The organism is Pseudomonas sp. P8_241 (genome assembly GCF_034008315.1).
Lineage (GTDB): Bacteria > Pseudomonadota > Gammaproteobacteria > Pseudomonadales > Pseudomonadaceae > Aquipseudomonas.
Genome location: NZ_CP125377.1, coordinates 995,344 through 1,224,712, shown reverse-complemented (window position 1 = coordinate 1,224,712; position 229,369 = coordinate 995,344). Strand labels below are relative to the sequence as shown.

Genomic DNA, 229,369 nt, shown 5'->3' with positions numbered 1-229,369 from the left:
ATTCGTTCGGCTCTTCAGTCAGGTTCAGCCGCGCGCAATAACGGCAGCGTCAGCCTCGACCTTTTCGGCCGCTTTCTGGCGGATCAAGCGTTCAAGCTCATCCACCAGATTGTCATTCGTCAATTTCTGCGACGGCTTGCCGTCGATGTAAATCAGGTTCGGTGTGCCGCCGGTCAAGCCGATATGGGCTTCCTTGGCTTCACCCGGCCCGTTGACCACGCAACCGATGACCGCAACATCCAGCGGGACCAAAAGGTCTTCGAGGCGCCCTTCCAGCTCGTTCATGGTCTTGACCACATCGAAGTTCTGCCGCGAGCAACTCGGGCAGGCGATGAAGTTGATGCCACGGGAACGCAGGTGCAGGGACTTGAGAATGTCGTAGCCGACTTTCACTTCCTCGACCGGGTCGGCCGCCAACGAGATGCGGATAGTATCGCCAATCCCCTCGGCGAGCAGCATACCGAGGCCCACCGCAGATTTCACTGTACCTGAACGCAAACCACCGGCTTCGGTGATGCCAAGGTGCAGCGGCTGGACAATTTCTTTTGCCAGCAAGCGGTACGCTTCGACGGCCATGAACACGTCAGAGGCTTTAACGCTCACCTTGAAGTCCTGGAAGTTCAGGCGCTCCAGGTGTTCGACGTGACGCAGGGCCGATTCGACCAGTGCCGCCGGGGTCGGCTCGCCATATTTCTTTTGCAGGTCTTTTTCCAGGGAGCCGGCGTTAACGCCGATGCGGATAGGGATCCCGCGATCGCGGGCGGCATCGACCACCGCTCGCACACGGTCTTCGCGACCGATGTTGCCCGGGTTGATCCGCAGGCAGTCCACGCCCAGCTCGGCTACGCGCAAGGCGATGCGGTAGTCGAAGTGAATGTCGGCAACCAGCGGCACCTTGACCAGTTGCTTGATCTTGCCGAAGGCTTCAGCGGCGTCCATGTCCGGTACGGAAATCCGCACGATATCGACACCGGCCGCTTCCAGACGATTGATCTGGGCGACAGTGGCCGCGACATCGTTGGTGTCGCTGTTGGTCATGCTCTGCACAGCGATAGGCGCATCGCCGCCAACAGGCACGTTACCGACCCAGATCTTGCGCGATTCGCGACGTTTGATTGGAGATTCGCCGTGCATGACTTATTGACCCAACTTCAGGCGAGCAGTCTCGCCACTGGTGAACGGAGCAACATCAACCGCCTTGCCGTTGTAACTGACCTGTGCGCCACGGGCATAACCCAGACGCACAGCAAACGGCGGTTTGCCGCTGACGGAAACGTTTTCGCCTTTACGCTTGAGACCACTGAACAGCACTTTACCGCTGCCGTCGGCCACCTGCGTCCAGCAATCGGTGGTGTACTGAATTTGAACCTGACCCTGACCGGCAACCGGAGCAGTCGCAACAGGAGCGGGGGCGCTCGGCGCAACAGGAGCCGTCACAACAGGGGCCGGTACCGCAGGAACTGCCGGGGCTGGAGTTGCCGCAGCAACTGGTACTGGCGCAGTGCTATGCGCAGGTGCAACAGGTGCTGGAGCCGTAGGCGCAACGGGTGCGACTGCCGGGGTTTCAACCGGGGCTTCGTCCAAGGTCTCGGCCTGTGGCAGGGCCAGGGCTGTCTCGCCTTCCGCCTGACCTTGCGCGACAGCCTGGTCTTCCGGCTCGTCCAGCGGATGAATCTGTGTCGTACCGTCGGCACCTTCGACTTCAACGTGCTCGGGAGTCAGACCGATCAGGTCCTTGGTACGCATCGAGGTCTGATCCTGCCACCAGACGAAACCGCCACCGATGACCGCGACCAGCAACAGCAGGCTGACGATTCGCAAAATGGTGTGGGAAACCCGCACAGGCTCTTCAATACGACCCAGGCTGTGAACATTGCTGCCCTGGGAGTCGGTGCCGGTGGATTGATCGAATTGCTGGACCAGAACGGCCTGATCCATGCCGAGCAATTTGGCATAAGCGCGAATATAGCCACGCGCGAAGGTATGCCCAGGCAGCTTGTCGAAAGCGCCGGCTTCCAGATTGCTCAGGGAAGTAGTGGTGAGGTTGAGCTTGAGGGCCACTTCGGCCAGCGACCAGCCATTGCTCTCGCGGGCCTGGCGCAAAGTCTCACCGGGGTTTACGCGATTCGCTGCTACAACTTCGGGATGCGCCGCTTTCATCATTGCTCCGACAGGTATTGCTGATATTCCGGGGTACCGGGATAGAGTCTTTTTAGTTGCAGGCCTTGACTGGCGGCCTTGTCGCGATCTTCAAACACTTTTGCCAGCCGAATGCCGAGCAATAGACTACGTGCATTTTGCTCGGTGAGCTGGCTAAAACGGTCGTAATAATCACGCGCGGGCACATAATGCCTGTCTTCGTAAGACAACTCAGCCATTTCCAGCAATGCACGTGGTTGTTGCCGATTCAAACGCAGGGCTTTTTCCAGCTGTTGCTGGGCCAATTCACGCTGCCCCAGCATCGCCGCCGTCATGCCCAGATTCTCAAATACCCGCGAACGCTCAGGATACAGGGTATCGGCAGCGGCTTGTTCAAAGCGCTCGTAGGCTTCCTTGTAACGCTTTTGCTCGTACAGAAAACTGCCGTAGTTGTTGAGGATTCGCGCATCGGAGGGACGGGAAGACAGCGCCTTGCGAAAATGCTGGTCGGCAAGTGCAGATTCCATCTCGGCCTGAAACACCAGCCCCAGCGCCGCGTTGGCGTCCGGGTCTGCATCGTCCAGATCCAGCGCCTTCTTCAAGGGTACTTTTGCACGCTCGGTCATGCCCTGTTGCAAGTAACCGATGCCCAACTGCACATAGGCCTCACGCGCTTCATCACGGCCCTTGCTGGTCTTCATCGGGTTGTAATCGCCCGAAAGCACGCAGCCAGCACACAGGCTGGCCAACAGCAAAAGCAGCGCAAAGCGCAGGGACATAGAGATCCTCTCTTGATTACTTGTTCGCGGCGTCTTGGGCCATATCGTTTTCGGCGTTCAATTCACGCACGGCGATATAACGTTCGCTGCGACGGGTGCGATCCAGCACCTGCCCTACCAGTTGACCACATGCCGCGTCGATGTCTTCACCACGGGTGGTGCGGACAGTGACGTTGAAACCTGCATGGTGTAGCTGATCCTGAAAACGACGAATCGCATTATTGCTCGGACGCTCGTAACCGGAATGCGGGAACGGGTTGAACGGGATCAGGTTGATCTTGCACGGGATGTTCTTGAGCAGCTCGATCATTTCCACCGCGTGCTCGACCTTGTCGTTCACGTCTTTAAGCAAGGTGTACTCGATGGTCAGCACGCGCTTCTCGCCCAGGGACGACATGTAGCGCTGGCACGACTCGAGCAGCATCTTAAGCGGATACTTCTTGTTGATCGGCACCAATTGGTTACGCAATGCGTCATTCGGTGCGTGCAGGGACAACGCCAGGGAGACGTCGATGTGCTTGGAGAGCTCATCGATCATCGGCACCACGCCGGAAGTCGACAGGGTCACACGGCGCTTGGAAATGCCGTAGCCCAGGTCGTCCATCATCAAATGCATGGCCGCGACGACGTTGTCGAAGTTCAGCAGCGGCTCACCCATGCCCATCATCACCACATTGGTGATGGCACGGTCGACGGTTGCCGGGACGCTGCCAAAGGATTTGTTGGCAATCCACACCTGGCCGATGACTTCGGCGGCGGTGAGGTTGCTGTTGAAGCCTTGCTTGCCGGTGGAGCAGAAACTGCAATCCAGGGCACAGCCTGCCTGGGACGAAACGCACAAGGTGCCGCGCTTGCCCTGGGGAATGTACACGGTCTCGACGCAGCTGCCGGACGCCACGCGCACCACCCATTTGCGGGTGCCGTCGCTGGAGATGTCCTCGCTGACCACTTCCGGACCACGGACCTCAGCAACAGCCTTGAGCTTTTCGCGCAAGACCTTGCTGACGTTCGTCATGGCGTCGAAATCATCGACACCAAAGTGGTGAATCCATTTCATTACCTGACCGGCACGGAAACGCTTCTCCCCGATTGAGTCGAAGAATTTTTCCATTTCCAGCTGAGTCAGACCCAGCAGGTTAGTTTTTACAGTCGATGTAGTCATGGATTCACCTTCACTCTTAAGCCAATGCTTAGCGAGTGGTTACTTCAGTAGCTGCGAAGAAGTACGAGATTTCGCGAGCGGCAGCGGCTTCGGAGTCCGAACCGTGTACAGCGTTGGCGTCGATGGAGTCAGCGAAGTCAGCACGGATGGTGCCGGCAGCAGCTTCTTTAGGGTTGGTAGCGCCCATCAGCTCACGGTTCAGAGCGATAGCGTTTTCGCCTTCCAGAACCTGAACGACAACCGGACCGGAGATCATGAAAGCAACCAGGTCGCCGAAGAAACCACGAGCGCTGTGCTCAGCGTAGAAGCCTTCAGCTTCAGCTTTGGACAGTTGCTTCAGCTTCGAAGCTACAACGCGCAGGCCAGCTTTTTCGAAACGAGTGGTGATCTCGCCGATAACGTTTTTTGCAACAGCGTCAGGCTTGATGATGGAGAAAGTACGTTGAACAGCCATGGTGTAACTCCAGAAACGGTAATTTACGAAAAATTAAACCCGCGAATTATACGCGGGTTCTCGGGTATTGCCTAACTGAGTGACGGGCGCGACGTCTGTAGGAGCTGCCGGAGGCTGCGATCCTTTGATCCCGATCCTGCGCTTGAAATTCAAGTGGATGGAAAAGATCGCAGCCTCGCTTCGCGAGTCAGCTCCTACTCGCGTTCTTCGATCCAGTGGGCCTGAATGGCCTCCAGGATCTTTTCGCCACAATGCTCAGGCAAGTCGTCGAACTCGGGCAGTTCCATCACCCATTTGCGCAGATCGACGAAGTTGACCGACATAGGGTCCACGTCGGGCTTGCTATCAGCCAGCTGGATCGCGATTTCCAGCACATCAGTCCACTTGAGTTTCATGACAATTCCTTGAATCAGTGCGGTGCTTCGGCTGCGTGGTTGAGCGAGTACTTTGGAATCTCGACGGTCAGGTCTTCGGTACCGACCTTGGCCTGGCAGCCCAGACGGGACTCACGCTCAAGACCCCAAGCCTTATCAAGGTAGTCCTCTTCCAGCTCGTCAGCCTCTTCCAGCGAGTCGAAACCCTCGCGAATGATGCAGTGGCAAGTGGTGCAGGCACAGACGCCGCCACAGGCACTTTCCATCTCGATGTGGTGCTCGTGGGCCAGCTCGAGGATGGAAATACCCGTCTCAGCCTCCACGACCATGCCCTCAGGGCAAAATTTTTCGTGTGGCAGAAAAATGACCTGCGGCATCAGATATCCTCGATTTCATTCAGGTTGCGCCCCGACAGAGCGGCTTTCACCGTCAAATCCATACGGCGGGCAGCAAAAGCATCGGTCACTTGCGACAGACGCTTGGTCTGCTGCTCGATGGCGTAACCATCGGTACCTTTCATCAGTTCGGTCAGTTCCTGCACCTGCATGTCGATGACCAGTCGCTCTTCGGCGTCGAGCAAGCGCTCGCCGTCGACCTCCAGAGCCGCCTGCACCGCTTCGATCAAGCGCTGGGCGTCGACCTGCTGCTCACGCAATACACGAGCAACCTTGTCGTCATTGGCGTGCTGGAACGAATCCTTGAGCATTTTGGCGATTTCGCCGTCGGTCAGACCATAGGACGGTTTGACTTGAATGCTTGCCTCAACGCCCGAACCGAGTTCGCGGGCGGAAACACTGAGCAGACCATCGGCATCGACCTGGAACGTCACGCGAATCTTCGCCGCGCCCGCCACCATCGCCGGAATGCCGCGCAGCTCGAAGCGCGCCAGCGAGCGGCAGTCGCTGATCAGCTCGCGCTCGCCCTGCAACACATGGATCGCCATGGCCGACTGGCCGTCTTTATAAGTAGTGAAGTCCTGGGCGCGGGCGACGGGGATGGTGGTGTTGCGCGGAATCACCTTCTCCATCAGGCCGCCCATGGTTTCCAGGCCCAGGGACAACGGAATCACGTCCAGCAGCAGCAGTTCATCGCCGTCGCGCTTGTTGCCGGCCAGGGTATCGGCCTGGATCGCGGCACCGATGGCCACTACTTGATCCGGGTCGATTTCAGTCAGCGGCTGACGACCGAAGGCTTCTGCCACGGCTTCGCGAACACGCGGCACGCGGGTCGAACCGCCCACCATGACGACCGCATGCACGTCTTCCAGCTCGACGCCGGAATCGCGAACAGCGCGACGGCAGGCTTTCAGGCTGCGCGCGACCATCGGCTCGATCAACGCACCGAAGGCTTCGCGGGTCAGCTCGGCTTTCCAGTCGCCGTGGGCCACTTCGACCGACGGGGCATTGGTCAGCGCTTCCTTGGCCGCACAGGCGGTTTGCAGCAGTTGACGCTGCGCACCCGGATCGAGATCGGCGGACAGACCCGCGCTCTCGATGATCCAGCCAGCAATGGCGTGGTCGAAGTCATCGCCGCCCAGGGCACTGTCGCCGCCGGTAGCCAAAACCTCGAAGACACCGCCGGTCAGGCGCAGAATCGAAATATCGAAAGTACCGCCACCCAGGTCGTAAATCGCGACCAGGCCTTCCGCGTGTTGATCCAGACCATAAGCCACAGCGGCTGCGGTCGGCTCATTGAGCAAACGCAGCACGTTCAGACCGGCCAGCTTGGCCGCATCCTTGGTGGCTTGACGCTGAGCGTCGTCGAAATAGGCCGGAACCGTGATCACTGCGCCGACCAATTCGCCACCCAAGGTTGCTTCAGCGCGCTGGCGCAGGACCTTGAGGATATCGGCGGAGACTTCGACCGGGCTTTTCGGGCCCTGGATCGTCTCGATGAACGGCATGTGCGACTCGCCACCGACAAAGCGGTACGGCAACTGATCACCCAGCTGCTTGACGTCGGACAGACCACGACCCATCAAGCGCTTGACCGACAGCACGGTGTTCAAGGGATCGGTAGCGGCTGCCAGTTTGGCGGATTCGCCAACTTCGACGCGATCAGCGTGATAGCGCACGGCAGACGGCAGGATGACCCGCCCTTCTGCGTCGGCAAGCGGCTCGGAAAGACCACTGCGCAATGCAGCGACCAGCGAATTGGTAGTGCCCAAGTCGATCCCCACAGCCAGGCGACGCTGGTGCGGTTGAGGACTTTGGCCGGGTTCGGCGATCTGCAGTAGGGCCATCGTTATCAGGACTTATCTGTATATCAGGCGTGCGACCGGAGCGGCACTGGGTTAATCGTCGAGGCGCTCTTCTAACTGGCGCACTTCGTAGGTGAGCTTGTCGAGGAACTGCATGCGTCGCATCAGGCGTTCGGCCTTTTCGCGTTGCACGGCATCGTTCCAGCAAGCTGCGAAGCTTTGGTTCAGTTCATCCTGGGCAGCCTTCAGGCGACGCTTGAAGACAGCAACGCCCTTGAGGTCGGCGCTGTCCTGCAGGTCTTCGAGCTCTTCACGCAACTCCATCTGTTGCAGAAGAAACTCCGGATCATGCACCGTGACCTCCAGCGGCAGCTCGCCACCATTCAAGGCGAGCAGGTAACGCGCACGCTTGGGTGGGTTCTTGAGCGTCTGGTAGGCCTCGTTGAGGCTCGCGGATTGCTCTAGCGCCAGCCGCTGCTCACGCTCGGAAGCGTCGGCAAAGCGGTCCGGATGAACACTGCGCGCCAACTCACGGTAGCGCGTAGCCAGCTGGTCGAGGTCCAGATCGAAACTCGGTTGCAGCTCAAATAAAGCGAAATGACAAGGAGTACCCACGACAAGCCTCAGATGTTGAAGCTTTCGCCGCAGCCACATTCACCGCGTACGTTGGGGTTGTTGAACTTGAAGCCTTCGTTCAACCCTTCCTTGACGAAATCGAGCTCGGTGCCGTCCAGGTAGGCCAGGCTCTTCGGGTCGATGATCACTTTTTCGCCGTGACTCTCGAACACCTGGTCCTCTGCAACCACCTCGTCGACAAACTCCAGCACGTAGGCAAGGCCGGAACAGCCTGTGGTGCGAACACCCAGACGAATCCCTTCACCTTTGCCGCGCCCGTCGAGGGAGCGCCGCACGTGTCGAGCAGCCGCTTCTGTCATGCTGATAGCCATCGGTGACTCCTTACTCGTCGCCAAAACTCGAAAATCAGATCAAGCCTTTCTTCTGCTTGTAATCGCGAACAGCCGCCTTGATGGCGTCTTCAGCGAGTACCGAGCAGTGAATTTTCACTGGCGGCAAGGCCAGTTCTTCAGCCAGCTGAGTGTTCTTGATGGTTTCAGCTTCGTCCAGGGTCTTGCCCTTCATCCACTCGGTGGCGAGGGAGCTGGAAGCGATAGCCGAACCGCAGCCGTAGGTCTTGAACTTGGCATCTTCGATGATGCCGGCGTCGTTGACCTTGATCTGCAGGCGCATCACGTCGCCGCACGCCGGAGCGCCGACCATGCCGGTGCCGACATCAGGATCTTCCGCGTCCATCTTGCCGACGTTACGCGGGTTTTCGTAGTGGTCGATGACCTTTTCGCTGTAAGCCATGATTCTCAATCCTCACTCATCAGGGCCGCTCTTGAGACCCTGTAGTTGCGCTGCGTGTATCGCCGCGCTGCTACAGGACCTGTATCCGGCGGCTTCTATTATTTAGTGTGCCGCCCACTCGATCTTCGAGATATCGACGCCGTCTTTGTACATGTCCCACAGCGGCGACAGAGCGCGCAGCTTGGTAACGGCCTCGCAGACTTTCTGCGCGGCGTAATCGATTTCTTCTTCGGTGGTGAAACGACCAAAGGTGAAGCGGATCGAGCTGTGTGCCAGTTCGTCGTTGCGGCCCAGGGCGCGCAGTACGTACGAAGGCTCCAGGGACGCCGAGGTGCAGGCCGAACCGGACGAAACCGCCAGATCCTTGAGCGCCATGATCAGCGACTCGCCTTCAACGTAGTTGAAGCTCAGGTTCAGGTTGTGCGGAACGCGGGCGGTCAGGCTGCCGTTGACGTACAGCTCTTCCAGGTGCTCGACCTGCTTGTAGAAACGGTCGCTCAACGCCTTGATGCGTACGTTCTCGGCAGCCATGTCTTCCTTGGCGACACGGAACGCTTCGCCCATGCCGACGATCTGGTGAGTAGCCAGAGTGCCGGAACGCATGCCGCGCTCGTGACCGCCGCCGTGCATGGTCGCTTCGATACGTACGCGCGGCTTGCGGCTGACGTACAGGGCGCCGATGCCTTTAGGACCGTAGGTCTTGTGGGCAGAGAAGGACATCATGTCGACTTTCAACTTCGAAAGGTCGATCTCGACCTTGCCGGTGGACTGAGCGGCGTCGACGTGGAACAGGATGCCCTTGGAACGCAGCAGCTCGCCGATCGCAGCGATGTCGTTGACGGTGCCGATTTCGTTGTTCACGTGCATGACCGAAACCAGGATGGTGTCGTCGCGCAGTTCGGCTTCGATCATCTCCGGGGTCACCAGGCCATCGGTACGCGGCTCGATGTAGGTCACTTCGAAGCCTTCACGTTCCAGCTGGCGCATGGTGTCGAGGACAGCCTTGTGCTCAATCTTGGTGGTGATCAGGTGCTTGCCTTTGGTGGCATAGAAATGTGCCGCACCCTTGATTGCCAGGTTGTCGGATTCGGTGGCACCGGAGGTCCAGACGATTTCACGCGGGTCGGCGTTGACCAGGTCAGCGACCTGACGACGGGCGTTTTCAACGGACTCTTCAGCTTTCCAGCCGAACACGTGGGAACGGGACGCCGGGTTACCGAAGTTTCCGTCGACCAGCAGGCATTCACTCATCTTTTGCGCGACACGCGGATCAACCGGGGTAGTCGCAGAGTAATCAAGGTAAATCGGCAATTTCATGGACTATCTCCTAAATCAGGCTGGCTGGCGTGCCGCTAGCTCTCTGGCTGTCATTCGACGGCGGACGCTTCAATCTTGTCCAGGCGTGGCGCCTTGCTGTTGCAACGGCGTTGGTCCTGACGCTGGGCTACTTCTTGCACCTCACGGCGAGTCACAAGGTCAGCCAAGCTGATACCGCTCAGAAATTCGTGGATCTGCAGGCTCAGGTCGCACCACAAGTGGTGAGTCAGGCAAGTGTCACCGGAGTGGCAATCGCCCTGCCCCTGGCATTTGGTTGCATCGACCGATTCGTTCACTGCATCGATCACCTGGGCGACCTGGATACCTTGCATGTCGCGTGACAGCTGGTAGCCGCCGCCTGGACCACGGACGCTGGACACCAGATTGCTGCGGCGCAATTTGGCGAAAAGCTGCTCGAGGTAGGACAGGGAAATGCCTTGGCGCTCGGAGATATCGGCCAGGGACACGGGCCCGTGCTGCGCGTGCAACGCCAGGTCGAGCATGGCGGTCACGGCGTATCGGCCTTTTGTAGTCAGTCGCATGGACAATTACCACGGAGTTCGGAATGGGGCGAGTATGCAATTCCCGAGTATTTAAGTCAACTATAAGACCTAGTACTTTAGTCAGGATTACCCGCAAAAGAGCGGGCGCATCATAGCAAAGGCCGACTATGGACGGCCAGCAATTCCCTGTAGGAGCGAGCATGCTCGCGATGGTCATCAACGATAACGCTGGGCGCCTGACACCCCGCAGTGCTCTCAGGTCCATCGCGAGCATGCTTGCTCCTACAGTGAGGGGCACGCTCGCAAAACGTCAGCTGGCCTGACTCTGATCCTTGTCCTTCACACAGGCGAAGTCTTCTTCGCGCAGCTCAGGCAGATCTTTCGCACAATAACTGCTACCCAGATCCTTCAACGCCCCACACATCCCCTCCAGACGACCATCGACCGCCTGCAAGTGATCGAGCAATTGATTGATGGCGCGAGCCACCGGATCAGGCATGTCCTCAGTCACGCCGTAGGCATCGAAGCCGATCTTCTCAGCCATGGCCTTGCGCTTGGCGTCCTGCTCTTCGTCGGGCTTGACGATGATCCGGCCCGGAATCCCCACCACCGTGGCACCCGGCGGCACCTCCTTGGTCACGACAGCATTGGAACCGACCTTGGCCCCGGCACCGACGGTGAATGGACCGAGCACCTTCGCGCCCGCCCCGACCACGACGCCATCACCCAGGGTCGGGTGACGCTTGCCTTTGTTCCAGCTGGTGCCGCCCAGGGTCACGCCCTGATAAATAGTGACGTCATCGCCAATCTCGGCGGTTTCACCGATAACGATACCCATACCATGGTCAATGAAGAAACGACGACCGACCTTGGCCCCCGGATGGATCTCGATCCCGGTCAACCAGCGACCGAAGTTCGACACCAGCCGCGCCAGCCATTTCAGGTCGGCGCGCCACAGCATTGCCGACAAACGGTGAATCCAGATGGCGTGCATGCCGGGGTAGCAGGTCAGTACTTCAAAAGCGTTACGCGCCGCCGGGTCTCGGTGGAATACGCTCTGGATATCTTCACGCAAACGCTCGAACATCATTAATCCTTCCGCTTAAGAAGCTCACCACGGGCCGCTTTTTGGGTTTCCGTGAGGATGCCACGCAATATATTCATTTCCGCCCGGCTGACCGAGCTGCGTCCGTACAACCGGCGCAGGCGCGCCATCAAGTGCCGCGGCTTTTCCGGATCGAGGAATTCGATGGCCACCAGGGTCTGCTCCAGGTGCTCATAGAATCGTTCCAGCTCGTCCATGGTCGCCAGCTCAGCGCTTTTGACCGAGGCCACTTCTTCCTTCTCGACCTTGCTCGGCTGGCCTTGGGCCGCGAGCCAGGACATGCGCACTTCATAACTCAACACCTGCACCGCCGCCCCAAGGTTCAGCGAGCTGAACTCAGGGTCTGATGGGATGTGCACGTGATAATGACATCGCTGCAGCTCTTCGTTGGTCAGGCCGGAGTCTTCGCGACCGAACACCAGAGCGATTTCCGCGCCCTGCCCGGCTTCCTCGACCACTTTCGTGCCGCATTCGCGGGGATCGAGCAACGGCCAGGGAATGCGGCGGTCGCGGGCACTGGTGCCGAGCACCAGATTGCAGCCGACCAAGGCATCTTCCAAAGTGGCGACGACTTGCGCGTTTTCAAGGATGTCACCGGCACCGGAGGCACGGGCATCAGCCTCGTGATGCGGGAACAGACGAGGCTCGACCAGCACCAGCCGCGACAGGCCCATGTTCTTCATGGCACGCGCAGCCCCGCCGATATTGCCCGGATGGCTGGTATTGACCAGGACGACACGAATGTTTTGCAGCAAGGGAGGCGCTCTCGAACACAATAATCGGGAGCAGAATCTTACAGCGCTCGCTACCGTTAAGCCATGAAAGCGAACGTCGTCCTTCTCCTGTAGAAACTTTCTGATAGAATGCTCGGCTTTCTTTAACAACCTTAGGTGACACATCCATGCAGCCCATGCTGAATATCGCGCTGCGCGCCGCCCGCAGCGCCAGTGAATTGATCTTCCGCTCCATCGAGCGCCTGGATACCATCAAGGTCGACGAAAAAGACGCCAAGGATTACGTATCCGAGGTGGATCGCGCCGCCGAACAGAAAATCATCGACGCCCTGCGCAAGGCTTACCCGAATCACTCGATCCGTGGTGAAGAGACCGGCCTGCACGCCGGCACCGGCATCGAAGGCGAAGAGTACCTGTGGATCATCGACCCGCTGGACGGCACCACCAACTTCCTGCGCGGCATCCCTCACTTCGCTGTCAGCATCGCCTGCAAATACCGCGGTCGTCTTGAGCACGCCGTTGTTCTGGACCCGGTTCGCCAGGAAGAATTCACCGCCAGCCGTGGTCGCGGCGCTCAACTGAACGGTCGTCGCCTGCGCGTCAGCGGTCGCACCAGCCTCGACGGCGCTCTGCTGGGTACAGGCTTCCCGTTCCGTGACGACCAGATGGACAACCTCGACAACTACCTGGGCATGTTCCGCGCCCTGGTTGGCCAGACCGCCGGCATCCGCCGCGCAGGTTCGGCGAGCCTGGACCTGGCCTACGTGGCTGCCGGCCGTTTCGACGCCTTCTGGGAGTCAGGCCTGTCCGAGTGGGACATGGCAGCAGGCGCCCTGCTGATTCAAGAAGCCGGCGGCCTGGTGAGCGACTTCACCGGTGGTCACGATTTCCTTGAAAAAGGCCACATCGTTGCCGGTAACACCAAGTGCTTCAAGGCAGTATTGACGGCCATCCAGCCGCACCTGCCGGCCTCGCTGAAGCGCTAAGCTTCGCGACAGAATAAAGCACCCTTCGGGGTGCTTTTTTATGCCTGGAATTTATTGACTGTTACTACGCTATCGCCAGCAAGCCGGCTCCTACGGAGATGGGTGTTGTTGCATAAATAGCGGGCACAAAAAATTACCCTTGTAGGAGCCGGCTTGCTGGCGATAGCGATCTGAGATTCAGCATTTATCTCGACTGTTACACCGCCATCGCCGGCAAGCCGGCTCCTACAGGGATTGGTGGTAAGCCATAAATTTTGGGCACAAAAAAGCACCCCGCAGGGTGCTTCTTTTTACGCTGAGCTACTTACTGAACCGGCTCGTTCTGAGACAGGATCAACTTGCCTTCCTTGTCCACAGGAATCTGGTTCCCCGGATCACGATCCATCCGCACCTTGCCTTCCTTGCCATCCAGCGAATACCGCACGTCGTAACCCACTACCTTGTCACTGATGTCATTCACCGTATTACAACGGGTCTGAGTCGTGGTGTAGGTGTCACGCTCTTGCATGCCTTCCTGAACCTTGTTGCCGGCGTAACCACCACCGACCGCGCCCGCAACCGTGGCGATTTTCTTGCCGTTGCCGCCGCCAATCTGATTACCCAGCAGACCACCTGCCAGCGCACCGACCACCGTACCGGCGATCTGATGTTGATCTTTCACCGGCGCTTGCCGGGTGACAGTTACATCCTTGCACACTTCACGTGGAGTCTTGATTTGTGTCTTGACCGGCTCAACGGCGAGTACTTGTGCGTACTCCGGGCCGCTTTTAACCAGGCTGTAGGTGGCCACAGCACCCCCGGCAGTTACACCGACAGCACCCAGTACCGCACCAACCAGCATCGACTTGTTCACATGAACCTCCTGACCATCACATGCGGAACGTGTCCGCGCTTCTCCCAGCCTTGGAGCACAAAAAAAGGCGCGAGTTCAACTCGCGCCTTTTTGGATGACACCGCTTCAGGAAAAATCCTTCAAGGACGGTCGTCAACTTCCTTCTCGGTATTGGCCGGAGGAATCAGGTCTTCCGTGCTCAGATTCAGCCAGATCAGCACCACGTTCGCGATATAGATCGACGAGTAAGTACCCGCCAGAACACCGATGAACAGGGCAATGGAGAAACCGAACAGGTTGTCACCACCGAAGAACAGCAGAGCGGCAATCGCCAGCAAGGTGGAGATCGACGTCGCCATGGTCCGCAGCAGGGTTTGCGTGGTCGAGATGTTGATGTTCTCGATCAGGTTGGCCTTGCGCAGCACCCGGAAGTTCTCACGAACCCGGTCGAATACCACAATGGTGTCGTTGAGCGAGTAACCGATGATCGCCAGTACCGCCGCCAGCACCGTCAGATCGAAGGTGATCTGGAAGAACGACAGGATACCGATGGTCACGATCACATCGTGGATCAGGGACACGATCGCACCGACCGCAAACTTCCACTGAAAGCGGAACGCCAGGTAGATCAGGATGCCGCCCAGCGCCATCAGCATGCCGAGGCCGCCCTGGTCGCGCAGCTCTTCACCCACCTGCGGGCCGACGAACTCGACACGCTTGACCGTTGCAGGGTTCTCGCCGCCGACCTTCTGCAAGGCCTCGGCCACCTGGTGACCCAGTTGCGGGTCTTCACCTGGCATACGCACCAGCAGGTCAGTGGTTGCACCGAAGTTCTGCACGATGGCTTCGTGATAACCCGATTTCACCAGCTGCTCACGCACCTGGGTGACGTCGGCCGGACGCTCGTAGGTCAGCTCGATGAGCGTACCGCCGGTGAAGTCCAGGCCCCAGTTCATGCCCTTGGTGAAGACGCTGAACAAGGCCAGCACCGTAAGGAACAATGTGACGCCGAACGCAAAGTTGCGAACGCCCATGAAGTTGATTGTACGTAACATGGCAGCCCCTTAAATCCACAACTTCTTGAAGTCACGACCGCCGAAGATCAGGTTGACCATCGCGCGGGTCACCATGATGGCCGTGAACATCGAGGTAAAGATCCCGAGGGACATGGTCACTGCGAAGCCTTTGACGGGGCCGGTGCCCATGGCAAAGAGAATCCCGCCGACCAACAGCGTGGTCAGGTTGGCGTCGAGAATCGCGGTGAATGCCCGGCCGAAGCCTTCGTTGATTGCACGCTGCACGGTCATGCCGGCGGCGATCTCTTCACGGATCCGCGAGAAGATCAGCACGTTGGCGTCGACCGCCATACCCATGGTCAATACGATACCGGCGATACCCGGCAAGGTCAGCGTTGCACCCAGCAGCGACATCAGGGCCAGCAGCAGCACCATGTTCACCGCCAGAGCGACGGTGGCGATGATGCCGAAGAAGCGGTAGATGGCGATGATGAAGAGCGAGACAAACAGCATGCCCCAAAGCGAAGCATCGATACCCTTGGTGATGTTGTCGGCACCCAGGCTTGGACCAATGGTGCGCTCTTCAGCGAAGTACATCGGTGCGGCCAGACCACCGGCACGCAGCAGCAGCGCCAGTTCGGACGATTCGCCCTGGCCGTTCAGGCCGGTGATGCGGAACTGAGCACCCAGCGGCGACTGAATGGTCGCCAGGCTGATGATCTTCTTCTCTTCCTTGAAGGTCTGCACCGCCACGTCTTTCTCGACGCCGTTGACCACTTGCTTGGTGTAAGTGGTGACCGGACGCTGCTCGATGAAGATCACCGCCATGCTGCGACCGACGTTGGAACGGGTCGCACGGTTCATCAGCTCGCCGCCGTGACCATCCAGACGGATGTTCACTTCCGGCGTGCCGTGCTCGCCGAAGCCAGCCTTGGCGTCAGTCACCTGGTCACCGGTGATGATCAGGCCGCGCTCGATCAATGCAGGAGGACGCTTGCCCTCACGGAACTCGAAGGATTCGGAAGTGGCCTTGGAAGCACCCGGCTCAGCAGCCAGACGGAACTCCAGGTTGGCCGTCTTGCCGAGGATACGCTTGGCTTCTGCGGTGTCCTGCACACCCGGCAGCTCAACCACGATGCGGTTGGCGCCCTGACGCTGAACGATCGGCTCGGCAACACCCAGCTCGTTGACGCGGTTACGTACCGTGGTCAAGTTCTGCTTGATTGAATATTCGCGGATTTCCGCCAGCTTGGCCGGGGTCATCGCCAGACGCAGCACCGGTTGGCCATTGAGGTCAGCCGGAACAATGTCGAAATCGTTGAAGCTCTTGCGGATCAGGGTACGGGCCTGTTCGCGGGCTGCTTCATCAGTGAAGCCCAGCTGAATGGCACCATCGAGTTGCGGCAGGCTGCGATAACGCAGTTTTTCTTTGCGCAACAGGCTCTTGACGTCGCCTTCGTAGACTTTCAGGCGGGCGTCGAGGGCTTTGTCCATGTCCACTTCCAGCAGGAAGTGCACACCACCGGACAAGTCCAGGCCCAGCTTCATCGGGTGCGCGCCAAGGCTGCGCAGCCACTGCGGGGTGGTTTGTGCCAGGTTCAGCGCGACGACGTAGTCATCACCCAATGCCTTGCGCACGACGTCTTTGGCCGGCAGCTGGTCTTCAGCCTTGGTCAGGCGAATCAGCCCGCCCTTGCCGCCCGCAGCCAGCGTGGCCGCCTTGACGTTGATCCCGGATTCCTTGAGCGCAGCGCTCACGCGATCCAGATCAGCCTGATTGACTTGCAGCGCAGTGCTTGCACCGCTGACCTGAATGGCCGGGTCATCAGGGTAAAGATTGGGAGCGGAATAAATCAGACCGACCGCCAGCACCGCCAGGATCAGAATGTATTTCCACAGAGGATATTTGTTCAGCATCACGCCGCCCGTTTATGACGCGGGGCGCCTTGCGCGCCCCGTCGATTGAATATGAAGTTGAAACTTAGATCGCTTTGAGCGTGCCTTTTGGCAGCGTGGCAGCGATGGCGCCTTTCTGGAATTTCATTTCGACGGTGTCGGAAACTTCCAGAACAACGAAATCGTCTGCAACTTTAGTGATCTTGCCAGCGATGCCGCCGGTGGTCACAACTTCGTCGCCTTTTTGCAGGCTGCTCAGCAGGTTCTTCTGCTCTTTGGCGCGCTTGGCCTGTGGACGCCAGATCATCAGGTAGAAGATGACCAGGAAGCCGACCAGGAAAATCCACTCGAAACCGCCGCCCATTGGGCCGGCAGCAGCAGGTGCAGCGGCGTCAGCCATGGCGTTAGAGATAAAAAAGCTCATTTAGCACTCCAGTTGCAAATGTTGAATCTTGGGGTCAGAAAACTCAGTCCAAAGGCGGAACAGGTAACCCGCGTTTGGCGTAGAAGGCATCGACAAAGGCGGCCAATGTACCCTGTTGAATAGCCTCGCGCAAACCAGCCATAAGCACTTGATAATGACGCAAGTTATGGATGGTATTGAGCATGCTCCCCAGCATTTCGCCGCACTTGTCCAGGTGATGCAGATAAGCGCGGGAGAAGTTCTGGCAGGTATAGCAATCGCAGGTCGGATCGAGCGGCGAATCATCATGGCGATGGAACGCGTTTCGGATCTTCAGCACGCCGGTATCGATGAACAGATGCCCATTGCGGGCATTACGGGTTGGCATCACGCAATCGAACATGTCCACACCGCGGCGCACACCCTCAACCAAGTCTTCCGGTTTGCCAACGCCCATAAGGTAACGAGGTTTGTCAGCCGGCATCATGCCCGGCAGATAATCCAGCACCTTGATCATCTCGTGCTTGGGCTCGCCTACCGACAGACCACCGATGGCCAGGCCGTCGAAGCCGATCTTGTCGAGACCTTCCAGGGAGCGCATGCGCAGGTCCTGGTGCATGCCGCCCTGCACGATGCCGAACAGCGCCGCCGTGTTCTCGCCATGGGCTTCTTTCGAACGCTTGGCCCAACGCAGGGACAATTCCATGGAAATACGGGCGACGTCTTCGTCAGCCGGGTACGGCGTGCATTCGTCGAAAATCATCACGATGTCGGAGCCCAGGTCACGCTGGACCTGCATCGACTCTTCCGGCCCCATGAACACCTTGGCACCGTCGACGGGGGAAGCGAAGGTCACGCCCTCCTCCTTGATCTTGCGCATGGCGCCCAGGCTGAACACCTGAAAACCGCCGGAGTCGGTCAGGATCGGGCCTTTCCACTGCATGAAATCGTGCAGGTCGCCGTGCTTCTTGATCACTTCCGTGCCCGGGCGAAGCCACAGGTGGAAGGTGTTGCCCAGAATGATTTCAGCGCCAGTCGCCTCGATATCCCGTGGCAGCATGCCCTTGACCGTGCCGTAGGTGCCCACCGGCATGAAAGCCGGGGTCTCGACGGTACCGCGCGGGAAGGTCAAACGACCGCGACGAGCCTTGCCATCAGTGGCCAGCAGCTCGAAAGACATACGACAGGTGCGACTCATACTGTTTCCTCTGGGCCCGATTCTTTAGGGGCAGTCGGCGCAGGATTACGTGTGATGAACATCGCATCACCGTAGCTGAAAAAGCGGTAACCGTTGTCCACGGCAGCCTTGTAGGCGGCCATGGTTTCGGGATAACCGGCGAACGCCGAAACCAGCATCAACAGCGTGGATTCGGGCAAATGGAAGTTGGTGACCAGGGCATCGACCACATGAAACGGCCGGCCCGGGAAAATGAAAATGTCGGTGTCGCCACTGAACGGCTTGAGCACGCCATCGCGGGCGGCGCTTTCCAGGGAACGCACGCTGGTGGTTCCCACAGCCACCACACGACCACCGCGAGCGCGGCAGGCAGCCACGGCGTCGACCACGTCCTGGCCGACTTCCAGCCATTCGCTGTGCATGTGGTGGTCTTCGAGCTTCTCCACGCGCACCGGCTGGAACGTGCCAGCGCCGACGTGCAAGGTCACGAACGCAGTCTCGACGCCCTTGGCGGCAATCGCCTCCATCAGCACCTGATCGAAATGCAGCCCCGCCGTCGGCGCCGCCACCGCGCCCAAACGCTGGGCGTAGACGGTCTGGTAACGCTCGCGGTCGGCGCCTTCATCCGGGCGGTCTATATAAGGAGGCAGCGGCATGTGCCCGACGCGGTCGAGCAGCGGCAACACCTCTTCAGCAAACCCCAGCTCGAACAACGCATCGTGCCGCGCCAGCATCTCGGCCTCGCCACCGCCGTCGATGAGGATCTTCGACCCCGGCTTGGGCGACTTGCTGGACCGCACATGGGCCAGCACGCGATGACTGTCGAGCACCCGCTCCACCAGGATTTCCAGCTTGCCGCCGGAAGCCTTCTGGCCAAACAGCCGCGCCGGAATCACCCGGGTATTGTTGAACACCATCAAATCGCCAGGGCGCAAATGCTCCAGCAAATCAGTGAATTGACGGTGTGCCAGGGCGCCGCTGACCCCATCAAGGGTCAACAGGCGACTATTGCGACGCTCAGCCAAAGGGTGGCGAGCGATCAGCGAATCAGGGAGCTCGAAAGTAAAGTCAGCAACGCGCATGATGGGGTTCGTCTAGCAGGGCCGGGAAGTCTAGCGGAAATATCAAAAATTCTCCATGTACCTGATTGACCGACGGTTATCTCATCTCTATACTCCGCGGCCATTGCCCTGATGGCGGAATTGGTAGACGCGGCGGATTCAAAATCCGTTTTCGAAAGGAGTGGGAGTTCGAGTCTCCCTCGGGGCACCAAAATTAAGAAAGGTCTTGCTTAGCAAGGCCTTTTTTTTCGCCTGCGATAAAGCCCCTGACACCCCACACACCCTGTGGGAGCCAGCCTGCTGGCGATGCTTTTGCCCTTGTCCTTAAACACCACCCGCACCGCCGGAACATTTCACAAGGATTCCCCCCATGGAATTGCACCTGGAAACCGTCGCCCTCTTCTCCCTCAAACTGGCTTATGAGTCGGAAGGTTCAAGCCCGATTTTGCGGGATGATCTGATCATGAGTGATTACCAGCGGGATGTGTTTGAGTTGCTGGTGCGGCGGGGGGATGTAGAGGGGATTCAGGTGAAGGTGGATGAGTGTGTGGGGTTGGCGTTGGAGGCTGTTGGGGGTGTGGATAAGCCGTTGGGGCGGGAGTTGGGGAGGTTGGCGGGGGAATTTGCTGGGACTCGGGCGATGGAGGAGCTTGATGCGCCGCTCGTTGCGCTTAAGGACTATCTGAAAGACATTCAATGAATGAAGCTAGATGGCCTAATAAAGCGGGAACGTCCGATAGCGGACTGACACTGGCCCTCACGCCTTTTCCAATAATTAATCTTTTCCCACCACCCCTTTTCCCACGACAGCTATCGGCCAGAACCAGACATTCGTCGAATGACCGCTCTCAACCTAATGCGTATTGCGAAAATCACCGCGAAAGTCATTGGGCGAGCTCTGAAAATCAGCAAGTTTCGCTTGGGGAAATTCGAGGCTCCTGACAACTCAAATCGCCAATAACCAATAACCAATAACCAATAACCAATAACCAACGTCATGCCACTTGCCGAGCTTGTAGCCAACCTCGGGGAATGTGCCAATCTGATTGAAGCCTAGACATTGATGCCGTTGCTCAGCGCTTTCCTTGCGTTTGGAATAGCAATCCACAAGAAACTCCTGCCGATCGCGCAGCAACACGGTGAACTGGGTTAGTTTACGGTCAGCGGCAACAGGGTAAATACCTCGACGGCATTCCTGCCGCCCTTCTTGGCGCGGTACATGGCTTCGTCGCCAAAGCGCAGCAAATCGCGCACATTGTCCGCCTGGTCGGGGTACATCACCACGCCAATACTTGATGAAATGGAGAGTGTTACACCGTTATCCATGACAAAAGGTTGTTCAAGTACCAAGCGAATTTTCTCCGCGACCACAACGGCATCTTCTGCATTCCGGGCATCCGGCAGGAGGATGACGAATTCATCACCGCCTATTCGCGAGGCGGTATCAGACTCGCGCAGTACAGACCCCATACGGGATGCGACCTGGGCCAATAACCAATCTCCGGCCTCATGCCCGTGTTGGTCATTGACCGCCTTGAACTTGTCCAGGTCAATAAACAGTAATGCCAGCTTACGTTCTTCCCGTTTGCCGAGGGCGATCAGTTGTCCCAGCCGATCTTCCATCATTCGGCGGTTTGGCAAACCGGTCATTCGGTCGTAGAAAGCCAGTTTGCGGATGACTTCCTCTGCCGCCTTACGCACCGTGATATCCATGGCGATGCCAATCAGTGCGGGTTGCCCGTTAAGAGACATCCCCGATCCGTACACCGCCAGATCGAACAGCGATCCATCTTTCCTGCGGGCTTGGTATTCGCTGGCCAGGCCCTCGATCCTGCCATCTGGGTGCAATCGTTTTTGCACATTGGCATCGAGCAGATCGTGATCACCTTCCGCCACCAGGTCGAACACGCTCAGCGATTCAAGGAGCGTATGTTGCTCAACGCCGAACATCTCTGCGATTCGCGTATTCGCAAACACTAATTTTTGATCCTGGATTATGTAGATGCCGACTGCTGAAGTTTCCGCCACGCCGCGAAACATCGACTCCGCACGCATCAGGTTCAGGTGTTCCTGCTCGAGGTTGCCAACCAAGGTACCTATCCGCTGTGCGGAGTCATTAAACGCATCCGCCAACTGCCCAACCTCATCATTGGGCCAGTGCTCGATATGGACTTGAAAGTTGCCGTTTGCCAGTTCGCGACTGCCCTGCGCGAGCCTCAGCACCGGACGAACGAAGCCTCGCCGAACAATCAACCACGTCCCGCACAGGAACAGTATGTCTACCACCAACAACAGATAAGCGGTAGTTAGCTCGCTTTCCTGTTCGCGGTGCATCTCCTTTATCAGTGAGACCATCAACTGCTCGACATCGTCGAGCAAACTTTGTGAACTCTCGGCAAGAGCGCCTATCTGCCTTGCATCCGGACGGAATGTACCGTCGCGCAGCAGCGCCGACTCGATATCTTCGCGGTAGCGCTGCCAGGCGATTCTGATCTTTTCTAATTTGAGCTGCTGTGGCGGTGTCATTTGCCGTATCTGATCGCTATTTGTGTTTCCTCGGTGCATCAGCGTACTGACCGCATCCTCATAGCTCTTGATGTCTGACATCGCAGCCTCCTTGCCGGGAGACCATCCGTTCAAAAAGCTGCTGGTGTTGAGCGCCATCCGGTGACCGAGGTAACGCATTTTGCCCGCAACCCGCATCGTTTCGTCAAAACCGGTGAATTCCGCGAACATGGCGCGCACGACCAAGATATTGCCAAGCCCGAGCAGCAGCAGTGCCAGGAACACAATCCCGATCTTCTTGCTGAGTCCAAAACGGGGCACGGCGCATCGGCTAGAACGAGATGGCGGACTTGGCATAAGTTCTTCTGTCATGTTTTTTGACTCGGTTCGTCATGCGCTGATGGGCAATGGAGCAAGGTCTCACTCAGCTAGCAGGTCGGCCAAGGCGGCCGGAGTCCGTAATAACGGTGTAAGAACCTGTTTCTCTGACCTGCGGATCTCTACGGGAAGTGCTACTTCGTCCCCGACAACACGGTTGGCCAAGATCTGTGGTCGCTATCAGCCCCATTGCGGCCGCTCGAAGGAATGGTCAAGTAGCTGTTGCGATTGGCCATTTCTCGCCAAGCTTGGAGTCACCATAGGTTTTGATGACCTCCGAGATGATGACTTGATAACCGGCCAGCCAATTTTCCTGAGCAGCCTTTGCCTCAAGGTGACGGGGATGCTCAACCAATATCTGAAGTGCTTCGAGAGAGCTCCAGTAGTAAACATTGGAGAAGAGACCAGTCTGTGGATTCTCCCAAACCTCTTCGCCAAGGTAACCAGGGATCGATTTTGCGATTGCAGCGATTTCCTGATCGAGTCGGTGGAAGGCTTCATCAAACTGCTTTTTGGCAAAGATGAACGTTGAAGAGTACATAGGCTTTGCTCCTTTCGCGGCGTTTGGTTGCCGATGACTGCACTGACCGGACTTGGGTATGCCTCAAACCTATGCTAGCTGGTTGGCTTCCCAACTATGGTGTCAACGTCGACTTCATACAGAACACTGGCTGTGGTGAGACACATGCGGGTGGTGGCGGAGGTTGAGGGGTAGTGGCTTGCTTCAGCATTGATGTTGGCTGGGCGGGGGCTATCGCCAGCAGGCTGGCTCCCACAGTTTTTTTGTGGGGTGGCTGAGATTTGGGATTGGCCTCTAGGTTTTGGGGCTCCCACAAGCCCTTCAGAAAACAGCGACGGAAATTGTGACAGGGTAAAACCGGGGCACCACGCGCCCCGGTCAAACGCCCTACCCGCCACGCTTTCCCGTCAGAAATGCACTTTCAGCAAGAGACTCAGCGCGTTCTGGTCTGTTTCAAATCCTGAAGTGTCTTCAATCCCGTATTTATTCGACCAATAATCCCACTCGATCCCCGCATAAAACTGCTTCTGCCGTTGCCCCAGCGCCTTGCCCACGTCGTATTTGATCTGCGGGTTGAAGTGCAAGCTCTTGGCTACGTAGTCGGAGGTGCCTTTGGTGCCGACGTCGTTGACGTACCACTCCAGGTAGCCGTCGAAGAGGATGTCGGAGCGACCCAGTGGGAGGGTCATGGACCAGGTGGGGTTGATCTGCCATTGGCCGGAGGCTTTGCCGGTGACGCCGTCGGGTTTGCGGTAGTAGGTGTTCAGGGAGAAGCGATCGAAGCCTGGCAGGGTAAGGTCGACAGCGGGGCCGAGCAGATATTTGCGGTTGCGGTCTTTGCCGCGTTCGTAGGTGGCGGCGATGAGCACGTCCTTGACGATGCCGTAGCTCAGGGAGCGGTCGCTGATTTTGCCCAGGGACAGGCGCGGGGAGAATTCGCCGTAGTAGGAATGGCCGTCGTTACCCGAGAGGCCGTTGGACCATTTGTTGTCGACGAACATGAAGACGTCGCCCCAGGTCCAGCCACTGGCGTGTTCGAAGGTCACTGTTTGCTGAGTGTCGTCGCCGGTGCCGTCGACTTTGAAGTGCTGGCCGTAGAGGTAGCTCAGGCTGTTGTCGTTCCACAACAGCGGGCCGGCTTCGACGCTGGCGCTGGCCAGGGCGAACAGCGGCAGCAGGCTGCGGCGCAAAAGAGAAGCTGCACGTAATGGAGATGTTTTCATGGACTGCCCTTGTCAGGTGATTGGCGTATATCACCGGCAAGGCATGCCCGAGCTGCGGGTTAGCCACTGTTCTGGCCCTCAACGTGTGAGGGGCGCCCCTTGCCGGGTACGCGGCGTAATGCCGCCAGAGCAATGCCCTGCACCCTGGGTCCTGTTGGAGCCGCTCAGTGCTGACCGCTTCTACTCGAACCGGAACTTAGCACGGGTTGTGCCAACTGATCGAATACAATCCAAAGACCCTATTCAGCACAATCCACACCTGAAACTGAACACCCGATCCGCGACTGCGATGCGCACCAACTTGAGGCCCGCCCCCAAAAATTCGCACCGTCACGCATCGTCCTCCCCCACCGCTACCCCTGCGCCTGACACGCTGAATCCCCTGACTACGCGACAGCAACGACTTGGCACACTTCTGGCTATGACTCCTCCCGAGTAGAAGCGGTCAGTGCCAGCCATGGCACCGGGCATTGCTCTTGCGCCCTTCCCTATGGGCGTACGTCCGATTGGATGCTTGAACGCGGCGCCAACGCCCCGGGCAAGAGAGAAGTGTTAGCCGCGTGTCTACTCCTTGGCGCCCCCTCTCCTCCCACGTTCTCTCCAATCGGTCCCTCGCTGGCGTGCCGATTGGCGCGCGGCGGTTTTCGAATCGTTGTGGAGAACACATCATGAAAATTCGCTTTGCCTTGGGTCAACCGCTTCGCTCGTTGCTGGCCATGGCCCTCGTGCCCGCTGCCCTGACAACGTCTCCGCTGGCCCTGGCCAATGACAAGGTGGTGCTACTCACCTCCTGGTATGCCCAGGCCGAACAGGGTGGTTTCTACCAGGCCCTGGCCGATGGTTTGTACGAGAAAGAAGGCCTGGACGTGACCATTCGCATGGGTGGGCCGCAGGTCAATGGCATGCAGTTGCTAGTCAACAGGCAGGTCGACTTCATCGTCAACTACGACTTGCAGATCCTCAAGAGCGTGGAGCAAGGCCTGCCGGTGGTGGCCGTGGCCGCGCCGTTTCAGGGCGACCCACAAGGCTTGCTGACCCATGCGGACGTCAGCGGCCTGGACGCCTTGCAGAACAAGCAAGTGCTTGTGTCGACCTCCGGCCAGCAAACCTGGTGGCCGTGGCTCAAGGGCAAGTACCAACTCAAGGACAGCCAGGCCCGGCCTTACACCTTCAACCTGCAACCCTTCCTCGCGGACGCCAACACCACGCAGCAGGCCTATGCCAGTTCCGAGTTGTTCCAGGCGATGAAGACCGGGGAGAAAGCCAACTTTTTCCTGTTCGCCGACGCCGGCTACCCGCCCTACGGCTCGACCCTGGCCACCCGCCAGGACGTGATCGATCAGCACCCTGACCGGGTCCAGCGTTTTGTCCGCGCCTCGATGGAGGGCTGGAAGCGCTACCTGGACAACCCGAGCGCCAACCACCTGATCAAGGCCGACAACCCGAACATGAGCGATGAACTGCTCGCCTGGGGCTTGTCGACCCTCAAGCAATACCGCCTGGTCACCGGCGGCGATGCCGCCACCCAGGGCATCGGCGTGATGAGCGATGCGCGCTGGCAGGCCACCCGCAATTTCATGGTCGAGGCCGGCCTGCTCGGTGCCGATGCGCCCTGGCAGAAGGCCTATACCACGCGCTTCGTCCAGGACCTGAAGGTGCTGCCGACCTTTGATCAGGCCGCCAGCCGCTAAGCCGATTGCCCCAACGCAGAACCCAAAGCCCGGGCCCAAGAGCCGGCTGAACGAACACCGTGAGGACACTTGTTATGTTGGTTACCAAACAACCTGTATTGCGCCGCTTCTGGTACGCCCTGCTGCCCATGACCGCGCTGGATGCCGGCCCGCAACCCTTCACGCTGCTGGGTGAAGCCCTGGTGCTGTGGAAGCGCCCCGACGGCACCCCGGTGGCCATGCGCGACCGTTGCTGCCACCGCACCGCCAAGCTTTCGAAAGGCTTCGTCAGCGAGGACGGCAACATCGCCTGCGGCTATCACGGCTGGGAATACGACTGCACCGGCACCTGCGTGAAGATTCCGCAAAACCCTGCAGGAATGATCCCGCCGGGCGCCTCGGTCCAGGCCTTTCACTGCCAGGAAAAATACGGTTACGCCTGGGTCGCCCTCGACGATCCGCTGCAGCCTATCCCTGAGTTTCCCGAAGACGGCGCACCGGGCTACCGGCGCATCTTCCAGTTTTATGAAGAGTGGAAAACCAGCCCGCTGCGGGTCATGGAAAACTCCTTCGACAACTCGCACTTTTCCTTCGTCCACAAAGCCAACTTCGGCCTGTTCGACCAGCCGGCGCCGGCCGGCTACGAGTTCCGCGAAACCGACTACGGCTTCGAGGCCGAAACCCGGGTGCCGATCCGCAACCCCGAGGAAAGCTTTCGCATCACCGGCACCCGCGAGCCGATCACCCAGCGCCACCTGATCAACCGTTATTACCTGCCCTTTTCCCGGCGCTTTGGCTGCATGTACCCGGACAGCGGCATCCACCACATCATCTACAACTGCGCCACGCCCATGGAAGACGGGCGCCTGATGCTGGTCCAGTGGCTGTACCGCAACGACAGCGAGGAACAATGCTCGACCCAGGAACTGATCGATTGGGACGCGGCGATCACCGCCGAAGACCGCGACATCCTCGAAGCCACCGATTACGACGCCTGTGTCGACACCCGGCGCAGGGTGGAGCTGCACATGCCGTCGGACAAGCCCGGCCTGGTGATTCGTCGGCAACTGCTGGGCCTGCTCGAAGCCCACGGCGAAAGCGAAGTGTTCCTCAGCCACTGAGTTCAGCGCCCCGGTGCGCCGGGGCTTATCCGGTCGCTCATGACCCCAGGGGAGAGCGCTATGTTGATGCAAACCATAACTCCAGCCGACGCCCGGCCACAGGCGTTGCCCGGCACCGACAGCGTCGGTGTGCAAACGCCGCTGTTCGCCAACCAGGTGGAAAAAACCTACAGCAATGGCACCCAGGCTTTGAGCCGGGTGAAGCTGGCGATTCAACGCGGCGAGTTCGTGTCGTTGCTCGGTCCTTCGGGCTGCGGCAAGAGCACCTTGCTGAAGATGTTCGCCGGCCTCGAACAACCCTCCGCCGGCCATGTGCGCTGGTGGGGCAAGGACAGCCCGGCCAGCCCGACCCAAGGGCAAAGCCTGGCCATGGTGTTCCAGGAGGCGACCCTGATGCCCTGGGCCCGGGTCAGCGATAACGTGCGCCTGCCCCTGGACCTGGCCGGTGTGCCCAAGGCCCAGAGCCAACCCAAGGTCGACGCGGCCCTGGCCCTGGTCGGCCTGGACCGCTTCAGCCAGGTGTACCCGCGGGAGCTGTCCGGCGGCATGCAAATGCGCGCGTCCATCGCCCGGGCCCTGGCCACCGAGCCCAATCTGCTGCTGATGGATGAACCCTTCGGCGCCCTCGACGAGTTCACCCGCAACAAGCTCGACAGTGACCTGCGCCAGCTGTGGGCCAGCCGCGACCTGACCGTGGTGTTCGTCACCCACAGCATCTTCGAGGCGGTGTACCTGTCGTCGCGGGTGGTGGTGATGGGCGCACGCCCGGGCCGGGTGATCGCCGACATCGAGATCGACGGCCCCCTGGAGCGGGACGAGGCCTACCGCACCTCCCCGGCCTTTATCGAGCAGTGCGCACGCCTGTCCCGACTGCTGGCCCAGGCCAATGGCGACCCTTGCTGATTTCACTTTGAGAGCCCGATCATGAGCCCATCCTTTACTCCCTGGTTGCGTCACCCCACGGTGTTGCGCATCGTCTCGCCGCTGCTGCTCGGCGCCGTGTTGCTGAGCCTGTGGCAACTGGCCTGCGTGGCCTGGAAAGTGCCGGTGTACCTGGTGCCCTCCCCGGCCGACATCGGCCGCACCCTGGTCAGCGATGGCCCGATGCTGCTCGGTGCGTTGTGGATGACCTTGAAGATCACCTTCTTCTCGTTCGCCCTGGCGGTACTGATCGGCACTTTGGCGGCCTTTGTCTTCGTGCAGAGCCGGGTGCTGGAAGCCAGCCTGTTTCCCTACGCCATCCTGTTGCAGGTCACGCCGGTAGTGGCCGTGGCGCCGCTGATCATCATCTGGTGCAGCAACACCACGCTGGCGTTGGTGATTTGCGCGACCCTGGTGGCGATTTTCCCGATCATCGCCAACACCGTACTCGGCCTGCGCAGCGTCAACCCCGGCCTGCTCAATCTGTTCCGCCTGAACCGCGCCAGCCGCTGGCAGGTACTGCTGCGCCTGCGCATTCCCAGCGCCCTGCCGTGTTTTTTTGCCGGGCTGCGCATTGCCAGCGGGCTGGCCTTGATCGGCGCGGTGGTGGCGGAGTTCGTCGCGGGCACCGGGGGCACTGGCGCCGGGCTGGCGTACCAGATTCTCCAAGCCGGTTTCCAACTGAATATTCCAAGGCTTTTCGCCGCCCTGCTGCTGATCGCCCTGACCGGTGTCGCACTGTTCAGCCTGATGGCCCTGCTGGCCCGGTTGAGCCTGCGCAACTGGCACGAAAGCGAACTCGGCTAACCCTTTGAGTCCGCCGCAAGCGCGGCGTATGGAGCCTCACATGACGTTTGAAAACAGCTGGCTGGTGCGCAATGCCAGCGCCATTCTCACCGGTTTGTCCGGCGCGGCGGCACGCCATGCCGGGCCTGATATTCGCATCGTCGACGGGAGCATCGCCGCCATCGGCGCCCTGCAAGCCCTGCCCGGGGAGCGCGTGCTGGATGCCACCGATTGCGTGGTGTACCCGGCGTGGGTCAATACCCACCATCACCTGTTCCAGTCGCTGCTCAAGGGCATTCCCGCAGGTATCGACCAGAGCCTGGGGGCCTGGCTGGGCGCTGTGCCCTATCGCTATCGGGGCCTGTTTGACGAGCAGAGCTTTCGCCTGGCCGCGCGCATAGGCCTGGTTGAATTGGCGCGCTCCGGCTGCGCCACCGTCGCCGACCACCATTACCTGTATTTGCCGGGCATGGCCTTTGACAGTGCCCAGGTACTGTTCGAGGAAGCCGAACGCCTGGGGCTGCGTTTTGTCCTGTGCCGGGGCGGCGCCACACAAGCACGACAAGCCGAAGGCAAGGCGGTGGCCGGACCGGAAACACTGGAGCAGTACCTGAACGACGTTGAGCGCTTGGTGCGGCGTTACCACGACCCGGCCGCCGATGCCTGGCGACGGGTGGTGATGGCGCCCACCAGCCCGCCCTACTCCATGCCGGCGGAGCACCTGCGGGAAACCGCACGGGTTGCCCGGCGGCTGGGCATTCGCCTGCACAGCCACCTGAGCGAAACCGTCGAATACCAGAACGAGGTGCAGCAACGCCATGGCATGTCGCCGGTGGCGTTCTGTGCCGAGCAGGAGTGGCTGGGGCCGGACCTGTGGTTCGCCCATCTGGTGAAACTCGACGCCGAGGAAATCCAGATGCTCGGGGCCAGCGGCACGGGCATCGCCCATTGCCCGCAAAGCAATGGCCGCCTGGGCAGCGGTATCGCCGATGTGGTGGCCATGGAAGCCGCCGGGATGCAGGTGTCGATCGGCGTGGACGGCGCCGCCTCCAACGAGGCCTGCGACATGATCAGCGAAACCCACGCCGCCTGGCTGATGCAGCGGGCCAAGGCCGGCGAACGCACCCGCCCGCGCCATGCCGGCGGCGACGAGGAAGGCGGTGCCCACGCGGCAACGGTAGAAGATGTGGTGCGCTGGGGTACCGCTGGCGGCGCCAAGGTGTTGGGCCTGGACGCCGTCGGCAGCCTGCAAGTAGGCATGGCCGCCGACCTGGCCATCTACCGTCTCGACCAGCCTCGCTACTTCGGCCTGCACGACCCGGCAATCGGCCCGGTGGTGGGAGGTGGGCGCCCGACCTTGCGCGCCATGCTGGTGGGCGGGCGGTTGACCGTCGACAACGACCAACTGCCCGACCTCGACCTGGCGGAACTCGGCGCCCAAGCCCGGGACGCCGTGCGTCGCTTGCAACAGGCCGCAGGAGTCCGCGCATGAGCTGGTCTGCCCTGCACGTGCGCAGCCTGCGCCTGGAAGCCGACGATGTGTTGGGTATTGAACTGGCCCCCGTCGACGCCGCGCCCCTGCCCTTTAGCTGGGCCGCCGGCGCCCATGTCGACCTGCGCCTGGGCAACGGTGCGGTGCGCCAGTACTCGGTGCTGAGCCTGCCCGAAGATGGTCACCTGTACCTGGGGATCAAGCGCGAACCCACCTCCCGGGGTGGCTCGCGCTGGCTGCACGAGCAACTGCGCCTGGGCGCGCAGATCGAAGTCAGTACGCCACGCAATCTGTTCGCCCTGCAACCGGGCAGCGGGCCGGTGACGCTGGTGGCGGCGGGCATCGGTATTACGCCGTTGCTGCCGATGTATCGCCAATGCCTGGCCGAAGGCCGTCCCGTGCGCTTGCTCTATTTCACCCGAGAGGCACGCCATGCGCCTTTCATCCAGCGCCTGGGCGCCGACGTCCAGTGGTACGGCGGCTTGCGCGCCGGGCAGATCGCCGAGCTGCTGACCAGTCAATTTCCCGCCTGGCAAAGCGCAGCCGGTCTGTACTGCTGCGGCCCGACCGGCTTCATGGACACCGTCGAACAGGCGGCGCTCAAGGCGAACTGGCCGGCCACAGCCCTGTATCGCGAGCATTTCCAGCCCCGGCAGCCCGCGAACCTTGACGCGCAGAGCTTTTCACTGGAGCTGCGACGCAGTGGTTGTGAGGTCCAGGTGCAAACCGGGGAAAGCCTGATCCAGGCAGCTTCGCGGGCCGGGGTCAATCTGGAGTTCTCCTGTGGCATGGGCATGTGCGGCGCTTGTGTGTGCCGGGTCCTTGAAGGCGAACCGGAGCACCGCGACGACTGCCTGAATGACGCCCAGCGCCAAAGCGGTGAATGGATCGCGCCCTGCGTTTCCGGTAGTCGCGGCACCCGCCTGGTGCTGGATGCCTGAGCGGTGAGGCATGAGGCCCGTTACAGCGGGCCTGATTGGGCCGTCCATAAATGCCCAACCCCACATTTGTGCCGCACTCTTCTAGACTTAATAGGTGGTCGCAGACAGAACCAAGCACGTCGCTTTGGTACAGCTGAATCAACGCCCCCGTGGCAATCTGGGTTTTATGCCCTTTCAGATGTGCGGCGAAGACCGCGCCGGGCACAACAAGATGCCCGCTCAGGGTGCCCTGGCCACCGGCCTGAAATCCACGATACCGTGACGTGGTGTAAATGCCGCAGCCGACACTTTCGGACAACCGACGACCTTCTGGTTTGTCCGTGACCGTGAGGATTGCTGAATGCCTGATGAGTTGTTGCACCTGCCTGTGGTCAACAGTCTGCTGGAGCGCCACAAGGGTACTCCGGGGGCGCTGTTGCCTATTCTTCATGATATTCAGGAGCGCATCGGTTACGTCCCCGATGTCGCCGTCCCCGAGATTGCCCATGCCCTGAACCTGAGCCAGGCCGAGGTGCGTGGGGTGATCAGTTTTTACCATGACTTCCGTACCGCACCGCCCGCGCGGCATATCTTGCGGCTGTGCCGGGCCGAGTCGTGCCAGAGCCGTGGTGCCGAGCAGTTGGCCGCGCAGTTGCGCGAGCGTCTGCAACTGGATGATCACGGTAGCAGTGCCGATGGCAGTATCAGTTTGCGTCCTGTTTATTGCCTTGGCGCTTGTGCCTGCTCGCCAGCGTTGGAGCTGGATGGGCGGGTGCATGCGCGGCTCAGTGCCGAGCGGCTGGATGCGTTGCTCGATGCTTGCCGGGAGGACGCGTGATGCCGACTCTTTATTTGCCTTGTGATTCGCTGGCTCGTGCCGTGGGGGGCGATGAAGTGGCGGTGGCGCTGATCACGCAGGCTCAGGAACGTAATTTGCCGCTGGAGTTGCAGCGCAGCAGTTCCCGTGGCCTGTATTGGCTGGAACCGCTGCTGGAAGTGGACAGCCCGCAAGGTCGTATCGGTTTTGGTCCTCTGACGGCGGCCGATGTGCCGTCGGTGCTCGATGCGCTGCAAGGCGAGCCGTCCGCTCATCCGCTGGCCTTGGGTCTGGTGGAAGAATTGCCTTATCTCAAGTCTCAACAACGCCTGCTGTTCGCCCGTGCCGGCATTACCCGGCCGCTGTCGCTGGACGATTACCGAGCCCATGGCGGTTTCGAAGGTTTAACAAGGGCCGTCAGCATTGGCGGCGAGCAGACCGCGACAGCAGTGTTCGATTCTGGCCTGCGTGGTCGTGGCGGCGCGGCCTTCCCCGCCGGGATCAAATGGCGCACGGTGCGCGCGACCGAAGCTGCGCAGAAGTACATCGTGTGCAACGCCGACGAAGGCGACTCCGGCACCTTTGCCGACCGCATGTTGATGGAAGGCGACCCTTTCCTGCTGATCGAAGGCATGGCCATTGCTGGCATTACCGTCGGCGCCACCTTCGGCTACATCTATGTTCGCTCGGAGTATCCAGATGCTGTGGCGACATTACGCGCAGCGCTGAACATCGCTCGAACTGCCGGTTACCTTGGCGCCAATGTAGGCGGCAGCGGCTTGGCCTTCGATATGCAAGTGCGCGTCGGTGCCGGTGCTTATATCTGCGGTGAAGAAACCGCGTTGCTGGACTCTCTGGAAGGCAAACGCGGGATCGTCCGCGCCAAGCCGCCGATCCCCGCGTTGCAGGGTTTGTTCGGCCTGCCGACGCTGGTGCACAACGTGCTGACGTTGGCCTCGGTGCCGCTGATTCTGGCCAAGGGCGCGCAGTTCTATCGTGATTACGGCATGGGCCGTTCCCTGGGCACCATGCCCTTCCAGTTGGCGGGCAATATCCGTCGCGGCGGCCTGGTGGAACGAGCCTTTGGCCTGACCTTGCGGGAGCTGGTGGAAGACTACGGCGGCGGGACCGCCAGTGGCCGGCCGCTGAAGGCTGCGCAGGTGGGCGGCCCCCTTGGCGCCTGGGTGCCACCTTCGCAATTCGACACGCCGCTGGATTACGAGGCCTTCACCGCCATCGGCGCGATGCTCGGTCACGGGGGTGTGGTGGTGGCTGACGACACCCTCGACATGGCCCATATGGCGCGTTTCGCCATGCAGTTCTGCGCCGAGGAATCCTGTGGCAAATGCACGCCGTGCCGCATCGGCTCGACCCGTGGCGTCGAGGTGATCGACCGCCTGCTGGCCGCGCCTGACCAGAACAGTCGCGATGCGCAGGTGATCATCCTCAAGGACCTGTGCGACACCCTGCAATACGGTTCGCTGTGCGCGTTGGGCGGCATGGTCTCGTTTCCGGTCGCCAGCGCCCTCCAGCACTTCCCCGCTGACTTCGGTCTGCACGCCTCGGAGGCCGAACAATGATCACTCTCTTCGACCCGAATACAGACATTGACCTTGGTACTCCGGCCCGCGACAGCCAGGTGCAAGTCACCCTGAACATCGATGGCCGCAGCATCAGCGTGCCCGAAGGCACCTCGGTGATGCGTGCCGCCGCGCTGCTGGGCACCACCATTCCCAAACTCTGTGCCACCGACAGCCTGGAAGCCTTCGGCTCCTGCCGCATGTGCCTGGTGGAGATCGATGGCATGCGCGGTTATCCCGCGTCCTGCACCACGCCGGTCAGCGAGGACATGAGCGTGCACACCCAGACGCCAAAGCTCGCGACGCTGCGGCGCAATGTCATGGAGTTGTACATTTCCGATCACCCGCTGGACTGCCTGACCTGCTCGGCCAATGGCAACTGCGAGCTGCAAACCGTGGCCGGTCAGGTCGGTTTGCGGGAGGTGCGCTACGGTTATGAAGGCGACAACCATCTGGCCGACGTGAAGGACACGTCCAACCCCTACTTCGATTACGACCCGAGCAAGTGCATCGTCTGCAACCGCTGCGTGCGCGCCTGCGAAGAAACCCAGGGCACCTTTGCCCTGACCATTACCGGGCGCGGCTTTGAATCCCGTGTTTCTGCTGCTGGTGGGGATAACTTCCTAGACTCGGAATGCGTGTCCTGCGGCGCCTGTGTGCAGGCCTGCCCGACTGCGACCCTGATGGAAAAAAGCGTGGTTGAACTGGGTCAGCCCGAACGCAGCGTGATCACCACTTGTGCCTATTGCGGCGTGGGTTGCTCGTTCCGTGCCGAGATGAAGGGCGACAAACTGGTACGCATGGTTCCGGACAAGAATGGCCAAGCCAACCACGGCCACTCCTGCGTCAAAGGGCGCTTTGCCTGGGGCTATGCGACCCACCCGGATCGCATCACCAAGCCGATGATCCGCAAACACATCAGCGACCCCTGGCAGGAAGTCAGCTGGGATGAAGCGGTGACCTACGCCGCCAGTGAATTTCGTCGTTTGCAGCAAACCTACGGCCGCGATTCCATTGGTGGCATCACTTCCAGTCGCTGCACCAACGAAGAAACCTATCTGGTGCAAAAACTGGTGCGCGCCGCGTTCGGTAACAACAACGTCGACACCTGCGCACGGGTCTGCCATTCGCCCACCGGTTATGGGCTGAAGCAAACGCTGGGCGAGTCTGCCGGCACTCAGAGTTTTGATTCGGTGATGCAGGCCGACGTGATTTTGGTGATGGGCGCCAACCCTAGCGATGCGCACCCGGTGTTCGCCTCGCAGCTCAAACGCCGCTTGCGTGAAGGTGCGCGGCTGATCGTCATCGACCCGCGTCGCATCGATCTGGTGGATACGGTGCATGCCCGCGCCGAATTCCATCTGGCTCTGCGGCCCGGCACCAACGTCGCCATGCTCAATGCGTTGGCCCATGTGATCGTGAATGAAGGTTTGCTCAATCAGGACTTTATCGACGCTCGTTGTGAGGGCAGCGACTTCGCGATCTGGAGTGAATTTGTCAGCCGTGCGGAGAACTCGCCGCAAGTGCTGGGCCCGATCTGCGGTGTGCCCGCTGCCGACATCCGTGCCGCTGCGCGCCTGTATGCCACCGGTGGCAATGCGGCGATCTACTACGGTTTGGGCGTCACCGAACACAGTCAGGGCAGTACTTCGGTGATGGGCATCGCCAACCTCGCCATGGCCACCGGCAACATCGGCCGTGAAGGCGTGGGCGTGAACCCGTTGCGGGGGCAGAACAACGTTCAGGGTTCCTGCGACATGGGCTCCTTCCCCCACGAGTTGCCCGGTTACCGGCACATCTCCAACGAGGTGGTACGGGCGCAGTTTGAACAGGCGTGGAACGTCACCCTGCAACCCGACCCGGGCCTGCGCATCCCCAATATGTTCGAGTCGGCCCTGGCCGGTAGCTTCAAGGGTTTGTATTGCCAGGGCGAAGACATCGCCCAGAGCGACCCTAATACCCAGCACGTCACCGCGGCCCTGTCGGCTATGGAATGCATCGTGGTGCAGGATATTTTCCTCAACGAAACCGCCAAGTTCGCCCATGTGTTCCTGCCGGGCTGCTCGTTCCTGGAAAAAGACGGCACCTTCACCAACGCTGAGCGACGCATCTCCCGGGTGCGCAAGGTCATGGACCCACTGGGTGGCAAGGCCGACTGGGAAGGCACGGTAGCTCTGGCCTATGCCCTCGGTTACCCGATGAACTACAAGCATCCATCGCAAATCATGGATGAAATCGCCAGCCTGACGCCCACCTTCACCAACGTCAGCTACGCCGAACTGGATCGTCACGGCAGCCTGCAATGGCCGTGCAACGCCGCGGCACCGGACGGCACGCCGACCATGCACATCGAAGAGTTTGTGCGCGGCAAGGGGCGTTTCATGCTCACCGGCTACGTGCCGACCGAGGAGAAGGTCAACGCTCGCTATCCGTTGCTGCTGACCACCGGGCGCATCCTCAGCCAGTACAACGTCGGCGCCCAGACCCGGCGCACCGACAATGTCGCCTGGCATGACGAAGATCGCCTGGAAATCCACCCGAGCGACGCCGAGAGCCGTGGCATCAACGAAGGTGATTGGGTCGGCATCGGCAGCCGTGCCGGGCAGACGGTGCTGCGGGCGCGGATCACCGAACGGGTCGCGCCGGGCGTGGTGTACACCACCTTCCACTTCCCGGAATCGGGGGCCAACGTCATCACCACCGACAACTCCGACTGGGCCACCAACTGCCCGGAATACAAGGTCACCGCCGTGGAAGTCAGCCGCGTGTATCACCCTTCGCAGTGGCAGAAACGCTTCCAGGAATTCAGCGATGAGCAGCATCGTCTGCTGAAGGAACGTCGGCACCCCGAGAAAGCCGAGGTGCGCAAATGAGCACGGACAACCTGATCAAGATGGCCAACCAGATCGCCCAGTACTTTGCGACGCAGCCGGACCAGGAGCAGGCGGTGCTCAGCGTGCGCAATCATTTGCAGATGTATTGGGCACCGAGCATGCGCAAGGAGTTGCTGGCGTGGCAAACGGAGCATCAGGGGGCGAATTTGCATCCGTTGGTGCTGGCGGCGGTGAGTGGCGCGGGATGGGAGGCTTAGCCTGCCGGCCAAAAAACTGTAGGAGCGAGCCTGCTCGCGATGGACTCAAAGGCGCCGCGTTTAGCCTGTAACCGCGCGTTATCGTTGACGACCATCGCGAGCAGGCTCGCTCCTACAGGGGATTCTGGTCGGGATTTCTCTCATCACCCTTCCTCGACGCCGTCACCGTCACTTCAATCGCCCGGACGGCGATCGCCGCGAAGGTCGCGGTCATCAGTACGCCGTTGAAACCCAGAAAAATCGCCAGCACGCGCGAGACACCCAGTTTGGGTACGAACTCTCCGTAGCCGATGGTCAGGCCCGTCACAAAGGCGAAGTAGACACCTTCACCAGCGCTCCAGCCTTCCAGATGGGCGATGATCAGTCCGCACGCGATGATCACCAGTAGCAGGATCGAGAAGATCGGCCACACCACTTTGAAGTAGAACCAGACGGCTTTGTAGAACTCTTGGCGAACGTTTGATGCACTGCTCAGGCTCATGACGTGGGCTTCCTGGGGGGTTGACTGACCGGCAGTTGCATGCGCGGCGGTTCAATACCCCGTTCAGCTTGGCACAAACGTTGAAAACTGCGACTTACGGGGCGAAGAACTATGACAAAGTTGACGCCCTGCACACTATCCAGAAACCGCCTGACAGCGGTGAACTCCTGTAGGAGCGAGCGCGCTCGCGATGGTCGTTAACGAAAACGCGTGTTTTCTGGCTAAACGCGGCGCTCCTGTCCACGGAACGCCGCCCGGAGCGTGCTCGCTCCTGCAACAGCAGTGCCAGGTTTATCCCTCAGTTCGCTTCACTTTCCCGAATCAGCTTCTTGTTGATCTTGCCGACGCTGGTCTTGGGGATTTCGTTCACGAACTTGAACTGCTTGGGGATCGCCCATTTGTTGATGCGCCCGCCGTCGACGAAGGCTTGCAGATGAACCTCCAGGATCTTGCGGTCGAGGAATTGCCCCGGTTCGCAGACGACCATGGCCATCGGGCGTTCGCCCCACTGTTCATCGACGATGCCCACCACCGCGACCGACATGACCGCCGGGTGTTCGCTGATCAGGCTTTCCAGTTCCAGGGAGCTGATCCATTCGCCGCCGGTCTTGATCACGTCCTTGATGCGGTCCTTGATTTCCACGCCGCCCAGCTTGTCGATCGAGGCCATGTCACCGGTGTGCAGCCAGCCGTTGAGCCAGAGCTCGGCGCCTTTTTCAGGCTCTTTCAAATAGCCTTGGGTCAGCCACGGTGCACGAACGACGATTTCGCCGAGGGACTCACCGTCGTGGGCGACATCGTCACCATTGGCGTCGATGATTTTCAGATCGACCATCGGCACCGGCGTACCGGTCTTGATGCGCACCGGCAGTTGTGCCTCGGTGGACTGTTGGCGATCTTCGTCACGCAGGTACGTCAGGCACAGCAACGGGCAGGTTTCCGACATGCCGTAACCGGCGTGCACGACCATGCCTTTGGCACTGGCTTCGCTGGCGATGCCCAGGGTCAGCGCGCTGCCGCCCAAGAGCATTTTCCAGCCCTCGAAACGGGTTGCCTTGCCTTCTTCGCAGTTGAGGATCATCTGCAAAATGGTCGGTACGCAGTGGGAGAAGGTGACCTTCTCTTCGCGGTACAACTTGACCAGGCTGTTGGGTTCGTACTTGCCGGGATAGACCTGTTTGATGCCCATCAGGGTCGCGACATACGGCACGCCCCACGCATGCACGTGGAACATCGGCGTAATCGGCATGTACACGTCGTCGGAGCGCAACAGCGGCGTACCTTGGTAGACGCCCAGGGTGCCGACGGCATTGAGGGTGTGCAGGACCAGTTGACGATGGGTGAAGTACACGCCTTTCGGGTCGCCGGTGGTGCCGGTGGTGTAGAACAGTGTCGCCACCGAGTTCTCGTCGAAATCAGGGAAGTCGTACTGTTCCGAAGCCAGGGACAACAGGTGCTCGTATTCCCCCAGCACCGGCAGCGAGGTCTTGGTCGCCTCGTCATCGGTGAGTTGCAGGTAGCCTTTTACGGTTTCCAGCCGACCATGGATCTGTTCGACCAGGGGCAGGAAATCATCATGCACCAGCACCAGGTCATCCTCGGCGTGGTTCATGGTGAACAGCACCTGCTCGGGCGACAGGCGAATGTTCACCGTGTGCAGCACCGCGCCGATCATCGGCACGGCGAAAAAGCATTCCAGGTAACGGTTGCTGTCCCAGTCGAGCAAAGCCACGGTGTCGCCTGCCTTGACCCCGGCAGCGGTCAGCGCATTGGCCAGGCGGCGAATGCGCTTGTTGAGGGTCTCGTAGCTGTAGCGCAGCTTGTCGGCGTAGACGATTTCCCGGCCCGGCTCGTAGCGCACACCGGACAGCAGCAATTGCTTGATCAGCAACGGATAGGCATAAGCGCCGTCGGCGGGTGGAATTATTTTTGTCGCCATCATGAATAAGGTTCCTTGTTCTTTAGATCAGAACTGATCGGCTTGCAGCTCGAAGAGACAGTCACTGCCGGCCTTGGCCGATGCGCTCAACGAGTGGATACGTGGCAGCAAGCGGGCGAAGTAGAAACGCGCGGTAGCCAGTTTGCTGGTGTAAAAATCGTCCTCGGCATCGCCACTCATGACGGCCTTGGCCATGCGCGCCCACATGTAGGCATACGCGGTGTAGCCGAACACGTGCAGGTACTCGACCGAGGCCGCGCCGATTTCGTTCGGGTTGTTTTGTGCCCGGTCCAGCAGCCACGCGGTCAGGTCGTCGAGGGTGTCCACGGCAGCATTCAACGGCTGGGTGAACTCGCCAAGATCAGCGCTGGCATTGGCGGTGAAGTCGCGGATTTCCGAGGCGAACAGACGGTAGAGCGAACCGCCGTTGCCGACGATCTTGCGACCGGCCAGGTCCAGGGACTGGATGCCGTTGGTGCCTTCGTAGATCTGGGTGATGCGCACGTCGCGCACCAGTTGTTCCTGGCCCCACTCGCGGATGTAGCCATGGCCGCCAAAAACCATCTGACCATGCAGGGTGGTTTCCAGGCCCATGTCGGTGAGGAACGCCTTGGCGACAGGCGTCAGCAGCGACACAAGGTCCTGCGCACGGGTGCGGGCAACCGGGTCATCGCTGTACTTGGCGATGTCCAGTTGCAGCGCCACGTAGCTGGAGAACGCACGACCGCCTTCATTCAAGGCTTTCATGGTCAGCAGCATGCGGCGCACGTCCGGGTGGACGATGATCGGGTCGGCGGCTTTTTCCTTTTGCTGCGCGCCGGTCGGTGCACGGCTTTGCAGACGGTCACGGGCGTAGGCGACGGCGTTCTGATAGGAGCGCTCGCCCTGGGCCAGGCCCTGGATGCCGACGCCCAGACGCTCGTAGTTCATCATGGTGAACATCGCCGCCAGACCTTTGTTCGGTGCGTCGACGATCCAGCCGGTGGCGCCATCGAAGTTCATCACGCACGTGGCCGATGCCTTGATGCCCATCTTGTGTTCGATGGAGCCGCAGGACAGCGAGTTGCGTTCGCCCAGCGAACCGTCGGCATTGACCAGCACTTTGGGCACCAGGAACAGCGAAATGCCTTTCGGTCCGGCCGGTGCATCGGGCAGGCGCGCCAGTACCAGATGGATGATGTTTTCGGTGAGATCGTGCTCGCCGCCGGTGATGAAAATCTTGCTGCCGCTGATCGCGTAGCTGCCGTCAGCCTGAGGTTCGGCCTTGGTGCGGATCATGCCCAGATCGGTGCCCGCATGGGCTTCGGTCAGGCACATCGAACCGGTCCAGGTGCCGGCGTACATGTTCGGCAAGTAAGCGGCTTTGAGTTCTTCGCTGGCGTGGGCCTTGATCGACAGACAGGCGCCGGCGGTCAGCATCGGGTACAGGCCGAACGACAGGCTGGCCGAGTTGACCATCTCTTCGACCTGGGCCGAAATCGCCTTGGGCATGCCCATGCCGCCGTACTGCGGATCACCACCGACACCCACCCAGCCGCCTTCTGCGAAGGCTTGATACGCCTGGGCAAAACCGTCTGCGGCAGTGACCGCGCCATTGTTCCAGGTGCAGCCCTGTTCGTCGCTGGCGCGGTTCAGGGGCGCAATCACTTCACCGCTGATCTTGCCGGCTTCTTCGAGGATGGCGGCGGCGGTCTCTTCATCGATCACGTCGGCCAGGCCGGGCAATTGTGCCCACAGCCGGGACACCTGGAAAACCTCGTTGAGGACGAAGCGCATATCGCGCAAAGGAGCTTTGTAATCAGACATCTTGGCTTACTCGGAAATAGTCAGGGCATTGGGCATGCCGGGACGTTGAGTGGTATCGGTGTTGTCGGTTGGCGCATCGTCGGCGTCGGTAGCGTCATTGCGCTCCAGCACCGGGGTGCGCAACAGGAAGTACGAAAGCGCAGGAATCAGAATCAGCGCACCAAGCATGTTCCACAGGAACATGAAGGTCAGCAGGATGCCCATGTCGGCCTGGAACTTGATCGGCGACCAGACCCAGCACACCACGCCAGCAGCGAGGGTGATGCCCACCAGCCCGACCACCCGGCCGGTGAACGACACGGCATTGCGGTAGGCCTCGGACAACGGCAGGCCTTGGCGCTGGAAGTGCAACTGCACACTGAGCAGGTACAAGGCGTAGTCCACGCCAATCCCCACCCCGAGGGCGATCACCGGCAGGGTCGCGACTTTCACGCCGATGCCCATGGCCACCATCAAGGCTTCGCAGAGGATCGAGGTCAGCACCAGCGGCAACAGGGCCACCAGCGTGGCGCGCCAGCTGCGGAAGGTGATCAGGCAGAACAAGGTCACCGCTGCATACACGTACAACAGCATGGTGTGGTTGGCTTCGCGCACCACGATGTTGGTCGCCGCTTCGATCCCGGCGCTGCCGGCCGCGAGCAGGAACTGGCGGTCTTCGGTGCTGTTTTCCTTGGCGAACTTGTCGGCAATCGCCACCACGGCGTCCAGGGTTTCAGCCTTGTGATCCTTGAGGAAGGCGATCACCGGCATCAGCGAACAGTCGGTGTTGAACAGCTCCGGGGAGTTGACCGAGGCTTGCTGCGCGGCGTAGTTGAGCACGTCCTGGTTGCGCTGGATGCTGTTGAGCTTGGGGTTGCCTTCATAAGTACCGGCGGTGATCTGGCGTACCGCGTTGACCAACGACGAGGTCGCCTGCACGCCCGGATACTGTTGCAGCTCCCAGGCCAGACGATCGGCCAGCACCAGGGTCTTGTAGTTCAGACAGCCTTCCGGTGCGGTCTTGATCATCACCGCGAACAGGTCGCTGGACAGCGCGTAATGCTGGGTGATGTAGGCGTTGTCGCGGTTGTAGCGCGAGTCGGCGCGCAGCTCCGGCGCCCCGCTTTCCAGATCGCCGATCTTCAGGTCAAGGCTGACCACGAAACCGCCGATGCCCATCAACACCGCGACCAGCACGGCGCCGGTGGCCCACTTGGCCGTGGTGAAGCGATCGAGCGCGTCCCACAGTTTGCCGAAGCCTTTGTGCTTCTCGGCGCGGTTGTCGATTTTCAGCGCACGCTCGGCGGCTTTCGCGCCGACACCGACGTAAGACAATGCCACTGGCATCAGCAACAGCGAGGTGAAGATCAGCACCGCGACACCGATGCTGGCGGTGATCGCCAGGTCCTGGATGACCGGGATGTCGATCAGCATCAGCACCGCGAAGCCCACGGCGTCGGCCAGCAGCGCGGTGACCCCGGCGATGAACAGACGGCGGAAGGTGTAGCGCGCGGCGATCAGTTTATGGGTGCCACGGGCGATGTCCTGCATGATGCCGTTCATCTTCTGCGCGGCGTGGGACACGCCGATGGCGAAGATCAGGAACGGCACCAGCACCGAGTACGGATCGATGGCGTAACCGAGCCAGGCGACGATGCCCAGTTGCCAGACCACCGCAACCAGCGAGCAGCCGACCACCAGCAGGGTGCTGCGCACGCAACGGGTGTAGGCATAGATGATGATCAGCGAGGTGACCACGGCCAGGCCGAAGAACATCATCACCTGGATCAGGCCGTCGATCAGGTCGCCCATCAGTTTGGCGAAGCCGATCACCCGGACTTTGTAATGGCCGCTGCCTTCGACCCCGGATTTACGCGCCGCGCTGTCGCCGGCGTATTCGATCTTGTCGCGCAACTGCTCTTCGAGCATCTGCGAGAAGGCGTGGTAGTTGATGCGTTGGCCGCCGGCGGCGGCCTTGTCCATCAGCGGCACGATCAGCATGGTCGACTTGAAATCGCTGGCCACCAGGCTGCCGACGATACCGGCACGGGAGATGTTCTGGCGCAGCTGTTCAATGTCCGAAGGCGAGCCCTGATAACTGTCGGGCATCACCGGGCCACCCTGGAAACCGTCCTCGGTGACTTCGGTCCAGCGCACGGCCGGGCTCCACAGCGACTTCATCCACGCACGGTCGACGCCTTCGGTGAGGAACAGCTGGTCGTTGACCTGCTTGAGCACATCGAGGTAAGCGGGGTCGAAAATATCGCCCTGGGTGTTCTCGACCACCACCCGCACCGAGTTGCCCAGGCCGCGCAGTGAAGCGCGGTTTTCCAGGAAGTTCTGGATGTAGGGCTGGCTCTGCGGAATCATTTTTTCGAAGCTTGGCCGCAACTCCAGGCGCGTCACGGCCATGAAACCCAGGACCACGGTGGCCAGCGCCATCAGCAGCATGAACAGCGGGCGGTAGTTGAACACCAGCCGTTCGAGGAGGTTGCCGGAGCGTTGGTCGAAATCGCGCAGTTCGCGAATCACCGGCATGGCGTCTTGTTTGATATTGCCCATGTCTGGGTTCTCGCTCTTAGGGTTCGAGGGCTGGATCGACGGTCAGCGTCTGGGCGCCGCGGCTGCCCGCGACCACCAGTGCACCATCGGCGGACTGGGTGGCGCCGGCAACCGGTGCGCGCGCCGGTTGCTGCGTCAGACGCATTTGCGCGCCAGTCCCTTGGCTGACCAGCATCTGCCCGCCCTGGGTGAACAGGCGGTAATGGCCACGGGCATCGATCAGGCCGGCGGTGATGCTGACGTGCAGGCCGCTGTCCAGCGCGGTCCAGTTCTGGCCGCCGTCGGTGCTGCGCAACACGTTGCCGCGCAAGCCATACACCAGCACTTCGCCGGGCTGGCCGACGACACCGAAGAAGCTGCCTTGATACGGCGTTGGCACGGCGGCGAAACGCTGGGCGCTGTCATCCCATTTGAGCAACAGGCCTTGCTCGCCAGCGATGTACACACTGTCGCCGGTGGAGGCGATGGCGTTGAGGTGGAAACCCTGGGGGTTCTCGGTGCGGTCCTGATACGGCGTCCATGTCTGGCCACCGTCGTCGGTGCGCAGGATCAGGTTGAACACGCCGACCACGTAGCCGGTTTTTTCGTTGGCGAACCAGACGCCGAGCAGCGGTTTGTCCGCGCCCTGATCGGCTAGTCGTTGGCCTTCCATAGCCAACTGGGGCCATTGCTCGTTGCTCGGCTCGGCACTCGCCAAAGCCGTGTAATGCTTGACCAGCAAGGCGCCGATCTGACGACCGTCGAGTTGCTTTTGCCAGGTCGCGCCGGCGTCGCTGCTGTGCAGCACCACGCCGTCGTTACCCACCGCCCAGCCTTGGGTGGCTGTCGGAAAATTCACCGCAGTGAGGTCGGCACTGGCCGGCACGGCGGCCTGTTGCCAGTGCTTTGCAGAATCATCGGAAAACAGAATATGGCCACGCTGGCCGACGGCAATCACGCGCTCACCGGCGCGGGTCATGCCCGACAGCGGGCTGTTGATGGCCAAGGCACTGACCCTGGCAGGCAGGTCCAGCACGTCGACATATTCGGCCGCCTGGGTGACGCCCTGCGACAGGCAGAGCACAACGCCAAGGGCCAGTAGCAATCTATTATTTTTATATGAACACATACTGCGTCCTCTTCGGAAAACCGCGCCGGGGCACACAAAGGTGTGCCTGACGTTAAAACCTGGCGTTCGTAGCGATCGGCGCGAACCGACCGCCGACGGTCTCACCGCCTTGTGGGCAGTGGACCGAACGGGCGCATTTTTTTGCAGTTGGCTTAGCGAATGCCGGCGCCGGCCAGGGATTCCGAAGACCACTGGGCCTTGGAGAGCGGCTCGATGTACTTGATGCCGCCGTAAGGGCCGACTACACCGTTGATGTTGTAGGAGCCGCCCACCAGGTCATAGATCATGAACGGGGTGGAGTCTGGAACCTGCTTGTCATAGCTCTGGCTGAGGAAGGCGAAGGAACCGCGATAGAGCTGACCACGGGCGTCATATTGATCCGAGGCCAAAGCGGTCCAGCTGTCTTCGTCGAGGTAGAAGCGGCGCTTCTGGTAGATGTGGCGAGCACCGGCCTTGAGGTTGCCTTCCACGACCCACACGCGGTGTTTTTCCCAGCGTACGAAGTCAGGTGCCAGGTGATTGGCGGTGGTCAGCGACTTCGGATCCTGCACGTAGGTCAGCTTGTAGGTGTTGTAAGGCACGATCATTTCTTGCTTGCCGACCAGCTTCCAGTCGTAGCGATCCAGCGCACCGTTGAACACGAACACGTCATCGTAGGTGCCCGCACCGGCGGTACCCGGGTTTGGCGTGTCGTAAGCCAGGCTCGGCGCCAGTTTCACGCGACGCTGCCCTGGCAAGTACTGCCAGGCGCGACGGGGTTGCTGCAACGGGTTGGCGGCATCCTTGAGCATGATCGCCTCACCGGCGCGGCGCGCAGGACCGGTGTACGCCAGCTTCATCTGGTAGTACACGTCGGAGCTGCTGATCGGCTGCGAGAGGTTTTCATAGATCGGGTAGGAGATGTTCGCCTGCCCGGTGGTCGCCAGGCTCGCCACACCGGCCGAGTCAACGTTCCAGGAGTCGTACTTGGAGCTGATGCTGACGCCCTGGTAGCGCAGCAGGAAGTTCCACATCGCTTCGTTGCCCGACTGCGGAATCGGGAACGGAATGCCCGGCAGGACGTTGTCGATGGCCAGGCCACCTTCCAGGGACTTGGCGCCGACGGCGTTTTTCACGCCGTTGTCCAGAATCGCTTGAGGCAGCGATACGGTGCGGTGCGTCGGGAACACGTCGACACGGAACGTCGGGAAACGCTTGGCCAGCTCTACCGTAGTCGCGGTGAGCATGCCCTTGTACTGATCGACGTTTTTGCCGTCGATCACCAGCACAGGTTTTTCACTGGCAAACGGATCCGGACGCATGCTGTCACCGGCTTTGAAGCTGGCTGGAGCAGTGGTCAAGCCGCCGTTGTAGGCAGGAATGGAACCATCAGCGTTCCCGGCTTTTTCAGCCCCTACCTGGGTCAGGTTAGCGCCAAGCTTGGCAGCTTCCTGAGTTGAAACAGCGGCCTGTGCCTGAGCGGCGAAGACCATGGCCAGCGAAGCGGCCAACACGGTTTTTACAAATTTCATGTTGTTATTCTCCTGCTTGCGTTAAGCAAATCAGTGGTGAATCAGAATGTAGTTTTCATCGTCAGGTACACCGCGCCACGGTCCTCAGTCGTAGCACCACCACCGGAGAAGGCTGAGTAGCCACCGGCGTAGCAGGCGTAGTTTTCGTTGCCGCTAAAGGCGTTCGGGGTGGAGCCATCACCACCGGTCGGGCCGGTGCTCACACCACTGTTTTTGCACTTGTCGGTTTCGCCGAAAGAGTCCACGTACTTCAGGTCGACAAAGTATTTGTTGTACACAACGGCACCGATGCCAACGGCATAGTTGCCGGTGTCTTTGGCACCGCCACCGGTGACCGGGGACACGCCATCGAGACCGACGTTGACGGACATCGGCGCGTTGAAGTCGACACCCGGGAATACCTGGTACCAGGTCGGTGTGAAGTTGATGGCCAGACCCCAGTTGTCGCGGGTCGACGCGTCGATACCGCGATAGGTGCTCTTGCCTTTGTAGAGCGCCTCGTTCTTGCTATCGAGTTCGAGCAGGTTGCTGTAGTACAACTCGGCCAGCACAGTCGCCTGGTCGAACACTGGGGTTTTAGGCAGGGTCATCAGACCGTTGAGCGTCCAGTGCAAGGTGTCACCGGTGGCGCTCATGCTGTCGCCGCGGCTCGGGGTGTCATAGACCACACCGGTGGCGTCTGTACGGGCAGGCAACAGGCCAAGCCCTTGACCCAGGCCCAGCGGGCTACGGGTACTGACGATCGCCGGGATACTGGCCAGCGGCATGTTGTGACGAACGTTCAGGTCCGAACCCACGCTCACCCCGCCTACGTCCTTGGACAGGCTCAGGCCGGCGATCTTGATGTTGTCGGCATAAGCCAGTTGATAGGTGGCGGTATCCAGCGAGTTCAGGGTGTTGACCACCGCAGGCACTTGCCCGGCCGGACGGGTACCGTTCGGGTTGGCCGAGGTAATGCCCCTGGCGTCCAGATAGGCTTGCGGCAGGATTTCCGAGGTCTCGCGGTAGTAAACGCCGAGGGTGCCGTCCAGCCAGGCTGGCGACCACTTGGCCATGATGCCCCAGTCGCCGCTGTCATGCGGGGTCAGGTCCTTGCCACGACGCACATTGGTCAAGCCGTTGCACGGTGCCAGGCCACAACCCAGCGGGCTGCCCGGTACCACGGCGTTGGTGTTACCCAACAGGAACGATTGCGCACCGAAACCGACCAGATCGGAACCACCGTAATAGGTGCCCGCTTCCGGCAGACGTGCTTCGTTCCAATCCAGGAAGTACTGGGCGCCCAGGGTCAATTCAGGATTGACGGTGAACGACATCGACAGCTGGTTACGCGGGACAAACAGTTCCTTGGCTTCGGTACCCGGCGACGCGGCCAGTTTGGCCAGGTCGAGGCCGGACTGGCCGTAGCTCATCGAATGCACCGGGTTGAGAATGGTCTCGCCCCAGAACACGTTGTGCTGGCCGGCCTTGGCGCTGAACATCGACTCCTCACCCACTTCGGTGCTGTAGAACACGAAGGCGTCGAGGATTTCACCAGACGGACCGGTGTAATAACGCGAGGCGTAGTTGCTCAGGTGCGGGCTGCCAAAACCGACGTTGTCATTGACGACCGGGGCCAGGCGAGGATCGTTGGCGACCAGGCCAGAACGCGCGTCGTTACCGTTGACGAACGGGTTGGAGTTGGAACCGACGTTCTCATAGGCCTTGTCGTACCAGCTGGCGGCGCTGACGCGAAAACCCATGGCGTTCTTGAAGACCACATCCATCTCGGTCAACAAGTCGATACGGTTGGTGATGTTGGTCCCGGCCTTGCGGAAGTTGTAGTCGCCGTCGTTGTTGTTCGGCGTTGCCAACATGCGTTTGTCAGCACTTTCAGTGCGCACACCGTAGTTGTACTTGATGGTGTTATCCACCCGTACGTTCCAGTCCGGATTCCCCGTCTCGATCTCGACCGCATGGGCCATCGGAACGGTTGCCGCAAGAATGGCCGATGCCAGCAAGGTGTAGCGTTGGGTGGTGAAGCCGTGACTCTTATTGTTGTGCATTGCGTTGTCTCCGCCTTTTTGTCTTTGTTTTAAGCGCAGCCGCCCTCGCGCATTCCTCTTCGGGTCTGCGTTTTCAGGAGTGAGGGCAAATGCCGGTTGACGTAATGTCAGACCGGTTCCTGTTCGCTGTCCAGCTGCAGGATGAGTGCCTCGGCTTGCTGCCAATGGCCAAATCCTGCGGCCGGATTGAGGTGCCCGACATCGCCCAGATTGAGCAATTCGGAGCCCCAGCCTTCTGCCATTCGAGTAACGGCAGAAAGACTGGCAAGGTGATCATTGGTACTGCCGGCCACGATGCTCGGGAACGGCAACGGACCTTCGGGAAGAGGATTCCAGCCCTGACTGCGCAGGGTCTCGGAGGAAGGATAATTAGCCGGCCAGACCGCATCGAGATCCGGTGGCGCGGCCAGCAAGGCGCCCTTGATCGGACGGCTGTAATGCTTGGCCCAGTGCGCGACCATCAGTACGCCAGCGCTGTGGGCAACAAGAATCACCGGACCGTCGATCTGTTCCAGCTCGTGCTGGATCGCCCGAACGCGGGCCATGCAATCGAGTTTGTCGGTTTCCAGTGGCGGAACACTGCGCACTTTGCACAGCCTGGCTTCAAGCAATGTCTGCCAATGTTCGGCAACGTGATCACGCAGACCCGGGACGATCAGAATGGTAGCGCCAGTTTGCAGTTTGTCCACGTCAACACCTTCGTTTTCTCGGTGACTCGACTGGCTGTTTTCGCCAGAGTCTTTTTGTTGTGTCGACATTAAAGTTCACCCGCCCACTACGCTTTACATTGGACGTCATGCACTTTTCTTTTGATGACAAATTGTCAGACATTGGGACAAGATAACCGCTGGTCGAAAATCATCGCAGATTGGCCCAAGGTCACTGTAATCAACGAATGAGTGCGATAGCCCTCCAAAGCGTAGATGATTCGGGACCTGGCAGCAGGGTAAACCAACAATTACAAGACAACTGTTCAACGGCCGATGCGCTGGATATAGTCGCCACGCTTTCGCCACTCGCCATCGGCCCAGGGAAGACTCTCAGCATGTCCAAGCTTGTTCGCGCCGCCGTCCTGACCAACTACCTTGAGGTCACCCAGTACCTGGGATTCAACCCGCGCGACGTGCTGGCGGGGGTGGGCCTGAGCAAGGCACATTTGCTGGCCCCCGAACACCGTATCCACATCGATGCCGCCGTGCGCCTGCTGGAAGATTCGGCCACCGCCAGCGGTTGCCAGACGTTCGGCCTGAGCATGGCCGAATCGCGCCAGCTCTCGGATTTTGGTGTCGTCAGCCTGTTGCTCAGCCACCAGCGCACCCTGCGCGATGCCTTGCAGGTGGTGAAGCAATACCGGCATTTGATGAACGACTCGCTGGCCATTTTCATTGAAGAAGCCGGCAAGATGGTGATCATTCGCGAAGAGGTGGTCACCGATTCGCCGATGCCCAGCCGCCAGGCCACAGAGCTGGCCATCGGCGTGTTGTTCCGCCTGTGCTCGGCCCTGCTCGGCTCGCACTGGCACCCCTACAGCGTCAACTTCATGCACCAGCCCCCCGACAACCTGCAGCTGCATCGGCGTCTGTTCGGCTGCAGCCTGGAGTTCGGCAGCGAGTTCAACGGCATCGTCTGTTCCGACGCCAGCCTCGACGTGACCAACCCCAACGCCGATCCGACGATGGCTCGCTACGCCCAGAGCTACCTCGACACACTGCAAGGCAACGAAAAGGCCTCGATGCTGTTCGAAGTGCGCAAGGCCATCTACCTGCTGCTGCCCATGGGGCGCGCCACCATCGAGCAGGTCGCGCAAAGCCAGGGCATGAACGTACGCACCCTGCAACGGCGTCTCAAGGACGACGGCTGCGCCTTCAACGACGTGATCAACGATGTGCGTCGCGACCTGGTGCTGCGCTACCTGGACAACCCGGCCTACTCGCTCAGTCGTATTGCCGACATGCTGGGCTATTCCATGGCGAGTTCGTTTACGCGGTGGTTCATCAGCCAGTTCGGCATGCCGCCGGCGGCGTGGCGCAGTTCGCAAAAGCTGGCTGGCACAAAGCCGCCGAGCGATCCGAATGACACCTGATCACCCGGCAAAAAAAACGGCGACTGCTGGTACAGTCGCCGCGAAAGACCGGTGCTTGTAACACCGGCCTGGAGCCCCACAGCATGAGGAGTCAACGCTGTGTGACCCTGCCATAACACATTTGCCAAGCCTGCTCAGGCACCCCAGTGCAGCAACAGCAGCACCAGCACGACCAGGAACACCGTCTCTCCCACCATCAGCAGGATCGGCTTGATGCCAACCGCTGCGAGCTCTTTGAGCCGGGTCTTCATGCCCAGGGCACTGATGGAAATCACCAGGCACCAGCGCGACAGTTCGTTGACCGATCCCTGCACCACCGGAGCGATCCAGCCGGTGCTGTTGATGCACGCCAGAATCAAAAAGCCGACGGCGAACCACGGCAGCAACGGCGGACGTTTACCGGTCGGGTCGGCGCCTTGCATGCGGGTGATCATGGCGGCGGTGACGATCACCGGCAGCAGCATGGCAACGCGCATCAGCTTGACCACTGTCGCCGTGTCGCCGGTCTCGGTGGACATGCCGTAACCGGCGCCGACCACCTGGGCCACGTCGTGGATCGTGGCGCCGAGGAACACGCCCGCCACCTGCGGCGACAAATGCAGCCAGTTGGCGATCATCGGATAGACGATCATCGCCAGGGTCGACAGCGCCGAGACGCCGATCACCGTGAACAGCGTGGCGCGTTCTTTCTGCGGATGGTTGGGCAGTGCCGCTGCCAGCGCCAATGCCGCCGAGGCACCACAGATTGCCGTCGCGCCACCGGTGAGCATGCCGAACAGACGCGAGAAACCCAGAAACTTCGCGGCGATCACCGAGATAGAGATAGTCACCACCACCAGAATCACGACCAGCGCAATCGGCTTCCAGCCCAGTGCCGCCATCTGCTCAAGGGTAATGCGCATGCCCAGCAGCGCCACGCCGATGCGCAGCACCGTGCGGGCAGTGAACTCGACACCGGCCTTGCACGGGCCGTCATCGGCGAGAAAATTCAGAGCCATGCCCAGCAGCAAGGCAAACAGCATGACCGGTGCACCGTAGTGCTCGGACAGGAACGACGCGGCGGCCGCGACAATCAGACTGACGATAAATCCCGGGGCCAATTCGCGCGTGCGGCTTTGGATGCGGGAGAGAGCTAAAGCGCTCATGGCGCGGACTCCTCGGTAGCGATGACGATAAACGCCTGGCCGTCGATGATCTCGACCGGGTAGTTGTTGATTTTGACCTGCTTGGAATTGAGCAGGTAACCGCTGTGCAAATCGAAGCGCAAACCATGGGCCAGGCATTGGATCACCCGGCCCTCAAGTCGCCCGCCGCACAGCGAAGAGCCCTGATGCGGACAGCTGTCGTCGATGGCATACAACTGCCCGTCGATATTGAACAGCGCCAGGCTCTTGTCTTCGAACTCGAACAGCGCCCGACCGCCGGCCTGCGGGTACTTGCCGGCAGGTACGGGAATGCGCCGGGTCATGCCGGCTGCCGCTCGCGATCACTTTCCTTGAGCGCTTCTTTCATTGCTGCGAGCAATGACTCGGCAGGTTGCGCGCCCACCACCGTCATCCGGCGGTCGAACTGGAAGCTCGGCACGCCGCTGCTCGCGCCAGGCGATCCTGGAAATGGCGTGGCGTCGCCCAGCAAGGCGTCGGCCACGGCGTTTTCGTCAATGCCGCAGTCGCGGGCAATGGCGAGCAAGGTCTCACGGCAGCCCAGGTCTTCGCCTTTCTTGAAATACGCGGCGAACAAACGTTCGAGCAACATCTCACGCTGGGCAGCGTTGCCTACCGTGCCGGCTCGCTCGAACAGACGATGGGCGTCTGCGGTGTTGGGCATCGTCGCGATGCGGCTCAGATCGATGGCCAGCCCAACCGAGGCAGCCGCCTGTTGTACCTGGGCCTGGCGCATCGCTACAGCGTCGGCATTGCCCAGACGATTGCGGTAGAAATCGGCGAACGGCTCACCTTGTGCCGGCAACTGCGGCAGCAACTGCACGCCGTGCCACACCGTGGTGATCTGCACATCCGGATAGCGACTGCGAAACTGCACTTGTGCATGTTCCAGTTGGCGCTTGCCGATCAGGCACCAGGGGCAGATGAAATCGAAAAACACATCAATACGTAAACGACGACTCACAACTTCACCTCTAATCCGGCTTCATTGACGGGGCCAGACACGCTCTGACCCTGAAGACGGGCAATATCTTTGTGGTAGTGACACTTGGCGTAAAAGAACACCGCTGCTGCCGCGAGGCTGACCAGTGGCACCAGTTGGAACGCGGCATGCAAACCGATGAGGTCCGATACCTTGCCGGTGATGAACGGCCCCGGCGCCAGCCCCAACATGTTGTTGGCCAACGTCAGCGTGGCGAACGCCGTGCCGTGGACCGAGTAATGCGTCAGGTTGGCGACCATCGCGCCACTTGGGCCGGTGGTGCCAGTGGCAATCAGCATACCCAGGCAGATCAGCACCAGTTGTAAAGGCCCGGCCGGTAGCGCGAACGCCGCCGATAGCAGCAGACAGCTGCCCAGGCAGAAAAAGATGGCCAGGCTGACCTTGCGATCAGGCGAGTTGCGGCACAGACGATCACTGAGCATGCCGCACAGGATCATCCCCGCACCGCTGCACAGCACGATGATTGCCGCCATGCCGCCGGCCTTGTCGGTAGGCATGTCGTAGTAGCGATTCATGTAGCTGGGAATCCACACCATCACGGTGCCGCCCACGAACAACTGCAAGCCACTGGCGACGTAGGTCGACACCACCGAACGGCTGGACCACAGCGTGCGCAGCGGACGCTTGACCGCCGCCGCGGTTTTGTTTGCAACCTGAGCGGCACGTTGCGGCGCAATGCGCGCTTCCTTGACGATGAGCGGGTACAGAATCGCCAGGCACAGGCCGAACAACGACATCCCGGCGAACGACCAGCGCCAGCCCAGCTTGGCGGCAATCGCACCGCCCAACGCCATGCCCAGCACCGAACCGAACATCCCGCCCGCCATGAAGGCGCTGGCCAGGGTTGCCCGCATCTCTTTAGGGAACACCGAGATCACCACCGCGATGCCCACGCTGCCGTAGGCGGCTTCGCCGACGCCGACCATGAAACGCGCGATGAACATCTGTTGGTAATCTTGCGCCAACGCGCAACCCAAGGTGGCCACGCTCCACAGGAAAGCCATCAGCGCCAGGCTTTTGACCCGACCGAAACGGTCCGCCATCAACGACAGGGGAAATGTCAGCAGGCCGACCATCAGGGCAACGATACCGCTGAGCAAGCCGAGCTGGCCGTCGCTCAATGCCCACTCAGTCTTGAGCAGGGGGAATACCGCGTTCAGCACCTGACGCGACATGTAATCGGAAATCAACAGGCCGAACGTCAATGCAAAGACGATCCAGGCATATTGGCGCGCAACGCCGACTCCGCTGGAGTCGTCATCGTCAGCGGCTATTGGGTGAAAGGCCATGCAGCCTCCTCAAGAGCTTTGTTTTATTTTTGTTATTCAAGCGTGTAACGGTCAGGAGGACGAGAGGTCACGGCCTCTCGTCCCGACCTTCGGTTAACCGCGTTGCGGTACACCTTTCTGCCCAGCCTTGCGGTTGGGGGCCATGCCGTTGGCCAACAGGGTTTCTTCGATGGTTTCGTACTGCACGCCAATGCGGTAGATCTCGCGGGCTTCTTTGCCGGTGGCGATTTCACGACCCAGTTCATGGGCAATGCGCACGGTTTGCTTGATCTGGTCAACGGAGCCGAAACGGTCGCCCTTGTGATCAATGATAGTGTCTTCGTTGCCCACACGCGGGTGCATGCCCATGGCCATCGACATGGTGTTGAACGGCATGACGTTCTTGAGCAGCGATTCGGAGGTCAGGGTGCAACCGTCCGGCGCGCGGTGAATGAAGTTGAAGAAGTTGAACGGGTTCGGGCCGTCGAAGCCACCGCCGATGCCGATCCAGGTCAGGTTCAGCGGGCCTTTGTAAACGCCACGACGCACCAGGCGCTCGAGGGTTTCCAGGGCGTGCATGCCGGTCAGCTGGAAGTGCGGCTGGATGCCGTTGTCCATCAGGCGCTTGAGGTGCTCTGCAACCCAGGCCGGGCCTGCCGGTACGGTCATTTCGCTGTAGGCGGCGTGGGTCATCGGGTTGTCCAGGGAAGTACCTTTGAGGTACTCCGGGTACAACAGCTCCATGATGTTCATTTGCGTGGTGTTGATTGCCACGGTGACCTGATCCGGTTTCGGGGTCAGTTCGGCCAGCATGTGGCGGGTGTCGTCGGACAGCCACTTGGCCGCTTCGCCATCGCTTTCAGGGGCGAAGGAAATCGAACCGCCGACCTGGATGATCATGTCCGGCACAGCTTCACGCACACCGGCGATCAGTTCGTTGAATTTCGACAGACGCTTGGAGCCCTTGCCGTCCAGTTCACGCACGTGCAAGTGCAGAACCGTGGCGCCGGCCTCATAGCATTCAACTGCTTTTTGAACCTGCTCATCCATGGTCAGCGGGATGTCTTCCGGGAAGTCTTCCGGCATCCACTCCGGGCCGTACGGGGCCACGGTAATGACTACCTTATCCATGTTTTCCGGGTGCAGGGAATCGTCGAAGAATTGCATGAGTTACTCCAGTTCTTATGATTGTCCCGCCCACCCGGGGTCGAGCCGGGCGGACGTGTTCACGAGTGCGAATGCGATAGGGTGGATCAGTAGGTCTTTTCGCCGATGATGCCGGCGCGCTCCATCTTGCGATGGCACGGTGGGTAATCCATCACCGCGTAATGCTGGGTACTGCGGTTGTCCCAGATGGCGATGCTGTTCGGCTTCCAGCGCCAGCGCACTTGATACTCAGGGATGTACGCCTGGCTGATCAGGTAGCGCAGCAATTCGCCGGCGCCAGGGTTGGCGTCCTGACCGAAGCGCACCCGCTCCGGGGTGTGGTAGTTGCTGAAGTGGGTGGTGAAGGCGTTGACGAACAACACCTTCTCGCCGGTTTCCGGGTGGATGCGCACCACCGGGTGTTCCGCATCCGGGTACATTGCTTTGAGGCCCAGGCGCTTCTCGATCGGCATGGCCGCACCGAAGCTCGCTTCAATGCTGTGGCGGGCACGCAGGTCGGCGATCTTGACCTTTATGTCTTCCGGCAGGTTCGCGTAAGCCGCGACCATGTTGGTCCACATGGTGTCGCCGCCCACGGGCGGGCACTCCACGCAGCGCAGCACGCAACCCATCGGCGGGGCATCGCGCCAGGTGGCGTCGGTGTGCCAGGCGTTTTCGTAGCGGTCCATCGGCTGATCCGGGTTCTTGTAGATCCGCACCAGCCCAGGGTGATCCGGATCGCTGCCGGCCACCGGGTGATCTTCCAGCTCGCCGAAGCGACGGGCGAAGGCCACGTGCTCGGCGCGGGTGATGTCCTGATCGCGCAGGAACACCACACGGTGCTTGAGCAACTGGGCACGAATCTCGGCAAACAGACCGTCGTCATGCACCGCATCGGCCAGGTTGACGCCGGTCAGTTCGGCGCCAATGCTGTAGGTCAATTGTTCGACTTTCATGGCTGGTAGCTCCTTAAACGACGAAAATCGACGAGCCGGTAGTTTTGCGCGATTCCAGATCGCGGTGCGCCTGCACAGCGTCCTGCAGGGCGTAGTGCTGGTTGATCTCGATCTTGATCCGGCCGCTGCCGACGTGGTCGAACAACTCGCCCGCCAGGGCGGCTTTTTCGGCCGGGTCGCTGATGTAGTTGGCCAGGGCTGGACGGGTCAGGTACAGCGAGCCTTTCATCGCCAGCATCACCGGGTCGAACGCCGGGATCGGGCCGGACGCGGTACCCACGCAGACCATCAGGCCACGGGGCTTCAACGAGTCCAGGGAGCCCATGAAGGTGTTTTTGCCAACGCTGTCGAACACCACGTTGACGCCCACACCGTCGGTCAATTCGCGAACGCGAGCGGCGACATCTTCATGGCTGTAATTGATCGTGTGGTCGCAACCGTGAGCACGGGCGATTTCAGCCTTTTGCTCGGTCGACACCGTGCCGATCACGTTCAGGCCCAGCAGTTTGGCCCATTGCGAAACGATCAGGCCTACACCACCGGCAGCGGCGTGCAACAGGATGCTGTCGCCCGGCTTGAAGTCGTAGATGCGGCGCATCAGGTACGAAGACGTCAGGCCACGCATCGTCATCGCGGCGGCGGTTTCGAAGCTGATGGTTTCCGGCAGCTTGATCAGCGGCGCGGCAGCGATCAGGCGCTCGGTGCTGTAAGCACCCAGGGTATTGAGAAAACCGGTGTAAGTGACGCGGTCCCCCACCTGGACGTTGGTCACGCCTTCGCCGATGGCCTGGACCACGCCGGAGGCTTCAACCCCCATGCCGTTCGGCATCGGGATTGGGTAAGTACCATTGCGGAAGTAGGTGTCGGCGTAGTTCAAACCAACAGCTACGTGTCGAAGACGAACCTGGCCCGGACCGGGATCGCCGACTTCGACGTCCTCGTAACGTAGGACTTCAGGACCACCGGTTTCGTAAAAGCGTACGGCTTTGGCCATTTTTCTTATTCTCCAATCAGCAAGTTGGCGTAGCATCGAATTGCATTGATTGGACTGTAGGACGAGGCCTGTCGGGATGCTTCTCATCAGACGACAATGGCTTTTCATTTCGTGACAGGTGGCTTTGCTCCTTCTTTTCCGTTGGTCGACTTGTCTTGGGGTTTTTCGCCTGTGACCGGGGTTTCAGGATTGCTGAACCCGGCCTTGGCGTTTTCAGCCTTGGTCTTGTGGATATCACAGCCCTGCAGCTCACTCATCTGGGTGCAACCGGACGCTTCGAGTTGCTTGCGATACTTGTCGTTGATGGCATAGGCCGGGGACTGCGCCACCAGCAAAATGGCCAGTGCCGGCAGGATAATTCGGTGCATGACGCCCTCTCTTCGATTCGATGGATGCTCAAACGCCAACACATGGCGTGACATGCTCACATTAGCCTGTCACGTCTTGACGTGCGCTATCATCGCCCGCTTCTGTGCCCCCAAGAGTCTTGAATCCGGATGTCCGCGACGCTGCCACTGCCTGACGATTGCACTTCCCTGCCGCCGGTCCTGGCCGGCCCGCTGTTGCGACGCCTGGAGCCCTCGCGCCTGGTGATGTGGCTGGTCGGGTCGCGGGCGCTGACGCTGACGCTGCGTGTGCAAGGTGTTGGCGACATTCGTCTCGGTACGCAGCAGTGCACCGTGGTGTCGGTGGGTGTTCATGCCTTCGTCCATTTGATCGACGTCTCGCTGGAGAACGCCCTGCCCTGTGACGAGCGGATCGAATACGACCTGCTGATCGATGGCGTTGAGGGCATCGCTACATGGGCACCGCATCTGCTGTACGGCGATGCCTCGCATCCCGACTTCGTGCTGCGCTCACGGGTCGATCAATTGCTCCACGGTTCCTGCCGCAAGCCGCATCACCCGGCGACCGACGGCTTGCTGTGCGTCGATGAGCTGCTCGCGCAGCAACATGAAGCGCTGGATCGCCCCGCCCTGTTGATCATGACCGGCGATCAGATCTACGCCGACGATGTCGCGGGGCCGATGTTGCGGGCGATCCATGCCTTGATCGAACGCTTGGGGTTGTTCGAAGAACACCTCGAAGGCGCCGTGGTCAGCGACAGCGCCAAACTCTACGAGCATCCCGCCAGTTACTACCACCGCGCGGATTTGCTACCGGCGCTGCAGAGCAACGAAACCCTGCGCGACCGTTTTTTCGGCGGTGCGCGCAAACCGATTTTCACCAGCAGCAATGCCGACAACCATCTGGTGACATTTGCTGAAGTCATGGCCATGTACCTGCTGGTCTGGTCGCCAACGCCCTGGACCCTGATCGCCCCGCAACCTCCGGCACTGACAGCGAAAAGGCGTGAGCGCTACACACTCGAGCAAACGTACATTGACGGCTTCAAGGCCGGGCTGGGCAACGTCGCCCGGGCATTGGCGCACATTCCGACGCTGATGATTTTCGACGACCACGACATTACCGATGACTGGAATCTTTCCGCGCAATGGGAGGAAACGGCCTATGGCCATCCGTTCTCCAAACGCATCATCGGCAATGCGCTGATTGCCTACATGCTGTGCCAGGGCTGGGGCAACAATCCGGACGCCTTCAGCGAAGTCCTGAAAAAAACCGACGCGTTCAGCGCCACCGGGCATGACCGCTACCTCGACAGTCCGGTTCAGGACGACTTGATCGACGATCTGCTGAAGTTTCAGAACTGGCATTTTGTCCTTCCAACCACCCCGGCCATCGTCGTGATCGACACCCGTACCCGACGCTGGCGCAGCGAGATGAACCTCAAGCAACCCTCCGGCCTGCTGGACTGGGAAGCCCTCAGCGAACTGCAACAGGAACTGCTGGACCATCCGAGCGCAATCATCGTTTCGCCGGCGCCGATCTTCGGCGTCAAATTGATCGAGACCGTGCAGCGGATCTTCAGCTGGTGCGGCTTCCCCCTGTTGGTGGACGCGGAAAACTGGATGGCCCATCGCGGTGCCGCGCAGGTGATCCTGAATATTTTCCGTCACTCACGCACACCGGGTAACTACGTGGTGCTGTCCGGCGATGTGCATTACTCCTTCGTCTACGAAGTGCTGATCCGGCATCGCAAGGCCGGGCCGAAAATCTGGCAGATCACCAGCAGCGGCATCAAGAACGAGTTTCCTGCGACACTGCTGGAATGGTTCGACCGGCTCAATCGCTGGCTGTACTCGCCGCGCTCGCCACTGAACTGGCTAACCAAACGTCGGCGCATGCGCATCGTGCCGCATGTCCCGGAGCATGCTGAAGCTGGCGAACGATTGTGGAATTCGGCGGGCATTGGCCAGGTGTTTTTCAATGACAGCGGCCAACCGCAGGACATCTATCAGCACAACTCGAACGGCTCACCGAAAACCCGGATGGTTGCGCCGCAACACCACGACTAATCCTGCTTGCGATAACACGCCAGGCCATTGCCCAGGTCCACTGCCAGGCAATCGCCTTTGACGTCCAGCGCCAGGGTTTTGAAGATGCCGGACAAGTCGCGCATCTGCGCGGCGTTGACCCGCTCATCCCACATCAGGTCGAGCGCACGGCTGTCAGGCTCGACCTCGAACCATTGCGTGTCGGCTTGAGCATCACTCATCCGCAAACCGAGCCTTTGCAGGGTCTTGCCCTCCTCGACCGGCATTTTCAATTGAGATTGTCGTGAGTCGGTCCAGCGCAGAATCTTCTGCGAACCATCGTCGTAGGACCATTCGATAACCACAGGCTTGATCGCCGGCGGCTGCGCCGGCACACCGTAATTCATCCTCAGGACATAATTTCGCTCGATCAGCGCCCGTTCCCTGGGGGCGTTGCGCAGAAACTGCTGCGACTGCACGAGGGTCAGCTCTTCAGGTTTTTCATAGCTCATCTGACCCGTCGCGCGATCGACTTTCCAGTTCAGCGACAAGGTGCGAGTCACGGGATCAATCGCAAACCATTGCACAGCCTGATCGGCAGCGCTTTGAAAGCCGATCCGCGTCAGGTTTCGCTGCTGCGAATACGGCAAATACAGCTGCCGGCCCTGGGCGTTATCCCATATCAACCGGGTTTCTGGCCCCTCATCGAACTCGAACAACACCGTCACCGGCGCGATGCTCGGCACGGGGCTGGAGCGTGCGAAACGCAGGTTCAGGACGTAGTGGTTTTTCGCCTGTTTGAACGCGTCACCGCCGTCGGGCAAATGCGCATCCTTGAGTTCTGCCAGACTGTGGGTACGGCTCAGGTTGAACAGCAGTTTTTCGGCCGGCGGTTCAACGGCGTCGCTGGTCAACAGCAAGGTGTCACCGGCACGCTTCCAGTGTCCTTTGGCGGCGCCTTGGGCACCGGCATACACGATCATGGCATCAAAGGTGCTATCGGGTTGCAGCACCAGTTGCGAGCCGATTTCCCTGGCCTGCAGGGTGTAATGTCCAGCAATGCCCTCGTCCTGGTTTGCAGCATGGGTGACGCCTGAGGCGGTGCACAGCAACGAGAGAAACAGCAATCGAACCGACACGTGATGGAACTCCTTTCCCTGAACCAGAGGCGATTCTGCGGATTCTGCCGGCGGTGTCCAGTGAATGAAAATGAACAGGCGAATTTCGCACAATCCGCAACTCATCCGAACCCTGATCATCGGCAACTCCGGCTCGGGTAAAAGCTGGCTGGCGCAGCGACTGTCCGGACAACTGCAAGTGCCCTGGGTCGACCTCGATTCGATGCACTGGCTGTGCGACGAACACAGCATCGCCCGCCCCCGCGCCGAATCCCTGGGTATGGCGCGGATCGCCGCCGATGAAGAACGCTTGATCAAGTCAATCGGCAACCTGCGGGCCGGAAAAAACCAAATTCAGGCAACTCATCGAAGAATGAAAATCGAGGTTACTCCTGAAGGCTGGGACGACTACCTTTGGTTCCAGCAGAACGACAAGGCGGGGCTCAAAAGAATTAACTTGTTGATCAAGTCAATTCAGCGCGAACCGTTCGATGGCCCGGGAAAACCAGAGCCGCTCAAACACAATCTGAGTGGCTTCTGGTCACGACGGATTACTACTGAGCATCGCTTGGTCTACACCATCGAGGACGGAGATTTGCGCATCGTAATGTGCAGATACCATTACTGAGTTAAACCTCACGCCGCTTTCACAACTCGACTCACCCCTCTGACAATCATCTCCACCTCCCGCTCATCAATGGTCAACGGCGGCAACAACCGAATGATTTGCCCCCGGGTCACGTTGATCAGCAACGCATGATCGCGCGCAGCGATCAGGCTCAGGTCGCGGATCGGTTGCTTGAGTTCGATACCGATCATCAGGCCCTGTCCACGGATCGCCGAGACGTTGGGGTTATCCGCCAACTCCATGCGCAATCTGCGCAGCAAGTGTTCGCCCTGACACCGGGCGTTCTCCAGCAGGCCTTGTTCCTCGATGATCTCCAGCACGGTGCATCCCACCCGGCATGCCAGCGGGTTGCCCCCGAAGGTGCTGCCGTGGCTGCCGGGCGTGAACAGGTCGGCGGCTTTGCCACGGGCCAGGCAGGCGCCAATCGGCACGCCGTTGCCCAGGCCTTTGGCCAACGTCATGACGTCCGGGACGATGCCTTCGTGCTGGAACGCAAACCACTGGCCGGTGCGGCCGATGCCGGTCTGGATTTCGTCGAGCATCAGTAGCCATGAGCGCCGGTTGCACAGTTCGCGTAAGGCTTTCAGGTAACCGGGCGGTGCCAGTTGCACGCCGCTCTCGCCCTGAATCGGTTCCATCAGGATCGCCACGATGCGCGGGCCATGTGTCTGCTGCACCTGGTCCAACGCCTTCAGGTCGCCGAAAGGCACCTTGATGAAATCCCCCGGCAACCTGTTGAAGCCCAGGCGCACGGCCGGGCCGTCACTGGCCGACAAGGTGCCGAGGGTGCGGCCGTGAAAGGCGTTTTCCATGACCACCACCAGCGGTTGCTCGATGCCTTTGTGCCAGCCATGCAGGCGCGCAATCTTCAGCGCAGTCTCGTTCGCTTCTGCACCTGAGTTGTTGAAGAACGCCCGGTCCATGCCCGACAACCGCGTCAATTTCTGCGCCAGCCGTAGTTGCCAGTCGATGCTGTAGAGGTTGGACGTGTGCAGCAGCAACCCGGCCTGCTCGGTGATGGCGGCGACGATTTTCGGATGGGAGTGGCCGACGTTAGTCACCGCCACACCGGCCACCGCGTCCAGGTATTCGCGTCCGGCCTGATCCCACAGGCGCGTGCCCAGGCCCTTGTTGAAGCTCAAGGTCAAGGGTTGGTAAGTGCTCATCAGGCAGGCGGCGGTCATGACATCAAGCTCCAGCAAGGGTCGTTGTTTTTGCAGTATGGTTAGCCACCTGAGCTGGATAAACTTGGTAAAACTTCAATCATCTTAAACCCAGGCTTGATAATGGACCTGTTCCAGGCAATGACCGTTTACGTAAAAGTGGTGGAATCCGGCAGCATGACGGCCGCTGCCTTGCAGTGCGAAATGTCCACGACCATGGTCGGCAACCACCTTAAGGCGCTGGAACAACGCCTTGGCGTACGCCTGCTCAACCGGACGACGCGGCGCCAGCGGCTCACCGAGTTCGGCGCGGCGTACTACCAGCGCTGCCTTGAAGTACTGGGGTTGGTGGCCGATTCGGAACGGTTGGCCGAGCAGGCCATCGACGAGCCGAGCGGTACGCTGCGCATTACAGCGCCGCTGACCTTCGGCACTGAACGCCTGGCGCCGGCCTTGAGTGAGTTCAGCCTGCACAACCCGCGGGTGAAACTGGACGTCATGCTGACCAATCGACGCCCGGACTTACTCGAAAACGGTCTGGACGTGGCCTTCCGGCTCGGCGAGCTCGAAGCGTCCAATCTGATCGCTCGCCCGCTGATCGACTACACCCTGACAATGTGCGCATCACCCGCCTACCTGGCTCGCCGAGGCACCCCGCAAAAGCCGCAAGACCTGCAACATCACGATTGCCTGTCCTTCGCCTATCCGGCCGGTGATGACTGGCATTCGGTAGAAAAGGAATGGCGCCTGGCCGGTCCCGACGGCGATGTTCTGGTGGCGGTCAGCGGCCCGATGCTGATCAACAGTTCAGCCGGTCTGCATCAGGCTGCGCGCACCGGCATGGGTATCGTGATGATGCCCGACGCCTTGGTCGAGCAAGACCTCAAGGACGGCAAGCTGCTGGCCTTGATGCCCGATTACCGACCACCGAGTCGCCCGATGAATTTGATGTACGCCCAAGACCGCTACCGCCTGCCAAAACTGCGGCGCTTCGTCGACTTCGCCCTGCAGATGTGGGGCAAACACTAGCCGACCGAATACTCATGCACTAATCTGCGGCCTGTAGGGTTAGCCGGACATCAGGACGCCAGGGAGAGCGAGATGGGTGAGGCATCGAGTATCGAGCCGTTGAAATTCAATTTGTCGGACATGAACGACCACATGTTGCACACCATCCTGGAGCTGGTCAGCGACGGGATCTGGGACTGGAACGCCAACACCGGCTTCGTCTACCGCACGGCGCGGTGGTACGAAATGCTCGGCTATACGCCTCACTCTCTGGACAACAACGTCTTGACCTGGGAGAACGTCATCCACCCCGAGGATTACCCGCGGGTCATGGCGGTGTTCGATGACTACCTGAACGAGCGCGCCCCCGGTTATCAGGCCGAATACCGCTGCCGCATGCAGGATGGCAGTTACCTCTGGATCGAAGACCGCGGCCACATCCTGGCGCGCAACGCCGACGGCTCGGTGGCGCGGATGATCGGCGCGCACCGCAGCATCGAAGACAAGCGCCGCCTGTTCGAAGAGCTCGAACGGCGCAATCACTCCCTCGAAGCACTGATCGAAGAACGCACCCGCGAACTGTCACGGGTCAATCAGCAGCTACAGCAGCAACTCGAAGAAAACCGCAAGCTGGCACAAACCGACACCCTGACGTCCATCGCCAATCGCTATCGCCTGGAACAAGTGCTGCCCCAGGCGTGCGAGCGCGCTCAACGCTTTCGCGAACCGCTGTCGCTGATTGCCATGGACATCGATGACTTCAAGACCATCAACGATCACTACGGCCATGCACTGGGCGACGCAGCCCTGGTGCATGTGGTCGAAAACGTGAAGCGCTTCGTGCGCGAAGGCGACTTGCTGGCCCGTTGGGGCGGTGACGAATTCATGGTGACGTTACCCAATACTTCGCTGGCCGAAGCCAGAACCCTTGCCGAGACCATCCGCCACGGTCTTGCGGATTTGCTGCCCGTGGGCGATTTCAAAGTGACCATGAGTTTCGGCGTGGTCCAGCGCTTTGACGAAGAACAGCAGACCGGCCTGATGGCCCGCGCCGATCAGGCGTTGTATCGGTCGAAAATCGCCGGCAAGAATGTGATTTCCGGGTGATGATTACATCCCTGCTTTCACCAGCACCGGTTGGTCCTGATAGCGCTCCGGGTACAGCTGTTTGAGCTGCGCCACCTTCGGCAGATCGTTGATCACGATGTACGGATAGGTCGGGTGCTCGGTCAGAAAGTCCTGATGCTCCTCCTCCGCCGGGTAGAAACCGTTGAAGGTTTCCAGCTTGGTCACAATCGGTTTACTGAACAACTTGGCTGCGTCGAGTTGGGCAATGTAGGCCTGCGCGACTTTTTGCTGCTCGGCGTTCCTGGTGAAGATGGCCGAACGGTACTGGGTGCCGGTGTCCGGTCCCTGGCGGTTGAGTTCGGTCGGGTTGTGGGCCACCGAGAAGTAGATTTGCAGCAGGGCGCCGTAGCTGACCAGGGTCGGATCGAACGTCACCTCGACCGATTCCGCATGCCCGGTATTGCCATCACTGACGCGTTCGTATTGAGCGGTATTGGCCGCGCCACCGGCATAACCGGAGACTGCGTTTTTCACGCCTTTGACATGCTGGAACACCCCTTGGACGCCCCAGAAGCAACCACCGGCGAAGACAGCAGTTTCACTGCGCGCCTGAGTGGACTCATCGAGCGTCGGGGGTGGCAGCAGGACGGCCTCTTCTGCACCGAAGGAAAAAGCCGAGCAGTGCCCGATGACGCCGGCGGCGGCCATTGCCAACAGTGTGCGGCGCCACGTGAACTGGGTTTTCATGAAACGGACTCCTGACTAATGGGAGGGGCGATCATCCGGCTATCCCGGGTTCGAACTTCAGCGACAGACCATTCATGCAGTAGCGCAGTCCGGTCGGTTTCGGCCCGTCATCGAAGACATGCCCCAGATGCCCGCCGCAACGACGGCAATGAACCTCTTCACGCAGCACGCCAAACGAGCGGTCCTGACGAGTCGCCACGGCCTTGTCCAGCGGCGCCCAGAAACTCGGCCAGCCGGTGCGGCTGTCGAACTTGGTTGCCGAAGAAAACAACGGCAGGTCGCAACCGGCACAGGCGAACGTGCCGTCACGATGCTCGTTGTTCAGCGCACTGCTGTAGGCGCGTTCGGTACCCTCTTCACGAAGAATTTCGTACTGCTCGTCACTCAGGATCGCGTGCCATTCGCTGTCGCTGTGGGTCACTTCGAATACCTCCTCTGCACTGGCTTCACTGATCAGCGCAGCGCCTGTGGATAACTTCGGCAACAGGCCGATCGCCAGGGCAGCCACCCCCAGCCCACTGCTTGCCGCCAAAAATTGCCGTCGTGAAAACATTGCCGCCTCCAAACATTCCAGGGGGTCTTTCATGGAACACAGCCTAGGCTTTGGGGGATCGCCAAATCCTCACGGGAAGTTAAACAATTCGTGATAACTCGGCCCCCGAAAAACCCGCACAATGCGTGATGCAATTTTGAACCTTGCGATTGCTGTCCTTGTAGGAGCCGGCTTGCCGGCGAAGGCGATGTATCAGTCACATCAACTGTGGGCGTGCCGCCGTCTTCGCTGGCAAGCCAGCTCCTACAAGGTTTTCGTTAGCGGCATTACGCACACACCGCGCCGAAGGATGAGCTGGATGGAACAGACCAAACGCGTCCTCGTGGTCGAGGATGACCTGCATATCGCCGACCTGATCTGCCTGCATCTGCGTGATGAGCAGTTCGAGGTGGTGCACAGCGCCGACGGCACCGAAGGCATGCGCCTGTTGCAGCAAGGCAACTGGGATGCCTTGATCCTCGACCTGATGCTCCCCGGTGTCGATGGCCTGGAAATCTGCCGCCGTGCCAGGGCCATGGCGCGCTACACGCCGATCATCATCACCAGCGCGCGTTCCAGCGAAGTGCACCGCATTCTCGGGCTGGAACTGGGTGCCGACGACTACCTGGCCAAACCGTTTTCCATGCTCGAACTGGTGGCGCGGGTCAAAGCGCTGTTGCGCCGGGTCGAGGCCATGGCGCGCAATCTGAAGATGGATGCCGGCAGTCTGCTGGTCGATGGCCTGGCCATCGATCCGATCACCCGCGAAGTGTCCCTCGACGGCCGTCGCCTGGACCTCACGCCCCGGGAGTTCGACTTGCTGTACTTCTTTGCGCGCCAGCCCGGCAAGGTGTTTTCGCGCATGGACCTGCTCAACGCCGTGTGGGGCTACAGCCACGAAGGTTACGAGCACACCGTCAACACGCACATCAATCGCTTGCGCGCCAAGATCGAGACCGATCCGGCGCAACCGGTACGCATCCTCACGGTGTGGGGCCGCGGCTACAAGTTCGCCACCGGGGAGGAGCCAAGGCCATGAGGCTGACCCTGACACAACGCCTGTCCCTGGTATTCGCCGTGCTGTTGCTGGTGTGCTGCGGCACGTCGGCGTGGTTGCAGGTGCGCTCCAACCAGATGCATGAGCAGGAGGTGGTGCAAGGGTTGTCCCGGGACCTGGCCCAGCACATCGCCAGCGATACCGTGCTGATGGACACCAAAGGCCTGATGCCCGACGCTGTGCGTGATCTGTTCAGCAAACTGATGCAGGTCAACCCGAGTGTCGAGGTGTACCTGCTCGACACCGAGGGCAAGATCGTCGGCAGCGCCGCCCCCGAGGGCCGGGTCCGCCGGGAGCGGCTCGACCTCGCGCCGATCCAGCGTCTGCTGCGTGGCGATGCCTTGCCGATCCTCGGCGACGACCCGCGCAGCGTCGATGCGCGCAAGGTGTTCAGCGCCGCGCCGTTGACGGTCGACGGCAAACCGGCCGGTTATCTCTACGTGGTGCTGCTCGGCGAAGACCACGATCGTCTGGCCGCCCGTGGCGCGACCAGCGCGGCGCTCAATACCGCCCTGCTGTCCATCGGTCTGGTCGCGTTGCTGTGCCTGATTGCCGGTCTCACGGCATTCAGGCTGATCACCCGGCCATTGCGCCGTTTGACCGAGACCGTCAGCCAATTCGACATCGATGGCGTGCCGGTCACCCCAGCCTTGCCAATCACTGTGGATAAAACCGCCAGCCACGACGAAATAGCCATACTCGACGCCACGTTCCGCCAGATGCAGTCACGCCTGGGCGAGCAATGGCGCTCGTTGACCCGCCAGGATCAGGAGCGCCGCGAACTGGTGGCGAACATCTCCCACGACCTGCGCACGCCACTGGCTTCACTGCATGGCTACCTGGAAACACTGTCGCTCAAGGACGCCACGCTGTCCCCCGCCGACCGCCGTCGCTACCTGGGCATCGCGCTGGATCAAAGCCGCAAGGTTGGCGGGTTGGCACAATCACTGCTGGAGCTCGTGCGGTTGGAGCACGGGTTCGTGCAACCGGTGCTGGAGCGCTTTTCCCTGACCGATCTGGCCCAGGATATTTTCCAGAAATTCGAACTGACCGCCGAGGCGCGCCAGGTTGAGTTGAAGGCCACGTTCGCCCCCAGGGTTTCAGCGGCCTGTGCCGACCTTGGGTTGATCGAGCGAGTGTTGACCAATCTGTTCGACAACGCGCTGCGCCATACGCCGCCAGGGGGCGAAATCGAACTGGGCTTGCGTGTGCAAGGGGCGTTCATCGAAGTGACGGTCAGCGATACCGGACCGGGGATTGCTGCGGAACTGCGTGAAGGATTGTTCCTGCGGCCGTTCAACATTGGCGGCGCCCGTCGCGATGGCGGGTTGGGATTGCGGATCGTGCATCGCATCCTGCAATTGCATGGGTGTGAGATTCAGTTGATCGACGTGCCGGGGCGCGGGGCGACCTTTCGATTTTCGTTGCCGATCGATGAGGAAACGGCAAGCGCGTTGGCGGTGCGATCGATGAACCTGAATACAACGCGCCAGGCCTGACACACCGTGGCGCGGCCATCGCGAGCAGGGACTCATTTGCGACCAATCAGCTCCCTCCTTGCTCGCGATGGTCGCAAAGGCACCGCGTTCATCCAGAATGAGCGCGTTATCGTTGACGTCCATCGCGAGCAGGCTCGCTCCTACAGGGTTTCGCGTTCATCCAGAATGAGCGCGTTATCGTTAGCGTCCATCGCTAGCAAGCTCCCACAGGAACGGCAAATAGATGACCAGCCGCCTGTTGATCCGTGACAACGCTGCCCCGGTCCAATAGATTAGGCGACCTGAAAAGGCCCCCGGGCTTTTTCGCCCCTATTCAAGTTATAGAAGTAGTGAAATTTCAATGTCCGATTCCAACACCGCTGAAACCGTAGTCACCTTGTCGTCCAAAGCGGAATACGAAAACTCCATCAATCTTTCACAACACGTGCCTCAGGCCAAGACCATCAGCGAGATGGTACTGGACGCTTTCCAGTCGTCCCGCGAAAGCGACCAGATCCGCGAACTGCGCGCCGCGATTCGCCAGGCCCACGACAGCTTCGACGACGATAAAGCCTACGAACTGATGGGCGAACTCAAGCAACTCAAGGACGCCGAGGCCGCCGACATTGCCGCCCTTGAAGACCTGAGCAGCAAATTCCCGATCAGCCGTATCCTGTCCAGCTTCAAGGACGATCCGGCGTTCCAGGAAATCGTCTACGGCCTGGCCCTGAAAGTGCTGAACCAGACCCACCAGGCCATCAGCAACCCGAGCAGCGGCAAGAGCAAAGCCGCCAAGGCCAAGAAAGAAGCCGAAGTGTTCACCATCAGCAAGGACGGCGTGAGCGTGACCTTGCCACTGCGAACGCCACGTTCGCGTTTGAGCGTTGACCGTGAAGCGCTGGAATTCCTCGGGTTCACCTTCGTGGGTGAAGGCGACGAAGCGGAGCTGGAAAGCGAGACCTTCCTGGACAACAGTGGCGCCGAGCAAGCGGTCAACCGCAAGAACATCATCACCGCCCTGCAACAGCAGACCGCGTTCGACGGCTATAGCATCGCCGTGCAGTAAAAAGACAACTGTAGGAGCGAGCTTGCTCGCGATGGCCTCAAGGGCAACGCGTTCATCCAGAATGAACGCGTTATCGTTAACGACCATCGCGAGCAAGCTCGCTCCTACAAAGAATCACGTCGCTTGAACTGAGCAGCATCGCGCCATTCGACTGGCGCTTTTTATTGCCCGGGTTTCGGGCAAAACCGCGATTAGTCTTCCAGTATCCACAGCAGGACAACACTTCCCTTCACCCCCCTGCACCACGGGTCCGCCTGCGGGAGCGTCAACTCACTTTCCAGCCCCAGACCTCAGTGGTGCGACTGCTGAGGTCATCATGAACACGACGCCCTTGTATCGTCAGCTGGCCAACCATTATCTGGACGCCATCCGCAGCGGCACCCTGAAAACCGGCGAACGCTTTCCTTCGATCCGCCTGATGATGGAAAAACATGCAGTCAGTCTGTCAACCGCCGTTCAGGTGTGCCGGGAGCTTGAGGATTGCGGCGTGCTCGAAGCGCGGCCCCGCTCAGGCAACTACATTCGCCAACCCGATGCCTTGTCCAAACCCACCCCGATTGCCCTCCCGCCCTTGTTGGACACGGGGAGTTACACCGGCATTCATGAACAGGTGTCCTCGGTGCTCAAGGCCAGTCAGCGGGCGACGATCAAGGTCAACTTCGCCAGTGCCTACTGTGCCCCGGAGCTCTATCCGCTGAAAACCCTGCAAGACAACATGATCAAGTCGCTGCGCTACGACTCGCATTTACTCGGTGCGGCTGGCTCGACGTGCGGCAATAGCGCGTTGCGCCAGGTCCTGGCACGGCGGGCCTTGTCCACCAGGACCCACCTGGTCGCCGAGCGAATCGTGATCACCAACGGCGCGACGGAAGCAATCAACCTGGCCTTGCGTGCCGTCACGCACCCCGGCGATACGGTCGCCGTGGAGTCGCCGACCTTCCATGGCCTGCTGCAAATCCTCGAAAGCCTGAACCTGCGGGTGCTGGAAGTCCCGGCCTCGGCGCACACGGGAATCAATCTGACGGCCCTGCAAAGCCTGCTGCAGGGTCCAGAGCCAATCAAGGCGTTGATCGTCATTCCAAATCTGCAAAATCCGTTGGGCAGCATCATGCCCGACGCCAACAAGGCACGGCTGGTGAAACTGTGCGCCGAACAGAGCACGGTACTGATCGAGGACGACTCCTACGGCGATCTGGTGGACACCGAGCAACCGCTGTCCACGCTCAAGCACTGGGACCTGACCGACAACGTGATCTATTGCGCCTCGCTGAACAAAACCCTGGCCCCGGGCATGCGTCTGGGATGGATCAGCGCCGGGAGATGGCATGAACGCGTGGAAATGCTCAAACACACCCAGACCCGGGGGTGCGAAGCCTTGTCACAACTGGCGGTCAGCGCCTTCATGAAAACGCCGTCCTACGAACGTTATCTGCGACGCTTGCGCAAAACCCTCACACTGCAACGTCAACAGATGAGCGAGGCGATTATTCGATATTTCCCGCTGGGCACCCGCTTAACCAACCCGCAGGGTGGCACGTTGCTGTGGGTGGAACTGCCTCGCCGGCATTCATCCATGGCGTTTTTTCAGGACGCGTTGAAAGTCGGCATCCAGATTTCACCTGGGGATATCTATTCCAACTCCCGGCACTTTGATCACTTCGTGCGGATGGGTTGTGGGGCGCCTTACTCGGCGCGGATCGATGAGGCGCTGGAGACGTTGGGCAAAATCCTGAAAGCCCAGGGCTAACCACACATCCTGTAGGAGCTGCCGCAGGCTGCGATCTTTTGATCTTGAAAATCAACGTCAAAAGATCGCAGCCTGCGGCAGCTCCTACGCGGGCAGGTGCAGGCAGATAATATGCGGGTCATCATTCCAATGCGGAAAACGCTCGGCGATCAGCGGATCATGACCGGGAATCACATGGTCATCGCCATCGGCCAGACGGTCGATTTCGCTGAACGCTTCAAGGGTTTGCGCCAGATCATCGAGGATCGGAAACGGGCTGCGCTCACGAATGTTGAGCCACAAATGCGCAGCGTCCGACGCCAGCACAATCCAGCCACGCGCTGTATTGACCCGCACCACCTGACTGCCGGGCGTATGCCCGCCCACCGGGTGTAACGTCACGCCGGGCAGCACTTCAACCGTGCCGTTGTGCAAGCGCATCCGCCCTTCGAACAGGGGTGGCAGCGCCGACATCACATCCTCGACCTCGTAGGTTTTGTTCACCGTGTGATGGGCCATTTTCGGACCGGTGCAGAAGCGCAGTTCCGCTTCCTGCAAATGCACCGTGGCCTTGGGAAACAACCCGAGATTGCCGGCATGATCCCAATGCAAATGAGTGAGAACCAGATGCTCGACCTGCGCCGGATCGATACCCAATTGCCCCAAGGACTCTTCCGGCAGGCGGTACATCTGACGATTGCGCCGGTCCGCCGTAGCCGGTTGGAAACAGGTGTCGACCACGATCACCTGCTGGTCATTGCGAATGACCCAGAAGTAATAATCCAGCGGCATCGGCGCATTCGGATCGCCACAGCATGCATCGTAAAGAAAGTTTTCCCTGGCAGTACGCTGGGCGTTGGCGCCTACGCGAATAGCGAACACTTCATACTCGGGAGCGGACATGAGCACCTCCGGGGATCAGGCCGCAGCCGTGGCTTTGAGGGTCGGACGGAAATCGAAGTCGATCTGCTCGCTGATGCCCAGGTCCTGCGCCAATTTATGCAGGCCACTGTAGTCGCGCATGATCGTCGCGTTCTTGTTGCTCTCGCGGGTGTCGGCAATGATCAGCGCCGCGTCCTCGACCCCGAGCTGCGTCAGAATCGCCTCCCACATCGAATAGTCCTGGGCGATAAAAGCACTCAGCGCCACCGACAGGTTGCGTGCGAAAAATTCCCGCTGTACCGGCTGCATATTCGCATACATGACCTTGGCCACTTCGGCGAGCACCTTGCTGTGGGCGTATTCGTCGCGGTTGTGCAGTTCGGCGACGCGGCGGTTTTGCGGCTGAATGGTCTGGTCATCCGCCAGCAGATCCAGGTAGGCGTTGACGCTGATCTCGGCCACCACCGCGAAGGTGATCGCCGCCAGATCGCGCTGCCATTGCTCGGGCAGTGCTTCGCGCTGGGCCTTCAGCCGCAGGTAAGTGACCGAGGGCGGCAGGTCCAGATCCTGATCGAGCGCCCGGTCCCGTTTGGTCCGCTCGATGGCGCGCAAATGCATGAGCGTGTGGTAATGCTCGTCGATCAAGGTCTGCTGCATGGCCTCGCGAAAATGCCAGTCGTCCTGGCCCAGGTATTGATTGGCAATGACACTCAACGCCGGGTTCACCACCAGTTCTTCGGCGGTGACGGTGCGCAGGTTGTAGCCGATCCAGCCCCAGGTCACCACGCGGCTCTTGAGCGCGTCGTCCAGGACCTGGAACTTGGGGTGGTGGAAAAAAGGCACCATGCACTCCGGATAATCCGGACGCGCCGGGTCGAACACTTCGTCGACCTGGCCCCTGTCCGGCGAACACACCGTGGCGCGCTTGGTCCAGGCCTGATTGAGCCGCACGATCAGTTGATGATCGACCTGGGCGATCTCGATTGCTGTCTGCATGACGCGATACCTGTAGGACGCGTACCCGCCAAGGGGTACGCCAAAAGAATGAAGGGCGACAGAAAATTCAGGCCAGCCAATAGCGGGTCAGGTGGCGCGCCGGGTCAGTGTAACGACTGCGGGCGTGAATCATTCGCCAGTTGTCCCAAATCAGCAGGCAACCGTCGGGAATCAGCACCGGAACGTTGTGCTCGACGAAGTACGTTTCGCCGAGCAGGGCAAATCTGGCCAGTGGAGAAAGGTTGTTGGCGAGCTGCGATTGTTGCAACGCCTCTTTCGACGGATTCACATCGCCGTAGTGAAACTGGTTGTAGCTGAAGCGAAAGATGTCCCCTTCCTCGGTGGGCGTCAGGATGTATTCCTTGACCCGGATTTGCGCCGGTTCGCCCGGTTTGGCGGTGGCGACGAATTCCACGGGTGTGTCTTCGAGCCATTCGCGCAGTTCCGGTTCGGCGTGCTCAAGCGACTTCAGGAACGCATAACCATCGACCAACCCCGTATGCCCGCCCCCGCACGTCGCCTGCTGATGGCAATGCAGGGCCAGATAACGCGGCGGCGGCCCATACACCGGCGCCTCGGTATGCGGGCCGATGCCGTTCATGCTCTGCGAATACGGCAAATCTTCGTAGCCCGGTTTGCGGGTGATGGCGAACGCCATCTGCCCGTTGAACTGCGCAATGATCGGACCGAATTCGTGCAAGGTTGCTACGACATCGTCGACAAACTCGTCCGGGCTCAGCACCGTCCAGCCTTGGGTCGATAATTCTTCATGACGATGACCGAGTGAAACGTAAGGTTGAGACGCAACAATCCCTTGATCTGACATGGTGAGGTTCCTGACAGGTTATTCGGCGTTGACGATTGAGGTGTAAGCGGCAATGAAGTCGCGGCAGGCGTTGCCCGGTCGATAGTGCTGTTGGTCGATGCTCTGCACCGGGGTGATTTCGGCGGCGGTGCCGGTGAGAAAACACTCGTCGAAGTCGCCCATTTCCGTAGGCAGAATCGTGCGCTGGATAACCTGGTAATCCAGCGCTCTGGCCAGTTCGATGACGGTCTGCCGGGTGATGCCGTTGAGGAAACAATCCGGCACCGGCGTGTGCAGCGTCCGGTCTTTGACGAAGAACACATTGGCGCTGGTGGCTTCGGCGACATGACCGCGCCAGTCGAGCATCAGGGCATCGTGGTAGCCGTTGTTCTCGGCATCGTGTTTGCTCAGCGTCGCAATCTGATAATGCCCGGACGCCTTGGCTTCGAAGGGGCTGCTGTTCGGTGGCGGACGACGCCAGGACGCGATTTTCAAGCGAACGCCGGCCATGCGTGCCGCCGGATCGAAATAGCTCGGCCACTGCCAGCAGGCGATCGCCACATGCACACGGTTGAAGCGCGCCGAGGTTGAAATCATCTCGCTGCCGCGCCAGGCCACCGGCCGCAAGTAACCGTCGATGACCTGGTTGCGTTGCAGCAGTTGGTGACTGGCCGCTTCGAGCTCGGCGGGTTCGAACGGGATCGCAAAATCCATCAGTTGCGCGGAGCGATATAGCCGTCCGGTGTGCTCGCGCAACTTGAAAATCCTGCCGTTGTACACGCGCTCGCCTTCGTACACCGTGCTCGCGTAATGCAGGCCATGGGTCAGCACATGCAACTGCGCCCGTGACCACTCGACGAACTCGCCGTCGAGCCAGATCACGCCTTCGCGCTGATCAAACGGAATTGCGCTCATATCCTTAATCCTCTGAATCGTCCTACGCCGTTTGCAGCAGGACCGGTATTAATTCGGGCGTCGTTTCGAACTCGTTCTGAAAGAAAAACGAGCGTTCGCCAAACGCCGGTCGCATGTCATCGAACCAGGTGATGTGCGGATCGAATCGCGCATAGAACGTGCGCAACACCCAGTGCGGATTGCGTGCCTGAAGGAACTGCAGCACGAAGACCTTTTCCCCGGCGACAATCTCGATACCGTTGATCAGCACCTTGCCGTAAAAGGTGCTCATGGACGGCCCGCGCACCGTGCGTGCCAGCCCGGACACCGTGCGATAGGCCGCCTGAAAGATCTCGAACGCTCGGGCCAATGGCATCGCGAAGTAGTGACTGGGGCCGGTGTCCCGTTCGACGAACATGTAATAAGGCACTGCACCGAGTCGCACACCTTCGGTCCACAGCGCCGCCCAGTCGGCCGGGTTTTCGTTGATGTGGCGGATCACCGGCGCCTGCATGCGTACGGTCGCCCCCGTGGAGCGAATGCATTCGATGGCCTGACGGGCGATGTCCTGGCGGATCTCCACCGGGTGGTTGTAGTGCCCCATGATCGAGAGGTTTTTCCCTGCCGCGACGATCCGCCGGAACAGCTCCAGCAACTCGGGTGCGTCCTTGTCGCTGACAAACCGCTGCGGCCAGTACGCCACGGATTTGGTGCCGATACGAATGCTCTTGAGGTGCGGCAGTGCCAGCAACGGCTCGATGTACCCAGCCAGCGAGCGGGTGTTCATGATCATGGGATCGCCGCCGGTGATCAGCACATCGGTGACCTCGGTATGCACTCGCAGGTAGCTCACCAGTTCCTGGGATTCACGGGCGTTGAACTTCAGTTCTTCTTCGCCAATGAACTGCGCCCAGCGGAAGCAGAAGGTGCAGTACGCGTGACAGGTCTGGCCGGCGCCAGGGAAAAACAGCACGGTCTCGCGGTACTTGTGCTGGATGCCTTGCAGGACTTTTCCGTCGTGGGTGGCGTTGTTGTGCGTCAACTGCCCCGCCGGATGCGGGTTCATGCGCAGCCAGATCGCCTCGATCCGGCGTTTGATCGCCGCCGTGTCGTCCAGCTCGATCAGGTGCTTGAGCGATGCGTATTCATCCGGCAGCAACATGTCCTTGTGGGGAAAGGTCATGCGGAAAATCGGGTCGTCCGGGATGTTGTTCCAGTCGATCAACGTGCTCAGCACATACTCGTTGGTGCGAAACGGCATGACGCGGGCCACGACGGTCATGGCCTCCTGCAAGGCCGGCGCCAGTTGGTGCCAGTAAGGTGTGTCACGAATGGTGCGTGCGTTGTAGGGCTTATAGCGATCGTGCTCCGACAGTCCCTGCATGGCCGTGCTCCTGAGGGTCGTTTTACGCAATGGCCGGCGCTTTGCGCTCGATGTCCATCCATGCCCGAACGCTGTCGCGGTCCCACTGCCGTTGGACATACGCCGCAAGTTTCGGCGGGACTTGATCACCATTGGCGACCAGTCGGTTGAGCATGATTGCCAGGTCGGTGTCGGTGATGCTCCAGTCACCGAACAAGTGCTCGGCGCCCTTTTCCAGCAAGCGGTCGGCCACGAAGAACAAGCGATCAGCAGCGGCCTGGGCGTCGTCGGACAACGGAAAGTCCTTTTTGCCGAAGTACACCAGGTCAAACGGGCGCTCTTTGCGTACTACCAGCAAATCACTGCGTAGCCAGGCCTGAAGCTGACGGGCGCGAGCGCGCTGCCTGATGTCCTGCGGGTAGAGTCTTTTACCTCCAGGAAAGCGCTCGTCGAGGTACTCGGCAATGGCCGAAGATTCCGACAGCGCAAACTCCTCATGAACTAACGCCGGAATTTTGCAGGTCAATGAAAGATCGCGGTAATCCCCTTGATAATTCTCGCGTGCTTTCAAGTTCAGCGTCACAAGATCAAACGAAAGTTGCTTTTCCTTAAGCGCCACAAATGCAGACATCGCAAAAGCACTGACATAATCCGCACCGAGATACAGTTTAAATTTTGCACTATCCATTCAAAGCTCTCTTGCACTAACTACATTAATCCATTGCTTGTGAAGCGATCGTAGTAAGTTGGTCAGGTGCTGAACAGATACAGAATATGTCTGTTTCTATCGATACAGACAGTCGAACACGCCCAGTGCCCGGAAGGTTTTTTGTGGGGCGACAGAAACGAAAAAAGGGAGCCGGCAAACGCGGACTCCCTGAGTGCAACAGAAGGGGGAACTACAGTTGACGGGGGATCAGACCCACACTGTCGGCATGATTGGAAAGCAACGCCATCTGCGGCATGTTGCTGAGGTTAAGCATCGCCAGGTGCTCGGTATCGCTGGTGTTGACGAAGCCGTGCCGGGTCCAGGCCGGCACCAGCAACACGTCGCCAGGGTTGACGTTCACTGCATCGGCGTCGCCCAGGGTCAATGTTCCGCTGCCACACTGAATGATGAACAGGTGCCACCAGGCATGTGCATGTGCATCGAGTGTTGAACCCGGTATCAGCCATTGCATGGACACCGCCATGCCGGGGGTCAACTGGCAACCTTCGGCGTTTTTCTCGTGGGCCAAGGCGACAATATCAACATCGCTGCCTGCGAGCGTTGCGCGCATATCGGCAAGTTCGGCCCCCGTCCACACGCAGGGTTTGATTGGCTGCTGCTCTAAACTTTCACGAAAATCCCTATATGAAAAAAACGCACCCTTAACGGTATTCATTTTTTATTTCCAATGCAGTTCGCCAACTTGGTCTCTCGACCTTAGGCGAACCTTTTGGCACTGTAAAGCGAATATCAGCTGCTTATAACGGCGATGGCCGTACCGCCACGATCATATCAACTTCTATCGCCGCATTTTTTGGCAACTGATAAACACCCACCGTAGTGCGTGTATGTTTCCCTGCGTCGCCCAACACGTGACTGAAAACATCCGACGCACCATTGGCGACTTCGCTGAGGTCGACAAAGTCCTCCGTGGACCTCACGTACACCGCTACTCGAATCAGCGACTTGATCTTGTCCAGCGATCCAATGGCATCAACAATCAGCGCCAACCCGCGCATCGCACAGATGCTGGCGGCCGCTTGCGCATCCGCCATGGTGAGGTCTTGCCCCACCCGTCCCGGAAAGTGAATTTTACCGTTCATGCGCGGCACCAGACCGCTGATATACAGTTCATCATGGTGGCGAATCAGCGGTGCGTAGTGCCCGCCAACGGTGTTCTCGCCATAAATGTCGTAACCGAACTCCTGTGCCAGCGCGATGAAGCGTTCATCACAGGTCATGTGCTCAATCATTTACCCAACCCTCTTGATCAATACCGCAAAAAAAACATCGACCCCAACGACTCAGCTCCAAACCCTGGCCGGCGAAGCCAGGCTGGTGATACCGACCCTGGATTCGATAGCCTCGGCCAGACGCAACAGATCATTGCCGAGCTGTTGGTAATCTTCGTTGAACAACACGATGTGGCCGATAAACGAAAAATTGTCTTTCACCAGTGCAGTGACCGAATCACCTATGCGTTTGGTCAGCACCGCCTCCTCCAGATCGATGTCCATCGACCGGGCCAGCGCCTGGATATCCGGGACATCGCGCAAGAGGCCGACAGCCGTCGCCCGAAGCAGACGTATGCCGCAGTAGCCACGAGGCACCGGGTCATAACTGTCGATCTGACCTTCCACTGCCCAGCGAATCCAGCGTTCCCATGGGTCGAAATCGACGAATGCACGCTTGGCCAGGTCCCAGATGTGCATACCACCGGGGCGCATGTTGGTTTCCACCGCCGAGGTGCGATGATTGGCTCTGTAGAACACTTCGTTGTGCCAGGCGCCGTTGTCCTGGGAAACCAACCCCGCCATGTGGCGGCCGGCGGCCATCAGCCGAATCTGCGCGTCGGGCGTCAACGGTGCGGGCACCACTTGCTGGATCTCGGCGCGGTAAGCCCCGTCGGTGGTGGTTTTTTCGGTGATCCAGGTGCTTCCCGCAACAAAATCCCAGCTGAATTCCCGGGCATTCTGGATCAGCTCTTCAAGTACGATGCCGCCCTCGAGATAGGGCTTGAGCGCTTGCCATGCCTCGTCGCATTCGGACGGGTGACGGATGACCCGACAACCGCGGCTCGCGCCTTCGCAGGCTGGCTTGATGAATGCTTTACCGCCCAGCTCGATGACCCGTTGACGCAGTTCTGCAAGGCTTTCGACCCGAATGGACGCCACCGGACGGTAGTCCTCCGGCGCGGTGGTGGCCGAGGCTTCGAGCTTGCGCAAAACCTGTTTGTCCAACCCCGCCCGCGCCTGAGCCTGGGTAATACCGGGCAGGCCGAAATGACTGGCCAAGGCCGCACCGAGCACCACGCCGCGATCTGAAAAAGGCAACACGCCGATCAGTTTCCAGCGATCCGCCTTCAGACAACCCACGACCAGCTCCAGGGACGCCGCCACATCGTTCTCCGCCAGCGATGTGCTGCAGACATGGTCGGCTACTTGATCATCATGGGGTTGAATGTGCTCGACCAGCAGGACCAGCCTGGCGTCGTACATCGACTTGCACAGGTCGCGCAGCTTCTGGATATCGTGAACCCGGCTGCCGTTGTACCCCACCACCACTACGCATGAAGTCATATTCATGATGCCCCCGACGTACAAACTGAAAACCGAAGCGGCGATGACTCAGTCATGCAGCGACGCAATGGACTCACGGTTGAGCCAGTACCAGACCAGGATCCCGCCAGCGCCAATGGCGGCCAGCACCAGAGCGTTACAGGGGGCAGGCATGACCCGCATGATCAGCACGGTCAGCCCGGCCCCGACGCCCAGGGACACCTCTTTGACGAACATGTTGTTCTGCTTGACCGAGAAGTAGTCGAGGTGGCTGAACGCGCATTCAGCGATGGACAGCAGTGCGACCCAGATCAACGCGCCGGTCAGGGTTTCGACGTGGAATGCAGCGGGCGAAGACAGCACGGCAAAACCGCCGACGATGATCCCGATCACCGTCAAGACCTTGAAGCGCCCGGTGCGCTCGATCAGCTTCATGACCGGCACTTGCGCAAAGACCACCACGGCACTGTTGAGGATCAGCATCAGGCCGTACCAGGCCGGCAATTCACCGGTCTCAAGCAGGATCGCCTGCGGCAGGATCGAGAACACACCGAACAGCTTGATGCCCATGATGACGCCGGCAATGATCCACGGCAGTTTGTTGCGCCAGCCGCTGCCCTCCTGACTGGCCGGACGGGCCATTGCGGCTTCAGTGGTGAAGCTCGCCCCCATCGCGATGGGCAGGCACAGCAGGACGAAAGCGGCGGCGCCGAGGAAAAACACCGTGGGGGTCAGCAGCGGCGACAGCAGGATCAACCCCGCCAACAGGCTGCCCATGTTCATGGCGACGCGGTTGTAGGCGGCGCCCTCTTTGGTTTGCGCCGCTTCGCTCTTGATCAGGTAACCGGCAATCGCAATGCCGTAGGCAAACAACGCGGCAGCAAACATGATGATGCCCTGGTGGCGGGTGACCGCCAGCAGCACCAGACCGAGAACGGCGCACAGCAGCGTGACGCTCAAGGAGCGGCGGCCGAGGACCAGCAACGTCAAGGGCAACAGCAGCAACAAGGCCCGATAACCGAGGGCCAATATGCTGTTGGTGGCGGTCTCGAGCCAGACGTTGGCCTTGCCCAGCACCGCGAACAGCGCCACGGCCGTGATGATCCGAATGGTGAACAACCGCAGGTTGATCACCGGTTTCGTCACGACGGCAGCTGTTTCTACACTCATCCAACACCTCATGAATCGGCGGGCTGTCGAACGGGCACTGCTCGACAATCCTGAAACTTTCCAGAGCGATAGTAGAAAGAGATGCTTGTCTTGGTCAGAGCAAGTTCGTATAGAATCCAACGAACTTTACTGCCGGAGAGACCAGTAAAATGCAGGTTCAGCGCGCAGTGATCGCCGCCATCGAGTTCCAGCCGGGAGTCCCGCTGGTGCAGCAGATCGTCGATCAATTGACCGTGGCGATCAGTCAGGGCGGCTTGCCACACGGTTCCAGACTGCCGCCGATTCGCGAACTTTCCGACTTGATGAGCGTGGGCAAATCCACCGTGGTCGATGCCCTGGATCGCTTGCGGGCCAAGGGTCTGGTGGTGTCGCGCCAGGGCTCGGGGCACTACGTGCATCGTTCCATCACCACCCTCGAGACCGATGCCGGCCCGGACCTGCTGCCGCAAGACACCCTCAGCGTGGTCCGCCGCGCAGTCCTGCAGGACAATGGCGCGCTGCGTCCGGGCGCCGGTTTCCTGCCCACCTCGTGGCTGCCTGCCGAAGAACTGCTCAAAGCCGTGCGCGGAACGCTTCGCGCCACGACCCTGCGCATGGGCGAATACGGAAACGCCAGCGGTTATCTGCCACTGCGCCAGGCCTTGCGGGTCAAGATGTCGACCCTGGGCATCGAAGTGCCGGTGGACCAGATCATCACCACCGCCAACACCGTGCAAGCCATCGACATGCTGATGCGTCTGCTGGTCAAACCCGGCGATACGGTGCTGCTCGATGACCCGTGCTATTTCACGATGCACACCAATCTGGCGTGGCACGGCGTCAAGGTCATCACCATCCGCCGCGAGTGCGACGGCATGGACCTGGAGGCATTCGAGCAACTGTTGATCGCCCACCGCCCCGTGCTCTACCTGACCAACAATGCCCTGCACAACCCGACCGGTCACTCGTTCACTTCAGCGCAGGTGTATCGCTTGCTGGAGTTGAGCCATCGCTACAACTTCCACATCCTCGAAGACGATCTGTACTGCGACATGCAGCAGCGCAGGACACCGCGCCTGGCGGCGAGCGGGCTGGACAATGTTTCTTACGTCTCCGGGTTCTCCAAGACCTTGACCGCCAACAGCCGCGTCAGCTTCGCGGTGCTGTCGCCGGCACTGGCGGCGCGGATGGTGACGCTGAAAATGGCCTGCGGCGGCATGACCTCGGAAATGGCCGAGCAGATCATCTGCACCATGCTCAGCGACGGCAGCTATGCCAAACACATGCGGCGCACGGTGGATCGGCTCTACGAGTCGAACAGCCGCGTGGCGACGTGGCTGGGCGAAGCCGGGTGTTCGGCGTCGTCGCTGCCCGGCGAAGGTTTGTATATCTGGACGCGATTGCCGGAGGGATTCAAAGCCGAATGCCTGGCCAGAAAGGGTCTGGAAATAGATCTGGTACTGGCGCCGGGCACCATGCTCAGCAAGGCGGCGGATGCCAATCAGTTTCTGCGGTTCAACGTGGCGCACAGTGACCATGTGCAGGTGCGGGAACGGTTTTTCCGGTTGCTGGATAAGCCCCAAAAATAACCGACCACCGCCTATCCCCTGTAGGAGCGAGCCTGCTCGCGATAGGGCCGTCACATCCCGCATCAATATCGCCTGACACACCGCCATCGCGAGCAGGCTCGCTCCTACAGGGGGTTGCGGTGTCCCTCAAGACCTCAAAACCATCGGCCTTACCCCTTTCTCCTACCACGCCCACGAACCACTGTTCCGCATCAACGCCGGTGTCCCGGTGATCGAAGCCCTTTCCCACGCCTCCGAACTGCTCCACCTCGCCAAACTGCTCGCCTTCGACACCGCCATGGTCCGCGACTCCGACCGACACGCCTGGGCCTCGCATTTTTTGCAGGACATGAGCAAGGCAATCATCGACGACGTGGTGAAGGTGCTCGATGCACCGTGTAACAACCGCGCCTAAATGAAAAAGCCCCGCGCTTCTCTCGAAGGCGGGGCTTTTCATTACAGCATCCGACGCTTAAGGCGCGTACGTCAGCAGCAACTCGGTCGGCACTTTGAAGTCCAGGGACATCATCACGCTCAACGCGGTAATGGTGAAGATCGAGAACACGAACAGCTTGCGTGCCCAGACCGTGTCATCCACTGCCTTGTAGCCGGTCCAGGCCATGTACAGCCAGTACATGCCCATGGCCGCGGCGACGGCGAGGTAGCTCATGCCGGCGTAGCCGCTGAAGGTCAGCATCAAGGTTGCCACGAGGAAGGCCAGGATGTAGAGCAGGATGTGCTTCTTGGCCACCTGGATGCCGCGCTTCACTGGCAGCACCGGAATCGATGCGGCCAGGTAATCGTTGAAGCGGAAGATCGCGATGGCGTAGGAATGCGGCATCTGCCACAGGCTGAACATCACCAGCAGGGTCAGCGCGGCCATGTCGAAGGTGTTGCTCACCGCGACGTAGCCGATCACCGGCGGCATGGCGCCCGACAGACTGCCCACCAGCGTGCCGTGAACCGACTTGCGCTTGAGGTACAGGCTGTAGAAGCCGACGTAGATCACGAAGCCAATGACTGCGAACAACGCGGCCAACGGGTTGGCCACCTTGTACAACAACGCAACGCCGGCAACACCCAGGACGGTCGCATAGATCAGGGCCAGTTTCAGGGAGATCAGGCCCTGGACCAGCACGCGGTTCTTGGTGCGTTCCATCTTCAGGTCGATGTCGCGGTCGATGCAGTTGTTGAACACGCAACCGGAGGCAACCACCAGGGACGTGCCGATCATGGCGGCCAGGAAGATGGCCAGATCGACATGCCCTTTGGAGGCCAGGAAAAATCCGCCTGCCACAGAAAGCACGTTACCGAAAATGATCCCCGGTTTGGTGATTTGGATAAAGTGCTTAAGGGACATGCGGATCTACCTCACTTCGCCATCATGAACGTGTGGATGCTGAACATGATCCACAGCGACAAGCCAACCAGCAGGACAATCACGATCGCGGCGAAGACAAACGCAATCACGTTGTTACGCTGCGCGGCCGAACGGTCCAGGTGCAGGAAGTACACCAGGTGCACCAGCACCTGGACGATTGCGAACGCGAGGACGATCAACAGAGTGATCGACTTCGGCAGCGTCGGGTACATCACCAGACCGAATGGAATGACGGTCAGGATCACCGACAGGATGAAACCGATGGCGTACGACTTGTAGCTGCCGTGGCCGGCGTCATCGTGGCCGTGGTGGGAATGAGCTGGGTTAGCCATTTACATAGTCCCCATCAGGTAAACAACGGTGAATACGCAGATCCAGACAACGTCCAGGAAGTGCCAGAACAGGCTCAGGCAGCTCAGACGGGTCTTGTTGGTCGCCGTCAGGCCGTTTTTCTGCACCTGGTACATCATGATGCCCATCCAGATCAGACCGGCGGTCACGTGCAGACCGTGGGTACCGACCAGGGTGAAGAACGCGGACAGGAAGCCTGAGCGGCTAGGGCCGTAGCCTTCGGAGATCAAAACGTGGAACTCGTTGATCTCCATGCCGATAAAGCCTGCACCCAACAGGAAGGTCATGCCCAGCCAGCCCAGCACTGCCTTCTTGTTGCCCTTGTACAACGCCAGCATGGCGAAGCCGTAGGTGATCGAACTGAACAGCAGCAGAGCGGTTTCGCCCAGTACGTATGGCAGTTCGAAGATGTCGTGGCCCGACGGGCCACCCGCTACGTTGTTAACCAGAACCGCGTACACGGCGAAGATCGACGCAAACAGAATGCAGTCGGTCATCAGGTAGAGCCAGAAACCGAATACGGTCATCTCGCCCGAGTCGTGGTGATGGTCATCATGCCCATGTCCATCGACATGGGTGTGTCCAGCATTGGTCACTAAGTTCGACATGGTTTAAGCCTGTTCCAACGAGGTTTCAACACGGGTGGCGGTGGCCGGGATTTTCCCGGCCGCTACCAGACGCTTGTGCTGCTCGGCTTCGATGCGCTCGATCGTTTCAACCGGAACCATATAGCCCTGGTCGTCACGTGCAGCGTGGATCACGAAGTAGACGACAGTGCCTACCAGGCTCGCGATTGCCAGCCACCAGATGTGCCAGATCATCGCGAAACCGAAGACGGTCAACAGCGCGCCCATCACTACGCCAGTGGCGGTGTTGTTCGGCATGTGGATCGGCTCGTACCTGGCCGGAGCCTTGTACGCGGTGCCGTTTTCCTTGGCTTCGGTGAACGGGTCGATGCAGTCGGCTTTCGGCAACACAGCGAAGTTGTAGAACGGTGGTGGCGACGAAGTCGACCATTCCAGGGTATGGGCATTCCACGGGTCGCCGTGTTCGCACATGTTTTCTGGCTTGTTGCGGTCACGCACACTGACGTACAGCTGGATCAGTTGGCAGGCGATACCCACAGCGATCATCACCGCGCCGAACATCGCCACGTACAGGTACGGCACCCACTCAGGGTTGGTGGTGGCGTTCAGACGACGGGTCATACCCATGAAGCCCAGTGCATAGAGCGGCATGAACGCGACGAAGAAGCCGGAGATCCAGAACCAGAACGCTGCCTTGCCCCAACCTTCGTGCAGCTTGAAGCCGAACGCTTTAGGGAAGTAGAAGGCGAAACCTGCGATGTAACCGAATACCGCACCGCCGATGATCACGTTATGGAAGTGCGCGATCACGAACAGGCTGTTGTGCAGTACGAAGTCAGCACCCGGGATGGCCAGCAGTACGCCGGTCATGCCGCCGATGGCGAAGGTCACCATGAAGCCCAGGGTCCACAGCACCTGGCTGGTGAAACGCAGTCGGCCCTGGTAGATGGTGAACAGCCAGTTAAACAGTTTCACACCCGTCGGGATGGAAATCAGCATCGTCGCCAGACCGAAGAAGGCGTTGACGCTGGCACCCGACCCCATGGTGAAGAAGTGGTGCAGCCAAACCATGAAGCCCAGGATCGAGATCGCGCCCGAAGCGTAGATCATCGAGTGGTGGCCAAACAGTTTCTTGCCGGTGAAGGCCGAGATAACTTCCGAGAAAATGCCGAATGCCGGCAGGATCAGGATGTACACCTCAGGGTGACCCCACGCCCAGAACAGGTTGACGTACATCATCGGATTGCCACCAAGTTCATTGGTGAAAATGTGGAAATCCATGTAACGGTCAAGCGTCAGCAGTGCCAGGGTAGCGGTCAGGATCGGGAACGAAGCCACGATCAGGACGTTGGCCCAGGTGCAGGTCCAGGTGAAGATCGGCATGTCCATCAGCTTCATGCCAGGGGTACGCATTTTCAGCACGGTGGCCAGGAAGTTGACCCCCGTCAGTGTCGTCCCCAGACCGGATAGCTGTAGCGCCCAGATGTAGTAATCCATCCCCACGCCAGGGCTGTATTGCAGGCCCGACAGCGGTGGATAGGCAACCCAGCCGGTCTTGGCGAATTCGCCGACGCCCAGGGACAGGTTGATCAGCACTACGCCGGAAACCAGCAGCCAGAAGCTCAGGGAGTTCAGGAACGGGTAGGCAACGTCACGCGCGCCGATCTGCAGCGGCACTGCAAGGTTCATCAGGCCGGTGAAGAATGGCATCGCCATGAAGATGATCATGATCACACCGTGAGCGGTGAAGATCTGGTCATAGTGTTCAGGTGGCAGGTAGCCAGGCGAACCCTCGGTGGCCATGGCCAGCTGGGTACGCATCATGATGGCGTCGGCAAAACCGCGCAGCAGCATGACCATGGCGACGATGATGTACATCACGCCGATTTTCTTGTGGTCGACCGACGTCAGCCACTCGGTCCACAGGTAGGTCCACTTCTTGAAGTAGGTGATTGCAGCGAACAGCGCCACACCACCGAGCGCGATCATGGCGATGGTTATCATCACGATCGGTTCGTGGAACGGGACCGCTTCCCAACTTAATTTACCAAACATCGTTTACTCCTCTGCCCCGGCAGCTGAATGCGCGTTCATGTCCATTCCTTGCGTAGCGGCCACTTCTTTCTCTTTCTTCTCGTGCTTCACTTTCGGACCCGGTTTCATGCCTTCGTACTTGTCGACGATGGTCTGGAACAGGTTCGGCGTCACCGAGGAGTAGAGCTCGACTGGGTTGTTCTGGCTCTGCTTGGCAAGGGCTGCGTATTCAGCTTGTTCAAGCTGTTTAGGTGCCTTTTTGACTTCACTTACCCAGGCGTCGAATTCTTCCTGGGAAGTGGCGATCGCCTTGAATTTCATACCGGTGAAACCTGCGCCGCTGTAGTTGGCGGAAATACCGTCCATCTCAGCGTTTTCGTTGGCGATCAGGTGCAGCCTGGTCTGCATGCCCGCCATCGCGTAGATCTGGCCGCCCAGCGCAGGGATGAAGAACGAGTTCATCACGGCGTCGGAAGTGATCTTGAAGTTGATCGGGGTGTGTGCCGGGAACACGATCTTGTTGACCGTGGCGATGCCTTGTTCCGGGTAGATGAACAGCCACTTCCAGTCCAGCGCGACCACTTCGATGGTCACCGGTTTCACGTCGGATTCCAGCGGCTTGTACGGGTCAAGCGCGTGGGTCGACTTGTAGGTGACGTAACCCAGGGCAATGATGATCAGCACCGGAACAGCCCACACCGCGATCTCGATCTTGGTGGAGTGGTTCCATTTCGGGGTGTAGGTAGCGTTGGTGTTGGACGCGCGGTATTTCCAGGCGAACAGGAACGTCATGACGATGACCGGAACCACGACCAACAGCATCAGCAGCGTTGCGGTGATGATCAGGTTTCGCTCGTCCAGACCGACCTGGCCCTTGGGATTGAGCAAGGTCATGTTGCAGCCTGACAGCAACAACGTGCCGATCAGCGGCAATAAGCCTAGTAGTCTGGGGTACCTGTTTTTACTCATCTCACGACCTCTAAAGCAGCTTGCGCAATGCAGTTGGGTTTTGATCGCCAACACTTCACCCTGCCAAGGGTTGGCATTTTTCTTGGATTGAATAAGGGCCTGCCCGTCGTGCGTCAGACGCGTCTCGACAAATCCTGGACTGGCGGTGAGTTCTTATTCGAATTCGTGGTCAAAGGCCTTGTTACAGACCAATTCCATTTGGTGCGGGTAGTTTTGGAGGCACCGACACCTGGGCGTCGCATGAAGCCACCGGAGTCTCGTTAACCTCTCCTGCTCAACATCTGGTTAAGGATTGAGCAGGGCCGGGAATTCAGTGCGGGCGATTGTAGTTATGTAGCGTTTTATAAACCATGTCTCATCCCGAAATAATTTTTATCCGAACCGGCAACAATCATTCACCATTTTCGTAAAAGTCGCGCATCTTATCGAAATACATTCTCAACAAAAACACCAAAAATAGTAGGTCTACCATCCGCAGTTCAGACAGGTTCGATAGCATCCACGGCGTCTACGACCCTGCCAGAGCCCCTATGTGACAAGGGCTTTGGCAATTCGCCAGCCACTGTTAAAACGGCCAGTTTCAGAACAACATGACCAAATCGTGAAAAGCCCACAGGCGGACAATTTCGTTGCGCAACGGGGTGCCAATCCAGTCCTCTGAAATGCCCTGCGACATACGCGCTGTGACAACATGTCGCACACTTGTCGCACCCATGGCTGACACCTGTCACAGTCTTTTCACCCGCCCCCTGAATTGCGCTCGCCCATACGAAAAAGCCCCGGTCCACTCATCGAGGGCCGGGGCTTTTTTTGTCCGACAATAATTCGGACAGTGATCGTCTTTACCGCAGTGCTTTGCGGTTGCGCATGGTCAGAAAAGGCACCAGCACTACGATCAGCACAAAGGCGACCAGCGCCCACTGCGCCAGCGACAGACCGAGAATGGGCGGGTACGGGGTGGAGCAAAAACCGTCGACCTGAAAGCCCAGAGGGAAGATCTTCGCCAGCGGCAGATCATCGACAATCGGTTGCAGCACATCGATGCCGCAGCTGACTGCCGGATAGAACTGGGTATACACGTGATGACCGGCAACGCCGACGCCCGCCAGCGCGCAGATCACCACCAGGGTTTCAAACACCGTGATGCTGCGTCGCGAACGCATGGCCGCACCGATGAAGGCAAAGATCGCGATCAGCAGCAACGCATACCGCTGCAGGATGCACAGTGGGCAAGGCGCCTCACCCAGGACAATTTGCATGTACAACGCACCGCCGATCAGCGCCAGGCAAATGATGCCCAGCAACACCAGATAGCGCCGCTCACGGCCCAACCGCATGGTTTCCTCGCTCATCGCGTTTCCCTTCAAGATTCGATTGCCCGCCAGTCTACACGCTGATCCGGACCTTTGAGAGTCTGGAGCATGTCAGGGGGATTCGGGGGGAATAGACAATAAGGCAGTTAAGAAGGGATTAACTTTCCAACTTTTTTCCGTTCAGGAACCGAAGTAAAGCAATCGCCGGCAAGCCAGCTCCCACAGGGATTTGTGTCGGTCCAGATTGATGGGAACGGCACAAAACCTGTAGGAACGTGGCTTGCCCGCGATGAAGCCGACGCGGTTAGACTGGCCCACCGCGCCAAACCCTTACTCCAGCGCAGCAGCCGGCCCGAAGAACTCGTAACGGCTCTGCTTCTCCGGCACACCCAGCGCCTTGAGGTGGCGCTTGATGGCCGCCATGAAGCCTTTTGGCCCGAGGAAATAGGCATCCAGGTCGCGTTCTTGCGGCAGCCACTCGTGCAACTGCTGCTGACTCAACAGCCCGACCTTGTGCGCCGCCGGGCTCACCCCATCATCCTCGGAGTAGCAATAGAAGCGCTTGAGTTGTGGATGACGCTCGGCCAGTCCGTCGATCCAGTCACGGAAGGCATGCACACTGCCGTTGCGCGCGCAGTGGATGAAATGAATCGGTCGCTGGGTTTGCAGCGCCGCTTCGAGCATCGCAATGGTCGGGGTGATGCCGACGCCGCCACTGATCAGCACCAGCGGTTTGTCGCTGGCACTCAGGGTGAAATCGCCCGCTGGCGGAAACAGTTGAATGCTCGCGCCCACAGGCAACTGATCATGCAGGTAATTGGACGCACGACCGCCGTCTTCACGCTTGACGCTGATGCGGTACTGGCCCTTGTTCGCCAAGGCCGACAACGAGTAATTGCGACGAATTTCTTCCCCATCGAGGGTCAGTTTCATGCCGATGTACTGACCGGGCTCTGCCACCAGAATCGGGCCTTTGTCCGCCGGCTCGAAGTAGAAGGAGGTGATTTGCGCGCTCTCTTCAACCTTTGCCGCGACGATGAACTCCCGCGCACCGCGCCAGCCGCCCGGTGCTTGCGCCTTCTGGTCGTAGATACTGGCTTCAGCACCGATCAGGATATCCGCCAGTTGACCATAAGCCGCGCCCCACGCGGCAATGACTTCGGGTGTGGCGATCTCTTCGCCCAGCACTTCGGCTATGGCCCGCAGCAGGCAGCTGCCGACAATCGGGTAGTGTTCCGGCAGAATCTGCAGGGCCACGTGCTTGTTGATGATCTTGGCCACCAGATCGCCCAACTGGTCGAGCTGGTCGATGTGGCGCGCATACATCAATACGCCGTTGGCCAGCGCCCGTGGCTGGTCACCGCTGGCCTGGTGGGCCTGGTTGAACAACGGGCGGACTTGCGGGTATTCGGAGAGCATCATGCGGTAGAAGTGCGTAATCAGCGCTTCACCCCCGCTTTCGAGCAGCGGCACGGTGGATTTGACGATGGCACGGTCTTGAGCGCTCAGCATAAGGTAACTCCAGGACGACTGACTGTTGCGTTATACCCATCAGGTTTCATGCCAACTATTAAATTGTTATAAATCAATAACTTGAAAACATTATAGTCATTTAGACACAAGCTGATTATAGTCATACCGACTACACGGAGTCATTATGACTGCAAAATCCCTGCTCACCGCACTCTTGCCACTGGTCTCCGACCTGTCCCGCGAACTCCCCGAAGGCGAGCGCTATCGGCGCCTGCTCGAGGCCATGCGCGCCCTTCTCCCCTGCGACGCGGCCGCGCTGCTGCGCCTCGATGGCGAATGGCTGGTGCCGCTGGCCGTTGACGGCTTGAGCACCGACACCCTGGGCCGGCGCTTCAAGGTCAGCGAGCACCCGCGTTTCGAAGCGTTACTCGCCGGCCCGGGCCCGACCCGTTTCGCTGCTGACAGCGACTTGCCCGACCCCTATGACGGCTTGGTTGATGGCCTGGATGATCATCTGGAAGTCCACGACTGCATGGGTTGCCCGCTGTTTATCGACGAGCGTCCGTGGGGTTTGCTGACGCTAGACGCCCTCGATCCCGAGCGTTTTGAACCGATTGAACTGGACGCCCTGCAAGCCTTCGCCAGCCTCGCCGCCGCGACCGTCAACGCGGCCGAACGCATTGAGCGATTGAACAATAGGGTGGAAGACGAGCACCAGCGCGCCGAAGTCTATCGCCAGGCCAGCGGTCAGCAGAACCGCGAGATGATCGGTCAGAGCAAGGCGCACAAGCGACTGGTGGAAGAAATCAATCTGGTCGGCGGCAGCGATCTCACCGTGTTGATTACTGGCGAAACGGGAGTCGGCAAGGAGTTGGTAGCCCAGGCCATTCACGCCGCCTCGCCCCGTGCCGACAAGCCGATCATCAGCCTCAACTGCGCTGCGCTGCCCGATACCCTGGTGGAAAGCGAGCTGTTCGGCCATGTCCGGGGCGCCTTCACCGGGGCGATGAATGACCGTCGCGGCAAGTTCGAACTGGCCAATGGCGGCACGCTGTTTCTTGATGAAGTCGGCGAGTTGTCGCTGACGGTCCAGGCCAAACTGCTGCGGGTGCTGCAAAGCGGTCAATTGCAGCGATTGGGCTCGGACAAGGAACATCAGGTCGATGTGCGCCTGATCGCGGCGACCAATCGCGACCTGGCCGAAGAAGTGCGCAGCGGCCGTTACCGCGCCGACTTCTATCATCGCCTCAGTGTTTATCCATTGTTGGTCCCCGCCCTGCGTGATCGCGGGCGTGATGTGCTGTTACTCAGCGGCTACTTCCTGGAGCAGAACCGCTCGCGCATGGGTCTTAATAGCCTGCGCCTGAACAGCGACGCCCAGGCAGCATTGCTGGCCTACGACTGGCCCGGCAACGTGCGCGAGCTTGAACACCTGATCGGCCGCAGCGCCTTGAAAGCACTGGGCAACTGCAAGGAACGGCCAAAGATTCTCAGTTTGAGCGCCGCCGACCTGGACTTGCCCAATGCCGGCGTTGATGCCGTGGCCGAGCCACCCGTCACGAGCGTCACGCAAGCGGTGACCGGCGACTTGCGCGAGGCCACGGAGAATTATCAACGCCAACTGATCAGTGCCTGTCTGGAGCGGCACAACCACAACTGGGCGAGCGCGGCCCGTGAGCTAGGCTTGGATCGGGCGAACCTGGGGCGGATGGCCAAAAGGTTGGGGATGAAGTAAGCAAAGATCGCAGCCTGCGGCAGCTCCTACGGAAAAACGTGGTCCATGTAGGAGCTGCCACAGGCTGCGATCTTTTGATCTACCCCTGCTCATTAAGCTAAAGCCAGCCCCAAAAAAGTCGATAACCCTGCATCGATAGCCGTCGGCGATCCTGCGACAGCCCATCACCTTTTTCCAGAGAAGGTTCTTATGTCCTCCACCAAAGCCCGCGCAGACTCACTTTCGCTTCTGCTGTTTACTTTGCGCAGCGGCAAGCTGATGGCGATCAACCTGCTCAAAGTCAGCGAAATCATTCCCTGCCCAGCGTTGACCAAGCTGCCGGAGTCCCATCCCCACGTCAAAGGCATTGCCACGTTGCGCGGTGCGTCGCTGTCGGTGATCGACCTCAGCCGTGCCATTGGCGAGCGACCTCTGGAAGACCCGAACGGCGGCTGCCTGATCGTCACCGACGTCAGTCGCTCCAAGCAGGGCCTGCATGTTCAGGCCGTAAGCAAGATCGTCCATTGCCTGACCACCGATATCCGCCCGCCACCCTTTGGTTCCGGTGGCGGACGTGCGTACATAACCGGCGTCACTTCGGTCGATGGCACGCTGGTGCAAGTGCTGGACATCGAAAAAGTCATCCACGGCATTGCCCCGGTGGCGATCGACATGGCCCCGACCGAACTGAGCATGGAAGACGCCGAAACGCTGGGTAGCGCACGGATTCTGGTGGTCGATGACAGCCAGGTCGCGCTGCAACAATCGGTGCATACCCTGCGCAACCTCGGCCTGCAATGCCACACCGCCCGCAGCGCCAAGGAAGCCATCGACTGCTTGCTGGACCTGCAAGGCACCAACCAGCAGATCAACTTGATTGTTTCGGATATCGAAATGTCGGAAATGGACGGCTACGCGTTCACCCGCACCCTGCGCGAAACCCCGGATTTCGCGCACCTCTATGTGCTGCTGCACACGTCTCTGGACAGTGCGATGAATGCCGAGAAGGCACGACTGGCCGGAGCGAATGCAGTGCTGACCAAGTTTTCATCGCCGGAATTGACCCAATGCCTGATCACCGCGGCCAAAGCTGTCGCCGAGCAAGGTTACTGACTCTTGGCTGAAGATTTTTGCTGGCTGATGCGGCGCGATCTCACTGAAGACGTGCCACCCGCTGATTGGCCTGCGGGCCTGCAATTGTGCGCATACCGCCCCGAACTCGCAGAAGCCGTGCACCGGTTGATGGAGCTCGGTTATCTCGACGGCGGCGGTCGCGTGGCCACGCTGGACATGTGGCAACGGCAGTTCGAAACCGACCCGGAATATGATCCAGTGCTGTGTTTCATCGCCCTGGACAGCGAAGGCGTCGTGGGAGTGTGTCACTGCTGGACCAGTGCCTACATCAAGAACCTGGTGGTGCATCCCCGATTCCAGGGCCGGGGGCTGGGGCGTGCGTTGTTGTTGCAGGCCTTCAAGGTGTTCCAGCAACGGCGGGAAGGCTTCGTGGACCTGAAAGTGCGGGAAGACAATCTTCAAGCGCGGCGGTTGTATGAAAGCATCGGCATGCGTGCGATCCGCCGGGAACCGGTTCCGCTCTGATACCGACATCGCGAGCAGGTTCGTGCCTGCAGCGAGACCACCAAGTTCGGTGCACGAAACATAACCTGTAGGAGCTGGCTTGCCAGCGAAGGCGGTATGCCTGACACACCGCATCGCCCAATCGCCAGCTCCGGCCCCTACGGATCATGGTGTAGCACTATTTTCTGTAGGAGCTGGCTTGCCAGCGAAGAGGTCGGCAAATCTGCGCAAACCCTTCAGGCATACTCACCCTTCGGCCACTGCCCCAAGGATGCCTGCCCGTGAAATCTGCAACACTGACTTTTTTCTGCCTCACCACCCTTGCCATTCAGGCCCATGCCTCCAGCCCAGACGCCTGGGCCGCCTACGACAAGACCGTACTCGCCAGTTGCGTCAAAGCCAGCGGCCTGAAGGACAGCAAACCGGTCGGTAACGCTGCGCAGTTCGACGATCGTGTCGGTTATACCGCGCTTCTGCTCCAGGGCCAGTACCCGCAAAAACACATGAAAGGCGCCCAAGGCACCGAGCTGTGCCTTTACAACAAGAAGAACAAAACGGCGTACGTCACCGAATGGGATTCCATCCGCTGCGCCAAAGCAAAGTGAGTGGCGCATAATTTGCTTCGACAAACGCATCTGCGGCGGCATTCTGTCGCCGCCTCATGACTCCGGATGCGACTGACCGCTCAATGAACACGACGTTTTCCTGCGTAGGCTGCGGCAAATGCTGTAAAGACCACCATGTCCCCCTGACCTTGAGCGAAGCCCGGATGCTGGCGGCGGATGGCGGTCAGGTGATCGTTCTGGTGGAGGCGTTCCTGGGTAATGGGCTGGGCCTGCCCGAGCACCAACGTGAGCACGCCGAGCGCCGTTCTGCACCTGTGTGCAGTGGCGAATCCGCGGCCCATGTCGCCATCACGTTTGCCGCGTACAACGTTGGTCCCTGTCGCAATCTTGACGAAGACAACCTGTGCCGCATCTATGAGCGCCGCCCATTGGTGTGCCGTATCTATCCGATGGAAATCAATCCGCACATTCCTCTGAACATAGCCGTGAAGGAATGTCCGCCAGAATCGTGGGAAACAGGGCCAGAGCTGATCGTGGGCGGCAGTCTGGTCGATCAGGCACTGGTAGACCTGATACAGCGCTCCCGCCAGGCGGATCGCGACGAAATCCCGGTCAAGGATGCGATTTGCGCGCTGCTGGGCATTCGCACGACCGCGCTTAAAGGCGACGGCTTTACCGCTTACCTGCCGGACATGGCCGAGTTTGTCGGGATCGTCGACGACCTGGCTGGGCAAACATTGCCAGAGTGGAGCAGCGAATGGGCGTTCCATGTGTCAGGCGATGACATCGCCGGGCAACTGCATGCGGCAGGCGCGCAAGTGACGACAGATACACCGGCGAACTATGCGTTTATTTCGTTGCGGGCGGCTTGATCCAAAAAACCTGGCGTCTTTGACGACGCCATCGCGAGCAGGCTCGCTCCTACAGAGCGATTGCATTCCAAATGCGGGAGCCAGCCTGCTCACGATGGCGGCGGATCGACCACCGCACGGCCCGAAACCCTAGCGCTTACCCATCGACCGACGAGTCCCCGGCGGCGCCATGCCCGGGGTTTTGGTGTGGCCATTCTTGGCGCCATTCTTGTACCACGGCTGGTTGGAGCCCTTGGCGGACGCCAGTTCACCTGGTTTGAACGGGAACTTGAAGGCCGGGATCGCAGCTTGGGATTCGCTGTCGGCGCTGGAGTCGACGCTGTCTGGCAGCTCTGCCTGTTCGTCGCTCAACGTGTCGGCGACCGGCGGTTGTTTCGGGGAAGTCATGAAAGCTCCGGGTGATGCATGAAATGTCGGGCCCGGTGAGCGAGCCGCGAAAGGCGCCAGTATAAACGGAACGGCAGTTACAAGCTGCTAGCGGCAAGCTTCAAGTTAAAAGCCGAGCGAACGGCTTTTTGACTTGCAGCCTGCCGCTGGAAACTTGTAGCTTGCTAAGCATTCTTCACCGCCCGACGAGCCGCTTCCCATGAAAAAGACTGTCCTCGCGTTCAGCCGCGTCACCCCTGCAATGGTTGAACGCCTGCAACAAGACTTCGACGTCATCGTGCCGAATCCGAAACACGGCGACATCAATGCCCAATTCAACGAAGCCCTGCCCCACGCCCATGGCTTGATCGGTGTGGGTCGCAAACTGGGCCGCGCGCAACTGGAAAACGCCGCCAGGCTGGAAGTTGTCTCCAGCGTATCGGTCGGCTACGACAACTATGACCTGGCGTATTTCAACGAACGCGGGATCATGCTGACCAACACGCCGGATGTGCTCACCGAAAGCACCGCCGATCTGGCATTTGCCCTGTTGATGAGCAGCGCCCGCCGCGTCGCCGAACTCGACGCCTGGACCAAGGCCGGGCAATGGCAGGCCACCGTCGGTGCCCCACTGTTCGGTTGCGATGTGCATGGCAAGACACTGGGCATTATTGGCATGGGCAACATCGGCGCAGCCATCGCCCGACGCGGTCGCCTGGGGTTCAACATGCCAGTCATCTACAGCGGTAATAGCCGCAAGACCGAACTGGAACAGGAGCTCGGCGCGCAATTTCGTAGCCTCGATCAATTGCTGGCCGAGGCTGATTTCGTCTGCCTGGTCGTACCGCTCAGCGAGAAAACCAAACACCTGATCAGCCATCGCGAACTGGCGTTGATGAAGCCGAGTGCCATTCTGGTGAACATCGCCCGCGGCCCGGTGGTCGATGAGCCGGCGCTGATCGAAGCCCTGCAAAACAACCGGATTCGCGGCGCCGGGCTGGACGTCTACGAAAAAGAACCCTTGTCCGAGTCGCCGCTGTTCCAGCTGAAAAACGCCGTAACCTTGCCACACATCGGTTCGGCCACCCACGAAACCCGCGAAGCGATGGCTAACCGCGCGCTGCACAACTTGCGCAGCGCCTTGCTGGGTGGCCGCCCGCAGGATCTGGTCAATCCGCAAGTCTGGAAAGGCTGAAACAAACGGGCAGGCTGAAAAACGCCTGCCCGTCAACTCAAGCCAACTGACCCTTACCCTGTACAACCGGTGGTTTGGGTTTTCGAAACACCAGCACGTTACCCGCCATCACCAACACAAGCCCCACCAATGCGGGCGCAGTCCACTGATAACCCTCGGCGAACGCCGATACGTTGAGCGCCACCACCGGGAACAGCACGGTGCAGTACGCAGCACGTTCCGGCCCCATGCGCCCGACCAGCGTCAGGTACGCGGTGAAACCGATCACCGACCCCGGTATCACCAGATACAGCAACGAGCCGATGTAGCGGGCATTCCATTCCATGTCGAACGGTATGCCTTTGACCAGGCACCACACCGAAAGCATTGCCGCGCCATAAGCCATGCCCCAGGCGTTGGTGGTCAGCGGTTTGAGGCCGGCCTTCTGTTGCAGGCTCGACAGCATGTTGCCCGCCGAGAAACACAAGGTTCCGCACAGTGCCAGGCCCAGACCGAGCAAGGTTTGCGGGCTGGCCGTATGCCCGACCAATTCAGGCCAGAACAGTAAACCAAGTCCGAACAGGCCCAATGCACCGCCCATCAACACATTGCGGGCAATGTTCTGGCCGAAAAACACCCGTGCATTCAGGGCGTTCCACAAGGTGGCGGTGGAAAACACCACAGCGACCAGACCGCTGGGGATCCACTGGCTGGCGGTGAGAAAGCACATGAAGTTGATGCAGAACAGGCACAGTCCCTGCGCCAGGCAAATCAGATGCCCGCGTCGGTTCATCACTTGCAGGCGTCGGCTCAACAGCAGGATCACGAACAACACCAGCGCAGCGAGACCGAAGCGGTAGACGATCGACGCGGGAATCGCCACCACGCCCAGTTGCCATTTCAGGGCAATCCAGGTGGTGCCCCAGATCAGCACGGTCAACAAATACAAAGACAGGTTCATGACAAAGGCTCCTCGATAGGCGCCCAGTGTCCTGCGCCTCGCCTTCATGCACTTGCATAAACTTGCGCTTTTGTCCGGCGTCGGGCTGGCAGGCGAACGGCTACGGAGTAGGATGCAAGGCGTTGGATGCAGGTGTTAGAGAGCAACGATCATGGCTGCACTGGATACCCTACAAGTTTTTCAAGCCCTCAACCGCTCGCCCAATGCTCGCCTGGAGCACAGCGCCGAGCTCGGTGATGGCTTGTCCGCAGCCTTGTGGAGCAACCACCACGACGCACAGGATTACGAAGCGCCGAGCCACCACACGTTGTCCTGCTACCTCGCCGGTGGCACCGGGACCTTTCGCCGCGACCAGCCCGGCAACATGGGCGGCCCGGACAAGCTGTGCATCCTGCCGGCCGATCACCAGTCGGGATGGGTGATCAACGGCGATATTCGATTGGCGCACCTGTATTTCAGCCCCGAACAATTCGCCCTGGATTGCGTCACCCTGCTCGATCGCGAGCCCCGGGAATTGCAGCTGCGCGAGCAGACTTTTCTAGAAGATCCACAGCAGGCGCGGCGTTTTCGACAGTTGATTACCCTGAACTGGGAGGAGCCGGGCGAGCGCTTGCTCACCAGCAGCCTGGCTCACGAAATGCTCAGCCATGCGCTACTCAGCCAGGTCGATGTACGCCAGGGTTTACGCCTCAAGGGCGGGCTTGCCGCGCATCAGCGGCGGCACCTGGTGGAATTTATCGACAGTCACCTGGCCGACGCCATCAGCCTGGGGCAATTGGCGGCGCTGTGTGCATTGTCGGAGTACCACTTTGCGCGGATGTTCCGCGAGAGCTTCGGCCTACCGCCCCATCAGTATGTACTGGCGCGGCGCCTCGACCGGGCGCGGGAGCTGTTGCGTTCGACTTCGCAGCCGCTGGGTGAAATTGCCCTGGCCTGTGGATTCTCCAGTGCCAGTCATTTCACCAACCGATTCCGCCAGGCGCTGGGTGGAACGCCCGGTGAGTATCGGCAGGCGTTCCTGCGCTAGAGCTCAATGTCGGCGTCGCTCGCGACTCTGGAGCGCGTTTTTTTTCGATGACCGGATCGATATCGGCAAATGGACCATCACGCCGGGCGTTCGTTACGAGATCATCGACTCGCAGCAAACCAACACGCTGACGAACCAGAAGTACCAAGGCGACTCGGTTGTGCAGACGTCGGTGGTGCTTTGATCGCAATCAATAATCGCTGAAAACAAAACGGGCCTGCAATGCAGGCCCGTTGTCGTTGGGAAGATAAATGTGAATCAGGTGTCAGCCGTTAAGTGCTGCCTGTTCGTTCTCAAGAAATTCTTCTTCCAGCAGCCCATCCGCGTGGCGTTCGAACGGTACTACGGTGGCGCGTGGCTTGCCGCGCAATTTGCCGAACAGGTGTTCCAACGCATGCTCCAGTTTCTCGGCAGCCCCGTCTATCGCCAGTTCCAGATTGTCGGCTTTATGGGTGACGGAAATCGGTTGATGGCCTTTTGGCCGCGCCTCCAGTTGGCAGCGTATATCGTGGGGACCGGGCTTCTCGCCGTTCTCGTCTCGCAGGTGGACCTCGACGCGTGTCAGGTCCTCTTCGTAGCGTTCGAGCGTGCTCTCAATGGTAGTACGTACCCACTCCTCCAGTCGTTTACTGCCTTGAATATGGTTATCACTATTGACTTGGATTTGCATAGTTCATCCCTTATTTCAGCTAGCTCGCGAGAGGCCGGTCAGCTAAGCCCTTGGGCGTCATCACCGTGACCTCTTACTTACACAATCGGTCTGTACGCTGAACAATTCAACCCCTGAAAAAAGATAAATATCTATTCGCAAAAAAAGCCGGACAATCGGCAAAAGCGCTGTTAAGGTCGGGAGTTGGGTCGCCCTGCTCTTACGTAATAATTGCTCACATTTGCCGCTCCCCCAGTGGGTGCAGGCTTCGGAAAATCCCCGCCTCTTCCACCAGCCAGTCATGCACTGCACGCACGCCTGGATGGCTCAGCGCACCCGGCGCATACAGCAGCATGTAGCGCTTGTGATTGGGCACCGCGAGGCCGAACGGCACGATCAACGCCCCGCGTTCCAGCTCGTCGTTAAGCAGGGTTCGGCGAGCAATCGCCACTCCCATCCCGGCAATCGCCGCTTCGATCGTCAGGTGATTGCGATTGAAGGTATGGCCACGGCGCACATCGGCTCCTTCGAACCCGATGGCATTGAGATAGAACTCCCATTCCGCATATTCGTAGCTGCCACGCCAGGCGGTGATGTCGTGCAACAACGGGAAATGAATCAGGTCCGCCGGCCCATGTAAGGGTGGACGCCCGCGCAGCAGGCTCGGCGCACAAACCGGAAAAATCTGCTCATCGAGCAAGGCTGTGGATAACAGCCCGGGGTAACTGCCGTCGTTGAGGTCGATGGCCAGATCGAAGTCCCCTTCATGCAGCGGCACGCTGCTGTCCTCGGCCACCAGGCGCAATTGAATATCCGGGAACTGCTGCTGCAGACGCGGCAGACGCGGTGTCAGCCATTTGCTCAGAAAGGACGGGATCGAACGCACCCGCAGAATTCCGCTGATCATGCCCGCGTCCAGTCGCCGTAACTCGGCGTCGATGCTGCCGTAAGCCTCGTTGACCGTAATGGCCAGTCGCTGGCCTTCAGCACTCAACTCCACACCCCGGGCGCGTCGGTGAAACAGACGGAACCCCAGACGCTCTTCAAGTTGGCGAATCTGCTGGCTGACCGCCCCCGGTGTGATGTGCAGTTCTTCGGCGCAGCGGGTGAACGACAAGTGCCGCGCGGCACAGGCAAACACGTTCAGCCAGACATAGGTCTGGGCGTGTAACTGACGACTCATCGTTTAGTCCTGCTAAAGGATGTCTTAGGAGTTTTCGTTGGTCACGTAGGACCGCGACAGGCAGTATCGCCTACATTGCGCTTGTCCTACAAAAATGGCAGCGATTTTCCCTCCATTGCTTTGTATAGGCTTTAGCATGGCTATCAGTGTTTTCGATCTCTTCAAAGTCGGCATCGGCCCCTCCAGTTCGCATACCGTCGGTCCGATGCGTGCGGCTGCAACCTTCGCGCAAGCTTTAGTCGATCAGGGTTTTGTAGCCGAAGTGCGCCGAGTGGAAATCCGATTGTACGGCTCTTTATCGGCAACCGGCGTCGGCCATGCCACCGACCGCGCTTGCGTCATGGGCCTGATGGGCGAATGGCCGGACAGCATTGACCCCGCCACCATTGATCCACGTATTCACATCCTGCGCGAAACCGGCGAACTGCTTCTGGCCGGCAAAGCCATCGTTGCCTTTAACTGGCAACGCGATCTGCTGCTGCTCGACGAGAGCCTGCCCTACCACCCCAACGCGATGTCCCTGACAGCCTTCGGCGAAACCGGCGAGCTGTTCGAGCAAACGTATTACTCGGTAGGTGGTGGATTCATTATCGAAGCCGCAGAAGCCCAATCCGGTATCGCACCGTCGAGTGACGTGGTGCTGCCTTACGATTTCTCCAGTGCCGCCGAATTGCTCAAACTCTGCAATCAGCACGGACTGCGAGTGGGCGAATTGATGATGGCCAACGAACGGGCATGGCGCAGTGATGCAGAAATCCGCAAGGGGCTGCTGCACATCTGGTCGGTGATGCGCGAGTGCGTCGAGCAAGGGTTGCGTCATGAGGGCATCCTGCCTGGCGGTCTGAATGTCCCCCGTCGAGCAGCGAAATTGCACCGTAGCCTGTTGGAAATCGGCAAGCCGAATGTCATCACCTCCACCCTGTCAGCGATGGAATGGGTCAACCTGTTCGCCCTTGCCGTGAACGAAGAAAACGCCGCTGGTGGTCGCATGGTCACGGCACCGACCAACGGTGCGGCGGGGATCATTCCCGCGGTGCTGCACTACTACATGAAGTTCAATCCAGATGCCTCGGACGATGACGTCGTTGCCTTCTTTTTAGGTGCGGCAGCCGTCGGCATTCTCTGCAAGAAAAATGCGTCAATCTCCGGTGCCGAAGTCGGCTGCCAAGGCGAAGTCGGTTCTGCTTGCGCCATGGCTGCCGCCGGTCTCGCGGAGGTGCTCGGCGCTACGCCGGAGCAACTTGAAAATGCCGCCGAAATTGGACTGGAACACAATCTCGGCCTGACCTGCGATCCGGTTGGCGGACTCGTTCAGGTGCCGTGCATCGAGCGCAATGCGATAGCTGCGGTCAAAGCGATCAACGCCACGCAAATGGCCCTGCGCGGCGACGGCAAACACTTCATTTCCCTGGACCGGGTCATCCGCACCATGCGCGACACCGGCGCCGACATGCACGACAAGTACAAGGAAACTTCGCGAGGCGGGCTGGCGGTGAATTGGGTGGAATGCTGACCGATTTGGTTGCACACCCGCGTTTATTGCCCTGAAACGGGCAGGCCGGAGACGACCTGTAGGAGCGAGCTTGCTCGCGATGAACCAGAGGTCGCGGCGCAGTGCCTGGCTGACAGCGTTATCGTTGACGACCATCGCGAGCAAGCTCGCTTCTAAAGGGGTGCCCCCTGCCTTGGGCATGTCTCTTGCTACAGCCCTGTTGGAACAATGATGGCGATATGGCCGGTGGTCTGGCGTTGCGAACCAACTGGATCACGGCCGGTCAACAACTGCACGTTCAATCAGGCGGTGACGCATCATGGACAACCCTTTTCAGCTCATTACCGATGCCTTTGCACCGGATTACCAGATCAACCTGAGCATTCAGGGTCTGGACGGCAGCATCATGCTGACCCTTTCCAACAGCGGTCGCATAGTAGCCAAACGGCTGATCAGCGCCGAACAACGCAATGACCCTCAACGTCTCAAACGCCTGGTGCAAAGCATTCAGTTCGGAATCGCCATTGAACAGGGCCACAGCGCCATGAGCATTCTTGATGCCATGACCGGCGGCGACACTCGCACCTTGCCGCCGCATCAGGTCAAAGACCGGCCTCGCCCGACCCTTAATCTTTAAAGCTCGCCTTTTTCCACTTCGGGATGCTCACTGGAACCCGCGCCAATCTTGCGGTGCGGGTTTTCAATTTTCACCGACGGAAATTGCGACGACGCGTAACGCACCACCAGTATCGAAAACGCCAGGAGCAAAATCCCGCCGCACAGGTAGATGATGCCAACGTCCGGTGGGTTGTGATGCGAGACATTGGAAATCAGCAATCGCGTCAGCGCGGTGATCGCCACGTAGATCAGGAAGCGCACGGGCATGTGGTTGGTCTTGAAGTAAATCCCGACCATCGCCCCCAGTTCCAGATAGATGAACAGCAGCAAGATGTCATCGATCTTGATGTGCCCCTGCTCCAGCATCCCGAGGAACTCCATCACCGCCGCCCATGCGGTGACTGCTCCAATAGCGAACAACGCCAGGTAGTGAAAGGTTTCGACGAACAGGTTGCCCAGGGACTCGGCCAGTTCATGCACGTTCTGGCGCAGCCTTTCGGCCCAGTTGATTTTCACGATGATGCTTCCTTAGGTCGGCTCGACCGGATGATGCGGGGGTGACGGTTTTTCTGTATGCAGAAAAAAGGCCAGTCCATGATGGCTAGCCGCTCGCAAATGCGCGCCGTGGCGTTTGGTCGCACCTGATCTGAGCAACAGCTGGCCCAACTGACAAATTCTGAATCCGAACTACATTAAAAAGCCACTACCCAAAGCGCAGTGTTTAGCTTATCCTTTAGCTGTATATAAATACAGTAGTCGAATCAGACAAACAACGTGAAGGCATGTGAGGTGGTAAATGGCCGTCGAAGTGGTATACCGCAGCAGCCGAGATCTGGAGCGCTTGTTCATGGATAAAGCCGAAGCTGACCGTCATGACAAAATGCTCGAACTGGCTGAATTGCTGGCTGAAGTGTTGCACAAAGCCGTTCCGTCCCTGACCGAGCAGCAGGTGGAAGAAGCCGGGATCTACATGGCGAAGAACCGCGATATATTCGCCAAGGCGTTCAAGAGCCAACCGGACGCGTTGTCCGAATTGCTGACGGCACCGGTTGAAGTTGCCCCAGTGGTTGAGTCTGTTGAATCGGCCGAAGCCGAAGCCCCAGCGGCCAAACCCGCCAAGGCGCCGAAAGCCGCGAAGTAACATCCGAATTGAATAGGCCCTGAGTTGTATGGCTCAGGGCCTTTTTCATTTTCGCAATCAACATATCGCAGCCTTCAGCAGGAACCCCCGAAGGTGCGATCCGTTGATCACCCTATCGATACAACACCTTCTCCGCCAACTCATCCGCCACTCTGGCTGGTGATCGTTTTTCCGCCTGGGCATGGGCGAACACTTCGGTCAGACGTGAGCTGATTTTCGACAGATGTGCCGTAATGGTCGGCAATTCTTCGCCACGATGTTTGAGTGACACATAGATCAATCCGCCGGAATTGATCACATAGTCCGGTGCATACAGGATGCCGCGTCGCTCCAGTTGGTCGGCGACTTCCAGATGGGTCAGTTGATTGTTCGCCGAACCCGCCACCGCCGAGCAGCGCAATTGCGACACGCTGTTGCTGTTGAGCACCCCGCCCAGGCCGCACGGCGCGAGGATGTCGCAGGGCGTGCTGAGCAACGCGTCGTTGGCAATCGGGTGCGCGCCGAGCTGTTCCATGGCCAATTGAACCTTGCCATGATCGATGTCACTGACCAGCAGTTCGGCACCGGCGGCATGCAGCTGTTCGGCGAGTGCGTAACCGACATTGCCCAATCCCTGAATCGCCACGCGCAGACCTTCCAGATTGTCGCTACCCAATCGAGCCATCGCCGTGCTGCGAATACCGGCAAAGACCCCCATTGCCGCGTGAGGCGCTGGGTCTCCCGCCGAGGTGGTACTGGTGACGTGCCGGGTCTGTTGGGCGATGCAATCCATGTCCGCAACCGACGTGCCACTGTCGATGGCAGTGATGTAGCGACCGTCGAGTTGATTGATACAACGCCCGAATGCTTCAAATAGCGCGGCACGACTTTCCACATGGACTGGACGTATGATCACGGCGACGCCGCCGCCTTGGGCCAGACCCGCCAACGCAGCTTTGTAACTCATACCCTGCGCCAGCCGCACGGCGTCTTCGACCGCAGACTCGTCGCTGGGATAGGCAAGGTAACGACAGCCACCCAGGGCAGGCCCGAGTCGGCTGTTATGAATGGCAATGACCGCCTTCAACCCGGTCACCGGATCGACGCTCAGGTGCAGCGATTCAAGGCGAGTGCTTTGCATGAGAGCGAACATCGTAAGGCTCCCGAATCACATCTTGTAGTCGCCAGTATAGGCTTGCGCTCAAAATTTGCAGAAGCGCACCGGAATAAGCGTTACGGCAAAACGGGCATTCGGAAATAACCCGAATCTACCCTTCACAGCACTGGACGAATGCCGCAGACGAGGCTAAAACGAGGCATTGCCCGGAGATTTTGATGACCCCGCGCCAATCGTTTTTTGCCTGTTTGCAACGCTCACCGCCCGCGCTGTTCGAGGCCGCCCTGTGGATTGCGGCCGAGCATGACAGCGAGGTGAAACCTGCATCCATTTTGACGGACTTCAAGCAATTGCTACAGCGCGTCAGCGGCGGCTTGCCGATGTTGCCGGTGAGTGAACTGGCGCAGCCGCTATTGCGTCGCTTGAATGACCTGGGTTTCGCCCAGGACGATTCCACACCCTTGCGCCCGCAAGTTGCACTGCTCGACAAAGTACTGGAACGTCGACGTGGACAACCGCTGGCCCTGAGCCTGATTGCACTGGAGCTGGCCAGAGGCCTGGAGATTCCCATGGTCGGGGTCAACTTCCCCGGGCACTTTCTGTTGCGTGTACCGGGTGCCGATCATTTGCTCGACCCTTGCGGTGGCCGGCGCCTCTATCCAAACGATTGCCGGGAGTTGCTATACCGCCAGTACGGTCCGAACATGAAACTCAGTGCCGAACACCTGGCCACTGCCGAGCCTGTGCAAATGCTGCAACGACTGTCTCGCAACCTGCGTCAGTTGCACCTTTCTCATGACGATTTCATCGGTGCCTTGATTGACGCCGAGCGTGTACTCGAACTGGGTAACGCCAACGCATCGGATTACCTGGCCCGCGCCAGTCTGTACCAACGTCTGGATTGCCCGAACGCCGAACGTTTCGACCTGGAGCACGCATTGCTGCTCAGCGACGACCCGATCCAGCGAATTCGCCTGACGGAACGGCTGGAGCATCTGCCGCCCAATGCCATCGTCCACTAAAAGCATAAGATCGCAGCCTGCGGCAGCTCCTACGAGAATGGTTGTAGGAGCTGCCGCAGGCTGCGATCTTTTGATCCAGGATCAAGGGCTATCTGGCTGATTCGCAGGATGCGCCTTGATAAACGCCGGGTGCGTGACCGCCAATGCTGCTACTCGCCGGATTCGCGGATAAGCCTCAAGGGAAACGTTGAACCGCTCGGCCGCGTACAACTGCGGAATCAGGTAGACATCCGCCAGACCCGGCTCAGCGCCGAAGCAATAACCTTCATCAGCAATCAACTTTTCCACTGTCGCCAACCCCTGGCTGATCCAGTGCCCGATCCACTCGACTACCTGCGGTTCTTCTTGCCCCAACTGCCGCAGCTGATTGAGCACGCTGACGTTGTGCAGTGGATGCACATCGCAACCGATCACCGCCGCCACACCACGCTCATGGGCGCGAGTGGCGAGGTCTTTGGCCAGCAACGGCGCCTGTGGATAACGTTCCTCAAGGTACTCGATAATCGCCGGTGACTGAATCAGCAATTGGCCTTCGTCGGTGCGCAAGGCCGGTACACGACCTTGCGGATTGACGTCCAGATACGGCCGTTGCCGATGCTCGCCACCTTGCGGTGCGATCAGATTGATGGCCAGCGCCCGGTAATCCAACCCCTTGAGAGCCAACACAATGCGCACCCGGTAGGACGAAGTCGAACGGTAATAGGTATAGAGTTCCATGCCCGCGCCTCTTAGCGTGCCGGCAGCACTTTGCCACGGCACTCGCCGAAACCGATCGAGACAAAACCCTCGCGACGGCAGCGGCCGCGCAGGATGATTTCGTCGCCGTCCTCAAGAAATTTACGTACTTCACCGGAGGCCAGTTCGATCGGCTTTTTACCGCCTTCGGTGATTTCCAGCAGGCTGCCGAACTGACCGTTTTCCGGCCCCGACAAGGTGCCCGAACCGAACAGGTCACCGGCCTGCAACTGGCAACCGTTGACACTGTGGTGCGCGACCATTTGTGCCACGGTCCAGTACATGTGCAGGGTGTTGCTCAACGTCAGGCGATGGGCCGGCAGATTTTGCTCACGCATGGTTTCGGTGAGCAGTAGCACTTCCAGTTCGATGTCGAAGGCGCCCGCCGCTTGATCGTGCTTGTCGGTCAAATATGGAAGCGGCTGCGGGTCACCTTCCGGGCGTGCCGGCTGGGCACGACGGAACGGTTCCAGCGCTTCGGCCGTCACCACCCACGGCGAGATGCTGGTGATGAAACTCTTCGACAGGAATGGGCCCAGCGGTTGGTATTCCCAAGCCTGGATATCCCGCGCGGACCAGTCGTTGAGCAGGCAGAATCCGGCAATGTGATCGGCAGCGTCACCGATGGCGATGGAGTCCCCCATTTCGTTGCCCTGACCGATCCAGATGCCCAGTTCCAGTTCGTAATCAAGGCGCGCACACGGGCCAAAGGCCGGTTCGGTCTGGCCGGCTGGCAAGGTCTGGCCTTTCGGGCGGCGCACGTCGGTACCGGACGGGCGAATGGTCGAGGCGCGGCCGTGATAACCGATCGGCACGTACTTGTAGTTCGGCAGCAACGGATTGTCCGGGCGGAACAACTTGCCGACGTTTTGCGCATGCTCGATACCGACGTAAAAGTCGGTGTAGTCGTTGATTTTTGCTGGCAGATGCATCTCGCAATCCGCCGCCAGGGGCAACAGTTTTGCACCCTGGGCTTCGATCTTGCCGTGTAGGGTGCTGCCCTCGGCGAACAATTCCAGCAGGCGTTCACGCAGGGCAACACGCGCCTCACGACCCAGTTCAAAGAAAGCGTTCAACTGACCGCCACGGGTGGCTTCGACCGCTACTTTGGCGGCGCCGTCGAACAATCCGGCGTCCAGCGCCGCTTGCAGATCAAAGATATGCTCGCCAATGGCCACACCGCTGCGCGGTGCCGAACCGTGAATGCTGAACACGCCCAGTGGCAGGTTCTGCAGCGGGAAATCAGCATGGTCGTTAGCGCAAGCAACCCAGCTGCGTGTGATGGAAGTCTGCGTCATGGGTTATCTCCGGGTCGGGTCGAAAGTGGCGGGCAATGTGGCCCAGCAGGCGTCGTAAGAAGTTTGCAATTGCGGGCAATCCAGGGCGAAACGACTAGGACGCAGCACCTGGCTGGTCTCGAACATGAAGGCCATGGTGTTGTCGATTTTCGCCGGTTTGAGATCAGCGTTGATCGCTTTGGTGCAGGTTTCGCCATCCGGGCCGTGGGCGCTCATGCAGCTGTGCAACGACGCGCCACCAGGCACGAAGCCTTCAGCCTTGGCGTCGTATTCGCCCTTGATCAGGCCCATGAATTCGTTCATCAGGTTGCGGTGGAACCAAGGTGGACGGAAGGTTTTCTCGGCGACCATCCAGCGTGGCGGGAAGATCACGAAGTCGAGATTGGCCAGGCCATGGACACTGGTCGGCGACGTCAATACGGTGAAAATGGAAGGATCCGGGTGATCGAAGCTGACGGTGCCAATCGTGTTGAAGCGGCGCAGGTCATATTTGTACGGCACGTTATTGCCGTGCCAGGCCACCACATTCAGCGGCGAGTGATTGAGCTCGCAACCCCACAACTGTCCGAGGAACTTCTGCACCAGTGTCGTGGGTTGTTGCAGGTTCTCATAAGCCGCCACCGGGGTCAGAAAATCCCGCGGATTGGCCAGGCCGTTACTGCCGATCGGCCCCAGATCCGGCAGGCGCAGGGGCGCGCCATGGTTCTCGGCAACGTAGCCTCGGGCTTGCGGCTCGAGCAATTCGATGCGGAACTTCAACCCCCGCGGCAGGACGGCGATTTCCAGCGGCTCCAGGTCCAGCACGCCGAGCTCAGTGGCAATACGCAGGCGTCCCAGTTCCGGCACCAGCAATAATTCACCGTCGGCATTGAAGAACACACGCTCCATAGAGCGGTTGGCGCGATAGTTGTAAATGCTGATTCCGGACGGCTTATCCGCGCCCGAGTTCGCCGCCATGCTCACCAGGCCGTCGATGAAATCGGTCGGTTCGTCAGGAATGTCCAGCGGGTTCCAGCGCAGGCGATTGGGTGTCACTTCACCCAACGCGCCTCCGGCCAGCTGCCGGTCAAGCTTGACGAATGCCGGATGATTGGCGGATGGCTGGATGCGGTACATCCACGTCCGTCGCGCTTCGCTGCGCGCCATGGTGAATGCGGTACCGGAAAACAGTTCAGTAAAGAGGCCGTACGGGGCTTTTTGCGGAGAGTTCTGGCCGACGGGCAGTGCGCCGGGCAATGCTTCGCTGCTGAATTCGTTGCCGAAGCCTGATTGATAGGCCAGGGTTGAATCGGAGTTCATGGAGCCTCCTGAACAGGGAGTCGGCAATGGCCCATCACTCTGTATGAGAGGTTGTGGCACGCCGGGGTTATTTTTATCGTAATTGAATTACGCTTAACGTAATTTGATTGGAATTGACCGTCAAGCTATAAAGACGCCCATTCGTCCCGAGATCCCGGCACCACCATGGAAAAGACCAGCGACAGCAACGGCAAACAGAAAGTCCGCTCGGCCGAAGTCGGCACCGACATCCTCAAGGCGCTCGCCGAGTTGTCGCCCTCCACCTCGCTGTCACGCCTGGCCGAACACGTACAGATGCCGGCAAGCAAGGTTCATCGGTATTTGCAGGCATTGATTGCCAGCGGTTTTGCCGAACAGAACGCCGCCACCAACCATTACGGTCTGGGCCGTGAAGCCTTGCGTGTCGGACTCGCGGCCCTCAACAGTATGGACGTGCTGAAAGTCGCCGCCCTGCCATTGGCTGAGTTGCGCGATGAATTGAACGAAACATGTTTTGTGGCAGTGTGGGGCAACCAGGGCGCAACCGTTGTGCATATCGAACCGGCAGTGCGTGCGGTGACGGTAGTGACGCAATTGGGGTCGGTGCTGCCATTGCTCAGTTCCTCCACGGGGTTGGTCTTCGGCGCTTATCTGCCTGCGCTTGAAACCGTGGACCTTCGCGATCAGGAATTGCGCAACAGCACCCTGCACGCGCTGGCGGACGATCAGGCGTATACGGCAATGTGCGAGCAGATCCGTCAACGAGGTCTGCATCACGTGCATGGATTATTGATGCCTGGCGTGGATGCCCTGTCGGCACCGGTGTTCAACGCAATGGGCAAGATCGCGGCCGTGCTGACCGTGGTAGGACCGACCTCGCTGTTTCATGCCGATGAGAACGGACCGGCGGCGCAGCGTTTGTTATCCGCCACCCGCGCGGTGAGCTGGCGCATGGGATTTGAACCCGCAACACATACAGCCTAAACGGAGAGACAGTGCCTACTGACGAGTGAGCACTGTCGTTTTCATCAGGCTACGGATTCGCCGAGAAACACTCGGGCAATGCTTGAGGCCAATCCATTGACTTCGTCGAAGTCCAATCCTTTGAAGCGATACTTCGAATCAAATGTGTAGCCCTCGGAAAAAATCCCAAGGTGTTCGCCTTCGAAATAAGGGACTTCACCCTCCTGTAACTTTAAATATAGCGCCGACACCAGTGTTTCAGAATATGAAACCAACATATCATCCAAAGAGAGGACGCCATTGATATAAACTTTATCGACATCAATTCCGCGCCCGCCAATCCTTGCATGCAACATGGCACGCACTCGTTCTATGCTCAGATCTTCCATGATTCAACAACTCCAGATTAATTAATAGCGACCTGTCACAGAGCATGTTATTTGCCTGTTTATCAGCGCCACCGGCATAATAACTTAAAAAATTTTTTCACTGCACCCGACAAAATATTTTAATTCATTACCGCCTCTTGAACAGCTGTTACTTACCCACTCAACCTTGTAGTACCAAGCCTAGTTTTTTGGCCATCGCAACAGCTTGTGTCCGACGCTCAACCCCCAACTTGCTGTGGATTCTCCGGGCGTGAGTTTTAACCGTATGCAATGAGATGAACAAGTGCTCGGCAATTTGCTGATTGGAGTTACCCTGAGCAATCAAGCCCAGCACCTCCAGTTCCCGCCCGCTCAGCAGGTTGGCATCCACTGCCATCGCACTCACCGACTCTTCCCCTCGCAAACGACAGAGCAGGTTCGGCTGCCGCAAATTCAAGTCGCGTAATGCCTGTTGTCCATGACAACGCTCGACCAGGGTCAGACCGGTTTCCAGCGCGGAACTGGCCACGGTCGGTTCGCCCGTCAGGTCCGCCACCTCGCAAATGGCCAGTTGCAGCTCGGTTTCCAGCGCCAGCATGGCGTGTTGCTGCGCATGCTCACGTAAAGCCTTGAGCCGATCCAAGGAACTTTGCGTCACTTGCAGGTGAGTTTCGGCCAATATCAACTGGTATTCGATTCGGGGAATCAACTGCAGCGTTGCCGGAGGCGCCTGGCGCGCGTGAGGGCCGCGGTAATGACGCAAAACACGGGTCAGCGCCTCACGTGCCAGCTCCGGTCGCCCCTGCTGCAGCCAGAAATGACTGCTGATTTGCAGCAGTACACCGCGATAGACCGTATCGGGAATCTGCCGTTGCTGCATCAACCGCTCGGCTTCGCGCAAACGATCGAAGGCATGGGCGTAATCGCCCCGGTTGGCCGCCAACTGCGACTGCCCGAGAAATCCGTACAATACGTGCTTGTCCTGACTTTGCAGGCAATCTTCGAGGCCGGCCTGAAAAAAACCAGCGGCCCGTTCGTCGAGCCCCTGACACAGGGCCAAACGCCCTCGCCGTAGGGCGATTCGCCCCAGCAAGGGTGTCGGTCGATCCGCCTGACGCCTCAGCATCGAATCGATATCTGCCAACAAATCTTCGGCTCGACGCGGTGCTCCGCGCTGTTCCAGCAATTGCGCGTGATCGAGTTGCAGCAGACCTTCAAACAGTAATGAACCTTGCGCTCGAGCCAGGCACAACGCGTCACGATTGAAAATCTGTGCGGCGTCGAGGTCGGCAATGAGCAACGCTTGCTGAGTCAGCCCCGACAGGCATAACAAACGCGCTGGCCAGGCATCGGCAGCCAGTGCGTCCAAGGCTTCAATAAAGTGCGTTCGCGCGGCTGGCATGCGCCCCTGCAAATGCAACAACCAACCTTGCTGAGCCTGCCAGCGCGCCAATAATTGCCGTTGCAAGGACGCGGTCGGTTGCGGGGTGAAACGTGACAGTTGTGCAATGCACGCAGCCGCCTGCTCAAAACGCCCGGCAAACAGCAACGCTGCCGTGATCAATCCCACCCGTTGCGGTGTACCCAGAGTCAATTGTTCACCGAGGTACTCGTGCAGTTTGAGTAACAAGCCGACGTTCTGACGCTTGAACAAATGCTCAAAGCTGAAGTGTTGCAAAAGACTGACCGCAACCTCGTGCTCCTGTGCCAGCAATGCCTGTTCGAACGCCCCCTGCCAATCCTCATTGGCGCAGAACCATTGGCAAGCGCGGCGATGCCAGGATCGCCCGGCCGACGCCGGCTCTTCACGTATCGTTCGGGCCAGTGGCTCGAAGACTCGCAACCATTCGACAGAGTCTTCCCAAGGTTCGATGAAGCACCCCATTTCCTGCAACGCTTGCAACCACTGAGCCCCCTCGCCCGCTCCGAACAGATGCTCGCACAAGCTGGCATTGAACCGTGGCAGATGAACCAACACTTGCCAGACCTCAACCAATTCCGACGGCAAGGTGTTGAACAACTCGTGTTGCAGATAATCGAGCAGTGTCGCCGAGCGGCTCTGCTCACCCGACCAGGGACAACCCTCAAGCAATGCGATCCGCACGCCAGCGCACCAGCCACCACTGCGCTCAACAACCCTTCTGGCGGTTTGTGCTGCCAGGGTCGACTCGACATGACCCAGCAACTGCACGACCTCAACCTCGGTGAAAGCCAGCGTCCGGCCTTCGCACTCGTACAACTCATCATCCAGCAGCAGTCGCGGCCAGTTGCAGGGAGGTCGTCGACGAGATCCCAGCCACCAGGTCAGCGCAGGGTTGCCAAGGGACAACAGGCGATCGAGCATTCGATCGAGTTCCGGGTTGGCCGTGCGGCAGTAATCATCGAGGAAAAGCCAGGTCGGCGCCTGCAATCGCGTCAGATGCGCGAGCATTCCCGACTCATTGACGCAATCCAGACCCAGCGCTTGCGACAGGCGCAATAGAAAATCGCTCGCGCTTAGCGACTCCCCCGCCAACGACAGCCAACTGACTCGACAGGACTGCGGTGCCCGCAACAGACATTCGGTCAGCAGCGCGCTCTTGCCACTACCGGCCGGCGCGCACAGCAGCTTCACCCGCGCCGTCGAGGCCAAAAGTGGCTCGACCAGACGCTCGCGAGACAGGTGATGCGACGACAATCGGGGCAGTATTCCAGGACGGTCCAGACAGTACGTCATGGCAGTCATTGTGATGCGCCTTTTTTATAATTCTGGCGCCACCCTAGACCTCTCCCGAGCGCTTGTTGAAGAAGTATTCAACACACTGATCAGCCCCTATAAAAAAGGTGACCGAAAAGTCACCTTCTTGTGTAAGAGCCTGTAGGACGACTACCGCACCCCCGTACTCCGCAGGGCCGCAGGCGTGTAGTCCCCCGCCTTTGCAGCGATGTTGAATTCGAAGCTGCGCTTCTCCTCGTTCTTCATCCCCAGGGCAATGTATCGACCGGCAATCAGGTCGTAGAGCGCCTCGACGGTGTAGGCCGGCACTTGATGATCGTAATAGAACTGGGCATGCCCTTCGGCAACACGCCAGAGCTGGCCACGACCATCGTAATGATCAGCCAGCGCCACCTGCCAACTGTCTTCGTCGATGTACATATGGCGCTTGGCATAGACGTGCCGCTCGTTCGGCTTGACCGTGGCGACGACTTCCCAGACCCGGTGCAATTCGTAGCGAGTGAGGTCCTGATTGATGTGCCCGGCCTTGATCACATCGGTGTACTTGAGGTTCGGCGAATCGAGTTTGTAGCTGTTGTAGGGGATGTACATTTCCTTCTTGCCGATCAGCTTCCAGTCGTAGCGATCCGGCGCGCCGGAGAACATGTCGAAGTTATCGGTGGTACGCAGGCCATCGGACGAGGTGCCGACGCCGTCATAGGCCACCTGCGGTGCACGTCGCACCCGACGCTGTCCGGCGTTGTAGATCCAGGCTTTGCGCGGCTCCTGGACCTGATCGAGGGTCTCGTGAACCAGCAACACGTTGCCCGCCAGACGCGCAGGCGCGGTGACTTCCTGCTTGAAATAATTGAGGACGTTGTCGTCGCTGCCGGGCTTCAAATCGCCGAGTAGCGAAGGCACGGCAACTTCATCCTTGAAGCGGATCACGGTGAAATCACCATTGGACTGCGGCGTTGCCTGGGTGATGGTGCGGCGCAGATTGCCACCGTGATATCGGGTAACGTGGTTCCAGATCACCTCCACGCCGTTCTTCGGAATCGGGAAGGCGTAGTAGCGATTGCCGGTGAAGTTGGCCAGGCCGTTACCGTCGTTGATCGGTGTTACGTTCAGCGCACTGCGCTTGGCAGACTCATAAATTTCGCTTGGCAGGGCCACCGTCCGATGGCTCGGATAGACCGGAATCCTGTAGGTCTCGGGATAGCGTTTGAACATCGCTATCTGGCCGTCAGAGAGTTTGTCCTTGTACTTGTCGACCGTGGCCGCGGTGATGGTAAACAACGGTTTCTCGTTGGCGAACGGGTCGGCCAGAAAACCTTTGCTGTCTACCGCGCCAGCGTTTTTCGGGATACCACCGGTCCAGGCCGGAATCGAGCCATCGGCATTACCGGCTTTCTCGGCACCCAAGGGGGTGAGGCTGGTGCCAAGCTTGTTGGCTTCTTGCGCCGAGACAGCGGCCATCACGTTTGCGGCGAGCAGGCTCAGGGTCAGAACGGTGCCCAATTGCAGAATCATCTTGCGCATTGAAATCATCCTTTTCAGCCAGATCAGAAGTTCACGCCAAAGCTCAGCGCCACGAAGTCGCGATCTTCGAGGACGTTGTAATCGCCACCAAAAAAGTCGGTGTAACTGAGGCTCGCGGTGTAGGTGTTGCGGTAATCCGCATCGACGCCGAGGCTGACGGCCTTGGCACCCTCGTTGAAAAGTCCGTTGGGACCGTAGCCGTTGACGTCATGGGACCACGACAGGTTGGGGCGCATGTTGATCCCGGCGATCAGGTTGTTGTAGTCAAGGATGGCCCGGGCGCGATAACCCCACGACGTCGAAGTCACGAAACCGTCGGTGTCCCCGCCGAATCCATACTGTCCGTACACCGAGTCGCGGCCATAGCGCAGCTTGCTGCGCGACTCCAGGCCACCGACCCGCACCACCCCTGCCTCGCCTACCAGTGTCAGGCGATCCGCGCCGGCGATTTGATCGATGAAGTGCGTCAGGGTGCTCTGGATCTGCGTCACTTCCTTGCGGCGGTAACCTTTGTTGTCGGCGCCTGGCGAAGTTGCAATGGGTGATGCCGCGCCGCCCGCGATCGGATTGAGCATGGCCAGCGTCAGGTCGTTGGTGTTGACCTGAACGGGTGCGTTGGGGCGATAGCTGATTTCGCCGGTCCATGCGGTGCCGGTGGGCAGGGTCGTGGAGAAACTCGCGCCATAGAGACGAATATCCTCCGGGTATTCGAGGTAGTACTGACCGCGACCGAGCATCACACTTTGGGCCAGACCCGAACCGCTGCCGGGGGCGATACGGTTGGCGGTGGCAACAATCCCCGGAATGCTCGCCAGCGTGCCGAGGCCGGCCGTCGTCGTCCCGACGTTGGGCGTGCGGCTGTGGTAGTTCATGAAGTACAGGCCGTACTCTGTGTCGTCTCCCAGCCAACGCAACGCCGTGCCCCATTGCCCGGAATCCCGCGCATCCCGGTCACTGCCACGTGGCACGACTACGCCTTCGCGGGTAACTTCAAAACCCTGACCAAACGCCGCGGCAATCGGCTGCAAGGGTGCAATGGCCGGACTGGCGACTGTGTAGCCCTTGGTGCAGCCATCGGCCACCACATCGACACCGAAGAAGGTGCCGCAGTTATCGACAACGGTCTGGTCCCACTCCAGTTGATAGAAGCCTTCTACGGTCAACTTGTCTGTCAGGCCCTGGGAGGCGAACAGCATGTTCACCGGAATCAGGCCCTCCTTGATCTCGGCGCCGGGACGACGAAAAGCGGACACGTCGACCGGGTTGATGCTGTTGATCGAGTTGCCGATGAAGGTACTTTCGCCCCAACTGACCACTTGCTTGCCGACACGCGCAGTGCCCGGCAGATCGGCGATGGAGTAGTTGTGGTAGACGAAGGCGTCGAGGATCTGCCCGCCGGAGGATTTGGCACCCTCCTTGCGCCCGTGATCGCTGATGGGTTTGAACTCGCGGTCTTCGTCCTTCAGCTCGAAGTCGTACCAGTACTTGCCACGCACGAACATACCGGTGTCGCCGTACTTCAGTTCAAGGTCGTGAATCCCCTTGAAGATCTTCGAGAAGGTTTCGCCTTTCTTGAAGTTGAGTCGCCCGTCGTCACCGGTCGACGCCTGGCCGGAACCACCATTGACCGTGCCCACCAGGGCATCATCGGCATCGCGCATTCCCCAACTCGCGCCGACCGCCAGCGAAGAGTCGAACGTGCCTTCGATTTCCCCGATGTTGAACGAAACAGCCTGTGCCTGAGCACAGCAACCCAAGGCCACCGCTGCGGCCAGCGCTTGCGGCGTGAAGATGGCGCGCATTGTTGTTTTTGTCATGCGTCTTCCCCGGTGAGTGACAGAAGACCTCACCCTACTGCCGGGCAACGGGGTCGATAAGCGCACCAAGGAGGTATTCGCGGTGTAGCTCTAAAGGATGACTGGCACAGCGGCATCACCCAGGCGTTAGACACAGAAACCCTGACTATTGCCGGGGCTGCAACAGTGCATGTCCGGAATCAGTATTTTTCCTTCGTGACCAAGGGCTTATTCTTGTCGGGCTTTCACGGAATATCGCTGAAAGCCCGGCAACGGCATCTGCCATCGCTGAAAGACTTCAGATGAGCTGAAAGTTTCGGTTCATCACCCTGGGTACACTGACGTTGATTTGTAGCTCCTGGATCAAACGTCTTATTGGCCGCTGCGTTTGCAGCGGCCTTTTTTATGGTAACCATTTTAATAACTTCGCTGCCTGACAACTAACAACTGCAAAACATCCTCATTCACACACCTACATAATCATCAGAAAAACCCTACATACATATGTAATCACCCAAGGTACTCAAGCAATTAAGGTGAATAGCAAGCCAGTCATTTTTATCTTCGACTGGCGACTCAACTATTTACGACGAGTAACTTTTATGAAACCCATCAATTACAACCAACATCGTTCAAACCGAAGCTTTAACAGCCGCGTACGCTTTTTGATACTTCATTACACAGCTGGTAACTTTTCCAGTTCCATCAATGCCCTGACCGGTCCCAATGTCAGCGCGCACTATCTTGTTCCGGACATCACTGATCCCAGCTATTTGAAAGCCGGTTATACCGAGCAGGAAGTGTTCAACCTTGTGGATGAAACCCAGCGGGCCTGGCACGCGGGTGTCAGTCAGTGGGGTAATCGCAGCAATCTGAACGACACGTCCATCGGCATTGAAGTAGTCAACCTGGCGTCGTTCAGCGAAGGGGCTTTTACGTTCCCGCCGTATCACTGCGAGCAAATTGCTGCGATCGAACAACTGGCGTTGAATATCCTCAAGCGATACCCGGATATCACCCCGACACAGGTGCTGGGCCATTCCGATATCGCGGTCGGTCGTAAAAGCGATCCGGGGCCGATGCTTCCTTGGCACGCGCTTTATTTGAAAGGCGTCGGTGCCTGGTTTGATGAGGCGACCCGGGATGACTTCCTCCAACGATTCGATTCCTGCGGCCTTCCGGCCCGGAGTGAATTGCTGCGACAGTTCAAAGCCTACGGTTACGATGTGGCGCAGGCGTCGAGCGAAACTGGCTTCCAGCAATTGGTCCGGGCATTTCAGCTGCACTTTCGCCCGGAAAATTACGATGGCGTGATGGATACGCAAACAGCAGCCAATCTGGCGGCATTGGTGTCCAAATACTTTCCTGGATGAACAATGCCGATAAACCTTATTGATTGACGTACAGCAGCGGCAAGGTCATTCAGCGCGACCTTGCCCACGGCGTCAGAGCGAATACTTCTGCAAGTTCGCCATCATTTCCTTCAACGCTTCAATGTTGTCTTTCGGATGCGCTGCGCCTTCAAAATCGCAAATCTGCTGCCAGTTCGCCGCCACGTCTTCCGGAGAAAATCCGGCCCGTGGATCGAATCCAACGCCGAGGCTTCGCTCCCAGCGTACCTTGCCCATCCAGCCGCCGCCGATTTCGAAGAGGCCGGAGGTTTCCTGGCAGTTTTCGCTGGCGAGGTACACCACCAGTGGGCTGACCAGTTCCGGTTTGAGTTGCTCGAAAACTTGTGGCGGGATCAGGCCTTCGGTCATCCGCGTACCGCCAGTAGGAGCGATGGCGTTGACCAGGATGTTGTTCTTGCGGCCCTCGATGGCCAGCGTGCGGGTCAGGCCGTAGAGGCCGAGCTTCGCCATGCCGTAGTTGGACTGGCCGAAATTGCCGTAGATGCCAGAGGTGGACGCGGTGAAGATCACACGGCCGTAGTTTCGCTCGCGCATGTGCGGCCAGGCGGCGCGGGTAACTTTGTAGGCGCCTTCGACGTGGACGCGGTAAACCAGGTCCCAGTCGGCATCATCCATTTTGTGGAAGGTCTTGTCCCGCAGGATCCCGGCGTTATTGACCACGACATCGACACGGCCGAAAACGTCGAGGGCATTCTGGACCAGTTTGTCGCCGTCGGTGACCGAGTCGTGGTTGGCTTCGGCAATGCCACCGGCCTCGCGGATTTCCGCCACCACGCGATCAGCGGCCGAAGCGTTGGCGCCTTCACCCTGAGCCGAACCGCCAAGATCGTTGACCAGCACTTTGGCACCCTGCCTGGCGAACAGCAGCGCATGGGCCCGTCCCAGGCCACCACCGGCACCGGTGATGATCACGACCTTATCTTCGAAACGCACAGACTCATTCATGGGAGGGACTCCAGCAGGCCAAGGGACATTGGGGCCGAGTGTCAGGCACTGCGCAGCGAGTCACAATGAACACAGGGGAGGCTGAATGGTGCGCGATAAGGCTGGGGGATGATGCGTGAGGGTTTTCAAAGATCGCAGCCTTCGGCAGCTCCTACAGGGTGCTTGCCTATCTGCGTAGGAGCTGCCGAAGGCTGCGATCTTTTCAGGAACACGCCACCTTGCGTTCCGCCGAAAGTAATTGATCTCGAAATGCCAGGTAATGCTTGAGCACCATGCTCGGCGCCTCAATCTGTGGGTAGTGACCAATCCCGGGCAACAGGACCGTGTCTGCGTCCGCAATCAACTCCCGATAACGCTCGACCATGTGCGCGCCGGAAACCGGATCGACTTCGCCATCGATCAACCGCATTGGCACCTCACCCCGTTGCATCGCGCTCACCCAACGGTCGCGCCATACACGGCGCTCGGGGATGTAACCAATCAGCTTGTGCATGATCCGTGGCCCGCGATGACACTCGACCAGGCTCCAGAAATCATCCATCTCACTTTCGCTGGGGCGGGTCTGCGGTCCGAAAATCTGCTGAAAACTTTTCACCAGCCCGTCTCGACTGAACGCGCGGCCGATCATCCAGCCCAGCGGACTGAGCAGGAGTTTTTGCATCAGCACCGGTCGATGGGTTTCAGGAAACAGGCCACCGTTGAGAAACACGCAACTGGCCAGTTGCCTGCACGACTCGTAATGCCGCGCCAAAAGCTCCTGGGCCACGCTGTCGCCGTAGTCGTGAGCCAACAGGTGCACCGGTTGTTCGACATTCAAGTGAGCGAGCAATGCCTGTTGCAGATCTGCTTGCTCCAGCAGGCTGTACTCGTGATTCGCCGGTTTGGCCGAATCGCCGAAGCCGAGCATGTCGCAGGCGATCACGCGATAACGCTGGGTCAGCGGCTGCCAAAGGTAATGCCAGTCCCAACTGGCGGTGGGAAATCCGTGTATGAGCAACAACGGCTCACCTTGCCCTGCCGTCCAGTAATGGACGGTATAACCACGGAAGACGAACGTCTGGCTGCGTTTGCGCCAGACACACAGGGGAATCTCGGCGAGTGCCATTAGTGTTTATAACCCGGGTCCAGTTTATCGAGTTTGCGCAGCAGCGCCGGCCAGGCAAGCGCTCCGCCCATTCCTTGAGCACTTTTGGCAACATCCGCAAGAAACGACAGCCCGAACGGATTGATCAGGAAATCTTCAGTGCAAGGTACTTTGGCCAAGATGTGGGTGAAGATCAGATCGTCCCAGCCATGTTGCGCAACCAGTCGGCAGCAGGCAGCGAGATCGACGCAGGCTTGCCATTCGGCGGCATTGACCCGGTCTTTGAGACTGTGTGGCGATTGGGCGAGGGCTACGTTCACGGCGAGGAACCCCGGTCTTTTTATTATGGAGTGTTTGCAATAGATACCGAGTCTAGTCACCCCACCGGGTTCGTGTACTTGCATTGGCAGCCAGCTTGATGGCCTGGCGAGTCAGTACGCCGAGGACGCTGGAGCCGTGTCAGAGTACCGACGTCTGAGATGGCCAGACGCGCCGTTTGCAGCGCACTGTCAGAACCCTGACCGGCTTTGCCGTCGGGACACTGTCAGGTGCGCAATGCGTTGATCAGCTCCGCCAGCCAAGGCTCGGCGTCGGTTTCAGGGGTCACGCTTTCACTGGCGTCCAGACGCAGCATTGGCAGGACTTCACGCACGCCCAGCTCACCAAATAATTCACGCATCTGCTCGCCGCCACCGCAAAAGGTGTCGCCGTAACTGGCATCACCCAAGCCGATCACCGCACCCGGCAAACCACGCCAGGCCGCTGGCAACTGGTCACGAATCGTCGAATACAACGGTTGCAGGTTGTCCGGCAACTCGCCCATGCCGGTGGTCGACGTCACAGCCAAAAAAGCTTCGGGAGCAAAAGCCTGAACATCGGCAAGGGTCCCACGCGGGTTGTGCCAGGTATCGAACCCGGCATCCTTCAAAATTTTGGCCGCGTGCCGGGCGACTTCTTCAGCCGTGCCGTACACCGAGCCGGAAATGATGGCGACTTTCATCAATCTGATCCTGAATCCGAGTGAAAGACCGGGATATTAACAGCACGTCCGAGATTGTTCTCTTAGAATGCAATCGACAATCAATCAGCAAAGGACGCCTCGATGATTAACGCACAACTGCTGCAAATGGTGATTAACGCTTCCAACGACGGCATCGTGATCGCCGAGAAGGAAGGCGAGCAGGACAAGATTCTGATCTACGTCAATCCAGCGTTCGAACGGCTGACGGGCTATACCAGCGAAGAGATCCTTTACCAGGATTGCCGCTTTCTTCAATCCGGCGACCGTGATCAGGAGGCCTTGCCACTGATTCGCACCGCATTGGACAGTGAAGGTTCGTGCCGGGAAATCCTGCGAAACTATCGCAAGGATGGCACTCCCTTCTGGAATGAGCTGTCCCTTTCGACGGTAAAGAATCCAAGCGATAACCAGGTTTATTTCGTTGGTGTGCAAAAGGACGTCACGGTCCAGGTCAAGGCACAGCAGCGAGTTGAGCAACTCGAAGCACAGTTGGCCGAAGTACAAGCCGAACTGGCTGCATTGAAAGCGACGAACGGCCAAAACAAATCAGCGAATTAATTGTCATTAACTACAATCACCAATGCCTTTGTAACTATATCTTTCGAGTTGGCCATGCATCGCGACGCACTCCTGACCCAGGATGAGCTGGATTTCATCCAGACCATGCAGCACAACCCGCAGCTGAATGCGCGGGATGCAACGTCGAGCCTGCTCGTTAATGGTGGATCGCAGATCCGCGACTTGCTCACGCGCCTGGCCGCGCATGAGCAAGTCACTATCCATGCCAATTTCGAAAATCAGCAAATGACCTTCCCCCTGCATTTGGTGGAAGACGAGTTTCACGCAATGCACTTGCGTCTCGGTGTTCCCAGCATTTATGAAGACGGACCGATGGTCCGGCCATGGCGCCTTGTGCTCGATGAGCCTGTCGCTCTGGAAAATGCCAAGGGCCAACCCGGCGCGATGTGGGTGCACGAGGTGTCATGCAAAGGGGTCTTGCTGGAGATGCGCAACAAGACCAAGCCACCGAAACACTTCGCTTTGTGGTTCAGTCCGTCAGGCTATGAACGGATTGCGTTGCGCGGTGCTTTGGAGAAAGAAACCGATCAGGGTTACTTCGCCTACGAACTTAACCAAAGCGACACCGACGAAACCGAGCGGCTGCGCCAGTACATCCTGCAACAGCATCGCCTGACTCATCCCTCGCTGCATCTTTAAGCGTCACGTATCGAGCTTGCCTGCCAGGAACTGCTTCAGACGCTGGCGCATGATACTGCCCTCACTTCCCAGACAGCCAATGGACGACCCGGCAAGGCTGTCCTGCGCCAGATCGGCTGCATCGCCGGCCAACAGCACCTGACATTCAAGGCTCATCGCCAGGCGATTCAAGCGCCTTGGCAGTTCCGATGTTGGCGCTTGATTGGATAACAGCACCAGCGTGTGCGGTTTGACCCGCTCGCAAATCAAGGGCAACTCCTCGAATGGCTGGCCGATCGCCAAAAGCTGAATAGCAGAATCGACACTGCTCAAAAACAATGCTGTCATCAGTAATTCAAGCTCACGACACTGGTCGAACAGCGCGCAGACAATCACGCGCCGAGGCTGCAGCCCCCGGACCAGCAACAGGCGTTGCAACACGCGAGAACGAAGAAAACCATCAAAAAATAGCCATTCACTGGTATTGCCGAACGCGTCCTGGTGCAACAACATCTGCTTCCAAAGGGGGATCAGGATGTCCTGGAACACGATCGTAACGGGATAACTGGAAAAAATCTGACCGTAGATCTGCTCCAGTTGAGCTTCGTCAAAAGCACTCACCGCCGCTTGGACCTGTTGCTGCCATTGCGCATAATCGGCCTGGACCAGGTCGCTTGGAATGATATGCGACAGCGCCTTGAGAGGCGTTGTCTTGGCGAGGATCTTACCGATTTTGCTCACGGCAACACCGCGCTCAATCCAATCCAGAATGCTGCGGATGCGCTCGATATCGGTCATCGAATACAACCGGTGCCCGCTTTCGGTGCGGATAGGTACGATCAGCGCATAGCGGCGCTCCCACGCCCTAAGCGTCACGGGGTTCACTCCGGTCAGTCGTGAAACCTCGCGAATCGGAAACAACTCTTCATTTTCAAGAGATGAGGCCTGCGGTACACCTGAAATTACGTCAGTCAGTCCGGGCATCTTTTTAAACGTCCATGTATCGTCCAATTCTTATTCTAACGCCCGAGTCCGTAAAAATTCCGTAAAATCTCAATGCCGTGAACGAGCACAAACGTCACAGACGTTGCAGGCAAAATCAGGAATAATCCTTGCTTGTTCCGAGACGCAACCCATCACCCCGGCGTTGCGCCTGGCGAAACTCTTATCCGGAGTCTCGCAACTGTCATACGGAGATACAAAATGTCTACCTCACCGGTCACACTGATGGTTGCGCGTCGCGTCGCCGATGGACGTTATCAGGACCTGATCGCCTGGTTGCGCGAAGGCGAACAATTGGCCACCGACTTCCCCGGTTATCTGGGCTCTGGCGTGCTCGCTCCGCCACCTGACGATAACGAATTCCAGATTATCTTCCGCTTCGCCGACGAACCGACCCTGCACGCCTGGGAGCATTCCGCCTCACGTACCGCCTGGCTCGCTCGCGGCAGCGACCTGTTTGCTCACCCAACGGAACATCGGGTCAGCGGCATCGAAGGCTGGTTCGGCGCGACAGGTCAACGCCCGTCCCGCTGGAAGCAAGCCGTGGCGATCTGGCTGGCGTTTTTTCCGGTATCACTGCTGTTCAACTTTGTGCTCGGGCCGTTGTTAAGTGACATGAGCCTGTTGCCGCGAGTATTCATCAGTACCCTGTGCCTGACGCCGTTGATGGTTTATTTCTTTATTCCCCTGTCAACTCGCTTGCTGGCCGGCTGGTTGAACAGCCCACCGACACGCGCCATGCCCTCTACCTCGGTACCGCATAACCGCTAAAAAGATCGCAGGCTTCGCCAGCTCCTACAGATGGACAGATCGCAATCTCCGCTGCAGCGGCCCAAGACTGCGATCTTTTCTCAGACAACTCATGACGCCTCGCTGGTATAGTTTTGCTCTTACCGCGACGCGAGCCGTTCATGACTTCTCTTGCTGCTCCCATTCTCATCACTGGTGCCGGCCAGCGGGTCGGCCTGCACTGCGCCCAACGACTGCTGGAAGACGGCCATCGCGTCATCTTCAGCTACCGCAGCGAACGCGCCGGGGTGCAAGCCCTACGTGACAAGGGCGCAATTGCGGTGTTCGCAGACTTTTCCACCGAGGCCGGTATTTTCGCTTTCATCAGTGAACTGCAAACCCATACCGACAGCCTGCGCGCCATTGTCCACAACGCTTCCGAATGGCTGGCCGAAACCCCGGACACCGATGCAGCAGCGTTCACCCGCATGTTCAGCGTGCACATGCTGGCGCCCTACCTGATCAACCTGCATTGCGGCGACCTGCTGCAACGCTCCAGCCCAGCCGACATCGTACACATCAGCGATGACGTAACCCGCAAGGGCAGCAGCAAGCACATTGGCTATTGCGCCAGCAAAGCCGGGCTCGATAACCTGACCCTGTCTTTCGCTGCCAAGTACGCGCCGACCATCAAGGTCAACGGGATCGCCCCCGCGCTGCTACTGTTCAACCCTGAAGACGATAAAGCCTACCGCGCCAAGGCACTGGCCAAGTCCGCGCTGGGCATCGAGCCCGGCAGCGAGGTGATTTATCAGAGCCTGCGCTATTTGCTCGACAACCCTTATGTCACCGGCACGACCCTGACCGTTAACGGCGGAAGGCACATCAAATAAGTGTCCCGCGAGGATCTTCCATGACGTTATTCCTGCATCAGAACGCCTTGTCTCAAAACTACCGCGAGATCCTCATCGGCCTCGGTGAAAATCCGGACCGCGAAGGCTTGCGCGACACCCCGAAGCGGGCGGCCAAAGCCATGCAGTACCTCTGTCATGGTTATGATCAAAGTGTCGAAGAAATCGTCAACGGCGCCCTGTTTGCGTCCGATAACGATGAAATGGTGATCGTCGACAACATCGAACTGTATTCGCTCTGTGAACATCACCTCTTGCCCTTCATCGGCAAGGCGCATGTCGCTTATATTCCAACGGGCAAGGTGTTGGGCCTGTCGAAGATCGCGCGGTTGGTGGACATGTTCGCCCGCCGCCTGCAGATCCAGGAGAACCTCACCCGGCAAATCGCCGACGCGGTGCAGCAGGTGACCGGTGCGGCCGGCGTTGCCGTCGTCATTGAGGCACAGCATATGTGCATGATGATGCGCGGCGTCGAGAAACAGAATTCGACCATGAACACCTCGGTAATGCTCGGCGCGTTTCGCGAGTCGAGCAACACACGTCAGGAGTTCCTGCAATTGATTGGACGGAGCAAGTCGTAATGCCACAACTTCAACCAGGTATGGCACGTATCCGGGTCAAGGACCTGTGCCTGCGCACCTACATCGGTATCAACGAGGATGAAATCCTCAACAAGCAGGATGTGTTGATCAACCTGACCATTCTCTACGCAGCCCAGGAAGCCGTGCGCGACAACGACATCGACCATGCGCTGAACTACCGGACCATCACCAAGGCGATCATTGCGCACGTCGAGGGCAATCGCTTTGCCCTGCTCGAACGCCTGACCCAGGAAATCCTCGACCTGGTGATGACCAATGAATCGGTGTTGTATGCCGAGGTCGAGGTCGACAAGCCTCACGCCCTGCGATTTGCCGAGTCGGTGTCGATTACGCTTGCAGCGAGCCGCTAGCTTCAAGCCACAAGCGCCAGGCTGTAAACTTGCAGCCACCGCCATCCAACTTGCAGCTTCAAGCGCGCCGTTTGAAGCTGTCTCGCAGAGACCGCCATGACCGATCAACAACGCCTGGAACTCGAAGCCGCCGCCTTTCGCCGGCTGGTGGCCCATCTGGACAGCCGCAAGGATGTGCAGAACATCGACCTGATGAACCTCTCGGGTTTCTGCCGCAACTGCCTGTCGAAGTGGTACAAGGCAGCCGCCGACGAGCGCCAGATCGAGGTCAGCCTCGATGACGCCCGCGAAGTGGTTTACGGCATGCCGTACGCCGACTGGAAAGCCCAATTTCAGCAAGAAGCCAGCGCCGAACAACAGGCGGCGTTTGCCAAAGGAAAACCCAATGAGTGATTTGAACACCCTGCGCGCCAGCCTCAAGAGCGGCGAACATGCTTTCGCCGATACCCTGGCGTTCATTGCCGCCGGTTACGATTACCAACCTCAGGCTTTCAACAACGGCGGCGTGGAAAACGCGGCCGGGCAGAACGAAGGTTCGTGCAAGACCCTGGGTCTGGCACTGCTGGAAGGTCTGAGCGATGAAGAAGCGCTGCTGGCCTTTGGTGAGCACTACCGTTCCGTGGTGGCAACACCAGAAGGCAGCGATCACGCCAACATCCGCGCATTGATTGCCCACGGCCTGGCCGGTGTAAAGTTCACCCAACAGCCGCTGACACGCCGCTGATTCAAATTGCAGGAGCGAGCCTGCTCGCGATGAACCTGAGAATGCTGCGGGGTATCAGGCTCCCAGCGTTATCGTTCACGACCATCGCGAGCAGGCTCGCTCCTACAGATGATCGACAGTACAACCCGACTTTTAAGATTGACTCGGCAACTTTATTTCGTTTGCCCCGCCCCCCCGCTCACGGCTTAGATAAAAAGAAGTCCTTCATCTTCCGAGCCGGCCCTTCATGCGCAGCGAAACCATCAGCCAGTCGATCAACATCGTTCACCCTGTCACGCTCAGCCACGGCAAGAACGCCGAGGTCTGGGATACCGATGGCAAACGCTACATCGACTTTGTCGGCGGCATCGGCGTGCTGAACCTCGGCCATTGCCATCCGCGCATCGTCGAGGCCATTCGTGAACAGGCCACCCGGCTGACCCACTACGCGTTTAACGCTGCACCCCATGTGCCTTACATCGAACTGATGGATCGCCTGAGCGCGTTCATCCCGGTGGATTACCCGGTCAGCGGGATGCTCACCAACAGCGGTGCGGAAGCGGCGGAAAATGCCCTGAAGATCGTCCGTGGCGCCACCGGCCGCAGCGCGGTGATCGCCTTCGACGGCGCCTTCCACGGGCGCACGCTGGCCACGCTCAATCTCAACGGCAAGGTCGCACCCTACAAACAGAAAGTCGGTGTGCTGCCCGGACCGGTGTATCACCTGCCGTTTCCCAGCCAGGACAACGACGTGACCTGCGCCGATGCCCTCAAAGCCATGGAGCGTCTGTTCAGTGTTGAAATCGATGTCGATGACGTCGCCTGTTTCATCGTCGAACCGGTGCAGGGCGAAGCGGGATTCCTCACCATGGACGTGGAATTCGCCAGGACGCTGCGCAAGTTTTGTGACGACAAAGGGATAGTGTTGATCGCCGATGAAATTCAGTCCGGCTTCGGCCGTACTGGCCAGCGTTTTGCGTTCTCACGACTGGGCATCGAGCCGGACTTGATCCTGCTGGGCAAAAGCATCGCCGGTGGCGTACCGCTGGGTGCGGTGGTCGGGCGCAAGTTGCTGCTGGACAACCTGCCCAAGGGTGGACTCGGTGGTACTTACTCCGGCAACCCCATCGCCTGCGCAGCGGCGCTGGCAACCCTGAACGAAATGACCGATGCCAACCTGCATGCCTGGGGCACTCAACAGGAAGAAGCGATTGTCGGCCGTCATGCAACCTGGCGTGCGAACAACCTGACGCCGTACCTGGGACGCCTGACCGGCGTCGGCGCCATGCGAGGCATCGAGTTGAACAATACCGATGGCTCGCCCGCCCCGGCACAATTGACCCAACTGCTGGCCCTCGCGCGGGATGCGGGCCTGCTGCTGATGCCCAGCGGCAAATCACGCCACATTATTCGCCTGCTGGCGCCGTTGACTATCGAAGCGACAGTGCTGGAGGAAGGCCTGGACATTCTCGAGGAGTGCCTCGCCAAACTGACCTGATACCCGATCCCGTAGGAGCCGGCTTGCTGGCGATAGCGGTGTGTCAGGCACCGTCGATGTTGACAGATGTGCCGCCATCGCCAGCAAGCCGGCTCCTACAGGTTTGTCCTGTGTTGCTCATGAAAAAACCGGCCGAGGCCGGTTTTTTCATTTCAACGAAGGCAGAATCAAGCGTTCTGCAGGTCGTCGAGGTAACGCTCGGCGTCCAGTGCCGCCATGCAGCCAGCGCCGGCCGAGGTGATCGCCTGACGGTACACATGGTCAGCCACGTCACCGGCGGCGAAGATGCCTTCCAGGTTGGTCGCAGTGGCGTTGCCTTCACGACCGCCCTGCACCACCAGGTAACCGTCTTTCAAGGTCAACTGGCCTTCGAACAACGAGGTGTTCGGGGTGTGGCCGATGGCGATGAACACACCGTCGACTGTCACTTCGTCGAAGCTGCCGTCGTTGTTCTTCAGGCGGGCACCGGTCACGCCCATGTTGTCGCCCAGCACTTCGTCCAGGGTCGCGTTCAGCTTCAGCTCGATCTTGCCTTCGGCAACGCGGGCGTTCAGCTTGTCGATCAGGATCTTCTCGGCACGGAAGGTTTCGCGACGGTGGATCAGGGTTACCTTGCTGGCGATGTTGGCCAGGTACAGGGCTTCTTCAACCGCGGTGTTGCCGCCGCCAACCACTGCCACAGGCTTGTTGCGGTAGAAGAACCCGTCGCAGGTCGCGCAGGCCGAAACGCCTTTGCCCATGAACGCTTCTTCGGATGGCAGGCCCAGATAACGGGCGCTGGCGCCGGTAGCGATGATCAGGGCATCACAGGTGTAGGTCGCGCTGTCGCCGGTCAGGGTGTACGGCTTGGCGGCGAAGTCGACTGCATTGATGTGATCAAACACGATCTCGGTTTCAAAGCGTTCGGCGTGCTCTTTCATGCGTTCCATCAGCGCCGGGCCGGTCAGGCCGTGGACGTCGCCCGGCCAGTTGTCGACTTCGGTGGTGGTGGTCAGTTGACCGCCGGCCTGCATGCCGGTGATCAGCAGTGGCTTGAGGTTGGCACGGGCGGCATACACCGCGGCGCTGTAACCGGCGGGGCCGGAACCGAGAATAATCACTCGCGAATGACGGACTTCAGACATGACCTGCTCCTGTTGACCGGCCCGGAACACCTGGCGCGGAACGCCGGATTGCCGGCGGGAATAAAAAAGAACGGTTGAAGCACTTGTGCAAGGCTTGAACACGACCGTCCTGTAAAAAGATTGGGTGCAGCGTATCGAGGGGGCGAAGATTAAGGAAATACGGTTTAACAATCCAGCTCATAGGTGGTCTCTATCCCATTCCGGTGACTATATAGACGTCTTTGTTACAGTGAATGTCGATACTGCTGCCGCGCTTTCACCCACAAGGCAAAGCCGGTAAGGTCGGCGCGTTTTCCCTTTGCTCGGAGCACGTTATGCCCGCCCCTGTCCTGTCAGGCCCGCAATACCTGCGTGAAGGCCTCAAGCTGGTGTTGAGCCCCAGTCTGCGTTTGTTCGTACTGCTGCCGCTGGCGATCAATCTGGTGCTGTTCGTCGGATTGATCTATCTGGCCGGCCACCAATTCAGTCTGTGGGTCGATACGCTGATGCCATCGCTGCCCGACTGGCTGAGCTTTCTCAGTTACATCTTGTGGCCGATTTTCGTGGTGCTGGTGCTGTTGATGGTGTTCTTCACCTTCACCATGCTCGCCAACATCATTGCCGCGCCGTTCAACGGCTTTCTCGCGGAGAAAGTCGAAGTGGTGGTGCGTGGCACCGATGACTTCCCGGCCTTCAGCTGGGGCGAACTGATTGCGATGATCCCGCGCACGCTGGCCCGGGAAATGCGCAAGCTCGGCTACTTTCTGCCGCGGGCCATCGGGCTGTTCATTCTGTCCTTCATCCCGGTGGTGAACATCATTGCAGCCCCCCTGTGGCTGCTGTTCGGCGTGTGGATGATGGCGATCCAGTACATCGACTACCCGGCGGACAACCACAAACTGGGCTGGAACGAAATGCTCGCCTGGCTGCGCGAGAAACGCTGGCAGAGCATGAGTTTCGGCGGCAGTGTTTATCTGGTGCTGCTGATTCCGGTGGTGAACATCCTGATGATGCCGGCCGCCGTGGCCGGGGCGACGTTGTTCTGGGTACGTGAGCGCGGCGCCGAGAATCTGGTAACCCAACGCTGAAGCATTCATAAATCCATCATCCCACCGTCACAACGACGACATGGCCCCAATCGACACTGGGGCCATGACAACAGCTCTGCATATCACCCTGATCACCGAAACCTTCCCCCCGGAAATCAACGGCGTGGCCAATACCCTGGGTCGCTTGTGCGACGGTTTGCGCGCGCGCGGGCATCAGGTCGAATTGGTGCGACCGCGTCAAGGTTGCGACCAGCAACTGAGCAGCGACGATGAGTTGTTGCTGTGCCGAGGCTGGCCACTACCGGGCTATCCCGGTTTGCAATGGGGTCAGTCGTCGATGCACAAGCTGTTGCGACGCTGGAAGCGCCATCGCCCCGACGTGTTGTACATCGCCACCGAAGGACCGCTGGGTCTGTCGGCATTGCGTGCCGCACGGCGCCTGGGGATTTCGGTGGTCAGCGGGTTTCACACCAATTTCCAGCAGTATTCCCATCAGTACGGCTTCGGCTTGCTGACGCGCCTGCTGACTCACTATCTGCGCTGGTTTCACAACCGCTCGACCATGACCCTGGTGCCCAGCGTCAGCCAGCGCATGGAGCTGGAGCGGCGGCATTTCGAGCGTCTGGCGTTATTGTCTCGCGGGGTCGACAGCCAATTGTTTCACCCGGCCAAACGCTTGAACGCGCTGCGTGAACAATGGGGACTGGCCGAGGATGACATCGCGATCATCCACGTCGGGCGCCTGGCCCCGGAAAAGAACCTGGGCCTGCTCAAACGTGCCTTCGATAAGCTCAAGTCGAGTTATCCACAGCGCAATCTGAAATTGATCGTAGTGGGTGACGGTCCGCAGCGTCAGACCCTGGAAAGGGAGATGCCCGAGGCAATTTTCTGTGGCGCACAACGGGGTGAAGCGCTGGCCTGCCACTATGCATGCGGGGATGTGTTTCTGTTTCCCAGCCTGACCGAAACCTTCGGCAATGTTGTGCTTGAGGCACTTGCTTCGGGGCTTGGCGTGGTCGCTTACGATCAGGCAGCGGCGGCCCAGCACATTCGTCATGGCTACAACGGTGTATTGGCGATGCCCGGGGATGAAGAGGCGTTTTGCGATGCTGCCGTGTGGCTATTGGAAGGAAGGGAAACCTTGCGTTGCATACGCTTGAATGCGCGCCAGCATGCCAGCCGCCAGGGGTGGGCGACGATTATCGAGCAGTTCGAAGGGCAGTTGCGCGGGGCTTGTGCCGGGGAGATGGTGGTGCTGAATGCACCGACTGTACCTTGAATTTTTTGTGATTTTTGAGATCGCCATCGCCAGCAAGCCGGCTCCTACAGGTTCTGAGAAATCACGAACATTGGTAGGAGCCGGCTTGCTGGCGATGGCGTCAAAGCAGACGCCGCTTAAACCAGCGTCATCAACGCCTCACGGCTGAACGGCAGGATGTCTTCCTCACGTCCATCGCGCACTTTCTGTGCCCAGTCCGGATCCACCAGCAACGCACGGCCGACCGCTACCAGATCGAACTCCTCGTTGTTCAAGCGCTCCAGCAGTTTTTCCAGGCTGGCCGGTTGCGCGACCTTGTCGGTGTTGACCATGAATTGCAGGAACTCGCCATCCAGGCCGACGCTGCCCACGGTGATGGTCGGTTTGCCGGTGAGTTGGCGCGTCCAGCCCGCCAGGTTCAGCTCGGAACCGTCGAACTCCGGCTCCCAGAAACGGCGAGTCGAGCAGTGGAAAATATCCACGCCGGCATCCGATAGAGGCTTGAGGAAATCACCCAAGGCTTGCGGCGTTTGTACCAGGCGCGCGGTGTAATCCTGCTGCTTCCACTGGGAGAAACGGAAGATGATCGGGAAGCCTTCGCCGACTGCTGCCCGCACAGCCTGAATCAATTCGATGGCGAAGCGCGAACGATTAGCCAGGCTGCCGCCGTACTCGTCAGTGCGCTGGTTGCTGCCTTCCCAGAAGAACTGATCGACCAGATAGCCGTGGGCGCCGTGGATTTCCACGCCGTCCATGCCGATGCTCTGGGCATCCTTGGCCGCTTGAGCGAACGCGGCAATCACGTCCTGAATATCCTGCTTGGTCATGCCGTGAACCACAACCTGACCGTCCTTCACTTTTTCCGACGGCCCGTAACCCGGCACGCTGGCATCCGGCTCGGTGCCGATACGGCGCACGCTGCCCACGTGCCACAGTTGCGGAACAATCTTGCCGCCTTCGGCGTGAACCGCGTCGACCACTTTCTTCCAGCCCGCCAGCGCGGCTTCACCGTAGAAATGCGGAACGTTCGGATAGCCATTGGACGCCTGGTGACCGACGGTTGTGCCTTCGGTGATGATCAGGCCTACACCGGCCGCGGCGCGACGACGGTAGTACTCGATCACTTTTGAATTTGGTACACCGCCCGGGGAGAAGGAACGGGTCATTGGCGCCATGACGACGCGAGTCGGCAGTTCAAGGGTGCCGAGGTGGAACGGTTTGAACAGGGCTTGTACGGGCATGGGACGCTCCACGGAAGAATGACTTTATGACGACTATAATATGGAGAGTCCGTCGCATTGAACAGCACTATTGATTGCAGTGATTTAGCACTAAAAGATAGTCAATAACGTAGGAGCCGGCTTGCTGGCGAATCAGACGACGCGGTGTGTCAGGGACACCGCATTCACTGGCAAGCCAGCTCCTACAGGGGGGAGATATCAGCTCAGGGCTTTTTCTATTGCGTGAACGATGGTTGGATCATCCGGCGCCGTACGTGGCGAGAACCGCGCCAACACACGACCGTCCTTGCCCAGCAGGAATTTTTCAAAATTCCAGGTGATGTCACCCGGGAATTCCGCGCCCTCGCCAGCCAGCAGGCGATAGAGCTGATGACGCTCATGCCCGTTGACTTCCAGCTTGCTGGACAGTGGAAACGTCACGCCATAATTGAGGCTGCAGAAATCCTTGATCTCTTGTTCGCTGCCCGGTTCCTGCCCGGCAAACTGGTTGCACGGCAAGCCCAAGACGCTGAAGCCCTTTGCCTTGAATTGCTGGTAGAGGTTTTCCAGCGCTGCGTACTGCGGAGTCAAGCCACATTTGGATGCGACGTTGACTACCAGCACGACTTGCCCTTTGAAGGGTGCCAGCGGTAGCTCCTGTCCATCCAGGGCTGTCAGTTTAAGGTCGTGAAAAGCACTCATGGCGTACTCCAGATTCCCGTGTTCTTCTCGAAACAGCCACTTGGCGGTGTCGGCCGCAGACTAAAAAGGCGCCCTCGGGGCGCCTCTCCAGTTATCTGAGCTTAGCGCAGAAATCAGTGATGATGGCCACCTTCGCCATGGACGTGACCATGAGCGATTTCTTCCTGGCTGGCATCACGGATGTCGATGATCTTGACCTGGAAATTCAGGCGCTGACCGGCCAACGGGTGGTTGCCGTCAACGGTGACATCGTCGCCGTCCAGATCGCGGATGGTCACGATCTGCATCTGGCCGTCCGGAGCGGATGCGTGGAACTGCATGCCCACTTCCAGCTCATCCACGCCTTCGAACATGCTGCGGCTCAGGGTGCTGACCAGTTCTGCAGCGTATTCGCCGTAAGCGTCTTCAGGTTCAACGGCTACAGTCAGTTCGTCGCCGACAGCCTTGCCTTCCAGGGCTTTTTCCAGGCCCGGGATGATGTTGCCTGCGCCTTGCAGGTAGACCAGCGGCGCGCCGCCGGCGGAGCTGTCGATGACCTCACCAGCGTCGTTGGTCAGGGTATAGTCGATGGAGACAGCCTTATTGGCGGCGATCAGCATGGGGCGAGACCTTTTGCATAAGAATATTGAAAGACCAAGTTTAGCGAAGCAATCGTCCGAAAGCGAACACAACCCGGACAGACGGGATTCGACGATCACCGGCTTCCATCAGGACGAAGACGGCCACTGGGTCGCCGAGCTTTCCTGCGGACATACCCAACACCTGCGACATCAGCCGCCCTGGCAATCCCGGGCCTGGGTCATGGACCCGGCGCAACGGCTTGAAAAAATAGGCCAGCGCTTTGACTGCGGTTGGTGCGCACAAGGCTCGGTTAGCGATAACCTTGGCGACTGAATTTCGGTAGTCGACCAGATATAGGCCGGCACCATTGCCATGCACCTCCAGAGAATCCGCATGCAAACTTTTTTTATCGCACCCACCGATTTTGGTGTGGGTCTGACCTCCATCAGCCTCGGGCTGGTGCGCACCCTTGAGCGGGCCGGGCTCAAGGTCGGTTTTTTCAAGCCCATCGCCCAGCCGCACCCGGGTGACACGGGGCCGGAACGATCCACTGAACTGGTTGCCCGCACTCACGGTTTGAAACCGCCTCAACCCTTGGGCCTGGCCCATGTCGAGCGCATGCTTGGCGACGGTCAGCTGGATGAGTTGCTCGAAGAAATCATCACCCTTTATCAGCAAGCCGCCATCGGCAAGGACGTGCTGATCGTCGAAGGCATGGTCCCGACCCGCAGCGCCAGTTACGCCGCACGGGTGAACTTGCACTTGGCCAAAAGCCTGGACGCCGAGGTGATCCTGGTCTCGGCACCGGAAAACGAAGTGCTGACCGAGCTGTCTGGTCGCGTTGAGTTGCAGGCACAATTGTTCGGTGGACCGAAGGACCCGAAGGTGCTCGGCGTGATCCTCAACAAGGTCAAGACCGACGAAAGCATGGAGGCCTTTGCCTCACGCCTCAAAGAGCATTCGCCGTTGCTGCGTAGCGGGGATTTCCGTCTGCTGGGCTGCATCCCGTTCCAACCGGAGCTGAACGCCCCGCGTACCCGCGACGTGGCCGACCTGATGGGGGCCCAGGTGCTCAACGCCGGCGACTATGAAACCCGGCGCATGACCAAGATCATCATCTGCGCCCGCACCATGCGCAACACTGTGGAGCTGCTCAAGCCCGGTGTGCTGGTAGTGACCCCCGGCGATCGCGACGACATCATCCTCGCCGTCAGTCTCGCGGCCATGAATGGCGTGCCCCTGGCTGGCCTGTTGCTGACCAGCGACACCCTGCCCGACCCGCGCATCATGGACCTGTGCCGTGGCGCTCTGCAGGCCGGTCTGCCGGTATTGTCTGTGAGCACCGGCTCCTACGACACCGCCAACCAGTTGAACGGCCTGAACAAGGAAATCCCGATCGACGACCGCGAGCGTGCGGAAATCATCACCGATTTTGTCGCGAGCCATCTGGACGCCAACTGGCTGCACCAGCGATGCGGCACCCCAAGGGAGATGCGACTGTCACCCGCGGTGTTCCGCTATCAACTGATCCAGCGTGCTCAGGCCGCCAACAAGCGCATTGTATTGCCCGAAGGCAGCGAGCCACTCACCGTACAAGCCGCGGCAATCTGTCAGGCCCGCGGCATCGCACGCTGCGTGTTGCTGGCCAAACCCGAGGACGTGCAAGCCGTCGCCCGCGCCCAGGGAATCGAGCTGCCGCCAGGATTGGAAATACTTGACCCGGACTTGATCCGCGAACGCTACGTCGAGCCGATGGTGTCCTTGCGCAAGAGCAAAAGCCTCAACGCCCCGATGGCAGAACAGCAACTCGAAGACACTGTGGTGATCGGCACCATGATGCTGGCGCTGGATGAAGTCGATGGCCTGGTGTCAGGCGTCATTCACTCCACCGCCAACACCATCCGCCCTGCTCTTCAACTGATTAAAACGGCGCCGGGCTGCACCTTGGTGTCTTCGGTGTTCTTCATGCTGTTTCCCGAAGAAGTGCTGGTCTACGGTGACTGCGTCATGAACCCGCACCCGAGTGCCAGCGAACTGGCCGAGATTGCCCTGCAAAGCGCGGATTCGGCAGCGGCCTTCGGCATCACGCCACGGGTCGCGATGATCAGTTACTCCAGCGGAGAATCGGCCAGTGGTGAAGAAGTCGAAAAGGTCCGCGAAGCGACCCTCCTTGCCCATGAGCAGCAAAACTCGCTGCTGATCGACGGCCCATTGCAGTACGACGCCGCCGCCAACGAAACCGTCGCCCGGCAACTGGCGCCAAACAGTCAGGTGGCGGGTCGCGCCACGGTGTTTGTGTTCCCCGACCTCAACACCGGCAACACCACCCACAAAGCCGTGCAGCGCAGCGCCGATTGCGTCAGCCTCGGTCCGATGCTGCAAGGCCTGCGCAAACCGGTGAACGATTTACCGCGCGGCGCGCAGGTCGACGATATCGTCTACACCATCGCGTTGACCGCGATTCAAGCCGCCAACCGACCTATGGATGTTTAAATGCTGGATTTTCTACCTGCACCGTTGCGCGGCGTGATCGCTGCGTTGTTGTTGGCCCTGAATACGATTTTGCTTTGCTCGTTTCTGTTCTGTGTAGCGCTCGTCAAGGTGCTGCCGTTCGCCCTCACCCAGCGGCTCGCGGGCTGGTTGATGAACCACACCCACGAAGCCTGGATCAGCCTCAACAAGGGCTGGATGAATCTGGTGCGGCGTACACGCTGGCACGTCAGCGGCCTGCAAGGCCTGGACTATCAGCACTCGTACCTGATCACCAGCAACCATCAGAGCTGGGTCGATATCCTGGTGCTGCAGTACGTGCTCAATCGGCACATTCAGCCGCTGAAGTTTTTTCTGAAACAGGAGCTGATCTGGGTACCGGTGATTGGTCTGGCGTGGTGGGCGCTTGGCTTTCCGTTCATGAAGCGCTACTCCAAGACCTATCTGGAGAAGCACCCGGAGAAGAAAGGCAAGGACCTGGAAACCACCCGCAAGACCTGTGCGAAGTTTCGCAACAACCCGGTGGGCATCTTCAATTTCGTCGAAGGCACGCGCTTCACCGAGGGCAAGCACAAGCAACAGCAATCACCGTTCAAGTATCTGCTCAAGGCCAAGGCCGGCGGCATTGCCTTTGTCCTGGATGCCATGGGTGAGCAGCTTGAATCGCTGGTCAACGTGACCATCCACTACCCTGCCGGGCGTCCCGGCTTCTGGGACTTGTTGTGCGGGAACGTTGCGGACGTGGTGGTGCACTTTGAAAAGTTGAAGATTCCGCCGCAGTTCATCGGTAAGAACTACGATCAGGACGGTGAATACCGACTTCAATTCCAGGGTTGGATCAATCAGCTGTGGCAGGACAAGGACGCGTTGCTGGAACAGATGCATCGGGAGTATCCGAAGATTTAAGATCAAAAGATCGCAGCCTTCGGCAGCTCCTACATTGGTTCGGCGTACATCCTGTAGGAGCTGCCGAAGGCTGCGATCTTTTGTCGATCTGAAAGACACAAAAAACCCGCTGATGATCACTCATCGGCGGGTTTTTCATTGACGGCTAAGGCTTAGATCGCACCACGCTCACGCAGCAGATCCAGCACTTGCTTGACGCTTTCTTCCAGCGACACGGACTGGGTGTCGATCACCAGATCGGCATCCAGCGGCACGTCGTACGGGAAGGATTCGCCCGGGATGTTATCCCCGGCTGCCGCGTACAGACCTTGTGGATCACGCTCGGCGCAAACGGTTGGCGAGGCCTGGACGTAGACCGTCAGCAGACGCTCCTTGCCGATCAGTTCCCTCGCCTGTTCACGACCTTCGGCACTCGGCGCAACGAACGCTGCCAGGGTCAGCAAACCAGCTTCGTTGAACTGACGCGCAACATGCGCGGCACGACGCCAGTTCTCGGTACGCCCGGCGCGATCCTGTGGCAGACCTTTGTTCAGGTCGTGACGCAGGTTCTGGCCATCGAGCACGAACACCGCACGACCCAGGTCGAACAGCTTGCGTTCAACCGCATACGCCAGGGTGCTTTTACCCGCGCCCGACAAGCCGCTGAACAACACGGTGGCCGGTTGCTGACCGAAGCGCTGTGCGCGTTCTTCGGTGGCGACGTGAGCCAGTTTGCCATGGTGCGTGCTGGTGCCATGGGCCAAAGGCTGGGCGACGATCATGCCCGCGCCAACGGTGCCGTTGGTCAAGCGGTCGATGATGATGAACGCGCCGGTGGTGCGGTTGCTGTCGTAACCGTCGAGGGCAATCGGCGCATCGAGCGCGATCTTGACCTTGCCGATTTCGTTGAGCTGCAACGCGCTGGCCGGGCCTTCTTCGAGCGTGTTGACGTCGACCTTGTTGACGATGCTGGCGATGGAGCCCGGCACGTAACTGGTGGCGCGTTTGATGTCGTATTTCTTGCCCGGCAGCATTGGCTCTTCAGCCATCCACACCAGCATCGCTTCGAAGCTGTCGGTCACCGGCGGCACGTTGTCGGCATGCACCAACAGGTCGCCACGGGAGATATCGATTTCGTCTTCCATGGTCAGCGTGACTGCCTGACCAGGACCTGCGTGCTCCAGCTCACCTTCGAAGGTGACGATGGATTTCACGCGGCTGCTCTTGCCCGACGGCAGCACAACCACTTCGTCGCCTTTCTTGACGATGCCGCTGGCGAGGGTGCCGGCGAAACCGCGGAAATTCAGGTTCGGACGGTTGACGTACTGCACCGGGAAACGCAGGTCGGTGAAGTTGCGATCGCCCGCCACTTCCACGGTCTCGAGAATTTCCATCAGCGACTGGCCGGTGTACCACGGCGAACGCTCGGACTTGTTCACCACGTTGTCGCCCTTCAAGGCCGACATCGGCACGAAGTGCATCGTGGTGGGCTTCATCTTCAAGCCTTCGGCAAACTGCAGGTAATCGGCCTTGATCGACTCGAACACGCCCTGGTCGAAGTCCTTGAGGTCCATCTTGTTGATGGCCACGACGATGTGCTTGATGCCCAGCAGCGAGGCGATGAAGCTGTGGCGACGTGTCTGGGTCTGCACGCCGTAACGGGCGTCAACCAGGATGATCGCCAGGTCACAGGTGGACGCACCGGTGGCCATGTTGCGGGTGTACTGCTCATGGCCGGGGGTGTCGGCGATGATGAATTTGCGCTTGGCGGTGGAGAAATAGCGGTACGCGACATCGATGGTGATGCCTTGCTCACGCTCGGCCTGCAGGCCGTCGACCAGCAAGGCCAAGTCGATGTCTTCGCCGGTGGTGCCGACTTTTTTCGAGTCGCGGGTGATCGCTTCCAGGTGATCTTCGTAGATCATCTTGGAGTCGTGCAGCAAGCGCCCGATCAGGGTGCTCTTGCCGTCGTCGACGTTACCGCAGGTCAGAAAGCGCAGCAGCTCTTTACGTTCGTGCTGGCCCAGGTAGGCGAGGATGTCCTCGCTGATCAAATCAGATACGTGCGACATGACAACCCCTTAGAAATAACCCTGACGTTTTTTGTCTTCCATGGAGCCGGCGCCATCGTGGTCGATGACACGGCCCTGGCGCTCGGAAGTTCGCGTCAGGAGCATTTCCTGAATGATGTCCGTGAGGCTTTCGGCCTCAGACTCCACCGCGCCCGTCAACGGGTAGCAACCAAGGGTACGGAAACGCACTTTCTTTTTGACGATGCGGGCTTTGTCTTCATCGCTCAGGTGTTCGAGGATGCGCTCGTCGTCGATCATGATCAGCGTGCCGTTCTTCTCGATGACTTCACGCTCAGCGGCGAAGTACAGCGGGACGATCGGGATGCCTTCCAGATAGATGTACTGCCAGATGTCCAGCTCGGTCCAGTTCGACAACGGGAACACACGAATGGATTCGCCCTTGTTGACCTTTCCGTTGTAGACGTTCCACAACTCGGGCCGCTGATTTTTCGGGTCCCAGCGGTGCTTGCTGTCGCGGAACGAGTACACGCGCTCTTTGGCACGGGATTTCTCTTCATCGCGACGGGCACCGCCGAATGCTGCGTCGAAACCATATTTGTCGAGAGCCTGTTTCAGGCCTTCGGTCTTCATGATGTCGGTGTGTTTGGCGCTGCCGTGGGTGAACGGGTTGATGCCCTGCGCAACGCCTTCCGGGTTAACGTGGGTGATCAGGTCCAGGCCCAGCTCGGCGACCATCTTGTCGCGGAAGCTGTACATCTCCTGGAATTTCCACTGGGTGTCGACGTGCATTACCGGAAACGGCAGCTTGCCTGGGAAAAATGCCTTGCGTGCCAGGTGCAGCATCACGGCGGAGTCTTTACCGATCGAGTACAGCATCACCGGGTTGTCGAACTCGGCGGCCACCTCGCGGATGATGTGGATGCTTTCCGCCTCCAGCTGTTTCAGATGCGTCAGTTTGTCGACCATGGCTACTCACGAAATCTTTCTTATGAACGGCCAGCGGGCCGTGTTCGAGCGGGGAATCCTAGCACAGCGACCTCTTCTAATCAGGACGCCAACTAGATCGAAAGAGCATATGAATATGCCCGCTCGTTTGGGCGGTACGGAGCTTCTGTAGGAGCGAGCAGGCTCGCGATGGTCGTCAACGATAACGCTGCAAACCTGACCCCCAGTGTTGTTCTCAGGTTCATCGCGAGCATGCTCGCTCCTACAGTGTCGCGTTCACCGTCAGATCGGATTCGGGCAATCGATGAAGATGTGCTCAAGGGCGAAGCGCCGCGCCAGGTAATCGCCCAGCGCCTGAATGCCATAGCGTTCGGTGGCATGGTGACCGGCAGCGATGAAGCTGATGTCGTTTTCCCGGGCGCTGTGAAAGGTTTGCTCCGACGCCTCGCCGCTGAGGTACAGGTCGACGCCTGCCAACACCGCTTGATCGATATAGCCCTGCCCACCGCCGGTGCACCAGCCGACCCGACGGATCATGTTGCTGCCTTCAATCAACAGTGGCTCACGTCCCATGACTTCCTGCACACGGCGGGCGAAATCGCGAGGGGTCATCGGTTCGTTCAGCGAGCCGACCAGGCCAACAATTTTCAGGTTGTCGGGGTCCAGTGGGCCTTCGACAGTTATGTCCAGTTGACGTGCCAACTGCACGTTATTGCCAACATCCGGGTGCAGATCCAGCGGCAAGTGATAGGACAGCAGGCTGATGTCATGCTTGAGCAAGGTCTTCAAGCGACGCTGTTTCATGCCGGTGATGCACGGGTTTTCGCCCTTCCAGAAGTAACCGTGGTGGACCAGTACCAGATCGGCATTGGCCTCGACGGCGGCATCGAGCAAGGCCTGACTGGCCGTGACGCCACTGACGATGCGCATCACCTGCGGCCGCCCTTCGACCTGCAGGCCGTTGGGGCAGTAATCGGCAATTTTCGAACTGCCGAGGTAACGGTCGGCTTCTTCGACCAGGGTGCTCAGGGCGACGGCCATAAAAGACTCCTAAATATCCCGTTCAGAGGCACGCGTGGCCTCGTATAATGCGCGTCATTATGAGCGGTCTCATACCGCCTGCAACTCTCTCAGGACGTGCTTAATGCTCAAGGCGCTGCGTTTTTCCGGCTGGCCGCTGTTGGCCGGCGTGCTTGTCGCTCTGTTAATCATCCAGCGTTACCCGCAGTGGGTCGGGCTTCCCAGCCTCGACGTGAACCTGCAACAGGCCCCGCAGACCACCAGCATGCAGCAGGGCCCGGTGTCTTATGCGGAGGCGGTGACCATCGCCGCGCCGTCCGTGGTGAACCTGTACACCACCAAAGTCATCAACAAACCCAACCATCCGCTGTTCGAGGACCCACAGTTCCGGCGCTTCTTCGGCGACAACTCGCCCAAGCAGAAGCGCATGGAATCGAGCCTCGGCTCCGGCGTGATCATGAGCCCGGAAGGCTACATCCTGACCAACAACCACGTGACCAGCGGCGCCGACCAGATCGTGGTGGCCCTCAAGGATGGGCGTGAAACCCTGGCCCGAGTGATCGGCAGCGACCCGGAAACCGATCTCGCGGTACTGAAAATCGACCTCAAGACCCTGCCTTCGATCACCGTCGGACGCTCCGACAACATCCGCATCGGCGACGTCGCGCTGGCCATCGGCAACCCGTTCGGCGTAGGCCAGACCGTGACCATGGGCATCATCAGCGCCACCGGCCGCAATCAGTTGGGCCTGAACAATTACGAAGACTTCATCCAGACGGACGCCGCCATCAACCCCGGCAACTCCGGCGGTGCATTGGTCGACGCCAACGGCAACCTGACCGGTATCAACACGGCGATTTTCTCCAAGTCCGGTGGCTCCCAGGGCATCGGCTTTGCCATCCCGGTCAAACTGGCCATGGAAGTGATGAAGTCGATCATCGAGCACGGTCAGGTGATTCGTGGCTGGCTGGGTATTGAAGTGCAGCCACTGAGCCAGGAACTGGCGGAATCCTTTGGTCTCTCGGGGCGTCCGGGCATTGTGGTCGCCGGGATCTTCCGCGACGGTCCGGCGCAAAAAGCCGGCCTGCAACTGGGCGACGTGATTCTCGCCATCGACGGCGAACCGGCTGGTGACGGACGTCGCTCGATGAACCAGGTGGCACGGATCAAACCGACCGACAAAGTCACGATCCAGGTAATGCGCAACGGCAAGGAATTGAAGCTCACCGCGGAAATAGGCTTGCGTCCGCCGCCGGCTCCGGTCAAGGAAAAGGAAAAGGAAGAAAACTAAGCAAACCGCACGAGCCCTTGCAGGAGCGAGCTTGCTCGCGAAGGTGTATCAGTCGACATCACTGTGTCTGAGAAACCATCGCGAACAAGCTCGCTCCTACAGAGGGCAGCGGTGTTTTAGAGATCGCCTAAACCATCGATCAACGCCTGATTCTGCTCTGGCGTGCCAATGGATATCCGCAAGAACTGGGCGATCCGTTCCTGTTTGAAGTGCCGAACGATTACACCTTGCTCACGCAACTTCGCCGCCAGGCCTGCCGCATCGTGCTGCGGGTGACGGGCAAAAATGAAGTTCGCCGCCGACGGCAGGACTTCAAAACCCTTCGCCTGCAACTGCCCAATAACCTTCTCGCGACTGTCGATGACCAACTGGCAGGTCTTGTCGAAATACTCGCGATCCTCGAACGCCGCAGCCGCTCCGACAATCGCCAGACGATCCAGCGGATAGGAGTTGAAGCTGTTCTTGATGCGTTCCAGCGCTTCGATCAAGTCCGGATGCCCGACCGCCAGGCCAACCCGCAGGCCAGCCAGGGAGCGGGACTTGGACAACGTCTGGGTCACCAGCAGATTCGGATAACGGTCTACCAGGGTGATTGCCGTTTCACCGCCGAAATCGATGTAAGCCTCGTCCACCACAACCACGGAATCCGGGCTGGCCTTGAGGATCTGCTCCACCGCTTCCAGCGCCAACAGGCAACCGGTCGGTGCGTTCGGGTTGGGGAAAATGATCCCGCCGTTCGGCTTGGCATAGTCCGCCGGGTTGATCTGGAACCGCTCGTCCAGCGGCACCGCGTCGAACTTGATGCCGTACAACCCGCAGTAGACCGGATAGAAGCTGTAGCTGATGTCCGGGAACAGCAGCGGCTGATCGTGTTGCAGCAGACCATGGAAAATGTGCGCCAGGACTTCGTCGGAACCATTACCGAGGAACACCTGATTACCTTGCACGCCGTAATACCTGGCAACGGCTTGCTTAAGCACATCGCTGTTCGGGTCCGGGTACAGACGCAGGTTGTCGTTGAGTTCGGCTTGCATCGCGACCAAGGCTTTGGGCGATGGGCCGTACGGGTTTTCGTTGGTATTGAGCTTTACCAGTTTGGTCAGCTTCGGCTGCTCGCCCGGTACGTAAGGCACCAGATCCTTGACGAACGGACTCCAGAATTTACTCATGTTCAGTTTCCCTTTTGTTCGTCAGCGATGCGGTATTCGGCGCTGCGGGCGTGAGCGGTCAGCGACTCGCCACGGGCCAGTACGGACGCGGTCTTGCCCAGAACGGAGGCGCCCTGCTCGGAGCAGAAGATGATCGACGAGCGCTTCTGGAAGTCGTACACACCCAAGGGTGAAGAGAACCGCGCGGTCCCGGAAGTCGGCAGCACGTGGTTGGGACCGGCGCAGTAATCGCCCAGCGCCTCAGAGGTGTGGCGGCCCATGAAGATGGCGCCGGCGTGGCGGATCTGCGGCAGCCAGGCTTGTGGATCGGCGACAGACAATTCGAGGTGCTCCGGCGCGATGCGGTTGGCGACTTCGATGGCTTGCTCCATGTCGCGCACCTTGATCAGCGCCCCACGCCCATTGATCGAGGTCTCGATGATAGCGGCGCGCTCCATGGTCGGCATCAGCTTGGTGATGCTCGCAGCGACCTTGTCGAGGAACTCGGCGTCGGGGCTGACCAGGATTGCCTGGGCGTCTTCGTCGTGCTCGGCCTGGGAGAACAGGTCCATGGCGATCCAGTCCGGATCAGTCTGGCCGTCGCACACCACGAGGATTTCGGACGGGCCGGCAATCATGTCGATACCGACCTGGCCAAACACGTGGCGCTTGGCGGTGGCGACATAAATGTTGCCCGGGCCGACCACTTTATCGACCTTCGGCACGCTTTCGGTGCCGTAAGCCAATGCAGCAACGGCTTGAGCGCCACCGATGGTGAACACGCGGTCAACGCCGGCGATGCAGGCCGCGGCCAGCACCAGTTCGTTGATTTCACCGCGCGGGGTTGGCACTACCATGACCACTTCGGTAACGCCGGCGACTTTGGCCGGAATCGCGTTCATCAACACCGACGACGGGTACGATGCCTTGCCACCTGGTACGTACAGGCCGGCGCGGTCCAGCGGCGTGACTTTCTGGCCCAGCACCGTGCCGTCGGCCTCGGTGTAGCTCCAGGAGTCCTGCTTCTGTTTTTCGTGGTAGCTGCGTACACGAGCCGCGGCGACTTCCAGAGCTTCACGCTGAGCTACGGAGATGCGGGTAAGCGCCAGTTCCAGACGCTCACGCGGCAGGATCAGGTCGGCCATGGATTTCACGTCCAGCCCGTCGAACTGCCGGGTGAAGTCCACCAGTGCCGCGTCGCCACGCTCACGCACGGCCTTGATGATGTCCAGCACTCGCTGATTGACCGAGTCGTCAGACACACTTTCCCAGCTCAGCAGATGATCCAGATGATGCGCGAAATCCGGGTCAGCAGCGTTGAGTCGGCGAATTGCAGTCGGTGCGGTCATAGCGAGAGCCTCATAGGAATGGCAAAAACTCAGGCGCCCTAACTTAGCAGTCGTTTCCGCTTGGGCACCTGAGATTCTGGCTATGAGGCGGATAGACGGGCGCGACTCAAGGTCGCGCAGGTGAATCAGCCGCGGTGTCGAGACTCCACTGCCTTGCGCAGGGTGTCGATCAACGCCTGGATACGGGCGTGCTGCATCTTCATCGAAGCTTTGTTGACGATCAGCCGGGAGCTGATAGCGGCAATGAAATCCTGTGGCTCCAGGCCGTTGGCCCGCAGCGTGTTGCCGGTGTCGACCACGTCGATGATCTTGTCGGCCAGACCGATCAGCGGTGCCAGTTCCATCGAGCCATACAGCTTGATGATATCGACCTGACGACCTTGCTCGGCGTAGTAGCGCTTGGCAACGTTGACGAACTTGGTGGCGATGCGCAGACGACCCTTGGGCTCGACGGCGCCGACTTTACCGGCGGTCATCAGCTTGCACTGGGCAATCTGCAGGTCCAGCGGCTCGTACAGGCCCTGGCCGCCGTATTCCATCAGCACATCCTTACCCGCGACGCCAAGGTCGGCGGCACCGTGCTCGACGTAGGTCGGCACATCGGTAGCACGCACGATCAGCAGACGGACGTCGTCCTGGGTCGTGGGGATGATCAGCTTGCGGCTCTTGTCCGGATTCTCGGTCGGCACAATGCCCGCTTCAGCCAGAAGCGGCAATGTGTCGTCAAGGATGCGGCCCTTGGACAGTGCGATAGTCAGCATGGGAAACGTCAGCCCTTAATCAGGAATCTTATGCCCGGTCGCAAACGGCGCCGGACACGCGTCGAGCCGGAAACCGGCTCGACCTTCAACAAATCCATTGGGCACGTCCTTGTGCCCGCGCAGCAAAAACTAGCCCGGAACGCGGCGGATCTTGGCGCCCAGCATCTGCAGTTTCTCTTCGATGCACTCGTAGCCACGGTCTATGTGGTAGATGCGATCGATCAGGGTGTCGCCTTCGGCGATCAGTGCCGAAATCACCAGACTGGCCGAAGCACGCAGGTCGGTGGCCATGACTGGCGCGCCCTTGAGTTTTTCGATACCGGTGACAATGGCGGTGTTGCCTTCGACCTGGATGTGAGCACCCATGCGATGCAGTTCGTAAACGTGCATGAAGCGGTTTTCGAAGATCGTCTCGATCACAGCGCCCGTACCTTCGGCAATGGCGTTGAGGGAGATGAACTGCGCCTGCATGTCAGTCGGGAATGCCGGGTATGGAGCGGTCCGCACGTTGACGGCTTTTGGCCGCTTGCCGTGCATGTTCAGCTCGATCCAGTCTTCGCCACAGGTAATTTCGGCACCGGCTTCGCGGAGTTTTTCCAGCACGGCTTCGAGAATCGTCGGATCAGTGTCCTTGACCTTCACTCGGCCGCCGGTCACGGCAGCGGCCACCAGGTAGGTACCGGTTTCGATACGGTCTGGCATCACTTTGTAAGTGGTGGTGTGCAAACGCTCGACGCCATCGATGGTGATGGTATCGGTGCCGGCGCCGGAAACCTTGGCGCCCATGGCGTTCAGGAAGTTTGCCAGATCGACAACTTCCGGCTCGCGCGCAGCGTTGGCCAGGACGCTACGGCCCTTGGCCAAGGCAGCGGCCATCATGATGTTTTCGGTACCGGTCACACTGACGGTATCGAAGAAGAAGTGTGCACCGCGCAGGCCGCCTTCAGGCGCCTTGGCCTTGATGTAGCCGCCTTCGACATCGATGACCGCACCCATGGCTTCCAGGCCTCGGATGTGCAGGTCAACCGGACGCGAACCGATGGCGCAACCGCCAGGCAGCGCGACTTCGGCTTCGCCAAAACGGGCGACCATCGGACCCAGTACCAGAATCGACGCACGCATGGTTTTAACCAGTTCGTACGGAGCGATCAGGGTCTTGATGGTGCGCGGGTCGATTTCGACGGACAGCTTCTCGTCGATCACCGGCTCGATCCCCATGCGACCGAACAACTCGATCATGGTGGTGATGTCGTGCAGGTGCGGCAGGTTGGCAACAGTCACGGGACCGTCGCACAGCAGCGTGGCCGCCAGGATCGGCAGGGCAGAGTTCTTTGCCCCGGAGATGCGGATTTCGCCGTCAAGACGAGCACCGCCAGTAATAATCAATTTATCCATAAGAATCTCGACGCCCTTGGGCTCAGGTGCGCTCGGCCCAGGCCGCGCTGCTGAAAAATTTCATAGTAACCGCATGGATGCTGCCATCGGTGATCCACGGGTTCAAATGGGCATAGATCTGCTGCTGACGCTTCACCGGGCTCAACGCCGCCAGTTCATCGCTAATCACGTTCAGCTGGAAATTGCAGCCTTCGCCCTCGACTTCTACTATCGTTCCGGGCAGCTTTCCTTCAAGGAAGCTCTTCACTTCTACGGCCTGCATGCTCAACCTCAATCGGCGCCCTGTGCGCACGGGTCGGACATCATACAAAAAAGCCCCGCGCCTGCGAACCCCGCGGAGCAGGACTCTGACGGGGGGCTTTTTTGTCGATGCGGGTTAGGGATGCGTCAACAGCTCGGTCAGCTCACTGACCTGGGCGATTTCACGCATGTCTTCTGGCATCCCGCGGATGCTCAGGGCCTTGCCGGCCGCCTGGGCATCGCGCATGAAACACAGCAACAATGACAGACCGACGCTGCTGGATTTGGTCACCGCCGAACAGTCAACCACCACCGCTGCTGCATTGCTGGCCTTGATCAGCGCCTGACCCTGCTCGCGCAAACCCGGGCCGCTGCGGTAATCCAGCACGCCACTGAGCCGCAGCTCGCCGGCGTCGTCCATCAAGACGGCCGACTCACTCATTGGGTTTGCTTCTCGGTGGATTCCTTGGCCTTGGCGACTTCACCGGCCCAACCATTGATGGTCTTGTCCAGGTCGTTGCCATTGCGCTGCATTGCGTCGGCGAATTGATCGCGAAACAGCTTGCCAATGTTGATGCCATTGATAATGACGTTACGCAGTTTCCACTCGCCATTGATCTTTTCCAGCGTGTAGGAAACCGGGTAGATTGCGCCGTTACTGCCCTTGACGGTCATGCCGACACTGGTGCGGTCGCCCGACTCGTCCTTGGCAGGATCAACGACGATGCCCTGGTTGTTGTACTCCAGCAAGGCATTGCCATAGAACTGGAACAGACCCTTTTTGAAGTTTTCTTCAAAGGTCTTCATTTGCGCAGGTGTGGCTTTGCGCGAGTATTTGACCGTCATGATGCTCTTGGAAATACCTTCGGCATCCACGACAGGCCCGACAATGCTGTCCAGTGCAGCATAGAAATCCTGCGGATCCTGCTTGTACTTCTCTTTATTGGCCGCCAGATCGGCGAGCAAACGGTTGGTAGTGTCCTGTACCAGTTCATGCGCTGAAGGCGCCGCCACGGCATTGGCCACCAACGGCAGCGCCGCCAGTAAAACCATCAGGCCACGTCGCAAGGTAGAGATCATTTAACAGTTCCTCATTTGGCGTCTTTGCTAACGGTATTGAGCAGGAATTTACCAATCAGGTCTTCGAGCACCAGCGACGACTGGGTGTCGTGGATGGTTCCACCGTCCTTGAGCAGGGCGTCTTCGCCGCCCACGCTGATACCGATGTATTTCTCGCCCAACAGACCAGCGGTCAGGATAGAGGCAGTGGAATCAGCAGGCAGGTTATCGACGCGCTTTTCCAGCTCCAGGGTCACCCGACCGGTAAAACTGTCGCGATCCAGATCGATCGCGGTAACTTTGCCGATGGTTACACCGGCCATGGTCACTTTGGCTCTGACCGTCAAACCGGCGATATTGTCAAAGTACGCGTAAAGTTTATAGGTATCGGTGCTCGGGCTCGGGGACAGTCCACTGACCCGCAACGCCAACAGCAGCAACGCCAGGATGCCAGCCAGCAAGAAAAGGCCGACACCGATTTCCAGGGTGCGGTTTTGCATCAGAAATCTCCAAACATCAAGGCAGTCAGAATAAAGTCCAGGCCGAGCACTGCCAAAGAGGCATATACAACGGTCTTGGTGGTGGCACGGCTGATCCCCTCGGAAGTGGGGTCACAGTCATACCCTTGGAATACGGCAATCCAGGTCACGACAAAGGCAAAGACAATGCTTTTGATGATCCCGTTAAGCACATCGTCAGCGAAGGTCACGCTGTTCTGCATGTTCGACCAGTAGGAACCTTCGTAGACACCCAGCCAATCGACAGCCACCCATGAACCACCCCAGATACCCACCACGCTGAAAATCATGGCCAGCACCGGCAGGGAAATGAAGCCGGCCCACAGGCGCGGGGCGATGATGTACTTGAGCGGGTCGACCCCGATCATTTCCAGGCTGGACAACTGTTCGGTGGACTTCATGTTGCCGATTTCGGCCGTCAGCGCCGAGCCGGCACGCCCGGCGAACAGCAAGGCGGTCACTACAGGTCCCAGCTCTCGCAGCAGCGTCAGTGCGACCATTTGCCCGACGGCCTGCTCGGATCCGTAGCTCGACAGGATGTTGAACCCTTGCAGCGCCAACACCATGCCGATGAAAACGCCGGAGACCACGATGATCACCAGGGACATCACGCCCACCGAATGCAGTTGTTTGACCAGCAACCCGAAACCGCCACCGATACCGCCACGACCCAACAGGGCATGGAACAGGAACAGTGCCGAGCGCCCAAATACCGCCAGCACGTCGATACCGGCCTGGCCGAAGCGGCGTATGCGCTCTATCAATGAAATTCTGCGCATCAGCGCTTCCCCAGAAGATCTGCGCGGTAATCCGTCGCTGGAAAGTGGTACGGAACCGGACCATCGGGATCACCCGTCATGAACTGACGAATGCGCGGCTCATCCGAATTCATCAACTCGTCAGGCGTGCCCTGCCCCAACACCTGGCCGTCACCCACTACATAGATGTAGTCCGCAATGCTCGCGGTCTCGGCGAGGTCGTGGGAAACCACGATACTGGTGATGCCCAGCGCATCGTTGAGCAGGCGGATCAGGCGCACCAATACGCCCATGGCGATCGGGTCCTGGCCGACAAAGGGCTCGTCGTACATGAGAATCTGTGGATCGAGGGCGATCGCCCGCGCCAGCGCGACACGACGCTTCATGCCGCCAGACAATTCATCTGGCATCAGGTCGATAGCGCCACGCAGACCCACGGCCTGCAATTTGAGCAGGACGATGTCGCGGATCATTTCTTCCGGCAGAGCGGTGTGGACGCGCAGCGGAAAGGCCACGTTCTCGAACACGTCGAGATCGGTGAACAGCGCGCCACTCTGGAACAGTACGCCCATGTGCTTGCGGGCATCGAACAGATCACTGCGCGACAGCTTCGGCAGGTTCTGCCCGTTGACCCAGACTTCGCCCCCGGTAGGTCGCAATTGCGCACCCATCAGGCGCAGCAACGTGGTCTTGCCGCATCCGGAAGGCCCCATGATGCCGGTGACTTTGCCACGCGGGATACGGATATCGACGTTATTGAAAATGCTGCGCGCACCGCGCTTGAAGGTCAGTCCCTTCAGCTCGACCGCGTAGGCGTTATCGGCACTCATCTAAACTCCTTGCGATGCAGCCTCTCACTCGGACGCCTGACTTTCTGACGAAAGCACATACCTTCCGGGCAGGCCGAACTGGCGGCGAACTATATCACTGCAACGGCTGCGCGCCCAAGGCCAATGCCGGGCCATATTCCGCGCAAAGTGAAGCAAAAGGCTTCATTTAGAGGGATTCAGTAACAAGGAGTGACAATGGGCAACGAACTAGCGTGAGGGATTCGATCATAACCGCTATAATCGCCGCCTTTTCATCGGGCTATACGATTTCAGACATGAGCCAATCCAGCGACCTGATTCAATCGGCACAACGCACCATCCGCCTCGAGGTAGAAGCCGTACAAGGCCTGCTACCCCATATCGACGCAGATTTCGTACGCGCTTGCGAGATGATTCTGGCCAGCAAAGGCCGCGTGGTCGTGGTTGGCATGGGCAAGTCCGGGCACATCGGCAACAAGATCGCCGCCACCCTGGCGAGCACCGGCACCACGGCTTTTTTTGTCCATCCGGCCGAGGCCAGCCATGGCGACATGGGCATGATCACCCGTGACGACATCATTCTGGCGCTTTCCAACTCCGGCTCCACCAATGAAATCGTGACCCTGCTGCCACTGATCAAGCGCTTGGGCATCCAGCTGATCAGCATGACCGGCAACCCCGCCTCGCCACTGGCCAAGGCCGCCGAAGTCAATCTCAACGTTCGAGTCGAGCACGAAGCCTGCCCGCTGAACCTGGCCCCTACTTCCTCGACCACCGCAGCACTGGTGATGGGCGACGCCCTGGCCGTTGCCTTGCTGGAGGCCCGTGGCTTTACCGCCGAAGATTTCGCTTTTTCTCATCCCGGCGGCGCCCTTGGCCGACGCCTGTTGCTGAAAGTTGAAAATGTCATGCACGCCGGCCAAGAGCTGCCGCAGGTACAGCGCGGCACTCTGCTCAAGGACGCCTTGATGGAAATGACCCGGAAAGGCCTCGGCATGACAGTAATCCTGGAGAACGATGGCAAACTGGCCGGGATCTTCACCGACGGCGACTTGCGCCGCACACTGGACCGCAGTATCGATATCCACACCGCTACTATCGACCAGGTCATGACAGCTCACGGCAAGACTGCCCGAGCCGAGATGCTCGCCGCCGAAGCGCTGAAAATCATGGAAGATCACAAAATCAACGCACTGGTCGTGGTCGATAACGAAGACCGCCCGGTCGGCGCCTTGAACATGCACGACTTGTTGCGTGCGGGAGTAATGTAATGAATACGGACCTGCTGCAACGCGGCAAACAGATCAAGCTGGCGGTGTTCGACGTCGACGGCGTTCTCACTGACGGTCGCCTGTACTTCCTCGAAGACGGCAGTGAGTTCAAGACGTTCAGCACCCTCGACGGTCAAGGCATCAAAATGCTCATGAACGCTGGCGTCGAGACCGCGATTATCAGCGGCCGCAAGACCCCCGTGGTTGAGCGTCGGGCGAAGAACCTCGGCATCCCGCACCTGTTTCAGGGACGCGAAGACAAACTGGTCGTTCTCGACGGTCTACTGGAGCAGCTAGGCTTAAGCTATGAACAGGTCGCCTATCTCGGCGACGATCTGCCGGACCTGCCGGTGATTCGCCGCGTCGGCCTGGGCATGGCGGTGGCCAATGCTGCCAGCTTTGTGCGCGAACACGCCCATGGCATAACCCTGGCCCGTGGTGGCGAAGGCGCCGCCCGCGAATTCTGCGAATTGATCCTGCGCGCCCAGGGCCGCCTCGATGCGGCCAACGCCGCGTACCTGTGAGCCAAGTCATGCTGAGCAAAAAGTTTCGCAAATTCCTGGTATACGGCTGCATCGCGGCGATTTTCGCCGCGGTCGGCTACTGGAACATCAGCCCTGAGCGCTTCCTCGACAAACCGGTTGTGCAGGTGGATGAAAGCGCGATTGACTATTACGCGCTCAACGCCCACAGCGTGCAGTTTTTACCTGACGGAAAACTGCAATACGAAATGACCTCGGACAAGGTCGAACACCTGAAATCGACCGAAGTGACGTTGCTGACAAACCCCGACCTGAACATGTTTCGCGGCACCGAGTTCCCGTGGCACGTGCAGAGCGAAAAGGGTGAAGTCAATCCAGACGGCACGCAGGTCGAACTGATCGATTCGGTACGCATCACGCGCTTCGATGAGAAAAATCGCAGAACCCTGATCACCACCACCCGTATGACTGTGTTTCCACAGCAGCAATATGCGCAGACCGATCAACCCGTTAGAATCGACGGCGCTGGTGGTGTATCGACAGGCAACGGAATGAAAGCGTACCTGAAAGAAAGCAGGATACACCTGCTATCGAACGTAAGAGGACAGTATGAGGCTCGTTAAAACCCTCCCTATTTTGCTCAGTCTGGGCGCAGCACTGGGAAGCGTGAGCGCCTGGGCTCTGCCGGACGATCAACAACAGCCTATTCGCATTCAGGCCGACGACGCCCAACTGGACGACAAGAACGGCATCGCGACCTATACGGGCGATGTGATCATCACCCAGGGCTCGATGAAGGTCACCGGCAACAAAGTGACCATGACCCGCACCCCCAATGGCGACATCGACGTGGTGACCTCGGTTGGCAACCTGGCCTACTTCGAGCAGTTGCAAACAGCGGGCGACACCAAGCCGGTTCAGGGTTACGGCGTGACCATCCAGTACCACGCCTCGCAGAATCGAGTAGTCCTTATCGACCGCGCCAAAGTGATCGACAAGGACAACAACGTCACCCAAGGCGAGAAAATCGTCTACGACACCGAGAAGAAACTCGCCAGCGCCGGTCGCGCAACAGGCAGCAAAGTGACCGAGTCGCGCCCGCGGATCGACATGGTAATCCAGCCGAAGAAGAAAACCGACGAGCAGAAGGCCCAGTAATGGCAACTCTGAAAGCCCAGCATCTGGCCAAGGCCTACAAGAGTCGCCAGGTCGTGCGTGACGTCAGCCTGTCCATCGACAGCGGCCAGATTGTCGGCCTGCTTGGCCCGAATGGCGCCGGCAAGACCACCTGTTTTTACATGATCGTAGGCCTGGTTCAGGCCGATCAGGGCCGCGTCCTGATCGACGACCTGGATGTCAGCCATCAGCCAATGCATGGTCGCGCGAAGGCCGGCATCGGCTATCTGCCGCAGGAAGCGTCGATTTTCCGCAAACTTTCGGTAGCGGACAACATCATGGCTATTCTCGAGACCCGCAAGGAGCTTGATAAGGCCGGTCGTCGCAAGGAACTGGAAAGCCTGCTCCAGGAGTTCCACATCAGTCACATCCGCGACAATCTCGGCATGAGCCTGTCCGGTGGTGAGCGCCGCCGCGTGGAAATCGCCCGGGCACTGGCAACCAACCCGAAATTCATTTTGCTCGACGAGCCATTCGCCGGCGTGGACCCGATTTCAGTGGGTGACATCAAACAGATCATTTACCACCTCAAGGCCAAGGGCATTGGCGTGCTGATCACCGACCACAACGTCCGTGAAACCCTGGACATCTGTGAAACCGCCTATATCGTCAACGACGGACAATTGATTGCCGAAGGTGATGCCGAGACGATCCTTGCCAACGACCTCGTCAAGGAAGTGTACCTGGGGCATGAATTCCGCCTGTAAGGGCAGAGGCATTTCGGTTTTCGCCGGGACGCCGCGCATGCCTGATGAAGCTTTATAGTATTTTATTGTTACAGCGGTCTAGGCAAAGCGCTCTATTTCAGGCATATAACTTGCTTAAGTTTGGCGCTCCGGCGCCCTGTAGTGGATGGCGCATGTGCGCCGGCGAATAAGGTGTTAAGCCCCTGCCATGAAACCATCGCTAGTCTTGAGAATGGGCCAGCAGCTGACGATGACACCGCAGCTGCAACAGGCCATCCGCCTGCTCCAATTGTCGACCCTGGACCTGCAACAGGAAATCCAGGAGGCGCTGGAGTCCAATCCGATGCTCGAACGCCAGGAAGAAGGCGACGACTTCGATAACGCCGACCCGTTGGCCGACAACATCGAACAAAAGCCCAACACCGACATCCAGGAACCCTCCTATCAGGAAAGCGCTCCGACGGTAGATAACCTCGAAGAAGGCGACTGGAACGAGCGCATTCCCAATGAACTCCCCGTCGACACCGCGTGGGAAGACGTTTACCAGACAAGCGCCAGCAGCCTGCCCAGCAACGATGACGATGAATGGGACTTCACCACCCGTACATCTGCCGGGGAAAGCCTGCAGAGCCATTTGCTGTGGCAATTGAACCTGGCACCTATGTCCGACACCGATCGACTGATCGCTGTCACCTTGATCGACTGCATCAACAATCAGGGCTACCTGGACGAAACCCTTGAGGAAATCCTTGAGGCCTTCGATCCGGAACTGGACATTGAGCTGGACGAGATTGAAGCGGTCCTGCACCGCATTCAGCAATTCGAACCGTCCGGCATTGGCGCCCGCAACCTGGGTGAATGCCTGCTATTGCAATTGCGCCAGTTGCCAGCCAAAACACCTTGGCTGGTTGAAGCCAAACGTCTCGTCACCGACTATATCGATTTGCTCGGCAGCCGCGATTACAGCCAGCTGATGCGTCGCATGAAGCTCAAGGAAGATGAACTGCGCCAGGTCATCGAACTGGTCCAGAGTCTCAACCCGCGCCCTGGCTCGCAGATCGAGTCTACCGAAGCCGAGTACGTGGTGCCTGACGTCATCGTGCGCAAGGACAACGAGCGCTGGCTGGTGGAACTGAATCAGGAGTCGGTGCCACGCCTTCGGGTCAATGCCCAGTATGCAGGCTTCGTACGCCGCGCCGACACCAGCGCCGACAACACTTTCATGCGTAATCAGTTGCAGGAGGCCCGCTGGTTCATCAAGAGCCTTCAAAGCCGCAACGAAACCCTGATGAAAGTAGCCACCCAGATCGTCGAGCATCAGCGCGGCTTCCTGGAGTACGGCGATGAAGCCATGAAGCCACTGGTTTTGCATGACATCGCCGAAGCGGTGGGCATGCACGAATCAACGATTTCGCGGGTAACCACCCAGAAGTTCATGCACACCCCTCGCGGCATTTATGAACTGAAATACTTTTTCTCCAGCCACGTCAGTACCTCCGAAGGCGGCGAATGCTCGTCTACGGCGATCCGCGCGATCATCAAAAAACTGGTTGCCGCGGAAAATCAGAAAAAGCCGTTGAGTGACAGCAAGATCGCTGGTTTACTGGAGGCACAAGGCATTCAGGTGGCTCGCCGCACCGTCGCCAAGTACCGCGAATCTCTCGGGATCGCGCCTTCGAGCGAACGCAAGCGGTTGATGTAGAGCCACGCCACAGCGTTCCAGTGGCAGATCATCTGATCTGCCGCTTTATGCACTGGCAACGAAGGAGAAGCTGTATGCAAGTCAACATCAGTGGACACCAACTGGAAGTGACCGAACCTCTTCGCACCTACATCGGCGAAAAACTCGAACGATTGGAGCGACATTTCGACAAGATCACTAATGTGCAGGTCACGATGACCGTCGAAAAACTGAAGCAGAAAATCGAAGCCACGCTGCATATTCCCGGGAATGAAGTGGTCGCCAACGCGGAACATACCGATATGTATGCCGCGATCGACGCACTCACCGACAAGCTGGATAAACAACTCAAAAAACATAAGGAAAAGACCCAGAGCCTCCTCCAGGGCGCAACCGGTCGTTAACACTCCCTACCCATGATCCGACTTGAAAGTATCCTGACCCCCGGCCGTTCCCTGGTGAACGTGCCGGGAGGCAGTAAAAAGAAAGCCCTCGAACAAATTGCCAATCTGATCGCCCGCGAAGTGCCGGCTCTGGAGATGCAAGATGTCTTCGAGGCATTGATTGCCCGTGAAAAACTCGGCTCCACCGGGTTTGGCAATGGCATCGCCATTCCTCATTGTCGCCTGAAGGGCTGCGTGTCACCCATCAGTGCCCTGATGCATCTGGATGCGCCTATCGACTTCGACGCTATCGATGGCGCCCCGGTTGACCTGCTGTTCGTGCTGTTGGTCCCGGAAGCTGCTACCGACGCACACCTGGAGCTGTTACGACAGATCGCCAGCATGCTCGACCGCAAGGAAGTGCGCGAAAAACTGCGCAGCGCAGCGAGCAATGAAGCCTTGTATCAGGTCGTCCTGGACGAGCAAAACGGTCATTAATCATGCGCTTGATAATTGTCAGTGGTCGCTCCGGCTCAGGTAAAAGCACCGCCCTCGCCGTGCTCGAGGACAACGGGTACTACTGCATCGACAACTTGCCCGCCGGGTTGTTGCCGGAGCTCGCCGAGCGCGCGCTTATCCACACCGAACTGACTCAACCGCTGGTTGCCGTGTCCATCGACGCTCGCAACCTGCCCAGTCACCTGACACGCTTTCCAGAACTGCTCGAAGAAGTTCGCAGTCGGCATATCCAGTGCGATGTCCTGTACCTGGATGCCGACGAAGAAACACTGCTCAAGCGTTTTTCCGAAACACGTCGGCGCCACCCTCTGAGCAATGCCAATCGCTCGCTGGCCGAAGCGATCAACGTTGAAAGCGTCCTGCTCGGCCCCATTGCCGACCTCGCCGACCTGAAAATAAACACCACCAATCTGAACCTGTATCAATTGCGCGACTCGATCAAGCTGCGCCTGTTGAACCAGCCGGAACCCGGCACGGCATTTCTGGTGGAGTCCTTTGGGTTCAAGCGTGGCATGCCGGTAGACGCTGACCTGGTGTTCGACGTTCGTTGCCTGCCCAATCCTTATTGGAAACCGGAACTGCGCGAACTGTCCGGACTCGATCAGCCGGTTGCCGATTATCTGGCGGCGCAGCCAGACGTCGAAGAGATGTACCAGGACATTTCCACATACCTGTTAAAGTGGCTCCCTCGCTTTGCCGCCAGCAACCGCGCCTATGTCACCATTGCGATCGGCTGCACCGGCGGGCACCACCGTTCCGTCTACCTGACCGAGCGGCTGGGCAAAACCCTGCACCAAACATTGAAGAACGTCCAGGTCCGCCACCGCGACCTCAGTTAAAGGGATTCACATCGCGATGCCTGCTCTGGAAATCGAAATCATCAACAAGCTGGGCTTGCATGCCCGCGCTTCCGCAAAGTTCGTTGGCGTCGCCGGCCAATTCAAGGATTGCACCATCAGGGTAGGACGCACACCAGAATCCACCATTGATGGCAAAAGCATCATGGCCATGATGATGCTCGCTGCCGGCAAGGGCACCAAAATTCATCTGAGCACGCAAGGCGAGCAAGAACAGGAAGCGCTGGATGCGCTGGTCGCATTGATCAACAACTTCTTCGACGAAGGCGAGTAACTTCAAAAGATCGCAGCCTCTGCAGGTGCTGCCGCAGGCTGCGATCTTATTATGCCAACGCGGTATCCATCACCATCATCAAACAAAAACCGATCAACAACCCAAGACTGGCCAGCTTGTCGTGGCCGTGTCGGCGCGATTCGGGAATGATTTCGTGGGTCACCACCAAGAGCATCGCCCCCGCAGCCAGCGCCAACCCCAATGGCAACAACAACTCGGCCAAACTCACCAACCAGGCGCATAGCAGCGCGAACACGGGCTCAACCAACCCTGAAGCTGCTCCAATCAGGAATGCCTTGAACCGCGGCATCCCTGCCCCGGCCAACACCAGCGCGATAACCAACCCTTCCGGCACATCTTGCAAGGCGATACCCATCGCCAGACTATCGGCATCCGCCATACCGCCACCGGCCGAAACGCCCACAGCCATGCCCTCGGGAATGTTATGGGCAATGATCGCGAACACGAACAGCCAGATCCTTGGTGGAATGATCGGATGTTCGACGGTACCGATGAGCATTTCCGGCGAGGCCCCGGACACTTTGCGATCCACCAGAAACAGGCCAAACGAACCTAGCATGATGCCAACACAGATCAGGCCGCTGGCCGAAAACGGGCTCATACCGAGGTGTTCCGCCGCGGCAATGCCAGGCACGATCAGCGAAAACGCCGTCGCCGCCAGCATGACCCCGGCACCGAATCCCAACAACGTATCACTGAGTGCCTGCGCCATACTGCGGATCACCAGAACCGGCACCGCGCCAAGCGCGGTTCCAAGGGCGCAGATCGCTCCGCCCTGCAGCGCTCGTGACAGTTTCGGCGCAAGGTCCAACCATTCCAACCCGTGCGCAACCAGCAAACTCATGCCCGCCAGCAGAAGCAGCGATCCAAACGCGTAACGAAATAATCGTCCACTTCCGATCGCCAGTGTTTCAGTGCCCATAGTCAGCCTTGAATTGTTTTTTAAGGACTTAAACCATTGCGGCCTGATACCGCGCAGCCACTTCCGGCCAATTGATCACGTTGTAAAACGCACTGATGTATTCCGGGCGACGGTTCTGATATTGCAAGTAATAGGCGTGCTCCCAAACATCCAGACCCAGTATTGGCGTGTTGCCGTTCATCAGCGGACTGTCCTGGTTGCCGCTGCTTTCCACGATCAGGGTCTTTTGTGGGGTCACGCTCAACCACGCCCAGCCGCTGCCGAATCGGGTCAACGCAGCTTTGGTGAAAACGTCTTTGAAATTGTCCAGACCGCCCAGTTGCTCGTCGATAGCCTTGGCCAGCTCACCCTCGGGTTTGCCGCCGCCGGTGGGTGCCATGACTTCCCAAAACAGTGAATGGTTGGCGTGTCCACCGCCCTGGTTGATCACTGCCGCTCGTAGCTTTTCCGGGAGTTGCTGAACCGCCGACACCAGTTTCTCCACCGGCCATTCGGCGAATTCGGTCCCTTCAACAGCGGCGTTGAGGTTGTTGATGTAGGTCTGGTGATGTTTGGTGTAATGAATTTCCATGGTCTGCGCATCGATGTGCGGTTCCAGGGCGTCATAGGCGTACGGCAAGGCGGGCAGAGTAAAAGCCATTTCAGTGGACTCCATGATGATGAGGCGCAGGCGTCGCAGCATCGATATGCAGTAATCGATGGCTGCGCGGGTATTCGCCGTGATCGCTGATAAAATTCAGCAGCTCGACGTAAGTCTTGCTGCTCTGGCGTGACGCAGCTTCGCGCAGTGCCGGTGATAGACGCGGATCCTGCAGGGTCTGCAACAGCCGCTGGTGGATGGCGCAAAGGTATTCGGCGCTTTCCTCCGGCTGGTTCAGGCGCAAATGCAGGTCCGCCAGGTTGTGATGGGAAATCACGCAAGCCGCCACCGCTTCATCGGCATTCGCCCAGCGCTCGAACAACACCTGGGCCAGGGCCAATGCCTGCAGATAGGCCTCACGGGCATCGACCAGTTCACCCAGCATGAAAAAGCGATTGGCTCTTTCGATCGTGCGTTTCCAGTGCTCCATAGGTGTGCCTCCAAAGCGGTAGCGGCGTTTACACGCCGCCAGCGGTGAGTTTTTCCGGGTTGAGCAGTTCTTCCAGCTGGCTGCGTGACAGGTCGGTGTGCTCCAGCGCGACATCAATGACTGGTCGACTCTGCTGATAGGCCTTCTTGGCGATTTCGGCGGCCTTCTGATAACCAATGATCGGATTGAGTGCCGTCACCAGAATCGGGTTGCGCGACAGTGCTTCCTTGATCCGGACTTCGTTGACCTTGAAACTGGCAATGGCCTTGTCACCCAACAAACGGCTTGAGGTGGCCAGCAACTCGATGCTGCTCAACAGGTTCTGGGCAATGATCGGCAACATCACGTTGAGTTCGAAGTTGCCGGACTGACCAGCAATGGTGATCACCGTGTCGTTACCGATGACCTGCGCCGCGACCATAGCGGTGGCCTCTGGAATCACCGGGTTGACCTTGCCCGGCATGATCGAGGAGCCCGGCTGCAAGGCCTCCAGTTCGATTTCGCCGAGACCGGCCAACGGACCGGAGTTCATCCAGCGCAGGTCATTGGCGATTTTCATCAGTGACACGGCAGAGGCCTTGAGTTGGCCGGAGACAGCGACGGCGGTGTCCTGGGAGCCGATCAGCGCAAACAAGTCCTTGCCGGGTTGGAACTGAACGTGAGTCAACTGGCTAAGCTGCTGGCAGAAACGTGCGGCGAACTCGGGATGCGCATTGACGCCAGTACCCACCGCTGTCCCGCCCTGTGCCAGGGATTGCAGCGCGGGTTGCAAGCCTTGCAAATGACCGATGTTGGCCTTGAGCTGTTGCGCCCAGCCATTGAGCACCTGGCTCATGCGCACCGGCATGGCGTCCATCAGGTGGGTGCGTCCGGTTTTGACGTGGTGATGAACCTGCTCGGCCTTGCGCTCGATCACCTGTACGAGGTGCGTCAGCGCCGGCAATAACTGTTCGTGCAACGCCAGCGCCGCACTGACGTGAATCGTGGTCGGGATGATGTCGTTGCTGCTTTGGCCGCAATTGACATGATCATTGGGGTTTACCGGCTCGCCGAGCACTCGGCTGGCCAGCGTGGCGATCACTTCGTTGGCGTTCATGTTGGAGCTGGTGCCGGAGCCGGTCTGGAAAATATCCACCGGAAAATGCTGCATGAAATCGCCTTCGAGCAGACCCTGGGCCGCATCGACGATGGCCTTGCCCTGGGCCTCGCTGATCTGCCTGAGCTCGACGTTGGCCCGGGCGGCGGCAGCCTTGGCCAGGATCAGCGCGCGAATGAACTGCACGGGCATGGGTTTGCCACTGATCGGGAAGTTATCCACCGCACGTTGCGTCTGTGCGCCATAGAGGGCGTCTTCCGGCACTTGAAGTTCGCCCATGCTGTCGCGCTCACTACGTGTCTTGGTCATCTGAAAATCCTTGCACCAGTTCAGTTAGGGGAATCGAAGGCTGCAACTCGCAGGTCGCCAGTTGCCAGGTGTAGCTTTGCCAACGCTTGAGGCGGCATTTGCACAAAGAGAGACGTTCGAGTTCGCGCAGTGGGCGCCAGGCCTGGTCGAGACAGTAAGTGCGCCAATGCCACGGCAGCGCGACATCGGCGGCGGTATCAAGCAACAAACGGAAGGAAGTTTCGGCGACGATCCACGGTGAGGTAGCCGTGCAGCAGGCCAGATACCGACCTTCGGCCAGATAGTGGTCGATCAGGCGCGGCTCGTCAGGGTTCATCGCGCAACGGATCTGGCGACTCATCCAGCGCCAGTTTTCAAGGTACGGCTGCTCGTGCAAGGCAGAACTCACGATCCGAGGCTCATTCGGTAATGGGATTTATTATTAGATGATAATGAGAACCAAAACAAGAAAAAAGGCGCGCCACCCAATAGGGTGGCGCGCCTTTTTGTATAGAGGTGGAGGCTTTAGCTGCCCGCCACCGTCATCCGCTCGATCAACACCGAACCCGTACGAATGTTGCTGCGCAGTTCCAGGTCATTACCCACGGCAACAATCTGCTTGAACATGTCACGCATGTTCCCGGCGATGGTGACTTCCTGCACCGCAAACTGGATTTCACCGTTCTCAACCCAGTAACCCGCTGCACCTCGGGAATAATCGCCGGTCACCATGTTCAGGCCCTGCCCCATCAATTCAGTCACCAGCAGGCCACGCCCCATGCGCCGCAGCAAGGCCGCCTGGTCTTCATCTCCATGAGTGACGAACAGGTTATGTACGCCGCCAGCGTTTGCTGTACTTGGCATGCCGAGTTTGCGACCGGAATAGGTGCCGAGGATGTAGGACACCAACTCACCTTTTTCGACGAACGGTTTGGCATAGGTCGCCAGACCATCACCATCGAATGCCGCACTGCCCATCGCGCGCATCAAATGCGGACGCTCATCTATGGTCAGCCATTGCGGAAACAACTTCTGCCCCAGCGTGCCTTCAAGGAACGAGGATTTACGGTACAAACTGCCGCCGGAGATCGCCGACAGGAAACTCCCGAACAACCCACCGGCCAGTTCGGCGGAAAACAGCACCGGGACTTCGCACGTCGGCACCGGACGCGCACCGAGACGGCTGGCTGCCCGTTGCGCCGCACGCTGGCCAATGCTCACCGGGTCGGCCAGCAAATTGCCCTGGCGGTTTACGTCGTACCAGTAATCACGCTGCATCTGGCCATCGGCCTCAGCGATCATCACACAGCTCAAACTGTGCCGGGTCGATGCGTAGCCGCCGACAAAGCCATGGCTGTTACCGTAGACACGGCAGCCCTGATGAGTGCTGAGTGTCGTGCCGTCGGCGTTCTTGATCCGGCTGTCGGCGTCAAACGCAGCAGCTTCACAGGCCAGCGCCTGTTCGATGGCTTGTTCCGGGGTGATGTCCCATTGATGGAACAGATCGAAATCCTGAAGATCACGCGCCATCAGTGCAGCATCCGCCAGTCCCGAGGCTTCGTCTTCCGAGGTGTGTTTGGCGATAGCCAATGCTGCAGCGACCGTCTCGCGAATCGCATCCGGCCCACTGGCCGAAGTGCTGGCCGAGCCTTTGCGCTGGCCGACATACAAGGTGATGCCAAAACCCTGGTCACGGTTGAATTCAACGGTTTCGACTTCACGCTGACGCACTGTGGTCGACAGGCCCTGCTCCAGGGAGACCGCGACTTCACAGGCACTGGCGCCCTGGCGCTTGGCTTCAGCGATGATCTGCTCGACTTGTTCCTGCAGTGCCGGCAACGCTTGTGGACCGACGCTTTCAACTGCACTCATGCTGTTCTCCACTCAAATTCTGCTTTCGGTAACGGTCATCGAGCGACCGGGCCGGACAAGCGGCCCCCGACTGGTTATCATGGCGGCGTTTCTTTGCGGACGGCCACCATGGTTGATTCTTACGACGACTCCCTCGATACGGGAGAAAAAAGCAAATCCCAGGTCAAACGCGAGCTGCATGCTCTGGTTGATCTCGGCGAGCGCCTTACAACACTCAAGCCTGACTTGCTGGCAAAACTGCCGTTGACCGACGCTATGCGCCGGGCCCTGGCCGATGCGCCCAAGCACACCGCGAATATCGCGCGTAAACGGCACCTTCAGTTCATCGGCAAACTGATGCGCGATCAGGACACTGACGCCATTCTGGTTTTGCTCGATCAACTCGATGCCTCCACTCGCCAGTACAACGAACGCTTCCACAACCTGGAACGTTGGCGTGATCGCCTGATCGCCGGCGACGATGCCGTGCTGGAAAAATTCGTCGTCGACTACCCGGACGCGGATCGCCAGCAATTGCGCTCCCTGATCCGGCAGGCCCAGCACGAGGTTGCGCAAAACAAACCTCCTGCTTCCAGCCGTAAAATCTTCAAGTACATCCGTGAGCTGGACGAGACTCAACGCGGTCTGCGTTAATTCTCGCCCCCTGTAGGAGCTGCCGCAGGCTGCGATCTTTTGATCTTGTTTCTCAAAAGCAAAATCAAAAGATCGCAGCCCTCGGCAGCTCCTGCACGGGATGTATGCCTCCTTACGAACCCGTGCCACCCACGGTGATCGCATCAATCTTCAGCGTTGGCTGGCCGACACCCACCGGCACCGACTGCCCATCCTTGCCGCACGTCCCCACACCACTGTCCAGTGAGAGGTCGTTACCGACCATCGACACTTTGCTCATGGCTTCCGGCCCGTTGCCGATCAGTGTTGCACCTTTGACCGGGGCAGTGATCTTGCCGTCCTCGATCAGATACGCCTCGCTGGTGGAGAACACGAATTTGCCGCTGGTGATATCCACCTGACCGCCGCCGAGATTGGCGCAGTAGATTCCGCGTTTCACCGAGGCGATGATTTCTTGCGGATCGCTTTCGCCGGCGAGCATGTAAGTGTTGGTCATGCGCGGCATCGGCAGGTGCGCATAGGATTCTCGACGACCATTGCCGGTGCGGGCCACGCCCATCAGGCGGGCATTGAGCTTGTCCTGCATGTAGCCTTTGAGCACGCCGTTCTCGATCAGCGTGGTGCACTCGGTCGGCGTGCCTTCGTCATCGACACTCAACGAGCCACGGCGACCGGCCAGGGTGCCGTCATCGACGATGGTGCAAAGCTTGGACGCAACCATTTCGCCCATGCGTCCGCTGTAAGCCGAACTGCCCTTGCGATTGAAATCGCCTTCCAGACCATGCCCGACCGCTTCGTGCAGCAGCACGCCCGACCACCCGGAACCGAGCACCACCGGCAAGGTACCGGCCGGTGCCGGAATCGCTTCAAGATTGACCAGTGCCTGGCGCAATGCTTCACGGGCATAGCCCATGGCGCGGTCTTCGGCGAGGAAATAGCGGTAGTCGGTACGACCGCCACCGCCATGTCCACCGCGCTCGCGACGACCGTTCTGCTCGACGATCACACTGACATTGAAACGCACCAGCGGTCGCACGTCCGCCGCCAGGCCGCCGTCGGTGGAGGCCACCAGAATCCGCTCCCAGACACCGGCCATGCTCACGGTGACCTGCTGGATACGCGGATCGAGCGCGCGGGTGGCGGCGTCGATGCGCTTGAGCAAATCGACTTTCTCGGCACGGGACAGCACTTCCAGCGGATTGTCCGGCCCATACAACTGCGCGACATCTTGCGTGGTGAACGCCTGTACCGTGCCATTCTGCCCGGCGCGAGAAATCGAACGGGCAGCACGGGCTGCTGCGCCCAAGGCTTCCAGGGTGATGGCGTTGCTATAAGCAAAACCGGTTTTTTCACCCGATTGCGCCCGCACACCCACACCCTGATCGAGGTTGAAGCTGCCTTCCTTGACGATGCCGTCTTCCAACGCCCAGGACTCGGAAATCTGCCCCTGGAAATACAGGTCGGCGGCATCGATGCCCGGGCCAGCCAGATCGCCGAGCACACCTTGCAGGCTCTCGATCGTCACGCCGCCGGGCGCCAGGAGGTGTTCACTGACTGAGGACAACAACTCGCTCATATGTTTTACGCCTTAAATTCGTCGTTCTGATGCAGGTCGCTGGGCGCCCTGCGAGAAAAAGCGCCGATGAGTGGACACCGGCATCCGCGCCCGGATGGACGCCTGTTCGCTGCTGTCGCGTTCGGCCAGCAGCACGGCCTCGCCTTGATCCTGTTGCGCCAGCACCCGCCCCCAGGGATCGATGATAGCAGCGTGACCGAAAGTCTCTCGCGGCCCCGGATGCGTCCCGCCCTGGGCAGCCGCAAGCACATAACACTGGGTCTCGATGGCTCGTGCGCGAATCAGCACTTCCCAGTGCGCGGCGCCGGTCACGGCAGTAAACGCAGAAGGCGCCGTAATCAGTTGCGCACCGGCAGCGCGTAACTCGCTGTACAGCTCCGGGAAGCGCAAGTCATAACAGACCGTCAGACCAACCCGACCGACCGGTGTGTCTGCCACCACGACGCCACTGCCATAAGCATAGTCATCGGATTCGCGATAACGTCCGCGATTGTCCGCCACGTCGACGTCGAACAAGTGCAGCTTGTCATAGCGCGCCATCGTTTCGCCCTGGTCATCAACCAGCAACGAACAGGCGTGTACCTTGGCCGCCGGCTGATCCACCGGTGGCAACGGCAAGGTGCCAGCCACTATCCATAACTTGAGGTCGCGCGCGGTCTGTTTCAACCACGGCAGGATCGGGCCTTCGCCCAACGCTTCGGCGCGGCCGATATCGGCGATGTCACGGCGCCCCATGGCAGCGAAATTCTCCGGCAGCACGGCAAGCCTCGCACCGCCCGCAGCCGCTTGTTCAAGCAAACGACGGGCCTGGGCCAAGTTGGCCAGCACATCGCTCTGGCTGACCATTTGAATCACCGCGACAGACATGGATTGATCCTTTCTGAAATAAACACAGACCCTGTAGGAGCTGCCGAAGGCTGCGATCATTTGATTTGAAACAGCAAGATCAAAAAATCGCAGCCTTCGGTCATGCTACTCCATAGCCTCTAAGCGTGGCTTTCAAAAAGGTTTTTCAAAGGTGATTTTCGGCTCTTTCCACGGCCCTTTGACCGTGTACTTGACGCTGGCGAAACGCGAGACGCGGTCGCCGATCAGCTTGTCCATCAGGAACAGCGCACCACCGATGGCGGGCGCGCCGACAATCAGCGCAGCAATCGGCAGGTTGTTGGTCACCGGCAAGGTCACCAGCAATTTCGCATCGATCTTGTCAGCCACCATATTCAACGTACCGTCGAGCTCGATGGTGCTGGACGGGCCTGTCAAGCGAATCGGCTCACGGGTGACATACACACCGTTCGTCGCCACCAGCAAACCTTTGACCCGGTCATAACTCAGGCCTTTGCCAAACAGGTCGGAAAAATCGAGACGCAGGCGACGCCCGATGGAGTTGAAGTTGAGCAGGCCAAACACGCGTAATGCCTGGGCGCTGCCCTCCACCTCGACAAACTGACCTTCATTGAGCGTCGCATCGAGCGTCCCGGAGAAACGCTTGGTGGCGACCCAGGCTGGAGAGCCGGGCCAACGGCCGTCAACGTCCATGTGAAAGTCCTGGCTGGTGACACTCGGCGCAAACCCCCAACCCTTAAGCACATCGGCGAGATTTTTACCGCTGATGCGGCCCTTGTACCAACTGTTGCTGGCGCCAGGTGCTCCTTCCCAGCCACCGCTGCCCACCAGCAAAATGCCCTTGAGGCCCAGATCCAGCGCGTTGAAGGCAATACCTTTGGCTGTCGGTCGAATCTTCAGCGACCACGCGCCGACCAGGTCCTTGCCCTGATACAGCTGATTGATGGTGATATCCACCGCCGGGATTTTCGTCGGGTCCACGGTTGCCAGCGGGTCCGGCGAATTTTCATCGGCCAGCACCTTCGGATCCGGTGCGGGTAAACGGACAGTTTGCAGATTGATCACAATCGGCACGCCTTTCGCGTCAGGAATGCTCGCGCTGCCCTTGACTTGCTGACTGTCGAGTTGCGCCGCCCAGGAGGCCGCTTTACGCGTCAATTGCACCGAAGCCTGATCCAGTGTCGTGCCAATGCCAGTGAGCTTGCCCACTTTGATATCCGCACTGCTGAGCAACTGTTTGGCGCTGCCGCCTGGGTCCTGGCCGGCGTACTTGTCTACCAGCGCCTTCCAAGGGCCGACGTCCAGTTCCGACAACACACCGCGTATTCGCAGGCCCTTAGCGCCAGGCAACACGGCATCGCCGCCGCCCAGGAACAATTCACCGCGACCGTCGGCGAAGTTGGCAGTCGGCGCCGCAAACGTGAAACTCGCCAGGTTCCCGTAGGTGACCCAGTAGCGCCGCTCGGCGCCCTGCAAGGTCATACGAAACGTTGTATCGCGCCCGACATCGGCGGCCAGGCCGAACGGTGCTGGCAAATCGATCGCCACGCCTTTGAGGCTGGAATTGACCATTAACTGGCTGTCGGCACCATCCAGGGTCAGCTGCAGTTGATAAGGGATCACGCCACTGACCGGTAGCGGCTGCGTCACCTTAAGCCAATCGGTGAGTTTCTTGACCTCGACCTGGCCCGAAGCCACAACGCGAGTATTGAGCTTGCCTGCACGGCCATCGGCAAAAATCTGCGCGGACACCGGTTTGTCGAAGGCTCTGGCGCTGATGTTCTGACCACTCAGCCCCTTGCCGCTGTCAAAACGGAAATCTCCTTTGAGCTGGGTCAGTTCCAGCTCAGGTTCGGCCAGCTTCAACCGTGCCTTGGCGGTTTTGAAATCGACGATGATCTTCGGTTGCGTGGCCTTGGCCAGCGGGATATCCAGATTCAGTTTGCCGTGCAACTCACCCTCGCCTTCCCACCCGGCAAAGGTGTCAGCAGTACCGATAGGGGCTTGCTGAAGGATTTTCAGGCCATCGCCCAGTCCACCGGCAAATTGGCCGTCGAGCAAGAGGTGAGAGTCTTGCCCCGCTGGAGCGTGAGGGATATTGACGTAAATATCGCTGACCTGGGTGTCGAGCAACTGTCCCTTGCTGGCCAGAACCCGCACCCCACTGTCTTCGACGAACACATCGCCCGTGACATTACGCACATGCGGCCAGCCCGGCTGGAACGCCAACTCGGCATCGTGAACCTTGAAGAACAGGCTGATGCTGCGATCCGTGTCCTTGGCATCGTGGCTCAGTGATCCCTGATACTGGAAGAAACCCTGGTCGACCGCGCCTTTCAGAATGGCGGTGCGCAGCCATTCATCGAGCGCAGGACTGAGGACTTTCGGCAGGTACTTGGCGGTGTAGCGGCCGTCGCCCTCTACGAGGCCGACCCGCAGGTCCATGTAGTCTTCCTGAGTGTGGTCGAAATGCAGGCGAATCAGGAAGTCACCGGCAATTTTGCCTTCTTCGCCCAGTACCTTCAGGTACGGCGCGACCAGGGTGAAGCTGTCTTTATCCAGCTTCCAGGTCAACCGCGCATTGGCCTGAATGTACTGCCATGGTTTGGCGAAGATAGGGTCCAGGTGCAGCATGAAGTCCTTGCTGTCCATGCGCAGCTCGCCGTGCCCCAGATTTGCGCTGATGCTGCCGCTGACATTTCGCGCCGCCGGAGCGCCGTGATAGGCGTCGAAGCCAACCTGATCGAGGTTGGCGGCGAATTCGAACTTGCTCTCATCAGTGGCATTCGGTCGAACATCAAGCAGCACATTACGCAATCGGCCCGTGACCTTGAGCCGATCTACCACTGTGGCAAAACCTTCGGGCAGCGGCCCGAGGGCATTGATCAGCGGCGTGAGCGGAGTCAGGTCGACACGGTCGGCCTGCAGGTGCCATAGCTCTTCGGTCTTGTCCGTCGCTGCCGTTTGCTTGAGCTGCAAATGCGTTTCCCAGCGCGTCTCGCCGAGGTTCATGGCCAGCGAATCCAGGGTCACCAACATGCCTTCGGCGCTGCGCTGGAAATACCCGTTCAGCGCCAGATTGTTGATCTGGATCGGCTTTCGCTCGGCATAGGCGCCCTTGAGTTGCGGTGCATTCAAGCGCACGGCAGCGCTTTGCATGGCACCCTTGCCCCAGCTCAGCCACAGCTCGCCTCCGGCCTTGATCTCGGTGAAATTCCATTGCCGGGTGAGCGTTTCGGGCAACCACTTCGACCAGTCGCTTTGCGGCAGACTCAGATAGACTTGCGCCTCGCCATCCTTCCACTGGCTGGCGCGAATGCGCGTGCGCAGGCTCATGGCCATCGGCTGACCGTCAGGAAGGGTCAAGCGAGCATCGAGCCGCTGACGAGTGGAGCCAACTTTCAGACTCATGCCGACATAGGTCAAGGTCATCGGTGACTCGCCAAACGGTTGCAGAGTGACCTGGCTGTCGAGTACCGACAGTTGCTGAATCATCTGCATCTGGTTCAGCAACTGCTCCGGATCGAGGGGCTGATCGTCCTTCACCGGCAACCCTTCCAGCGCCCACTGGCCATCCTCGCCTTGCTTGAGGCTGATCTTCAGCCCGTTGAGCTCCAGATGAGCGATACGCACCTGGCGCGCCAGCACACTGGCCCAAAGGTCCGGGACTGCGCGCACCTGATCCAGATGCAAGGCATTGGCCCCCTCACCGACCGTCACGTCGTGAGCCAGCAGAATCGGGGCAAAGCCGCTCCAGCGTCCTTCCAGCTCGCCGATCTGCAACGGCATGCCCAAGGCACTGGTGGCTTTGCTTTCGACTTCGGCACGGTACTCGGCCACCAACGGTGACAATTCGCGGCCAAGGCTGACATAGAGCGCCATCAACACCAAAACCAACGCGCACAGGCCCAGACCCCAGCGGGTCATTACGGCCAAAATGCGTGTCAGACGTTCCATGTCAGTTGGCTCCCATGACGAAGTTCCTGCAAAAAACTGCGGCAAGCCGTTGTAGTGCTACTGACGCGTAGGGATTCAGAGCAACACCACGTCGTACTGTTCCTGCGAATACATGGTTTCGACCTGGAACCGAATCGTGCGACCGATAAAGCCTTCAAGCTCGGCGACATTGCCCGACTCTTCATCCAGTAGTCGATCGACAACTTTCTGGTTCGCCAATACACGATAGCCTTCCGCCTGATAGGCGCGAGCTTCACGGAGGATTTCACGGAAGATTTCGTAGCAAACGGTTTCCGGCGTCTTCAGCTTGCCGCGTCCCTGACAGCTGGTGCACGGCTCACACAGCACCTGTTCGAGGCTTTCGCGGGTACGCTTGCGGGTCATCTGCACCAGGCCCAACTCGGTGATGCCGATGATGTTGGTCTTGGCGTGATCGCGCTCCAATTGCTTCTCGAGCGTGCGCAATACCTGGCGTTGGTGCTCTTCATCTTCCATGTCGATGAAGTCGATGATGATGATGCCGCCCAGATTGCGCAGGCGCAGCTGACGTGCGATAGCGGTCGCGGCTTCGAGATTGGTCTTGAAGATGGTTTCTTCGAGGTTGCGATGGCCGACGAACGCCCCGGTGTTGACGTCAATGGTACTCATGGCTTCCGCCGGATCGACCACCAGATAGCCACCGGACTTGAGCGGGACTTTACGTTCCAGCGCTTTCTGGATTTCGTCTTCCACGCCATACAAGTCGAAAATCGGCCGTTCGCCGGGGTAGTGCTCCAGACGATCAGCGATCTCCGGCATGAGTTCGGCGACGAACTGCGTGGTTTTCTGGAAGGTTTCCCGGGAGTCGATGCGGATTTTTTCGATTTTCGGACTGACCAGATCGCGCAGCGTGCGCAACGCCAGACCGAGATCTTCGTAGATCACGCTCGGCGCGCTGATGGTCTTTATCTGCTCGTTGATCTGATCCCAAAGCCGACGCAGGTAGCGGATGTCCATCAGGATCTCGTCCGCGCCGGCGCCTTCGGCCGCCGTGCGCAGGATGAAACCGCCGGCTTCCTTGATGCCTTCCCTGGCCACGCAATCGGTGACCACTTGCTTGAGACGATCGCGTTCGGCTTCGTCTTCGATCTTCAGGGAAATACCGACGTGAGCTGTGCGCGGCATGTACACCAGATAGCGCGAAGGAATCGACAGTTGCGTGGTCAGGCGCGCGCCCTTGGAGCCGATCGGGTCTTTGGTGACTTGCACCACCAGGCTTTGGCCTTCGTGCACCAGGGCACTGATGCTTTCGACCGCAGGGCCTTCTCGCAAGGATATTTCCGACGCGTGAATGAATGCGGCGCGATCAAGGCCGATGTCGACGAAAGCGGCCTGCATACCCGGCAGTACCCGCACGACCTTGCCTTTGTAGATATTGCCGACGATCCCGCGTTTTTGCGTACGCTCGACATGAACCTCTTGCAGGACACCGTTTTCGACCACCGCCACGCGCGATTCCATCGGCGTGATGTTGATCAGAATCTCTTCACTCATGGCAGGGTCTCGTTCAGGCGTATTCACGATAATGGCCGCATCTGTTCTGTACGACGCTTAGCGCGCGTTGTGGGTTTGCCAACAGGGTATGCCGAAATGGCCGAGCAGTTCTGCGGTTTCGCACAGCGGCAGTCCAACCACCGCCGAATAACTTCCATTGAGCCCGGCAACAAACACCGCTCCCAATCCTTGAATGCCATAACCACCCGCCTTGTCCCGGGGTTCTCCGCTGGCCCAGTAGGCCACGGCTTCTTCAGGACTGATATCCCGAAAGCGCACGCGACTGGTGACAACCCGGGATTCGCAACGCTCGCCATCGAGCACGGCAATAGCGGTCAAGACCAGGTGTTCGTGCCCGGACAACATCTTCAGCATGGCGCACGCTTGGGTTTCATCAACCGGTTTGCCGAGTATTTTACCGTCGAGCACCACGGCGGTATCGGCGCCGAGGACGCAGAACGAATCCCCAGACACGACCGCCCCGTGCCCGGCCTCGGCTTTGCCGCGCGCCAGGCGCTCGACATAGGCCGATGGGGATTCGTGGGACAAAGGGGTTTCATCGATATCCGCGCTGATGGCGGTGAACGGCACGCCGATCTGCGTGAGCAGCTCACGTCGACGCGGCGAGCCTGAGGCGAGGTACAACCGTTTCATCAAGACCTCTCCCTGTCTAATGCCTGAGCGGATTAATTGATTTTGTAGCGTCGACGCAATCCGCGCAAACCGAAGCTAATCCAAGGCCAGAGCAATGCGCTGACCAAGGCAGGCAGCACCAGCGCCAGGGTTGGCTGGCGATTGCCGGTCAGGGCGCTGAGCCATAGTTGAACCAGCTGGGCGAGGCCGAAGATCACCAGGATCACCAGGCTCTGTTGCCACATCGGGAACATCCGCAGGCGTTGTTGCAGCGCCAGTACCAGGTAGGTGATGAGCGTCAGGATCAATGCGTTCTGCCCCAGCAGCGTACCGTAGAGCACATCTTCGGCCAGGCCGAGACAAAAGGCGGTGACCATACCGACTTTCTGCGGCAGGGCCAGCGCCCAAAAGGCCAGCAGCATAGCCAGCCACAGGGGACGGAGGATTTCCATGAATTGCGGCAGTGGCGAAATGCTGAGCAGCATGCCGACAGCGAAGGTCAGCCAGACGATCCAGCCGTTTCGCGATGCGGTGGTACCGACCATTATTCTCGTCCCCCAGTAGAAGCCGGTGCGGAGACAGGCGGTTTGGCCGCAGGCTTGGCGGCAGCGGGCGGCTTGGCGGCAGGTTTGGGGGTCACAGGTTTGACCGGGGCCGTGGCAGCGGGAGCCGGGGCAGCCGGAGTCACTGGCGCCGGAGCTACCGGAGCGGCCGCTGCAGCCGGTACAAGGGCAGGCTTGGACACCGCAGGAGGAATCATCGGGCCACCACCGTGCTGATCCAGCGCTTCCTGAGCCTGCGCCGCGTCATTGGCGCGTTCTTCGGCGGTACGCCCGTCGCTGAACACCAGCAGCAAGTAGCGGCTGCGATTCAAGGCAGCGGTGGGCACGGCACGCACAATGGCAAACGGCTGGCCAGAGTCGTGAATCACTTCCTTGACCGTCGCCACCGGGTAACCCGCCGGGAAGCGCTGACCGAGGCCGGAACTGACCAACAAGTCACCTTCCTTGATATCGGCAGTATCGGCCACGTGACGCAACTCCAGGCGCTCAGGATTGCCGGTGCCGCTGGCAATCGCCCGCAACCCGTTGCGGTTCACCTGTACCGGAATGCTGTGAGTGGTATCGGTCAGCAAGAGAACACGTGAGGTGTAGGGCATCAACTCGACCACCTGCCCCATCAGCCCGCGGGCATCGAGCACCGGCTGCCCGAGGATCACGCCGTCACGTTCACCTTTGTTGATGATGATGCGATGAGTGAATGGGTTGGGGTCCATGCCAATCAGCTCGGCCACTTCGACCTTCTCATTGACCAGCGCCGAGGAGTTGAGCAACTCGCGCAGCCGCACGTTCTGCTCGGTGAGGGAGGCAAGCTTTTGCATGCGCCCCTGCAACAGCAGGTTCTCGGTCTTGAGTTTTTCGTTTTCGGCGACGAGTTCGGTCCGGCTGCCAAACTGGCTTGCCACGCCCTGCCACAGCCGCTGCGGCAAGTCGGTGACCCAGTAAGACTGCATCAGCACCAGCGACATCTGGCTACGCACCGGCTTGAGCAGTGTGAAGCGGGCATCGACCACCATCAACGCGACCGACAGCACGACCAGCACCAACAAGCGCACGCCCAGTGAGGGACCCTTGGTGAAAAGCGGTTTAATAAGCCGCTCCTCCCAGGCAAATGTTCTCTTTATTCATACGACAGCGATCCGGCCTGGATGCAGACTGACAGAAGATAAACGCGAACAGGCAGCACTGCAAAGTGCTGCCTGCGCGCTCAACAGCATAGAGGCATTCCGGCGACTTACTCGCTGGAAAGCAGGTCCATGGTGTGTTTATCCATCATTTCCAATGCACGGCCACCGCCGCGAGCAACGCAGGTCAGCGGATCTTCGGCGACGATCACCGGCAGACCGGTTTCCTGGGCCAGCAACTTGTCGAGGTCACGCAACAGAGCGCCACCACCGGTCAGTACCAGACCACGCTCGGCGATGTCGGAAGCCAGTTCCGGTGGCGATTGCTCCAGAGCGCTTTTCACGGCCTGAACGATGGTTGCCAGGGACTCTTGCAGAGCTTCCAGCACTTCGTTGGAGTTCAGGGTGAATGCCCGTGGAACGCCTTCGGCAAGGTTACGGCCGCGAACGTCGACTTCACGAACTTCGCCGCCCGGGTAGGCCGTACCGATTTCCTGCTTGATGCGCTCTGCGGTGGATTCACCGATCAGGCTGCCGTAGTTGCGACGCACGTAGGTGATGATCGCTTCGTCGAAACGGTCGCCGCCAACCCGTACGGATTCAGCGTAAACCACACCGTTGAGGGAGATCAGCGCGATTTCAGTGGTACCGCCGCCGATATCCACGACCATCGAACCGCGGGCTTCTTCTACCGGCAGGCCGGCACCGATCGCAGCAGCCATTGGCTCTTCGATCAGGAATACTTCGCGGGCACCGGCACCGAGGGCCGATTCACGAATGGCACGACGCTCAACCTGGGTGGATTTGCACGGAACGCAGATCAACACACGAGGGCTAGGCTGCAGGAAGCTGTTTTCGTGAACCTTGTTGATGAAGTACTGCAGCATTTTTTCGCAGACGCTGAAATCGGCAATAACGCCGTCCTTCATCGGACGAATGGCAGCAATATTGCCCGGCGTACGACCCAGCATGCGCTTGGCTTCGGTGCCGACAGCAACAACACTTTTCTGGTTACCGTGTGTCCGAATGGCCACAACCGATGGCTCATTCAGGACGATACCGCGCTCGCGCACGTAAATAAGGGTGTTGGCAGTGCCCAGGTCAATGGAAAGATCGCTGGAAAACATGCCACGCAGTTTCTTGAACATGGGAAAGGGACCCTAGGCAACGCGTGGGTAAAAAAGTGCGGCAAACTCTAACAACGACAGGGATTTTGGGCAAGGCGCCAATATGTTAAATTGGCCGCTTTTCTGTGCACCAAGCCCCACAATCGCGGCCTTATGACCGTAGAAGTGCGGTAGTGTTCCGACAATCTAACACACGGACGCCGTCCGTTTTGTTTTCCACTGGAGAATCCCAATGGCGCTTGAACGCTCCGACGTGGAAAAAATCGCTCATCTGGCCTGTCTTGGCCTAAATGATGCCGATCTTCCACACATCACTTCGGCCCTCAACAGCATTCTCGGGCTGGTCGACGAAATGCAGGCGGTCAATACCGACGGTATCGAGCCGCTCGCCCACCCACTGGAAGCCAGCCAGCGCCTGCGCGCAGACGTCGTGACCGAAACCAATCACCGCGAGGCCTACCAGTCCATCGCACCAGCGGTCGAAAACGGCCTGTACCTGGTTCCGAAAGTCATCGACTAATAGGGAAAGAGCCTGCAATGCATCAATTGACTCTGGCCGAGATCGCCCGCGGACTCGCCGATAAAAAGTTTTCCTCCGAAGAGCTGACTAAAGTCCTGCTGGCGCGCATCGCCCAGCTCGATCCGCAGCTCAACAGTTTCATCAGCCTCACCGAAGACCTGGCGCTGACGCAGGCGAAAGCCGCTGACGCCCGCCGCGCCAATGGTGAGAGCGGCGCCCTGCTCGGTGCGCCGATCGCCCACAAAGACCTGTTCTGCACCCTGGGCATTCGCACCAGCTGCGGCTCGAAGATGCTCGACAACTTCAAGGCTCCCTACGACGCGACCGTCGTCGCCAAGCTGGCCGCTGCCGGGGCCGTGACCTTGGGCAAGACCAACATGGACGAATTCGCCATGGGTTCGGCCAACGAGTCGAGCTACTACGGCGCGGTGAAAAACCCGTGGAACCTGGAACACGTACCGGGCGGTTCGTCCGGTGGCTCCGCTGCCGCGGTTGCCGCTCGTCTGTTGCCTGCCGCCACCGGCACCGACACCGGAGGCTCCATTCGTCAGCCCGCCGCGCTGACCAACCTCACCGGCCTGAAACCGACGTACGGTCGCGTTTCGCGCTGGGGCATGATTGCGTATGCGTCCAGCCTCGATCAGGGCGGCCCGATGGCGCGCACTGCCGAAGACTGCGCAATTATGTTGCAAGGTATGGCCGGCTTCGATCCGAACGACTCCACCAGCATCGATGAGCCCGTGCCGGACTACAGCGCCAGCCTCAACGGCTCGCTGCAAGGCCTGCGCATCGGCGTGCCGAAAGAGTATTTCAGCGCCGGTCTCGACCCGCGCATCGCCGAGCTGATCCACAACAGCGTCAAGGAGCTGGAAAAGCTCGGCGCCGTGATCAAGGAAATCAGCCTGCCGAACATGCAGCACGCCATTCCTGCGTACTACGTGATCGCCCCGGCGGAAGCCTCGTCCAACCTGTCGCGTTTCGACGGCGTGCGCTTCGGCTACCGCTGCGAAAATCCGGTCAACCTGATCGACCTGTACAAGCGCTCCCGTGGCGAAGGTTTCGGCCCGGAAGTACAGCGCCGGATCATGGTCGGCGCCTACGCGCTGTCGGCCGGTTACTACGATGCCTACTACCTGAAAGCGCAGAAGATCCGCCGTTTGATCAAGAACGACTTCATGGCAGCCTTCAATGAGGTCGACATCATCCTCGGCCCAACCACGCCGAACCCGGCCTGGAAGCTCGGCGCCAAGAACAGCGACCCGGTCGCTGCATACCTGGAAGACGTCTACACCATCACCGCCAACCTCGCGGGTCTGCCGGGCCTGTCCATGCCAGCAGGTTTTGTCGACGGTCTGCCGGTCGGCGTGCAATTGCTCGCTCCGTATTTCCAGGAAGGTCGCCTGTTGAACGTTGCCCACCAGTATCAGCTCAACACTGACTGGCACACCCGCACCCCAACCGGCTTCTGAGGAGACACACATGCAATGGGAAGTCGTGATCGGGCTGGAGATTCACACCCAGCTCACCACCCGGTCGAAAATCTTTTCCGGTAGTTCCACCACCTTCGGCTCCGAGCCGAACACCCAGGCCAGCCTGGTAGATCTGGGCATGCCCGGCGTGCTGCCGGTGCTGAACCAGGAAGCGGTGCGTATGGCGGTGATGTTCGGCCTGGCGATTGACGCCGAGATCGGCCAGCACAACGTGTTCGCCCGTAAAAACTACTTCTACCCGGACCTGCCCAAGGGCTACCAGATCAGCCAGATGGAATTGCCGATCGTCGGCAAGGGCCACCTGGACATCGCCCTCGAAGACGGCACGGTCAAACGCGTCGGCATCACCCGCGCACACCTGGAAGAAGACGCCGGCAAGAGCCTGCACGAAGAATTCAGCGGCGCCAGCGGCATCGACCTGAACCGTGCCGGCACACCGCTGCTGGAAATCGTTTCCGAGCCGGACATGCGCAGCGCCAAGGAAGCTGTGGCCTACGTCAAGGCGATCCACGCCATGGTACGTTACCTGGGCATCTGCGACGGCAACATGGCCGAAGGTTCGCTGCGTTGCGACTGCAACGTGTCGATCCGTCCGAAAGGTCAGGTCGAGTTCGGCACCCGCTGCGAGATCAAGAACGTCAACTCGTTCCGCTTCATCGAGAAGGCGATCAACAGCGAAATCCAGCGTCAGATCGAACTGATCGAAGACGGCGGCAAAGTCATCCAGCAGACCCGCCTGTACGATCCGAACAAGGACGAAACCCGGCCGATGCGCAGCAAAGAGGAAGCCAACGACTACCGTTACTTCCCCGATCCGGACCTGCTGCCCGTCGTGATCGAAAACTCGTTCCTCGACGAAGTGCGCGCCACCCTGCCGGAATTGCCGCCACAGAAACGCGAGCGCTTCCAGGAGCAATTCGGTCTGTCGGTCTATGACGCCAGCGTTCTGGCCACCAGCCGCGAGCAAGCCGATTACTTCGAGAAAGTCGCGAGCATCGGCGGCGACGCCAAGCTGGCGGCCAACTGGGTGATGGTCGAGTTGGGCAGCCTGCTCAACAAGCAAGGTCTGGACATCGAACAGTCGCCGGTTTCCGCCGAGCTTCTGGGCGGCATGCTCCTGCGCATCAAGGACAACACCATCTCCGGCAAGATCGCCAAGGTGGTGTTTGAAGCGATGGCCAACGGCGAAGGCACGGCGGACGAGATCATCGACAAGCGCGGTCTGAAGCAAGTGACCGACACCGGCGCGATCTCGACGGTGCTGGACGAAATGCTTGCGGCCAACGCCGAGCAGGTCGAGCAATACCGCGCGGCAGACGAAGCCAAGCGCGGCAAGATGTTCGGCTTCTTCGTCGGCCAGGCCATGAAAGCCTCCAAGGGCAAGGCCAACCCGCAACAAGTGAACGAATTGCTCAAAAGCAAACTCGAAGGCTGATGAAATTGGAGCCAGCCTTCAAATCTGGCTCCACTCCCTGTGGGAGCCAGCCTGCCGGCGATAGCGGTCTGACATTCAACATATCCATGTCTAACACTGCGCAATCGCCAGCAGGCTGGCTCCCACATTTGTTTTCGGGAAACCTTCAATGAAGCGTCTGCTCAGCCTTTGCGCCCTGCTCTCTTTACTGGCCGGTTGCGCCAGCACCGACACCGTCGACCCGCACGGCTACGACAAAACCGGCGTTGCCTCCTACTACGGCGCCAAACACCAAGGTAAACGCACCGCCAGCGGTGAGCGTTTCGACAAGAATTCCATGACCGCCGCCCACCGTCAGCTACCCTTCGGCACGCGGGTCAAGGTCACCAACCTGAACAACGACAAATCCTGCGTGGTGCGTATCAACGACCGTGGCCCCCATACCCGTGGACGCCTGATCGACCTGTCCCATGAAGCCGCCGAACGCTTGGGCATGCTCAAAAGCGGCACTGCACGTGTTCGTGTGCAAGCCCTCGACTGACGGATGGAGCATCCACCATTTTCGGACTAGCCGATTTACCCCTGATCAGCGTGATCGAATTGTTCAGCGGGCTGCTGTTGTTGATAGTCGGCGCCGAACTGATGGTACGCGCCGCCGTTCGCCTGGCAGCGCGCCTGCATGTTCGCCCCCTGATCATCGGCTTGACCATTGTCGCCCTCGGCAGCAGCGCACCGCAGATGGCGGTCAGCCTGCAAGCCACGCTTGCGAACAACACCGACATCGCCGTCGGCAGCGTGATCGGCAGCAGCATTTTCAACATCCTCGTTACCCTCGGGCTGTCCGCGCTGATCATTCCTTTGCGGGTTTCCCGGCAACTGGTGCGCCTGGACATTCCATTGATGATCGGTGCCAGTTTGCTGGTATCGATTCTGGCGTGGAATGAGGAGCTGACCCGCACGGACGGCGTAGTACTGCTGCTGGCACTGGCACTGTACCTCGGCCTGCTGCTGCGTCAGTCGCGACATTCCGCACGTCCTGTTTCGACTCATGAGCACAAGGCACAAGCCCCCTGGATCAGCAGCTTGCTGATGATCGCCGTCGGATTGGCGATGCTGGTTTACGCTGGACATCTGCTGCTGGGGGCGGCCGTCGCGGTTGCCACTGACCTGGGGCTTTCTGAACGGATCATTGGCCTGACCATCGTTGCCGTCAGCACTTCCCTGCCCGAACTGGCCACGTCGTTGATCGCCGCAATCCGTGGCGAGCGCGACATCGCCGTGGGCAACGTGATCGGCAGCAACTTGTTCAACCTTTTGGGGGTGCTCGGCGTCACGGCGCTGGTGGCGCCGTCACCGCTGTCGGTATCGCCCAACGCGCTGGACTTCGACTTGCCGGTGATGCTCGGCGTCGCGGCGCTGTGCCTGCCGCTGTTCTATACCGGCTATCGCGTGACCCGCGCCGAAGGCCTGCTGTTTCTGGGTTTGTACCTGGCGTATGGACTGCATGTGGTGTCGTTCACCACCGGCATGCCGCTGGCGGGCAAGCTCGAACATTTGATGCTGTTTTTCGTCCTGCCGGCGCTGGTGGCGTTTTTGCTGTTCACGTCGCTGCGCGCCTGGCGTCGCCAACACCATAAGAAGGAAGTCCCATGACCGAGAATAAAAAACCCGGCGTTGAAGTCCGCCGCCAAGTGATGGGCGACGCCTTCGTCGACCGCGCACTGGGCAACGCCACCGAATTCACCCAGCCGCTGCAGGATTTCGTCAATGAACACGCCTGGGGCGGTGTTTGGAATCGCGAAGGGCTGCCGCTGAAAACCCGCAGCCTGATCACCCTCGCCGCGCTGACTGCACTCAAGTGTCCGCAAGAGTTGAAAGGTCACGTACGCGGCGCGCTGAACAACGGCTGCACGGTGGATGAGATTCGCGAGGCACTGCTGCATTGCGCGGTGTATGCCGGTGTGCCAGCGGCGATCGATGCGTTTCGGGCGGCGCAGGAAGTGATTGATAGCTACCAGAAGCCGGAATAATTTTGTTGCTTTGAAAAGATCGCAGCCTGCGGCAGCTCCTACATTGGAATTCGCTCTCCTGTAGGACCTGCCCCAGGCTGCGATCTTTTGACCTTTGCCTTTAGATCCACCCACCCCACTGCAAAAAGAAAATTCCGATGTTGGTGGTGATCGCCGCCATCAATGTGGTGATCACGATGATCGCCGCCGCCAGCTCATGATTGCCATCGGCCTGTCGGGCCATGACAAAACTCGCCGCCGCAGTCGGGCTGCCGAAGTACAGGAACAGAATCCCCAACTCCGCGCCACGAAAGCCCCACAACCACGCCCCCAGCGTCGCCAGCACCGGCAGGCCGATCATCTTCACCAGGCTCGAACTCAGCGCCATGTTGCCGCTTTTGCGCAACGCCGCCAGGGATAGCGTTCCGCCGATGCAGATCAATGCCAACGGCAAGGTGGTTTGCGCCAGGTACTGGCCAGACGTTTCCAGCCATCCCGGCAAACCTATCTTGAAATAGGCGAACGGCGCCGCCGCGATCACACTAATGATCAGCGGGTTGCTGAACACGCTTTTGCAGATGCTCCACGGATCGGACTTGATCACCGGGCTGTACACCGCCAACACGATGGTAGAAAGCGTGTTGTAAAACAGGATCACCAGTGCCGCGAGAATTGCCCCAAGGGAAATCCCGTAGTCGCCGTACATGCTCGCCGCGAGCGCCAGGCCGATGACGCCGTTGTTGCCGCGAAACGCACCCTGGGTGTAAATGCCCCGGTCTTCGCGTGGGCATTTGATGATCGCCCAGCCCCAGGCGATGGCAAAACACACCAGGGTCGCGAGTGAGAAATAGATCAGCAGCGCCGGTTGCAACGCGGCGTGCAGGTCGGCGTGCAGGATGCCCAGAAACAGTAACGCCGGCATGGTGACGTTGAACACGAGGGCCGACGCGGTGTGGATGAAATTGTCGTTGATCCAGCCGACGCGTTTGAGCAACACCCCGAGAAACAGCATGGCGAACACCGGTGCGGTGATGTTCAGGGTTTCGAGGAAAATTGCCAGCATGCCGGGGTAACCTTGGTGGGCGTCGTTAGGCGGCTAATGATAAGCCACCGCAGACGTTGGCGTCTGGTAGATCGCCATCGCTGGCAAGCCAGCTCCTACAGGTTCAGCGCAATCCTTGTAGGAGCTGGCTTGCCAGCGATACAGGCGACGCGGTCTTACGTGATCGGCGCCGGGTTGAACAGGGTGATGTCGTTATGCAGCTTGTGCTGTTCGGCCCACGTCTGTTTCTTGCCGCTGGCCACGTCCAGGTAGTAGTGGAACAACTCCCAACCGAGGTCTTCGATGGAAGCGCGTCCAGTAGCGATCCGTCCGGCGTCAATGTCGATCAGGTCCGGCCAGCGCTGGGCCAGTTCCGTCCGGGTCGAGACCTTCACCACCGGCGCCATCGCCAAACCGTACGGCGTACCACGACCGGTCGTGAACACATGCAGGTTCATCCCCGCCGCCAGTTGCAACGTCCCGCAGACAAAATCGCTGGCCGGCGTCGCGCAGAAGATCAGGCCCTTTTCCTTGAACCGCTCACCAGGGCCGAGCACGCCGCTGATCGCGCTGCTGCCGGACTTGACGATCGATCCGAGGGATTTCTCGACAATGTTCGACAACCCGCCTTTCTTGTTGCCCGGCGTGGTGTTGGCGCTGCGATCCGCTTCACCCTTGGCCAGGTAACGGTCGTACCAGTCCATTTCGCGCACCAGTTCCTGCGCGACTTCTTTGGTTTGCGCACGCGAGGTCAGCAGGTAAATCGCATCGCGCACTTCGGTCACTTCGGAAAACATCACTGTCGCCCCTGCGCGCAGCAACAGGTCCGAAGCGTAACCCAGCGCAGGGTTGGCAGTGATCCCGGAAAACGCATCACTGCCGCCGCATTGCATGCCGAGGATCAGCTCGGACGCCGGCACGGTTTCGCGACGACGTTGGTCGAGCTTCTTCAAGCGGGCTTCTGCCAGCTCCATGATCTGCTCGATCATCTCGGTAAAACCGTGGCTGGAATCCTGCAAGCGGTACAGCCAAGGCTCGCTGAGATCCACCGAACTGTCGTTCTCGTGCATCACCTGCCCGGCCTGCAATTTCTCGCAGCCCAGGCTGATCACCAAGGCTTCGCCGCCCAGGTTCGGGTTACGCGCCAGGTTGCGCACGGTACGAATCGGGATGTACGCGTCGGTGGCGGTGATCGCCACGCCACAGCCGTAACTGTGGGTCAGCGCCACCACGTCATCGACGTGCGGATACTTGGGCAGCAACTCGTCCTTGATGCGTTTTACCGCATGGTCGAGAACTCCCGTAACGCATTGAACCGTGGTGGTGATGCCGAGAATGTTGCGCGTGCCAACGGTGCCGTCGGCATTGCGATAACCCTCGAAGGTAAATCCTTCCAGCGGTGCCTGCGCGGCCGGCACGTCGGTGGACAGCGGCAGGCTGTCCAGCGGTGGCGCGGTCGGCATGCGTAGTTGATCTTCCTTGACCCAACTGCCGCGTGGAATCGGCTGCAAGGCGTAGCCAATGACCTGGCCGTAACGAATCACCTGCCCCCCCTCGGGAATATCTTCCAGGGTGACCTTGTGGCTCTGCGGTACAAAATCCACAGTGACCAGACCGTCCGAAAACTCGGTGCCGGCCGGTACGCCCTGATCATTGACCACGATGACCACGTTGTCCCGCTCGTGCAGGCGGATATAGCGCGGCGAATCGGAATGTTCAATCAACTGCATGACGCCGCTCCTCAGGAATGCGCTTGAGACAATTTGCCAGGGGCTTCAGACCCATTCGCTGGTGGCTCTTTGAGCACCACACGCTTGATCGGCCCCACAATAACCAGATAGCTGAACACCGCGACTAAAGCGTTGCAACCGACGAACACCAACGCCCACTTGAACGAACCGGTGGAGCTGATGATGTAGCCAATGACAATCGGCGTGGTGATCGAAGCGATGTTGCCGAAGGTGTTGAACAGACCACCGCTCAAACCGGCAATCTGCTTGGGCGAGGTGTCGGACACCACCGCCCAGCCCAGCGCGCCCACGCCTTTGCCGAAGAACGCCAGTGCCATGAAGCCCACGACCATCCATTCAACGTCTACGTAGTTGCACGCCACGATGCTGCTGGAAACCAGCAGGCCAGCGATGATCGGTGCCTTGCGGGCGAAGGTCAGGGAATGGCCTTTACGCAGCAGGTAATCGGAAATCACCCCGCCGAGTACTCCACCGATGAAGCCGCAGATCGCCGGCAAAGACGCGATGAAACCGGCCTTGAGGATGGTCATGCCGCGCTCCTGCACCAGGTACACCGGGAACCAGGTCAGGAAGAAGTAGGTGATGCCGTTGATGCAGTACTGGCCCAGATACACGCCGAGCATCATGCGGTTGGTCAGCAACTGACGGATGTAGTCCCACTTCGGACCGTCGCCCTTTTTGCCTTTGCCCTTGTCCTGGTCCATGTCGACCATGCCGCCGTTGTCGGCGATGTGCTTGAACTCGGCCTCGTTGATCAGCGGGTGCTGACGCGGGCTGTAGATCACTTTCAGCCAGATCCCGGAGAAGATGATGCCGATCACGCCCATGACGATGAACACGTGCTGCCAGCCGAAGCTATAGACGATCCAGCCCATCAACGGTGCGAACAACACAGTGGCAAAGTACTGCGCCGAGTTGAAGATCGCCGAAGCGGTGCCGCGTTCAGCGGTCGGAAACCAGGCTGCCACGATGCGCGCGTTACCCGGGAACGAAGGCGCTTCGGCCAGACCCACCAGAAACCGCAGCATGAACAGCGCAACCACGGCCGTGGACATGCCGAACTCACCGACATAGCCCTGCAGCACGGTGAACAGCGACCAGGTGAAGATGCTCAGTGCATAGATTTTTTTCGAACCGAAACGGTCCAGCAGCCAGCCACCGGGAATTTGCCCGGCCACGTAGGCCCAACCGAATGCGGAGAAGATGTAGCCGAGGGTGACGGCGTCGATACCGAGGTCTTTTTGCAGGCTGGAGCCGGCAATTGCGATGGTAGCCCGGTCGGCATAGTTGATCGTGGTCACGAGGAAAAGCATGAGCAGGATCAAATAGCGGACGTGAGTCGGCTTGGTCGATTGCATGTAGATGTACTCCCACTGATTATTTTTATGCGCGGGTGAATCTGTTGTCCTGTAGGAGCGAGCCTGCTCGCGATGGTGGTCAACGATGACGCGGGGCATCAGGTTTACCACCGCGACCTCAAGACCATCGCGAGCAGGGCTCGCTCCTACAGGGGGTGTGGCGTTTTACGAACCGATATAAGAGGTTTTCACGACCGTGTAGAACTCTTGCGCATAGCGACCTTGCTCACGTGATCCATAGGATGAACCTTTACGCCCACCGAACGGAACGTGGTAATCCACACCGGCGGTCGGGAGGTTGACCATCACCATCCCGGCCTGGGAGTGGCGCTTGAAGTGGTTGGCATACTTCAGCGAAGTGGTGGCAATACCCGCCGACAGACCGAACTCGGTGTCGTTGGCCATGGCCAGTGCAGCTTCGTAATCGGCCACACGCACGATGTTGGCCACTGGGCCGAAGATCTCTTCGCGGCTGATGCGCATCGAGGCTTCACTGTCGGCAAACAATGTTGGCGCGAGGAAGTAACCTTCGGTGTCGCAGGTCACCAGGCCACCGCCGCTGACCAGACGCGCACCTTCGGACTGGCCGATGTCGATGTACTTCATGTCCTGCTCAAGCTGCGCTTGCGAGACCACCGGACCAATGTCGGTGCCGGCTTTCAGCGCGTGACCGACCTTGATCGATTTCATACGCTCGGCCATGGCTTCGACGAACTGGTCGTGGATGCCTGCGGTGACGATAAAGCGGCTGGAAGCGGTGCAACGCTGGCCGGTGGAGTAGAACGCGCTCTGTACCGACAACTCGACCGCTTGCTTGAGGTCGGCATCGTCGAGAATGATCTGCGGGTTCTTGCCGCCCATTTCCAGCTGGACCTTGGCCTGACGCGATACGCAGTTGATTGCGATCTGACGGCCGACTCCCACGGAGCCGGTGAAGCTGATGCCGTCGACTTTCGGGCTCTGCACCAGCGCATCGCCAACCACCCGACCGCTGCCCATCACCAGGTTGAAGACGCCGGCCGGGAAGCCTGCACGAGAGATGATTTCGGCCAGCGCCCAGGCGCAACCTGGAACCAGGTCAGCAGGTTTGAGCACGACGCAGTTGCCGTAGGCCAAAGCCGGGGCGATTTTCCATGCCGGGATGGCAATCGGGAAGTTCCACGGAGTGATCAAGCCGACCACGCCCAAGGCTTCGCGAGTGACTTCAACGTTGACGCCCGGACGCACCGACGGCAGATAGTCGCCGGACAGACGCAGGCATTCACCAGCGAAGAACTTGAAGATGTTACCGGCGCGGGTCACTTCACCGATGGCTTCAGGCAGGGTTTTTCCCTCTTCCCGGGCCAGCAGGGTGCCGAGTTCTTCGCGACGAGCAAGGATTTCGGTGCCGACTTTATCCAGCGAGTCGTGACGCGCCTGAATGCCGGAAGTGGACCAGGCCGGGAATGCGGCGCGGGCGGCGTCGATGGCGGCGTGGACCTGAGCCAGGTCAGCCTTGGCGTAGTCGCCGATGGCATCGCTCAGTTCGGACGGGTTGATGTTGGTCGAATAATCGCCACCGGCAACCCATTCACCGTTGATGTAGTTATCAAAACGCTTTGCATCTGCCACTTTGAGATCTCCTCACGCAAAAGGCCGCTGATTGCTCAGCGGCCTTACTTAATCGGATGTGTTACTGCGCACCCTGCTTGTCGATCAGCGCGGCGAGCATTTCGTACTCTTCGCCGGTCAGATCGGTCAGCGGTGCACGCACAGGACCTGCGTCGTAGCCGGCAATTTTTGCCCCGGCCTTGACGATGCTCACGGCATAACCGGCTTTGCGGTTACGGATGTCCAGGTACGGCAGGAAGAAGTCATCGATGATCTTGCCAACGGTGGCGTGATCTTCACGAGCGATCGCGTGGTAGAAATCCATCGCGGTTTTCGGGATGAAGTTGAACACCGCCGAGGAGTAAACCGGCACGCCCAGTGCCTTGTAGGCAGCGGCGTAGACTTCGGCGGTCGGCAAGCCGCCCAGGTAGCTGAAGCGTTCACCGAGGCGGCGACGGATCGACACCATCAACTCGATATCACCCAGGCCATCCTTGTAGCCGATCAGGTTCGGGCAGCGCTCGGCCAGACGCTCCAGCAGCGGTGCGGTCAGGCGGCAGACGTTACGGTTGTAGACCACAACGCCGATGTTGACCGATTTGCACACGGCTTCAACGTGGGCGGCAACACCGTCCTGGCTGGCTTCGGTCAGGTAGTGCGGCAGCAGCAACAGGCCTTTGGCGCCCAGGCGTTCGGCTTCCTGAGCGTACTCGATGGCCTGACGGGTCGAACCGCCGACACCGGCCAGAATCGGCACGCTGGTCGCGCAGGTATCGACGGCCGTCTTGATGATTTCCGAATACTCGCTGGCCGCCAGAGAGAAAAACTCACCGGTGCCGCCTGCGGCAAACAGAGCCGAGGCGCCGTATGGGGCCAGCCATTCCAGACGCTTGATGTAACCAGCGCGGTTGAAATCGCCCTGGGCATTGAAATCGGTTACCGGGAAAGACAGCAGACCGGAAGAGAGGATGGACTTCAGTTCTTGTGGATTCATTATTCGAACACCCTGGATTGCGACGTTGTGTGTGAGAAAACGGTTCAGCCCGCGCTGAGGTTGTAGGTCATCGTACAACTTAAAAATTAACCGTCAACTGCATTTCATCGCCCGTGGCAAATCGAAGATGAAAAAAGGCCAGCCGCGACCGCTCGTCGAAACTGTTATTTCTAACAGTTTCGAACGAAACGCCTGAGGAGGGATAACAGAGGCTGAGGCCCTGGCGCTAAAGGCCGGTCTCGACTATCAAAGGAGATTTCATCATGGCGCTTCTCGCACCCAGCCTCACCGACTTCCCATCCGGAAATGCCGGCAAAGAAATTGTTGTGGCGTTATCGAAACTGAAAGATGCACTGGAAGTCTGCATTCCTGATTCCGACGAGATTTCTCCCCTGGATGATGTTTACGCGGTCTTGGGGGAGGCTGAGGAATCCGCCAACCGAAGCAGTGACAAGCTCCAGGCTGGACAAATGAATGCCAACGAAGACGTCGAAAAAGTGCCGAACCTGAAAGTCTATGTACTCAGCACAACACTGCGGGACCACTTGAACACAACCGTCAAGCTGCGTTACCAAACCAGCGGAGAATTGGGCGTTGCAACTTCAGCCCCCCTGTTACTGCGCATTGAGCCTTAGCCGCAATACATTGCTTCAGCCCCGCTGCGCCTGCGCCTCTTCATGCGCATGCCGCAAACGCTCACGGCTGTTGGTCAGGTGCAAACGCATGGCGGCCCGCGCCGCATCGGAATCCTGGCGGGCGATGGCATCGTAGATTTCTTCGTGCTCACGACTCAGGCGACTCATGTAGTGCTGCTGGTCGTCATGGGCCAGCCGCGCGGAATTGAGCCGGGTGCGCGGAATGATGCTGGTGCCCAGGTGGGTCATGATGTCGGTGAAATAGCGGTTGCCGGTGGACAAAGCGATTTCGAGGTGGAAGGCAAAGTCCGAGGCTACCGCGTCACTGGCGTGGGCCGCGCTTTCGTTCAAAGCATCGAGGGCCGCACGCATGGTCGCCAGTTGTTCGGGGCTACGGCGTTGCGCGGCCAGGCCGGCAGACTCCACTTCCAGGCTGATGCGCAATTCAAGAATTGCCAACACATCACGCAAGGTCACCACCGTCGCGGGGTCGATGCGAAAACCGCTCGGGCTCGGTGTGTCGAGCACGAAGGTGCCGATGCCGTGGCGGGTTTCCACCTGCCCCGCCGCCTGCAAACGGGAGATCGCCTCACGCACCACGGTGCGGCTAACGCCATGGGCATCCATGATCGCCGATTCGGTGGGCAATTTGTCGCCACGCTTGAGGTGGCCGTCGCGGATCTGCTCGGACAGCACCGTCACCAGTTCCTGAGCGAGGCTGCGGCGCTTGCGAGGGAGGCGTGGTGCGGCGTTCGGGTTTTCCATGGTGAACATCTGTCTCGAAAGAGTCGGCGGCTGAAACTGCATCATAACGCAACGCGGTTGTACGATCACCCCGCCCTGTGTAGGAGCTGGCTTGCCAGCGATGGCCATCACGCGGTCCGTCTGTGAAACTGCGTTATCGTTCATCGCTGGCAAGCCAGCTCCTACAGGGGCATGGTGTTCAGGCGGTCACGGTCTGATCCACCAAATGCCCATTCTCGATACGAATGTGCCGTGGATGGAAGCGCTTGAGACTGCTGCGATGGCCGACGCTGACGATGCTCAACCCTGGCAGCTCGTCGATCAGCGCCTGATACAGCGACGCCTCGTCCTCTTCATCCATCGCCGATGTCGCTTCGTCCATGTACAGCCATTGCGGCGCGTAAAGCAGAGCGCGAGCAAAGGCCAGACGTTGTTGCTCACCCGGTGACAACAAGCGCTGCCAGTGGTTGGCTTCATCCAGACGCGCCACCAGATGCGGCAAACGACAGGTTTCCAGCACGTGCACGTAGCGCTCGTGCGGATAGGTGTCGGCGACCTGTGGATAACTCAGTGCTTCACGCAACGTGCCAATTGGCAGATAGGGTTTCTGCGGCAAAAACAGATACCGCGCCGACGGCAAACGAATGCTGCCGTGTCCTGTTGGCCACAGATGCCCCATCGCCCGCAGCAAAGTCGACTTGCCGCTGCCTGAGCGACCGCTGAGCATGACGCGCTCGCCCTCCTCCACGGTCATGTCGCCACTGGTCAACAAGTGGCGACCGTCTGCCAGGTCGAGACCGAGGTCTTGCACCTTCAACTCGGAGCCCGAGGTTTGCACGTCGATGGCCGGTGCACGTTGTTCGTTGTCAGTCATGGCCTGACGGAAGCTGAGCAGACGATCGCAGGTGGCGCGCCACGAGGCGAGGCTCTGGTACGCGGTGATGAACCAGCTGAAACTGTCCTGGACATTGCCGAATGCCGAGCTGATTTGCATCAGCTCGCCCAGTTCGATTTTTCCGGAAAGGTAACGTGGTGCTGCGACGATGAAGGGGAAAATGATCGCCGCTTGCTCGTAACCGGACGTGAAAAAGGTCAGACGCTTGGACACCTTCATGATGTCCCAGAAGTTGTGCCAGACCATCGAGAAACGACTGCTCAAGCGGCGGTTTTCATTCGGTTCGCCGTTGTACAACGCAATGCTTTCGGCATTCTCGCGAACCCGCACCATGGAGAAACGCAGGTCGGCTTCGAAGCGCTGTTGCCGGTTGTTCAGGCCGATCAGGCGACGCCCGATCAAATGCGTCAGCCAACTGCCCACCACCGCGTAAACCAGCACGCACCAGAACATGTAGCCGGGAATGGTCACGCCGAACGCTTCGATGCTGCCCGACACCCCCCAGAGGATGATCGAGAACGACACCAGGCTGACGACGTTGCGCAGCAAGCCAATGCCCAGGCTCAGGGTGTCCGAGGTGAAATTGTTGAGGTCTTCGGAAATCCGCTGGTCCGGGTTATCGGTGTAACCGCCCTGTTCCAGCTTGTAATAATTCTTGTCGGCGAGCCAACGCGAAAAATGCTTTTCGGTGAGCCAGGCCCGCCAGCGGATCGTCAGCATCTGGGTCAGGTAGAGGCGGTACACCGCGCCGATAATCGCCACGGTGGCAATCGCGCAGAAGTACAGAATCAGTCGCCAGAACGCGGCTTCATCCTTCTGCTGCAAGGCGTTGTAGAAATCCTTGTACCAGGTGTTGAACCACACCGAGATCCCCACGCTAATCAGCGACAACGCGATGACCGCGATCAGCAGCGTCCAGGCTTTGACTTTCTCTTCACTACGCCAGTAAGGCGTGATCATCGCCCACACTTTGCGAAAAAACTGCCCGCGCACAGCATCATTGACCGCGGAGTACTCAGCGTTCTGATTCATGGAAAAGGCTCGATAAAGAAATGAACACGCACGAACCGATCATAGATGATCGGTTCGGTTTGTCGCGAGGAGCGGTCCGCATTCGTTCAGCGCAGGTTCAGCGACGGACGGGACGCTTCTGCAGTTTGCGCTGAAGCGTACGGCGGTGCATGCCCAGGGCGCGGGCCGTGGCGGAGATGTTGCCTTCGTGTTCGGTCAGCACGCGCTGAATGTGCTCCCACTGCAAGCGGTCCACGGACATCGGGTTTTCCGGCACCAGGCTGTCAAGGTCGGCATGCTCGGACAGCAGGGCTGCCAGCACGTCATCGGCATCAGCCGGTTTGCACAGATAGTTGCAGGCGCCGCGCTTGATCGCTTCGACCGCCGTGGCAATGCTCGAATAACCGGTGAGGATAACCACCCGCATTTCCGGGTCCATTTCAAGCAATTTCGGCAGCAGCACCAGCCCGGAATCGCCGTCCATCTTCAGGTCCAGGGCGGCGTAATCCGGTAGATCGGCCTTGGCCAGCTCCAGGCCTTCTTCGGCGGAACTGGCGGTGCTGACGCGAAAACCACGGCGGGCCATGGCGCGGGCCATGACGCGGGTAAAGGTGGCGTCGTCATCAACCAGCAACAAATGCGGCAGTTCTTCGCCTTCGACTTGGATCTCTTCACTCATGTTCGTCTCCTCGGGCGACACGGGGCAGGCGCAGCTCGGTGAGCGTGCCACCTTCCTCATGACTGTAGAGTTTCACTGAGCCGCCAGCGCGTGTCACGCTCGCCTTACTCAAAAACAGGCCCAGACCGAAGCCTTTGCCCTTGGTGGTAAAAAACGGTTTGCCGATCTGTTCGGCAATGGCCAGCGGCACACCGGCGCCGTGGTCACGAATGCTGATGGTCAGGTTTTCCCAATCCCAATCCAGGGTCACTTGCAGACCTTCGGGACAGGCATCGGCGGCGTTGTTCAGCAGATTCAGCAACGCCTGGGTCAAATCCGGTGGCGGCGCCATACGCGGCACCGCGCCCTGACCGAGACGCTGGAAGCGATAACTGGCTTCGGGGCGCATCAGGTGCCAGCGATTGAGCGCTTCGTCGAGCCAGTCGGTGACGTCCTGCATCTCCACCGCCAAACGGCGATTGGCTTCGGCGGCGCGCACCAGTTGTTGCAGGGTTTCCTTGCACAATTTGACCTGATCCTGCAGCACGCTCAGGTCGTCTTGCAGCATCGGGTCGTGATGGTCCTGGCGCATTTCCTTGAGCAGCACGCTCATGGTCGCCAGCGGCGTGCCCAACTCATGGGCAGCGCCCGCGGCCTGGGTGGCGACCGCCAGCAACTGTTGATCGCGCAGGCCTTCTTCGCGGCGGATAGCGCGCAATTCTTCCTGACGACGCAGCTCTTCAGCCATGCGTGCGGCGAAGAAGGTGATCACCGCCGCCGCGAGGGCGAAGCTCAGCCACATGCCGTATACCTGCAGGTTTTCCCGGGCAATCGGGAAGGTCTGCAACGGGTAGAATTGCGCCAGCAACAGCGTGTACATCGTCAGCGCGATACCCGACAAGATCACCGAGTAACGCCAGGGCAGCGTGACCGCAGCGATAGTCAGCGGCACCAGGTAATACGAGACGAAGGGATTGGTCGAGCCACCGGAGAAAAACAACAATGCACTGTGGATAAACAGGTCGCAGGCCAGTTGCACGGCGTATTCAAGCTCGGTCACCGGCCAGGAAGTGCGCAGGCGAATGGCCGTGAACACGCACAGCAGCATTGAACACGCGAGGGTCGCGGCCAGCTGAAACCAGGGCAACGGCAGCAATTCGAGCCAGTAGGCCAGGCCCACGGAACCGGCTTGGGCAGCAAGGACCAAAGTGCGGATGAACGTCAGCCGCCAGAGGTTCTGACGAGTGGCGGAAGTGATTTGAACGGGGGCGAGCATGAGCTCTCCTGATGAGCGCTCCAGGCGGATCACCGGGAGTATAACCAAGCGCGGGGGCTGACAGGCAAAAGTGCGGCAAACGGCCACATGCAGGAGCTGGCTTGCCAGCGATGGACGTTAACGATAACGCGCGCATTCAGGATAAACGCGACGCCGAGACTCCATCGCTGGCAAGCCAGCTCCTACAAACAGCGAGCAGCAGCCATGCATCTGTATACAAGATGTAACTGTGCGAAACGGAGTTCAAAAGCTAGAGTCTGATGGTTTCACGCAGGCCCGGACCATACACCTGCGCACCTTTCAAGGAGCCTTCATGCACACATTCCGCCGCAGCGCCGCCCTCCTCGCCCTGAGTGCCGGCACCCTCGCCAGCCTCCCGGCCCTGGCCGCCGACGAGCTTCATTACAACCAGATTTCCCTGCGCGCCGAAGTCAGTCAGGAAGTGGCCCGCGATCTGATGATCGTGACGCTCTACACCGAAGCACAGAACACCGACCCGGCCAAACTCGCCGCCGAGGTCAGCACCACCATGAACAAGGCACTGGCCCAGGCCAAACAGGTCAAGGACATCTCCCTGCGCCAGGGAAGCCGCAACAGCTATCCGATCTACGACACCAAGGGCCAGAAGATCACCGGCTGGCGTGAACGCGCCGAGTTGCGCCTGGAAAGTTCGGACTTTGCCGCGCTGTCGAAGCTGACCGGCGAATTGCTCACCGACATGAAAATGGGCGGTATGGACTTCGCCATCGCGACGCCTACCCGCAAGGCCAGCGAAGACGCATTGCTCAAGGACGCAGTGACCGCTTTCAAGGCCCGCGCCCAACTGGCCACCGATGCGCTAGGCGGCAAAAGCTACAAGATCGTCAACCTGAACCTCAACAGCAACGGTTATCCACAGCCCTATCTGCGCGCACCAATGATGATGAAAGCCGCCGCCATGGACAGCGCACCGGTCACGCCGGAAGTCGAAGCCGGGACCAGCCAGGTGAGCATGACGGCCGATGGGTCGATTGAAGTGCTGATGCCTTGATTCGAAATCCGTAAACAAAAAACGGCGATCAAAAAATGATCGCCGTTTTTCTTGGCAGTTTTCCGGCATGAGCTATAACTGGATAGGTCCACCCGATAGAGCCGTCGATTGGCCACTATCGGTGCAACAATAACCACTCTTATTCACGCCATGCCCACCCCACAAACCGGGGTATGAATAAGTAACACCTCGCTCCAACCGGGAGCAACCAGGGTTTCGCGCGCACCGCCAAAGTGCGCCATTTGCACCGTAAAAACGCCGCGCAAACGGTCAAATGCGGCGGAACTTACACGAATGCGACATTAAGGTACGTTCGTGCCACCGTTTAAGGCTAGTAGTCACTCTGGATCTTGCAATGGGTATGGCCCCTGCATAAGTATCCGCAGGAACGACTCACGAGGTCGTCCTCACATTCCAAAAATGACAACAAATCATGAGGCCACCATGCTTAAACACGCGGTCATTCCGTTCCTACTTGGCGCAAGCTTGTTAGCCAGCGCACCGTTCGCCCAAGCTGCGACTAACCTGGTGTTCTGCTCCGAAGGGAGCCCGGCCGGTTTCGATCCAGGTCAATACACCACCGGAACCGACTTCGACGCCTCTGCTGAAACCATGTTCAACCGCCTGACCCAGTTCGAGCGCGGCGGCACCGCCGTGATTCCTGGCCTGGCGACCAGCTGGGATGTTTCCGATGACGGCCTGACTTACACCTTCCACCTGCGTGAAGGCGTCAAGTTCCACACCACCCCGTACTTCAAGCCAACTCGTGAGTTCAACGCCGACGACGTGCTGTTCACCTTTAATCGCATGATCAACAAGGATGATCCGTTCCGCAAAGCGTACCCGACCGAATTCCCGTACTTCACCGATATGGGGATGGATACCAACATCACCAAGATCGATAAAGTCGACGATCACACCGTCAAGTTCACCCTCAAAGACGTCGATGCCGCGTTCATCCAGAACATGGCCATGAGCTTCGCCTCGGTTCAGTCCGCCGAGTACGCCGCCCAGCTGCTCAAGGAAGGCAAAGCCGCCGACATCAACCAGAAGCCGGTCGGCACCGGCCCGTTCGTATTCAAGAGCTACCAGAAAGACTCCAACATCCGCTACACCGGGAACAAGGACTACTGGAAGCCGGATGACGTGAAGATCGACAACCTGATCTTCGCCATTACCACCGACCCGTCGGTACGCATCCAGAAACTGAAGAAAAACGAATGCCAGGTCACCCTGTTCCCTCGTCCGGCGGACCTGAAGGCGCTCAAAGAAGATAAATCCTTGAAGATGCCTGAGCAGGCCGGCTTCAACCTGGGCTACATCGCCTACAACGTGATGGACAAGATCAAGGGCGACGACAAACCGAACCCGATGTCGCAGTTGAAAGTGCGCCAGGCGATGGACATGGCCGTCAACAAGCAGCAGATCATTGACTCCGTGTACCAGGGCGCTGGCCAACTGGCGGTCAACGCCATGCCGCCGACCCAGTGGTCCTACGACACCACCATCAAGGACGCCAAGTACGACCCTGAGAAAGCCAAGGAGCTGCTCAAGGAAGCCGGCGTCAAGGAAGGTACCGAAATCGTACTGTGGGCGATGCCGGTTCAGCGTCCGTACAACCCTAACGCCAAGCTGATGGCTGAAATGCTGCAATCCGACTGGGCCAAGATCGGCCTCAAGGTCAAGATCCAGAGCTACGAATGGGGCGAGTACATCAAGCGCTCCAAGGGCGGCGAAAACGGTGCGATGCTGATTGGCTGGAGCGGCGACAACGGTGACCCGGACAACTGGCTCAACGTGCTGTTCGGCTGCGACTCCCTGGAAGGCAACAACTTCTCCAAGTGGTGCGACAAGAAGTTTGACGACATCGTCAAGCAAGCCAAGCGGACTTCGGACCAAGGCAAGCGCACTGAGCTGTACAAACAAGCGCAACACGTCCTCAAAGACGCCGTCCCGATGACACCTATCGCTCACTCGACGGTGTTCCAACCCATGCGCGCCAACGTGCAGGACTTCAAGATCAGCCCATTTGGCTTGAACTCCTTCTACGGCGTCAGCGTCAGCAAATAAGGTTTTGCAGCGGCGACGTTTTTTGACGTCGCCGTTGTTTTATCTGCCGAAAAAGTAGGAATTTGCCTACATCCGAATCCGAGGCTCCCTACAGCTTTCGAGTCGGACGCGCTGCCATTTCCTACGAGTCTTTAGGACTCTACGCATTTACTGCCGGTCCCACGGTGCCTACCGTCGGGTATCGACCAGCGCATGCGTGGCTGATCGGTTTTGCTGCCTGTATGGCTTGAACTCAGTGATGCTGCCACGTCCCCGGACGGGACGGCGGCTCATTGTCAACACTTTGAGAAAAGGGAGCGTTATGCGCCATACCTTGGTTATATCCGCATTGCTGGGCACCGGCCTGCTGGCCGCCACGTCCATCAGCCAGGCCGCGAGCAGCCTGGTGTTCTGCTCTGAGGGCAGCCCCGCCGGTTTCGATACGGCGCAGTACACCACCGCGACCGATAACGACGCCGCCGAGCCGCTGTACAACCGCCTGGCAGAGTTTGAAAAAGGCGCGACCAATGTCGTTCCGGGTCTGGCAACGAGTTGGGATATTTCCGAGGACGGCCTCAAGTACACGTTCCACCTGCGCGAAGGGGTGAAGTTTCATACCACCAGGTACTTCACACCGACCCGCGACTTCAACGCCGATGACGTGTTGTTCACGTTCAATCGCATGCTCGACCCGCAACAACCTTTCCGTAAGGCTTACCCTACCGAGTTCCCGTACTTCAACGGCATGAGCCTGAACAAGAACATCGCCAAGGTCGAGAAGACCGGGCCGCTGACCGTGGTCTTTACGCTAAACAGCGTGGACGCCGCGTTCATCCAGAACATCGCCATGAGTTTCGCCGCCATTCTGTCCGCCGAGTACGCCGACAAGTTGCTGGCCGAGGGCAAACCGAGCGACATCAACCAGAAACCGATCGGTACCGGTCCGTTCGTGTTCAAGAGCTATCAGAAAGACTCGAACATTCGTTACACCGGCAACAAGCAATACTGGGATCCGAGCCGCGTGAAGCTCGACAACCTGATTTTCGCCATCAACACCGATGCATCGGTGCGCGTGCAGAAACTCAAGGCAAACGAGTGCCAGATCACCCTGCACCCACGCCCGGCCGATGTCACCTCGCTGAGGAACGACCCGAAACTGCAACTGATCGAGAAACCCGGGTTCAACCTCGGCTACATCGCCTATAACGTGCGCCACAAACCCTTCGACCAACTCCAAGTGCGCCAGGCGCTGGACATGGCGGTGAACAAGCAAGGCATTCTCAATGCCGTTTACCAGGGTGCGGGGCAACTGGCCGTCAACGCCATGCCGCCAACCCAATGGTCCTACGATGAAACCATCAAGGACGCCGCCTACAACCCGGAAAAAGCCAAGGAACTGCTCAAGGCGGCCGGCGTGAAGGAAGGCACCGAAATCACCCTGTGGGCCATGCCTGTGCAACGCCCCTACAACCCCAACGCCAAGTTGATGGCCGAGATGCTCCAGGCCGACTGGGCGAAGATCGGCCTCAAAGTCAAGATCGTCAGCTATGAATGGGGCGAGTACATCAAGCGCACCAAGAATGGCGAGCACGACATCAGCCTGATCGGCTGGACCGGTGACAACGGTGATCCGGACAACTGGCTGGGCACGCTGTACAGCTGTGACGCCATTGGCGGCAACAACTACTCGATGTGGTGTGATCCGGCTTACGACAAGTTGATCAAGCAGGCCAAGGTCGTCACCGACCGCGACCAGCGCACCGTGCTCTACAAACAGGCGCAGCAGCTGCTCAAGCAGCAAGTGCCGATCACGCCGGTCGCCCACTCAACGGTCAACCAACCGCTGAGCGCCAAAATCGAAGGGTTCAAAGTGAGCCCGTTCGGTCGCAACGTCTTTTCGGGTGTCAGCATAGAAAAATAACCGATTAGCCATAAACGCCGAGGGTGGATTTTCCACCCTCACGCAGGCGTATTGCTGTAATTCGCCAAATTTGCCTTCAGCAAACGTTTGCGATGTCGTGAATGAGTTAAAAACCAAAGCCGGATCATCAAAAAAAGACCGGTTATAAAATAAGAAAGCAGGAGCTTTACCCATGAATCTGAGCAATACGATGTTGGCCCTAGCCATCAGCAGCGTAACCGCCACGGCTTATGCTGAATCCAAAAGCCAGGCCTTCACGCCAGTGACCGTGAATGAAAAAAGCGCCCAGAGCGAAGCCACAGGTTTTGTTGAAGGCCAGTCGATCAGCGGCACCACGCGCAACTGGTACGCCAACGAGCAACTGAAACGCGGCAGTAAATTCACCTATAAGAAAGACGGCGTTTCGACCCCGACCGATCGCCGGATCAACTGGGTCCAAGGCACCATCATCAAGTACAACTCGGGCTTCACCGAGGGCGCCCTCGGCCTCAGCACTGAAGTCGCGGCCTACAACGCCATCGCCCTGGACCAGGACCGCAAGGATCTGGCGTCCAATAACGGTGGCGCACCGGGCACTCGTCCCGGCGCAGGTAACAACCGCACCTTGACCAAGGAAGGCGGCGACGCCCAAGGTCAGTGGAGCAAACTGGGCCTGGCCAACGTCAAGGCCCGTTTCTCCAACACCACCATGACTGCCGGCCGCATGAACTTCAGCAGCCCGATGGTCGATGTCATCAGCAACCGCGCTCTGCCTTCGAGCTTCCAGGGTGTGGCGATCCACAGTGAAGAGCTGAACAACCTGCAATTCGACCTGGCCACCTTCGACCGCAACTCTCCGCGTACCGAAGAAAGCCAGCGCAAATTCCGCACCGAATACGCCAACGGCATCGTTGAAACCGATCACGTCTACACCGGCGGTATCACCTACAGCCCTTTCGCCAGCCTGACCACCAGTCTCTGGGCAACTCAGGCTGAAGACATCTGGAACCAGTACTACTTCGGCGCTTCCCACGTACTGGGCGATAGTCAGGTACTGAGCCTGACTACCGGTCTTAACTACTACAAAACCCAGGAAGAAGGTAAGGCGCTGATCGGTGACATCGACAACGACACCTATTCCCTGTCGTTCGGCCTGACCCATCAAGCCCACACCCTGACCTTCTCGTACCAGGAAGTGAACGGTAACGAGTACTTCGACTACCTGCACGAAACCAACGGCATCTACCTGGCCAACTCCCTGCTTTCGGACTTCAACGGCCCGAACGAGAAGTCCTTCCAGATCGCCTACGGCCTGAACATGGCTGAATACGGCGTGCCCGGCCTGAAGTTCAACATCTACCAGGCGCGTGGCTGGGGTATCGACGGCACTCACTACACTGGCAACAAAGGTGTGGCGGACAAAGGCTACGACGGTATCCAGCAGCAAGACGGCGAACATCATTACGAATACGGCATCGGTGCGACCTACACCGTGCAGAGCGGTCCGCTCAAGGCCACCACGATTCGTGGCACCTACACGGCTCACCGCGCCAGTGAATTCCAGGCCGATGGCAGCATCAACGAGTTCCGTCTCGTGACCACCATTCCATTCAACATTCTGTAATGAACCTGTCGAACGGCTGATTCAACAGCGAACCGGCCGTTCGGCGATTGTCCTTCAAATCGATTGCAGAGGGTTATAGATGAAAATGCTTCCCCTACGCGCGGCCATCGCAGCCGCGTTGCTCAGTGTCGCTGTCGGTGTTTCGGCCAAGCCGCTGGTGGTCTGCACCGAAGCCAGCCCCGAAGGCTTCGACATGGTCCAGTACACGACTGCAGTCACCGCCGACGCCGTCGCCGAAACCATCTTCAATCGCCTGGCGGACTTCAAGCCCGGCACCACTGACGTGATTCCGGCCCTGGCCGAATCCTGGGACATCAGCGAAGACGGTCTGAGCTACACGTTCCACCTGCGCAAAGGCGTCAAGTTCCACACCACCGAATACTTCAAGCCGACCCGCGACATGAATGCCGACGACGTGGTCTGGAGCTTCCAGCGCCAACTGGACCCGAATCATCCGTGGCACAAACTGTCGAGCGTGGGTTTTCCGTACTTTGAAAGCATGGGTTTCAAGGAACTGCTGAAAAGCGTCGAAAAGGTCGACGACAACACGGTCAAGTTCACCCTGAACCGTCGCGAAGCGCCGTTCCTGGCCGACATTGCCATGGCCTTCTCGTCGATCTACTCCGCTGAATACGCCGACCAGTTGCTCAAGGCCAACAAGACCGGCGACCTGAACAACAAGCCCATCGGCACCGGCCCGTTCGTCTTTCAGCGTTACAACAAGGACGCCCAGGTCCGTTTCAAGGCCAACCCGGACTATTTCCGTGGCAAGCCACAGGCCGAAGCGCTGATCCTGGCCATCGCCACCGACAACAACGTGCGCCTGCAAAAGCTCAAGGCCAACGAATGCCAGGTCGCGCTGTACCCGAAGCCGGACGATATCCCGAGTATCAAGAAAGACCCGAACCTGAAGGTTGACGAACTGAACGCAATGACCGTGTCCTACGTCGCCATGAACACCACGCACAAGTACATGAATGATGTGCGGGTACGCAAAGCCATCGACATCGCGTTCGACAAGGAAGCCTACGTCAACGCCCTGTTTGGCAAAGGCAACGCAACAGCAGCGGTCAATCCGTACCCGGACACCCTGCTGGGTTACAACCACAACCTGAAGAATCCCGCCCGCGACCTCGACAAGGCACGTGCCCTGCTCAAGGAAGCCGGTGTACCGGAAGGCACCACCTTCACCCTGTTCACCCGCAACGGTGGCGGTCCGACCAACCCGAATCCGATGCTTGGCGCGCAGATGATGCAGGCCGACCTGGCCAAGGTCGGGATCAAGATCGACATCCGCGTGATGGAATGGGGCGAAATGCTCAAACGCGCCAAAAACGGCGAGCACGACATGGTTTCCGCCGGATGGGCGGGCGACAACGGCGACCCGGATAACTTCCTGACGCCTATGCTCAGTTGTGAAGCGGCCAAGAACGGAGAAAACTACGCCCGCTGGTGCAATGACAAGTTCCAGGCGCTGCTCGATCAGGCTCGGGAAAAGACCGACCCGGCAGAACGTGCAGCACTCTACGAGCAGGCCCAGGTTATTTTTAATCAGGACCAGCCTTGGATCAGCATGGCACACACTAGAATGTTTACCGCCATGCGCAACAACGTAGAGGGCTATCACATTAGCCCCCTCACCACGAATAACTTCGCCACCACCCAGGTGAAGTAATAAGAAAACTCCCGGCATTCCTGACCCAGGCATGCCGGGCACGCCTAACCGGCTGATGAGGTACAACACACGATGTTTAGTTTTATTGCCCGCCGACTGGGGTTGTTGATCCCCACGTTCTTCGGCATCACCCTGCTGACTTTCGCGTTGATTCGCATGATCCCGGGCGACCCCGTAGAAGTCATGATGGGAGAACGCAGGGTCGATCCCGAAATGCACGCTCAGGCAATGGAACGCCTTGGTCTGAACAAACCCCTGTATGCACAGTACCTGGATTACATCGGCAAGCTGGCCCAAGGCGATCTCGGGGAATCTCTGCGTACCCGTGAAAGCGTCTGGAGCGAGTTCACTTCCCTGTTCCCCGCGACCCTGGAACTGTCCATGGCCGCTCTGTTGTTCGCCGGCATCCTGGGCCTTCTGGCCGGGGTGATCGCGGCACTCAAGCGAGGGTCCCTGTTCGACCATGGGGTGATGGGCATCTCCCTCGCGGGATATTCGATGCCGATCTTCTGGTGGGGCCTGATCCTGATCATGTTCTTCTCGGTAAGCCTGGGCTGGACCCCGGTATCCGGGCGGATCGACCTGCTGTACGACATCGAGCCGCGCACCGGTTTCATGCTCATCGATACGCTGCTGGCCGATGACGTCGGCGCGTTCCTCGATGCCCTGCATCACCTGATCCTGCCGGCCATCGTGCTGGGTACCATTCCGCTGGCGGTGATTGCGCGAATGACCCGTTCCTCGATGCTCGAAGTGCTGCGTGAAGACTACATCCGCACCGCCAAGGCCAAGGGCCTGTCGCCGTCACGCGTGGTGTTCGTGCACGGTCTGCGCAACGCGCTGATACCGGTCCTGACCGTGGTCGGCCTGCAAGTCGGCACCCTGCTGGCCGGTGCGGTCCTGACCGAAACCATCTTCTCCTGGCCCGGCATCGGCAAATGGCTGATCGAAGCCATCGGCGCCCGAGACTACCCGGTCGTACAAAACGGCATCCTGTTAATCGCCTGCCTGGTGATTCTGGTCAACTTCGTAGTGGACATCCTCTACGGCTTTGCCAACCCACGCATCCGTCATCAGCGCTGAGGTCAATACCCATGAGCACTCCAACATCCTCAGTAGCCACCGCCACCTCCGCCGTGGATCAGAGCCTGCTGTACCCGTCGCCGTACAAGGAATTCTGGCAAGCGTTCTCCAAGAACAAGGGCGCCGTCGCCGGCCTGATGTTCATGCTGCTGGTGATTTTCTGCGCCATCTTCGCCCCGTGGGTTGCGCCCCATGATCCGAGCGAGCAATACCGCGACTTCCTGCTGACCCCGCCGGCCTGGCTGGAAGGTGGGCAGATCCAGTTCCTGCTCGGCACCGATGAGCTGGGCCGCGATTTGCTGTCGCGCCTGATCCAGGGCTCGCGCTTGTCCTTGATGATCGGCTTGTCCTCGGTGGTCATGTCGCTGATCCCGGGCATCCTGATGGGCCTGTTCGCCGGTTTTTTCCCACGCATGCTCGGCCCGACCATCATGCGCCTGATGGACATCATGCTGGCCCTGCCGTCCCTGCTGCTGGCCGTGGCGATCGTCGCCATCCTCGGCCCTGGCCTCATCAACACCGTGATCGCCATCGCCGTGGTGTCCCTGCCGTCCTATGTCCGCCTGACCCGTGCTGCGGTCATGGGCGAGCTGAACCGCGACTACGTGACCGCCGCCCGCCTGGCCGGTGCCGGTCTGCCGCGCCTGATGTTCATCACCGTGCTGCCCAACTGCATGGCACCGCTGATCGTTCAGGCCACCCTGAGCTTCTCCTCGGCGATTCTCGATGCCGCCGCCCTGGGTTTCCTCGGTCTTGGCGTACAACCGCCAACCCCTGAGTGGGGCACCATGCTGGCTTCGGCCCGCGACTACATCGAACGCGCCTGGTGGGTCGTGAGCCTGCCTGGTTTGACCATTTTGCTCAGCGTGCTGGCAATCAACTTGATGGGTGACGGCCTGCGCGATGCGCTGGACCCGAAACTCAAGAACGCCGCCTGAGGAGATTCCAATGTCATTGCTAGAAATCAAGAATCTCAACGTTCGCTTCGGCGACAAAAACGCCGTGCCGGTGGTCGACGGTCTGGACCTGAAAGTGGACAAGGGCGAAGTGTTGGCCATCGTGGGCGAGTCGGGTTCGGGCAAGTCCGTGACCATGATGGCGCTGATGGGCCTGATCGAGCATCCCGGTATCGTCACCGCCGACGCGCTCAGCTTTGACGGCAAGGACATGCTCAAGTTGAGCAATCGTCAGCGTCGGCAAATCGTCGGCAAAGACTTGTCCATGGTTTTCCAGGACCCGATGACCGCGCTGAACCCGAGCTACACCGTGGGTTTCCAGATCGAAGAAGTGCTGCGCCTGCACCTGAAAATGTCCGGCAAGGCCGCCCGCAAGCGCGCCATCGAACTGCTGGAAAAAGTTGAAATTCCGGGCGCCGCCAGCCGCATGGACGCCTACCCGCATCAACTCTCCGGCGGTATGAGCCAGCGTGTCGCCATCGCCATGGCAATTGCCGGTGAACCGAAACTGCTGATCGCCGACGAACCGACCACGGCCCTCGACGTCACCATCCAGGCGCAGATCATGGACCTGCTGCTGGCGTTGCAGAAAGAGCAGAACATGGGCCTGGTGCTGATCACCCACGACCTCGCGGTTGTGGCCGAAACCGCCCAGCGCGTATGCGTGATGTACGCCGGCCAAGCCGTCGAAGTCGGCCAGGTGCCGCAGCTGTTCGACATCCCGGCGCACCCGTACAGCGAAGCGCTGCTCAAGGCGATTCCTGAACACAGCCTCGGCGCCTCGCGTCTGTCGACCCTGCCGGGCATCGTGCCCGGTCGCTACGACCGTCCGCAGGGTTGCCTGCTGTCGCCGCGCTGCCCGTATGTGCAGGACAACTGCCGAGCACAGCGTCCGACCCTTGACCCGAAAAGCAACAGCCTCGCCCGCTGCTTCTACCCGCTGAACCAGGAGGTGGCGTAATGGCCGTCGTACTTACCGCCCGCGACCTGACCCGCCACTACGAAGTGTCCCGTGGCCTGTTCAAGGGTCACGCGACCGTACGCGCCCTCAACGGTGTGTCGTTCGAACTGGAAGCCGGCAAGACCCTCGCCGTCGTCGGTGAGTCGGGCTGCGGCAAGTCCACCCTCGCCCGTGCCTTGACCCTGATCGAGGAGCCATCTTCCGGCTCGTTGAAAATCGCCGGTCAGGAAGTTGCCGGCGCCGACAAGGCCCAGCGCAAACAACTGCGCAAAGACGTGCAGATGGTGTTCCAGAGCCCGTACGCCTCGTTGAACCCTCGGCAGAAAGTCGGTGATCAACTTGCAGAGCCATTGCTGATCAACACCAACCTGTCGGCCTCCGAACGCCGCGAAAAAGTCCAGGCAATGATGAAGCAGGTGGGTTTGCGTCCGGAGCATTACCAGCGTTATCCGCACATGTTCTCCGGCGGTCAGCGCCAGCGGATCGCCCTGGCCCGCGCGATGATGCTGCAACCGAAAGTGCTGGTGGCGGACGAACCGACCTCGGCGCTGGACGTGTCGATCCAGGCGCAGGTGTTGAACCTGTTCATGGATTTGCAGCAGGAGTTCAACACCGCTTACGTGTTCATTTCGCACAACCTGGCGGTGGTGCAACATGTTGCCGACGACGTGATGGTGATGTACCTCGGCCGTCCGGTGGAAATGGGTCCGAAGAACGACATCTACGAGCGCCCTCTGCACCCCTACACCCAGGCGTTGCTGTCGGCCACACCGACCATTCACCCGGACCCGAACAAACCGAAAATCAAGATCGTCGGCGAGTTGCCTAACCCGCTGAACCCGCCACCGGGCTGCGCTTTCCACAAGCGTTGCCCGTACGCCACCGAGCGTTGCAGCACTGAAGAGCCGGCCCTGCGCCTGCTCGACAGCCGACAGGTGGCTTGCCACTACGCCGAACAGTTCCTCGCTTGAAAAAACTTCAAACCCTCTCGCGGAGTATCCGGGAGAGGGTTTGAAAGGCTGATCACCCTGCCGGTCGCGTCTCGCGTCCGGCACTTTTAAGATCGCAATCAAGTCAGACTTTCGCTCTGACTGACGTGCAGTTGTTCAAGGATGGGGAGGTGCATCCGCCGAATCGTCAGTTCGAAACACCCATTCTCCTTTCTCATCACGCAGGGCCTGAACAGTTGTTCCGTCGGCGAATACAAATAGCCCGCTAGACCCATCGAATACATCGCCATTCAAATAAACCGTCTTTCCGTTCGTGTGCGTTACGCTGCCATCGATATTGGTGATTGTGCCATCGACATCATTTGCCACTGAACCATTGGGATAAGTGACCGTGTCGTCGGCGTTCTTCACGGAATTGGCCGGATGATTGAATTGCAAAAGCCCGGTCAACGCATTGGCCGTGACACTGACAAGCACGGGGGCCACAAAACTTTCGAGAACACTGAACTTTGCCTGAGGCAGCTTAGTGACTGGCGTTGGAATAGCTGACGGTTTGACGGGAGGCTTTACAGGAGGCCTTACCGTTACAGGCGGCTTGAGCGGCGGTTTCACCGATGGCTTCACTGCCGGTTTCACGACAGGCTTTACTGCCGGTTTAACTGTGACGCGGGGTTTCGCCTTGGGAGGTGGCTTGACAGGCGACGAAGCTAATCGTTCACGTGAAATCTCAACATCCAACCCCTCGGGCTCATTCTCAATGATTCCATTCATCTGACATTTCCTTAAATTAAACAACAAAGTTAAACTTTCGACAGATAACTCAATACAACTTCCATTACTGTTTCAGCCCAATTAACCGAGCCAAATTTAGATTATAAAAAAACGCCAACAGTCTCAACTTGAAAAACATTAACTTACAGATAAACCCAAGCACTGCCAAAGCGCTCTACAAACACATATACACTCACCGCCCAATCTCCAACAATCAAAATATAAAATCCAGCATCGAAGTTAACCCTAATCATCAGCGCTAAAAAAAGCACCGTCTGGACGGCGCTTTTTTACAGAAGATCTACCCCCGGCTATGTCTTCGATTGCGCTTCATCCAGCCAGGAGCGATTGTTTTTGGCCAAAACCTGACGGCTAGGTTTGGCTGTCGCCCTCATCATCGTCATCGGAGTCCGGTTCATCCGTAGTCGAATCGTCATCGTTGGCAGTACCACCCTGCCCCTGATCACCCGGTTCGGACTCAGACTTTGCAATCATCAGCTCGCCGTGCGCTCCCTGCCCCCTCGATGCCTGTGTCTCATGCTCCTCACACTCAGCCCAAACCGCTGAGCTGCCAAGGGTCAACATCACCAACACCTTCAACATCAATAAAACGCGTAGCAACCTGTTCATAGCCGAATCCATCCTTCATAAAGTGCCTGTTTGGCGCTGATTGAAATCTAGTTCCGATCAGCCGGGTTCTCCAGATAGGACGCTAACGGATGAGAGAAAATGCCAATGCCTGGCAGATTGCTTTTGAATAATAGTTATGCCGAAAAGATCGCAGCCTTCGGCCAGCTCCTACAGGGATTCGTGTAGCAGCTGCCGAAGGCTGCGATCTTTTGATCAGCAACAAAAAACCCCGGTGCTTTCGCAACGGGGTTTTTGGTGTAGCCACTCAGCGTTTAATGATGCTCACGCGTCGCACGGAATTTCACGTCCGGCCAGCGTTCTTCCATCAGTGCCAGGTTGACCCGCGTAGGCGCGAGGTAGGTCAGGTGACCGCCGCCGTCCAGTGCCAGGTTTTCCACAGCCTTGTTGGAGAATTCCTCAAGCTTCTTCTTGTCGCCGCATTCGATCCAGCGTGCCGAATACACAGTGATCGGCTCGTAGGAGCACTCGACCTTGTATTCCTCTTTCAGGCGGCTGGCGACCACATCGAACTGCAGCACACCAACGGCGCCGAGGATGATGTCGTTGCTGCGTTCCGGGAAGAACACCTGGGTCGCGCCTTCTTCGGCGAGCTGTTGCAGGCCCTGACGCAGTTGCTTGGATTTCAGCGGATCCTTCAAACGTACGCGGCGGAACAGTTCCGGGGCGAAGTGCGGGATGCCGGTGAAACCGAGGACTTCGCCTTCGGTGAAGGTGTCGCCGATCTGGATGGTGCCGTGGTTGTGCAGGCCGATGATGTCGCCAGCGAAGGCTTCTTCCAGTTGCTCACGCTCGGAGGAGAAGAAGGTCAGCGCGTCGCCGATCCGTACGTCCTTGCCGGTGCGCACGTGGCGCATTTTCATGCCTTTTTCGTACTTGCCGGAGCAGATACGCATGAAGGCGATGCGGTCGCGGTGTTTGGGGTCCATGTTCGCCTGGATCTTGAAGATGAAGCCCGAGAACTTCTCTTCCACTGGCTCCACGGTGCGCTCGTTGGCCACGCGGGCCAATGGGCGCGGCGCCCAATCGACGACGGCGTCGAGCACATGATCGACACCGAAATTGCCCAGTGCCGTACCGAAGAACACCGGGGTCAGTTGACCGTCGAGGAACTCCTGCTGATTGAACTCGTGGCAGGCGCCCTGCACCAGTTCCAGCTGTTCGATGAAGCGTTCGTACTCGTCGCCCAGGTGCGCACGCGCCTCGTCGGAATCGAGCTTCTCGATGATCTTGGTTTCGGTGCGCTCGTGGCCATGACCGGCGGTGTACACGATGATGTAGTCATCGGCGAGGTGATACACGCCTTTGAAGTCGCGGTAGCAACCAATCGGCCAGGTGATCGGCGCCGCCTTGATCTTCAGGACTGCTTCGATTTCGTCGAGCAGTTCGATCGGGTCGCGAATGTCACGGTCGAGTTTGTTGATGAAGCTGACAATCGGCGTGTCACGCAAACGGCAGACGTCCATCAGCGCGATGGTCCGTGGCTCTACACCCTTACCGCCGTCGAGAACCATCAAGGCCGAGTCGACCGCCGTCAGGGTACGGTAGGTATCTTCGGAGAAGTCTTCGTGGCCCGGGGTGTCGAGCAGGTTGATCATGTGCTCGCGATACGGGAACTGCATGACCGACGTGGTAATGGAAATACCACGCTGCTTTTCCATTTCCATCCAGTCAGAGGTGGCATGGCGGTCGGATTTACGAGATTTCACCGTGCCGGCCACCGCAATCGCCTTGCCCATCAACAAGAGCTTTTCGGTGATGGTGGTCTTACCGGCATCGGGGTGGGAAATAATGGCGAAAGTGCGGCGTTTCGCGACTTCGGCGGCCTGTTTGGTCATGGGAAATCGCCTGGCAGGTGATTCAAAAAAGGGCGCAGATTATAGCCCAAATTGATCCAAGAACCGAACCATTGAGCACATTAGGGGTGGCCAAATGCTGCTCCAGATGGGAACCTTTTAAAGCACGGAGACGTCCACTCCCTCGTAACGACCACTCGTCGGGGGCCTGAAACACCTGCAAATCGGCCTGACGAGGCTGTGCTCATGGCTCGATTGCTGCGCGCCTCGCCCCTGTAGGAGCGAGCCTGCTCGCGATGGACGTCAACGATAACGCTGGGTATCTGAAGGTACGCGTTGTCTGGACGTTTTTCGCGAGCAAGCTCGCTCCTACAGTTGAACGCGCTCGGCATGAGCTGCTTCTCGCGATCATTTTTTCGGCAGCCAGGAATGGCGTTGCCACACGAGAAAGTGTTCGCCGACTGAAAAAAAGGAGTCCGCCTGTGGCTATCCACTATGGCAAAGGGCTGATAGGAGGCGCGCTGGTAATCGCCCTTCTGGCCCTGCTGATCCACTGGATCGGCATCAATACGATCGAACTTTACCGCGACGATTTATTGTTTTACCTGCAAGCTCATCTGGTTCTCGTCCTCGCCTCCATGCTGGCCGCCCTTGTCGTGGGCATCCCTGCCGGCATCCTCCTCAGCCGCCCGAACATGATCGGTCGTGCCGAACGCTTCATGCAGCTCTTCAACATCGGCAACACCGTTCCGCCACTCGCCGTCCTGGCCATCGCCCTCGGCATCCTCGGCATCGGCAGCGGTCCTGCCATCTTTGCCCTGTTCCTCGCCTCGTTGCTGCCCATCGTGCGCAACACCTATGAAGGCCTGAAAAACGTTCAGGGTTCGCTCAAGGAAGCCGCCGTCGGTATCGGCATGACCCCGCGCCAGGTACTGTGGAAAGTCGAATTGCCCAACGCCGTGCCGATCATCATCGGTGGTGTGCGCGTGGCCCTGGCGATCAACGTCGGGACGGCGCCGCTGGCGTTCCTGATCGGCGCCAACAGTCTCGGCAGCCTGATTTTCCCCGGCATTGCCCTGAACAATCAGCCGCAATTGCTGCTCGGCGCCGCTTGTACCGCCCTGCTGGCCTTGTTGCTCGACGGCCTGGTGACACTCGCCAGCCGCCTCTGGCTCGAACGCGGCTTGCGCCCGTCTTAAGCCTCGGCAAAGGAATCGTCATGAAAACTTCAAGCTTTTTACTAGGCTGCGTCCTGCTGTTCGCAGGATTTGCCCAAGCCGCTGACAAACCGTTGATCCGCATCGGCGCCCGGGTGTTCACCGAACAGACCCTGCTGGCGGAAATCACTTCCCAATACCTGCGATCCAAGGGTTATGACACCCAAGTGACAGGCGGCCTGGGCAGTAACCTGGCCCGCAGCGCTCAGGAAAGCGGTCAACTGGACATGCTGTGGGAATACACCGGCGTGTCGCTGGTTGCCTACAACCATATCGACGAAAAACTCGATAGCGAACAGTCCTACGCCCGAGTGAAAGAACTCGACGCGAAAAAGGGACTGGTCTGGCTGACACCGTCGAAATTCAGCAACACCTACGCCCTCGCCCTGCCGGAGAACGTTGCGGATGAATACCCGCAGATCAACTCCATCAGCCAACTCAACACGGTGCTGCGGGACGAAGCGAAGACCAATCACCTGGTCGCCCTGGACACCGAGTTCACCAATCGCTCCGATGGCATGGCCGGCATGGTGCAGTTGTATGGCATGAACCTGACTCGAAAGAACACCCGGCAAATGGACGCCGGACTGGTCTATACCGCACTGCGCAATGGTCAGGTGTTCGCCGGACTGGTCTACACCACAGACGGGCGCCTCAACGCCTTCAAGCTCAAACTGCTGGAAGACGACAAGCATTACTTCCCCGATTACACCGCCGCACCAGTGGTGCGTCAGGCGTACCTCGATGCGCATCCACAACTGGCCGAACAGCTCAAGCCGCTAGCAGAACTGTTTGACGACAACACCATGCGCGAGCTCAACGCCCGGGTCGATGTCGATCACGAAAGTCCATCCGCTGTGGCCGCAGATTTTTTGCGCCAGCATCCGTTGAATTGAGGGAGGAAAAGTCATGGAATTCTTGAACGCCTTTTCCCATCTCGACTGGTCACAGGTGAGTCACCTGACCTGGCAGCACATCACACTGGTGGGAATCGCCGTGACCCTGGCGATTCTGGTCGGCGTGCCGCTGGGCATTCTGATGACGCGCTTCCCGAGCCTCGCCGGTCCGTTGCAAGCCAGCGCCACGGTACTTCTGACCGTGCCATCGATTGCCCTGTTCGGCCTGCTGCTGCCGTTCTATTCCAAATTCGGCCAGGGCCTGGGGCCGATGCCGGCGATTACCGCGGTGTTCCTGTACTCGCTGCTGCCGATCATGCGTAACACCTACCTGGCGTTGACCAATGTCGAACCAGGTATTCGCGAAGCCGCGCGCGGCATCGGCATGACCTTCGGCCAGCGCCTGCGCATGGTTGAACTGCCCATCGCCGTGCCGGTGATCCTCGCCGGTGTGCGCACCGCCGTGGTGATGAACATCGGCGTCATGACCATCGCCGCCACCATCGGCGCCGGCGGGCTTGGCGTACTCATCCTCGCATCCATCAGCCGCAGCGACATGTCGATGCTGATCGTCGGCGCCGTGCTGGTCAGCCTGCTGGCCATCTTCGCCGACCTGCTTTTGCAATGGCTGCAACGTTCGCTGACCCCAAAAGGATTACTCAAATGATCGAACTTCAAAACCTCAGCAAGACCTTCCAAAGCAACGGCAAAGACGTCAAAGCCGTGGACTCGGTAAGCCTGACCGTCAATGAAGGCGAAATCTGTGTGTTCCTCGGGCCATCGGGTTGCGGCAAAAGCACCACGCTGAAAATGATCAACCGCCTGATCAAGCCGACCTCGGGCAAGATCCTGATCAACGGCGAAGACACCACCGGTCTCGACGAAGTGACGCTGCGGCGCAACATCGGCTACGTCATCCAACAGATCGGTCTGTTCCCGAACATGACCATCGAAGAAAACATTGTGGTCGTACCGAAGCTGCTTGGCTGGGACAAACAGAAATGCCACGACCGCGCCCGCGAGTTGATGAGCATGATCAAACTCGAACCCAAGCAGTACCTGCATCGCTATCCTCGGGAGCTGTCCGGTGGCCAACAACAGCGAATCGGCGTGATTCGGGCGTTGGCCGCCGATGCGCCACTGTTGCTGATGGACGAACCGTTCGGCGCGGTGGACCCGATCAACCGCGAAATGATCCAGAACGAGTTCTTCGAAATGCAGCGGGCGCTGAACAAGACCGTGATCATGGTCAGCCACGATATTGATGAGGCGATCAAGCTTGGCGACAAGATCGCGATCTTCCGTGCCGGCAAGCTGTTGCAGATCGATCACCCGGACACATTGCTGGCCCATCCTGCTGATGACTTTGTTAGCAATTTTGTCGGCCAGGACAGTACGCTCAAGCGCCTGTTGCTGGTGAAGGCCGAAGATGCGGCGGACAACGCGCCCTCGGTCAGCCCGCAAACGTCGGTAGCCGACGCACTGGAGTTGATGGACGAGCATGACCGCCGCTATGTGGTGGTGACCTGCTCCGACAACAAAGCCCTGGGCTACGTAAGACGTCGCGACCTGCACCGTCAGACCGGCACCTGCGGGCAATACCTGCGCGAATTCAACGCCACGGCGGCGTACGACGAACATTTGCGCATCCTGCTGTCGCGGATGTACGAGTTCAACCGGGCGTGGTTGCCGGTGATGGATGCGGAGCGGGTGTTTCTGGGCGAGGTGACGCAGGAGTCGATTGCGGCTTATTTGAGTTCGGGGCGTTCCCGAGGAATGAAGACCAGCATCGTGTCGCCTGCCGAGGCGGCCATCAGTTAAGACTCTAAATTTGTAGGAGCCGGCTTGCTGGCGATGGCGGAGGACCAGATGATATCGATTTCACCTGCCAGATCGCTTTCGCCAGCAAGCCGGCTCCTACAAAGGGTCGTTATTTGCCGTTTTTTTTGCGATGAACAGACCGGAAAAGAATATCAACACGCGCTGCGACGCAAGACACACAAAAACGCCTACCAAAAAAGCCAAAAAACGCCCCGAAACGACCTTTTAGCCGCCAATGTCGCCAATATTGGCGCCATCGTACTTACCAGTGACTCTGCGCACAAAAGCGTCGAACGTGCAGGTATTTTTAACACTTTAAAATTTTTGGGGAACATCTGTCCGTCATCTCGGTCGGCTACAAAGAGTGATGCGCTCGACGCACGTCAGAAGCGTGCAAAAACGCGACATTTTTTGTTGATCTCAAGCCCCTCACGCCCTAAAGTTCGCGCCGAACGTCCATGCTGGAAACGATCCATCCGGCTCAAGTACTGACGACGAGACAGCAAGGCCAAGGGAAAAGCAGCACTTCCCATGGCCTTTTTGCTTTCGGCGACATGCCTTGGGAAGTAGGCGAACCAAAGTGGGGATACGGAGGACGTTCATTTGCACCCATTGTTAATTTCAGTTTGCCAGTAGGAGTTCCCAGCATGTCGATCCAGGTCGAAGATTATTTCGCGCGCGCCACTTTTGACAAAATGAAGGCGTTCGCCGACAAGCACGAAACCCCGTTCGTGGTGATCGACACCGCGATGATCAGCCAGGCCTACGACGACCTGCGCGCCGGTTTCGAATTCGCCAAGGTCTACTACGCGGTCAAGGCCAACCCGGCCGTTGAAATCATCGACCTGCTCAAAGAGAAAGGCTCGAGCTTCGACATCGCCTCGATCTACGAGCTGGACAAAGTGATGGATCGCGGCGTCAGCGCCGACCGTATCAGCTACGGCAACACCATCAAAAAGTCCAAGGACATCCGCTACTTCTACGAGAAGGGCGTGCGCCTGTTTTCCACCGACTCCGAAGCCGACCTGCGCAACATTGCCAAGGCTGCACCGGGCTCGAAAGTTTATGTACGCATCCTCACCGAAGGCTCCACCACCGCTGATTGGCCATTGTCGCGCAAGTTCGGCTGCCAGACCGACATGGCCATGGACCTGCTGATCCTCGCTCGCGACCTGGGTCTGGTGCCTTACGGCATTTCGTTCCACGTTGGCTCGCAGCAGCGCGACATCAGCGTCTGGGACGCGGCGATTGCCAAGGTCAAAGTAATCTTCGAGCGTTTGAAAGAAGAAGACGGCATCCACCTGAAGCTGATCAACATGGGCGGTGGTTTCCCGGCCAACTACATCACCCGCACCAACAGCCTGGAAACCTACGCCGAAGAAATAATCCGTTTCCTGAAGGAAGACTTCGGTGACGACCTGCCGGAAATCATCCTCGAGCCAGGCCGTTCGCTGATCGCCAATGCCGGCATTCTGGTCAGCGAAGTGGTACTGGTCGCGCGTAAATCCCGTACAGCGGTCGAGCGTTGGGTGTACACGGATGTGGGCAAATTCTCCGGCCTGATCGAAACCATGGACGAAGCCATCAAGTTCCCGATCTGGACCGAGAAGAAAGGCGAGATGGAAGAAGTCGTGATCGCCGGCCCTACCTGCGACAGCGCCGACATCATGTACGAAAACTACAAGTACGGCCTGCCGCTGAACCTGGCCATCGGTGATCGTCTGTACTGGTTGTCGACCGGAGCGTATACCACCAGTTACAGCGCGGTTGAATTCAATGGCTTTCCGCCGTTGAAGTCGTTTTACGTTTAAACTCAACCCGTTTTATAAAAAAGGCTTGCGAGTAATCGCAGGCCTTTTTTTTACTTGAATTTCACCTTTGACACTCAACCAACAAAAACATATTAAGTTTCAATGTGAAAATCCATCCCTCACCCAATACAAGCAGCAACATACAGAACTCAACCTCCTGCCTGACACACATTGAAAACCTTCCAGACTTAACTTAAATAACAACCACCATTACTTTTCATTGGCGATACGAGACCCCATGACATAAAACACAAAAGGTATTTACATGCTGGCCATTAAAAATCATTCCATTACCACTGAAGAACTCAACTCACTGACATCAGACTTCATTAGCGCCGCCTCTGGAACCCTCGAAGGCGTAGAGCGTGACAAAGGATTATTGATTACAAATGAAGACATAAGAAAAATCAAACGATATGTCACTGAAGCACTAGTACTACCCATCAAAACCAATGAAATAGAACAGCTACACAAGTACGACCGACTAAACATCATCGGACTTAAATCCGCCGATATACAGGCCTTGTTTAACGCCATGAGAAACCATGCAGCGACATGGTCACCACTGGAATCCAGCATGAAGAAAGTTGGCTCGGACCTTCATGTGTTTGCCGACAACTTCACTTCGAGTAGCCAATCCATTATTGACTACCTGACTCAGCTACCCAGCTACACGACTGGTGTCGGTAAAATCAATGGCCTGACTCAACAGGAAATCGACAATCTGCCAGAAATCCAATTAACCGGAGATGAAAAACAAAAAAATCCCGGTATTACTGGATCTGGTTGAAGACCTAAAATCAGTCATTACTGAACACAGCAAAAGCACACAGCTCACTAAAAATCAGATTGCCACATTCAAACGGGAGATCACTAATTCGTTGAAGCCGGCACTGGGTTTGAAAATAGCCCTTCTCAACAGCCACAATTTTAATGAAGAAGTAAAATTGTTGAATCAAAGGCTCGAAACCCTAGACCAGCGTATCAGCGAAAAAATGGCGGAAATCGAAAAATATTCACAGTCCAAATGGTGGGGATTGTTCGGTGGTTTCGTGGGTCTTATCATCACGTCCAGCATATATGGAATCAAGGCCCAGCAAGCTCGAAATGAAATGAACCTGCTAATCGAGGAACGACGAGACGTCGAAGCAAACATCGCAACCACCCATGAGATCCTTTCGTCGCTGCGAACATTTGAAACCAACCTTCAGGACCTCCAGGTCCGGATTGAGGGAGCTGAAGGCAGTTCATCGAACCTCGAAAGCTTCTGGCAATTGATTGAAAGTTATATTGACTCTTCCAGCAACAAACTCAATGGGGTTACCGACGCCATGTATCTCGTGCTTTTTGTCTCGAAACTAAAAGCAATAAGGGAAAACTGGTTAACTATCAAAAAGCAGGCCGGCGACTTGTTGACTGCCTTTAACAATTCACTTAGCAACGCCTGACATTCTGAAAATTTAAATTCGACCCACCATAAATCTATCTTTTAAAGGCATAACAATCATGGCCGTACATACATTATTCAATTCGTTTCAATATCCCAAGCCCAACATAAAGCTAATCAAGGATAACAGGGAAGCACTCAATTATAAGATTCGCACATTGAGCACTATTTATTTACCCGTACTCGCAGAGCAATTAAACGCGCTTCAGCAAGAAATAAACCTAACTGACAAACAGGCACTCAGCGCCTTGACCCTGATCTCCACAGCTTTTTCCACCACTGAAATTACCGACCTTCATAACATTACTGAAACACTGAGACTTAAAGCACCCACACCGGAACAGGAGGAGGCGATAAAAATTTATTACAAAGAAATAAAATCATTAATTGAAAGCGGTACAGTCAGCACCTCAAAACACTTGAGCACCCTGAACAACAACCTTATAAACCTGAAGGCAGTGACACTCAGCGATAACGAGTATCGAATCAAAGAACTGGAAACCTCAATCAATAACAACGCGCCATACATCCCAGAAGAAGAACAGGTAATAGCACAGCTGAAAAAAGAAGAAACGCATCTGAACGAGGCGATAAAAGCCATTGAAGCGATAGACACTTTTTCGCTCATCAAAGGTGTTCTTCTGACCGCCGAACAACTCACCAGCCTCAACCTGTCCGCCCCTCAAGTCGAACTTATCAAGAAAGGCCTTGCTGCTGCCGGCAAGATCCTCGACTTAATCAGTGACCAATTAAAATATGATAACTTGATCCAGGCCAGGCGCAAGATCCAAGAACGACTGGATGACCGCCGCAGTAATTTGAATCGCTTCATTGAAGATGTGAAAAACCTGCAGATCCAAAAAAATCAGCTACTGGAATTCCAGTCTGTGCAAGCGCTGAGAGAAATCTTTACGCAAGAAATGAGTGTTCTCGTGGACGCCATTGATAAATTTCTGGAGCTTACCGCACCTGACGGGACCGATGGTCTAGAAGTGTTTATCAAACGCTACATCGAACAATCAGGTATTTTCATGAAGCACTTGAAGTCTATCCGCGAGGAGTGGCAGCGCTAATCCGAGTTCAAACCGGCTAATTGCGGCAACTTCGATTGATGCGAGTGAAAAACCTGAGCAGTTCCTTTTCGCTCGCCTCAATACCGAGATGTTCAAACACGCGCCCGACTTTGCAATTGAACAGCGCGCTGCTGAAAGCATGGCGCCAGCGCCCGAAATTCGGGGTAAGGAGCGTGGAGCAGAGCCTCGCCGCTGACACGAAGGAAGTTCAGATTCCCCGCCGTCAATGCCTTGTGTAACCACACCAGGCTTTCTTGGATTTTTCCATCGCTCGCCAGTACCGCTGCATAGCTGAATTGCCCACGAAAGTCTCCTCCCTCGGCAGACCGCCGATACCACTCAAAAGCGGCAGCGGGGTCCGCCGGGCAAAATCGGCCGTCTTCCAGATAGCGTCCCAGAAGATTCATGGATTTTGCATGACCGAGGTCTGCCGCGAGCCGATAAAGACTCAAAGCCTGTTGCGGATCCTGGATCATGCCGCGCCCGGTCGCCAACAGATTGGCGTAGTTGTACATCGCCCAATCCAGCCCGGCTTCTGCCGCAACCCGATAATGCCGCGCAGCAACCGACGCATCGGCAACACAACCCCAACCATGCTCATGACAACGACCGAGCATGTTGCGCGCCATCAAATGCCCATTGCGAGCGGCGATCTCGAACCAGCGCAGCGCCAGCGGCTGGTCCTGGGCGATTCCCTGCCCGTCCAGCAGAATCTGCCCGAGCAAGGCCTGGGCTTCAACTTCGCCCTGGCGGGCGGCAATAAGTACGGCCTGCGCGGCGCGAGCCGGGCTTTCGTCGAGCATGGATTTGAACCGCTCTCCGTCAAGCACTTCCTCGCGGCGTAAACGAAAGTCAGCCACTTACACCTCGACCCAGCGACGCAACAGGTTGTGGTAAGTGCCGGTGAGTCGAATCAGCGATGGATGATCCGGCAGGTCCCGGGTCAGTTGCTGGATGGCGCCGTCCATCTCGAACAACAGTGCGCGCTGGCTATCCTCGCGCACCAGACTCTGGGTCCAGAAGAACGAGGCGTATCGCGCTCCTCGCGTGACCGCATTGACCTTGTGCAGGCTGGTGCCGGGGTACAGCACCATATCGCCAGCGGGCAACTTGACCCGCTGGGTGCCGAAGGTGTCCTGGATTTCCAGCTCCCCGCCGTCGTAGTCCTCAGGCTCGCTGAAGAACAACGTAGCCGAGAGGTCGGTGCGCACTCGCTCGATACTGCCCTTGGGCTGACGCACGGCGTTGTCGATGTGGAAATCGAAACTGCCGCCGGCCGTGTAACAGTTCAGCAACGGAGGAAAGACTTTGTGCGGTAACGCAGCAGACATGAACTGCGGATTTTTCCACAGTCGCTCAAGCATGGCCGCACCGATTTCCTTGGCCAGCGGATGGGTTTCCGGCAGTTGAAGATTGTGCTTGGCCTTGGCCGACTGAAAGCCTGCGGTGATCTTGCCATCGGCCCAATCAGCCTGCTCCAGCGCTTGGCGAATACGCTGCACTTCGTCTTTTTCGAACAGGCCGGGGATGTGCAGCAGCATGACAACGACACCAGATGGCAAAGGGATGGCAATGGTATTGATTCTTATTGCCTATGTAAAACCCACCGGACGAACGAAACAGTAAAAACCGTAAGGTTAAATTGTAAAGAATGTAAATTCAGTGCAAATAGTAATGTTTCGCAATTGATACGAATACGTGTTTACCCTATATTTCGCCGCCTCAAATCCTTGGGGAGGGGAAGTCCAAAATGTCACGTTCACAACCACAAGTACCGGTCAGTTCACCACGTTTGCTCGCATCGGCCATCGGCATGGCGATCACTGCCGGCTCGGCGGGACACATGGTTTTCGCGGCGGAAAAGACCGACGAAAAAGCACCGGGTAACGTGATTTCCCTGGGCGCCACCGCCATTACCGGCGAAGCCCAGGACGAGACTTCCTACAACGTCGAGAAAGCCTCCTCGCCCAAGTACACCGCGCCGCTGGTAGACACGCCGCGCTCGATCACCGTTATTCCGCAACAAGTCCTCAAAGACACCGGCGCCATGAACATGCAGGACGCCCTGCGCACCGTTCCAGGCATTACCTTCGGTGCCGGTGAAGGCGGCAACCCACAGGGCGACCGTCCGTTCATTCGCGGCTTCGACGCCCAGGGCGATACCTACCTGGACGGCGTGCGCGATACCGGTTCGCAGAGCCGCGAGATCTTCGCCGTTGAATCGATCGAAGTCAGCAAGGGCCCGAACTCGGCGATTGGTGGTCGAGGCGCTGCTGGCGGCAGCATCAACCTGGTGAGCAAAAAAGCCCACGTGGGCGATTCGCTCGACGGTGGTTTCACCTGGGGTTCCGACCAGACTCAGCGCTATACCTTCGACGGCAACTATCAGTTCACTGACACGGCCGCTGGCCGTCTGAACCTGATGAGCCACGAGAGCAATGTCGCCGGCCGTGAAAGCGTTGACTATGACCGCTGGGGCGTCGCGCCATCCCTTGCCTTCGGCCTGGGCACCGACACCCGCGTCAACCTCGACTACTACCATCTCGAAAGCAACGACACCCCGGATTCAGGTATTCCTTACTCGATCCCGGCCGCAGGTTCGACAGCGCGTACCAAGTCCAATCCGGACAAACCGAACGACGGTGGCGACAGCAGCAACTTCTATGGTCTGAATGATCGCGACTTCCGCAAGGGTCGCACCGATACGTCGACCATCGCCATTGAGCACGACCTGAGCGACGCGCTGACCGTCAAGAACACCCTGCGCCACGGCAACAGCATGCAGGACTACATCCTGACGCAGCCGGACGACAGCAAGGGCAACGTCAACAATGGCAGCGTCTGGCGCCGGGCCAACACTCGCGTCAGCAACACCGAAACGACGACCAACCAGACCGACCTGTTTGGTGATGTCTACATCGCCGGCTTCAAGAACAGCTTCGCCACCGGTATCGAGTTGAGCCGCGAGGAAAGCCAGAAGTCGTCGTACACCGTCAATACCGACACCACGCCTGGCACAGCGGCCGCCACCACCAACTGCTCGCCGGCACTGATCGGTGCGCCAAGCGGCTACAACTGCACCTCGCTGTCCAACCCGACCCCAAGCGATCCATGGAATGGCTCGATTACCCGCAACTATGCCGGCACCGACACCACGGCTAAAACCTACGCCCTGTACGTGTTCGACACTCTGACATTGTCCGAACAATGGCTGGTGAACATGGGGCTGCGCTATGACCATTTCGACACCGACTACAAAACCTACAACGCCGCAGGCACCACGACCTCCAAGGGCGATGACGTCAGCGAGTTCGTTACCGGTCAATTCGGCGTGGTTTACAAGCCGGCGGAAAACGGCAGCATCTATGCGTCCTACGCGACGTCTGCCACCCCACCAGGCTCCACACTTGGCGAAGGTCAGGACGGCAACCCGCTGGGCGGCACCCCGGATCGCAACGGCAACCTGCTAAGCAGCGACATGGAGCCGGAAACCACCAAGAACTACGAAATCGGTACCAAGTGGGATCTGCTGAACGATCGTCTGTCCTTGACAGCGGATATCTTCCGCACCGAAAAAGACAACGCTCGTGTGCAGACCAACACCACTACCTACGAAAACGTCGGCAAAACCCGCGTTCAAGGTTTCGAACTGTCGGCCACCGGCAAGCTCACCGATAAATGGCAAGTCTTCGCCGGTTATGCCTACATGGACAGCGAGCAAATCGATGGCGGTGACATGCCGGCCAACAAGGCCAACGATGGTAACGAGCTGCCGAACACGCCGAAAAACAGCGCCAGCCTGTGGACCACTTATCAAGTCACGCCGAAGCTGACCATCGGCGGCGGTGCGTTCTATGTCGACGACGTATTCGGTAGCGCCGCCAACACCACCATGGTTGATTCCTACGTTCGTTACGACGCGATGGCGGCCTACAAGCTGACCAAAAACGTCGACCTGCAATTGAACGTGCAGAACCTGACCGACGAAACCTACTACGACAAAGCGTTCTCGACTCACTTCGCCAACCAGGCGGCCGGTCGTACCGCCTTGTTGAGCACCAACTTCCACTTCTGATCAATGTAGGAGCGAGCCTGCTCGCGATGATCGTCAACGATAACGCGCCTAGCCTGACACCCCGCGTCGTTCTCGAGTTTTTCGCGAGCAAGCTCGCTCCGACATAGTTGGTGTTGGACCAGGCCCCGTTCATCCAGATGAGCGGGGCTTTTGTACGTAAAAAAGAATGCTTCTCGACAACCCCACGGCATAATGCGCGCCGTGATGACAATTTCGAACGAACAAGGCGAGTGACGTGTTGAAGAAAACCCTGTTCCAGTTGCACTGGTTTTTCGGCATCAGCGCCGGGCTGGTCCTGGCCCTGATGGGCATCACCGGCGCGAGCGTGTCCTTTCAGGATGAAATCCTGAGCGCGCTCAACCCTTCCGTGTTGCAGGTCGAGAAACAGGTGGCCGGCGTCCTGCCGCCTGCCGAACTGGTTGAGAAAATCGAAGGCGCTTCAGGCAAAAAAGTCTCGATGCTCACGGTGGAAACCGACAGCGGCAATGCCGCAAAGGTGTTCTTCACCCCGCCACCGGGCGAACGCCGCGGCGAGATGCGCTACTTCGACCCGTACACCGCTGAATTCCTTGGTGACGCCACAGGTCAGGACTTCTTTGGCCTGATGCTGCGCCTGCACCGCTTCCTCGCCATGGGCGACACCGGGCGGCAGATCACCGGTGCCTGCACGCTGATTCTGGTGTTTTTCTGCCTGTCCGGTCTCTACCTGCGCTGGCCTCGTCAGTGGAAAAGCTGGCGTGCCTGGCTGACCCTGGACTGGAAGAAAAAGGGCCGCAGCTTCAACTGGGACCTGCATTCGGTGGCCGGCACCTGGTGCCTGGTGTTTTACCTCCTGGCGGCGCTGACGGGCCTGTCCTGGTCCTATGAGTGGTACAACAAGGGGCTGACCCGCTTGCTCTCCGATTCGCCACAGAATGAGCGCGTTCGCGGCGGTCGCGGCCCTGGGCCAAGTGGCCCGGCACCGACGGCCGATTACGCGGCGATGTGGAGTAGCATCTACAGTGCGGCAGGCCCGCAGCTCAGTTCCTACAACGTGCGCATGCCGCCAGTGGCTGGCCAACCCGCGACTGTTTACTTCCTGTTGAAAGATTCGCCTCACGATCGTGCGCTCAACCAGATCACCCTCGACCCGGCCACCGGCGTGGTCAAGCGAGTGGATCGCTACAGCGACAAGAGTTTCAAGGCACAACTGCTGACCAGCATCTACGCGCTGCACGTCGGCAGCTACTTCGGCATTGTCGGGCGCATCCTCCTGATGATCACCTCCCTGACCATGCCGCTGTTCTTCGTCACTGGCTGGCTGTTGTACCTCGATCGCCGCCGCAAGAAACGCCAGATCAAGGACACTCGCAGCGGTCTCGTGCAGACGGACAGTGATGGGCCGGCCTGGCTGATCGGTTTCGCCAGCCAAAGCGGTTTTGCCGAGCAACTGGCATGGCAAACCGCCGGGCAATTGCAGGCCGCTGGCTTACCGGTGAAGGTGCAACCATTGGCCGACGTCAGCGAGCAAGACTTGCATGATTCGGACAATGCACTGTTCGTGGTCAGCACCTTCGGCGACGGCGAAGCACCGGACAGCGCCCGCGGGTTCGAACGCAAAGTGCTGGGCCGTACGCCTAGCCTAGAGCGTTTGAACTATGCGGTCCTCGGACTGGGTGACCGTCAATATCAACATTTCTGCGGTTTCGCCAAACGCTTGCACACCTGGCTCGGCGAGCATGGCGGCAAGACCCTCTTCGCCCCGGTGGAGGTCGACAGCGGCGATCCTTATGCCTTGCGTCACTGGCAACAGCAGCTGGGCCTGTTGACCGGTCAGGCACCGGTGGATACCTGGCAGGCCCCGGGCTACGACAACTGGACCCTGACTCGCCGCGAACTGCTCAACCCGCACAGCAGTGGTTCACCGGTGTATTTGCTGGGCCTCAAATCGCCCTCCACCAGCAGCTGGCTGGCAGGGGATCTGGTGGAAGTGATGCCGCGCAATTGCCCGTGGGTCATCGAGCACTTCCTCGACGGGATGGGCATTCACGGCGAAACCAAGGTGCAGATCAACGGCCTGGAGGAAACCCTCGAGCAAGCGCTTGCCAGCCGTCAACTGCCGGAAAACCGCAGCCATCTGGTCGGCCTTCATGCGCAAGCGTTGGCCGATGCGTTGGTGCCCCTGGCCATGCGCGAATACTCGATCGCCTCGATCCCGGCCGATGGAATGCTGGAGCTGATCGTGCGCCAGGAAGTGCATGCCGATGGCAACCTCGGCGTCGGCTCGGGCTGGCTGACCGAACACGCCCCCGTCGGCAGCGCTATCAGCCTGCGCGTGCGCCGCAACAGTGGCTTCCATCTGCCGGCCGAACCGGTGCCGATGATTCTGCTGGGCAATGGCACCGGACTCGCCGGGTTGCGCAGCCTGCTCAAGGCGCGGATTGCCGATGGTCAGCAGCGCCAGTGGCTGCTGTTTGGCGAGCGCCATCGCGAACACGATTACCTGTGCCGCGATGAGCTGGAAGAATGGTTGATCGCTGGCGATCTGGAACGGCTGGACCTGGCGTTTTCACGGGACCAGGCGGAAAAGATCTACGTACAGGATCGCCTGCGCGAGTCGGCCGACGAGTTGAAACAATGGCTGGCGAACGGTGCGGTGATCTACATCTGCGGCAGCCTTCAGGGCATGGCGTCAGGCGTGGATCAGGTGCTCAACGACCTACTTGGCGCCGCCGAAGTCGAACGTCTGATAGAACAAGGCCGCTACCGCCGCGACGTCTATTGATTCACCACATCACACTGCAGGAGCGAGCCTGCTCGCGAAAACGGAGTGTCAGCAACGATGATGTTGACTGACACGACGCCTTCGCAAGCAGGCTCGCTCCTACAGGGATTTAAGGGTTAATCAAACCGGTTGTAGTTTCTGCTCGAATACAGCAACCCCATCCAGATCCCGCAACACCACGCTCAACTCCCCGCTCTGCCCGTCTATATTCACTTCCCCGAAAAACTGATACCCGGCAAACGGTGAAGCGTTTTGCATCGGCGCAGCTTTCACGAACACCGCCTCCGGGCCGAAGGTTCTATCCAGCGTATCCGGCCCGAAACTACCGGCATTCAGCGGCCCGGCGACGAACTCCCAGAACGGTTCGAAATCCTGAAACGCCGCCCTGTCCGGATGGTAGAAATGCGCGGCGCAGTAATGCACATCGGCCGTAATGAACACAAAATTGCGCACTTGTTGTGCTCGCAGAAAACCGAGCAATTCGGCGATTTCCATTTCGCGCCCCTGGGCCGGTCCGGGATCACCGTTGGCCACCGCGTCCCAGCGCGGAACACCAAGGCGGACGTGGCCGTCATCCGCGCCGAGGCCAATCGGCATGTCGGCGGCGATGATTTTCCATTGGGCTTTCGACGCTTTGAGCGACGTCTTCAGCCAGTCCAGTTGCTCGCGCCCAAGGAACGGTTTTGCAGCACCGAGATTGTCGTCATTGGCACCGCGATAACTGCGCATGTCGAGCACGAACACATCAAGCAGCGGCCCGTAACCGAGCTGACGATAAATCCGCCCGCCACCGTCGGCACTCTGCAACCGCATCGGCGCATATTCGAGCCAGGCCTGGCGTGCACGCCCCACCAGGCTGGGGATATCTTTACTCAGATAGCGCCCATCCAGTTGCTTGTCCGGCGACCAGTTGTTCACCACTTCATGGTCATCCCACTGCCAGATCTGCGGGACTTCGGCGTTGAAACGGCGGATGTTTTCGTCCATCAGGTTGTAGCGGTAATTACCGCGGTAATCATCCACGGTCTCAGCCACTTTGCTCTTGGCCTCGGTGGTGATGTTGCGCCATACCCGGCCGTTTTCGGTGATCAGTTGCGCCGGCACCGGACCGTCGGCGTAAATGCTGTCACCGCTGTGGATAAAAAAGTCCGGCAGGCGCCGACGCATGGCTTCATAAATGCGCATGCCGCCAATGTCCGGGTTGATGCCGAAGCCTTGCCCGGCAGTGTCGCCGCTCCAGACAAAACGGATGTCGCGGCGGGTCTGCGGCACACTGCGCAAGTGGCCGAACCAGGGCTCACTGGTCACGCCGGTCTGGGCATCTTCAAACTGCACACGATAGAAAATCGCCTGATCGGCGGGCAGCCCGGTGAGTTCGACCCGGGCGGTGAAATCAGTGCGGGCATCGGCCAGGGGAGAGACGAATCGTCGGGGGTTGGTGAACACGCTGCGGGTGTCCCACTCGACCACGATCCGCGCGGGACGGTCGCTGCGACTCCAGATAATCGCCCGGTCGCCCAAAAGGTCACCGGACTGCACGCCATCCGTGAGTTGCGGCCGATCCTTGACCGACGCAATCACCGCCGGCGCCAGCCCCGGCAACAGCAATCCGGCACCAACCGCTTGCATGACCCGGCGACGCCCGGGATCGAATTCGCTCATGGTGTTCTCCCTGAAATGGAAAAACTAAAGCATGGCTGGATGAAGTAGAGGTGACAGCGAAAAGATCGCAGCCTGCGGCAGCTCCTACAGGTGTTCGCAATCTGCCTGTGTAGGAGCTGCCGAAGGCTGCGATCTTTTGATCTACGCCTTGACAGGCTCCAGCGCCAACCCCACCGTCTCAGGCTGTTTGACCAGCGCATACGCCACTGCCGTCAACAGACTCCCCGCCACAATCGCCAACAAATAAAGCAGCGCATGATTGATCGCATTCGGAATCGCCAACACAAACAACCCGCCGTGGGGCGCCATCAGTTTGCAGCCGAAATACATCGACAACGCACCGGTCAGCGCGCCGCCGGCAATGCTTGCCGGAATCACCCGCAAGGGGTCTTTCGCCGCAAACGGAATCGCCCCTTCGGAGATGAAACACAGCCCCAGCACAAACGCCGCTTTACCAGCCTCGCGCTCGGTCTGAGCAAACTTGCGCCGAGCAATGAAGGTGGCGATGCCCAGGCCAATCGGCGGCACCATGCCGGCGGCCATGGTCGCTGCCATCGGTGCATAACTCTGCGACGCCAGCAGCCCGACCGAAAACGCATACGCGGCTTTGTTGATCGGTCCGCCGAGGTCAACGCACATCATGCCGCCCAGCAACACGCCGAGCAGGATCGCGTTGGTGGTGCCCATGCTGTCGAGGAAATGCGTCAGCCCGGCGAGCATTCCGGCCACCGGTTTGCCGACCACGTAAATCATCACCAGACCGGTGAACAGACTCGCCAGCAACGGGATAATCAGGATCGGTTTCAGCGCCTCAAGGCTTTGCGGCAAACGTGCATAACGGTTGATCGCCTTGGCTGCATAACCGGCGAGAAAACCGGCAATGATCCCGCCGATAAAACCGGCGCCCAGGGTACTCGCCAGCAAGCCACCAATCATCCCCGGCGCAAGGCCCGGACGGTCGGCAATGGAATAAGCGATGTAACCCGCCAGCAACGGCACCATCAACTTGAACGCGGTGTCGCCGCCGATCTGCATCAGCGCCGCCGCCAGCGTGCCCTCTTCCTTGAACGCCGTAATGCCGAACACGAACGACAGCGCAATCATCAAACCGCCCGCCACCACCATCGGCAGCATGAACGACACACCGGTCAGCAGGTGTTTGTAAACGCCGGTTTTCTCAGACTTGGCCGGTGCGCTGGTCCCGGTGGACGCGCTTTCCTGCTTGCCTTCGGCCAAGGCTTTTTTCAGGGTCGCTTCGGCTTGCTTGAGGGCAATCCCGGTGCCGCAACGGTAAATCTTTTTGCCGGCGAATCGCTCAGTGGCGACTTCGATGTCCGCCGCCAGCAACACCACATCAGCCTCGGCAATCGCCGCAGCGCTCAGCGGATTGCGTGCACCGACCGAGCCCTGGGTTTCAACTTGCAGGTCATAACCCAAGCGCTTGGCCGTTTGCTGCAAGGCTTCGGCGGCCATGAAGGTGTGCGCCACGCCGGTTGGGCAGGCGGTGACCGCGACCAGTCGCGGGACGTTGTGGGCAACGGCGACGGATTCGACAACCGCTTCGGGCGCCGCGTACACCTGCGCTTCCTGAGCACCGCGTCGCAGCAGCGCATCAACATCTTGCAGGGCCTGGGCCGGCGCGCTCTGGAACACACGTTTGCCGACAAATCGGGACATGTCCACCGGCGCGCTGGTTACCAGCAATACCCACTCGGCATCGTCGATGGTCGCGGCCGACAATTGGTGCTCAGGGTGTGCGGCATCGCTGACTTCGACGCTGGTGCTCCAGCCCTGACGCTGGGCCGCGGCGTCCAGCAACCGGGCGCACAGCACACTGGTAACCATGCCGTTCGGGCAGGCCGTAACAATGGCTAACTTCATGACAAACCCTCTTATTGTTCTGTCAGGGGACGCACGCGCACCCCCTGCTCGAGCCGCGCCAGTTGCGCTGCATCGTCAATGCCGAAACCGATCTGGGTCACCGCCATCGCGGCAATCGCCGTGGCCGTGCGCAAGGTTTGCTCGGGCGTGTCGGCGCTGAGCAAACCGTGAAGCATCCCCGCCAGCAACGAATCGCCCGCGCCCACTGTGCTGGCGACGCTGACCTTTGGCGGTGTGGCATGCAGTGCCGAGCCGACGCTGAACCAGTTCACACCCTCGGCACCGTGAGAAATCACCACATGCTCGATGCCCTGGGCATGCAATCGCTCCGCTGCTTCAGCCTGGGCAACGACCGAAACCACGTCACAGTCCAACACTCCAGCCAGTTCTTCAATGTTGGGTTTGATCAGCCAAGGCGCCGCTTTGAGCCCGGCACGCAATGCGTCGCCGCTGGTGTCGAGGGCAACGTTCAGACCGAGGCTTTTCAAACGCAGGATCATCGTCTGCAACCATTCAGGGCTGACACCCTGGGGAAGGCTACCGGCGACAACGACCGCGTCATGCCCCGGTGCGATCTGCTCCAGTCTCTGGATCAATGCCTGCTGCGCCGCTGCATCGACGTGAGGTCCGGGGCCGTTGATGTCAGTGATGCGTCCATCGCTTTCCGCCAGTTTGATGTTGCTGCGGGTCTCGCCGGGAACACGGATGAAAGCATCGACAAAACCGCGTTTGGCGAACAGGGTTTCGAACGCTTGCAGGTTGTCTTCGCCGAGGAAACCGCTGACGGTCAGTTGATGCCCGAGGTCGGCCAATACCTGCGCCACGTTCACGCCTTTGCCGGCCGCGTGGGTGTGCATGACGTCGCTGCGGTTGACCTGACCAGCCTCCAGGCGTGGCAATTGGACGGTGAGGTCCAGCGCCGGGTTGAGGGTCAGGGTGAGAATCCGGGCCATTACAGGGCCTCCACTAATGCGCGCACTTCGTCGGCGCTGCCCACGGCCAGAGCCTGTTGGGCGAGGGTTTGAGTCTGAGTGAAGCTGAGTTCGCGAATCCGCGCCTTGACCTCGGCGATGCTGCGACCGCCGACACTGAGTTCATCCACACCCAGCCCGACCAGCACCGGCACCGCCAGCGGATCAGCCGCCAACTCACCGCACACACCCACCCATTTGCCATTGGCATGGGCTGCTCGCACGGTGATGTCGATCAGTTGCAGCACGGCGGGATGCAAGCCATCCGCCTGACCAGACAGTGTCGGATGACCGCGGTCAATGGCCAGGGTGTATTGCGTCAAGTCATTGGTGCCGACGCTGAAAAAGTCGACCTCTTTGGCCAGGACAGGCGCCAGCAATGCAGCGGACGGGACTTCGATCATGATCCCCAGTTGAAGGTCTGCGACCGGGATCTCCAGGCGCAAGCGTTCCGTCATGTCCCGGGCCTGCCGCCACTCGTCGACGCTGCCGACCATCGGGAACATGATCCGCAATGGTCGGTTGTCGGCCGACCGCAACAAGGCGCGCAACTGCACTTCCATGATCTTCGGGCGCTGCAAGGTCAGGCGGATACCGCGTACGCCGAGGAACGGGTTTTCTTCCTTCGCTATCGGCCAATACGGCAGCGGTTTGTCGCCGCCGACGTCTAGGGTTCGCACCACCAGCGGACGCCCGGCCAAACCATCGAGCACGCGACGATACTCGGCTTCCTGGGTTGCTTCGTCCGGCGCTTGCGGATGCGCCATGAAAATCAGTTCGGTGCGCAGCAGGCCGATACCTTCGGCGCCCTGCTCCACCGCACTGACGACACCGGCGCTTTCGCCAAGATTGGCAAACACTTCGACGGCATGGCCATCGCTGGTCAGCGCCGGTTGATGACGTTGTTCAGCCGCGGCCCTCAGGCGGTGCTCGCGGGTATCGCGCTCGGCGGTGGCGCGTTGCAAGGTCGCTGCATCGGCGTCCACATGCAGACGTCCACGCTGGCCATCGAGCAACAACGGCGTGCCCGGTGCCAGCAACAACACCGCCGGGCCGGCGCCCACCAGTGCCGGAATCCCCAGCGCGCGGGCGACGATGGCGCTGTGCGCCGTCGCGCCGCCACGGGCCGTGAGAATCCCGGCCACGCGCGCCGGATCGAGACGCGCCACATCGGACGGACCGACTTCGTCCATCACCAGAATGTACGGTTGATCGGGCTCGCCCGGCGTTTCAATACCGCACAGTTGCGCCAGTACACGACGACCGATGTCGCGCAAATCAGCGGCACGCTCGGCGAGCAATGCATCGTGCAGCGCTTCCTGTTGGCGGGCCGCCGCTTCGATCACAGCCATCCACGCGGCTTCAGCGCTTTCGCCTTGCTTGAGACGGGTGTCGACTTCGTCTGTCAGCTCCGGGTCGTCGAGCATTTCCTGATGGGTGATGAAAATTTCGCGAATTGCCTTGGCCTGGCTGCGCTCGATCAAGCCCTGAATGTCCCGGCGCACCTGCGCCAACGCTTGCTTGAGTCGCTCGCGCTCGACCGCAGCCGACTCACCGCGCAAAGGATATTCGATGGTTTGCAGCACCTGAATGTGAGCCGGGCCGATGGCGATGCCCGGCGCGGCAGCGATAGCCTGGACCTGACTGCCGGACGTTGGCGCGAGCAGCACGTCGGCGATATCGGCAGACATTTCGCGAGGCGCGCTCACTGCCGGCAATGGCTCGACCTCTTCACCCAGGCCTTCTTCGATGGCAGCCAGCAACGCGGGCAATGCATCGGTGGCGATGCACGGTTCGGCGATGATTTCCAGCACCTGACCACGACGGGCACCGAGGCTGAGCAACTTGCTCAAACTCTTCATCGACACCGCACTGTCCTGGCGATCGACAATGCGTACGCGAATTTCACCGTCAAAACTTTTCGCCAGTTGCGCGAGGATCTTCGCCGGGCGCGCATGCAGCCCGTGGGCGTTGGCCAGCGCGATGCGTGCGCTCGGCCAATCTGCCGGCAGTTCACCGCCCAGGACTTCCAGCACCTTGCGACTGCTCGTAGCGCGACCCAATTCGTGGCCACGGCCTTCAATCAGCAGCGCGCATAAACGCTCGAGCAGGGTTTGATGAGCTTCGCCGAGGCTGGCCAGGCAGAACAAACCATTAAGTGGTTGGCCGAGGTAACGTAGCGGTTTGTCGGGTGTCACGAAGGCCAGGCCCGGGCGCTTCACCGTTTGCTCACTGTGCAACCACCACAAGCCATCGCCGAGCGGCAACGCTTCGACCTGTTGCAATACGGCGGCGAAACCATTGCTCACACAATCGGCGTGGCGCAGCAAACGTGCGCCACGCCAGACCAACTCTTCGAAGTCTTCAGCCGCCACGCCCAAGCCGATCATCTGTGCATCCAGCGCCAGTTCCTGCGGCGCGCCCTGGAGCAATTTCAACAACGCTTCAGCGGAACTGGCGCGGCGCAGGGCCTGCCCCAGATCAGTCTCACCGAGGGCGCGGGTCAGCAGTTGCAGAAGACGCAGGTGCTCATCGGACTTGGCGGCAATCCCGATGGCCAGATAGACAATATGACCGTCTCCCCAATCCACACCCTCAGGA

Annotated in this window: 215 protein-coding genes, 1 tRNA gene and 4 pseudogenes (1 of these 220 cut by a window edge); 91 read left to right on the top strand and 129 right to left on the bottom strand. The window is 59.2% G+C overall.

The window, feature by feature from the left end; all coding sequences use genetic code 11:
- Positions 1-24 precede the first annotated feature (24 nt).
- The 15 genes from ispG to trmJ form a co-directional block, all read right to left on the bottom strand.
- Positions 25-1,134 carry a flavodoxin-dependent (E)-4-hydroxy-3-methylbut-2-enyl-diphosphate synthase gene (ispG, locus tag QMK58_RS05470; protein ID WP_007944259.1) on the bottom strand — a complete coding sequence of 370 codons (1,110 nt, stop codon included), beginning with the start codon at positions 1,132-1,134 and terminating at the stop codon, positions 25-27.
- 3 nt (positions 1,135-1,137) lie between these two features.
- Positions 1,138-2,160 (bottom strand): RodZ domain-containing protein, encoded by a 1,023-nt coding sequence (locus QMK58_RS05465; RefSeq protein ID WP_053162322.1) that lies wholly within the window; start codon positions 2,158-2,160, stop codon positions 1,138-1,140.
- On the bottom strand, positions 2,160-2,918 hold the full coding sequence (pilW, locus tag QMK58_RS05460) for a type IV pilus biogenesis/stability protein PilW (RefSeq protein ID WP_320395975.1): 759 nt from the start codon (positions 2,916-2,918) through the stop codon (positions 2,160-2,162). The genes QMK58_RS05465 and pilW overlap by 1 nt, the downstream gene beginning before the upstream one ends.
- Before the next feature lie 16 nt (positions 2,919-2,934).
- Positions 2,935-4,080, bottom strand: a complete 1,146-nt coding sequence (gene rlmN, locus QMK58_RS05455; RefSeq protein ID WP_320395974.1) for a 23S rRNA (adenine(2503)-C(2))-methyltransferase RlmN — start codon at positions 4,078-4,080, stop codon at positions 2,935-2,937.
- A gap of 28 nt (positions 4,081-4,108) precedes the next feature.
- On the bottom strand, positions 4,109-4,534 hold the full coding sequence (gene ndk, locus QMK58_RS05450) for a nucleoside-diphosphate kinase (RefSeq protein WP_007916882.1): 426 nt from the start codon (positions 4,532-4,534) through the stop codon (positions 4,109-4,111).
- Positions 4,535-4,728: 194 nt separating this feature from the next.
- Positions 4,729-4,929: a Fe-S cluster assembly protein IscX gene (gene iscX, locus QMK58_RS05445; protein WP_053162327.1), complete on the bottom strand. Its 201-nt coding sequence runs from the start codon at positions 4,927-4,929 to the stop codon at positions 4,729-4,731.
- A 14-nt stretch (positions 4,930-4,943) separates the two neighbouring features.
- Positions 4,944-5,285 carry an ISC system 2Fe-2S type ferredoxin gene (gene fdx / locus QMK58_RS05440; RefSeq protein ID WP_007998670.1) on the bottom strand — a complete coding sequence of 114 codons (342 nt, stop codon included), beginning with the start codon at positions 5,283-5,285 and terminating at the stop codon, positions 4,944-4,946.
- Positions 5,285-7,150 carry a Fe-S protein assembly chaperone HscA gene (gene hscA, locus QMK58_RS05435; RefSeq protein ID WP_320395973.1) on the bottom strand — a complete coding sequence of 622 codons (1,866 nt, stop codon included), beginning with the start codon at positions 7,148-7,150 and terminating at the stop codon, positions 5,285-5,287. The genes fdx and hscA overlap by 1 nt, the downstream gene beginning before the upstream one ends.
- Before the next feature lie 51 nt (positions 7,151-7,201).
- Complete coding sequence (hscB, locus tag QMK58_RS05430) at positions 7,202-7,723, bottom strand: co-chaperone HscB (RefSeq protein ID WP_053162331.1); 522 nt, start codon at positions 7,721-7,723, stop codon at positions 7,202-7,204.
- Positions 7,724-7,731: 8 nt separating this feature from the next.
- Complete coding sequence (gene iscA, locus QMK58_RS05425) at positions 7,732-8,055, bottom strand: iron-sulfur cluster assembly protein IscA (protein WP_003227904.1); 324 nt, start codon at positions 8,053-8,055, stop codon at positions 7,732-7,734.
- Positions 8,056-8,089: 34 nt separating this feature from the next.
- Complete coding sequence (gene iscU, locus QMK58_RS05420; protein ID WP_007974006.1) at positions 8,090-8,476, bottom strand: Fe-S cluster assembly scaffold IscU; 387 nt, start codon at positions 8,474-8,476, stop codon at positions 8,090-8,092.
- A 102-nt stretch (positions 8,477-8,578) separates the two neighbouring features.
- Positions 8,579-9,793: an IscS subfamily cysteine desulfurase gene (locus tag QMK58_RS05415; RefSeq protein WP_053162334.1), complete on the bottom strand. Its 1,215-nt coding sequence runs from the start codon at positions 9,791-9,793 to the stop codon at positions 8,579-8,581.
- A 50-nt stretch (positions 9,794-9,843) separates the two neighbouring features.
- Positions 9,844-10,335 (bottom strand): Fe-S cluster assembly transcriptional regulator IscR, encoded by a 492-nt coding sequence (iscR, locus tag QMK58_RS05410; protein ID WP_003227911.1) that lies wholly within the window; start codon positions 10,333-10,335, stop codon positions 9,844-9,846.
- Between the two features lie 271 nt (positions 10,336-10,606).
- On the bottom strand, positions 10,607-11,383 hold the full coding sequence (gene cysE, locus QMK58_RS05405; RefSeq protein ID WP_053162336.1) for a serine O-acetyltransferase: 777 nt from the start codon (positions 11,381-11,383) through the stop codon (positions 10,607-10,609).
- 2 nt (positions 11,384-11,385) lie between these two features.
- Complete coding sequence (gene trmJ / locus QMK58_RS05400; RefSeq protein ID WP_008025492.1) at positions 11,386-12,156, bottom strand: tRNA (cytosine(32)/uridine(32)-2'-O)-methyltransferase TrmJ; 771 nt, start codon at positions 12,154-12,156, stop codon at positions 11,386-11,388.
- Between the two features lie 146 nt (positions 12,157-12,302).
- Between trmJ and suhB the strand changes: the two genes are divergently transcribed.
- Positions 12,303-13,121: an inositol-phosphate phosphatase gene (gene suhB, locus QMK58_RS05395; RefSeq protein ID WP_016984379.1), complete on the top strand. Its 819-nt coding sequence runs from the start codon at positions 12,303-12,305 to the stop codon at positions 13,119-13,121.
- Between the two features lie 304 nt (positions 13,122-13,425).
- On the opposite strand, the gene QMK58_RS05390 is transcribed toward suhB, so the two are convergent.
- The 6 genes from QMK58_RS05390 to queA form a co-directional block, all read right to left on the bottom strand.
- On the bottom strand, positions 13,426-13,974 hold the full coding sequence (locus QMK58_RS05390) for a glycine zipper 2TM domain-containing protein (protein WP_320395972.1): 549 nt from the start codon (positions 13,972-13,974) through the stop codon (positions 13,426-13,428).
- A 119-nt stretch (positions 13,975-14,093) separates the two neighbouring features.
- The gene (gene secF, locus QMK58_RS05385; RefSeq protein WP_053162341.1) at positions 14,094-15,008 is read right to left on the bottom strand and encodes a protein translocase subunit SecF; all 915 of its coding nucleotides are present in this window, start codon (positions 15,006-15,008) and stop codon (positions 14,094-14,096) included.
- 9 nt (positions 15,009-15,017) lie between these two features.
- Positions 15,018-16,886, bottom strand: a complete 1,869-nt coding sequence (gene secD / locus QMK58_RS05380; RefSeq protein ID WP_320395971.1) for a protein translocase subunit SecD — start codon at positions 16,884-16,886, stop codon at positions 15,018-15,020.
- A 64-nt stretch (positions 16,887-16,950) separates the two neighbouring features.
- Entirely contained in the window at positions 16,951-17,289 is a 339-nt protein-coding gene (gene yajC / locus QMK58_RS05375; RefSeq protein ID WP_007916913.1) for a preprotein translocase subunit YajC, read from the bottom strand.
- A 43-nt stretch (positions 17,290-17,332) separates the two neighbouring features.
- Positions 17,333-18,448, bottom strand: coding sequence for a tRNA guanosine(34) transglycosylase Tgt (tgt, locus tag QMK58_RS05370; RefSeq protein ID WP_162488928.1), 1,116 nt, complete (start codon positions 18,446-18,448; stop codon positions 17,333-17,335).
- A gap of 14 nt (positions 18,449-18,462) precedes the next feature.
- A complete protein-coding gene (gene queA, locus QMK58_RS05365; RefSeq protein WP_060543097.1) occupies positions 18,463-19,527 on the bottom strand; it encodes a tRNA preQ1(34) S-adenosylmethionine ribosyltransferase-isomerase QueA in 1,065 nt (354 codons plus the stop codon).
- Positions 19,528-19,632: 105 nt separating this feature from the next.
- On the opposite strand from queA, the gene QMK58_RS05360 reads away from it, so the two are divergent.
- Positions 19,633-19,717, top strand: a tRNA-Leu gene (locus QMK58_RS05360).
- A 159-nt stretch (positions 19,718-19,876) separates the two neighbouring features.
- Entirely contained in the window at positions 19,877-20,206 is a 330-nt protein-coding gene (locus QMK58_RS05355) for a hypothetical protein (RefSeq protein ID WP_053162348.1), read from the top strand.
- A gap of 369 nt (positions 20,207-20,575) precedes the next feature.
- On the opposite strand, the pseudogene QMK58_RS28900 reads toward QMK58_RS05355, so the two are convergent.
- The 4 genes and pseudogenes from QMK58_RS28900 to QMK58_RS05335 all read right to left on the bottom strand — a co-directional run.
- Positions 20,576-20,662 (bottom strand): annotated as a pseudogene (locus QMK58_RS28900) (arsenical resistance protein ArsH); the annotation flags it as partial.
- Positions 20,656-21,840 (bottom strand): diguanylate cyclase, encoded by a 1,185-nt coding sequence (locus QMK58_RS05345; RefSeq protein ID WP_256220752.1) that lies wholly within the window; start codon positions 21,838-21,840, stop codon positions 20,656-20,658. The pseudogene QMK58_RS28900 and the gene QMK58_RS05345, both read right to left, overlap by 7 nt.
- A gap of 760 nt (positions 21,841-22,600) precedes the next feature.
- A complete protein-coding gene (locus QMK58_RS05340; RefSeq protein WP_053162352.1) occupies positions 22,601-22,930 on the bottom strand; it encodes an antibiotic biosynthesis monooxygenase family protein in 330 nt (109 codons plus the stop codon).
- A gap of 386 nt (positions 22,931-23,316) precedes the next feature.
- Positions 23,317-24,132 carry an outer membrane protein OmpK gene (locus tag QMK58_RS05335; RefSeq protein ID WP_320395970.1) on the bottom strand — a complete coding sequence of 272 codons (816 nt, stop codon included), beginning with the start codon at positions 24,130-24,132 and terminating at the stop codon, positions 23,317-23,319.
- 668 nt (positions 24,133-24,800) lie between these two features.
- Between QMK58_RS05335 and QMK58_RS05330 the strand changes: the two genes are divergently transcribed.
- The 10 genes from QMK58_RS05330 to QMK58_RS05285 all read left to right on the top strand — a co-directional run bounded on the left by QMK58_RS05330 (position 24,801) and on the right by QMK58_RS05285 (position 36,530).
- A complete protein-coding gene (locus QMK58_RS05330) occupies positions 24,801-25,823 on the top strand; it encodes an ABC transporter substrate-binding protein (protein WP_320395969.1) in 1,023 nt (340 codons plus the stop codon).
- A gap of 74 nt (positions 25,824-25,897) precedes the next feature.
- A complete protein-coding gene (locus tag QMK58_RS05325) occupies positions 25,898-26,923 on the top strand; it encodes an aromatic ring-hydroxylating oxygenase subunit alpha (RefSeq protein WP_034150857.1) in 1,026 nt (341 codons plus the stop codon).
- Positions 26,924-26,983: 60 nt separating this feature from the next.
- Positions 26,984-27,826, top strand: coding sequence for an ABC transporter ATP-binding protein (locus QMK58_RS05320; protein ID WP_320395968.1), 843 nt, complete (start codon positions 26,984-26,986; stop codon positions 27,824-27,826).
- 96 nt (positions 27,827-27,922) lie between these two features.
- On the top strand, positions 27,923-28,651 hold the full coding sequence (locus QMK58_RS05315) for an ABC transporter permease subunit (RefSeq protein ID WP_172681856.1): 729 nt from the start codon (positions 27,923-27,925) through the stop codon (positions 28,649-28,651).
- Positions 28,652-28,691: 40 nt separating this feature from the next.
- Positions 28,692-30,122 carry an amidohydrolase family protein gene (locus tag QMK58_RS05310; RefSeq protein WP_320395967.1) on the top strand — a complete coding sequence of 477 codons (1,431 nt, stop codon included), beginning with the start codon at positions 28,692-28,694 and terminating at the stop codon, positions 30,120-30,122.
- Entirely contained in the window at positions 30,119-31,063 is a 945-nt protein-coding gene (locus tag QMK58_RS05305; RefSeq protein ID WP_320395966.1) for a PDR/VanB family oxidoreductase, read from the top strand. Before QMK58_RS05310 ends, QMK58_RS05305 begins: the two co-directional genes overlap by 4 nt.
- Positions 31,064-31,403: 340 nt before the next feature.
- On the top strand, positions 31,404-31,880 hold the full coding sequence (locus QMK58_RS05300; RefSeq protein ID WP_053162370.1) for a formate dehydrogenase subunit gamma: 477 nt from the start codon (positions 31,404-31,406) through the stop codon (positions 31,878-31,880).
- Positions 31,880-33,439, top strand: a complete 1,560-nt coding sequence (locus QMK58_RS05295) for a formate dehydrogenase beta subunit (protein ID WP_320395965.1) — start codon at positions 31,880-31,882, stop codon at positions 33,437-33,439. The genes QMK58_RS05300 and QMK58_RS05295 overlap by 1 nt, the downstream gene beginning before the upstream one ends.
- On the top strand, positions 33,436-36,312 hold the full coding sequence (fdhF, locus tag QMK58_RS05290) for a formate dehydrogenase subunit alpha (protein ID WP_320395964.1): 2,877 nt from the start codon (positions 33,436-33,438) through the stop codon (positions 36,310-36,312). Before QMK58_RS05295 ends, fdhF begins: the two co-directional genes overlap by 4 nt.
- Entirely contained in the window at positions 36,309-36,530 is a 222-nt protein-coding gene (locus tag QMK58_RS05285; RefSeq protein WP_053162376.1) for a formate dehydrogenase subunit delta, read from the top strand. Before fdhF ends, QMK58_RS05285 begins: the two co-directional genes overlap by 4 nt.
- 112 nt (positions 36,531-36,642) lie before the next feature.
- Here QMK58_RS05285 and QMK58_RS05280 read toward each other — a convergent pair whose 3' ends face one another.
- From QMK58_RS05280 to QMK58_RS05245, 8 genes are all read right to left on the bottom strand, one after another.
- The gene (locus QMK58_RS05280) at positions 36,643-37,011 is read right to left on the bottom strand and encodes a potassium channel family protein (protein ID WP_320395963.1); all 369 of its coding nucleotides are present in this window, start codon (positions 37,009-37,011) and stop codon (positions 36,643-36,645) included.
- A gap of 298 nt (positions 37,012-37,309) precedes the next feature.
- On the bottom strand, positions 37,310-38,953 hold the full coding sequence (locus QMK58_RS05275) for a fatty acid--CoA ligase (protein ID WP_320395962.1): 1,644 nt from the start codon (positions 38,951-38,953) through the stop codon (positions 37,310-37,312).
- Between the two features lie 24 nt (positions 38,954-38,977).
- Positions 38,978-40,756: an acyl-CoA dehydrogenase C-terminal domain-containing protein gene (locus QMK58_RS05270; protein WP_053162383.1), complete on the bottom strand. Its 1,779-nt coding sequence runs from the start codon at positions 40,754-40,756 to the stop codon at positions 38,978-38,980.
- A gap of 6 nt (positions 40,757-40,762) precedes the next feature.
- A complete protein-coding gene (locus QMK58_RS05265; RefSeq protein WP_320395961.1) occupies positions 40,763-43,297 on the bottom strand; it encodes an efflux RND transporter permease subunit in 2,535 nt (844 codons plus the stop codon).
- Positions 43,298-43,313: 16 nt separating this feature from the next.
- Positions 43,314-44,405, bottom strand: a complete 1,092-nt coding sequence (locus tag QMK58_RS05260; RefSeq protein ID WP_053154895.1) for a WD40/YVTN/BNR-like repeat-containing protein — start codon at positions 44,403-44,405, stop codon at positions 43,314-43,316.
- 152 nt (positions 44,406-44,557) lie between these two features.
- Positions 44,558-45,916, bottom strand: a complete 1,359-nt coding sequence (locus QMK58_RS05255) for a DUF1329 domain-containing protein (RefSeq protein ID WP_053154893.1) — start codon at positions 45,914-45,916, stop codon at positions 44,558-44,560.
- A gap of 41 nt (positions 45,917-45,957) precedes the next feature.
- Positions 45,958-47,961, bottom strand: coding sequence for a DUF1302 domain-containing protein (locus QMK58_RS05250; RefSeq protein WP_053154890.1), 2,004 nt, complete (start codon positions 47,959-47,961; stop codon positions 45,958-45,960).
- Positions 47,962-48,068: 107 nt separating this feature from the next.
- A complete protein-coding gene (locus QMK58_RS05245; RefSeq protein ID WP_053154916.1) occupies positions 48,069-48,650 on the bottom strand; it encodes an RBBP9/YdeN family alpha/beta hydrolase in 582 nt (193 codons plus the stop codon).
- Positions 48,651-49,006: 356 nt separating this feature from the next.
- Between QMK58_RS05245 and QMK58_RS05240 the strand changes: the two genes are divergently transcribed.
- A complete protein-coding gene (locus QMK58_RS05240) occupies positions 49,007-50,044 on the top strand; it encodes an AraC family transcriptional regulator (protein ID WP_053154887.1) in 1,038 nt (345 codons plus the stop codon).
- A gap of 134 nt (positions 50,045-50,178) precedes the next feature.
- On the opposite strand, the gene QMK58_RS05235 is transcribed toward QMK58_RS05240, so the two are convergent.
- From QMK58_RS05235 to QMK58_RS05200, 8 genes are all read right to left on the bottom strand, one after another.
- Positions 50,179-51,189 carry a YeiH family protein gene (locus QMK58_RS05235; protein WP_053154884.1) on the bottom strand — a complete coding sequence of 337 codons (1,011 nt, stop codon included), beginning with the start codon at positions 51,187-51,189 and terminating at the stop codon, positions 50,179-50,181.
- Complete coding sequence (locus tag QMK58_RS05230; RefSeq protein WP_053154881.1) at positions 51,186-51,512, bottom strand: Rieske (2Fe-2S) protein; 327 nt, start codon at positions 51,510-51,512, stop codon at positions 51,186-51,188. The genes QMK58_RS05235 and QMK58_RS05230 overlap by 4 nt, the downstream gene beginning before the upstream one ends.
- Positions 51,509-52,171 (bottom strand): DsbA family oxidoreductase, encoded by a 663-nt coding sequence (locus QMK58_RS05225; protein WP_053154878.1) that lies wholly within the window; start codon positions 52,169-52,171, stop codon positions 51,509-51,511. Before QMK58_RS05225 ends, QMK58_RS05230 begins: the two co-directional genes overlap by 4 nt.
- The gene (locus QMK58_RS05220; protein WP_053154876.1) at positions 52,168-53,499 is read right to left on the bottom strand and encodes an MFS transporter; all 1,332 of its coding nucleotides are present in this window, start codon (positions 53,497-53,499) and stop codon (positions 52,168-52,170) included. The genes QMK58_RS05225 and QMK58_RS05220 overlap by 4 nt, the downstream gene beginning before the upstream one ends.
- Positions 53,500-53,592: 93 nt before the next feature.
- Positions 53,593-54,645, bottom strand: coding sequence for a 3-keto-5-aminohexanoate cleavage protein (locus QMK58_RS05215; RefSeq protein WP_053154873.1), 1,053 nt, complete (start codon positions 54,643-54,645; stop codon positions 53,593-53,595).
- Between the two features lie 86 nt (positions 54,646-54,731).
- Positions 54,732-55,580, bottom strand: a complete 849-nt coding sequence (locus QMK58_RS05210) for a TauD/TfdA dioxygenase family protein (protein ID WP_053154870.1) — start codon at positions 55,578-55,580, stop codon at positions 54,732-54,734.
- A 13-nt stretch (positions 55,581-55,593) separates the two neighbouring features.
- Positions 55,594-56,574, bottom strand: coding sequence for a quinone oxidoreductase family protein (locus QMK58_RS05205; RefSeq protein WP_053154867.1), 981 nt, complete (start codon positions 56,572-56,574; stop codon positions 55,594-55,596).
- Positions 56,575-56,678: 104 nt separating this feature from the next.
- Positions 56,679-56,942, bottom strand: a complete 264-nt coding sequence (locus QMK58_RS05200) for a hypothetical protein (protein WP_053154864.1) — start codon at positions 56,940-56,942, stop codon at positions 56,679-56,681.
- Between the two features lie 129 nt (positions 56,943-57,071).
- On the opposite strand from QMK58_RS05200, the gene QMK58_RS05195 reads away from it, so the two are divergent.
- Positions 57,072-58,991 (top strand): alkaline phosphatase D family protein, encoded by a 1,920-nt coding sequence (locus QMK58_RS05195; protein ID WP_320395960.1) that lies wholly within the window; start codon positions 57,072-57,074, stop codon positions 58,989-58,991.
- Here the strand turns inward: QMK58_RS05195 and QMK58_RS05190 are convergent.
- A complete protein-coding gene (locus tag QMK58_RS05190) occupies positions 58,988-60,088 on the bottom strand; it encodes a hypothetical protein (protein ID WP_320395959.1) in 1,101 nt (366 codons plus the stop codon). The genes QMK58_RS05195 and QMK58_RS05190 overlap by 4 nt on opposite strands.
- Before the next feature lie 352 nt (positions 60,089-60,440).
- On the opposite strand from QMK58_RS05190, the gene QMK58_RS05185 reads away from it, so the two are divergent.
- A complete protein-coding gene (locus QMK58_RS05185) occupies positions 60,441-60,695 on the top strand; it encodes a Txe/YoeB family addiction module toxin (RefSeq protein WP_053154914.1) in 255 nt (84 codons plus the stop codon).
- Between the two features lie 8 nt (positions 60,696-60,703).
- On the opposite strand, the gene QMK58_RS05180 is transcribed toward QMK58_RS05185, so the two are convergent.
- On the bottom strand, positions 60,704-61,879 hold the full coding sequence (locus QMK58_RS05180) for an aspartate aminotransferase family protein (RefSeq protein WP_320395958.1): 1,176 nt from the start codon (positions 61,877-61,879) through the stop codon (positions 60,704-60,706).
- Between the two features lie 102 nt (positions 61,880-61,981).
- On the opposite strand from QMK58_RS05180, the gene QMK58_RS05175 reads away from it, so the two are divergent.
- A complete protein-coding gene (locus QMK58_RS05175; protein ID WP_053154851.1) occupies positions 61,982-62,887 on the top strand; it encodes a LysR family transcriptional regulator in 906 nt (301 codons plus the stop codon).
- A gap of 72 nt (positions 62,888-62,959) precedes the next feature.
- Positions 62,960-63,973 carry a sensor domain-containing diguanylate cyclase gene (locus QMK58_RS05170; protein ID WP_053154849.1) on the top strand — a complete coding sequence of 338 codons (1,014 nt, stop codon included), beginning with the start codon at positions 62,960-62,962 and terminating at the stop codon, positions 63,971-63,973.
- Between the two features lie 3 nt (positions 63,974-63,976).
- Here the strand turns inward: QMK58_RS05170 and msrA are convergent, their stop codons facing one another.
- Positions 63,977-64,681 carry a peptide-methionine (S)-S-oxide reductase MsrA gene (gene msrA / locus QMK58_RS05165; protein ID WP_053154846.1) on the bottom strand — a complete coding sequence of 235 codons (705 nt, stop codon included), beginning with the start codon at positions 64,679-64,681 and terminating at the stop codon, positions 63,977-63,979.
- Between the two features lie 31 nt (positions 64,682-64,712).
- A complete protein-coding gene (gene msrB / locus QMK58_RS05160; protein ID WP_053154843.1) occupies positions 64,713-65,234 on the bottom strand; it encodes a peptide-methionine (R)-S-oxide reductase MsrB in 522 nt (173 codons plus the stop codon).
- 298 nt (positions 65,235-65,532) lie between these two features.
- Between msrB and QMK58_RS05155 the strand changes: the two genes are divergently transcribed.
- The 4 genes from QMK58_RS05155 (at position 65,533) to QMK58_RS05140 (ending at position 70,561) form a co-directional block, all read left to right on the top strand.
- Positions 65,533-66,252, top strand: a complete 720-nt coding sequence (locus QMK58_RS05155) for a response regulator transcription factor (RefSeq protein WP_053154840.1) — start codon at positions 65,533-65,535, stop codon at positions 66,250-66,252.
- The gene (locus QMK58_RS05150) at positions 66,249-67,769 is read left to right on the top strand and encodes a sensor histidine kinase (RefSeq protein WP_053154837.1); all 1,521 of its coding nucleotides are present in this window, start codon (positions 66,249-66,251) and stop codon (positions 67,767-67,769) included. The genes QMK58_RS05155 and QMK58_RS05150 overlap by 4 nt, the downstream gene beginning before the upstream one ends.
- Positions 67,770-68,109: 340 nt before the next feature.
- On the top strand, positions 68,110-68,814 hold the full coding sequence (locus QMK58_RS05145; protein WP_053154834.1) for a hypothetical protein: 705 nt from the start codon (positions 68,110-68,112) through the stop codon (positions 68,812-68,814).
- A 316-nt stretch (positions 68,815-69,130) separates the two neighbouring features.
- Complete coding sequence (locus tag QMK58_RS05140; protein ID WP_053154830.1) at positions 69,131-70,561, top strand: PLP-dependent aminotransferase family protein; 1,431 nt, start codon at positions 69,131-69,133, stop codon at positions 70,559-70,561.
- 84 nt (positions 70,562-70,645) lie between these two features.
- Here the strand turns inward: QMK58_RS05140 and QMK58_RS05135 are convergent, their stop codons facing one another.
- The 10 genes from QMK58_RS05135 to QMK58_RS05090 all read right to left on the bottom strand — a co-directional run bounded on the left by QMK58_RS05135 (position 70,646) and on the right by QMK58_RS05090 (position 79,917).
- The gene (locus tag QMK58_RS05135; protein WP_053154827.1) at positions 70,646-71,443 is read right to left on the bottom strand and encodes an N-acyl homoserine lactonase family protein; all 798 of its coding nucleotides are present in this window, start codon (positions 71,441-71,443) and stop codon (positions 70,646-70,648) included.
- Positions 71,444-71,458: 15 nt separating this feature from the next.
- Positions 71,459-72,418 (bottom strand): diiron oxygenase, encoded by a 960-nt coding sequence (locus QMK58_RS05130; protein ID WP_053154824.1) that lies wholly within the window; start codon positions 72,416-72,418, stop codon positions 71,459-71,461.
- Between the two features lie 67 nt (positions 72,419-72,485).
- A complete protein-coding gene (locus QMK58_RS05125; protein ID WP_053154821.1) occupies positions 72,486-73,244 on the bottom strand; it encodes a TauD/TfdA family dioxygenase in 759 nt (252 codons plus the stop codon).
- A gap of 18 nt (positions 73,245-73,262) precedes the next feature.
- Positions 73,263-74,138: a branched-chain amino acid aminotransferase gene (locus QMK58_RS05120; protein WP_320395957.1), complete on the bottom strand. Its 876-nt coding sequence runs from the start codon at positions 74,136-74,138 to the stop codon at positions 73,263-73,265.
- A 22-nt stretch (positions 74,139-74,160) separates the two neighbouring features.
- The gene (locus QMK58_RS05115; protein ID WP_053154815.1) at positions 74,161-75,501 is read right to left on the bottom strand and encodes a KamA family radical SAM protein; all 1,341 of its coding nucleotides are present in this window, start codon (positions 75,499-75,501) and stop codon (positions 74,161-74,163) included.
- Between the two features lie 22 nt (positions 75,502-75,523).
- Complete coding sequence (gene yfcF / locus QMK58_RS05110; RefSeq protein WP_053154812.1) at positions 75,524-76,168, bottom strand: glutathione transferase; 645 nt, start codon at positions 76,166-76,168, stop codon at positions 75,524-75,526.
- A 211-nt stretch (positions 76,169-76,379) separates the two neighbouring features.
- Positions 76,380-76,865, bottom strand: a complete 486-nt coding sequence (locus QMK58_RS05105; protein WP_320395956.1) for a cupin domain-containing protein — start codon at positions 76,863-76,865, stop codon at positions 76,380-76,382.
- An 82-nt stretch (positions 76,866-76,947) separates the two neighbouring features.
- The gene (locus QMK58_RS05100; protein WP_053154806.1) at positions 76,948-77,442 is read right to left on the bottom strand and encodes a RidA family protein; all 495 of its coding nucleotides are present in this window, start codon (positions 77,440-77,442) and stop codon (positions 76,948-76,950) included.
- Positions 77,443-77,493: 51 nt separating this feature from the next.
- Positions 77,494-78,774: a biotin carboxylase gene (locus QMK58_RS05095; RefSeq protein WP_320395955.1), complete on the bottom strand. Its 1,281-nt coding sequence runs from the start codon at positions 78,772-78,774 to the stop codon at positions 77,494-77,496.
- 42 nt (positions 78,775-78,816) lie between these two features.
- On the bottom strand, positions 78,817-79,917 hold the full coding sequence (locus QMK58_RS05090) for a hypothetical protein (protein ID WP_320395954.1): 1,101 nt from the start codon (positions 79,915-79,917) through the stop codon (positions 78,817-78,819).
- 149 nt (positions 79,918-80,066) lie between these two features.
- Between QMK58_RS05090 and QMK58_RS05085 the strand changes: the two genes are divergently transcribed.
- Complete coding sequence (locus QMK58_RS05085; RefSeq protein ID WP_053154797.1) at positions 80,067-81,485, top strand: PLP-dependent aminotransferase family protein; 1,419 nt, start codon at positions 80,067-80,069, stop codon at positions 81,483-81,485.
- An 85-nt stretch (positions 81,486-81,570) separates the two neighbouring features.
- A complete protein-coding gene (locus QMK58_RS05080; RefSeq protein WP_053154794.1) occupies positions 81,571-81,879 on the top strand; it encodes a DUF3077 domain-containing protein in 309 nt (102 codons plus the stop codon).
- 57 nt (positions 81,880-81,936) lie between these two features.
- Here the strand turns inward: QMK58_RS05080 and cyoE are convergent, their stop codons facing one another.
- From cyoE to hmpA, 7 genes are all read right to left on the bottom strand, one after another.
- Positions 81,937-82,824, bottom strand: a complete 888-nt coding sequence (cyoE, locus tag QMK58_RS05075) for a heme o synthase (protein WP_053154791.1) — start codon at positions 82,822-82,824, stop codon at positions 81,937-81,939.
- 11 nt (positions 82,825-82,835) lie between these two features.
- A complete protein-coding gene (gene cyoD, locus QMK58_RS05070) occupies positions 82,836-83,177 on the bottom strand; it encodes a cytochrome o ubiquinol oxidase subunit IV (protein WP_030128696.1) in 342 nt (113 codons plus the stop codon).
- Positions 83,178-83,804, bottom strand: coding sequence for a cytochrome o ubiquinol oxidase subunit III (locus QMK58_RS05065; protein WP_053154788.1), 627 nt, complete (start codon positions 83,802-83,804; stop codon positions 83,178-83,180).
- 3 nt (positions 83,805-83,807) lie between these two features.
- Complete coding sequence (gene cyoB, locus QMK58_RS05060) at positions 83,808-85,838, bottom strand: cytochrome o ubiquinol oxidase subunit I (RefSeq protein WP_053154785.1); 2,031 nt, start codon at positions 85,836-85,838, stop codon at positions 83,808-83,810.
- Between the two features lie 3 nt (positions 85,839-85,841).
- On the bottom strand, positions 85,842-86,786 hold the full coding sequence (cyoA, locus tag QMK58_RS05055; RefSeq protein ID WP_053154782.1) for a ubiquinol oxidase subunit II: 945 nt from the start codon (positions 86,784-86,786) through the stop codon (positions 85,842-85,844).
- An 842-nt stretch (positions 86,787-87,628) separates the two neighbouring features.
- Positions 87,629-88,138, bottom strand: a complete 510-nt coding sequence (locus tag QMK58_RS05050; protein WP_053154779.1) for a disulfide bond formation protein B — start codon at positions 88,136-88,138, stop codon at positions 87,629-87,631.
- A 291-nt stretch (positions 88,139-88,429) separates the two neighbouring features.
- Entirely contained in the window at positions 88,430-89,611 is a 1,182-nt protein-coding gene (gene hmpA, locus QMK58_RS05045) for an NO-inducible flavohemoprotein (protein ID WP_320395953.1), read from the bottom strand.
- A gap of 145 nt (positions 89,612-89,756) precedes the next feature.
- Between hmpA and norR the strand changes: the two genes are divergently transcribed.
- The 5 genes from norR (at position 89,757) to QMK58_RS05020 (ending at position 94,302) form a co-directional block, all read left to right on the top strand.
- A complete protein-coding gene (norR, locus tag QMK58_RS05040; protein WP_053154775.1) occupies positions 89,757-91,307 on the top strand; it encodes a nitric oxide reductase transcriptional regulator NorR in 1,551 nt (516 codons plus the stop codon).
- Positions 91,308-91,496: 189 nt separating this feature from the next.
- Complete coding sequence (locus tag QMK58_RS05035) at positions 91,497-92,399, top strand: chemotaxis protein CheV (RefSeq protein WP_053154773.1); 903 nt, start codon at positions 91,497-91,499, stop codon at positions 92,397-92,399.
- 27 nt (positions 92,400-92,426) lie between these two features.
- Positions 92,427-92,885, top strand: a complete 459-nt coding sequence (locus QMK58_RS05030; protein ID WP_053154912.1) for a GNAT family N-acetyltransferase — start codon at positions 92,427-92,429, stop codon at positions 92,883-92,885.
- A 260-nt stretch (positions 92,886-93,145) separates the two neighbouring features.
- Positions 93,146-93,469 (top strand): hypothetical protein, encoded by a 324-nt coding sequence (locus tag QMK58_RS05025; RefSeq protein WP_053154771.1) that lies wholly within the window; start codon positions 93,146-93,148, stop codon positions 93,467-93,469.
- 83 nt (positions 93,470-93,552) lie between these two features.
- Positions 93,553-94,302: a YkgJ family cysteine cluster protein gene (locus QMK58_RS05020; RefSeq protein WP_320395952.1), complete on the top strand. Its 750-nt coding sequence runs from the start codon at positions 93,553-93,555 to the stop codon at positions 94,300-94,302.
- A gap of 129 nt (positions 94,303-94,431) precedes the next feature.
- Here QMK58_RS05020 and QMK58_RS05015 read toward each other — a convergent pair whose 3' ends face one another.
- Positions 94,432-94,689, bottom strand: coding sequence for a hypothetical protein (locus QMK58_RS05015; protein ID WP_053154765.1), 258 nt, complete (start codon positions 94,687-94,689; stop codon positions 94,432-94,434).
- Between the two features lie 199 nt (positions 94,690-94,888).
- On the opposite strand from QMK58_RS05015, the gene QMK58_RS05010 reads away from it, so the two are divergent.
- Entirely contained in the window at positions 94,889-95,863 is a 975-nt protein-coding gene (locus QMK58_RS05010) for a 2-hydroxyacid dehydrogenase (RefSeq protein ID WP_053154762.1), read from the top strand.
- A 37-nt stretch (positions 95,864-95,900) separates the two neighbouring features.
- Here QMK58_RS05010 and QMK58_RS05005 read toward each other — a convergent pair whose 3' ends face one another.
- Complete coding sequence (locus QMK58_RS05005; RefSeq protein WP_053154759.1) at positions 95,901-96,803, bottom strand: DMT family transporter; 903 nt, start codon at positions 96,801-96,803, stop codon at positions 95,901-95,903.
- A 151-nt stretch (positions 96,804-96,954) separates the two neighbouring features.
- On the opposite strand from QMK58_RS05005, the gene QMK58_RS05000 reads away from it, so the two are divergent.
- A complete protein-coding gene (locus QMK58_RS05000) occupies positions 96,955-97,830 on the top strand; it encodes an AraC family transcriptional regulator (RefSeq protein ID WP_320395951.1) in 876 nt (291 codons plus the stop codon).
- A 31-nt stretch (positions 97,831-97,861) separates the two neighbouring features.
- Positions 97,862-97,984 (top strand): annotated as a pseudogene (locus tag QMK58_RS28895) (hypothetical protein); the annotation flags it as partial.
- A 111-nt stretch (positions 97,985-98,095) separates the two neighbouring features.
- Here the strand turns inward: QMK58_RS28895 and QMK58_RS04995 are convergent.
- Together QMK58_RS04995 and QMK58_RS04990 are read right to left on the bottom strand one after the other, a co-directional pair.
- Complete coding sequence (locus tag QMK58_RS04995; RefSeq protein WP_053154753.1) at positions 98,096-98,500, bottom strand: HPF/RaiA family ribosome-associated protein; 405 nt, start codon at positions 98,498-98,500, stop codon at positions 98,096-98,098.
- Positions 98,501-98,714: 214 nt separating this feature from the next.
- Positions 98,715-99,662: a LysR substrate-binding domain-containing protein gene (locus tag QMK58_RS04990; RefSeq protein ID WP_053154749.1), complete on the bottom strand. Its 948-nt coding sequence runs from the start codon at positions 99,660-99,662 to the stop codon at positions 98,715-98,717.
- 136 nt (positions 99,663-99,798) lie between these two features.
- Between QMK58_RS04990 and QMK58_RS04985 the strand changes: the two genes are divergently transcribed.
- On the top strand, positions 99,799-101,175 hold the full coding sequence (locus QMK58_RS04985; protein WP_053154746.1) for an L-serine ammonia-lyase: 1,377 nt from the start codon (positions 99,799-99,801) through the stop codon (positions 101,173-101,175).
- 298 nt (positions 101,176-101,473) lie between these two features.
- Positions 101,474-101,791, top strand: a complete 318-nt coding sequence (locus QMK58_RS04980) for a DUF3509 domain-containing protein (protein WP_053154743.1) — start codon at positions 101,474-101,476, stop codon at positions 101,789-101,791.
- Here the strand turns inward: QMK58_RS04980 and QMK58_RS04975 are convergent.
- Positions 101,788-102,288, bottom strand: coding sequence for a phosphate-starvation-inducible protein PsiE (locus QMK58_RS04975; RefSeq protein WP_053154740.1), 501 nt, complete (start codon positions 102,286-102,288; stop codon positions 101,788-101,790). The genes QMK58_RS04980 and QMK58_RS04975 overlap by 4 nt on opposite strands.
- A 280-nt stretch (positions 102,289-102,568) precedes the next feature.
- Here QMK58_RS04975 and QMK58_RS04970 point away from each other — a divergent pair.
- Positions 102,569-102,808 (top strand): annotated as a pseudogene (locus QMK58_RS04970) (YebG family protein); the annotation flags it as partial.
- Between the two features lie 217 nt (positions 102,809-103,025).
- On the opposite strand, the gene QMK58_RS04965 reads toward QMK58_RS04970, so the two are convergent.
- Positions 103,026-104,045 carry a Glu/Leu/Phe/Val dehydrogenase family protein gene (locus QMK58_RS04965; RefSeq protein WP_053154733.1) on the bottom strand — a complete coding sequence of 340 codons (1,020 nt, stop codon included), beginning with the start codon at positions 104,043-104,045 and terminating at the stop codon, positions 103,026-103,028.
- A 182-nt stretch (positions 104,046-104,227) separates the two neighbouring features.
- On the opposite strand from QMK58_RS04965, the gene QMK58_RS04960 reads away from it, so the two are divergent.
- Positions 104,228-105,031 (top strand): SirB1 family protein, encoded by an 804-nt coding sequence (locus QMK58_RS04960; RefSeq protein ID WP_053154730.1) that lies wholly within the window; start codon positions 104,228-104,230, stop codon positions 105,029-105,031.
- An 81-nt stretch (positions 105,032-105,112) separates the two neighbouring features.
- Here QMK58_RS04960 and maiA read toward each other — a convergent pair whose 3' ends face one another.
- From maiA to hmgA, 3 genes are read right to left on the bottom strand one after another with little or no spacing between them, the layout of a single operon-like run.
- Positions 105,113-105,748 carry a maleylacetoacetate isomerase gene (maiA, locus tag QMK58_RS04955; protein ID WP_053154727.1) on the bottom strand — a complete coding sequence of 212 codons (636 nt, stop codon included), beginning with the start codon at positions 105,746-105,748 and terminating at the stop codon, positions 105,113-105,115.
- 11 nt (positions 105,749-105,759) lie between these two features.
- The gene (gene fahA / locus QMK58_RS04950) at positions 105,760-107,064 is read right to left on the bottom strand and encodes a fumarylacetoacetase (protein ID WP_320395950.1); all 1,305 of its coding nucleotides are present in this window, start codon (positions 107,062-107,064) and stop codon (positions 105,760-105,762) included.
- 3 nt (positions 107,065-107,067) lie between these two features.
- Positions 107,068-108,363, bottom strand: coding sequence for a homogentisate 1,2-dioxygenase (gene hmgA, locus QMK58_RS04945; protein WP_053154719.1), 1,296 nt, complete (start codon positions 108,361-108,363; stop codon positions 107,068-107,070).
- A 165-nt stretch (positions 108,364-108,528) separates the two neighbouring features.
- Here hmgA and QMK58_RS04940 point away from each other — a divergent pair, with 165 nt between their 5' ends.
- On the top strand, positions 108,529-109,326 hold the full coding sequence (locus tag QMK58_RS04940; RefSeq protein WP_053154716.1) for an IclR family transcriptional regulator: 798 nt from the start codon (positions 108,529-108,531) through the stop codon (positions 109,324-109,326).
- Between the two features lie 44 nt (positions 109,327-109,370).
- Here the strand turns inward: QMK58_RS04940 and QMK58_RS04935 are convergent, their stop codons facing one another.
- The 4 genes from QMK58_RS04935 to QMK58_RS04920 all read right to left on the bottom strand — a co-directional run bounded on the left by QMK58_RS04935 (position 109,371) and on the right by QMK58_RS04920 (position 115,727).
- Positions 109,371-109,694, bottom strand: coding sequence for a hypothetical protein (locus QMK58_RS04935; RefSeq protein WP_053154714.1), 324 nt, complete (start codon positions 109,692-109,694; stop codon positions 109,371-109,373).
- Between the two features lie 160 nt (positions 109,695-109,854).
- A complete protein-coding gene (locus QMK58_RS04930) occupies positions 109,855-112,398 on the bottom strand; it encodes a LuxR C-terminal-related transcriptional regulator (RefSeq protein ID WP_320395949.1) in 2,544 nt (847 codons plus the stop codon).
- A 141-nt stretch (positions 112,399-112,539) separates the two neighbouring features.
- Positions 112,540-113,910: a DUF1329 domain-containing protein gene (locus QMK58_RS04925; RefSeq protein ID WP_320395948.1), complete on the bottom strand. Its 1,371-nt coding sequence runs from the start codon at positions 113,908-113,910 to the stop codon at positions 112,540-112,542.
- A 23-nt stretch (positions 113,911-113,933) separates the two neighbouring features.
- The gene (locus QMK58_RS04920; protein WP_320395947.1) at positions 113,934-115,727 is read right to left on the bottom strand and encodes a DUF1302 domain-containing protein; all 1,794 of its coding nucleotides are present in this window, start codon (positions 115,725-115,727) and stop codon (positions 113,934-113,936) included.
- Positions 115,728-116,308: 581 nt separating this feature from the next.
- On the opposite strand from QMK58_RS04920, the gene QMK58_RS04915 reads away from it, so the two are divergent.
- A complete protein-coding gene (locus QMK58_RS04915) occupies positions 116,309-117,079 on the top strand; it encodes an N-acetylmuramoyl-L-alanine amidase (RefSeq protein ID WP_053154702.1) in 771 nt (256 codons plus the stop codon).
- A gap of 72 nt (positions 117,080-117,151) precedes the next feature.
- Here the strand turns inward: QMK58_RS04915 and QMK58_RS04910 are convergent, their stop codons facing one another.
- The 4 genes and pseudogenes from QMK58_RS04910 to QMK58_RS04895 all read right to left on the bottom strand — a co-directional run bounded on the left by QMK58_RS04910 (position 117,152) and on the right by QMK58_RS04895 (position 120,147).
- Positions 117,152-118,063 (bottom strand): SDR family oxidoreductase, encoded by a 912-nt coding sequence (locus tag QMK58_RS04910; protein ID WP_053154698.1) that lies wholly within the window; start codon positions 118,061-118,063, stop codon positions 117,152-117,154.
- A 202-nt stretch (positions 118,064-118,265) separates the two neighbouring features.
- The gene (locus QMK58_RS04905; RefSeq protein WP_320395946.1) at positions 118,266-119,168 is read right to left on the bottom strand and encodes an alpha/beta hydrolase; all 903 of its coding nucleotides are present in this window, start codon (positions 119,166-119,168) and stop codon (positions 118,266-118,268) included.
- Positions 119,169-119,248: 80 nt separating this feature from the next.
- Positions 119,249-119,467: pseudogene (locus QMK58_RS04900) on the bottom strand (class II aldolase/adducin family protein); the annotation flags it as partial.
- 224 nt (positions 119,468-119,691) lie between these two features.
- Positions 119,692-120,147 carry a flavodoxin gene (locus QMK58_RS04895; RefSeq protein WP_053154689.1) on the bottom strand — a complete coding sequence of 152 codons (456 nt, stop codon included), beginning with the start codon at positions 120,145-120,147 and terminating at the stop codon, positions 119,692-119,694.
- 102 nt (positions 120,148-120,249) lie between these two features.
- Here QMK58_RS04895 and QMK58_RS04890 point away from each other — a divergent pair, with 102 nt between their 5' ends.
- A complete protein-coding gene (locus tag QMK58_RS04890) occupies positions 120,250-120,726 on the top strand; it encodes a PAS domain-containing protein (protein ID WP_053154686.1) in 477 nt (158 codons plus the stop codon).
- 54 nt (positions 120,727-120,780) lie between these two features.
- Entirely contained in the window at positions 120,781-121,386 is a 606-nt protein-coding gene (locus QMK58_RS04885; RefSeq protein WP_053154683.1) for a hypothetical protein, read from the top strand.
- Positions 121,387-121,389: 3 nt separating this feature from the next.
- Here QMK58_RS04885 and QMK58_RS04880 read toward each other — a convergent pair whose 3' ends face one another.
- On the bottom strand, positions 121,390-122,349 hold the full coding sequence (locus QMK58_RS04880) for a MerR family transcriptional regulator (protein WP_320395945.1): 960 nt from the start codon (positions 122,347-122,349) through the stop codon (positions 121,390-121,392).
- A gap of 219 nt (positions 122,350-122,568) precedes the next feature.
- On the opposite strand from QMK58_RS04880, the gene QMK58_RS04875 reads away from it, so the two are divergent.
- The 7 genes from QMK58_RS04875 to QMK58_RS04845 all read left to right on the top strand — a co-directional run bounded on the left by QMK58_RS04875 (position 122,569) and on the right by QMK58_RS04845 (position 127,160).
- Complete coding sequence (locus QMK58_RS04875) at positions 122,569-123,138, top strand: antibiotic biosynthesis monooxygenase (protein ID WP_053154676.1); 570 nt, start codon at positions 122,569-122,571, stop codon at positions 123,136-123,138.
- Positions 123,139-123,278: 140 nt separating this feature from the next.
- Positions 123,279-123,989, top strand: a complete 711-nt coding sequence (folM, locus tag QMK58_RS04870; protein ID WP_053154673.1) for a dihydromonapterin reductase — start codon at positions 123,279-123,281, stop codon at positions 123,987-123,989.
- Between the two features lie 20 nt (positions 123,990-124,009).
- Positions 124,010-124,588, top strand: coding sequence for a GTP cyclohydrolase I FolE (gene folE, locus QMK58_RS04865; RefSeq protein ID WP_053154670.1), 579 nt, complete (start codon positions 124,010-124,012; stop codon positions 124,586-124,588).
- The gene (gene folX / locus QMK58_RS04860; protein WP_053154667.1) at positions 124,588-124,959 is read left to right on the top strand and encodes a dihydroneopterin triphosphate 2'-epimerase; all 372 of its coding nucleotides are present in this window, start codon (positions 124,588-124,590) and stop codon (positions 124,957-124,959) included. The genes folE and folX overlap by 1 nt, the downstream gene beginning before the upstream one ends.
- Before the next feature lie 96 nt (positions 124,960-125,055).
- Positions 125,056-125,352 (top strand): DUF1244 domain-containing protein, encoded by a 297-nt coding sequence (locus QMK58_RS04855; RefSeq protein WP_053154664.1) that lies wholly within the window; start codon positions 125,056-125,058, stop codon positions 125,350-125,352.
- A complete protein-coding gene (locus QMK58_RS04850; RefSeq protein WP_053154661.1) occupies positions 125,345-125,683 on the top strand; it encodes a HopJ type III effector protein in 339 nt (112 codons plus the stop codon). Before QMK58_RS04855 ends, QMK58_RS04850 begins: the two co-directional genes overlap by 8 nt.
- Before the next feature lie 226 nt (positions 125,684-125,909).
- On the top strand, positions 125,910-127,160 hold the full coding sequence (locus QMK58_RS04845; protein ID WP_053154658.1) for an aspartate aminotransferase family protein: 1,251 nt from the start codon (positions 125,910-125,912) through the stop codon (positions 127,158-127,160).
- 167 nt (positions 127,161-127,327) lie between these two features.
- Here the strand turns inward: QMK58_RS04845 and trxB are convergent, their stop codons facing one another.
- A complete protein-coding gene (gene trxB / locus QMK58_RS04840) occupies positions 127,328-128,284 on the bottom strand; it encodes a thioredoxin-disulfide reductase (protein ID WP_053154655.1) in 957 nt (318 codons plus the stop codon).
- 314 nt (positions 128,285-128,598) lie between these two features.
- Between trxB and cysZ the strand changes: the two genes are divergently transcribed.
- Both cysZ and QMK58_RS04830 read left to right on the top strand, forming a co-directional pair.
- Entirely contained in the window at positions 128,599-129,351 is a 753-nt protein-coding gene (gene cysZ / locus QMK58_RS04835) for a sulfate transporter CysZ (protein ID WP_053154652.1), read from the top strand.
- Between the two features lie 40 nt (positions 129,352-129,391).
- A complete protein-coding gene (locus QMK58_RS04830; protein WP_053154649.1) occupies positions 129,392-130,591 on the top strand; it encodes a glycosyltransferase family 4 protein in 1,200 nt (399 codons plus the stop codon).
- Between the two features lie 116 nt (positions 130,592-130,707).
- Here the strand turns inward: QMK58_RS04830 and QMK58_RS04825 are convergent, their stop codons facing one another.
- The 3 genes from QMK58_RS04825 to QMK58_RS04815 all read right to left on the bottom strand — a co-directional run bounded on the left by QMK58_RS04825 (position 130,708) and on the right by QMK58_RS04815 (position 133,091).
- The gene (locus QMK58_RS04825) at positions 130,708-131,811 is read right to left on the bottom strand and encodes an NADH:flavin oxidoreductase (protein WP_053154646.1); all 1,104 of its coding nucleotides are present in this window, start codon (positions 131,809-131,811) and stop codon (positions 130,708-130,710) included.
- 198 nt (positions 131,812-132,009) lie between these two features.
- The gene (locus QMK58_RS04820) at positions 132,010-132,492 is read right to left on the bottom strand and encodes a glutathione peroxidase (protein ID WP_053154641.1); all 483 of its coding nucleotides are present in this window, start codon (positions 132,490-132,492) and stop codon (positions 132,010-132,012) included.
- Between the two features lie 113 nt (positions 132,493-132,605).
- The gene (locus QMK58_RS04815; protein WP_007901600.1) at positions 132,606-133,091 is read right to left on the bottom strand and encodes an FKBP-type peptidyl-prolyl cis-trans isomerase; all 486 of its coding nucleotides are present in this window, start codon (positions 133,089-133,091) and stop codon (positions 132,606-132,608) included.
- Between QMK58_RS04815 and QMK58_RS04810 the strand changes: the two genes are divergently transcribed.
- Genes QMK58_RS04810 through QMK58_RS04800 form a run of 3 tightly spaced genes read left to right on the top strand, consistent with a single transcriptional unit; the run spans position 133,060 to position 136,449 of the window.
- Positions 133,060-133,386, top strand: a complete 327-nt coding sequence (locus tag QMK58_RS04810) for a DUF3565 domain-containing protein (RefSeq protein WP_320395944.1) — start codon at positions 133,060-133,062, stop codon at positions 133,384-133,386. The two genes, QMK58_RS04815 and QMK58_RS04810, sit on opposite strands and share 32 nt — an antisense overlap.
- A 60-nt stretch (positions 133,387-133,446) precedes the next feature.
- Entirely contained in the window at positions 133,447-135,546 is a 2,100-nt protein-coding gene (gene pta / locus QMK58_RS04805; RefSeq protein ID WP_053154638.1) for a phosphate acetyltransferase, read from the top strand.
- Positions 135,547-136,449, top strand: coding sequence for an acyltransferase (locus QMK58_RS04800; protein WP_320395943.1), 903 nt, complete (start codon positions 135,547-135,549; stop codon positions 136,447-136,449). It begins immediately after the preceding gene.
- 152 nt (positions 136,450-136,601) lie between these two features.
- Here QMK58_RS04800 and cysN read toward each other — a convergent pair whose 3' ends face one another.
- The 3 genes from cysN to QMK58_RS04785 all read right to left on the bottom strand — a co-directional run bounded on the left by cysN (position 136,602) and on the right by QMK58_RS04785 (position 140,447).
- On the bottom strand, positions 136,602-138,500 hold the full coding sequence (gene cysN, locus QMK58_RS04795) for a sulfate adenylyltransferase subunit CysN (protein ID WP_053154632.1): 1,899 nt from the start codon (positions 138,498-138,500) through the stop codon (positions 136,602-136,604).
- 9 nt (positions 138,501-138,509) lie between these two features.
- The gene (gene cysD / locus QMK58_RS04790; protein WP_053154630.1) at positions 138,510-139,427 is read right to left on the bottom strand and encodes a sulfate adenylyltransferase subunit CysD; all 918 of its coding nucleotides are present in this window, start codon (positions 139,425-139,427) and stop codon (positions 138,510-138,512) included.
- A 261-nt stretch (positions 139,428-139,688) separates the two neighbouring features.
- The gene (locus QMK58_RS04785) at positions 139,689-140,447 is read right to left on the bottom strand and encodes a Nif3-like dinuclear metal center hexameric protein (protein ID WP_053154628.1); all 759 of its coding nucleotides are present in this window, start codon (positions 140,445-140,447) and stop codon (positions 139,689-139,691) included.
- A gap of 103 nt (positions 140,448-140,550) precedes the next feature.
- Between QMK58_RS04785 and algW the strand changes: the two genes are divergently transcribed.
- Positions 140,551-141,717, top strand: coding sequence for a Do family serine endopeptidase AlgW (algW, locus tag QMK58_RS04780; protein ID WP_053154626.1), 1,167 nt, complete (start codon positions 140,551-140,553; stop codon positions 141,715-141,717).
- A 116-nt stretch (positions 141,718-141,833) separates the two neighbouring features.
- On the opposite strand, the gene hisC is transcribed toward algW, so the two are convergent.
- From hisC to QMK58_RS04730, 10 genes are all read right to left on the bottom strand, one after another.
- Complete coding sequence (hisC, locus tag QMK58_RS04775; RefSeq protein WP_053154623.1) at positions 141,834-142,886, bottom strand: histidinol-phosphate transaminase; 1,053 nt, start codon at positions 142,884-142,886, stop codon at positions 141,834-141,836.
- Between the two features lie 2 nt (positions 142,887-142,888).
- Complete coding sequence (hisD, locus tag QMK58_RS04770) at positions 142,889-144,214, bottom strand: histidinol dehydrogenase (protein WP_320395942.1); 1,326 nt, start codon at positions 144,212-144,214, stop codon at positions 142,889-142,891.
- A gap of 125 nt (positions 144,215-144,339) precedes the next feature.
- Positions 144,340-144,975: an ATP phosphoribosyltransferase gene (gene hisG, locus QMK58_RS04765; RefSeq protein WP_007970278.1), complete on the bottom strand. Its 636-nt coding sequence runs from the start codon at positions 144,973-144,975 to the stop codon at positions 144,340-144,342.
- 129 nt (positions 144,976-145,104) lie between these two features.
- A complete protein-coding gene (gene murA, locus QMK58_RS04760; RefSeq protein WP_053154618.1) occupies positions 145,105-146,370 on the bottom strand; it encodes a UDP-N-acetylglucosamine 1-carboxyvinyltransferase in 1,266 nt (421 codons plus the stop codon).
- 22 nt (positions 146,371-146,392) lie between these two features.
- Complete coding sequence (locus QMK58_RS04755) at positions 146,393-146,632, bottom strand: BolA family protein (RefSeq protein WP_053154615.1); 240 nt, start codon at positions 146,630-146,632, stop codon at positions 146,393-146,395.
- Between the two features lie 114 nt (positions 146,633-146,746).
- Entirely contained in the window at positions 146,747-147,052 is a 306-nt protein-coding gene (locus QMK58_RS04750) for a lipid asymmetry maintenance protein MlaB (protein ID WP_053154612.1), read from the bottom strand.
- On the bottom strand, positions 147,049-147,690 hold the full coding sequence (locus tag QMK58_RS04745) for a phospholipid-binding protein MlaC (protein ID WP_053154610.1): 642 nt from the start codon (positions 147,688-147,690) through the stop codon (positions 147,049-147,051). The genes QMK58_RS04750 and QMK58_RS04745 overlap by 4 nt, the downstream gene beginning before the upstream one ends.
- 11 nt (positions 147,691-147,701) lie before the next feature.
- Positions 147,702-148,169: an outer membrane lipid asymmetry maintenance protein MlaD gene (gene mlaD / locus QMK58_RS04740; protein ID WP_053154608.1), complete on the bottom strand. Its 468-nt coding sequence runs from the start codon at positions 148,167-148,169 to the stop codon at positions 147,702-147,704.
- Complete coding sequence (gene mlaE / locus QMK58_RS04735) at positions 148,169-148,966, bottom strand: lipid asymmetry maintenance ABC transporter permease subunit MlaE (protein WP_053154606.1); 798 nt, start codon at positions 148,964-148,966, stop codon at positions 148,169-148,171. Before mlaE ends, mlaD begins: the two co-directional genes overlap by 1 nt.
- The gene (locus QMK58_RS04730) at positions 148,966-149,775 is read right to left on the bottom strand and encodes an ATP-binding cassette domain-containing protein (protein WP_053154604.1); all 810 of its coding nucleotides are present in this window, start codon (positions 149,773-149,775) and stop codon (positions 148,966-148,968) included. The genes mlaE and QMK58_RS04730 overlap by 1 nt, the downstream gene beginning before the upstream one ends.
- Positions 149,776-150,050: 275 nt before the next feature.
- Here QMK58_RS04730 and QMK58_RS04725 point away from each other — a divergent pair, with 275 nt between their 5' ends.
- From QMK58_RS04725 to QMK58_RS04680, 10 genes are all read left to right on the top strand, one after another.
- On the top strand, positions 150,051-151,025 hold the full coding sequence (locus QMK58_RS04725) for a KpsF/GutQ family sugar-phosphate isomerase (RefSeq protein WP_053154602.1): 975 nt from the start codon (positions 150,051-150,053) through the stop codon (positions 151,023-151,025).
- The gene (locus QMK58_RS04720; RefSeq protein ID WP_053154600.1) at positions 151,025-151,549 is read left to right on the top strand and encodes a KdsC family phosphatase; all 525 of its coding nucleotides are present in this window, start codon (positions 151,025-151,027) and stop codon (positions 151,547-151,549) included. The genes QMK58_RS04725 and QMK58_RS04720 overlap by 1 nt, the downstream gene beginning before the upstream one ends.
- 8 nt (positions 151,550-151,557) lie before the next feature.
- A complete protein-coding gene (gene lptC, locus QMK58_RS04715) occupies positions 151,558-152,130 on the top strand; it encodes an LPS export ABC transporter periplasmic protein LptC (protein WP_053154597.1) in 573 nt (190 codons plus the stop codon).
- Positions 152,117-152,665, top strand: coding sequence for a lipopolysaccharide transport periplasmic protein LptA (gene lptA, locus QMK58_RS04710; protein WP_034147097.1), 549 nt, complete (start codon positions 152,117-152,119; stop codon positions 152,663-152,665). Before lptC ends, lptA begins: the two co-directional genes overlap by 14 nt.
- Entirely contained in the window at positions 152,665-153,390 is a 726-nt protein-coding gene (lptB, locus tag QMK58_RS04705; RefSeq protein ID WP_053154596.1) for an LPS export ABC transporter ATP-binding protein, read from the top strand. The genes lptA and lptB overlap by 1 nt, the downstream gene beginning before the upstream one ends.
- Positions 153,391-153,577: 187 nt before the next feature.
- On the top strand, positions 153,578-155,071 hold the full coding sequence (locus QMK58_RS04700) for an RNA polymerase factor sigma-54 (RefSeq protein ID WP_053154593.1): 1,494 nt from the start codon (positions 153,578-153,580) through the stop codon (positions 155,069-155,071).
- 74 nt (positions 155,072-155,145) lie between these two features.
- Positions 155,146-155,454 (top strand): ribosome hibernation-promoting factor, HPF/YfiA family, encoded by a 309-nt coding sequence (gene hpf / locus QMK58_RS04695; protein WP_007941242.1) that lies wholly within the window; start codon positions 155,146-155,148, stop codon positions 155,452-155,454.
- A 12-nt stretch (positions 155,455-155,466) separates the two neighbouring features.
- Positions 155,467-155,931 carry a PTS IIA-like nitrogen regulatory protein PtsN gene (gene ptsN, locus QMK58_RS04690; protein ID WP_320395941.1) on the top strand — a complete coding sequence of 155 codons (465 nt, stop codon included), beginning with the start codon at positions 155,467-155,469 and terminating at the stop codon, positions 155,929-155,931.
- Between the two features lie 2 nt (positions 155,932-155,933).
- Positions 155,934-156,791, top strand: a complete 858-nt coding sequence (gene rapZ / locus QMK58_RS04685) for an RNase adapter RapZ (RefSeq protein WP_053154588.1) — start codon at positions 155,934-155,936, stop codon at positions 156,789-156,791.
- Between the two features lie 16 nt (positions 156,792-156,807).
- Positions 156,808-157,083: an HPr family phosphocarrier protein gene (locus tag QMK58_RS04680; RefSeq protein ID WP_053154585.1), complete on the top strand. Its 276-nt coding sequence runs from the start codon at positions 156,808-156,810 to the stop codon at positions 157,081-157,083.
- A gap of 49 nt (positions 157,084-157,132) precedes the next feature.
- Here the strand turns inward: QMK58_RS04680 and QMK58_RS04675 are convergent, their stop codons facing one another.
- The 6 genes from QMK58_RS04675 to pmbA all read right to left on the bottom strand — a co-directional run bounded on the left by QMK58_RS04675 (position 157,133) and on the right by pmbA (position 162,352).
- Positions 157,133-158,026 (bottom strand): ZIP family metal transporter, encoded by an 894-nt coding sequence (locus QMK58_RS04675; RefSeq protein ID WP_320395940.1) that lies wholly within the window; start codon positions 158,024-158,026, stop codon positions 157,133-157,135.
- A gap of 28 nt (positions 158,027-158,054) precedes the next feature.
- The gene (locus QMK58_RS04670; RefSeq protein ID WP_053154580.1) at positions 158,055-158,666 is read right to left on the bottom strand and encodes a superoxide dismutase; all 612 of its coding nucleotides are present in this window, start codon (positions 158,664-158,666) and stop codon (positions 158,055-158,057) included.
- A 1-nt stretch (position 158,667) separates the two neighbouring features.
- Positions 158,668-159,096 carry a hypothetical protein gene (locus tag QMK58_RS04665; RefSeq protein WP_053154577.1) on the bottom strand — a complete coding sequence of 143 codons (429 nt, stop codon included), beginning with the start codon at positions 159,094-159,096 and terminating at the stop codon, positions 158,668-158,670.
- A 28-nt stretch (positions 159,097-159,124) separates the two neighbouring features.
- On the bottom strand, positions 159,125-160,501 hold the full coding sequence (locus tag QMK58_RS04660) for a class II fumarate hydratase (RefSeq protein WP_320395939.1): 1,377 nt from the start codon (positions 160,499-160,501) through the stop codon (positions 159,125-159,127).
- Positions 160,485-160,889, bottom strand: coding sequence for a FagA protein (locus QMK58_RS04655; RefSeq protein ID WP_320395938.1), 405 nt, complete (start codon positions 160,887-160,889; stop codon positions 160,485-160,487). The genes QMK58_RS04660 and QMK58_RS04655 overlap by 17 nt, the downstream gene beginning before the upstream one ends.
- Before the next feature lie 116 nt (positions 160,890-161,005).
- Complete coding sequence (gene pmbA, locus QMK58_RS04650; RefSeq protein WP_053154567.1) at positions 161,006-162,352, bottom strand: metalloprotease PmbA; 1,347 nt, start codon at positions 162,350-162,352, stop codon at positions 161,006-161,008.
- Positions 162,353-162,460: 108 nt separating this feature from the next.
- Here pmbA and yjgA point away from each other — a divergent pair, with 108 nt between their 5' ends.
- On the top strand, positions 162,461-162,985 hold the full coding sequence (gene yjgA, locus QMK58_RS04645; protein WP_034148278.1) for a ribosome biogenesis factor YjgA: 525 nt from the start codon (positions 162,461-162,463) through the stop codon (positions 162,983-162,985).
- A 112-nt stretch (positions 162,986-163,097) separates the two neighbouring features.
- Here the strand turns inward: yjgA and tldD are convergent, their stop codons facing one another.
- The 8 genes from tldD to mreB all read right to left on the bottom strand — a co-directional run bounded on the left by tldD (position 163,098) and on the right by mreB (position 174,341).
- The gene (gene tldD / locus QMK58_RS04640) at positions 163,098-164,540 is read right to left on the bottom strand and encodes a metalloprotease TldD (RefSeq protein ID WP_053154565.1); all 1,443 of its coding nucleotides are present in this window, start codon (positions 164,538-164,540) and stop codon (positions 163,098-163,100) included.
- A 12-nt stretch (positions 164,541-164,552) separates the two neighbouring features.
- The gene (locus tag QMK58_RS04635; RefSeq protein ID WP_053154562.1) at positions 164,553-165,407 is read right to left on the bottom strand and encodes a carbon-nitrogen hydrolase family protein; all 855 of its coding nucleotides are present in this window, start codon (positions 165,405-165,407) and stop codon (positions 164,553-164,555) included.
- Positions 165,408-165,539: 132 nt separating this feature from the next.
- The gene (locus tag QMK58_RS04630) at positions 165,540-169,343 is read right to left on the bottom strand and encodes a YhdP family protein (protein ID WP_320395937.1); all 3,804 of its coding nucleotides are present in this window, start codon (positions 169,341-169,343) and stop codon (positions 165,540-165,542) included.
- Positions 169,344-169,418: 75 nt separating this feature from the next.
- A complete protein-coding gene (gene rng / locus QMK58_RS04625; RefSeq protein WP_053154556.1) occupies positions 169,419-170,876 on the bottom strand; it encodes a ribonuclease G in 1,458 nt (485 codons plus the stop codon).
- A 57-nt stretch (positions 170,877-170,933) separates the two neighbouring features.
- On the bottom strand, positions 170,934-171,530 hold the full coding sequence (locus QMK58_RS04620) for a Maf family protein (protein ID WP_053154554.1): 597 nt from the start codon (positions 171,528-171,530) through the stop codon (positions 170,934-170,936).
- Between the two features lie 32 nt (positions 171,531-171,562).
- Entirely contained in the window at positions 171,563-172,054 is a 492-nt protein-coding gene (gene mreD, locus QMK58_RS04615; protein WP_053154552.1) for a rod shape-determining protein MreD, read from the bottom strand.
- Entirely contained in the window at positions 172,054-173,160 is a 1,107-nt protein-coding gene (gene mreC / locus QMK58_RS04610; protein WP_082344416.1) for a rod shape-determining protein MreC, read from the bottom strand. Before mreC ends, mreD begins: the two co-directional genes overlap by 1 nt.
- 143 nt (positions 173,161-173,303) lie before the next feature.
- Positions 173,304-174,341, bottom strand: a complete 1,038-nt coding sequence (gene mreB / locus QMK58_RS04605; RefSeq protein ID WP_002555108.1) for a rod shape-determining protein MreB — start codon at positions 174,339-174,341, stop codon at positions 173,304-173,306.
- A 211-nt stretch (positions 174,342-174,552) separates the two neighbouring features.
- Between mreB and gatC the strand changes: the two genes are divergently transcribed.
- The 6 genes from gatC to QMK58_RS04575 all read left to right on the top strand — a co-directional run bounded on the left by gatC (position 174,553) and on the right by QMK58_RS04575 (position 179,774).
- The gene (gene gatC, locus QMK58_RS04600) at positions 174,553-174,840 is read left to right on the top strand and encodes an Asp-tRNA(Asn)/Glu-tRNA(Gln) amidotransferase subunit GatC (RefSeq protein WP_007901429.1); all 288 of its coding nucleotides are present in this window, start codon (positions 174,553-174,555) and stop codon (positions 174,838-174,840) included.
- A 17-nt stretch (positions 174,841-174,857) separates the two neighbouring features.
- Entirely contained in the window at positions 174,858-176,309 is a 1,452-nt protein-coding gene (gene gatA, locus QMK58_RS04595; protein WP_053154546.1) for an Asp-tRNA(Asn)/Glu-tRNA(Gln) amidotransferase subunit GatA, read from the top strand.
- A 10-nt stretch (positions 176,310-176,319) separates the two neighbouring features.
- Positions 176,320-177,765 (top strand): Asp-tRNA(Asn)/Glu-tRNA(Gln) amidotransferase subunit GatB, encoded by a 1,446-nt coding sequence (gatB, locus tag QMK58_RS04590; protein WP_053154543.1) that lies wholly within the window; start codon positions 176,320-176,322, stop codon positions 177,763-177,765.
- A gap of 148 nt (positions 177,766-177,913) precedes the next feature.
- A complete protein-coding gene (locus QMK58_RS04585; protein ID WP_053154540.1) occupies positions 177,914-178,285 on the top strand; it encodes a septal ring lytic transglycosylase RlpA family protein in 372 nt (123 codons plus the stop codon).
- A 50-nt stretch (positions 178,286-178,335) separates the two neighbouring features.
- The gene (locus tag QMK58_RS04580; RefSeq protein ID WP_053154537.1) at positions 178,336-179,397 is read left to right on the top strand and encodes a calcium/sodium antiporter; all 1,062 of its coding nucleotides are present in this window, start codon (positions 178,336-178,338) and stop codon (positions 179,395-179,397) included.
- The gene (locus QMK58_RS04575; RefSeq protein ID WP_046040018.1) at positions 179,394-179,774 is read left to right on the top strand and encodes a carboxymuconolactone decarboxylase family protein; all 381 of its coding nucleotides are present in this window, start codon (positions 179,394-179,396) and stop codon (positions 179,772-179,774) included. Before QMK58_RS04580 ends, QMK58_RS04575 begins: the two co-directional genes overlap by 4 nt.
- A gap of 100 nt (positions 179,775-179,874) precedes the next feature.
- Here QMK58_RS04575 and QMK58_RS04570 read toward each other — a convergent pair whose 3' ends face one another.
- The 5 genes from QMK58_RS04570 to kdgD all read right to left on the bottom strand — a co-directional run bounded on the left by QMK58_RS04570 (position 179,875) and on the right by kdgD (position 186,488).
- Entirely contained in the window at positions 179,875-180,816 is a 942-nt protein-coding gene (locus tag QMK58_RS04570) for an AEC family transporter (RefSeq protein ID WP_053154534.1), read from the bottom strand.
- A 155-nt stretch (positions 180,817-180,971) separates the two neighbouring features.
- Positions 180,972-182,525: a galactarate dehydratase gene (gene garD, locus QMK58_RS04565; protein ID WP_053154531.1), complete on the bottom strand. Its 1,554-nt coding sequence runs from the start codon at positions 182,523-182,525 to the stop codon at positions 180,972-180,974.
- 11 nt (positions 182,526-182,536) lie between these two features.
- A complete protein-coding gene (locus QMK58_RS04560) occupies positions 182,537-183,904 on the bottom strand; it encodes an MFS transporter (RefSeq protein WP_053154528.1) in 1,368 nt (455 codons plus the stop codon).
- Positions 183,905-184,069: 165 nt separating this feature from the next.
- Positions 184,070-185,515: an aldehyde dehydrogenase family protein gene (locus QMK58_RS04555; RefSeq protein WP_053154525.1), complete on the bottom strand. Its 1,446-nt coding sequence runs from the start codon at positions 185,513-185,515 to the stop codon at positions 184,070-184,072.
- A gap of 61 nt (positions 185,516-185,576) precedes the next feature.
- Positions 185,577-186,488, bottom strand: a complete 912-nt coding sequence (kdgD, locus tag QMK58_RS04550; RefSeq protein ID WP_320395936.1) for a 5-dehydro-4-deoxyglucarate dehydratase — start codon at positions 186,486-186,488, stop codon at positions 185,577-185,579.
- A 263-nt stretch (positions 186,489-186,751) separates the two neighbouring features.
- Here kdgD and QMK58_RS04545 point away from each other — a divergent pair, with 263 nt between their 5' ends.
- Entirely contained in the window at positions 186,752-187,123 is a 372-nt protein-coding gene (locus QMK58_RS04545) for a hypothetical protein (RefSeq protein WP_053154522.1), read from the top strand.
- Between the two features lie 15 nt (positions 187,124-187,138).
- Here the strand turns inward: QMK58_RS04545 and QMK58_RS04540 are convergent, their stop codons facing one another.
- The 4 genes from QMK58_RS04540 to QMK58_RS04525 form a co-directional block, all read right to left on the bottom strand.
- Positions 187,139-187,888: a FadR/GntR family transcriptional regulator gene (locus QMK58_RS04540; RefSeq protein WP_053154909.1), complete on the bottom strand. Its 750-nt coding sequence runs from the start codon at positions 187,886-187,888 to the stop codon at positions 187,139-187,141.
- A gap of 178 nt (positions 187,889-188,066) precedes the next feature.
- Positions 188,067-189,794 carry an ABC transporter ATP-binding protein/permease gene (locus QMK58_RS04535; RefSeq protein WP_053154519.1) on the bottom strand — a complete coding sequence of 576 codons (1,728 nt, stop codon included), beginning with the start codon at positions 189,792-189,794 and terminating at the stop codon, positions 188,067-188,069.
- Positions 189,795-189,891: 97 nt separating this feature from the next.
- A complete protein-coding gene (locus tag QMK58_RS04530) occupies positions 189,892-190,452 on the bottom strand; it encodes a response regulator transcription factor (RefSeq protein ID WP_007981466.1) in 561 nt (186 codons plus the stop codon).
- Entirely contained in the window at positions 190,445-191,707 is a 1,263-nt protein-coding gene (locus QMK58_RS04525; protein ID WP_320395935.1) for an ATP-binding protein, read from the bottom strand. The genes QMK58_RS04530 and QMK58_RS04525 overlap by 8 nt, the downstream gene beginning before the upstream one ends.
- 313 nt (positions 191,708-192,020) lie before the next feature.
- Here QMK58_RS04525 and QMK58_RS04520 point away from each other — a divergent pair, with 313 nt between their 5' ends.
- The 9 genes from QMK58_RS04520 (at position 192,021) to QMK58_RS04480 (ending at position 203,956) form a co-directional block, all read left to right on the top strand.
- Positions 192,021-192,737, top strand: a complete 717-nt coding sequence (locus QMK58_RS04520) for an SIMPL domain-containing protein (protein WP_320395934.1) — start codon at positions 192,021-192,023, stop codon at positions 192,735-192,737.
- Between the two features lie 444 nt (positions 192,738-193,181).
- On the top strand, positions 193,182-194,807 hold the full coding sequence (locus QMK58_RS04515; RefSeq protein ID WP_053154511.1) for an ABC transporter substrate-binding protein: 1,626 nt from the start codon (positions 193,182-193,184) through the stop codon (positions 194,805-194,807).
- Between the two features lie 301 nt (positions 194,808-195,108).
- Positions 195,109-196,707 (top strand): ABC transporter substrate-binding protein, encoded by a 1,599-nt coding sequence (locus QMK58_RS04510; protein WP_320395933.1) that lies wholly within the window; start codon positions 195,109-195,111, stop codon positions 196,705-196,707.
- A gap of 172 nt (positions 196,708-196,879) precedes the next feature.
- On the top strand, positions 196,880-198,310 hold the full coding sequence (locus QMK58_RS04505) for an OprD family porin (RefSeq protein ID WP_053154505.1): 1,431 nt from the start codon (positions 196,880-196,882) through the stop codon (positions 198,308-198,310).
- A gap of 79 nt (positions 198,311-198,389) precedes the next feature.
- Positions 198,390-199,985: an ABC transporter substrate-binding protein gene (locus tag QMK58_RS04500; protein WP_320395932.1), complete on the top strand. Its 1,596-nt coding sequence runs from the start codon at positions 198,390-198,392 to the stop codon at positions 199,983-199,985.
- 72 nt (positions 199,986-200,057) lie between these two features.
- Positions 200,058-201,068, top strand: coding sequence for an ABC transporter permease subunit (locus QMK58_RS04495; RefSeq protein ID WP_053154499.1), 1,011 nt, complete (start codon positions 200,058-200,060; stop codon positions 201,066-201,068).
- Positions 201,069-201,079: 11 nt separating this feature from the next.
- Positions 201,080-202,006, top strand: a complete 927-nt coding sequence (locus QMK58_RS04490) for an ABC transporter permease subunit (RefSeq protein WP_320395931.1) — start codon at positions 201,080-201,082, stop codon at positions 202,004-202,006.
- A 10-nt stretch (positions 202,007-202,016) separates the two neighbouring features.
- The gene (locus tag QMK58_RS04485; RefSeq protein ID WP_053154492.1) at positions 202,017-202,985 is read left to right on the top strand and encodes an ABC transporter ATP-binding protein; all 969 of its coding nucleotides are present in this window, start codon (positions 202,017-202,019) and stop codon (positions 202,983-202,985) included.
- A complete protein-coding gene (locus QMK58_RS04480) occupies positions 202,985-203,956 on the top strand; it encodes a peptide ABC transporter ATP-binding protein (RefSeq protein ID WP_053154489.1) in 972 nt (323 codons plus the stop codon). Before QMK58_RS04485 ends, QMK58_RS04480 begins: the two co-directional genes overlap by 1 nt.
- 135 nt (positions 203,957-204,091) lie before the next feature.
- Here the strand turns inward: QMK58_RS04480 and QMK58_RS04475 are convergent, their stop codons facing one another.
- From QMK58_RS04475 to QMK58_RS04465, 3 genes are all read right to left on the bottom strand, one after another.
- Positions 204,092-204,706 (bottom strand): hypothetical protein, encoded by a 615-nt coding sequence (locus tag QMK58_RS04475; protein WP_320395930.1) that lies wholly within the window; start codon positions 204,704-204,706, stop codon positions 204,092-204,094.
- A gap of 372 nt (positions 204,707-205,078) precedes the next feature.
- The gene (locus tag QMK58_RS04470) at positions 205,079-205,336 is read right to left on the bottom strand and encodes a hypothetical protein (RefSeq protein ID WP_320395929.1); all 258 of its coding nucleotides are present in this window, start codon (positions 205,334-205,336) and stop codon (positions 205,079-205,081) included.
- A gap of 272 nt (positions 205,337-205,608) precedes the next feature.
- On the bottom strand, positions 205,609-207,192 hold the full coding sequence (locus QMK58_RS04465; protein WP_053154472.1) for a peptide chain release factor 3: 1,584 nt from the start codon (positions 207,190-207,192) through the stop codon (positions 205,609-205,611).
- Positions 207,193-207,632: 440 nt separating this feature from the next.
- Here QMK58_RS04465 and QMK58_RS04460 point away from each other — a divergent pair, with 440 nt between their 5' ends.
- From QMK58_RS04460 to QMK58_RS04420, 9 genes are all read left to right on the top strand, one after another.
- Positions 207,633-208,349: an ABC transporter permease gene (locus QMK58_RS04460; RefSeq protein ID WP_053154469.1), complete on the top strand. Its 717-nt coding sequence runs from the start codon at positions 207,633-207,635 to the stop codon at positions 208,347-208,349.
- Positions 208,350-208,369: 20 nt separating this feature from the next.
- Positions 208,370-209,263 (top strand): glycine betaine ABC transporter substrate-binding protein, encoded by an 894-nt coding sequence (locus QMK58_RS04455; RefSeq protein ID WP_320395928.1) that lies wholly within the window; start codon positions 208,370-208,372, stop codon positions 209,261-209,263.
- 13 nt (positions 209,264-209,276) lie between these two features.
- Positions 209,277-209,930, top strand: coding sequence for an ABC transporter permease (locus QMK58_RS04450; protein WP_320395927.1), 654 nt, complete (start codon positions 209,277-209,279; stop codon positions 209,928-209,930).
- Positions 209,927-211,084, top strand: a complete 1,158-nt coding sequence (locus QMK58_RS04445; RefSeq protein WP_053154460.1) for a betaine/proline/choline family ABC transporter ATP-binding protein — start codon at positions 209,927-209,929, stop codon at positions 211,082-211,084. The genes QMK58_RS04450 and QMK58_RS04445 overlap by 4 nt, the downstream gene beginning before the upstream one ends.
- Positions 211,085-211,108: 24 nt before the next feature.
- A complete protein-coding gene (locus QMK58_RS04440) occupies positions 211,109-211,576 on the top strand; it encodes a hypothetical protein (protein ID WP_320395926.1) in 468 nt (155 codons plus the stop codon).
- 155 nt (positions 211,577-211,731) lie between these two features.
- A complete protein-coding gene (locus tag QMK58_RS04435) occupies positions 211,732-212,895 on the top strand; it encodes a type III PLP-dependent enzyme (RefSeq protein WP_053154457.1) in 1,164 nt (387 codons plus the stop codon).
- A 265-nt stretch (positions 212,896-213,160) separates the two neighbouring features.
- The gene (locus QMK58_RS04430; RefSeq protein WP_320395925.1) at positions 213,161-213,685 is read left to right on the top strand and encodes a hypothetical protein; all 525 of its coding nucleotides are present in this window, start codon (positions 213,161-213,163) and stop codon (positions 213,683-213,685) included.
- Positions 213,645-214,343 (top strand): alpha-xenorhabdolysin family binary toxin subunit A, encoded by a 699-nt coding sequence (locus QMK58_RS04425; protein WP_320395924.1) that lies wholly within the window; start codon positions 213,645-213,647, stop codon positions 214,341-214,343. The genes QMK58_RS04430 and QMK58_RS04425 overlap by 41 nt, the downstream gene beginning before the upstream one ends.
- A gap of 58 nt (positions 214,344-214,401) precedes the next feature.
- Entirely contained in the window at positions 214,402-215,415 is a 1,014-nt protein-coding gene (locus QMK58_RS04420; RefSeq protein ID WP_053154451.1) for an alpha-xenorhabdolysin family binary toxin subunit B, read from the top strand.
- Positions 215,416-215,507: 92 nt separating this feature from the next.
- On the opposite strand, the gene QMK58_RS04415 is transcribed toward QMK58_RS04420, so the two are convergent.
- Positions 215,508-216,275, bottom strand: coding sequence for a tetratricopeptide repeat protein (locus QMK58_RS04415; RefSeq protein WP_320395923.1), 768 nt, complete (start codon positions 216,273-216,275; stop codon positions 215,508-215,510).
- The gene (locus tag QMK58_RS04410) at positions 216,276-216,956 is read right to left on the bottom strand and encodes a Fe2+-dependent dioxygenase (RefSeq protein ID WP_053154445.1); all 681 of its coding nucleotides are present in this window, start codon (positions 216,954-216,956) and stop codon (positions 216,276-216,278) included.
- Positions 216,957-217,165: 209 nt separating this feature from the next.
- On the opposite strand from QMK58_RS04410, the gene QMK58_RS04405 reads away from it, so the two are divergent.
- Positions 217,166-219,490, top strand: a complete 2,325-nt coding sequence (locus QMK58_RS04405) for a TonB-dependent receptor (RefSeq protein WP_053154442.1) — start codon at positions 217,166-217,168, stop codon at positions 219,488-219,490.
- A 235-nt stretch (positions 219,491-219,725) separates the two neighbouring features.
- Complete coding sequence (locus QMK58_RS04400) at positions 219,726-222,254, top strand: sulfite reductase flavoprotein subunit alpha (RefSeq protein ID WP_320395922.1); 2,529 nt, start codon at positions 219,726-219,728, stop codon at positions 222,252-222,254.
- Positions 222,255-222,374: 120 nt separating this feature from the next.
- Here QMK58_RS04400 and QMK58_RS04395 read toward each other — a convergent pair whose 3' ends face one another.
- The 4 genes from QMK58_RS04395 to ptsP all read right to left on the bottom strand — a co-directional run.
- Positions 222,375-223,916, bottom strand: a complete 1,542-nt coding sequence (locus tag QMK58_RS04395) for an alkaline phosphatase D family protein (protein ID WP_053154436.1) — start codon at positions 223,914-223,916, stop codon at positions 222,375-222,377.
- A gap of 141 nt (positions 223,917-224,057) precedes the next feature.
- Positions 224,058-225,797: a PTS fructose-like transporter subunit IIB gene (locus QMK58_RS04390; RefSeq protein WP_053154433.1), complete on the bottom strand. Its 1,740-nt coding sequence runs from the start codon at positions 225,795-225,797 to the stop codon at positions 224,058-224,060.
- An 11-nt stretch (positions 225,798-225,808) separates the two neighbouring features.
- Positions 225,809-226,750 carry a 1-phosphofructokinase gene (gene pfkB, locus QMK58_RS04385; RefSeq protein ID WP_320395921.1) on the bottom strand — a complete coding sequence of 314 codons (942 nt, stop codon included), beginning with the start codon at positions 226,748-226,750 and terminating at the stop codon, positions 225,809-225,811.
- A protein-coding gene (gene ptsP, locus QMK58_RS04380) for a phosphoenolpyruvate--protein phosphotransferase (RefSeq protein ID WP_320395920.1) crosses the window boundary here: on the bottom strand, positions 226,750-229,369 show its 3' portion. The gene runs 242 nt beyond the window's last position; only the last 2,620 of its 2,862 coding nucleotides appear in the window; the start codon falls outside the window, past its right edge — the gene reads right to left on this strand; its stop codon occupies positions 226,750-226,752. Before ptsP ends, pfkB begins: the two co-directional genes overlap by 1 nt.

What these genes read in the sequence shown, in the direction of transcription:
- ispG (WP_007944259.1), bottom strand. Translation starts at nt 1,134, where the DNA reads ATGCACGGCGAATCTCCAATCAAACGTCGCGAATCGCGCAAGATCTGG.
- QMK58_RS05465 (WP_053162322.1), bottom strand. Translation starts at nt 2,160, where the DNA reads ATGAAAGCGGCGCATCCCGAAGTTGTAGCAGCGAATCGCGTAAACCCC.
- pilW (WP_320395975.1), bottom strand. Translation starts at nt 2,918, where the DNA reads ATGTCCCTGCGCTTTGCGCTGCTTTTGCTGTTGGCCAGCCTGTGTGCT.
- rlmN (WP_320395974.1), bottom strand. Translation starts at nt 4,080, where the DNA reads ATGACTACATCGACTGTAAAAACTAACCTGCTGGGTCTGACTCAGCTG.
- ndk (WP_007916882.1), bottom strand. Translation starts at nt 4,534, where the DNA reads ATGGCTGTTCAACGTACTTTCTCCATCATCAAGCCTGACGCTGTTGCA.
- iscX (WP_053162327.1), bottom strand. Translation starts at nt 4,929, where the DNA reads ATGAAACTCAAGTGGACTGATGTGCTGGAAATCGCGATCCAGCTGGCT.
- fdx (WP_007998670.1), bottom strand. Translation starts at nt 5,285, where the DNA reads ATGCCGCAGGTCATTTTTCTGCCACACGAAAAATTTTGCCCTGAGGGC.
- hscA (WP_320395973.1), bottom strand. Translation starts at nt 7,150, where the DNA reads ATGGCCCTACTGCAGATCGCCGAACCCGGCCAAAGTCCTCAACCGCAC.
- iscA (WP_003227904.1), bottom strand. Translation starts at nt 8,055, where the DNA reads ATGGCTATCAGCATGACAGAAGCGGCTGCTCGACACGTGCGGCGCTCC.
- iscU (WP_007974006.1), bottom strand. Translation starts at nt 8,476, where the DNA reads ATGGCTTACAGCGAAAAGGTCATCGACCACTACGAAAACCCGCGTAAC.
- QMK58_RS05415 (WP_053162334.1), bottom strand. Translation starts at nt 9,793, where the DNA reads ATGAAATTGCCGATTTACCTTGATTACTCTGCGACTACCCCGGTTGAT.
- iscR (WP_003227911.1), bottom strand. Translation starts at nt 10,335, where the DNA reads ATGCGACTGACTACAAAAGGCCGATACGCCGTGACCGCCATGCTCGAC.
- cysE (WP_053162336.1), bottom strand. Translation starts at nt 11,383, where the DNA reads ATGTTCGAGCGTTTGCGTGAAGATATCCAGAGCGTATTCCACCGAGAC.
- suhB (WP_016984379.1), top strand. Translation starts at nt 12,303, where the DNA reads ATGCAGCCCATGCTGAATATCGCGCTGCGCGCCGCCCGCAGCGCCAGT.
- secF (WP_053162341.1), bottom strand. Translation starts at nt 15,008, where the DNA reads ATGTTACGTACAATCAACTTCATGGGCGTTCGCAACTTTGCGTTCGGC.
- secD (WP_320395971.1), bottom strand. Translation starts at nt 16,886, where the DNA reads ATGCTGAACAAATATCCTCTGTGGAAATACATTCTGATCCTGGCGGTG.
- yajC (WP_007916913.1), bottom strand. Translation starts at nt 17,289, where the DNA reads ATGAGCTTTTTTATCTCTAACGCCATGGCTGACGCCGCTGCACCTGCT.
- tgt (WP_162488928.1), bottom strand. Translation starts at nt 18,448, where the DNA reads ATGTCTTTCGAGCTGCTGGCCACTGATGGCAAGGCTCGTCGCGGTCGT.
- queA (WP_060543097.1), bottom strand. Translation starts at nt 19,527, where the DNA reads ATGCGCGTTGCTGACTTTACTTTCGAGCTCCCTGATTCGCTGATCGCT.
- QMK58_RS05355 (WP_053162348.1), top strand. Translation starts at nt 19,877, where the DNA reads ATGGAATTGCACCTGGAAACCGTCGCCCTCTTCTCCCTCAAACTGGCT.
- QMK58_RS05345 (WP_256220752.1), bottom strand. Translation starts at nt 21,840, where the DNA reads ATGCACCGCGAACAGGAAAGCGAGCTAACTACCGCTTATCTGTTGTTG.
- QMK58_RS05340 (WP_053162352.1), bottom strand. Translation starts at nt 22,930, where the DNA reads ATGTACTCTTCAACGTTCATCTTTGCCAAAAAGCAGTTTGATGAAGCC.
- QMK58_RS05335 (WP_320395970.1), bottom strand. Translation starts at nt 24,132, where the DNA reads ATGAAAACATCTCCATTACGTGCAGCTTCTCTTTTGCGCCGCAGCCTG.
- QMK58_RS05330 (WP_320395969.1), top strand. Translation starts at nt 24,801, where the DNA reads ATGAAAATTCGCTTTGCCTTGGGTCAACCGCTTCGCTCGTTGCTGGCC.
- QMK58_RS05325 (WP_034150857.1), top strand. Translation starts at nt 25,898, where the DNA reads ATGTTGGTTACCAAACAACCTGTATTGCGCCGCTTCTGGTACGCCCTG.
- QMK58_RS05320 (WP_320395968.1), top strand. Translation starts at nt 26,984, where the DNA reads ATGTTGATGCAAACCATAACTCCAGCCGACGCCCGGCCACAGGCGTTG.
- QMK58_RS05310 (WP_320395967.1), top strand. Translation starts at nt 28,692, where the DNA reads ATGACGTTTGAAAACAGCTGGCTGGTGCGCAATGCCAGCGCCATTCTC.
- QMK58_RS05305 (WP_320395966.1), top strand. Translation starts at nt 30,119, where the DNA reads ATGAGCTGGTCTGCCCTGCACGTGCGCAGCCTGCGCCTGGAAGCCGAC.
- QMK58_RS05300 (WP_053162370.1), top strand. Translation starts at nt 31,404, where the DNA reads ATGCCTGATGAGTTGTTGCACCTGCCTGTGGTCAACAGTCTGCTGGAG.
- QMK58_RS05295 (WP_320395965.1), top strand. Translation starts at nt 31,880, where the DNA reads ATGCCGACTCTTTATTTGCCTTGTGATTCGCTGGCTCGTGCCGTGGGG.
- fdhF (WP_320395964.1), top strand. Translation starts at nt 33,436, where the DNA reads ATGATCACTCTCTTCGACCCGAATACAGACATTGACCTTGGTACTCCG.
- QMK58_RS05285 (WP_053162376.1), top strand. Translation starts at nt 36,309, where the DNA reads ATGAGCACGGACAACCTGATCAAGATGGCCAACCAGATCGCCCAGTAC.
- QMK58_RS05280 (WP_320395963.1), bottom strand. Translation starts at nt 37,011, where the DNA reads ATGAGCCTGAGCAGTGCATCAAACGTTCGCCAAGAGTTCTACAAAGCC.
- QMK58_RS05275 (WP_320395962.1), bottom strand. Translation starts at nt 38,953, where the DNA reads ATGATGGCGACAAAAATAATTCCACCCGCCGACGGCGCTTATGCCTAT.
- QMK58_RS05270 (WP_053162383.1), bottom strand. Translation starts at nt 40,756, where the DNA reads ATGTCTGATTACAAAGCTCCTTTGCGCGATATGCGCTTCGTCCTCAAC.
- QMK58_RS05265 (WP_320395961.1), bottom strand. Translation starts at nt 43,297, where the DNA reads ATGGGCAATATCAAACAAGACGCCATGCCGGTGATTCGCGAACTGCGC.
- QMK58_RS05260 (WP_053154895.1), bottom strand. Translation starts at nt 44,405, where the DNA reads ATGTGTTCATATAAAAATAATAGATTGCTACTGGCCCTTGGCGTTGTG.
- QMK58_RS05255 (WP_053154893.1), bottom strand. Translation starts at nt 45,916, where the DNA reads ATGAAATTTGTAAAAACCGTGTTGGCCGCTTCGCTGGCCATGGTCTTC.
- QMK58_RS05250 (WP_053154890.1), bottom strand. Translation starts at nt 47,961, where the DNA reads ATGCACAACAATAAGAGTCACGGCTTCACCACCCAACGCTACACCTTG.
- QMK58_RS05240 (WP_053154887.1), top strand. Translation starts at nt 49,007, where the DNA reads ATGTCCAAGCTTGTTCGCGCCGCCGTCCTGACCAACTACCTTGAGGTC.
- QMK58_RS05235 (WP_053154884.1), bottom strand. Translation starts at nt 51,189, where the DNA reads ATGAGCGCTTTAGCTCTCTCCCGCATCCAAAGCCGCACGCGCGAATTG.
- QMK58_RS05230 (WP_053154881.1), bottom strand. Translation starts at nt 51,512, where the DNA reads ATGACCCGGCGCATTCCCGTACCTGCCGGCAAGTACCCGCAGGCCGGC.
- QMK58_RS05220 (WP_053154876.1), bottom strand. Translation starts at nt 53,499, where the DNA reads ATGGCCTTTCACCCAATAGCCGCTGACGATGACGACTCCAGCGGAGTC.
- QMK58_RS05215 (WP_053154873.1), bottom strand. Translation starts at nt 54,645, where the DNA reads ATGCAATTCTTCGACGATTCCCTGCACCCGGAAAACATGGATAAGGTA.
- QMK58_RS05210 (WP_053154870.1), bottom strand. Translation starts at nt 55,580, where the DNA reads ATGAAAGTCGAACAATTGACCTACAGCATTGGCGCCGAACTGACCGGC.
- QMK58_RS05205 (WP_053154867.1), bottom strand. Translation starts at nt 56,574, where the DNA reads ATGGCCAAAGCCGTACGCTTTTACGAAACCGGTGGTCCTGAAGTCCTA.
- QMK58_RS05200 (WP_053154864.1), bottom strand. Translation starts at nt 56,942, where the DNA reads ATGCACCGAATTATCCTGCCGGCACTGGCCATTTTGCTGGTGGCGCAG.
- QMK58_RS05195 (WP_320395960.1), top strand. Translation starts at nt 57,072, where the DNA reads ATGTCCGCGACGCTGCCACTGCCTGACGATTGCACTTCCCTGCCGCCG.
- QMK58_RS05185 (WP_053154914.1), top strand. Translation starts at nt 60,441, where the DNA reads ATGAAAATCGAGGTTACTCCTGAAGGCTGGGACGACTACCTTTGGTTC.
- QMK58_RS05180 (WP_320395958.1), bottom strand. Translation starts at nt 61,879, where the DNA reads ATGACCGCCGCCTGCCTGATGAGCACTTACCAACCCTTGACCTTGAGC.
- QMK58_RS05175 (WP_053154851.1), top strand. Translation starts at nt 61,982, where the DNA reads ATGGACCTGTTCCAGGCAATGACCGTTTACGTAAAAGTGGTGGAATCC.
- QMK58_RS05170 (WP_053154849.1), top strand. Translation starts at nt 62,960, where the DNA reads ATGGGTGAGGCATCGAGTATCGAGCCGTTGAAATTCAATTTGTCGGAC.
- msrA (WP_053154846.1), bottom strand. Translation starts at nt 64,681, where the DNA reads ATGAAAACCCAGTTCACGTGGCGCCGCACACTGTTGGCAATGGCCGCC.
- msrB (WP_053154843.1), bottom strand. Translation starts at nt 65,234, where the DNA reads ATGTTTTCACGACGGCAATTTTTGGCGGCAAGCAGTGGGCTGGGGGTG.
- QMK58_RS05155 (WP_053154840.1), top strand. Translation starts at nt 65,533, where the DNA reads ATGGAACAGACCAAACGCGTCCTCGTGGTCGAGGATGACCTGCATATC.
- QMK58_RS05150 (WP_053154837.1), top strand. Translation starts at nt 66,249, where the DNA reads ATGAGGCTGACCCTGACACAACGCCTGTCCCTGGTATTCGCCGTGCTG.
- QMK58_RS05145 (WP_053154834.1), top strand. Translation starts at nt 68,110, where the DNA reads ATGTCCGATTCCAACACCGCTGAAACCGTAGTCACCTTGTCGTCCAAA.
- QMK58_RS05140 (WP_053154830.1), top strand. Translation starts at nt 69,131, where the DNA reads ATGAACACGACGCCCTTGTATCGTCAGCTGGCCAACCATTATCTGGAC.
- QMK58_RS05135 (WP_053154827.1), bottom strand. Translation starts at nt 71,443, where the DNA reads ATGTCCGCTCCCGAGTATGAAGTGTTCGCTATTCGCGTAGGCGCCAAC.
- QMK58_RS05130 (WP_053154824.1), bottom strand. Translation starts at nt 72,418, where the DNA reads ATGCAGACAGCAATCGAGATCGCCCAGGTCGATCATCAACTGATCGTG.
- QMK58_RS05125 (WP_053154821.1), bottom strand. Translation starts at nt 73,244, where the DNA reads ATGTCAGATCAAGGGATTGTTGCGTCTCAACCTTACGTTTCACTCGGT.
- QMK58_RS05120 (WP_320395957.1), bottom strand. Translation starts at nt 74,138, where the DNA reads ATGAGCGCAATTCCGTTTGATCAGCGCGAAGGCGTGATCTGGCTCGAC.
- QMK58_RS05115 (WP_053154815.1), bottom strand. Translation starts at nt 75,501, where the DNA reads ATGCAGGGACTGTCGGAGCACGATCGCTATAAGCCCTACAACGCACGC.
- yfcF (WP_053154812.1), bottom strand. Translation starts at nt 76,168, where the DNA reads ATGGATAGTGCAAAATTTAAACTGTATCTCGGTGCGGATTATGTCAGT.
- QMK58_RS05105 (WP_320395956.1), bottom strand. Translation starts at nt 76,865, where the DNA reads ATGAATACCGTTAAGGGTGCGTTTTTTTCATATAGGGATTTTCGTGAA.
- QMK58_RS05100 (WP_053154806.1), bottom strand. Translation starts at nt 77,442, where the DNA reads ATGATTGAGCACATGACCTGTGATGAACGCTTCATCGCGCTGGCACAG.
- QMK58_RS05095 (WP_320395955.1), bottom strand. Translation starts at nt 78,774, where the DNA reads ATGAATATGACTTCATGCGTAGTGGTGGTGGGGTACAACGGCAGCCGG.
- QMK58_RS05090 (WP_320395954.1), bottom strand. Translation starts at nt 79,917, where the DNA reads ATGAGTGTAGAAACAGCTGCCGTCGTGACGAAACCGGTGATCAACCTG.
- QMK58_RS05085 (WP_053154797.1), top strand. Translation starts at nt 80,067, where the DNA reads ATGCAGGTTCAGCGCGCAGTGATCGCCGCCATCGAGTTCCAGCCGGGA.
- cyoE (WP_053154791.1), bottom strand. Translation starts at nt 82,824, where the DNA reads ATGTCCCTTAAGCACTTTATCCAAATCACCAAACCGGGGATCATTTTC.
- cyoD (WP_030128696.1), bottom strand. Translation starts at nt 83,177, where the DNA reads ATGGCTAACCCAGCTCATTCCCACCACGGCCACGATGACGCCGGCCAC.
- QMK58_RS05065 (WP_053154788.1), bottom strand. Translation starts at nt 83,804, where the DNA reads ATGTCGAACTTAGTGACCAATGCTGGACACACCCATGTCGATGGACAT.
- cyoB (WP_053154785.1), bottom strand. Translation starts at nt 85,838, where the DNA reads ATGTTTGGTAAATTAAGTTGGGAAGCGGTCCCGTTCCACGAACCGATC.
- cyoA (WP_053154782.1), bottom strand. Translation starts at nt 86,786, where the DNA reads ATGAGTAAAAACAGGTACCCCAGACTACTAGGCTTATTGCCGCTGATC.
- QMK58_RS05050 (WP_053154779.1), bottom strand. Translation starts at nt 88,138, where the DNA reads ATGAGCGAGGAAACCATGCGGTTGGGCCGTGAGCGGCGCTATCTGGTG.
- hmpA (WP_320395953.1), bottom strand. Translation starts at nt 89,611, where the DNA reads ATGCTGAGCGCTCAAGACCGTGCCATCGTCAAATCCACCGTGCCGCTG.
- norR (WP_053154775.1), top strand. Translation starts at nt 89,757, where the DNA reads ATGACTGCAAAATCCCTGCTCACCGCACTCTTGCCACTGGTCTCCGAC.
- QMK58_RS05035 (WP_053154773.1), top strand. Translation starts at nt 91,497, where the DNA reads ATGTCCTCCACCAAAGCCCGCGCAGACTCACTTTCGCTTCTGCTGTTT.
- QMK58_RS05030 (WP_053154912.1), top strand. Translation starts at nt 92,427, where the DNA reads ATGCGGCGCGATCTCACTGAAGACGTGCCACCCGCTGATTGGCCTGCG.
- QMK58_RS05020 (WP_320395952.1), top strand. Translation starts at nt 93,553, where the DNA reads ATGAACACGACGTTTTCCTGCGTAGGCTGCGGCAAATGCTGTAAAGAC.
- QMK58_RS05015 (WP_053154765.1), bottom strand. Translation starts at nt 94,689, where the DNA reads ATGACTTCCCCGAAACAACCGCCGGTCGCCGACACGTTGAGCGACGAA.
- QMK58_RS05010 (WP_053154762.1), top strand. Translation starts at nt 94,889, where the DNA reads ATGAAAAAGACTGTCCTCGCGTTCAGCCGCGTCACCCCTGCAATGGTT.
- QMK58_RS05005 (WP_053154759.1), bottom strand. Translation starts at nt 96,803, where the DNA reads ATGAACCTGTCTTTGTATTTGTTGACCGTGCTGATCTGGGGCACCACC.
- QMK58_RS05000 (WP_320395951.1), top strand. Translation starts at nt 96,955, where the DNA reads ATGGCTGCACTGGATACCCTACAAGTTTTTCAAGCCCTCAACCGCTCG.
- QMK58_RS04995 (WP_053154753.1), bottom strand. Translation starts at nt 98,500, where the DNA reads ATGCAAATCCAAGTCAATAGTGATAACCATATTCAAGGCAGTAAACGA.
- QMK58_RS04990 (WP_053154749.1), bottom strand. Translation starts at nt 99,662, where the DNA reads ATGAGTCGTCAGTTACACGCCCAGACCTATGTCTGGCTGAACGTGTTT.
- QMK58_RS04985 (WP_053154746.1), top strand. Translation starts at nt 99,799, where the DNA reads ATGGCTATCAGTGTTTTCGATCTCTTCAAAGTCGGCATCGGCCCCTCC.
- QMK58_RS04980 (WP_053154743.1), top strand. Translation starts at nt 101,474, where the DNA reads ATGGACAACCCTTTTCAGCTCATTACCGATGCCTTTGCACCGGATTAC.
- QMK58_RS04965 (WP_053154733.1), bottom strand. Translation starts at nt 104,045, where the DNA reads ATGTTCGCTCTCATGCAAAGCACTCGCCTTGAATCGCTGCACCTGAGC.
- QMK58_RS04960 (WP_053154730.1), top strand. Translation starts at nt 104,228, where the DNA reads ATGACCCCGCGCCAATCGTTTTTTGCCTGTTTGCAACGCTCACCGCCC.
- maiA (WP_053154727.1), bottom strand. Translation starts at nt 105,748, where the DNA reads ATGGAACTCTATACCTATTACCGTTCGACTTCGTCCTACCGGGTGCGC.
- fahA (WP_320395950.1), bottom strand. Translation starts at nt 107,064, where the DNA reads ATGACGCAGACTTCCATCACACGCAGCTGGGTTGCTTGCGCTAACGAC.
- hmgA (WP_053154719.1), bottom strand. Translation starts at nt 108,363, where the DNA reads ATGAACTCCGATTCAACCCTGGCCTATCAATCAGGCTTCGGCAACGAA.
- QMK58_RS04940 (WP_053154716.1), top strand. Translation starts at nt 108,529, where the DNA reads ATGGAAAAGACCAGCGACAGCAACGGCAAACAGAAAGTCCGCTCGGCC.
- QMK58_RS04935 (WP_053154714.1), bottom strand. Translation starts at nt 109,694, where the DNA reads ATGGAAGATCTGAGCATAGAACGAGTGCGTGCCATGTTGCATGCAAGG.
- QMK58_RS04930 (WP_320395949.1), bottom strand. Translation starts at nt 112,398, where the DNA reads ATGACTGCCATGACGTACTGTCTGGACCGTCCTGGAATACTGCCCCGA.
- QMK58_RS04925 (WP_320395948.1), bottom strand. Translation starts at nt 113,910, where the DNA reads ATGCGCAAGATGATTCTGCAATTGGGCACCGTTCTGACCCTGAGCCTG.
- QMK58_RS04920 (WP_320395947.1), bottom strand. Translation starts at nt 115,727, where the DNA reads ATGACAAAAACAACAATGCGCGCCATCTTCACGCCGCAAGCGCTGGCC.
- QMK58_RS04915 (WP_053154702.1), top strand. Translation starts at nt 116,309, where the DNA reads ATGAAACCCATCAATTACAACCAACATCGTTCAAACCGAAGCTTTAAC.
- QMK58_RS04910 (WP_053154698.1), bottom strand. Translation starts at nt 118,063, where the DNA reads ATGAATGAGTCTGTGCGTTTCGAAGATAAGGTCGTGATCATCACCGGT.
- QMK58_RS04905 (WP_320395946.1), bottom strand. Translation starts at nt 119,168, where the DNA reads ATGGCACTCGCCGAGATTCCCCTGTGTGTCTGGCGCAAACGCAGCCAG.
- QMK58_RS04895 (WP_053154689.1), bottom strand. Translation starts at nt 120,147, where the DNA reads ATGAAAGTCGCCATCATTTCCGGCTCGGTGTACGGCACGGCTGAAGAA.
- QMK58_RS04890 (WP_053154686.1), top strand. Translation starts at nt 120,250, where the DNA reads ATGATTAACGCACAACTGCTGCAAATGGTGATTAACGCTTCCAACGAC.
- QMK58_RS04885 (WP_053154683.1), top strand. Translation starts at nt 120,781, where the DNA reads ATGCATCGCGACGCACTCCTGACCCAGGATGAGCTGGATTTCATCCAG.
- QMK58_RS04880 (WP_320395945.1), bottom strand. Translation starts at nt 122,349, where the DNA reads ATGCCCGGACTGACTGACGTAATTTCAGGTGTACCGCAGGCCTCATCT.
- QMK58_RS04875 (WP_053154676.1), top strand. Translation starts at nt 122,569, where the DNA reads ATGTCTACCTCACCGGTCACACTGATGGTTGCGCGTCGCGTCGCCGAT.
- folM (WP_053154673.1), top strand. Translation starts at nt 123,279, where the DNA reads ATGACTTCTCTTGCTGCTCCCATTCTCATCACTGGTGCCGGCCAGCGG.
- folE (WP_053154670.1), top strand. Translation starts at nt 124,010, where the DNA reads ATGACGTTATTCCTGCATCAGAACGCCTTGTCTCAAAACTACCGCGAG.
- folX (WP_053154667.1), top strand. Translation starts at nt 124,588, where the DNA reads ATGCCACAACTTCAACCAGGTATGGCACGTATCCGGGTCAAGGACCTG.
- QMK58_RS04855 (WP_053154664.1), top strand. Translation starts at nt 125,056, where the DNA reads ATGACCGATCAACAACGCCTGGAACTCGAAGCCGCCGCCTTTCGCCGG.
- QMK58_RS04850 (WP_053154661.1), top strand. Translation starts at nt 125,345, where the DNA reads ATGAGTGATTTGAACACCCTGCGCGCCAGCCTCAAGAGCGGCGAACAT.
- QMK58_RS04845 (WP_053154658.1), top strand. Translation starts at nt 125,910, where the DNA reads ATGCGCAGCGAAACCATCAGCCAGTCGATCAACATCGTTCACCCTGTC.
- trxB (WP_053154655.1), bottom strand. Translation starts at nt 128,284, where the DNA reads ATGTCTGAAGTCCGTCATTCGCGAGTGATTATTCTCGGTTCCGGCCCC.
- cysZ (WP_053154652.1), top strand. Translation starts at nt 128,599, where the DNA reads ATGCCCGCCCCTGTCCTGTCAGGCCCGCAATACCTGCGTGAAGGCCTC.
- QMK58_RS04830 (WP_053154649.1), top strand. Translation starts at nt 129,392, where the DNA reads ATGGCCCCAATCGACACTGGGGCCATGACAACAGCTCTGCATATCACC.
- QMK58_RS04825 (WP_053154646.1), bottom strand. Translation starts at nt 131,811, where the DNA reads ATGCCCGTACAAGCCCTGTTCAAACCGTTCCACCTCGGCACCCTTGAA.
- QMK58_RS04820 (WP_053154641.1), bottom strand. Translation starts at nt 132,492, where the DNA reads ATGAGTGCTTTTCACGACCTTAAACTGACAGCCCTGGATGGACAGGAG.
- QMK58_RS04810 (WP_320395944.1), top strand. Translation starts at nt 133,060, where the DNA reads ATGGAGACAGCCTTATTGGCGGCGATCAGCATGGGGCGAGACCTTTTG.
- QMK58_RS04815 (WP_007901600.1), bottom strand. Translation starts at nt 133,091, where the DNA reads ATGCTGATCGCCGCCAATAAGGCTGTCTCCATCGACTATACCCTGACC.
- pta (WP_053154638.1), top strand. Translation starts at nt 133,447, where the DNA reads ATGCAAACTTTTTTTATCGCACCCACCGATTTTGGTGTGGGTCTGACC.
- QMK58_RS04800 (WP_320395943.1), top strand. Translation starts at nt 135,547, where the DNA reads ATGCTGGATTTTCTACCTGCACCGTTGCGCGGCGTGATCGCTGCGTTG.
- cysN (WP_053154632.1), bottom strand. Translation starts at nt 138,500, where the DNA reads ATGTCGCACGTATCTGATTTGATCAGCGAGGACATCCTCGCCTACCTG.
- cysD (WP_053154630.1), bottom strand. Translation starts at nt 139,427, where the DNA reads ATGGTCGACAAACTGACGCATCTGAAACAGCTGGAGGCGGAAAGCATC.
- QMK58_RS04785 (WP_053154628.1), bottom strand. Translation starts at nt 140,447, where the DNA reads ATGGCCGTCGCCCTGAGCACCCTGGTCGAAGAAGCCGACCGTTACCTC.
- algW (WP_053154626.1), top strand. Translation starts at nt 140,551, where the DNA reads ATGCTCAAGGCGCTGCGTTTTTCCGGCTGGCCGCTGTTGGCCGGCGTG.
- hisC (WP_053154623.1), bottom strand. Translation starts at nt 142,886, where the DNA reads ATGAGTAAATTCTGGAGTCCGTTCGTCAAGGATCTGGTGCCTTACGTA.
- hisD (WP_320395942.1), bottom strand. Translation starts at nt 144,214, where the DNA reads ATGACCGCACCGACTGCAATTCGCCGACTCAACGCTGCTGACCCGGAT.
- hisG (WP_007970278.1), bottom strand. Translation starts at nt 144,975, where the DNA reads ATGCTGACTATCGCACTGTCCAAGGGCCGCATCCTTGACGACACATTG.
- murA (WP_053154618.1), bottom strand. Translation starts at nt 146,370, where the DNA reads ATGGATAAATTGATTATTACTGGCGGTGCTCGTCTTGACGGCGAAATC.
- QMK58_RS04755 (WP_053154615.1), bottom strand. Translation starts at nt 146,632, where the DNA reads ATGCAGGCCGTAGAAGTGAAGAGCTTCCTTGAAGGAAAGCTGCCCGGA.
- QMK58_RS04750 (WP_053154612.1), bottom strand. Translation starts at nt 147,052, where the DNA reads ATGAGTGAGTCGGCCGTCTTGATGGACGACGCCGGCGAGCTGCGGCTC.
- QMK58_RS04745 (WP_053154610.1), bottom strand. Translation starts at nt 147,690, where the DNA reads ATGATCTCTACCTTGCGACGTGGCCTGATGGTTTTACTGGCGGCGCTG.
- mlaD (WP_053154608.1), bottom strand. Translation starts at nt 148,169, where the DNA reads ATGCAAAACCGCACCCTGGAAATCGGTGTCGGCCTTTTCTTGCTGGCT.
- mlaE (WP_053154606.1), bottom strand. Translation starts at nt 148,966, where the DNA reads ATGCGCAGAATTTCATTGATAGAGCGCATACGCCGCTTCGGCCAGGCC.
- QMK58_RS04730 (WP_053154604.1), bottom strand. Translation starts at nt 149,775, where the DNA reads ATGAGTGCCGATAACGCCTACGCGGTCGAGCTGAAGGGACTGACCTTC.
- QMK58_RS04725 (WP_053154602.1), top strand. Translation starts at nt 150,051, where the DNA reads ATGAGCCAATCCAGCGACCTGATTCAATCGGCACAACGCACCATCCGC.
- QMK58_RS04720 (WP_053154600.1), top strand. Translation starts at nt 151,025, where the DNA reads ATGAATACGGACCTGCTGCAACGCGGCAAACAGATCAAGCTGGCGGTG.
- lptC (WP_053154597.1), top strand. Translation starts at nt 151,558, where the DNA reads ATGCTGAGCAAAAAGTTTCGCAAATTCCTGGTATACGGCTGCATCGCG.
- lptA (WP_034147097.1), top strand. Translation starts at nt 152,117, where the DNA reads ATGAGGCTCGTTAAAACCCTCCCTATTTTGCTCAGTCTGGGCGCAGCA.
- lptB (WP_053154596.1), top strand. Translation starts at nt 152,665, where the DNA reads ATGGCAACTCTGAAAGCCCAGCATCTGGCCAAGGCCTACAAGAGTCGC.
- QMK58_RS04700 (WP_053154593.1), top strand. Translation starts at nt 153,578, where the DNA reads ATGAAACCATCGCTAGTCTTGAGAATGGGCCAGCAGCTGACGATGACA.
- hpf (WP_007941242.1), top strand. Translation starts at nt 155,146, where the DNA reads ATGCAAGTCAACATCAGTGGACACCAACTGGAAGTGACCGAACCTCTT.
- ptsN (WP_320395941.1), top strand. Translation starts at nt 155,467, where the DNA reads ATGATCCGACTTGAAAGTATCCTGACCCCCGGCCGTTCCCTGGTGAAC.
- rapZ (WP_053154588.1), top strand. Translation starts at nt 155,934, where the DNA reads ATGCGCTTGATAATTGTCAGTGGTCGCTCCGGCTCAGGTAAAAGCACC.
- QMK58_RS04680 (WP_053154585.1), top strand. Translation starts at nt 156,808, where the DNA reads ATGCCTGCTCTGGAAATCGAAATCATCAACAAGCTGGGCTTGCATGCC.
- QMK58_RS04675 (WP_320395940.1), bottom strand. Translation starts at nt 158,026, where the DNA reads ATGGGCACTGAAACACTGGCGATCGGAAGTGGACGATTATTTCGTTAC.
- QMK58_RS04670 (WP_053154580.1), bottom strand. Translation starts at nt 158,666, where the DNA reads ATGGCTTTTACTCTGCCCGCCTTGCCGTACGCCTATGACGCCCTGGAA.
- QMK58_RS04665 (WP_053154577.1), bottom strand. Translation starts at nt 159,096, where the DNA reads ATGGAGCACTGGAAACGCACGATCGAAAGAGCCAATCGCTTTTTCATG.
- QMK58_RS04660 (WP_320395939.1), bottom strand. Translation starts at nt 160,501, where the DNA reads ATGACCAAGACACGTAGTGAGCGCGACAGCATGGGCGAACTTCAAGTG.
- pmbA (WP_053154567.1), bottom strand. Translation starts at nt 162,352, where the DNA reads ATGAGTGCAGTTGAAAGCGTCGGTCCACAAGCGTTGCCGGCACTGCAG.
- yjgA (WP_034148278.1), top strand. Translation starts at nt 162,461, where the DNA reads ATGGTTGATTCTTACGACGACTCCCTCGATACGGGAGAAAAAAGCAAA.
- tldD (WP_053154565.1), bottom strand. Translation starts at nt 164,540, where the DNA reads ATGAGCGAGTTGTTGTCCTCAGTCAGTGAACACCTCCTGGCGCCCGGC.
- QMK58_RS04635 (WP_053154562.1), bottom strand. Translation starts at nt 165,407, where the DNA reads ATGTCTGTCGCGGTGATTCAAATGGTCAGCCAGAGCGATGTGCTGGCC.
- QMK58_RS04630 (WP_320395937.1), bottom strand. Translation starts at nt 169,343, where the DNA reads ATGGAACGTCTGACACGCATTTTGGCCGTAATGACCCGCTGGGGTCTG.
- rng (WP_053154556.1), bottom strand. Translation starts at nt 170,876, where the DNA reads ATGAGTGAAGAGATTCTGATCAACATCACGCCGATGGAATCGCGCGTG.
- QMK58_RS04620 (WP_053154554.1), bottom strand. Translation starts at nt 171,530, where the DNA reads ATGAAACGGTTGTACCTCGCCTCAGGCTCGCCGCGTCGACGTGAGCTG.
- mreD (WP_053154552.1), bottom strand. Translation starts at nt 172,054, where the DNA reads ATGGTCGGTACCACCGCATCGCGAAACGGCTGGATCGTCTGGCTGACC.
- mreB (WP_002555108.1), bottom strand. Translation starts at nt 174,341, where the DNA reads ATGTTCAAGAAACTGCGTGGCATGTTTTCCAGCGATCTTTCCATTGAC.
- gatC (WP_007901429.1), top strand. Translation starts at nt 174,553, where the DNA reads ATGGCGCTTGAACGCTCCGACGTGGAAAAAATCGCTCATCTGGCCTGT.
- gatA (WP_053154546.1), top strand. Translation starts at nt 174,858, where the DNA reads ATGCATCAATTGACTCTGGCCGAGATCGCCCGCGGACTCGCCGATAAA.
- gatB (WP_053154543.1), top strand. Translation starts at nt 176,320, where the DNA reads ATGCAATGGGAAGTCGTGATCGGGCTGGAGATTCACACCCAGCTCACC.
- QMK58_RS04585 (WP_053154540.1), top strand. Translation starts at nt 177,914, where the DNA reads ATGAAGCGTCTGCTCAGCCTTTGCGCCCTGCTCTCTTTACTGGCCGGT.
- QMK58_RS04575 (WP_046040018.1), top strand. Translation starts at nt 179,394, where the DNA reads ATGACCGAGAATAAAAAACCCGGCGTTGAAGTCCGCCGCCAAGTGATG.
- QMK58_RS04570 (WP_053154534.1), bottom strand. Translation starts at nt 180,816, where the DNA reads ATGCTGGCAATTTTCCTCGAAACCCTGAACATCACCGCACCGGTGTTC.
- garD (WP_053154531.1), bottom strand. Translation starts at nt 182,525, where the DNA reads ATGCAGTTGATTGAACATTCCGATTCGCCGCGCTATATCCGCCTGCAC.
- QMK58_RS04560 (WP_053154528.1), bottom strand. Translation starts at nt 183,904, where the DNA reads ATGCAATCGACCAAGCCGACTCACGTCCGCTATTTGATCCTGCTCATG.
- kdgD (WP_320395936.1), bottom strand. Translation starts at nt 186,488, where the DNA reads ATGAATCCACAAGAACTGAAGTCCATCCTCTCTTCCGGTCTGCTGTCT.
- QMK58_RS04545 (WP_053154522.1), top strand. Translation starts at nt 186,752, where the DNA reads ATGGCGCTTCTCGCACCCAGCCTCACCGACTTCCCATCCGGAAATGCC.
- QMK58_RS04540 (WP_053154909.1), bottom strand. Translation starts at nt 187,888, where the DNA reads ATGGAAAACCCGAACGCCGCACCACGCCTCCCTCGCAAGCGCCGCAGC.
- QMK58_RS04535 (WP_053154519.1), bottom strand. Translation starts at nt 189,794, where the DNA reads ATGAATCAGAACGCTGAGTACTCCGCGGTCAATGATGCTGTGCGCGGG.
- QMK58_RS04530 (WP_007981466.1), bottom strand. Translation starts at nt 190,452, where the DNA reads ATGAGTGAAGAGATCCAAGTCGAAGGCGAAGAACTGCCGCATTTGTTG.
- QMK58_RS04525 (WP_320395935.1), bottom strand. Translation starts at nt 191,707, where the DNA reads ATGCTCGCCCCCGTTCAAATCACTTCCGCCACTCGTCAGAACCTCTGG.
- QMK58_RS04520 (WP_320395934.1), top strand. Translation starts at nt 192,021, where the DNA reads ATGCACACATTCCGCCGCAGCGCCGCCCTCCTCGCCCTGAGTGCCGGC.
- QMK58_RS04515 (WP_053154511.1), top strand. Translation starts at nt 193,182, where the DNA reads ATGCTTAAACACGCGGTCATTCCGTTCCTACTTGGCGCAAGCTTGTTA.
- QMK58_RS04510 (WP_320395933.1), top strand. Translation starts at nt 195,109, where the DNA reads ATGCGCCATACCTTGGTTATATCCGCATTGCTGGGCACCGGCCTGCTG.
- QMK58_RS04505 (WP_053154505.1), top strand. Translation starts at nt 196,880, where the DNA reads ATGAATCTGAGCAATACGATGTTGGCCCTAGCCATCAGCAGCGTAACC.
- QMK58_RS04500 (WP_320395932.1), top strand. Translation starts at nt 198,390, where the DNA reads ATGAAAATGCTTCCCCTACGCGCGGCCATCGCAGCCGCGTTGCTCAGT.
- QMK58_RS04495 (WP_053154499.1), top strand. Translation starts at nt 200,058, where the DNA reads ATGTTTAGTTTTATTGCCCGCCGACTGGGGTTGTTGATCCCCACGTTC.
- QMK58_RS04490 (WP_320395931.1), top strand. Translation starts at nt 201,080, where the DNA reads ATGAGCACTCCAACATCCTCAGTAGCCACCGCCACCTCCGCCGTGGAT.
- QMK58_RS04485 (WP_053154492.1), top strand. Translation starts at nt 202,017, where the DNA reads ATGTCATTGCTAGAAATCAAGAATCTCAACGTTCGCTTCGGCGACAAA.
- QMK58_RS04480 (WP_053154489.1), top strand. Translation starts at nt 202,985, where the DNA reads ATGGCCGTCGTACTTACCGCCCGCGACCTGACCCGCCACTACGAAGTG.
- QMK58_RS04475 (WP_320395930.1), bottom strand. Translation starts at nt 204,706, where the DNA reads ATGAATGGAATCATTGAGAATGAGCCCGAGGGGTTGGATGTTGAGATT.
- QMK58_RS04470 (WP_320395929.1), bottom strand. Translation starts at nt 205,336, where the DNA reads ATGAACAGGTTGCTACGCGTTTTATTGATGTTGAAGGTGTTGGTGATG.
- QMK58_RS04465 (WP_053154472.1), bottom strand. Translation starts at nt 207,192, where the DNA reads ATGACCAAACAGGCCGCCGAAGTCGCGAAACGCCGCACTTTCGCCATT.
- QMK58_RS04455 (WP_320395928.1), top strand. Translation starts at nt 208,370, where the DNA reads ATGAAAACTTCAAGCTTTTTACTAGGCTGCGTCCTGCTGTTCGCAGGA.
- QMK58_RS04450 (WP_320395927.1), top strand. Translation starts at nt 209,277, where the DNA reads ATGGAATTCTTGAACGCCTTTTCCCATCTCGACTGGTCACAGGTGAGT.
- QMK58_RS04445 (WP_053154460.1), top strand. Translation starts at nt 209,927, where the DNA reads ATGATCGAACTTCAAAACCTCAGCAAGACCTTCCAAAGCAACGGCAAA.
- QMK58_RS04435 (WP_053154457.1), top strand. Translation starts at nt 211,732, where the DNA reads ATGTCGATCCAGGTCGAAGATTATTTCGCGCGCGCCACTTTTGACAAA.
- QMK58_RS04430 (WP_320395925.1), top strand. Translation starts at nt 213,161, where the DNA reads ATGCTGGCCATTAAAAATCATTCCATTACCACTGAAGAACTCAACTCA.
- QMK58_RS04425 (WP_320395924.1), top strand. Translation starts at nt 213,645, where the DNA reads ATGAAAAACAAAAAAATCCCGGTATTACTGGATCTGGTTGAAGACCTA.
- QMK58_RS04420 (WP_053154451.1), top strand. Translation starts at nt 214,402, where the DNA reads ATGGCCGTACATACATTATTCAATTCGTTTCAATATCCCAAGCCCAAC.
- QMK58_RS04410 (WP_053154445.1), bottom strand. Translation starts at nt 216,956, where the DNA reads ATGCTGCTGCACATCCCCGGCCTGTTCGAAAAAGACGAAGTGCAGCGT.
- QMK58_RS04405 (WP_053154442.1), top strand. Translation starts at nt 217,166, where the DNA reads ATGTCACGTTCACAACCACAAGTACCGGTCAGTTCACCACGTTTGCTC.
- QMK58_RS04395 (WP_053154436.1), bottom strand. Translation starts at nt 223,916, where the DNA reads ATGAGCGAATTCGATCCCGGGCGTCGCCGGGTCATGCAAGCGGTTGGT.
- QMK58_RS04390 (WP_053154433.1), bottom strand. Translation starts at nt 225,797, where the DNA reads ATGAAGTTAGCCATTGTTACGGCCTGCCCGAACGGCATGGTTACCAGT.
- pfkB (WP_320395921.1), bottom strand. Translation starts at nt 226,750, where the DNA reads ATGGCCCGGATTCTCACCCTGACCCTCAACCCGGCGCTGGACCTCACC.